Genomic DNA, 230,686 nt, shown 5'->3' with positions numbered 1-230,686 from the left:
CGTAGGGGCGGGCGTCGAATCTTGTTTGGCGTTGCTCAATGGAGTCCACACCGACAATCATATTCTGCCCTTGCAGATAAGTCAGGTAGCGCAGGCATCCCGGACCGGAACAGATCACACGTTCCACTTTGTCCGGTATTTCTACCGTGCGTCCGGACATATCTGTAATGGTTCTGGTTCCTCCGAAGGCAGGTAGGGAGATACATAGGGTAATGAGCAGGGACAGGACAGCAGAAAAGAATTTATTCATGTGCACCTCAGAATTATGATTTTGGCGGCAGTTCTCAGGATGTTATTAAAAATCAATATGCATTTGATGTATACGCATTACAAAAACGTGTCAACGAAGGCTAAATAAAAAGCCCGCCTGAAATCATTCGGGCGGGCTTTCATTTAGTTACATCTTTCTTTGTATCAGGCAGATTTGTTCACAAGGTAGGTGGTGCATACAACACGCAGCAAAGAGGCGAAGTTGGATATCTCGCCATTAAGGCTATATGCCTCATTGTGGAGGGTCGAGATAAATTTGCCAGTACTGGTTTGTTCTTCTTCTGCCAGCTCATCAAGGATATTCCAGAATCTTCGTTCAATGCGTATGCTGGTCACAGCACCGTTTATCCTGATGGAGCGGGTAATCTGTTCATATTCCGCCGGCGGGGTGGAAGCATATATTTCACACATTTGGGATTCCCTCGCGTGCTTTTCCCGCCTTTGGCCTGATTAACCGATGCGGTCAACCAGCAGGCGCAGCCATTTAGGATGGGCAGGCCATGCGGGAGCGGTTACGAGATTGCCATCGCAAATGGCATCATCAAGTTCGATTTCAACGTATTCCCCTCCGGCAAGTTTTACTTCAGGGGCGCAGGCCGGATAGGCGGATACTTTTTTCCCTTCAAGAACGCCGGCAGCTACAAGAAGCTGGGGGCCGTGGCAGATTGCCGCAACGGGACGGTCGGAAAATTCACGGACCATATCGAGTACTTTTTCATTCAAACGCAGATACTCGGGAGCCCTGCCGCCGGGAACTACAAGGGCAGCATAGTCGCCGGTATTAACAGTGTCAAAGTCGGCATTAAGGGTAAAGTTGTGACCGGGACGTTCAAGGTAGGTCTGCTGGGATTCAAAATCATGAACTGCAGTCGCAACCTGTTCTCCTGCTTTTTTGTCCGGGCAAACGGCGTCCACTTCAAAGCCCATTGCCTGCAGAGCCTGAAAGGGAACCATCACTTCGTAATCTTCTACAAAATCACCCACGATCATCAGAATTTTTTTAGCCATTGTCTGTCTCCTTTTTTGATAGCTTGATTGAAGGCAGATTAGCAAAAAACAGAGAAGCAATGGTAATAGCTCAGTACTACAGAATTCTAAATGATCAAGATGCTGTTTCAGATCTCATAATGCGATAATGGCTTGATTAATCGGTATTTATGCTCTGAGTATTGGAATGATAATTGCTTTATGGTTCTTAATGTTTTCTGTCAGGCAATTATTACCTCTCCCGTTAAGTGCGGATAGCTCAGGAGTAATGAGATGAGTATTTCAGTAATTGACGGCTCTGAAAATTCGCAGGTGAGTGCGAATTATGCTCCCGATGAATCAAGAATTATAGAGCAGAGTCAGCAGGCTGATTTTATTGATTCGTTAATGATATCGAAGGATAAGGATGGCGATGGAATCCTTGACCTCGATGAATCAGGGCTGCGTAAAAAAGAGTTTTCCAAGTATGACGTTGATGGCAACGGCAGGATATCTGTTGCGGAAGTTCAGGCAAAGCTTGAACAGTTGCAGCAGCAGAAAGGAGATATCGGCAAGCTTGATGTGGAGATGCAGCAGGCGGAAAATTCTGCCGCAAAGATGCCGAATGCAGGCCCACAGAAAATGGTTACCCTTGAAGACAGCGGACTGGATGAAAGAACATTCAACATGCTTGATTCAGACGGGGACGGCAAAGTTTCGCAGGCTGAAATCGACTCCTTGAGAGATGCCGAGGAGCGGGTTCAGGAGGGAAGTTTATTTTCTGAAGCTCTGTCGGAGTTCCAGAAGAACTTTTTTCAGAAGGAAAAGGATGACGAGGAAAAGGATTTAAATGGCGACGGTGTTGTTTCTGAGGAAGAAGAGGAGAAGGCAAAGCAGCAGGCTGCGCAGGTTACAGGAGTTAATGCTGAAGAGAGTAAAGAGCCTGCCACTAATACCGAACCACAGGGAAAACGATTCTCGGCAAGGCAAATGGCCGGAGTTCGGGCCTACCAGAATCAGGCTTCTGAGTTTTTCGCCGCCGCCTCAAACTCTTCGGTTAGTTTCCAGTACTAAATCCTGATTTCAAATAAGGTTCATTTTCAAAAACAAAGTCCCCTGAAGCAGTGCTTCAGGGGACTTATTTCGTCTGTATTGCAGTCGGAACTATTCAGCTGGTGCGTTGAATACGCGGGTGGAAAGTTCCTTATCAAGGATGAACATGCCGTTGCCTTCGCCGTTGAGGAGGCGGAGCTTGTTCAGTACTGCGTTCACGTTGTCTTCTTCTTCCACTTGCTCGGTTACGAACCACTGCAGGAAGATGTTGGTTGCGTGATCTCTTTCATCAATTGCGAGGTTCACGAGATTGTTGATCAGGGAAGTAACATGCTTCTCGTGCTCAAGAACAGCCTCAATGCAGGCCAGCGGGGATTCCCACTCGGTCTTGGGTGCTTCGATTGCAGTGAGGAGCACTCTGCCGCCTCGTTCGTTGATGTAATCATAGAACTTCATGGCGTGGAACTGCTCTTCCTTAGCCTGTACGCGCATCCAGTTGGCAAAGCCGTCCAGTCCGATGTCGCTGAAGTAAGCGGACATGGAGAGGTAAAGGTAAGCAGAGTACATTTCAGCGTTGAGCTGTTCGTTAAGAGCTTTTTCAAGAACCTTGTTAGACATTATTGATGTTCTCCGTAATTGGAATCAGTTTGTTAATAGCCCAGATCTTCATCAGTGATCTTGGTTGCAAACATCTTATGCATCCAGAACTGGTAACCGATGACGATGGGGACCATGATCAGTGCAACCGTCAACATGATCTTCAGGGTCAGCTGGCTTGATGCAGCATTGTGGATGGTGATGGAGTATGCCGGATTGATGCTGGAGGGCAGCAGTGCCGGGAACAGTCCGATCACGCCGAACATGGTAGTGGAAACAATCAGAACAGCAGAGCTGATCCATGCATTCCACCATTTGCGTGCTGCAATGAGAGTGCGAACCTTGACGATTGCAAGGACCGGAACCAAAAGGATCAGTAACAGGGCCGGGTAGGCAAGGAAGTTACTGAGCAGCTTGGTATATACCCCGGTGAGGGCCAAAAAGGCAATATAAACCGCAGCTAGAACCGGCCAGATGGTGGCGGCGAGGTTTGCGGCGCGTTGGTTGAGTTCGCCGTCCTCGGTACGTGCTGCCAGCCAGAGCAGGCCGTGCTGGGCAAAAAGGAGAACGAAGAGAATACCGCCGCCGAGTCCGTAAGGATTGAGCAGGGTAAACAGGTTGCCCTGAAAGACGCCTTCGCCGTCAATGGGGATACCCATGAAGATATTGGCGAATGCAACACCGAGCAGCAGGGCGGGCAGGAAGCTGCCGAGGACCATGCATGCATCCCAGAACTTGCGGCCGCGGTCACTTTCCATGAGTCCGCGGAATTCAAAAGCAACACCACGGATAATCAGGGCGATGAGCAGCAGCATGAGTGCGGTATAAAGTCCGCTGAACATGACAGCGTAGGCCTTGGGAAAAGCAGCGAAAGTCACACCGCCGGCGGTGATCAGCCATACTTCGTTACCGTCCCAGAAGGGGCCCATAGAATTATAGATAATTTTACGGTCTTTTTCGGTCTTGGCCACAAAGGGCATCATCGCACCGAGGCCGAGGTCATACCCGTCGAGCATGAAGTATACGGCCCAGAGCACTCCCCAGAGTAAGAACCAGATTGATTCAAGCATTGTAATCTCCTTATCTTACAGGCTCTATTAGGCCTTTTCAGGTTGAGGACCCTTGCGGGCGAATTTCGCCAGCAGGAAGATTTCAGCCGCACCCAGCAGGGTGTAAAGGGTGGTCAGGGCGATGAGGGAGAAAGCAACCTGACTGGTCGCAATGGGCGAAACCGCGTCGGTTGTTTTCATCATGCCGTATACGATCCAAGGCTGGCGTCCTACTTCGGCAACTGCCCATCCGGCCCACATGGCAACGTAAGGCAGGGGGATAGCGAAGAGCATGATTCGCAGGTAGAGCTTGTTTTCAGTAAGTTTTTTGCGGTTCATCCAGCCCCAGATACAAAGGATCGGGAAGAGTGTGCCCAGACCTACCATGAGCCTGAAGGAGAGGAATGTCACTGTTACCGGGGGACGGTCTTCTTTAGGCCATTCCTTGAGACCCTTGACCGGAGCGTCAAAGCTGTTGAAGGCAAGGAAGCTCAATCCACCGGGGATTCCGAGAAATTCTACGGCGTTGGTTTCATTTTTTTCATCAGGCATAGCCAGCAGGTACATGGGGGCACCGTCAGGTGCGGTATCCCAGAGAGCTTCCATGGCAGCCAGTTTTGCAGGCTGTTTCACTGCTACGTCCTGAGCGTGGTTGTGGCCTTGCGCGGCAACCAGCACAGAAAAGAGAAAGGCGGTGATCATGCCCATTTTGAAGGACTTGGTGAAGAATTCAACTTCGTTCTTCTTGAGCAGGTGGTAAGCACTGATTCCCATGATGAAGAATCCTGCTACAACGAAAGCTCCGAAACCGTTATGGAAGAACTGTCCCCATGCAAAGGGGTTGCTGATTACTTCACTGAAGCTTTCGAGTTCAGCACGGCCGTTACGCATCACGTAGCCGACAGGGTTCTGCATCCAGCCGTTAGCAAGGATGATCCAGACAGCTGAAATATTGGAAGCGATAGCTACAATCCAGATGGAGGCAGCGTGCATTTTGGGAGAAAGTTTTTTCCATCCGAAAATCCATGCGGCCAGAAAAGTTGATTCAAGAAAGAAAGCCACAGTGGCTTCCACTGCCAGCAATGATCCGAAGATGTCACCAACATATTCTGAGTAGCGGGACCAGTTGGTGCCGAACTGGAATTCAAGTGTGATTCCGGTCACGACACCAAGAACAAAGTTAATGACGAACAGCTTTCCCCAGAATTTGGTCATGCGCAGGTAAATATCTTTTTTGGTGCGCACGTACATGGTTTCCATGATGGCAACCAGTATGGAAAGTCCCAGTGTGAGCGGTACGAAAATGAAGTGGAACATTGTTGCCATGGCAAATTGCAGCCTTGACAGCATCAGAACATCCATCATCCCTCTCCTTGTTCAAGTTGTTAATTAAATTCCGGAAATTTTATCCAGAGCTTCCTGAGCCAGCCTTCCCACTGTTACAGACTGCAATGAAGAGTCCTTATAAATATCTATAACAGTATCATTATCCACCAAAGCTTCAAGCTTTTTGACGGATTCCGTTGATTTCAACCCCCCAAGAGCCCAGCAGGCAGTCCCCTTAATAACCGGGTCGGGATAGGAAAGAAAACGGATAAGGTCGCCTGTTGCTTGAGCCGCGATTTTTTGACGAGTCTGTGCCATACGGGCAACTCCCCAAACCGCCCCGCGGAGCAGGGTCGGAAATTCAAGGTAGTTTTCCGGACCTTCTTCGTCCTCGTGGCTGTAGCTTAAAAGGATTTTACCGTATTCAGCGGCCATCAGATCGTTTACGGCAGTGATTTCGCCCATGGCTTCAGGAACTCCCCATGCACATCCACCGGACTCCTCATTGAGCATCCACATGATTCTGCGCATGACAATGCGGGCCTTGGGTGCGTCTTCCTCCACCATACGGGAGATGACCTTGCCGAAGCAGGTAATTCCGTGCCAGCGGACTATAACCGTGGTCGCACACAGTGAAGCGAAAAGCGGGGAAACAAGATTCTGCATGGAGTATTTATCCATTAATTCTTCAAACTTGCTTTCCCAGTTTTCGTTAGCCAGTGCGGCCATGACTTCTGTTTTTATCTTACGTCCGGTAGCCATATGCGATCCTCCTAAAAGGTAACGCTAAAAAAAACTATTATCGATAGTGGTGTAACAGCTTCCTATTTTTATATTTTCAAGTTTTAAATAACATAAAAATAAAGGCTTTGTGAATTAGTTTTTGAAAAAACGAAAATCCGGGCGGAGTTGACTCCGCCCGGGAATATTCATGCTATTTAGCAGTCTTTTCTTTAATTGCTGCAGCAATGGTAACACCGAGCTGGAAGCACTCTTTGAGAGTGTCATGGTCAGGACGGTTTTTAGCTTTGATCTGAGGCTCGATGATTTCGCAGCCCATTTTTTCAAGCCATTCGTTGAGAATATTGACACACTCTCCGGACCAGCCGAAGGAACCTACTGCAGCACCGATCTTGTCCTGGGGACGCAGGCCTTTGATGTAAGTCAGTGCGTCAGCCATACCGGGGAGGATGCCGTTGTTGTGGGTCGGGGAACCGAGGACAATCGCTGCGGAGTCGAAAACTTCGCTCATGATGTCGCTGTGGTGGTTGGCCTTTACAGACATAACTTTAACAGAAATGCCTTCGGAAACGAGGCCGGAAGCAACAGCGTTGATCATGCGCTCGGTGGAGCTCCACATGGTGTCGTAGAACAGGGTTGCTTTCTGCTTGGGTTCCTGTTTTGCGAATTCCATATATTTATCAAGAGCCAGAGCGCAGTCATCACCACGGAACATGAGGCCGTGGTCAGGGCAGATCATGTCTACATCAAGGTTGAGGCCCGCAAAAGTCTCGAGGGTTTTGATAACCTTAGAGGAATAAGGGGTGATGATGTTTGCGTAGTACTGCTGCATATAGTCTACGACCATCACTTTGCTCATTTCATCTACCCAGCGCTCGCTGGCGGCAATGTTCTGTCCGAAAGCGTCACTGGTGAAGAGCAGCTTGTCTTCGGGAATAAAAGTGAACATGTTGTCGGGCCAGTGCAGCATGCGGGTTTCATAGAAACGCAGGGTGCGTTTACCTATGGAAACTTCTTCACCGGGTTTGACTACATGTACGGGCCAGTCTTTGCTATCAAAAAATGTAGCGATATTTTTTCCGCCCATGACGGAAACAAAGATTTTTTCGGGCTTGCAAAGCTCTACCATCTTCTCGAGGCAGCCAGCGTGGTCGGGCTCAAGGTGGTTGACGACAATGTAGTCGATTTCTTCAGGTTTGGTCAGGTGGGAGAGTGAACAAAGGAACTGGTTCTCAGATCCTTTGGAAACAGTATCCACCAGAACTTTTTTTTCGTCTTCAATGTAGAAAGCGTTGTATGTGGTTCCGTTGGCGGAGCGTGCATATCCGTGAAAGTTGCGGCAATTCCAGTCCACAACTCCGATCCAATGTACGCCTTCTTTGATTTCAATAGGTCTCACTTGAATATTCCTACTATAATTTTATGGTTTTATTTATGCGCAGAAAGCCGGGAATATCCCGGCTTTCTGTTTTTTCTTTATATACGCATCCGTATTCAGCAGGATGCCGTGCTCGGCAGCTTAATCTTCAGGCTCGAAATCATCCTTGCTTGCGCCGCAAACCGGACATTCCCAATCTTCGGGGATATCTTCGAATTTGGTACCGGGAGCGATACCGCCATCCGGATCACCTTCAGCAGGATCATAAACCCAACCACAAATAGTACATACGTATTTCATTTCCTATCTCCGTGATAATTTTATTAGCCCAGGGGCTTGAAAGATTTTTTGCTTGCGCCGCAAACCGGGCATTTCCAGTCTTCAGGCAGATCTGCAAAGGCAGTTCCTTTGTCGATTTTACCTTTGCGGTCCCCTTTGTCCGGGTTGTAGATATAACCGCAATTGCTAACCTGACATTGATACATATCTTTGGGTTCAGCCATAGTGGTATCCTGTCTTATGCTTTCCAGAGACCGTGCAGGTTACAGTATGCACGGGCAACAACAGGTTCGGTGCTTTCCTTGCAGCAGCAGAATTTTGCTTCAGGAGCTTCGCCGGGCTTGAGTTGTTTGATCATCCGGGAATTGCCACAGGAAAGCTCAATCCATTCGATCCAGTGCTTTTCTTCCATGGGGTGGGCAACTTCGCCGACTTTCACTTTGTAGCCGCCTTCGATCTTTTCAATAACCGGAACGTGCTTTTCTTTAGCAGCATCAACGGTGTTTTCAGTCATAAGAACCATATCTGATCCACAGCAGGCAAGGTTACCGGGGCCGGCATGAAGAACCATAGTGATATTACCGCAAGCTTCGCATTTATAAACTTCGTACAATTCAGCCATTTTTAATACTCCACAGGGTTAGGGTTATCGACTACCAGTTCTCACAGACTACCTGAAAATGTGCCTGAGGATGGTCACATGCAGGGCATTTGTGCGGTGCGGAATCACCTTCGTGGGTGTATCCACAGTTCTGGCACTGCCAGATGATAGCGTTGTCCTTTTTAAACACCTTGCCATCTTCAATGTTTTTGGTCAGAGCAAGGTATCTTTTTTCATGAAATTCTTCAGCTACTGCGATCGCACGGAAAATAGCGGCAATTGTGTTGAAACCTTCTTCTTCAGCAATCTTGGCAAATTCGGGATACATTTCTTCCCATTCATGTCTTTCGCCGCCTGCTGCTTCTTTGAGGTTTTCAACTGTGGAGCCGATTACTCCTGCGGGGAAGGATGCAGTTACTTCTACTTCGCCGCCTTCAAGAAGTTTGAAGAGCCTTTTGGCGTGTTCTTTTTCCTGATTGGCAGTTTCTTCGAAGACTTTGGAAATCTGAACATAACCTTCTTTTTTCGCCTTTGAAGCGAAGTAGGTGTAACGGTTACGGGCCTGAGATTCTCCTGCAAACGCGGTCAGGATATTCTTTTCTGTTTTCGAACCTTTTAATTGGGACATGAGCTTCTCCTTATCACGCTGCCTTTGGCAGCAGATGGTATCGTCGAAATAGCTGTTGTAATATTTAGCAGTTAATAGCGCCGCTGTCAGGTTTTTAGACAAAAAAATAGCATCTCCATCCATAAGTATGGATATTAAATGAAGATGTTATTTAAAAAAGATTAATGTACTTTGGTCTGGCATTCCGGGCAAAAGCCGAAATACTCAATTGAGCACCCTTTTATATCATACCCTCGGGCTTCAACAGCGTTGATTGCAGGGGCTGCTACGTTGTTCATAATGTCATCTACCTTGCCGCATTGTAAACATCTGATATGCGGATGCGGTTCGGCATTTCCATCAAATCTGTTTTTTCCGCTTGTCTCAATCTTGAGGATGACACCGTTGTCCGCCATAAGTTCCAAGTTGCGGTATACGGTTCCCAAGCTGATATTGGGGAGCCTTTTACGTACTCTTTCATACAGTTCATCCGCGGTGGGATGACAGGTCAGTCCTTTGAGTTCCTCAAGTATGAGTTCTCTCTGTTTTGATCGTCTTTGTCCTATTTTCATGTGCACCTCTTGCACACAAAATAGTAATAGTTCTTGTTTGTGTCAACCCTTTTTGAATTATAGATTGAGGGTGTATCACACTTATAAGGTATGATAAAGACGGGTTTAGTTGAAAAGAATAGATGCTTGCAGTCTGTCCAAATTCAAGCTATCCCTTGAATAATTGGATTAATTGTAATCACGGGAGTTCCTTTGCCCAGCCTTAAAACCCTCATTCTTCACCCGGACTCAGAGGTCCGTTCAGCTATACGCAAAGCTCTCCGCGGAGTTAAGCTGGTACGTGTATTGGGTGAAACTGTTAATGCTGATGAAGCCTTGGAGCTTCATAAAGCCGTGGGGTACGGGATTATATTTTTGGGTTTTGATTATGAAGAGGGTATAAGCGGTGCTGAATTAGCTCAGGCATTGGGAGCCAGTAAACATAAACCAGGACTGATCTTTCTCGCCGGAGATGAGACCAATGCTTATGAGGCTTTTGAGCTTGGGGCAGTTGATTATCTTATCTGGCCTCCTGATGAAGAGCGCATGCAGAAAACTCTGGAACGTATTGCCCGTTTTAAGAGTCATTTCCGGGAAATCCCCGAGCCTTCAGATTGGAAGGAGTCCGGGACCGGCGTGGAGACCGGGGAAGAGACTTTGCAGCTTTCACTTGGCGAGGATGAGCAGGACAAATTTCTTTCCGCACTCAAGAATGCATGGGATTTTTCTCAGACCCGCCAGCCGGAGATAGAAAAGCTCCCGGTCAATCTGGACGGGCGCATGATGCTTATTCCTTATACTCAGATCATCTTTGTGGAAGCTTACGAAGATTATTCCTACGTGCACACAGCCAATCAAAAATTTCTTACTTCCCACAGGTTAAAAACTCTCGAGGAGCGCCTCGGCCCGCACCGTTTTTTCAGGGTGCATCGCAAGTATTTGGTAAATCTGGAAATGGTTACAGAAATAGCCTCTCTGCCGGGTAGTAACTTTATGCTCCGCACTGCAGGTCGTACAAGGATCGAGCTGCCCATCAGTCGCAGGCGGATCAGCAAACTCAAGCAGATTCTGGGGATGTGATCATGCCGCTTACCGATACACTCATGCCGTTTGCCGAATATGGACTGCATTGTCCTGACCGGGTATGTACAAATATAATCGGACATACAGTTCTTGGGGTAAAGCACGTTTTAAATTTCGAGGTGTCTTTGGCTGGATTAACTAATGGAGGGCGTAGTGGATCATAAAGAAACACTGGACAGCCTGTTGCACGAAGAGAGAGTCTTCCGCCCCCTGCCCCAAATGCTTATTGAGGCAGGAATCAATCCGCAGGATCTGCGCGCAGCGCGGGAATTGGCGGAGGTGGACCTCTGTTCCTATTGGGAAGAAGCAGCTGAAGAACTGGACTGGTTCAAAAAATGGGAACAGGTCTGTGACATTTCCGATGCCCCCAATTACCATTGGTTCAGCGGAGCGCGCTGCAATATTGTCTACAACGCCCTTGATCGCCATATCGAGACAGTTAACAAGAATCGTCTGGCTTTGATCTGGGAAGGTGAGCCGGGTGATTCCCGCCAATATACCTATTATGAACTTTATCGGGCAGTGAACCGTTTTGCCAACGGCCTGAGAGGGCTTGGCGTAGGTAAAGGGGACCGGGTCGTCCTTTATATGCCCCAGCTTCCTGAAACGGTAATCGCCATGCTGGCCTGTGCCCGTATCGGGGCCGTGCATTCCATGGTATTTTCCGGTTTCTCAGCACTACTGCTGCGCGAGCGTGTCCGGGAAGTTGACCCCCGTGTGGTTGTTACTGTGGACGGTTTCTATCGCAACGGTCAGGTTATCCGTCTCAAGGAAGAGGTTGATCGAGCCCTGCTTGATGATCCTGCACAGAATCTGGAGTCTGTCGTTGTGGTCCACCGGGCCAACGTGGACGTGAACATGGATTCCGCCCGCGACTGCTGGTACGAGGATCTTGTCCGTCATGAACGCCCCCACGCTCCTGCCGAGATTATGGCAGCCGATGATCCTCTCTTCATCATGCACACTTCCGGCACTACGGGGAAACCCAAAGGTTTGGTCCATTCCCACGGCGGTTACATGGTCGGTGTGCACCGCACCTTCAAATGGGTTTTTGATCTCAAGCCCACAGATATTTTCTGGTGCTCCGCTGATCCGGGATGGATCACCGGGCATAGCTACCTTGTTTACGGCCCTTTGCTGGCCGGAACGACTACCGTCATGTATGAGGGGCACTCCCTCTATCCGCAGGCGGACCGACTCTGGAATATTGTTTCCAAGTACGGGGTTACTATTTTTTATACCTCGCCCACCCAGATCAGAACCCTTATGCGGTTCGGGCACCGCTATCCGGAACAGCACGATCTTTCTTCCCTGCGTATTCTCGGTGCGGTTGGTGAGCCGTTTAATACCGAAGCATGGCTCTGGATGTACGAGAATATAGGTAAGGGCCAGTGTCCGGTACTGGATACATGGTGGCAGACCGAAACCGGAATGATCATGATCAGTCCGCTGCCGGTATCTGTGCTGAAGCCCGGTTCCGTAACCAGACCCCTGCCCGGCATTGATGCCGATGTTGTGGATGCTGAGGGTAATCCCGTACCTGATGGCAAAGGCGGTTTGCTGGTGATCAAGAAGCCGTGGCCGGCGATGTTCAGCGATGTGATCGGTGATCGTGAAGAGGTCATGGCCCACTATTGGAAGCGCATACCGGGCATGTTCTATGCCGGGGACGTTGCCCGCAAGGATGAGGACGGCTATTTCTGGATTCAGGGACGCGCCGACGATGTGCTTAATATTTCAGGACACCGTATTGGAACCGCCGAGGTTGAATGTGCGCTGACCAAGCATCCGCAGGTTGCGGAAGCTGTTGTGGTCGGTGTTGCAGACAAGATCAAGGGGCAGGTTGCCAAGGCTTATGTGACCCTGAATCATGGATTTGTGGAGTCCGATGACCTGCACCGGGAATTGAAAGAGCAGGTCAGTCGCGAACTCGGTCCCATCGTGATAGTGCGCTCTGTAGAATTCAGGGATGAGCTGCCCAAAACATCCAGTGGGAAGATCAAGCGTTCTGAGTTGTGTTGACCTCTCGCTTCAGTCCCATTTCCGAACTGATAAATTCGGCAAAAGAAGAAACGACCTTGGAACTGCGTCCGGGAGGATAGCGCAGGGCCATGTGTACCGGCGCTATCTCAGGCAGGCCGTCCATGGGAACTGCGTGGCGGCATCCTTCCACCTGTGTATCTTTGGTCACCGGGGCAATGGCGATCCCGGCTTTGACTGCGCCTGTTACACCTGCAAGGCTCGGGCTGCGGTATACCACTCTGTGTTTTCGCGAATTTTTATCCAGAGCTTCCAGCGCATTGTGGCAATAGCAGCACTCCTGATGGTACAAGGCCAGCGGAAGGACTTCCACGTCTGCCGGATTCATAAGTTCAGACATAATCCAGACCAGTTCCAGCGGAATTGAATTCGCTGAGCTTTGACTTTCTGTTGTAATCATCAAATCAAGTTTCCGGTCATTAAGCAGGGGATCCAGCTTGTAGGTGTCATCGCAAAGGACTTCGACCTGCACCATAGGGTGCGACATGGCAAATCTCTTAAGCGCACTGGGCAAATGCTGCGTTGCATAATCGTCAGGCGCTCCGATGCGAACATGTCCGCTCAGTTCCGGCTGAACTATGGCTGCAACAGCTTCATCGTACAAATCAAGAATCTTCCGTGAATACCCGTATAGGATCTCACCTTTCGGGCTTAAAATAGCCTTTCTTCCTTCCCGGACAAATAGATCATATCCAAGCTCTTCCTCCAATCGCTTGATCTGGAGGCTGACAGCGGCCTGAGTACGGAATACCAGTTTGGCCGCTTGGGTGAAGCTGCCGGTGTCTGCGACGAGTATAAATGAACGCAGTATGTCCGGAGGAAGTTGTCCTAAGATGTTTTGATTAGCCATGTTTATGGATTGCATAAAAACGATTAATTTGTCTAATTTTATTTTGTGGAGCATATTCCGGAATCGGGAATTCATTTAGATAAATCAGAGAGTAATAAGTGAAACCACTCGTTAAAGTTCGTCTGCTTCAAATTGTTGCTGAAAATGAATTAATCACCTCAGATGCCCTTTTCGAAATCATTGCTCAGGAGTATCAGGGTGAACGCTTCGTAACGCCGGAGAATTTAGATGAGTACCTGCGGTCTTTTGCCACGCGGGGGCTACTGGAGACGAGGCAGATGAATGCGTTCACATTTGACGGTGTAGAGCAGAAAATGTGTCGTGTAACTGATATGGGAAAACGAAGCCTGAAGGCTTTGTTGTAGTGAAATTACAAATGATAAGGAAACAGGGCAATAATGACGGCCTATGCGTATCTGATTATAGCAATTGTATTTGAAGTTGTGGCAACCAGTGCCCTGAAAGCTTCTGAAGGTTTTACCAGGATGGTACCCAGCATTATCGTGGTGGTAGGGTATGTCGCTACATTCTACTTTTTTTCATTGGTGCTCAAAACCATGCCGGTTGGTGTTGCGTATGCAATCTGGTGCGGGCTGGGAATTATTCTGGTTACTCTCATGGGTATTTTTCTATATGGCCAGACTCCTGATTTACCGGCCATTTTGGGAATGGCCCTTATCTTGATCGGTGTGTGCGTCATTAACTATTTTTCCAAAACTATTGTTCATTAAACTTACTTCCTCCCTAACAGCAAAGCCCCTCCTGCAAACATAGGTTCGCAGGAGGGGCTTTGTTTATTCTATTTAATGAAACAGATTCTTATCTGGCAATCATAGCCCTGAGCATGTCGGCGCAGGTTTCAGACTGATGCGCCATTTCGTTGAGGCAATCTACGAAATGCATGAGCTGGTAGATGTCTTTGAAGTCCATGTCGGAATTGTAGATCTTTTTGGCCAGTTCCCTACGCATTTCCATTGAGCGGGCGTAGTGCTTACGGACCTTGCGGAACTTGTTCTTGGTGCCTTCACGGTCAATGGACTTTCCGTTGTTGAGAGCAATGGTTGCTTTCAGTGCAGGTCCAAGGCTGGTTGTAGTGTCGTTGACCTCGGAGAGCAGCAGGATCAGATCTTTCTGGTATTCAGAAGGGATAGCTACCTTGCGCATTGCCAGCCAGTGCAGTGCTTCCTGAGCGTTGTCCAGAATGTTGTCCTGACTGCGGGTGTAGTTGAAGAACAGAACCTTATCCACGGACATGAACATGGAGTGCGGCAGGTGGTTGCGGATGGAACGTTTGATTTTATCTGCTTGGGATTCAACTTTATCAATCTGTTCAATCAGTTCATTGAATTCGCGGCAGGTGTCGTTTCCGGCAACATAGCATTCAACGGAATCGTTGATAATGTGGATGCACTCAGCAATTTTGTTGTAGTGCTTGACCAGCCCGTCCATGGGGTCCTTGTTAACGATAAGGCCTAAGAAAGGAAGACGAAAGTGCATAATGTTCTCCTTGTGTTATCTAGATGAAAGCCCATTTGAGCAGGCTGAAAATTGTTATACTTGTGATCGCGGCTATGGGTACAGTGAGCACCCAATAAAGCACGATTCTTCCGAGGATTTTAAAGTTTACCGCTGAAAAACCTCTTGCGAGACCTACACCAACAACTGCACCCACTGCTGCGTGGGTGGATGATACCGGTAATCCGAGGTTGGATGCTGCCAGTACGGTTGAAGCTGCACCGAAGTCAACTGCGAACCCGCGGGTATTGGTCAGCACGGTGATTTTTTCACCCACAGTACCCATAACCTTGTGACCCATGAGGGAGATACCGATGGCGATACCCAGTCCGCCCATGACCAGCAGGCTCATGGGGACATCGGCTTTAGCCAGCAATACGTGTTCCTTGGATATAAGGTAGATTGCTGCTACCGGTCCGATTGCGTTGGCAACATCGTTTGCACCCTGTGAGAGGGCTACGTAACATGATGTCCCCACCTGCAGTTTGCGGAAAGTTTCTTCCACAGCCTCAGCTCCCTGTTCGGGATCTCCAACCAGTTTATTTACGGCCAAGCGCCCTGCAAACCATACCAGCGCGGCGATTCCGAACCCTAAAGCCAGGGAACCGATGAAGGGCAGTTTTAAACTTTTACCCATGGGGGTCTTATATAGGAATGAAAGGGAAATTAGCAGAACTGTCAAGCCCATCCATATAGGAGCCCATTTTTGTGCCTGACGGATGAAGTCTTTTTTGAAGAGAATTGTCTTCCTGATATGCGTGAAAATGGCAAAGGCAATGGTTGCTGCAAAGAATGGTGAAATAATCCATGACATCACAATTCCGACCATTTTAAACCAGTTAACCACATCCGGACCGCCTGCAACAAGGCCGAAGCCGAGGATGGCGCCGACAATGGAGTGGGTGGATGAGACCGGCAAGGCCGTAAATGTTGATATGAGTACCCATAATCCCGCTGCCAGCAAAGCTGAAAACATACCGATCATTATTAATTTCGGATCGGAGATGGCTGCCGGATTGATGATTCCCTTACTGACCGTTGCGGTCACATGGGAGCCGAGGAAAACCGCTCCCGCAAAGTTCAGGGTCCCTGCGATCAGTACTGCCTGCCGGATTGTGATGGCTTTTGCTCCAACGGCCGAAGCCATGGAGTTGGCTACGTCGTTTGCGCCAAGGTTAAAAGCCATCATGAACCCTGCAAACAGGGACATGTAAAAAAACAGATCGTAAATATCCATTAGAGATAATCCCCTTGTTGTGAATCCTTAGCGGACTCATAAGCTTGTTCAGCTGCTACCGGGAGTTTCACACAGAATGAAGACCCGGTACCTGTTATCGCGTCAACCGGGCTTTCCACCCAGATGTCGCCGTTGAAGTTACGAGCAAGACTGCGGCACAATGCCAGTCCCAATCCGGAACTGCCGTGCCCCACAGCGTTTTCATCCAATTTGAAAAATCTTTCGAAAATACGTTCTTTGTCAGCTGCCGCAATTCCCGGTCCTTCATCAACAATCCTGATTATTGCGAATTCATGGTCAGCTTCAGCCTGAACCATGACACCGGTGTTCTCAGGTGCATACTTGATGGCGTTCTCGATAAGGTTGTCGAAAATCTGGACCAAGCCTTCACTTGTCCCGGTGATTTTTATTTGCGGTATTTCACTTTTGCTGAGGCTGATATTTTTGTTTTCCGCCAGAGATTGCAGGTTGGCCATGCTCAGCGCAATACATTTTTGCAGATCGGTAGGTTTGGTGCGCAGTTTTTTGCCTGAATATTCACTGCGGGTCAGGGCAAACATGCTGGTAATGACCTTGGACATGTGGTTGGCATTATCAAGTATGGTTCCAAGGAAGCTGGTCAGGATTTTTTTATCCTGCGGCGGGTTGTCGATCAGGGTTTCGGAGTATCCCTTGATACTGGTAAGCGGAGTGCGCAACTGGTGTGAGGCATTGGAAACAAAATCGCGGAGGATTTTTTCCATCCGTCTCATTTCGCTGATATCATGAAAGACAAGGATCAGTTTGCGACGGTTCTTGTAATCAGCATAGGAACAAATCGTTACATTCATGGACCTGCCGTCAGCAAGGTCTACAATCAGGGAGTCGGAATTGTTGTCGCTGCCATGTTTGAGAACTTTATCCACGGCATCCTGAATTTCATGGCGGGTCAGCACTTCAAGGGGGACCCGGCCCACAAATTCCTGAGTGTTCGGAACAAGTTCAGTCATGGATTTGTTGACTGATTCAATTTTTCCTTGCGGGTCGAGAACCATGATGCCTTCAGTCATGTTTTCGAACATAGCGTCAAGCTGGTTGCGTTGATCTTCAATGATGCGGATGTGGCCCTGAATCTTCTTGGCCATGGTATTGATGGATTTTGCCATCAATTTATATTCACCGCCGGGAATTATCCTGATGCGTTTGCTGTAGTCGCCTTCCCCGATTGCCTGAGCTGTGGCGGAGACTTCCTGCACAGCAGAGGTGGTGCGTTTGCCGATAAATATCAGAAGAATTGCGGAGCCTACAGCCAGCATGGCGAGGAGCACTGAAAAGTGGATCATAACCCTGTCCAGCCGTTCTCCGATTATGGAGTAGGGCAGTGCCAGCCTGATAAATTCCCCGTTGTCACCGATTGATTTGGCAACGTATAACATGCGCGTCTGCAGGGTTTTGCTGTAGCGGATGTCCTTCCCGGTCTCGCTGGACTCTGCTGCAATAACTTCAGAACGGTTGGAGTGGTCGTCAAGTTCAGGGAGTCTGCTTGCCTCCACATTGGAGTCGGCAAGGACCCTGCCTTGTTTTATATAGGTGATGCGGACATCAAGCTGGGAGCCCAGTTCTGTTATTTCATTCTGGAATGCGGGAGTGCCGGGACTGACCGGGCTGTGGCTGATTTTCCAACGGACATAATTAAGGAGCCTGGAGGTGTTTTGCCTGCTGGAAGCTGTAAGCTCTTCTGACACCGTTCCATAATAGAACCAGAAAGTCAGCAACAGGGCGCATAGCAGTACTGCCCAGCCCCAAAGCAGAATCTTCATATGTAGTGATGTCTTAGGCAAAAATATTCCTCCCTGAGGGTCGTCCAGAATAGAAATGTTACTTCGCTGATTGTCACAGGGGAGTAACAAGCATGTTAATATGGTTAGGTCAAGTTTTGTTACAAAAGTGTATTACTTATCTATATCTCTGAAATATTTGTAGAAGATTGTTCATGGTGGGTTTAGTTTGCTAAATATGATTGTTACAATACAGTGACAATCGCTTTTTGTCAGCGGAGTGTTCATGTGATGGGCTGAATCAATGGGGCTCAGTGAAGCCGCAGATGGAATGTTGAACGGAGTTGAGTTTTAGTTTATTAGAGCTCCTAAAGGTTAGTTAACTGATAATTATAAGGCAGAAAATAATGTCGAAAAAAGTAGAAAAAGCAATTCAAGATTTGGTTATGAATGGTCCGGTGCCATTGGAAGAATTGGCAGAACGGCTGGGAAAGACTCCCAAAACTTTGGCTCGCGAAGTTAATCCGGAAGATAAAAAAGCCAAACTGGGCGCTGAGACCCTTGTTGAAATCATGCGTATTACTGGCGGTGTTGAGCCGTTGCGCCTTATGGCTGAAGAGTTGGATTTTACAATTGAGTCGGTTGATTAGGGCTGTATTGCCGTTAGGGACGCAAGGTCGGCAAAAGCCATATATTGCTATTGTATTTGAAATCTATGGATAGACCGGAATAGTTGTTATATCCGGTAGTAATTTTTTTCTCTTCGTTAAGATAGACTCCTTCCATTTCTATAAAAGAAGTTTTTTCCGGTACGGTTGTGCTGTTTGTTATGCCGCTTAATTTGAGAGCGGCGTCTTTAAGCCGTGGTGAAATTTTAGCTGCGGCAAATTCCTGAAGAGCATTTTTCCTTTCTTCTCCGGCCATTGACGAGATTATTTTACCTAACTCAGCAATTCTTCCTTCTTCAGGATTGCTGTCCAGAGCTTCATCATAGAGATCGTCAGCTTCTTCACGCATGCCCAAGGCCAGATTAATTCGTGCAAGGTTGTTGAGCAATCTTCCTTGGTCTCCTTCATTCAAATCCACAGCAAGTGCATACAGTGATGCCGCCCGTTTCAGAGTGGCGGTGGAGTTTTTATACAATCCGACAATAGCAAGGCCGTCAGCTTTCAGGGACACAGCCTCTTCTCTGCTTGGGGTATCTGAAAAACTGGATCTTGCAGCCTGTTCCAGAGCTTTGGAAAGTGGTTCGGAGGGAGCGAGTGCCATTTCACGGATCAACAGATTCAGCTGCAGGAATCTCGGCTTTAAGCCTGCCTTGACGGACATGGGGCGCGAAATAAGCTCTCTGGCTTCAGCCCTGTTGCTTGAGTCTGTGGAAAAGTAAAGGCCCGCTGAAATGATTTCAGGTTGCTTTCCCATTTCAGCATCAAGCAGCATGGTCTGTTGGAACATGTTTTCAAAGGCTTCTGTATCGCTCATAGCAGGGTAGGCCAGCCATTCTCCGAGCACGTTGACTCCGGCTTTGATCAGTCTTGCCTGCGGCATGTTGAATCTTTCATAACCGGCAGCATACTCCAGAGTTTTCGGCAGGATAAATCTTGTGGCTGATGCTTCTTCAGAACTGCGGCCTTCAATCCGGATGGTCGGCAGGGCTTCAGCTGTGATGCGTTCCATCTTGTAGGCCAGTGCAAGTTCATAGAAATAACGGTCTTTATTGTTCATGCGTTCTGCCCGTTCAAGATAAGGCCTTACCGAGAGCAGGCTGCCTGTCCGTTGGAAGGCAAGGCGGGCAAGTCCGGTAAAAGGTCGGGCATCATCAGGTTTCATACCGTTAAGCATGTGGAAAAGAGGTTCCGCGAGGTCTGGCCTGTCCAGCAGGATGAGTGCGTTTCCTTTTTTAAGTTGCAGCTCAAATGTGTCCTGATCTGATATGGAGAGTGCTGTTTCACAAAGATTTGCCCTGCGGGGCAGGGAACTGATCTGGCGGCGTAGCTCCTCGTCGAGGTCCGGGTTGGCCAATAGCGGTTTGAGCTGTGTGGCTGCTGCTCCACCGGCTTCAAGGTCAAGGTTGCTGTACTGCGCTTTGGCTGCTGTCAGCAGCATTTCAGGGGCAACCGGGAGTGATGAAATTGCAATGGCACCGCTTAGCAGAGGAGCTGCGCGGGTAATGTCTTCTGCTTTCAGAGCCTGCTCCCCAAGTGAGTATAAAATCCACGGGACTACCGGGGAATGAATGCGGTCATGGAAAATACGGGAAGAAAGTATCAGTTGGGTTTCAAGTGTTGTTTCATATGCCTGGGTCAAAAATTCAATGCGTTCCAGATTATTTTCAAGTGTGTGCGGGCCGTTCTCATTCTGGGCAACATTTTGCTGCAATCCTTCGGAGATAGCACGGATTGTCTGGGAATCCAGCATGGAGCAGAGTTTCAGCAGGATAATACACATATCGCGGCATAGGACGTCATGTTTTGAAATGTTGTTCCTTATTGCTGCGGCCACAACTACCAACTCTTCCACATCTTCCAGATTTAGCTGGTGTTCGTTGTTACGTAAACGGGTCAGGATATCTTCGGCACGGTAAGCCAGATATCCACTGCAAGTCGCATTACATAGTCCGGGAAATTGGTCTTCTGAAATAGCCGGAAATTCGGGCAGGTCTAAATCGGCAGGGCCGAGGATATTATCCAGTACTGCTTTACCGGGACCGGGCATGCTGGCAGGGATGATTGAATCCTTTTCCTGAACAGAAATTTTTACCTTTCGTCCGTCCGGTCCGGGGGTCAGGTATATGCGGACTTTTTCAAATAGACCGCAGTTCTCGAGGATGATCCGGGCGGCGATAATTTTTTGCGGAGTGGCATCCTCTCCGGGCAGGATTTGTGCCAGAGCCATTACTGCGTTTGGAGTAAGCCGGGAGTCTCCACTGACGTCGATTGAGGCAACAGACTGGTTTGAAATTAAATGTGCAGCTGAATCAGCAAGTCTGTTGGCTGCAGGTTCCGAACTGCTGCCGCCGATCTGTTTCCCTTTAATGAAAACTTCGGGTTCAAGGTGAAAGTTATCGGTAAGTAAAGCGGAGAAAGATGTTCCGTTCTCATCTCTTATCATCAAGCCTGAAAGGGTGTACCTTGACTCAGGCTGCTGTTCTGTGCAGTTTGCACAACTAAATCCTGCCGCTGTTAACTGCTGTTGGATAGTGGCTTTGAATTCCTGAGAAGGTTGCCCTGAAGGAGTAAGGAAATCTCCGATGGAGATGTGCGTGGACGAGGCTTCGGCTGCTGCGGGCAGCAGGGAAATAAGAAAAGCTAAAAAAAGAAGTTTTACGGAAATTGGAAAACGCATCTCAGCCTCTTGGTAAATATAAGTAAGATATGGCTTAATAAGTAACCTATCACGGCCATTTAATCCAGCCCCGCATGCTTCGACTTGGAGGGAGAACTCTGGTACAGGTAGCCGACATAGTGAACATGAATTTTTTTTAAAATATAGTTTGGAATCGGGATCAGCAAATGGATAATACACCTGAGTCAGGTCTTAATGGATTTTGTCGGAAAAACTGGGCGTTGCTGCTGGGCATGCTGCTTCTTTTTTCTGCCGTGGTTTCTTTTTACGGAACTTGGCTGAATTATTTTTACGATATTGACGAACCGAAATATGCCCGTGCTGTGTATGAAATGATCCACAGCGGCAACCTGCTGGCTCCCATGTTCGACGGCATGCCGAGAATGGAGAAGCCGCCGCTGACTTACTGGGTAATGTATCCTTTTGCGTGGCTGGCTTCACTTGACGGTTTCAGCGGTAATATTTTGTCCTTACTACGTTTGCCTACGGTTATTTGCTCAGTGCTCATGGTGCTGGGAACATCTATGACCGGGCGTAAGCTGTTCGGTCCGGCAACAGGGCTGCTGGCCGGGATGATCCTGCAAAGTTCGGTTCTTTTCAAATTCATGGCTGTGATGATGAAGGTTGACGTGGTTTTCGCTTGCTGCGTGACTTGGGCCACTTATTTTTATTTACAACGTTACCTTGGAGACAAAAGTGCCAAGGTTGCAGTTGGCGGTGCTGTATTGACCGCTTTGGGGGTGCTGGCCAAAGGTCCTTTCGCATTCCTGCCATTGGCCGGTTATGCTCTGGCAGTGGGGATTCGTCACAATGTAAACATGAAGAATGAGTCCGGCGAGTCCTCATCATTTGTGTCCGCCATGAACATCAAAGGTCTGGTCGCTGCTAAATGGGCTGACCGTAATATCCTGTTACTCTGGTTTACTGCCGGGTGCGTTCCATTCTTCCTCTGGCTTTACGTTGCATGGCTTAGTTCCGGTTTTGACTACACTCAGGGGCTGGTCGGGCAGTTTTTTCATAATACGGCCTCCACAAGTTCCAAGGTTACGGATAAGTTAAGCCATCTTGATCCTTACTTCGATACCTTGACCGTTATTTTTTTCCCGTGGGGCGGTTATGTGTTTGGGACCGTTTACGGAATCTGGCGCAGTATCAGGGAGAAGTTTAATGAAAAGTATGTCTTCATGGCTTGTTTGTTTCTGGTCTACCTGATAATTTTTACCCTGCTTTTCAAGCTCAAGTCCAACCGCTACATGCTGCCTATACTGCCGTTGTTGTCCATTCTGGTGTGTGACTGGCTGGTCAATGCCAAGAGGGATAAAGCGTATCGAACCCTTTTTGAGATGGGTTTTGTCTGGATTCTGTCCATGGCTGCCATGCTCGGTTACCGCTCGTTCAAATCCATGAGTGTTTCGGTGAACCTTGCGGACCGTGTTCCTGTGGGCCAGTATATGGATTTGATGCTTCCTTTCTTTATTGCTCTGGGCGGTTTCTTTTTGGTCATGCTTATTGTGAGCATTAAGCAATCCCAGCGGCCGGCAGTGCATATTGTAGTCGGATCACTGGCAATCACGGTGGTAATGCCTTTTTATTACAAAGCATTGCCGTCTTATGCCTCCTTAACTGTAAATAGGCCTATACCTATTCTGGCTCAGGCGGTTACTGATAGGATCGCCGAGTTTTCCAATAGTGATACTCTGGTTATCCACCGTCCGTTCTTTATTAAGACTTTTCCCGATGTGGCCTACTACCTTAAAAAGCTTGATAAGGATGGAAACTGCATGTACTCGCTCGGTTCCGGGGCGCGTGCCGGTGATCTGCTTCAGGTTCTGGCGACCCCACAGATTGCGGCAGAGTTGTTTAAAAAAGAACACCCGGATGCAGAAAAATATCCGGTCTACCAATACCTGAAGAACAAGAAATTCAAAAATGCAGTGTTGCTGCTTTCTTCTGTGGATTACTATACAATAAAACCTTTCATGGATTCCCTTCCCCCCATGATTAAAAGTCTTATTGAAATTGAGGAGAGGGAGTTACTGACAATTAAATGGCTTAAAGAAAAGATTTTTATTGTCCGTTTTAATCCGGGTAAAATGAAATAATGTCAGATAATAACAAAATGATAGATATACTTGATTTGGAATACAGCGAGCTTGAAAGCTTTGTTTCGCAGGAGCTTAAGGCTCCCCGTTTCCGTACCGACCAGATCTGGCAGTGGCTTTGGCAGAAAGGCGTCGAAGATTTCGATTCCATGACCAACATTGCCAAGAATCTGCGTGATGAATTGAAGTCCAGGGCGGTTATTAATCATCCGCAGGTGGATGTGGTTCAGACCAGTAAGGACGGGACCATCAAGCTGCTCCTTCGCCTTAACGACGGCGCACTGGTGGAGACAGTACTTATTCCCATGGAAGGTCGTTACACCCAGTGCCTGTCCACTCAGGTCGGCTGCGCCATGGCCTGCACATTCTGCAATACCGGGTTAATGGGTTTTGAGCGTAACATGTCCATGTCCGAGATGCTCGGTCAGGTCCTTGCGGGACGTAAATACCTGCGCGAAAACAATCTTGATCCGCTCAAGAATCTTGTTTTCATGGGTATGGGTGAACCGCTGCTCAACCTCGATAATCTGATTCGAACCCTGCGCAACTTGAACAACCCTGACGGACTTTCCTTTGTGCCCCGGCGCATAACAGTTTCTTCCGTTGGTTTCGTCAAGCAGCTGGAAGAGCTGGGCAAGACCGGGCTGACTCTTCCTGCAATTTCCCTGCATGCCCCCACACAGGAACTGCGAGAAAAGATTATGCCCAAAGCCGCCAAGACTCATATTGAAGACCTGCTGGCAGCCATGGACCGTTTTCCGCTCAAGCCGAGGGAGAAGGTCACTTACGAATATCTCCTGCTGGGCGGAGTCAACGATTCCATTGAGCACGCCAAACAGTTGGTAAAACTGCTCGGACACCGCCGTTGCAAGGTTAACCTTATCGCCTACAACCCCGGCGACGAGCCGCTCTACAAGGCTCCCACAAGAGAGAAGGTTCTGGCCTTTGAAAAATATCTCTGGGATAAGAAGATAACCGCAACTATCCGCAGGTCCATGGGACAGGATATCAAAGCGGCTTGCGGGCAGCTGAAAGCTGATCAGATGAAATAATAAAAAGGGGGTAGTTAAAAACTACCCCCTTTTTATTCTATATTTCAGTAACCAGTATGGTTTCGGCCTGATCCGGCCTTAAGTGCAGGCGTAAGCCTTCCTTGGTCATGATGATTATGCGGGCACCGGGGGTCATTCCGATGGCCCGGGCAGGTTCAACTGTTTCAATAGTTACAGTTGAACCCGGAGTGATACCGGTGGTTGAGATTGATTTTGTCGCTCTCGGTCCGCCCAGTATCTTTTTTACCGTAAAAGGGCGTCCTTTGCCGCAGGTTGCCAGCTGGCAGGCTACCCCGTCGCATTCCCCCCAGACTTTGGCAGCCATGCCCTCTGTGAGTGAAGTTTGCTTACCGTTTACTACCGTCCTGTAGGTCATGGGAGGTAGGCAGCGGACCAGCTTGATGTCATCTCCCTCGGATATCCCAAGAATTTTGAGGCTTCTTTCCAGCTGCGATCCGGCGGTCAGTCCTTCAATGTGCCCGTGTTCACCGGGATTCATTTCAAAGACAGGAGTCTTGTGTCCGTCATCGTGGTGCACAATGACCTTGGAGGCCATTCCCGCGGCAAGGAGCACTTCTCCATGCGGACCCTTGATCCTTACCGGGTGTTGGACCGAATCTTCGGACATAATCTGCAGTTCCGAACCTATATGCAGCCCCATGCGTTCAAGGCGGTTCTTCAGGCTTTCGCTGGTCACGGCCTTGAGCATAAGGTTTGTTTCAACCGGTGCGCTTCTTAATGTCTGAGACATTATCGGATCTCCTTTGCGTACTCTTGCGGTTTGTTCGCAGACGAAGTCTTCATGGCGGCGTATCCAAGTATGCCCACAGTACTTAAGTTGTGGGTCATGGCCGCAGCAAGAGTGGATATTTTTCCCATACCGGCCAGCAGCAGAGTGGCGGAGTTGATGCCGACCGCAGACCAGAGGCAGTTGCTCAGGGTTTCGCGGTTGGTCAGGGCAATGCGATGTGCTTCCACAAGGGTAAGCATGTCTTCATTGAGCATGACGACTTGCGCTGATTCACGGGCAAGGTCGGCCCCGGAAGGCATGCAGATGCCTACATCGGCGCAGACAAGGGCCGGGGTATCGTTGACCCCGTCTCCGGCGAATGCGACCTTGGCACCGCCTTCCTTGAGTTCCTTGACGATGTCGGCCTTGTCTTCAGGCTTGAGTTCCCAGTGGACAGCATCTACCTGAGGCAACTGGGCTGCGAGGGCCAGAGCTGTTGAGCGGTGGTCGCCGGTAAGTATTTCAATGCGTTTGATCCCTGCAGTCTTGAAAGCTTCGAGTGCTTCAAGTGCTTCGGGGCGCAGTTCATCGCGCATGGCAATGACACCGATAAGCTCTTCATCCATGGCTACGAAAAGCAGGTTTTTACCTGCATTGCGAAGCTGACGGGCTTTCTTTTCCATATAGGAACAATCGATGTGCTCATCTTCTTCAACAAAGTGCTGGCTGCCAACAAGGACCCGTTTGCCTTCAACATAGGCGGAAACACCGTGGGCTACGATAAAGTCGACCCCGCTTACTTCAGGGAGCTTAATCCCCTGCTCTTTGGCTTCATTGACCACCGCCCTTGCTACCGGATGGGCGTAATGCTCTTCCGCTCCGGCGGCAATGGAAAGCAGCTCCTCTTCTTCATATAGAGGCATGGGCACGATGTCGGTAACTTTCAGCTCCCCTTTGGTCAGGGTTCCGGTCTTATCAAAGACGATTGTGTCCACTGCGGCCAGATTGTCTAGGGCTTGTCCGCCCTTGAGCAGTACACCGGCTTTACTGGCGGTATACATGGAAGTTCGGGTGGCAACAGGAGTGGAAAGTTTGATGGCGCAGGAGTAGTCAACGGTCAGCACCGATGCTGCGCGGGCTAAGTCCCCGGTGATGGCATAAACACCCAGTCCGGTCCCGAAGGTCAGGGGAACCAGTTTGTCAGCCAGTTCTGCGGATTGAATCTGGTTCTTTGATTGCGAACGCAGGGAACTTTCCAGATAGCGGTTGATGCGTGCCATGCCTGTTTCTGCGCCGACCTTATCCGCCCTGATCTTGAGGGTGCCTTCTTCAACAACCGCGCCGGAAAGAGTTGCGTCTCCGGGTTGCAGATGGACGGGTACGGATTCCCCGGTAATGGAACTCTGGTTTACTGAACCGTCGCCCTCGACGATTGTGCCTTCAATGGGAATGAGTTCACCGGGACCGCAGACCACAATGTCACCAATTTGCAGATCGTTGAAGTCTATTTCAAGTTCGCGTCCGTCTTTTTCGAGCCATATTTTTTCGACCTGCGGTTTAAGCAGGGTCTTAAGCAGGTCAGTGGATTTTTGTTCGGACTGATCTTCCAAGTATTCACCAAGGCTGAGCAGAGCCCCCACTGAGTTGGAGGTGAAGTAGTCTCCCCGCAGCAGTGAGAGAGCTTTAACGGTACCGTCCAGCACTTCAATTTTGACCCCGCGGGTAAAAAGTGTTTCCAGTCCTTTCATAATGCCGGGAATTCCCAGCATCCAGCTTGTTGCCGCCTGCACTGGCAGGGGCAGGAAAGGTGTTGCCGCTGCGGCTGCGGTCCGTGCGCCAACATCAATCAGGTCTACATTATGCTCCTGCTCATTGTCCTTAAGGAAAGCTTCCTGCGGAATATGGTCCAGTGTTTCAATTATAGCTGAACGGGCTTCTGGTGTGCCATCGTACTCAACAGCAATGGAAAAGGCAGGACCGTTGATCCTGACCGATTCAACTCCGCTTAGTGATTCCACGCTGGCCTGCAGGTAATTGTGGTCCAGATCAGGTGCAAGCAGAACCAGTGACTTCAGCCTGATCCGCTTCGGAAGTTCGTGGACTATTGTAAAACGTTTTCTTGTTTTCGGAGTTCCGATCATCTGGTTGTCCTCTGCGGTCTTCTGGAAACCGCCCAATGCAAAGCTGTAAAGCCGACAAAGGCAAAAGAAGCCCAGAGGTGCAAGGGTTTTGCTCCTTTGAACTTAAGCACTCCGGAAGCCGCTGAGGCCCCGAGCGTGGCAACCATTCCAACTTTAGCAGCGGTCTTGGTTTTACTCGGGGTAAGCGGACAGTCCTTGCATTGGCGGAAGTTTTTTTTGCCTTTAGTTTGAATCAGGTCAGTATTTTCAGGTAAAGCGTTCATCTTGGTGTCCCTCCGGGGGCTCTCCGAGGTCCAAAGAACCTTTTTGAAAAAGCTTCTCTGGACTCTCCCAAAACTTTCATTAGGGCTTCGCTTTTTCCATTTCAAAGGCCGTACAAAGGCGCTAGGAGCGAAGCATACTAAAAGGTTCTGAAGGGGATGGGGTCTGGGGAAGGGGAAACTCTTGCAAGAGTTTCCCCTTCCCCAGACGCCGGAGGCTTCTTACTCAGACTGCGCTTCGGCTTTGATGTCGTGAATTTTTTCCTTGGCTTCTTCAATTCCGCCCTGAACAGCGGACCATGTTTTAACCGCACCGGAAACAATAGCTTTCTGGACTTTGGGGTTGGAGGCAACAAGTGCTACGCCAGCGCCCACGAGGAAACCTTTCAGATAGCGGGAATCAGTGAAATTTACCCAACTTTTAACAGTTGAGGGTTCGTTCACGGGCTGAACCGGCTGCAGGGAATCAACGCGCTGCTGTTCGGTGAGCTGCGGGTCCTGATAATTGTATACGTAGTCGTTGTTGTAATCCTGACTCATTTTTTACTCCTTTTCTGCTGCTTCTTTGGCAGCCTGTGCGGCCATGTATTCCTGTTCGGCCTTGAGATCTTCCATTCTTTCCATTTCTTCAGCGGACATTTCTTCCTTTCCGCCGCCGGAAGTGAAGATGGATCTTACGGTCTTGCTGGTGCAGACAAAGGTGATGCCAGCGCCCACGAGAAGACCTTTCCAGAAACCGTCATCAATGCCGTTGAAAAAGCTGAGAAAACTTGTCGGATCAGCCTTGCCTTCAGCAGTGTCTTTGACCAGATCAACGAATTGTTTGACCTGATCCTCCGAGGTGTTGGGAGCGATTGTGGGAGCCTGCTGGACAGGCTGTTGTACCGGCTGCTGATACACGGGTTGCTGCACTGGCTGCTGGTAAACCTGACCGTATACCGGCTGTCCGTAGACAGGCTGACCATATACAGTTTGGCCGTAATACACGGGCTGTCCGTAAACAGGTTGTGCCGGCTGCTGTATCGGTTGTTGATATGCGGGCTGCTGCATGGGCTGCTGGGCAGTCATGTCAGGCTGTGCATACCCGGAAACTGGTGCTCCCTGATACGGATCGCCGGGAGTGGTGTAGGAAAAGTGCGGCTGGCCCTGATCAGGCCCCATAACGGGCTGAGAGGTGTAGGGCTGTTGCGGTGCGGTCTGCTGTGCATCGGGTGCGGTATGTTCGGTGCTCATTTTGGATAGCTCCTCTAAGTAATAGTCTTTTTTTATCCATTATTCATCAGCCTGCCATAGAGGTCGCTGATGATTTGTGCTTTCTTGTCTTTGTCTGTTCCCTGAATCAGCTCTTCAATCAGCTCCGGCTGAATATGTTCAGGGTCGTATTCAATAACCACAGACCGGGCGGCCATGTTGACCCGGGCATCCTTGATGGCTTCCGGCAGTTCCGAATGTTCCTTCATTGCTGCCAGCGTTACGGGTTTTGTTAAAATGAGCGGGCTGAATTTAACCCTGATCCTGCCCGGTATGTGGTGTGCCACATCAAGATGCTTTTCCAGTTCAACTATTTTGCGGAAGTTCATAAATTTTACCTTGTTTGGATTCGATTGCTTCAGGTGAATGCAGGAGCAGCCTTGAAGAGTTGGCGATTACCCCCATGGTATGAAGAATGTGCAGGAATCCGGCCATGACCGGAGAGAGAACGCCGGTGGCTCCCATAATGACTCCCGCTATATTTGAACCTGTTGCCAGCCAGAAGTTCTGGTAGGCTATTTTCACAGTGTCCTGACTCAGTTGCTGGACATACATGAGTCCCTTGAGGTCATCATCGACCAGTGCGATATCTGCTGCTTCAACAGCAACTTCAGCCCCTCCGGTTCCCATGGCTACGCCGACGTCGGCTTGCGCGAGTGCAAGGGCGTCGTTGATTCCGTCGCCGACCATCATGACTTTGCCTCCTTCACTTTGCAGGTTCCGCACAAGGGTTGCCTTTTCTTCCGGCATGGCTGAAGCGTGGATTTCCGGGATGTTCAGAATCCGGGCAAGTTCATTGGCTGTTGCTGGTTCATCTCCGGTGACCAGTACGGTGTGTTCAACACCGCCTGCCCCAAGAGTGTTAAGGACAGTTGCGGACTCTTCGCGGATGGTGTTGGCAAAGGCCAGCAAACCTATAGGTTCCTTGTCCTTAACCACGTAAAGCACGGTCAACCCTTTGCTTTTAAGGCTGGAAACCTGTCTGCTCAAGCTGCCTATGCGCACATCAAACTGCTCAGTGAGCTTTTTGTTGCCCACTAAAATTTCCGTAGAATGGTTTTCATTCTCAGCGACTTCAGCGCGCATACCCTTGCCTAAGAAATATTCACACACAGTGTGGGGCAGGGGAGCAAGTTTCCTGAATCCGGCTTCATGCTTGATTGCCTGAGCCAGTGGGTGATGGTTATGGGTTTCCACAGAAAAGGCATAGGTCAGCAGGTCATTTTCTGTGACGCCTTCGGTGGTGTGGATATGTTCAAGGCTAGGTTCGCTTCCGGTCAGGGTTCCGGTCTTGTCGAAGCAGGCGATGTCGCATTTGCCTACTTCTTCAAGATATCTGCCGCCCTTGATAAGAATGTTATTCTTGGCGGCAGTACTGATGGCTGCGCTGATGGGCGTTGAAGCTGAAAGTACGGTTGCGCAGGGGCAGGCCATGACCAGCAGTACAGTGAAGGCCCGCCACGGGTCGGCAGTAAGCAGAAGTGTTCCTACGGTACAGGCAAAGCCGATTTTGACCAGACGTACCGAAAGTTTGTCCGCTGTAGATTCAATGGCGGTCTTGTTTTCAAGGGAGTCTTCCACCTTGTGGAGAATACGGGCCAGATAGGTCTTATCACCGACTTCTTCTGCCCGGACATAGATGACTCCTTCACGCACGAATGTTCCTGCAAAAACCTGATCATCCTGTTGTTTATGGATGAAATCGGCCCGTCCGGTGATGGGTGCCTCATTGATCAGTCCCTGGCCGTCTAAAATAGTTCCGTCCACGCATATTTTTTCACCGGTATGCAGGACTACAACATCTCCAGCTTGGAGATTGCTGATCTCCACCTCAACTTCAACCCCGTCTTTAAGCACAAATGTATGGTGGGTGGTGTTGTCCAGAATACCGGAAATGGCCCGGCGGGAACGTTCAGTTATCCATGCGGTGAGAAGTTCCGCTCCTGCATTTATCCAAAGGATTTCAAAGGCGGTCATGGCTTCCCCGGCAACTACCGCAGCCACAATTCCTCCGGCAAGAATACCTTCAAGTCCGAATTTCTTTTCACGCAGCTTGGTTACAGCTTCCTTGACCAGCGGAACTGCCGCCAGCACAGTAAGGAAACCCAGCGGGCTGAACAGAGTTTGAGCTACAGTAATTCCCAACAGGGATTCACTGATCAGTACAGCTCCGCCTACTGCGGAAACAAAGGAAAAGTAGCGCAGGGCGCCTTTGATCTGAGGACAGCCGCATTCTTTCTTGTCTTTGATCGGACAGATTTTGGTAGTGTGAACAGCTACAATCTCCCGTAATACTTCGTAAACATGCTCAGAAGTAATGAATTCAGGATTGTAGCGGATTACCAGTGCCGCACATTTGTTGTTCGTCCGGGTGCGGGTTATCCCGGCAACCTTTTCAAGGTTTCGTTCAACAGTGCTGCAAAGGATTTTGTCTTTCCTTAGGTCCGGCACCTTGAATCTGATTCTGCCCGGTATTGAATGCTTTATGCTTGCGTATGTTTTTTCTGCTCTCACGTGAAGATCCTACGTTTACTGGATTATCAGACGGACACCTTATGAAATTGAAATTGAATATCAACTCCACGAGAGAGGAGATACAAATGTGTAAAGCCTTTGTCAACGAAAACTTATTATTTTGCCGTATGGATCTAAAAGCGTAACAGCCCTGATTAAATGCAGGGCTGTCCGATGGGAAATGTATGAAGTAGAGCTAGCTCATTTCTTCGATAGGGGTAGGTCTTTTTTTCTCGAGAGCATTAGGGACGGCCTTGTCCCAGAGCATCTTTGCTCCGGTGGCAACTACTGTGAATCCGAGCAGTCCGGCCAGACCGCCAAGGCCGAGTATACCGGTGGCTGCCACTCCCGCTGCTGTGGCCAGTCCGGTTCCTGCTGATTCGGTCGCAACAGTCTTTGCGGCATCGCTTTTGCTCATTTTGCCTTCTTTAACAGCAATGGTGGAACGAACAGCAGCAACTGTTCCGCCAACCAGTGCGCCGGTTGCAGCGGCCGAAGCTGTGATCACGGGAAGAATTCTTGTCGTTGTAGGTGTTGTCATTTCATACTCCTTTATTCGTAGACGGCATCCCGTCACTGTTTTTCATGGTGCTATTGATAATTAGCGTACTTAATTATTTTATAAAGCAGCACTATTGAGTTTCAATTGCAGAAATTTATTCAACGTGAGTGAGTGCTCATAGCTTGACAATGGTTATCACTTGAGAATAATCGTCAGTGTCATTTTCACAAAATCCACAATGGAGGGAAGGATGTCAAGTCCGCAAACTCAGTTCTTGGAATATCTTACCAAGAATAAAATGGCTGCAACTGAGCAGCGACGTATTGTATTGGAAGTATTTCTGGGAATTCAAGGACATCATTCATGCGAAGAGCTTTATGAACATGTCTGCAAGCGTGATTCTTCCATCAGTCCGGCAACGGTTTACCGGACCATAAAACTCCTGTCTGATAGCGGTATTGCTGAGCCATTGGATTTCGGGGACGGAATAACCCGGTTTGAATGCCGCCATAACAGGGATCACCATGACCATCTGGTTTGTATCCGTTGCAACTGCCGGATTGAAGTTGTGGAAGAACGTATAGAGGAACTGCAGGAAAAGTTGGCCAATAAATACGATTTTGCCGTGAACAGGCATAAGATGATTCTTTATGGGATTTGTCCAAACTGTCGAAAACAATAACTCATTATCGCAAGTAATTATCATTTGCATGACTTTATCTTGTTATGCGCTTTGCATATCAGGAGTATAAATTATTTTGTCTTATGGTTCTTTAAGGAGAATAAAAATGAGTTTCAATATCGGAAAAATATTGCTGGTTTCAACAGCCGCTACTGCGGTTGGTGTAGCTGTATATGCTGTATACAAGGCCGGGGGTGTAAAACCCGCGGTCAGTAAGGTGGTTAAAGGCGGGGTGAAAGCAGGTAGCTGGGCTTCCCGGCAGTATAGTTCTGCCAAGGACGAAGTCGCCCGCCTTGTTGATGAAGCAAAGGCTGATATGGCTGGTTAGCAAGTTTTCAGCAGAGATAAATCTCTGCTGAAAACTAAGCTCTATGCAGGATTTCTTTATACTGGGCTGGACTTATCACCTTGTCTCTTCCGGTATTTTTGGCAAAGTACAAGGCCTTATCTGCAGAGGAGACCAGCTTTTCGGCTTCGGCTTCAGGATCAACAGCCTGATAGCAGAGTTTAGAGATACCTATGCTTAAACTTGCCTTACCAACTTTAACTTGCGCAAAACGGTTTCGAATACGTTCGGCAATCTGCTCGCAGCGGGTTGAGTCCACGCCGACAAGGATTGCTCCGAATTCGTCCCCACCGAACCGGAAGGGAAAATCAGTACCGTTTCTAACAGAGGAACTGATGATTTGCCCAAGTTCCGCAAGGAGCCTGTCTCCTTCCTGATGCCCGTACACATCGTTGACCTCCTTAAAGTGGTCGCAGTCTATGAGCATGAGATGGAGAGGTGTTTTGCATGAAATGCATCTGGAGCAGGTTTCTACCAGTTTCAGCTCAAAAAAGCGTTTATTGAACAATCCGGTAAGGTGGTCGGTGTAGGAAAGCAGGTTGAGTCTTTCCTTGTCCCGCTGGGTCTTTGCTAATGACTCTGTCAGTTTGGATTCCCGTTTGGCAACGGAGTGGGCCAGCCAATTCAGGTTGTGCTGAAGCCTGCAAAGTTCATCAGTGGCAGAGCCTGTTTTGTTGGAGTAGATTTCCAGACGGTGATCCAATCTGCCTTGTTTGAGTTTTATGCAGAAGCTGTTCATCTTGCGGACTTCCCTGTTGACCATCCAATCTTCAAGCCAAGTGGCGATGGGCATGCACAGGGCTATGCATAAACTGAAGTGCAGGCAGATAAACATGGGCAGTGAGTTACTGTCCGCCAGTTCGGTTAGAGCCAGCATGACCCCGGCAGGAAGGATTAGTATCAAGAGTATCGCCATAAATGACTTTGCTCTTAGCTTGTTTCTACTATTGGTCCTGCGTTTTAATATGAATGAATTTTTGAATTTATCTTTTAAGATAGTAAGCAATTGTTTTCCTCCCCGGCATGATCCTTCCAGCTTATCCTGTACCATTATTATTGGAAGAAAGCGGTTTTGAAGCATTGCCGTTAACCTGTAATCATTTGTTCGTTAATGAAAACGAATGTCAATATCAAGAAAAAAGGAGATGAAACCAGATTAGTTTTATTATCGGAGCGCTGGTGTTTTTATTGTTGACAATTGAAATCTGCATCTATAGTAATTGATTTCGAAATTCATTTGCAAAATCGAATGCAAACAACGAGGCTAAAGTTATGTTGAACAAGTTTGATTTCTTTAACCGTGAACCTGCTTCCATAAGGAAGGGGCGTCATGGTGCTGGCGGAAGAAGACAGGGGAAGCCTTGCCGCATACATGGCAAAAGCCTTCTGGACATCCCAATTGGTGGAAAAGCCGTAATTCGTGGTCATTCTTCCAATGGTGCGGTGCGGCAGAGGTTGCTTGATTTGGGTTTTGTCCCCGGCAGGGAGATCGAAGTTGTCCGTGTGGCGACATTGGGCTGCCCTCTTGAGTTGCGTGTAGCAGGATACTGCGTGACCTTGCGTCGCACCGAGGCTTACCAGATTGAGGTGGAAGATGAGCGCTGAAGGTAAACAGGCGATGAAAGATAACTTTCTCGTCGCTCTCGCCGGGCAGCAGAACGCCGGTAAATCAACAACATATAATATGCTGACCGGGGCAAATCAGCATGTGGCCAACTATCCCGGTGTAACAGTTGATAAGAAGGTGGGAAGTTATCGCGAAGGAAAGACACGTTATGAAGTGGTCGATCTTCCCGGCACTTACAGCCTGACTTCATTTTCCCTTGAGGAGCGGGTTTCCCGTGAATTCCTGCTGGAAGAAAAGCCGGACGTAGTTGTAAACGTCATGGACGCAACCTGTCTGCGCCGCAGTTTATATTTTACTTTTCAGGTTCTGGAGATGAATTTTCCTGTCACCGTAGCTCTGAATATGATGGACGTTGCGACGAGTCAGGGGCTTTCGATTGACTTGAAGGAACTCACTAATCGTCTAGGTGTTGACGTTGTCGCGACTATCGGACGTAAGGGTAAAGGCAAGCAGGCCCTGAAAGCTGCCATTCGCAAGGCAGTTAATCAGGAAGCATATTCCCGTCCGGTGGTTATCGACTACGGTGATCTGGAAATCCACGCAGAGGCTCTTGAAGAACAGCTGGCAGCAGATACCAGTCTTGGAGTACTCTATCCCTTGCGCTGGCTGGCAATCAAGCTCTTGGAAAATGATTCCGAGGCCCGGAAGATTGTTGAGACCAAGCATTCAAACGGTAAGCCTATTATTGAAGATGCTCTTTCCCGCAGAATGGCTTTTGAAGATGAAACCGGAGTTGATACCGGCGACTACATTGTTGCCTGCCGTGACAGGGTTGCCGGAGAAATTGTAGAGGCCTGCGTTACCAAGGAAAAAGATTCCGGACAGCCTATTTCCGAAAGGATCGACCACTGGGTTCTGAACCGTGCCTTGGCTCCGTTTTTTCTGCTGGCTACTGTCTATCTCATTTATGAACTTTCCATTGTCCAGGGATACGAGCTTACCAAGTATACTTGGCCTTTTTTGGCCACGTTCAGGGATTTTGTCGCATCTATCCTGCCCCCTGCGGGATTGATTGAAGATTCCCTGTTGCGGTCCATGGTCCTTTGGATGGTGGACAGTGCCAATACCCTGCTTAACTATGTCCCCATTTTTCTGATTCTGTTTGCACTGATCGCAATTCTTGAGGATTCCGGCTATATGGCCCGGATAGCCTTTATTCTTGATCGTATTTTCCACAGTTTCGGCCTGCACGGGCAATCGACCCTGCCGTTTATTCTGGGGGGGGTCTTTGCCGGGGGCTGCGCTGTTCCGGGAATTATGTCCACAAAAGGCATTCCTGATGAGCGCTCAAGGCTGGCAACCATCCTGACCGTGCCGTTTATGAATTGCCTTGCCAAAATTCCGCTCTACACGTTGCTGGTGAACATCTATTTTGCGGACCACAAGTCATGGGCAATGTTCTTTATCTCGACAATTACGATCATCATGGCTCTGATCATTGCTAAGATCCTGACCACAACAGTCCTTAAAGGACGTGAAACAGCTCCCTTCATTATGGAAATGCCCAACTACCATGCTCCCACTTTCTTCGGTGTGGCCCAGCGGTCACTTGAAAGGACTTGGGAGTACATTAAAAAGGTTGGTTCCATTGTTGTTGCGGTTTCCCTGTGCGTGTTTTCTTTGCTGCAGTTTCCCGGACTCTCGGCGGAACGTATGGATTACTATGAAGCCGAGATGAGCAAAGCTGTTGCAGTTTATGATTCAAATGTCGCAGAGAATGCTTATGCAGCCCTTGCCACCGGAGATAAAATGCTGCCGTTGCTTAATCTCTATGATGATTACAAGCGTGCCCGCATGAATGCTTCCGGCAAAGAGGGAGCTGCAAGGGTGGACAGTTCATTTAAGGAAGCCAATCCAGATTCCTTTATTCTGGTCAAGCCCGGTGGTGACAAAGCAGCCAAGGTTGTGAACCGTGCCCTGCGCAAGGTCTCAACTGCAAGAAAATCTCTGCGCCGCATGATTAAGGAAGAAAAAATCAAGACTTCCTTCTTCGGTATGATCGGGCGTTCCCTTGAGCCTGTAACTAAATACGCAGGTTTTGACTGGAAAATTAATATCGCCCTGATCAGCTCCTTTGCGGCCCGTGAATCCTCCGTGGCGACCATGGGTGTGTTGTACCAGCAGGGCGCTGATGACAATCAGACCCTTGAGCAGCGCATGGACAATGAAAGTCAGCACAGCGGCATGAATTCCCTGCATGCCCTTGCAGTTATTCTTTTCTTTGCCCTGTATCCTCCCTGCCTTGCGGCTACGATTATGGTCAAGGTGCAGACCGGGTCTTATAAGTGGATGGTTTTTGCCATCTTCTTTCCCACAGCAGTAGGCTTCGGTGTGGCCTCTTCGGTCTTCACTCTGGGTAATGCCATCGGGGCAAGCGGAATAACCATGATGAAGGGATTCTATGTACTGGCTTTATCGGTGGCGCTGCTGATTGCACTGGTGCACAAGATTGCGTCGGATAAGGTTTCTTCTTCCTATGAATATCAACCAAGTAACCAATAAATAACTTATAGGAGACAGCTATGAAAAACATAATTGCTAAACTTGTCGTGGCAGCCGGACTGATCGTTCTTTCCGCTACTGCCGCTCTGGCCCATTCCCCTTTGTGCAGTTGCTTTGATAACGGTGACGGTACCGTTCTCTGCGAAGGAGGATTCTCTGACGGTTCTTCAGCTTCCGGTGTTAAAATATTCATTCGTGATGATTCCGGTGCAGTTATCTTTAAGGGGGCAATGAATGAGAACAGCGAGTTTGAATTCAAGAAACCTGCAGGCCACTATACTGTTACTTTTGATGGCGGCGAAGGCCACTCCATTGAAATCGACGGTTCCGATATTGTTGAATAGGCGGTTCTTCTGCACGCATTATGAGGGTACAATGATGTGTGCTGTTAATTCCAAAATTCAAAAAATTTTCTTTGTCTTTTGATAAAGAGGATCAAAATCACAATCAGGAGAAACAAGATGAAGATGAAGGTAGTTTTTCTCAACCTGTTGCTGGTGGTTGCCATGGCGGTTCCGGCTTCTGCCCACTTTCAGATGATTTATACCCCGGAAATTGCGATAAACAAGGGGGCTGAAACCGATGTGAAGCTTGTCTTTACCCATCCCTATGAAGCCGGTCACACTATGAAAATGGGCATGCCTGAAGAATTCTACATGCTGCATCAGAAAGGTGAAGAGGGTAAAACTAAAAAGTATGACCTTAAAAAGTTGCTTAAACCCATCACATGGACCAGCCTGACCAACTCCGGTGAAGCTTACGAAGCAAAACTTCCCAAGAAGATTGTTCGTTCCATGGGTGATTACACTCTGGTTCTGGTTCCTGCTCCATACTATGAAGGAGAAGAAGATATCTACATCCAGCAGATTACCAAGACCTACATGAACGTTGGCGGCCTGCCCGGTAACTGGGCTGCTTCTGCCGGCCTTAAGACTGAATGGGTTCCCCTTGTTAAGCCTTATGCAATGTGGACCGGTATGACCTTCGAGGCGCAGCTCCTTTCCGACGGCAAGCCCGTTCCCAATGCTGACGTTGAAGTTGAGTACATGAACCATGAGCCTGACATGGAAAACAATTCATTTAAGAAAGAAGCAAAATCTGAGGCTCCTCACGATGCTTTCGTAACCATGGGTGTTAAAACCGATGCTCATGGCTACGTAACCTTCACCGTTCCCAAAGCGGGATGGTGGGGCTTCTGCGCACTGGGTGCCGGTCCAGACAAAGAGTTCAAGGGTAAAGAACTCTCTCAGGATGCTGTAATTTGGATCAAAGCTGTGGATATGTAGTCTGGATTATTGAATTGAGTATGGAAAAGCCCCGGGAAGATATTCTTTCCGGGGCTTATTGTGTTTGTATAATATGAAGCGGCGAAGCCTTAATAAAAGGTTTTAAGCCGTCGGAGGCATTCCTAATCAGTATCCCTGTCGCGTAAGCCGATCAGATACAGAATGGAATCCAGTCCGAAATGAGAGATAGACTGGCGTGCATCCTGCTTGACTTTGGGCTTGGCGTGGAAAGCTATTCCCAGTCCTGCAATGGAGAGCATGGGCAGGTCGTTTGCCCCGTCACCCACTGCAATAGACTGTTGCAGGCTTATCTTTTCCATCTCTGCAATTTTGTGCAGTAGCTCTGCTTTCTTGGCTCCGTCAACGATATCGCCGATAACTCCGCCGGTCAGCTTGCCGTCCTTGATTTCAAGGCGGTTGGCGTAGACGTAATCCACACCCAGCTTTTCCTGCAGTTTTTCTCCGAAATAAGTGAACCCGCCGGAGATGATGGCGGTCTTGTAGCCGAACTTTTTCAGGTTGGAGATGAGTCGCTCTGCGCCTTCGGTGATGGGCAGTTTGCGGGCGATATCTTCCATGACGCTTTCATCTAGGCCCTTGAGGGTTGCCAGACGCTGGCGCAGGCTTTCTTTGAAGTCAATCTCTCCGCGCATGGCCGATTCAGTGATCCGGCTGACAATCTCGCCGGAACCGGCGGCTTTGGCCAATTCATCAATTACTTCGGCCTGAATGAGGGTGGAGTCCATGTCAAAAGCCACAAGGCGTCTGTTTCTGCGGAAAACATTGTCTTCCTGCAGGGCGATGTCTACCTGGTCTTCGGCGGCCATTTCCAGAAAATTGGAGCGCATGCGGTCCAGATCCTCAGGAACTCCGCGGATGGAGAATTCAACACAGGCATGGCGCGGTGCGGGCTCTCCGTTCATGGGAATGCGACCGGACAGACGGTGGATCATATCGATGTTCAATCCGTTGTCGGCTATGATTTCAGAAATTCTGGAGATGTGGGCTCCGGTCAGTTTGTGGCCCACAAGTGTGGCTATGTGTCTGGGTTTGCCTTGGGCGTTGACCCAGTCCATATACTTGTCTGCTTCAATAGGCTTGAACCTGACGTTTACTCCGAGTTCGTACCCTTTGAACATGATGTCTTTAAGTACCGGTGCGGATTCCGCTTCAAGGGGGATGCGGATCAATATGCCAAGCACAAGCTGGCTGTGGATTACACTCTGGCCGATATCCAGAATATCAATGCCGTATCCCGCCAGCACTCCTGTGAGAGCAGAAGTCAGGCCGGGTTTGTCCTCGCCGGAGATTTGAATGAGAATTATTTCGGGCATGGTTGTTTCCCTGAATAGTTTAGATTGCGGACTTTCTCATAAAATGAAGCCACAGTAAACATTCAGACTGTTAATATGGCTTTCGGATTAAGGGGAAGCACAAAAAATCATCTTCTAGCTTGCTCCTTTTTCCTCGGGACCGTATGATACAGAGAAGCCCCTTTCTATATTGAACCCCGGATAGATAGTTATGAGCAACGAAAAGAAAAGTGCAGACGTGTCTTCTTATGAACCTGAAGGTCCGCTAGGAGAAGGATTCCATCTTTCTGCAGGTGCCGGCCCTGAGAAGATGTTGCAGATACAGCGGCGTATCCATGAGAAAATGGATGACTATAAAGATTACAGTTTTTCCGCAACCGAAAAACGGGCTTTGATGATTTTTTTTGATCTTGCGCAGGAGTTTGATTCCCTCGAAGATTTCTTTGCCGTCTGCACTGCAGTTCCAAGGTCGCTGTTCAACATTGACTGCAGGCTTTATCTTGCAATGGGGCCGGATGATTTTGTACCTGTCGGGCGAACTGAGAGCCGTGCTCCTGTATGCAGTTCCGTTCCCCTTGAAAAGGTTTTCCACGCCGGCCATCTTTTTATACCCATCCGTGGCAATCTTGAACTTGTCGATCAGCTTCCTTTTAAGCCAGCCGGAGATGTCATCGGTTGTTTTGAATTTTATAAGATGGCGGACCTTTCAGAACACCAGTCATTGTTTTTTGAAAAGTACGTTAATCGGGTCGGCTTCCAGTTGCATAGCAAGATCCTGCGCCGCAAGGGTCAAGAACATCTTGAATTCGTGCGTAATCTGGTCAAGGATGTGGGCCATAATGTCATCGTCCCTAACATGTATTTCAAGTTATTTTATAATAGGTTGCGGGATCGTATTGAGAATATCCGAAAGCTGGAATCAGATATTGAAGGGAAGAGTAAATCTGAAATACGCACAGATCTCGAAGGTATGTATAATGGATTGGTCAGTCAGTTCAATGAAATCCACAGCCACTACGAGCAGACCAGCCTTTTTTTAGAAACCCTGTTGCGCAGGCAGCACTTTGAAGAAGGGCGTTATATTGTTGAAAAGCGGCCTTGCAACCTTCTCAAGCAGATAATTGAACCGCAGCTTGAACGTTATCGTTCCCGGTTCGAGGATCGTGGTATTCGTTTGGATATCAGTATGGGCGGTGTGCCGGATCGGGAAGTGCGTATTGTTGCCGATGTCGGGCTTATATCGCAAGTGTATGCCAATCTTTTTTCTAATGCTGTCAAATATACCCGCGATGAGACTATGTGTGACGGGCGTAGGGATAAATTCGCTGCATACGGCTGGGATATGGTCAAAGATTACTTTCGCAACGGTTGGGACGGATTGAAACTGAATGTTTACACTACCGGGCCGCATATTCAGGAACATGACCGTGAAATGCTGTTTCAGCCCGGTTTCCGAAGCGATAATGTGGGTAATGAATACGGCTCGGGCCATGGATTGTTCTTCGTTCGTCAGGTGGTGGAGTTGCACGGTGGAGAGGTTGGCTATGAGCCTCAGGATGGTGGAAACAATTTTTATTTTGTCCTTCCGTTTAGAGAAAACTGACATCTGGAGAGTTAATCTTTAATAGATTGTTCTGTTTTATGCCGGTTTTACTATTGAAGAATAGGTTGTTTGTATTTTGTATGATGCGTTTTTACTATGTTTCTAACATATAAATCAATATGAAGTGTAATTGTACGCATTTATTGTGCAACTATTATTAATTTATCTTAAGTGTTTTACATTCTTGTTAGTCTGTATTGAGGTGTGCAATTTTAATGTTTTGCCAGTTTACAATTTTCATGATAGCCACTTAATATATTGTTCGTAAGAGATAGATTGTGTGCTTGAAAACAATCCCCTTTAATAGGGCTATTTGATTTGAAGATGATTAATAGTATTTTTGACTTTGCTTTCACAGGAGGTAAGCGTGTCAAAGTGGTTTGATGAAAGCTTGGAAAGAATCAAGAAGGCTACCGGAACACGAACTCAGGTTCAGCTTGCCGAAATTTTGAATATTCGACAGTCCAGCATCTCCGATGCCAAAAGAAGAAGCTCTATTCCTGCTGAATGGTTCATCAAGCTGTACAGGACCCACGGACTGAACCCTGAATGGCTTTCTGACGGAATCGAACCTGTCTACCTTAAGCCAGGTAAGGGTAAAATTGCCGCAGACCAGATTCTGAGTGAAACAACAGCCCAGTATGGGCAGGTGCAGTCCAGAGGAAGGATTGTTCCCGTTTCATCCATGGCCGGTGAAGATGTAGGGGCTGAAGTCTGGAGACCGCAACAGGTTTCAGAATTAAGCATTCCTGAAACTTACTACCGCTCCTCTCTGGTTGTCCTCAAGGCAGAAGGTTCCTCCATGGAACCATCGGTGCGCAGGGATGCATTTGTTGGAGTTGACGATTCCCAGAAACGACTCATGGCCGGTGATATTTACGCTATCCATGTACCTCATCAGGGAGTGGTTATCCGCAGGGTTTTTTTTGATCCTGAAAATTCCCGCTTTATTCTTCGCCCTGATGATTCTCAGCATCCTGAACAGTACATCCCGGTTGAAAACCACGAAAAACATGTGGTCGGACGGGTCGTCTGGGTCATGCAGGAATTATAAGTTTTTGTTTTTTTAGATTGTTATGGAGGTTCGGCAGATGCCGGACCTCTTTTTTTATGCACAATGATACATTTTTCACTAGACTTGATTTAGTGTTATCCTGTCCGTATCAAGGTTCTGCACCAAAATCCTTCCTTAGTCAGTCGACTTTTTAATATGTGAGGAAAAGAATGAAAAAAATAACAGCTCCCGATATTACCGCCCTCAAGGGACAGCGTAAGATCTCCATGGTAACTGCCTATGATTATCCTTCCGGGCAGATTGTAGATGCAGCAGAAGTAGATATGATTCTTGTCGGTGATTCATTGGGTATGGTTGTGCTCGGATATGAAGACACCCTCTCTGTAACCATGGAAGATATGTTGCACCATGCTGCGGCTGTTTCCCGGGGATCAAAAAGAGCTCTTATTGTCGGTGACCTGCCGTTTATGGCTTATCAGCCGTCAGTGCAGATGGCGGTGGAGAATGCCGGAAAATTTTTGAGCCGGACTGGAGCACGTGCAGTTAAGCTGGAAGGGGGCTTTCCTTTTCTGGAGCATGTGCGTGCGATAATTGATTCCGGTATCCCGGTGCAGGGACATATCGGGCTGACCCCGCAACATGTTGCCCGTTTCGGCGGATTCAAGGCGCAGGGTAAGAACGCCCGTTCTGCAGCAGCCCTTGTTGATGAAGCTCTGGCACTTGAGGCCGCAGGCTGTTTTTCCATCGTTCTTGAGGCTGTTCCGCACGAGGTTGCTCAGGAGATAACCGCAAGGCTTTCCATTCCTACCATCGGTATCGGTGCCGGACCGGATACCGACGGACAGGTGCTGGTCTATCATGACATCCTTGGTTTGTTTGATCGTTTTGTGCCGATGTTTGTTAAGAAATTCGCTCAGCTGCGCGGGGAAAGCATTGACGCGGTTAAACGTTACATTGCGGAAGTTTCAGATGGATCTTTTCCCGCAGAAGGCAATTACAGCCTCATGGATCCTGAAGAACTTAAGAGGTTTAAAAGTCTGTTGCAGGATAAAGTCTAAGCTTCGGTTTGGGGTGTTTTTTTCACTGGCTCTTGAAGCTGTTCAAGTATACTTTGATTGTATAACTAACCAATTATGGAGGAAGCGATGGCTGTATCTATTTTCGACCTCGGTCTTTCCGTTGAAGCGAACTCTCTTTTTCTGCTGATCGAAGGCATGCTGGGCAACAAGATTGATCCTGATAAGAACTGTAAAGCTGTTCCCGGTAGTGTAACTATTGAAGGATGTCTTGCTAAATGGAATGGCGAGGAAAATGATTTTCTGGTTGCGATGAAGGAACTGGTTGATGCCGGAATCCTCACCGAAAATGATTCTGAACTCATGGTCAGTGCGCCTGAAAATTGGAAGAAAAAGTAGGTCTAATTGTCACTTGAGCTTCTCTGGAACGGGTTAGGCTGGCCCCTGATCAGGTTATTGTTATTTATCAGCCTCGGCCTTTTGGTCGGTAATATTGTTGAGGGACTGCGTTGGACCCGGACCATGGGGCGATTGGCGAATCCGCTCATCCGGGCCGGAAGACTTAAAGATATCAGCGGGGCCAGTTTTGCCCTGGCTTTTTTTTCCGGCGTAGCAGCGAACTCCATGCTCTCCGAGGCATATGAAAAAGGTGAGATCAATGATCGCGAATTGGTCATTTCAAACCTTTTCAACAGCCTGCCTACCTATTTTCTGCACATGCCGACGGTCTTTTTTATTGCGGCTCCGTTTATCGGCCATGTTGCATTTACTTATGTGGGTTTGACCCTTCTTGCGGCCTTTGTGCGTACCGGAGCCATTGTGCTCTGGGGACGATATTCGTTGCCGGAAGACGGCGGATGCGGAGATGTGTCCGAGCGGCTCAAGGGTCAGGAGGCAAAGTCTTTCCGCGAGGTTTTGGAAAAGGCTCTCAAGCGGCTTAAACGCAGATTGCCCAAGGTGGTTTACCTAACGATTCCCATCTACACGGCCTTCTTTTTCCTGCGCCATTACGGGGTGTTCACTGCTTTTCAAAATTATCTTGGTGAGCATCTTTCCTTTCTTTCGTGGCTTGATCCGCAGGTTTTCGGGATTATTGCCTTCAGCCTTGCTGCCGAGTTCACTGCCGGACTTGCCGCCGCAGGCTCCTTGCTCGGAAGCGGAGCTATTGATCCCCGGGGAATAGTGCTGGCCCTTATTGTCGGTAATCTGCTTTCAACCCCGGTGCGGGCCCTGCGTCACCAATTGCCGTACTATGCGGGAATCTTCCGCGGGAAAATGGCATTAAAGCTCATTGTCTATAATCAGGGGTTGCGTGCAGCAAGCCTTGTGCTGGTTGGTAGTATTTATTTTGTGCTGACTATGTAAAAGTAATTTTACAGATAAAAAAAGGTGAGTCTGCTTATGCAAACTCACCTTTCTTTTTTGGTTGAATAAAATTTACTGTTTGAAAGTACAACGGGAATTTGCGCAGGAGATGGTACCGAGAGTTTCTCCGGCGGTGTTTTTGAGTACGCATTTCTTATAGGCGTAACCGCTGGCGGCATAATAATCGGTGAGAAGCTTGAAAAGCTTGCGGTTGGCTGATGCCGACTTTCCGTCCAGAGCTTTACTGTTAATTGTTGCGTAGAGGGTTTCTCCCCGATTGCTGCTCTTGCTGAACAGTTTTTCTCCGGACATGATCCGCAGGTTCATGAACCTTTCCAACCCTTGTTGCTTGGATTCATATGCAGCCAGTTTTTTTGTGTACAGGGTAGAGTGGGGGGCCAGTTCCTTCAACGCTTTGTAGCCGTTGATGTTATGTTCAATTTTAAAGCCGGGCAGAGACTGAACATGGCGCATGAGCAGCTCTTCTTCATTTGTTTTCAGGATATCCTGATATTCGGAAGGGCAGCTTGCCTGCCTGATGCTAAGGTCTTCGCTGTAGACGATAACGCACATTTTTTTCTCCGGTTTCGGAGTTTGCTGTGCGATTGTGTCCATGAAAATTTCGGCTGTCTTGAGAGGGGTGTCACCGGCGACCACGAAAAGGTAAAAATCTCGTTTGATCTTGAGGTCGATGATGCTTTTGTCCTTAGGGAATTCCTTAAGGCAACGGGCAATATATTCAGACCGTGTTTTTACCAGCTCAACTCTTTTAGAGTAATGCTGTTTTCGGGTTTTATAGTAATTGTTCTGCGGAGCAAGTTCGGAAAGTTTTTCATAACCCTTCAGGTTTTCATCCACCTGAACAGGGCTGAGTTTGTATACGTAGTCGTAAAGCAGCTTGGTCAGCTCGCTTTTTGACATGGAAGCAGAGGAGGTGTTTTTTATCAGATCAAGGTTGCTGTCCATTATGGCAACTGAAACACCGGAAAAATCACATCCGCCGGCATTGTTTTTGCGAATCTTGTTGATCTTGGAAACAACGCTGACAGCCTCTTTTTTGTTGCCTTCCTTGAGGATGGCGAGAAAACCGCTCTCATTTTGGACTACGGCATCCACGCCGGAAATATTTTCGAGTTCGGCTTTGAAGATAGCAGCACAGTCTTGCTGCGCAAAAGCCGGAAGCGCAGTGATTATCAAAATGAAGAAGGTGAAAAAAATAGATCTGACTTTCATGGTGACATCCTTTCCGGTAGCAAATTTTATATTCGCGTGAAAAATTAAATAACCCCGAACTCTTGAAACTTCAAGTAAATCTCACGGCTTACCCAAGCGTCTGTTGCGGCATAGGTGATCTGTTGCGGGGTCAATTCCTTGCGGCCCCAGTTGGAGCATTGTACGCCTTTGGATATACGGAAACCGAGCAGGTTGGCAGCCAGATTGCGCAGGCCGTTGGTCTGCATTTCCAGTGATCTGGCAAGATCGCCGAGGTCCACGAATCCTTTGCCTTCAAAAGGGGAGACATCACGCAATTCTTTTACATCATTGATTACCGCGACTCCGGTTTTGATGATATCGGCGGAGGAGAGCAGTTCCTTAATATGGTCGGAAAGGGAAATATGATTCAGGTGCAGCAGGTAGACGCAGTCTTCTGTTGCCAATTGGATCAAGGATGGAGGGTAGGAGACTCCTTTACGGAAAACCGGACGGGTCTCGGTATCAAAGCCGAGCAGTTCACATTGGCTCAACTCTTCGATTGCCGCCGGAACATCTTCTTCGCAGTCAATCAGTTTTATGGCCCCTTCATACTGGCGCAGGGGCATTTCGTTGATTTCGTCTTTGGTAAATTTTCTTTTATATTGTTCAGGTACTTGCATATAAAAATTGCCCGGTAGTAATTACATTTCCTCATCTGGAAACAAAGAATTCCTACCGGCCCGTGATGCTTCAGGAATAATCGTTCCTGAAAAACCACGGGCGAGCAGGATAAAAAGTATCTCTTCTGAATATTAGCCAAACAAGGCTTCGTCAACCCCCAGACCTTTTATAAAGTACCATCTGCGGCGTTGATCAGAAATATATCTTTCAGGGGAATCGAAGGTGATCAGCACCTTTGATTCCCCTGAAAGAGACCTACGAACTTCTTACTGATGCTCGCGGGTCTTGCTAAAATTGATTTTAGGCCATTCCTCTTCAGCCTGCTGCAAACGCCACTGGCTGGGAGCGAGGAAGGTCAGGTTGTCGTCACCGTCAAGGGCTACGAAACGAGGATAGCGTTTTTTGACCCCGTCGATTTCTTTGGGTTCGCTGCTGCTGATCCAGCGGGCGGTATGGTATTCAACCGGTTCGTAGAGAGCGGCAACACCGTATTCGTCTTTAAGACGGGACATGATGACGTCAAACTGGAGCAGGCCCACTGCACCGAGAATCTTGTCGTTGTTGCCCAGCGGCTTGAAAAGCTGCACAGCACCTTCTTCGGCCAGCTGGTGCAGGCCTTTGTCGAGCTGCTTGCTCTTGAGCGGGTCCTTGAGGATAACGCGGCGGAAATGTTCAGGTGCGAAGTTGGGGATTCCGGTAAACTTCAACTCTTCCTTGCTCTCGGTGAAAGTGTCCCCGATCTTGATGGTTCCGTGGTTGTGAACACCGATGATGTCTCCGGGATACGCTTCTTCCACGCCGGTCCTGTCCTGTGCCATGAAGATGGTGGCGTTGGCGATCTGTACGTCTTTACCGATGCGGTGGTGACGGACCTTCATGCCGCGCGTGAATTTACCGGAACAGATGCGCATGAATGCGATGCGGTCACGGTGCGCGGGGTCCATGTTGGCCTGAATTTTAAAGGCAACAGCTGAGAAGTCGGATTCAAAGGGCGATACATCGCGGGTTGTGGTGGCACGCGGTTTGGGGTGCGGGGCAAGTTCCACAAAGGAATCCAGCATTTCCTGAACCCCGAAGTTGTTGATGGCGCTGCCGAAAAATACCGGGGTCTGTTTACCCGCGAGATAGCGTTCCTTGTCAAAGGGATAGCCTGCACCGTCGAGCAGTTCCAGTTCTTCGCGCAACTGTTCGGCCTGTTCTCCGAGCAGTTCATCAAGGCGTGGGTCGGACAGGTCTTTGATAACCACGCCCTTCTGGATTCCGCCGCCGTGAACAGCGGAGAAAAGATGTAGCTCTCCCTTGTGGATGTTGTAGGTTCCCTTGAAGTCGGAACCCATGCCGATGGGCCAGCTTAATGGTGCGCATTCTATTTTCAGGGTGTCTTCAATGTCCTGCAGGAGTTCGAAGGGGTCGATACCTTCGCGGTCCATCTTGTTGATGAAAGTGATGATGGGGGTGTCGCGCATGCGGCAGACTTCCATCAGCTTCTTGGTCTGAACCTCTACCCCCTTGGCGCAGTCAATGACCATAAGTGCGGAGTCGACTGCTGTGAGCACGCGGTAGGTATCTTCGGAAAAGTCCTGGTGACCGGGAGTATCCAGCAGGTTGACTTCATAGTCATGGTAATTGAACTTCATAACTGAGGTGGTTACGGAGATACCGCGTTCCTGTTCCATGGCCATCCAGTCGGAGGTTGCATGGCGTGCGGCTTTACGGGATTTGACTGTTCCGGCCATCTGGATCGCTCCACCGTAGAGAAGCAGCTTTTCGGTCAGGGTGGTTTTACCCGCATCAGGGTGGCTGATGATGCCGAAGGTCCGGCGGCGTTCAACTTCTTTCTTGATATTGGGATCTATATTCTGGGACATGATAGTTCCTGTGTATTGATTATATTTTGATCGTGGCGGGGAACTCTGTTAAAGGCGTTTTGCCATTAGTTATAGATACGTTCACCGCAAGTGCTGGATTGTCCGTATCAGGATTACCGCAAAGGTCAAGTCTTAGATTGCACCAATTCAGTGGTAATAGATTGTAAAAAACGTTAGAATTGACTTTCATCAGCAGCATAAAATCAAGGCAGGTACAGATAATGATCAAAAGATCCAGTTTGCGTTTGTTGCAGCGTCCAGCAATGGAAGAGACTGTTTTGCCGGAAGAAATTTATCGCCGGACTTCTCTGAATGAGGATATTGCCGAGGCTTCTAATCCTGCTGTTGAACTGGATGGCCCACTGCTGATGAATATCATGGTAAAATTTTTTCATGCCTATGTTTATCCCGGATCCCATGAGCAGGTGCTGGAACTTGGCGATGTGTCATTGCTTTTTGACCGATTCGTACATCGCAGACTGGGCAGCGATGTTCTGGAGAACTGCCTTGAATTACGTAAACAGCTTTTGTCCTATGGGTTTGCCCTGTGCATGCTGGCCGATCTTCCCAAAAGTGTGCACATCTTCAAAGCCATAGCAGAAGCCGAAACGCAACTGGATGGCGAGCCGTTTACTGGGCTGGATATAGGTTCCGGCACAGGCATTCTTATGCTGGCAATGGATGTGCAGGCCAAACGCAACGGTTTTGAAAACACTTCGCTGGTAGGCATAGAACGCAATCAGATTGTTGCGGAGCGGACCAATGAAGTGCTTGGAAATATGGGGCTGGGTAATGTCATTGTGGCCGATGCGAAAAAAAAGGACAGCTACGGTTTTTTGGAAGGTAGAAAGCTTCACTATATCTGCAATGAAACACTTCCCGGTGCCGGCCGCAGCTTGTGGAAGGAAGATTTTATTTTTATCAGCAAAACTCTTTTTGACGGCTTGGAAGAACACACTGCAGATGCAGGTTGTTTCCCCGAAGCTGTCTTGGTAGGCAGGTCTCCCGAAGAAATGCTGACCGTATTGGACAGCTCAACAGGCTTTCAGCTCAGGGATGAAAAGTATCCCCTCAGGCTTATGAAGCCTTACGGGATCAGTCTGTCCGGGGACATGACCGGACTTGAAGATGTGGGTCAGGCTTATGAAGATCTTGTCCCATCTAGTTGGAAGACTGTTTTGACCCGCCGCTGGTAGGCGTCCTTAATCTTCTGAACTTAGGTATTCTTCCAGAACACGGAGCAGCTTTTTCTTTTTAACCGGTTTGGCCATGTGCGCTGTGCAACCGCATTGCAGTGCCCGTTGTTCATCTTCCTGAAAGGCGTTGGCGGTCAAGGCCATAATCGGGGTCGGCGTGAGTTCGTTTTCCTTTTCATACTGCCTGATGGCTTTCGTTGCTTCGTATCCGTCCATGACCGGCATTTGGATGTCCATCAGAACGATGCCGAATTTGCCCTGCTTAAATTGCTCCAGACCTTCCTGACCATTTTCAGCATAAGTGATTTTATATGGTGTCTCCTTGAGAAAGAGGTCGATAACCATGCGGTTGTCCTCTGAGTCTTCGACCAGCAGGATAGAGAATTCTGTGCCTGTCCTTTCCTGCAGAGATTCCGGCCTCTCTATCATTTCGACTTGGTTGGCGTCTAGATCATGGCCGTATTCTTCATTGTCTTCAGGAGCTATGATGCAGTTCTGGGCGTATCGTAAGTCTTCAACTATCGCTTGTGGATGAACTGGGCGGTGGACATAACTGGCACAGAGCTGTTTGGCTCTCGCGGTTGCCCTTGGCTGGGGTTTTGCCTCCATGATCATCATCAGTTTCCAGCCTTGGCAGGGGCCATGCTTAAGCTTCTTCAACATTTCAAACCGGTCGTCCTGTCCTTCAGGATTGCCGACCAGCAGAATTCTGTTTTCGTATGTGGAATATGAGATTTCCGTTGCAAATGATGATGATTCTCCGAGGCTTTCCGCAGAAAATACTTTTGCCCCCAGGTCTCTCAGGCTGAGACTGAGGTAATCGCGGCATATGCTTTCCCGGTCCACAAGGAGGATCGCGCAGTTTTCAAGCGGAGGAGAATATTCCGGCTGCATAGGAAATTCAGCGCTGATGGTAAAGGCAAAAGCCGCCCCCTCACCTTCTGTACTGGAAACGAAAATGCCCCCCTGCATGCTGTCCACCATACGGCTGCAAATGGAAAGTCCCAGCCCGGTCCCACCATAGTTGCGTGTTGTAGATGAGTCCGCCTGCGAAAAGGTATCGAAAATCGAATTCATTTTTTCCACGGGAATACCAACCCCCGTATCCTTCACAATAAAACGCAGATATCCGCCTTGAGTTAAGCCTGCTTCAAAAGTGATGGTTCCTTTTTCCGTAAATTTAAGAGAGTTACCAACCAGATTTACAATTATCTGGCGCAGGCGGGTCGGGTCTCCGGTGATTATTCGCGGCACTTCCGGGTCGATGTACCAGCAGAAATCCACACCTTTTATCTGGGCCCGGAGGGCAAATATGGAACCTATTTCCTCAAATAGTTCTTCAAGGTTGAAATCGATCTCTTCAAGGTCGATCTGCCCTGCTTCAATCTTTGAGAGGTCGAGAATGTCGTTAATCAACAGGAGCAGGTTTTCTCCTGCATTCCTGAAAATTTTTACATAGTTGCGCTGTATTTTGCTCAGCCTTGATTCCCAGAGGAGGTCAGCCATTCCCAGAATTGCGTTCATGGGAGTCCTGATCTCATGCGACATGCTGGCGAGAAAGTCGCTCTTAGCTTTGTTGGCTGCATTTGCGGCGACTTTTTCCCTTTCGAATTCTTGTGCCTTCCTTTTTTCAGTGACGTCTTCAAGGACACCTTCAAGGCAGTTGTCTTTATTGCCGTTTCTTTCCATTGAGACGGTCATGTTCACCCAGATAGGGGTTCCGTCTTGTTTGCGCATATTAACTACACGGTCTCGGACAATGCCGCCTTCAAGAAGCTCATTGAGTATCTGTTGATGCATTTTGGAGTCTATATACAGTGTCCTGACTTGGGTTTTGCGGAATTCGTTCCAATCGCGGTAGCCGAACATTTCGGCAAGAGCCCTGTTGGCCTTGAGCAGGAGCCCGTCGACATTCGCATCTGCCCTGAAAACACCTACATTGATGCTTTCAAGAAGGGTACGGTGCTGGGTTTCCGAGTCGCGAAGGTCGGAATAAAGCCGGGCATTCTGGATGGAGATTGCCGCCTGTGAACAGAGCAGGTTCAGCACTTCCAGCCGATCATCGGTAAATACTCCCGGACTTAGGTTGTTTTCGAGATAAAGAACACCGCGCATAAGCTGCTGGTTGATGACCGGCATGGCCAGAATTGATTTCGGCTTTGTTCTGATAATGTAGCTGTCAATGGAGAACGGCCCCTGTGCTCCGGCATCGCGCAGGACAATATTGTCTTTGGAGCGCAACACATAGTTTACAATACTTTTGCAATATAATTCCTGATCCGGGTCAGGGTTGGACTTGGTAGTTATCCCGTGCTCTGAAACAAATGCATGGGCTGTAAGTTCCAGTCTGTTCTTGTTGTTTAGGAGCAGGGTTGCTTTCTGCGCACCGGCGTTTTCAATTACAATGCGCATTAATTTGTCCAGCAGACGGTTAAGGACTATTTCGCCTGAAATAGCTTGAGAAGCCTTGACTACAGCAGAAATATCCAAGGAATGCGATCCCTTGTCTCCTTTATCTTCCCCGTATGAAAAACCTGCCTCGGTGGTTTTGTGCAGTTGCGGATACTCGTTGAGCAACCGTTGAACTTTTGCTGATGCCCCCCATTCTTCGTAGTAGTGGCAGGCCTCGGCAAGTATCGCTATGGCGGACCGGTTTCCACCGATGCTTAGGTGGAACCTGCCGGTCAGCTCGCAGGCGAGTGCAGCAAAATTATTATATCCGGCATTGGCGCTGAAGCTTATGGCCTCTTCGTATAAGCCTAATGCCTTGCTTTTTTTGCCCTTGATTCTGGCTAACTCGGCACTTCCGATCAGGAATAGGTGACGGAAATTTTCCGGACAGTTTTTGTCCCATTTTCTCAGTCTTGATAAAGAATGATTGATGCGTTGCAGGTATGTCCTGCGTGTTTTTAAAGATTTGTCTTTGAAAATGGCAGCCATATTGATGATGGCCAGCAGGTGGAAGATAGCAACCGGATACATACCGAAAAGAGCTTCTTCCACATTTTCGTAAAGGTTGTTGACATATTCAATCGCTTTTGTGTGGTAACCGAAAAAGGAGAGAGTTATCAGTTTGGATGTTGCTGTCCAGTTTTCCACCACTTCGGAACCGCTGCTCTTGGCTATACTTAGGAGGCTTCCTTCACGAAAATTATCATCATCAAGATATCCGGGAGTATAGGTTTTTCCTTCCATGCTTTTACACATTTGCAGAGGAAGGTTTATCGCTCCTGAACTTAATGAATTCTTGTTCTTTTGAATGAAGTTCAGGTAGCGTTCTGCAAGACTGTATACTTCCGCAATGGAATGTCCTTGCATAAATTTAAGTTGAACTGCGAAATACCCGGCATAGCGGGCATAGGTGTTATCTCCGTTCATGAGCCCGCTGTGGAAGGACTTGTCCAGAGTATTCATGTTCTCCTGCAAAGGGACATGCCAGTGATCATGTGTGCCGCCGCGGAGGGTGTTGATTTTTGTTTCCAGCTCTGTGTTGCGGAATTTTTTGTTCAATTCTACGGCAAGCCGGGTGAATTCTTTTGATTTTTTGAATGAAAAATTCTTTGAAGCCAGAAACATGGCGTAAAACATGTATCCGAATGAAGAATATGGTCCGTTGCCGTGTTTAACGGAGAATCGGATCATACGCAGGACAATGAAAAAAACGAGCTTTTTGTTGAACATGTAAGCCGGGGCAATTGTATACATCAGCAGCCGCATTACTTCGAGATTTTCAGGGGAATCCATCTCCGGAAGGTTATATAATTGCAGGGTCTTCTTGTTGCCCAGTACAGCCTTTGTTTTCAGCAGCTCTGCTGCGAGGGCAAGTTTGCCCGGAAGTTGCGGAATATTGACATCATAATGACGCAATGTATCCAGTCCGATCTTCACTGAATCATGATATCTTCCCTGATCTGAAAAAAGCTGCATTCTGGACAGTTGTGCTCTTGTGGTATCCTTGCGGTTTTGTGAGTGCCCGATCATGGTTTTGAAAACACTTTCCGCTTGTTTCCCAGAGTCATTGAGGAATTCGCATTCATACCAGTCAAGGTGCAGGTCAAAGCATGCCCTGTAGCTTGTTTCCCAGCCGTCGCTTCCCATAAGGAGAGCTGCCGTTGAAAGGTAGCGGGCGGCAGTTTCAAATGCGGAACTCCGCTTGGCTTTACGTCCGGCTTTTGTGAAGACAACTGAGATTTCTTTTCTTTCCTGAGGATCTGTTATCGCACTGATGCAAAGGCTGTATTGGGCGGCAATTTCAAAATTGGATTCATCTATTTCTTCTGCGGAGTAGATGTCGAGCATTGCCCTGCCTATATTGAGGTGCAGGCTTGTCTTTTCTGCCGCATCCAGCATGGAATAAGCTGCCTGTTGGACCCGGTCATGCATGAAAGAAAGATAGTAGGGTCCGGATTGTGAATTGAAATCAGCCAAGGAAGTAAAACCGTCATCGGAGATGATCAGCCCTTCGTGCAAGGCCATGTTTAAGTAGTCCAGAGTGATTTGCTCCGGTAAATCCACGAGTTCCGTGAGAATACGCAGGTCGAATTTGCAACCGATCCCGGAGGCGGCCTTAAGAATGTCCTGCCCCTCTGGGGGCTGGGTCATTATTTTTTCCGCCATTAGTTCCACAAGGTTTCCATCCATGGAAATATTCCGGATGGCCTTGAGGTCCCATTCCCATCGGGTTCTATCGGTATCAAAAGTTATAAGGTCAGCGCGGTATATGTTGAGCAGGTACTCGCGGACGAAAAGGGGATTCCCGCCGGTTCTGCTGTATACCATGCGGGCGAGGTCTTCTGTTCGTTTGCGGTCAGTCCTTAAGGTCCTGCTGATGAAGCCGTGAACATGGTTCAGCTTCAATCTGTTCAGTTTCAAGCTGAGTACGTTTGGGTTGAGTTCTTCGATTTCTTCAATGCGGGATTTGATCCCGTCATTCATGGGCAGGTTCGTCCGGTATGCGCATATGAGCATGAGATGTGAAGTCTCTTGATCTTCAAGCAGACGTTTTAAAAGCTGCAGAGTGGATATGTCCGCCCATTGCAGATCGTCAAGAAAGAGGACCAGAGGCTTGTCTATGCTCGGAAATACTTTGATAAAATTTTTGAATGCAAGGTTGAATCTGTCCCTCGATTCAGTGGGGCTCAGCTCAGCTGGAGCAGGCTGCTTCCCGATCAGGAGCTCTAGTTCGGGAAGGACTTCGCTGATCAGGCTGGCGTTTTGCTCAAGGACGCTTGTTATCCTGTGCTTCCAAGCGTTGATTATCGGGGTAGGACTGGAAAGTCTTTTGCGCAGCAGTTCCTTAAAAGCCTGAATCAGGGCGCTGTATGGCCTGTTGCGCCGGAACTGGTCAAATTTACCGGAGACGAATTCACCGTTTTCTTTATAAACCTGCTTGCTGAAAGAATTAATCAGCGAGCTTTTGCCGGTTCCGGCCTCACCTCTGATAAAAATTGTTTCGCAGCTGCCGAGCATTACCTTGCTGAAGGCGGCTTTTAATTCAGTAAGTTCTTCTTTTCTGCCGAACAGCTTGTTCGAGAGAGTGAATGTCTCAGACAGATCCTGATTGCCAGGAGTGAATTGTTCAAATCTTTTCCCGCTTCCGATGAGATTCATGCATGCTTTCAGGTCCTGCTTAATGCCATGTGCAGACTGATAGCGGTCGCCGGGGTTTTTAGAGAGCAGTTTCATGATTACTGCCGACAGCGGGGAGGGAATTTCCGGGTTTATACTTTGTGGAGCAGGCGGCTCCTTAGCCAGATGGCAATGAATCAGTTCGAGATCATCTTTACTCTCGAAAGGCTTCTGGCCGGTGAAAAGTTCAAACAGGGTAATGCCAAGTGAATAGAAGTCTGACCTTTTGTCCAGTTCTGTGCTGACCCTGCCGCTTTGTTCCGGAGAAATGTAGGCAATGTTATCCGGGGATATGATTTCTGCTGCTGTTTGCGGAAATGAATCCGAAATACGGGTGCTGTTCTGCAGGTTGGTCAGCAATGCTTCACGGTAGTCCGGTGCTATGGCAATGCTGTCCGGCCTGATGTTGCGGTGCAGGAAACCTTTAGTATGTACGAGGCTTATAGAGCTGGCGATGCGTAGCGCAATCTGCAGTTTCTGGGCAAGGTCCGCAGTGGGGTGAGTGATCAGGGAGCTGAGTAAATTGTATCCCTTGTCTTCCAGAATAAGGGCCAGTGAATTGTCGGTCCGGTGCAGGGTAACTGCCGGGACGATGCCTGTGTTGCCGATTTCCTGAGCTGTGGCGTATTCGTTTTTCAGTCCAGTCAGAAGCCGGGGGGAGGGCAGGTCGGAATTAGGGTACTTGATAAGAACCGGAAGGTCGTCATATCCCCTGACAGCCCTGCAGAGAATCATGTCATTTCCTTCATACAAGGAGGTAACATTTTCATATCCGGCAAGATTGATCATCGTCAAAATTCTCCCATGACGTCAGTTGGATATCCCGGCAAGCACTGAGAATATAAGTATATTAGATTATAGCTGTTTTCCTTTTGATTTCCTGTCGGCAGCACCGTGATAAGGGGCTGGTTATATTGATAACATTATTGCCGGAATATGTCATGGTTGGATTTTAAAAAGTGTGCAGGTCCGTTTTTTTAGCAAATGTGGGCGCTGAGCATGAGCAGGCCGAAGCATGCAATGACTAGCGCGCCGAGCAGGGAGAGAATTGAATAGGCAATGCGCATCTTGCGCGCGAGAGGATTGCTGTCCATTGCGTTACGGGCTTTTGCTGCAACAAGGGCAAAGACAGAGGTGGTGACGGCCATACCTGTGGCCAGAAAGACCATGGCTGCAAGACCTGTTGCCAGTATGCCGGTGGATAGGGTGTAGACCAGAATAATGGCCGCTCCTGGACAAGGCACAATGCCGGTCACAAATGCAACGGTTGCAATTTCCTTAAGTGATCCTCGGCTTTTTATTTCGCATTCTTCGCGATCGTTCTTCTTGAAGGAACGCAAGGCTTCAATGATCAGCCAGAAACCTATCAGGGCAACCAGCCCGTAGCTGGCAGTCTGCAATTGGCGGTTGAAGTTTTCAAAACCGGACATGCCCTTATCAAGAAAAAGGTAGGCTAGGCAGACGGCTGCTGTTGCTGACCCCACATGCACGAGGGTTATTATCCAGGACATGAAAGATGCTGCGAACATGGATCCGCCACGTGAAATGAAATAGGCGCAGACTACGGATTTACCATGTCCCGGCCCTACCGCATGGACTATTCCATACAGGAAGGCAAAGACGAGAAACATCCAGAGCGATTTGCCGAAGGGGTCTTTTTTGATATCCCGGGCAAAACCGGTCAATTGGGCTCTGATTTCTTTTTGGAGCATGGTTATTTTGAACATTACCTTGCTGTAAATCCCCCCGCTCCAGTCCTTCTGGACAGTCTGTGTTGCGGGAGCAGGGGCTGCTTTGCCGAACGGCGACGGGGAGGGAGTTGCCGTACCGAATGGGGATGATGCCGGCTGACGTGTATTTTCTAGCTGTCTGGCATCCTGCTTTTTGGGGGCAAGAAAAGGATTGGTTGCTTGAGCTTTTGATTCTGTTGCTGAGAATGCGAAGGCGAGAGTAAAAGTCAATATCAGGGCAAGCAGGGTGTTTACGTTCTTCATAATTTCACTATTTGGGCTGCATGGTCAGTACGGCTGCTTCCGGCACAATCTGGTCGTAGAAATATGCCATTTCGGAAACCGGTTTCAGATCGAGGCCGGTATCGAACTTTCCGTCTGAGCCGAGTACCTTGTTCTTGGGGTCCATCTGGACCGCGGTGTAAAAGCTTTCGTCATAGATGGCGACCATAACAACATGCTTGGTGCCGTCAGTTATATTGAGGGGTATAAAGAATTCGTAGACAAGGGTGCCTTCTTCAATGGATGGCTTGAATTGAACAGCTTCCACGGGCTTACGTTCATTGCCGTCCACAAGGATGCGGGTAAAGTAATTGAAGTTCTTGAGGTTGACGAAAGCGCCTTGCTCAATTGCGGTTGCTTCGTCCGGGGAAAGCTTATTATCGTGGTTCGTGTCAAAGTCGCCGAGGATCATGGCTGCGAACATTTCATCGAACCACCATTTCTGGCGTACACCGCTGAGCCCGCTGTTATTGAATTCAAAGGTCAGGGAACAATCCACAAATACATGCGGGTGGGCGGATGCTTTTGCGGGGCTTAGCAGATAGAGAGCCATTGCACCCAGCAGGAGAAATATAACTGAAGCTTGTTTCATGCACGCAAGATGGAGGAACAAGGTAGATGTGTCAAGCCGAGAACAGAAAAGCCGCGCACCAATAAGGTTGCGCGGCTTTTCTGTGTGCAGAAATACAGGAATTAATCCCGGGCCCTGATGCTGCGGACTACAAAGTCTGTGGTTTCCTCGTAGAGGTTGGGCAGGTCGTAGGGAGAAAGAAATCTGGTCCTGACTGTACCGACAATGTTGGAATAAACAATGGTGGTGGTGTCATCCACTGAAAGGCTGCGGATGGAGCCGTCTTCAATGCCGCGTTCAACTGATTCGCGGATGACATTCAAAAGCTGTTGGAATTTTACGGCAATGCGGGTCCTGTCCAGTTCAATCTGAACATCGGAAAACGGGGAGCAGCGCAGCAGCACCGGAAATGTGTTGCGGTGTTGCAGGGTGTAACCCAGATAACTGCGCATGAAGGTCTGGATTCCTTCCAGTCCAGTTGCAGCCTTGCGGGTTTCTGTGCTCAGGAATTCTGTAAGGTCTTCAACAATCGCTACCCCGGCGGTGATGAAGAGTTCCTCTTTTGATCCGAAATAGTGGGACACAAGTCCGAATGCCACGCCTGCCCGTTCGGAGATCATTTTGACTGTGGTTCCGGCATAGCCGTAGCGTCCGAAAATCTCCTGCGCCGCATATAGAATTGCGTCTTTTTTATTTTTACCTTTCATGGCCCCTCGCTGGCACGTTAAAGGTTCACGATCAGGCTTTATCTTGGAATGGACCGGAAAAAGTCTGCCGTCATGTGTTTGCTCGCCTGCGGTTTTATAGGCCGTATTGATTGTCCGGTCAAATGGGGGAGAACTTTCTTAACAGCCCAACAGTGCGGACGTGATCTGGGTGATTCAGGTCCGTTCTGTCTTGTATCCGTTGTTTTTGAAACTGAGTCTATGCCTGTGAATCATGGGATTCAGGGTACTCTTGGGTAACTTAAATAATGGAGAATTTATGAGTTTTAGAAATGATTTCAGGTTGCGGCCCAAACGCCGGGATGAGTTGGATTTTGCCTTACGCATGTATGGTGAAAATGAAGAACCGCAGATTCAGATCGAAAATATGTGGGAGGTCTACTCTCCTTCTACAGGTATGGCTTTACCTGAGCCTAAGCCTGATTTTTCGGAATTTTCGCGTGGTGACCGTATGTATCCGTCCATGATGAAGCCTGATATTAAGGTGCGCTGGGAGCAGAAGAATAATGAATGGGAGGTTGAAAAGGAACGTCATGCATGGCGCAAACGTCTGGCCCATATACGCTTCATGCGTGAGAATACTGACCTGCCGCTGGCGCAGTCTTTAGCGGGGACCGATTACGGCAAAGCTCTCCTTGAAGAGTTCAGCTCCAAACAACCGCAACAACCGCAATCAGGCACAGGTGAAGACCTGCATGATGAATTTGAGCGTGACGGCGTGAATTTCGACCCCGAAGCCCCTATCCGTGTAACTCCTTTCGTAGTCCCCGGAATGGAAGAATCGTTCTCCGTGCTGGCAATTGCAAGGGATGATGACGGGCGTATCGTGGAAAAACTGTGTTCCCTCGAACCAAAGGACCACCATGTTCATTATGATTATGATGCCGGTGGCAGGTTATGTGCGGTTTGGAAGGACGAGCGACTTATTGAGGAGTATAAATACGGTAAGCAGGGCGAACGCTACTTCGCTGCCACACCTCAGACAGGGCAGTGCCGTTTTACATATGGTCCGGGCCTGCGTCTGGAACGGGCCGGGGAAGTTAAATATTCCTACGATGGTGAGGGCCGTCTGGTAATGAAGCAGGACGGCTTGGATGTCACAACCTACGAATACCACCATTCCGGCCAGCTGCAACAGGTGAATCTGCCGGATGGCCGCCGCGTTTCATATGTCATCGATCCGCATGGCAGACGCATGGCCAAGTCGGTAAATGGCAAGGTTGCAGAAACTTATAGCTGGCATGATTTCACCACACTTGCAGTAGTTGCTTTTGAGGACGGTTCAAGGATGGAATTTGCTTACGACGAAGAAGGTGATCCCGTTGTAATGCGCTATAAAGACGAACTATATTTTTTTGCATCTGATCAGGCCGGCACCATCTATATGGTTGCGAATAAAGAAGGTCATGAGGTAAGGCGGATTATTCGCGATTCGTTTGGAAATTTGATTGTAGATACCAATGAGAGCATGAGCATCCCTGTCGGTTTTGCTGGCGGTCTCTATGACCGGGATACCGGACTGGTCCATTTCGGGCATCGTGAATACGACCCGTCCTGCGGTAGGTTCATCACTCCCGATCCCATCGGGATTGAAGGCGGCGATGTGGATGTTTACGGGTACTGCCATGATGATCCGGTTAACTTTGTGGATCGGGTGGGGCTGGCGAAGAGAGGGATTGATTATTGGATTGAGTCAGGCCGCAATCTTTATTATGACCAAGCAAAGGATAAGTCTCAATCTCGCACTATGGAATATAGAAAGGGACGTGATGATAGTAAGTCCCAGACAATGGAAGGTAAGCCGGAACATCCAGATTTGTCTTGGGAAGAACAAATGGAGGCCTATGGAGGTCATGTTGAAGAACAAAATGGTGATGGTGAAGATTCTTCAGATGACGAAAAAGGAAGCGCTGAAAGCGCCGAGGGAAGTGACGATTCAGGAAGTTCAGAAGGGAAAGGTTCAGGAGAGAGTTCTGACAGCGGTGAAGCTGGTGGAAGTTCAAGCTCCCAAAGTCCATTAACTAAGCCCGCTGATCGCAATGCGTCCGGGGGAAATTCTTCAGCAGGTTCAGAAAGTAAATCTAGAGAAAGAAAAGGAACGGAAGGACAGTCTGGTGATTTAGCACAAAGATTCGGCAAGGATGCTCCTGACACCGTTCCAAAAGCGGAACCTAGTGGTGCAAACTCCAGCAAGCCTTCTAATCCCAGTGATATAAGCAAACCTGTCCAGCCCCAGCATCCGGGGAAAAAAGACGGTTCAAAGAATGAAAGGGGAACTTTTGGAAAAATTGCGGATGGGTTGAAAGGTTCAGCGAAGAAAATTTCCAAAGGTATGGACGGACTTGGTGAAAAGAGTGCCGAGGGAACCAAGAAAGCCGTTACTAAAGGTGGAAAAGCATTTAAAGATGGCTTGAAAGCAGCAGGTAAGGCTTCTAAGGAAGTTGCGGAACAGTACAAAAACAACAAAGCTTTTCGCAATGCTTTTAACACTGCTATCGCGGCAGGCATGGCCCCTAAAGCTGCTGCGGCATATGCCGCCGGGGGCGGGGCGGCCATGGCAAATGCTTACCGGACTCTGATGCAGAGGGGAGCTGCTAAGGCGTCGACTTATCCGCTGGCTGAAAGAGTCATAAAAGAAGGATATGATTTTGCCACCGCTCATGATCCAACAAGTATTCCTAATTATACTATAGGGGGAGCGGCGGGATCGCTGTGGTCTAGCAAAAATCAAATTAAAAGCAATGCAAAGGATATATACAATGGAGCGAAAGATTACCTCAGAAAATAAAACTAAATTTGATCGTTTTGTTGATATTGTGTTGTCGGCTATTTTTGAAAATAAATATATTAAGCCGGAGAGACTGATATTCCTAGTGGTAGGTCTTTCTATAATTCTGTATGCAAGGCCTTGGAATCCACAGGCAACGGTCTTTTATCGTGGGATTCGTTCAAGTGCGCCTGACCGATGGTTTGAAGTCGGAGTTGGACTTTGTATAATATTGGGAGGGCTATTGTATGAGTTCCCCGAAAAATACCACGAACAAGGCACAATTTGCCCCAAATGCCAGACTCCATTCGGCGTTGAGTACGGTAGAGCACCTAAAAGGGGTAAATGCCCTGATTGCAATGTCGAACTTGAGCCGATTGACGGTTTTTATGACCGCCATCCAGAATTGAAAAATAAGGAAAATGAATTTCCCGAAGATTTGATGGACGACTTGAAGTAAGTCCGGCAGCTCCGGTACGTTTGTGCCGGGGCTGTTTTTTGAATGCAAGGTTCTTCACTTGTCTGCAAAATCCCTAACTGCTAGCCTCCCCTATAAGACCACTAAAAAGGAGCCACCCTCATGGACCAATCCACTCTCAACACAATCCTCATCGCAATCATCATCCTCGGCGCAACTGTGCTTCCTTTCATCTTGGGTACAAGACTGCGCCGTACTAGGCCGAACGTTCTTTGGATCGGGCTGCTCCTCTGTTTTATTTTCGGTCCGGCAGGACAGGTTTATGTGGCTGGTTGGATTCCGTGGTTCTTGATTGTGCTTGGAGTCTGTGTTGGCACGCAGCAGTTTCTGTCTCCGGAGATAGCCATGATTACGATGGTGGTTTCTTCGCCGCTGGTTATGTATTTCAGGATGCGCCGTTAAAAGTAATGCGGTTTTTCTGAATAATCAGTCCATGGATTCAGGCCTCAGACAAAGCAATCCTTTGAGCATGCCCTGCATGGCTGCTTCCATGCGGTCCCAGCCGACTTCATCCTGCAGGCTGACCCCGCCGAAGTGCTTGGTGTTCAGGGAGCGGATGGACAGGTAAGAAATGGCCCCGCCCAATATTGCCACTGCGGCGGCAAGGTCAACATCATCGGGTACATCCGGGGTCATGTGTTCGAAAAATTCCAGTGCGGTTCTCACCCGTACATCTTCCAGTAATTCGGAGAGTTGAGTCCGTTCCAGCATTTCCCAAGCCAGCAGACGCAGGGTGTCCGGTCTTGTTTCAAGTGTTCGGCGCAGAGCGGTGAAAAATGCTGCTACCTGCTTTTCCGGTTCGATTTCCGGGAATTCAGATGGGGCATTGGCCAGCAGTTCTTCAGTGGTCGGCCAGTAAATCCCGGATACCGCCAATTCACTCAACAGATTTTCCAGACCGTTGAAGTAGCTGTAGAGGGCCTTGCGGGTTACACCTGCCTTGAGCGCAATTTCATCCACATCAAGATTATTGAATCCGGTTTTCGCGGCACATTTGTAGGCTGCATGCAGGATTTTTCTGCGTGTGGCTGTCAGCGTGTTGATGGGTACTACTTTTAAAGTCATAACGGCGGCCTTTTGAGTGAAAGGTGTTGTTTGTATTTGTAATTATACTATATTTTAGAAAGTAACTCCGACTTGATTTTAGTCAAGGAGTCCGGGAATGTAGAGTGTCGCTTTTGTTTTTCTCCTTTTTAGCACATAATGCATAAACTCAAACTTGCAGCAAACTTACGGAGAACATGAATGGGTTCGAGAATTCTTGTAATTAATCCCGGATCAACATCAACCAAAGTGGCGATCTTCAACGAAGGAAAAATATCTTTTGACGCTGAAGTAAGCCATCCCCGTGAAAGAATAGATAAATTTACCACTGTAATGGATCAGAAAGAGTTTCGCAGTACAGCTGTTATGAAGCTTATTGAAGATGAACTTGCGAAAGGAACACCGGATATGGTTGTCGGGCGTGGCGGTTTGCTTAAGCCTATCCCCGGTGGTCCATATTCAATTAACGATGCAATGATTTCCGATTTGGAGAGCGGACGGTACGGTGTCCATCCCTGCAATCTCGGTGCAATGCTCGCCCGCGAATTTGCAGAGCAGTGGGGAGTCCCTTCAATGATTATGGACCCTGTTGTCACTGATGAAATGGATCCTGTTGCTAAGGTTACCGGATTGCCGGAAATCAAGCGGCGCAGTGTGTTCCATGCTTTGAGCCAGCGTGGGGTCGCCCGCAGCGTGGCCGCAGAAATGGGCTTGGAATACGAGAATTCAAAATTCATTGTCGGCCATATGGGCGGCGGTGTTTCCATCGGAGCCCACAGGTACGGCAAGGTGGTTGATGTCATCAACGCCCTTGACGGGGAAGGTCCTTTCAGCCCGGAGCGTTCCGGTACGCTGCCGATCCTTCCTGTGCTCAATCTGGTGGAGTCCGGTCAGTATACTTTCGACGAAATGCGTAAGGTTGTGACCTCCAGAGCCGGGATTATCGGACTGCTCGGAACCAATGATATGCGCGAAGTGCAGGCTCGAATGGAAGACGGGGATGAAGATGCCCGTCTGGTGCTGGAAGCTCTTGTTTACAATGCTTCCAAGCATATCTGTTCCTTCATTCCAGCTCTGATGAAGGACGACCCGCAAAAGCGGCCCATTGATGCGATTATTCTTACCGGTGGAGTTGCCCGCAGTAAGCTGCTGGTCAAGGCCGTGGAAGATATTGTCGGATTTATAGCTCCGGTAAAAGTCGTCATCGGTCTTGAAGAAATGGAAGTAATGGGGCGTGGCGGCTTGGCCGTATTGCGTGGCGAAATGCAGCCGCAGGAATATCATTTCGATTGATTTGACTCATATTTTTGGATGAATTTCAGGGGTGATTCAATTCACCCCCTTGCTTTTTAACCATTACAACCTAATTTCTACGGTGAAGGTATAAAAAACTTGCTAAGCATGGGGCTTGAGCGTAAAATAAATCATACCAAAATGGTATGAAATTTTGTTGAATAATAGAAAGCAGACCGTTTTTCTTTCGAAAATACACGGAAGAGGGTATGCTTAAGATATTTCTTATAAACCAGATTCACGCAATAGAGATGCGGAGGATAATATGTGGGAATATACTAGTAAGGTTCAAGAACATTTTCTCAACCCCAAGAATGTCGGGGTAATTGAAGACGCGGATGCCATCGGCGAAGTCGGTTCTCTTTCCTGTGGTGATGCCCTGAGGCTGTTTCTCAAAATTGATGATGAAGAACGCATCGTGGACGCGAAGTTTCAGACTTTCGGCTGCGCCAGTGCTATTGCTTCCAGCTCCGTACTTACCGAGCTGATTAAGGGCATGACTCTCGATGAAGCAGCCAAGGTCAGCAACAAGGATATCGCCGAGGCCCTTGGCGGGCTGCCCAAGGAAAAGATGCACTGTTCAGTAATGGGGCAGGAAGCCCTTGAGGACGCCATTCGCAAGTATCGCGGTCTTGGAGCAGCTCCGGCACCGGAAGGTGAAATTGTCTGTAAGTGCTTCGGTGTAACCGACCTCCAGATTATACGTGCAGTTAAGGAAAACAAGCTGACCACTCTTGAGGAAGTTACCAACTTCACCAAGGCCGGTGGCGGTTGTGAGGAATGTCATGGTCGCATCGAAGAGATCATTACTGAAGTCTTGACCGGTGAAGCAGCCAAGCCTGCACCTGAACCGGAAAAGCCTGCAAAGTTGACCAACATCAAGCGCTTCCAGCTGGTGACCAAGGTTATTGATGAAGAAATCCGTCCGGCCCTGAATAAGGACGGCGGTGATATTGAACTCATCGATATTGACGGTCACGAAGTAATCGTTTCCCTGCGCGGTGCCTGTGTAGGCTGTCCTTCCAGCGGACGAACCCTTAAGGATTTTGTTGAGCGTCGTCTGAAGGAAACCGTGGAACCTGAAATCAGTGTGCAGGAGGCCTAGTTATGACAGCATATCTTGATAACAACGCCACCACTATGGTCGCACCTGAGGTGCGTGAAGCAATTCTGCCTCTGCTTGCTGAAGAGTACGGTAACCCTTCCTCCATGCATCGCCTCGGCGGACAGTCCGGCATGCTCATGGAGCAGGCCCGTCAGAAAGTTGCAGCCGGGTTGAACTGTGACCCCGATGAGATCATCTTTACCTCCTGTGGTACCGAGGGCGATAACACTGCTATCTTTTCCGCCCTCGAAGCACAGCCCGAAAAGCGTCACATCATCACCACCCGTGTTGAGCACCCGGCGGTACTCAACGTTGCAAAGCACTATGAGCGTAAAGGGTATGCTGTGACCTACCTGTCGGTTGATTCCAAGGGCAGGTTTGATATGGACCAGTACCGTACTGCTTTCCGTCCCGACACCGCCCTTGTTTCAGTCATGTACGCCAATAATGAATCCGGCGTGATTTCCCCTATTCAGGAAATGGCTGAGATCGCCAAGAAGCACGGTGTGCTTTTCCATACTGACGCTGTTCAGGCTGTAGGCAAAATTGCAATTGATCTTCAGAAGCTTCCCGTGGATTACTTTGTCCTTTCCGGACACAAAATTCACGCCCCCAAGGGAATCGGAGCTCTGTTTGTGCGTAAGAATGCTCCCTTCCGTCCCTTTATGCTCGGCGGGCATCAGGAACACGGCAGGCGCGGCGGAACCGAGAACCTGCCCGGTATTGTAGGTCTCGGTGTAGCCATGGAGCTTGCCGCCAAGCATATCGATGACGAAAACACCCGTGTACGTGTAATGCGTGACCGCCTTGAAAAAGGTCTCATGGCTGCAATTCCCGATGCCATCATCAATGGTGATCAGGAAATGAGGCTGCCTAACACTCTGTCTATTGCCTTCAAGTATATTGAAGGTGAGGCTATGCTGCTTATGCTCGACCAGTTCGGCATTGCTGCCAGTTCCGGTTCGGCCTGTACTTCCGGTTCCCTCGAACCGTCACACGTACTCCGGGCCATGGGTGTGCCTTTTACTTATGCTCACGGTTCACTCCGCTTCTCCCTGTCCACTTATAACACCGACGAAGACATCGACCTCGTGCTCAGGGAACTGCCGCCCGTCATCAGCAGACTGCGCGAAATGTCTCCCTTCCGTCGCGGAGATGAAGGTCTCGACTGGGTAGACGATCACGATCATTAAGATTTAAAGGGCGAAATTTTATTTAGGGTAAAATTTCGCCCATATTTTGCTTTTTGCATTGAATTGAGGCAGGAGTTTAGAAAAACAATATCAAGTGGGTTTAAAATGTACATACATGATTCCATGATCTCACTGGTTGGGAATACTCCGCTGGTGAAGTTGAATAAAGTCACTGAAGGTTGTGCAGGGCAGGTTGTTGCCAAACTGGAATTTTTTAATCCCTGCTCATCGGTTAAAGACCGCATCGGCGTTTCCATGATCGAGGAAGCGGAAAAGCGCGGCGCACTCAAGCCGGGCGCAACCGTTGTTGAACCGACCAGTGGTAATACCGGAATCGGGCTGGCTTTTGTCTGTGCCGTGAAAGGGTACAAGCTTATTTTGACCATGCCGGAATCCATGAGTCAGGAACGCAAGGACCTGCTTAAGGGGTTCGGTGCCGAGCTTGTATTGACTCCGGCTGCACAGGGTATGACCGGAGCCGTGAATAAGGCCAAGGAGATTGCATCAGCAGATCCGAACGCTTTCCTGCCGTTGCAGTTTGATAACCCGGACAACCCGCTGGCCCACCGTAATACAACCGTCAATGAAATCTGGGAAGATACTGACGGCAAGGTTGATATTTTTGTGGCCGGAGTCGGCACCGGAGGCACACTTACCGGAGTCGGTGCTGAGCTGAAGAAACGCAATCCGGCAATTAAGATTGTTGCGGTTGAACCGGAAAAATCTCCGGTCCTGTCCGGCGGCGGACCTTCCCCGCACGGTATTCAGGGCATCGGAGCCGGGTTTGTTCCTGAAGTCTTGCGTACTGAACTCATTGACGAGATCGTCAAGGTTGCGGATGAGGATGCCATCTCCATGTCCCGCAGGCTTATTCAGGAAGAAGGAATTTTGTGCGGTATTTCAGCCGGGGCAGCGGCCCATGCGGCTGTGGAGATCGCAAAACGTGAAGAAAACAAGGGCAAGCTGGTGGTCTTTATTGTTCCCGATACCGGGGAACGTTACTTAAGCACCGCTTTGTTCAAGGACTGAGGTTTAAAAAATGGTTAGTAAAATCGGCGGCTCCGTGCTGACGAAGGTTGTGGACGCCTTGTGCGAGGAAGAGTCATATCAGACAGTTTATCACATGCCTGAACATGACCGTCCCATGCCTTCTATTTCTGCACTGGGAGAGTTTGTGGAAAGGCTGCGGGCGGTACTGTTTCCCGGTTATTTCGGTGATTCCGAAATCCGTCCCGAAACCATGCGCTACCACATCGGGGGCAACCTTGATGCGGCTTACCGGATTCTGGAAGAACAGATTCTGCGCGGACATTGTTTTTTCTGCAAGGCCGATGAGTTTAACTGTACCAACTGTGAGGCCGATGCCCAGCGCATCGCTTCAGAGTTCATGATGAAGCTGCCGGAAATCCGCCGTTTGCTGGCGACTGACGTGCAGGCAGCTTATGTGGGTGACCCCGCGTCCAAGAGTCCGGGTGAGACCATCTTCTGCTACCCCAGTATCATCGCCATGACCCACCACCGTATTGCCCATGAGCTCTACAATCTGAACGTGGACCTCATTCCGCGCATTATCGGTGAGATGGCTCATTCCAAAACCGGGATCGACATTCACCCCGGTGCACAGGTGGGCGAGCATTTCTTCATCGACCACGGAACAGGAACCGTTATCGGTGAAACCTGTATTATCGGTCGCAACGTCCGTCTCTATCAGGGCGTGACCCTCGGGGCGAAAAGCTTTCCGCAGGATGATTCAGGCAATCTGATCAAGGGTATTCCCCGCCACCCCATTGTGGAAGACGATGTGATCGTCTACTCTGGGGCTACCATCCTCGGCCGCGTGACTATCGGCAAAGGCTCGGTCATCGGCGGTAACGTCTGGGTGACCAGATCGGTGGATGCAGGAGAGAGATTGCTGCAAAGATAATAAAAAAAGGCCCGGTTAACCGGGCCTTATTCTTTTTCAGACTAATTTAACAACATATCCATGACTTGTTCGTCTTTGTTCTTCTTGGGCTTTGGTTTCGGCTTGGGAGCCGGGGGCGGAGTCTGTTGCTGCTGGGTTGTTGTAGACTGGCTTGAAGCCTGTGATGAAGACGAACCGGAAGAACCTTTGCCGGAGAAGTAGAAATCACCGACCAGCGAGGAAGATTCCCACGGAACCTGCTTGCGGCTGGTGTCCTTGAGCACTCCTTGGCGGACCTTCTTGAAGAACTGCTCAATGGTCAGCCCCTTGCTGTTCATGTTGTTGAGCATGTGGGTTACGTAAGGGCTGTTGTTGCCGCGACCGTCAAGGGCTGTCTGGCCCGGGGCTGTCGCAAAGGCGATGAATGATCCTGTCGGGGCATCCATCTGGGCCAGACCGTTACGCATGGAGCGGAAGCTGCGCTTGAAGGGGTTGTTGCGGCAGGCATCAAGTATGACAATGTTCATGCTGTTTCCGGCATCTTCCATCTTTGCGAGTACTTTTCCGGCATCAATAGCTTCATACTGTACATCGGACTGTCCCTGAACGGACATGCCCAGCGGGCAGAGATAGTTGATCCCGTTGACCTGCAGTCCGTGTCCTGAAAAATAAAACAATCCCACATCGTAACTTTTAAGTCTGTTTCCGAAATCATCAATGGCCCGGCCCATGGTGTTGCGGTCAGCATTTTTGACCACTATGACATCAAAGCCGGCTTTCTTGAGAGAACGGTTCATGGCTACAACGTCATTCACCGGGTTTTTGAGTGCCCCGATTTTGGTGTAGGCTGAGTTCCCGATTAGCAGGGCCAGCCTTTTCTGGGCAAGGCAGTCGCTGGCGGAAAGCAGCATGATCGATATTGCCGCCACAAATAACGAGCAGATCAGTCTGAGTGAGATAGTCTTCATTTAAGAACCCCCCTTCAAATATAAGTGTCTATTCTCCTTATACCATAACTTGATGGAAAGAAAAAATGAAGGCACTTCCAAAGAAAAGGGACATGAAGAAAATCCAGAGCGGCTGCAGGAAAAAGCAGATCAGGCCGACAATCTTAACCCAGCCGTGCACCCCTCCGGTATCGCGCATGATTATTGAGGCTCCTCCAACCGGGGCGGTGGATTTAATTGCCCCGATCTTGGCAGTGGAGTCGCGGTAATAGAAAAAATATGCGCTCATGCCGTAGCCGATCTGGGCAATGAAGTTGCCGAAGGGCAGAAAGCCGATCAGAAAGGTAACTGCGGCCCAGAAGTACATTTTTCGATATAGGAACCACCAGAACCCGAACAAGAACGCGGGCCAGTGCCAAGTTACAGTGAAGCCGTCATGCAACTGCTGAAATTTGGCGAAATTGAAAAGGTATTTACCCGCATTGGGGCCGATGTATTCCTGGTAATCCTGTGAAGTTATCATTTCCATAATGTTTAATCTCCTGTGGCTTTAATGCCGCAGCTTAGACTAATTAGCAACCAAACAGCTGATAAAGTGCCGTCTGCTATATACGCACAGTTCCTATTTTTTTGCTTGCGCAATGCATCTGGTTCTTTCATAGCTGTTTGAGGATTTGGTCGAATGACCGAGTCGCCGCAATGGTTTTTGACATTTATATGATAATGGACTAACGAAATTTGGTTCCACGCTCCGTGCCGGGGGCGGACTACAAATATCAGCATTCCCCGGAAATTCGCAAAGAGAAGAGAGATGGCAAAAATACAGAAAATCAAAGGTGTTGCAGACCTCTTTCCAGAGGATAGTGCAAGATATGCGTTCATGGAGAAGACCGCAAGGGATGTTTTTTCTTCATATGGGTATGGTGAACTGAGAGTACCTATTTTGGAAAAAACAGAACTTTTCTGTCGTTCCATCGGTGAGGAAACCGATGTTGTCCAGAAAGAAATGTACACTTTCCCTGACCGCAAGGGTCGCTCCCTGACCATGCGCCCCGAGGCTACTGCAGGTATTGTGCGGGCTTACGTGGAAAATAAAATCTACCAGCCGGGCAAGGTAAGCAAATTTTTTACCTTCGGCCCGATGTTCAGGTATGAAAGGCCGCAGGCTGGCCGTATGCGTCAGTTCCATCAGATTGATGCAGAAATTTTCGGAGCAGCTGAACCTCAGGCCGATGCTGAAGTCTTGCTTATGCTCTCTTCCTTTTTAAGCAATATCGGTTTGGAAAAACTTTCTTTCGAATTGAACTCCCTTGGTTGTCCTGAATGCCGTCCCAAGTACAATCAGGCTCTGAAGGATTTCTTGGCCTCTCTTGACCGGGGGCAGCTCTGCGAGGATTGCCAGCGTCGCATGGACACAAACCCTCTGCGAGTGCTGGACTGCAAAAGCAAGAATTGCAAGGCCCTTACCGAGAATGCGCCTACACTTCCGGATCACCTTTGCGGAGAGTGTCGTGCTCACTTTGATACCGTCATCGCCTTGATTGACGAGGCTGGACTTAAATATACACTTAATCCCCGTCTTGTGCGTGGATTGGACTACTACCAGCGCACAGCCTTTGAAGTAACTTCGGGGGATATCGGAGCTCAGACAGCTGTTGCCGGAGGCGGTCGTTATGACGGTCTGGTAGAATCGCTTGGCGGACCCAAGAAGGTTCCGGCAATCGGTTTTGCCTGCGGCATGGAACGTCTGTCCATGCTGTTGGAAGGTGAGTTTGAGCCGGCTGCAGATTTTTACGTGGCTCTTGTGGATGAAAGAGCTGCCAAGGACGCACTCATTTTCGGAGAAAAACTGCGTCGCTCCGGACTTAAAGGCGAAGTTGGTTTCGATGCCAAAAGCATGAAAGCCCAGCTGCGCTATGCCAATAAAATTAACGCACAGAAGTGTTTTATCTTTGGTGCGGACGAATTTGAAAACGGAACGGTCACCATCAAGGATATGGCCGAAGGCGGTGAGCAGGAAACTGTCAGCCGTACCGACTATTTCAAGTAATAGATTTTAAGTAGAAAATTTCAAATAATATCGGGAGAGACTAAAAATGTCTGAACAAATTGAAGAACGCGATTACGACGAATACCGGGTGATTGAACCTCTTGGCGACTGGACACGTACCCACAGCTGTAACGAGATTACTGCAGCAAACCTGGGTGAAAAAGTCCTGATCATGGGGTGGGTACAGTTCCGCCGCGACCACGGCGGCCTGATCTTTATTGACCTGCGTGACCGTGAAGGTCTTACCCAGGTTGTTTTCAGCCCCGAGCACAATGCTGATGCTCACGAACGCGCACATGCTATCCGTTCCGAATATGTGGTAGCGATCAAAGGTGAAGTTCGCGAACGTCCCGACGGTATGCGCAACCCCAACCTGACCACCGGTGATATCGAGATCGTTGTTGATGAGTGGAAGCTGCTCAACACTTCTGAAACTCCCCCGTTCGCCATTGAAGACCGTTCCGACGCTTCCGAAATGCTGCGTCTTAAATACCGTTTTCTGGACCTGCGCCGCCCCGTGCTTGCCAAGAACTTCATCCTGCGCAACAAGGCTGCACAGTCCGTTCGTCGTTACCTCGACAATCTCGGTTTTCTCGAAATCGAGACTCCGGTACTGACTAAGTCCACTCCTGAAGGTGCCCGTGACTTCCTCGTACCCAGCCGTATGAACAACGGTGATTTCTACGCCCTGCCGCAATCCCCGCAGCTCTTCAAACAGATGCTCATGGTTTCCGGCATGGACCGTTACTTCCAGATCGTAAAATGTTTCCGCGACGAAGACCTCCGTGCCGACCGTCAGCCCGAGTTCACCCAGATTGATATCGAGATGAGCTTCGTGAACGAAGAGCAGGTCATGGGTATGGCAGAAGAAATGGTTCGCACCGTCTTCAAAGAGACCATCGAAACCGAACTTCCTGCATCTTTCCCCCGCATGACCTACGCTGACGCTATGCGCGATTACGGTTGCGACAAGCCGGACGTACGTTTCGATCTCAAGCTTCAGGAAGCTACCGATATCTTCAAGGGTTCCGATTTCAAGGTTTTTGCCAGCTCCGAGCTGATCAAGATCCTGCGTGTTCCCAACGGTGCCGAGCTTTCTCGTAAGGAAATCGACGAATACACCAAGTTCGTTGAAATTTACGGCTCCAAGGGCCTTGCATGGATCAAGGTTAAGGAAGACGGCGAATGGCAGTCTCCCATTGTTAAATTCTTCTCTGAAGAAGAGTGCGCCAAGCTGCGTGAACTCACCAACTGCCAGCCCGGCGACATCCTCTTCTTCCAGGCCGGAGCAGCCGACATCGTCAACGCCGCTCTTGCAGCTTTGCGTATCAAGCTTGGTGAGCGCTTTGAACTCATCGACGAGTCCAAGTTCGCACCCCTCTGGGTTACCGACTTCCCGCTGCTTGAGTACAACGCTGACGAAAAACGTTACGTTGCCCGTCACCATCCCTTTACCTCTCCGCAGGAAGGACAGATTGACGAACTGGGTGACAAACCTGCTGAAGCTCTCGCCCGTGCATACGACCTTGTTATGAACGGTTACGAAGTTGGTGGCGGCTCTATCCGTATTCATACCCCCGAAATGCAGAAAAAGATGTTTGCTGCTCTGGGTATCGACGAAGAAGAAGCACGCGCTAAGTTCGGCTTCCTCATGGATGCTCTCCAGTTCGGTGCACCTCCTCACGGTGGTATTGCTTTTGGTCTGGACAGACTTATTATGATTCTGTGCGGAGCGAAATCCATCAGGGACGTTATCGCCTTCCCCAAAACTCAGAAGGCCACCTGCCTGATGACCGAAGCGCCCGCAGGCGTTTCCGCTACCCAGCTCCGTGAGCTCGGTATCCGCATTCGTGAAAAGAAAGAAGCATAACAAATAATAAACCATCAGGGATTCCAAAGGGGACTAACCCCTTTGGTCCCGCTGAAGGCGTCTTTGAATAGCCGCCGGAGGCCAATATATATGAAATTAGATATTTTAGCTTATCCTGAACCTTCTTTGAAGGAAGTTTGCGCAAGGGTCGAAGAAGTTACTCCTGAACTTCGCGAGACCATCGATAACATGATCGAGACCATGTACGAAGATGACGGCGTGGGCCTTGCAGCCCCGCAGGTCGGACTTCAGAAACGTCTGATAGTTATTGATCCTTCCGGTCCTAAAGAGCGCACTGACCTGCAGGTTATCATCAACCCTGAAATCGTTGAAAAGAGCAGCCAGAAGGTGGATTCCGAGGAAGCCTGCCTTTCCTGCCCCGGTTTCAAATGCGTGATCAAGCGCCACGAGACAGTCACCGTTACTGGTACTGACCTTGAAGGTAACGACATCCGTATTGAAGCAGATGATTTTCTGGCCATTGTGCTGCAGCATGAAATTGACCATCTGGATGGAACACTCATTGTCGACCGTGTAGGCCGCCTGAAACGTGCAATGTACGATAAGAAGGTAAAAAAATGGCTGAAAAGCGCTGGCGAATAGTTTTTATGGGAACACCGGACTTTGCGTCCACCATTCTCGAGTATCTCGTGGAATGGGACGGATGTGAGGTCATTGCAGCTTATACCCAGCCGGACCGCCCTTGCGGTCGCGGGCATAAGCTGCGTTGTTCCTCTGTAAAGGATGTTGCTCTTAAGAATGACATTCCGGTTTACCAGCCCTTGAATTTCAAGGACGAAAAAGACGTTGATGAACTGCGTGCGCTGGAGCCTGATTTTCTGGTTGTTGCAGCCTACGGGCTTATCCTGCCTCAGTCTGTGCTGGATATCCCCGCAATAATGCCCATCAACGTTCATGCTTCCCTGCTGCCCAAGTATCGCGGAGCCGCACCCATTCACCGGTCTGTTGCCAATGGCGATCACGCTACCGGAATCACCATCATGAAGATGGAAGCGGGCCTTGATACCGGTCCCATTCTGGTTCAGCAGGCTCTCGGTATTGCTTGGGATGACTTCACTGGTAAGGTTCATGATGAACTGGCCGACATGGGCGGTCCGCTGGTTATGGAAACCCTGCTGCGCTATCAGGATGGTCGGTTGACCATTATGCCGCAGGATGATGCCATTGCCACTTATGCCGAAAAGCTGAGCAAGGAAGAAGGACTGATTGATTGGAATCTTCCTGTTAAGGAAGTTCATAACAAGATCAGGGGCATGTATCCGTGGCCCGGAGCTTATTACTTCTGGACTCAGGAAGGCAAAGAACCAATCCGCCTTGTGCTTTCCCCCGGCAAGCCCGGAGAAGAAGAGGTTGGTGATCACGCGCCCGGAACTATCGTCGGCGAGTACGACGGTATGCTCGGCATCGCCTGCCAAGATAAAATTTACCTCGCATCCAAGGTCAAGCCTGCCGGAAAGAAAGAGATGGACGGCAAGGCCTTCATGTGCGGTTATATGAATAAATGTTAAATTACCGGGCGGCTCGCTGCCCGGTTTGGATTTTATAGATGAGTGTAGAAAAAGATAACAAAAAGCGTCTGTTCATTGGCCTGATTACTGGAACCTGCGTACTGCTTTGTGCGTTTTTGGCCCTGCTTTGGTATGTGCCTTATGCCGGACTGGATTCTTTCGGTGTTTGGGTTTCGTGGGCTTGGGGCCTGTTCATTTTCGCACTCATAGTGCTTGTCGGCTGGGGCTATGTCGGCCTGCTTACCAACGTTGTGCTCCAGCGCACCTTTCCCTTTTCACAGAAGGCGCGCGGGCTTAGCGTTAAGCTTTTTCTGCCCTTAATGACTATTCTGGGCCGTGTGTTCGGGCTTTCCAAACGCAAGATCCGTGGTTCTTTTATCAAGGTCAACAACGAACTGGTTCTTTCCGAAGTAGGTCGTTTTGATCCCGAAAAGATCATGATCCTGACTCCGCACTGCCTGCAGGCCAGCCGGTGCGATATGCGCCTGACCTACGACATCAATAACTGCAAGCGTTGCGGTCTGTGCACTATCAAGGGATTGTTGGAACTTCGTGATAAATACGGGGTTCATTTCCACGTAGCCACCGGGGGGACCATTGCCCGTCGTTTGGTTGTGCAGAACCGTCCGCGTATGATCATTGCCATCGCCTGTGAGCGTGACCTTGCCAGCGGTATTCAGGATACCTATCCGCTTCCGGTTTACGGTGTGCTCAATGAGCGTCCCAACGGTCCTTGTCTTGATACACAGGTTTCCCTCATCGATGTAGAGAATGCGCTGCGCCGTTTTATCAAGGAAGACAAACTTCCCGCAGATGCGGATAAGAATGTTGCGCTGACCCCTCTTACCGGGCTTTAAGCCGGGAACCAGCTGATGAAGAAAACAAATTCCTTACCCGGGCCAAGGGGAGTCGCTTATGAATGCGTGACTCGTGCCCTTGACGGCGGGGCAGATGCTCAGGCTGTATTGGATAGTGCGCTTACAGCGGCAAAGCTGGATGGCCGAGATCGCGGTTTTGTAACCGAAATTCTTTACGGATACCTGCGTATGCGCTTGAGGCTGCAGGCCGTACTGAATTGTTTCCTCTCCCGTCCTGACGGCTTGCCCGCTCCGATATTGCGTGTGCTGGGCATGGCTGCCTATGAAATCCTGCATATGGATGTCCCGGCTTATGCATCTGTGGACTGGGGAGTTGATTCCGCAAAGCGTCTTTCACATGGCAAGCTCGGCGGTCTGGCAAATGCGGTATTGCGCAAGGTTGCCCGTTTAGCTGAAGACGGTGCAGACGAGGATTTCTTTCGCCGACACTGCGAGACCGAGATTGAATTTCTTTCCGCATACTACTCCTGTCCGGAGTGGATTGTAGAGCTTTGGGTGGACAGTTATGGCCGCGACAGGGCCGAGCAGTACCTTGAAGCCCAGATTTGTCCTCCTGCCGCAGGTTTTGTTCTTGATACCGACAACAGCAAGGCTAAAGCCGCTGCCGAGCAGTTGCTGGAAGAGGAAGATTATATCGCCTCTGACGGTCAGGCATTTGCCTTTTATTCCGGTTACTGGCCGCAGGCATTCAAGGATTTGAAAGAGTCTGTAATTCGTCAGAGCTACGCAGCCCGCGAAGCTCTTTCCGTGCTGGAACCTTCCGAATGGCCTACACCGGTCTGGGATGGATGTTCCGGTCGTGGCGGGAAATCAAGGTTTCTCCATTCCAAGAAAATTTCACCTATCATTGCCAGTGATCCCCATGCCAGAAGACTGGCGGCATTGAAGAGGGAAGTTCCTTCGGTTGCTGCTTTCCGTGCTTCTGCAATCAATCCGCCGTTGGCAAAAGAGTCCATCGGTACTGCCTTGCTTGATGTGCCTTGCTCCGGGCTGGGCGTGCTCTCACGCAGGCCGGACACCAAGTTCAAGCGCACCCCTGAAGATGTTGATTCTCTGGTCCATCTGCAGTCTCGCATTTTGGACAACGCATGGGAAACCATACGCAGGGGCGGGCGGCTGGCTTACATCACCTGTACCCTTAATCCGGATGAGAATGAGGGGCAGATCGGAGCCTTCCTCAAACGGCACAAGGATGCGTTGCCGCTTAAAGAGTGGACCACTCCGCCTGATTCGGAACTGCATGAATTTTTCTACTCAGCTTTGATTGAGAAAAAATAGCTAAAAAGAAATCCCCTTTCATCATCTGATGGAAGGGGATTTAAAATTTGCTGATATCGGAGTGCTTAATTGGCCTGTTCGGGATGGTGCTTTTTGAGAAATTCCAGAAACTTGGATGCTTCTTCGTGACTTCCATTCAATTCAAGAGCCTTTTTCAGATGAGCGGAGCATTTGTCCAGTACGCCTTTTTCAAAATAGGCCCGGGCAATGTTGTAATGCAGGTTCTCGTCGTTGGAGGTCATTTCAAGCGCCCGTTCGTAGTAGTCAATAGCCTGATCCTGCATGCCTGTTTTGCGCAGGTTTATGCCGAATTCATTGAACAGGTGCTTGTGTTCGGTCTGGAAAGCTGCATCAAGCTTGACCAGCCTATTGAAAATATCGTTGGCCTTGTTGGATTCGCCGCGCTCCATGTAGGTCAATCCGAGACCGAAGTTTGCTTTAACATTATCCTCATCGACACCAAGTGCATTCTGGAATTCGAATTCTGCACTGTAGGTCGCTCCGGCCTGTCTTGCTTTTTCCCCACGTGTAATGGTGGAGTTTAGTTCCTGCATTTTGGGGTAGACCGTGGATACGTAAAACTCAGGTTCAGGCGAGTATTTGGAAAGAAATTCTTCCATGGGGACAACTGATTTCGGTCCGGCGGGAATGTAACTTGTGTTCAAGGCCTGCACTTCAACATTTTCAGGATTGAGTTCCTCAGCCATCCAGTACATCTTGCTGATGGTCCGGCGCACAGTGGTACCAGTACCGATCTTTTGTACATTCTGACTGGAAAAGACACCCTTGATTGTTTGTCTTCCTGAGTTTTGTTCTGCCGCAGCCATTTATAGTCCCTTTTGATTTCCTGTTATTTATGCGCACTATAGATAATATTTACAAAAAATTCTACTAACAAAATTTAGTATTGACGCACAATTATAATTGGCGACAGGACAAGCGGGTAGAAATCTGTTAATGCCTAATTTTGTTCTTCATTTTTCTTGATGGAAGATTTAGGGTGTCTTTCGTTTTGATGATTGTTAAAAAATGGTGTTGCATTATGAGGTTGATGACAAGTGATCGACATTAATGTAAGTACTCATTTTTAGCTTTTTTTTGTAGTTTTATCAAAATGCCGTAGAAACGGGCTTAGACAAGTAGAGGGAGTTATGAGCACAGCAAAAGTAGGACATCGTATTAAGACATTCAGGGAAAAACAGGGCCTTAGCCTTGAAGAGTTTTCCTCACGCACAGGCCTTGGAGTTGATTTCCTTGAAGCCGTAGAAGAAAAAGAAAAATATCCCTCCCTAGGTCCCCTACTTAAGATTGCAAGAGCCCTTGGCGTCAGACTCGGCACTTTCCTTGACGATCAGGTCAGCAAAGATCCCCTTATCGTCAAGCTTGGCGAGCGCAAGGAAGAGTTTGCCATGCATTCCGATCAGGAGAAGGCGGCTTCCATGAAGTACTTCTCCCTTGCCAAAGGCAAGAGCGACCGTCACATGGAACCTTTTTTCATTGAAATCCAGCCTGAGGACGGGGAAGCCAAGCTGACCTCTCATGAAGGTGAGGAATTCATCATTGTCGTTTCCGGTAAGCTCAAGGTCGTTTACGGCAAGGAAGAAAGTGTGCTGGAAGCCGGCGACAGCGTTTATTTCAATTCCGTGGTTCCGCACTATGTTGCTGCTGAGGGCAATGAAAAGTGTGATATTTACGCGGTACTTTATTTCCCGGAATAAGAGGGGATTTTTATGGAACAATCACATCTTAGGGAAATTACTCTCGGGGCGTTGCTGGATGAAACTGTTGAAAAATACCCCGATCAGGAAGCCGTTGTTTATGTGGACCGCGATTTTCGCCTGACCTACCGTGAATTCGGAGAGTTGGTGGATGATTTGGCCATGGGGCTTATGGCTCTCGGGATCAAAAAAGGGGAGAAGGTTGCTGTTTGGGCTACCAACGTGCCTTACTGGGTGGCGTTGCAGTTTGCTACTGCCAAAATCGGGGCCATTCTGCTGACCGTTAACACTTTTTACCGCACCACCGAGCTGGAATACCTGCTCAAGCAGTCAGAGTGTGAAAACCTCGTCATCATCGACGGTTTCAGGGAGATTGATTATCTTCAGACTGCATATGAGCTGATTCCCGAACTTAAGACCCAGGAACGCGGTTATCTCAAGAGCGAAAAGTTCCCTGACCTCAAAAGGGTTTTCTTCCTCGGTCAGGAAAAGCACCGCGGCATGTACTCCATGGCTGAGGTTATCAACCTTTCCGCAGTGACCACTGAAGAGGATTACGAAGTACGTCAGGCCTCTCTCGATCCTCATGACGTAGTCAACATGCAGTACACTTCCGGAACCACCGGGTTCCCCAAAGGAGTACAGCTGACCCACTACAACATCGGGAATAACGGGTTCTGGATCGGTGAGAACCAGGGCTTCAAGGCCGGTGACCGTCTTTGCCTGCCTGTGCCCCTGTTCCACTGCTTTGGTTGTGTTCTCGGTGTACTTGCGGCAGTGAACCACGGCACTACCATGGTCATCCTTGAAGGATTTGACCCGTTGCTGGTCATGGCTTCCGTTGATCAGGAAAAGTGCACCGCGCTTTACGGTGTTCCGACCATGTTTATTGCCATTCTTGAGCACAAGTTGTTCGACAAGTTCGACTATTCTTCTTTGCGTACCGGTATTATGGCCGGATCGCCTTGTCCTATCGAGGTCATGAAGAAGGTTATGGACAAGATGAACATGACTGACATTACCATCTGTTACGGTCTGACCGAGGCTTCCCCGGTTATGACTCAGACCCGCATGACCGACAGTGTACAGCGCCGGACCGAAACAGTCGGGCGGGCCATGCCTGAAATCGAAGTCGCCATCATCAACCCGGAAACCGGTGAGATGTGCGAAAACGGTGAAACAGGTGAAATCTGCTGCCGTGGTTACAACGTTATGAAGGGCTACTACAACAACCCTGAAGCCACCAATACCACCATTGATATGGACGGCTGGCTCCATTCCGGTGACCTCGGAACCATGGATGAGGAAGGGTATGTTGATGTAACCGGACGCCTGAAGGATATGATCATCCGTGGCGGCGAGAATATTTATCCCCGTGAAATTGAGGAATTCCTTTACACCATGGACGGTATTCTCGATGTTCAGGTTGCCGGTGTGCCCAGTGAAAAGTACGGGGAGCAGGTCGGCGCTTTCATCATCCTTAAGGATGGTGTGGAAATGACCAAGCAGGATGTCATCGACTACTGCCGTGGTCAGATTTCCCGCTACAAGATTCCCAAGTACATTACTTTTCTTGACGCTTATCCTATGACCGCAAGCGGCAAGATTCAGAAATACAAACTCCGGGATATGGCTGCAGAGCTTTACCCTGACGCATAAAAAAGCAAAGGGGCTTTGCTCCGGCAAGGTCCCTTTTTTGATAGGTAAATTTATCGCCAAAAGCGGCGAAGCCGAAATAAAAGGTTTTGTGATTCTTGCACTAGCCCTTAGATAAGCGGTCTTACGCGAGCCTTAGGGATAGCGACAGTGAAATAAACCTTTTTGCAAAATGGTTTAAGCCGCCGGAGGCAAATGGAGGAACTATGAGTAACGAACAGGCTTATAAAGAAATTGCACCGAGGCTTGTCGGCCTGCGTGATGCAATGGACATGAGCGTTGAAGAACTGGCCGAGAAGGTCGGGGTTACCCCTGAACGTGCCCAGCAGTACGAATCAGGCACAGTTGAAATCCCGGTCAGTTACCTGATGGATGTGGCTCACCTTTGCGGAGTCAGCCTGACTGTGCTGATTTCCGGCAGCGAGGCACACCTGACCAACTATGCATTGGTGCGCAACGGCAAAGGTCTTAATGTAGACCGCCGCAAGGACTACGATTACAAAAATCTCGCTTCTACATTCGTAGGACGTCGCATGGAACCTTTCATGGTCGAAGTGCCGTCCAAAGAGGTTTCCGAGATGAATTTCACCACCCATCGCGGGCAGGAGTTCATTTACGTGCTTGAAGGACGTCTTGAGCTTAGGCTCGACGATTCCGTGCTTGAGCTTGAAGAAGGCGATTCCCTCTACTTTGATTCCAATACTCCCCACGCCCTGCGAGGTCTTGACGGCAAATCCGCTCGCATGCTGGACGTCATTCTCTAGCGTGGCACCCATAAAATTCATCTAAATGGATTTTAAAAAAAATAAATAGATATTTATTTTTGGATGTCACGCTACAGGTCGCCAGTTGCTGCTCAGAGGTGTACACGCGGCCTGCGGTAAAAAACACGGTTTTTACATTTGAGAGTTTAACGTCAACCAACAGCAAATATCAGGATACAAAGCTATCCTCCGTGGAGATTTAAGATAATGGAAAAGCAGAAATACGGCTCTTACGAAGAGTTCTGTGCCGAATACAAGACCGAAGTTCCCGAGAATTACAACTTTGCCTTTGATTGCGTGGACAAGATTGCCGCTGAAGATCCCAGCCGCTTGGCAATGATCCACATCGGGCCGGACGGCACCCGCACTGAAAAAGATTTCGATTTTTTTTCCAAGAAGTCCGCACGCCTCGCCAATGCGTTAAGCAAGGCCGGAGTTGAAAAGGGTGACCGTATCATGATCATCCTTTACCGCCGCATAGATTGGTGGGTATCCATGCTGGCCTGTCACAAGATCGGTGCTGTGCCCGTTCCTTCTCCTAACCTGCTCACTGTGAAGGATATTCAATTCCGGGTGAATTTCGCCAAGATCAAAGGCATCATTGCTGAAGATTCCGTGGCTGACCGTGCTGATGAAGCTCACAAGAGCTGTCCCTCTCTTAAAGTAATGGTTCAAGCTGGAGAAGGTGCTCTGCATGACGGTTGGCTCGATTTCGAAACCGTCTGTGATGAAGCTTCCGATTCTTTCACCCGTCCGTCAGACTGCGCTGGCGGTGATGATTCCCTGCTTATCTTTTTCTCTTCCGGTACCACCGGACAGCCGAAAATGGTTGAGCATACTCACAACTACCCGCTGGGTCACTATGTGACCGGTACTTACTGGCATGATCTTGAGCCCGGTGATGTTCACCTGACCCTCGCTGATACCGGTTGGGGTAAGGCTGTCTGGGGTAAATATTACGGTCAGTGGATGGCTGGTGCTGTGGTATTCGTCTGGGATTTCCGGGGCAAGTTCGAGCCTTCTGAGCTGCTGCGTGTTCTGGCTGACAACAAGGTCACCAGTTTCTGCGCACCGCCTACAGTATACCGTTTCATGATCCGCGAAGATCTTTCACAGTACGACCTTTCCGCGCTCAAGCATTGCACCACCGCAGGTGAACTGCTTAATGCTTCCGTGTTTGAAGCTTGGAAAGAATCCACCGGATTGCCCCTCTACGAAGGTTACGGTCAGACCGAGTCAGTGCTCCAGATAGCAACTTTCCCCAACATGACCCCCAAACCGGGGTCCATCGGCAAGCCCTGTCCGGGCTGGGATATTGCGCTTATCGATACCGAAGGTAATCTCTGTGCGCCCGGTGAAGAAGGGCAGATCTGCGTCAAGCTTGATCCCCGTCCCGTTGGGCTGTTCACCGGATATCTTGATGAGCCTCAGAAGACCGAAAATGTCATGGTCGACGGTTACTACCAGACCGGTGACAAGGCTTGGATGGACGAGGACGGATATTACTGGTTCCTCGGCCGTACCGATGACCTGATTAAGAGTTCCGGTTACCGCATCGGACCCTTCGAGGTTGAATCTGCATTGATCACCCATGACGCCATTGTAGAAGCCGCCGTAACCGGTGTCCCCTGCGATGTGCGCGGTCAGGCTGTAAAAGCCACCGTTGTTCTCGCTCCCGGCTACGAAGGCAGCGACGAACTGACCAAGGAATTGCAGAACCACGTTAAGAAGGTTACCGCACCTTATAAATACCCGCGCATCATCGATTACGTGGCTGAATTGCCCAAGACCATCAGTGGCAAGATCAAGCGTGCTGAGATCCGCGCTAAGGACGAGGCTGACGCAAAGGCATAATGCCTCCGGCGGCTCTCCGAGGGCCAAAGAACTTTTTAGTTGAGCTTCGCTGTGTAGCTTGGCTAATCAGTAAAAATAAAGACCGCAATATCTTTCGAGATATTGCGGTCTTTTTTATTTGACCTGTCTATAACTTCATAGTTCATGTTAGGTTCATCGCATAGCTATGCATGGAGTTAAATATGGTTAAAACATCGTCAGGTTTGACTGTGGGGCGGTTGGCTAAAAAATATGGCCTCTCGCGCAGTACGCTGCTTTACTATGATTCAATAGGGCTGCTTTCCCCTTCTGCTCATATGAAGGGCGAGTACCGTTCATATGGTGCGGATGAGGAAAAACGTCTGGCTCATATCTGCCATTATCGCAGAGCCGGGATACCGCTTAAGGAGATCAAGGTAATTCTTGATTCGCCTGTCAGCGGTATAACCGGGGTGCTGGAGACGCGGCTCAAGGAATTGAATGAGGAGATTTCCTCCCTGCATGAACAGCGGGAGTTCATTTCAGGTATTTTGAAGAGTGGTTCGGCGGGGAAGTCCGCAAAGCTCGACAAGGCGGCATGGACCGAAGTGCTCCGTTCCTCCGGTTTCAGTGAAAAGGACATGGAGGACTGGCACAAGGCCTTTGAGCGCACCCATCCCGAGAAGCATCAACAGTTTCTGGAATATCTGCAGATACCGGACGATGAAATACGTCTGATCCGCAAGTGGTCTTCAGGACCGCAAAGGATCATCAAAATACAACAAATCAGCGAGAAATATATGAAATTATTTTTGAATTTTTTCGACACACTGGCAAAGCTCGGTCCAGGAAGCGTGGGGAGCACCAAGAAAGCTTTGAGCATGGTTCGAGGGCTTCCTGAAAAGGCCAAAGTCCTCAACGTCGGGTGCGGAACCGGAATCGAGACCATCGCCCTCTGCGAAGGTACGGATATGGAGTTCACTGCCCTCGATAATCGTCAGGCTGTTTTGGATGTGCTGGAGAAGGAAGCTGCCAACTCTGGCTTTACAGAACGCATTACAACCGTTCTCGGTGATATGAACGAGATGGATTATGATGCTGAATCATATGACATGATCTGGTGTGAAGGAGCCATCTTCATTACAGGGTTTGAGAACGGTGTTTCCAAGTGGAAGAAGTTCATCAAGCCGGGCGGTTATATCTGTTTGAGTGAACTGGCTTGGCTTAGTGATGAGCGTCCCGATGAAGCCGTGGATTTCTTCCAGAATATCTATCCGGAAATGAAGTCCGTAAGTGGCAATATAGAGATCATAGAAAGGCATGGTTACGAGGTGACCGGTTACTTCATCGAGCCGGAATCCGACTGGTGGGATATCTATTACGCCGAGATGGAACGCAATCTGCCGGGATACGCCAAAGCCAACAAAGACAATTCCGAAATGGGATTGCTGGAAGAGAACCTGCACCGCGAAATGGAAATCATGCGTAAATACGGGCATGCCGTGGGTTATGCTTTCTACATCGCCCGTAAGAAATAATAAGCAGCAATCTGCAGATTAATATAACCGCAACTATGTAGGCCACATGGTTGCAGACAAAGATCAGGAGAGCACAATGGATAAGGAAAAATGGACTGAAATATTCCGCGAAGCCGGATTCAGCGATGATGATATGCACAACTGGCATAAGGCTTTTGAAAAGCTTTATCCGGAAAAGCATCAGGCCTTCCTTGAGCACATTCAGGTCGGGCAGGAAGAAATCAAGAAGATCAGGGAATGGTCAAAATAGTTTCGGCTGTTGTCTGAATGTAAGTAAATCCCCGGTGCGTCCTAGTATGGTCGTGCCGGGGTTTTTTTGTATGCGGGAAAGACTTGATGTTTTGCCGGGATAAGGGGAAAAGAGAATATACAGGCTTCTGCAATGCTTACTATTGTGGATGACTGTACTCAAAACTTTGGAGATTAAAATGAGAACACTCGGAAACATCTTGTGGTATTTCCCTTTCTTCGGATTCATAAACGCGATCATGTTTTTCCTGCTCGGCTCACTGCTGGTGCTGACTGTTGTTGCTTCACCGCTCGGTCTGGGGTTGATCCAGTACAGTAAATTTCTGTTCGCTCCATTCAGCTGGTCCATGGTTTCCAAAGAGGACCTCAATATTGAGAGTAACCCGGCATGGGAAGCTTATTCTACAATTATCATGATCCTCTGGATTCCTTTCGGGATCATCTTCGCGCTGATCACCATCTGTCAGATAGTAGGTCTGGCAATCTCAATTGTCGGTATCCCGGTAGCCTTGGTTTTAGCAAAGTCACTGCGGACCATCTTCAGTCCTGTCGGTATGGTCTGTGTACCCGCCGTGGTAGCGAATGAAGTGCAGCGGCGTAAGGATGAGGCTGCTATTAATAAGCATATCCGCTAGTTGTTGAAGTTTTGTTGGAGATTTGAAAAGCCCCGTACTCGGATGAGTGCGGGGCTTTATGTGTGGCTGGGGAAAGCTGGTGTTTAAACGTCAGCACTACGTCCGCTATCAATGCGGTTGGCGATCCATGTTTTGATCACCGCCTGCCTATTGATGCCAAGCCGTTCGGCTTCGCGGTCGAGAGCTACGACCATCCATGCGGGGAAATCTACATTTACCCGTTTAGTGCCTTTGTTGGGGCGTGTTGCTTTTGTCATGTCCAAATGTTCAGTGATGTCCTGATCAGATTCAAAGGCTTCATCAAATTCTTTAGCTTTCATAGAGTTCCACCTCCTTCTTTCTGGAGCGGCGCACCGAGATTATGCGGATGGCTCCATTGCGGGGAGTTGTTACAGCAGACCAATGTTTGCCGCTGATCATGCCGATATAAAAATTGCGCGGTTCGTCTTGAGTCCGGGCCGGAATTTTCAAGAGGTTGGGGTCACCCCAAAGTGCCTGTGCGGCCTCGAAATCAATGCCGTGTTTTTCTAGATTGGCTGCGCTTTTGTTTTCATCGTATTCAAATGGTATACATATATTGTATATTCTAGGGTAGTGATGTCAAGGGTAGAGGCTGTATTCTTTGATAGCGGATTGACCTTCATAGGCTAAGCAAATACTTTGTGTTAAAGGAGTTTCTATGACTGCTGATAATTATAAATCCGAATTCCTGACTGCGCTTTTGAGCGAAATTGATGAGCGCAAAGCAGAGCTTGATGCATGCCGCGATTCCGTCAGTCCTCAGATAGTGGAAGCGCTGAATATTGAATATACCTACGACAGTAACCGCATTGAGGGTAACACCCTGACTCTGCGTGAGACCGATCTCGTCATCAATAAGGGGCTGACCATCGGCGGAAAGTCCATGCAGGAGCACCTCGAAGCGGTCAACCATTACGAAGCTATTCAGTATGTTCGTGAATTAACCGCAGATTCTTCAAATTTTTCAGAGAAGGTCATTAAGGATATTCATGGCATTATCCTGCAAGGCATAGATCGCGAAAACGCAGGCAGGTACCGCAGTGTTCCAGTTGCTATTTCCGGTAGTCGACATATTCCCCCGCAGCCGTGGCAGGTTCCTATCCTTATGGAGCAGATGGTTGCATGGTATGTTGAGAATGAACCTGTTCTGCATCCTGTTGTGCTTGCTGCGGAAGTGCATGAGCGTATCGCTACCATCCACCCATTCATTGACGGCAATGGGCGAACCGCACGCTTAGTCATGAACTTGATTCTGATGCAGCGCGGCTATCTGGTCGTTAACATCGCCGGGGATACTGAGAGTCGTCTGGCTTATTACAATGCCTTGGAGAAGCGTAATCTTGAGGATGACAAGATTGAATTTATTGAGTTGATTGCTGGGTATGTTTTGAAGAGTTTGTGTGGGGTTTTGGAGCGGGTGAGATAAATATTTATAAGGTCTTTCTTTTGTTGGAGATTTGAAAAGCCCCGTGCTCGTTTGAGTGCGGGGCTTTATCGTTTATCTTTGGAAGTTTAAAATTATAACTATCTATATTGCTTTTAGGTTGAGGGTTTTGCTATGAGTTTTTGATAAACAAAAATAAATATTCATATAGGGAGAGGGGTATGAAAGAGCTGTCAGTATCAAAATGGGAAAATCTCGCACAAGCAGAAGGAATGCTTTTTTTTGCGCAAGCTGTATGCGAACTGCTTGATGATTCCTCATTGGATTCATATAAAGCGCCAGCATTGAATCTGCATTTAAGTTTGTTCGAGCTTAGAACTCTTATTAAATATTATTGTAATGGGCGCATTAAAAAAGGAGTTTTAAATTTTTCGATTAATGAATGTAAAAATCATGTAAAGAATACCCTGATTTTTGGCCATAGTTTCTTAGGTAAGGTTAATCAGTATCTGACTGATATTGAGGCTACTTTATCGAAGCATGACGAGAATGTTAATCGTTCAAGATTGAAAAGTTTAAGTATTGCTGCTCGTACAGAGGTTGGGACTGTTTACTGGCAAAATTTAAAAGATAAATTATTAGATGCAGTAAAAGGCAATCGTGAAAAGAGTTCTATTTATGCACTGGCTGCTGATTTTGCAACAGAGGTGGGAAGGAGAGGTTTTTCTAGACAGTATGTTCTTGGAATAACTAAAAAGTTTTTTTTCAATGAAAGAACAGAGCCACTTCGGATTACAACATACGATCAGCTTATAGATTATTTACATTATTTTGATCAAAATAATCGTACGTGGAGCGTCTGTTTTAAGGCCTCTAGTTTACCTGAGAACTTACTCAGTTACTTAAAACCATTCGAGATCAAGCATGTTGAAGAGCGCCCTAAAGAATTTTATCGTGTGAAAAAATATACCGAGTTTATTAAGGGCAAAGGGCGAGATAGAGCTGTATATTGTGTGCAGAACGTTAAGGCTAAGGATCCGCATACAGCAAGAGATAGAGCTGAGGGCCATTTAAAGTTTTATGTAGATACTTGCCGTTTCCATAATCATGCAATTGAGTTCGAGATTCAAAATGATTCTTTTGTGTGTGATGTAGAGAATAAAAAATACTACAGGTTAAAACAAAGTAAGAAACCTATGGAGTGTGGGACTATTTTTAAACGGGCTGAGGGAGATGAAAGGTTAAAAACAACAATTGAAATTTTGCTAGGAAAGCATTTCTCAATAACAGCTGCGAGGGATTTTGCAAAAGTTTTAGACTTTCATCATGCAGCGATGATCAGTGCTAACGATGAAAATCAATTGTTAGATTTATGGGCAGCCCTTGAAGGTTTTCTCCCGTCACCTAACAGTGAATCTGACAGGATTGTTTGGTACACAGATTATATCATTCCTTCACTCGTTCTTAATTATAATGAGAAGATTTTTAGATGCCTAACGGATGATTTATGTAATGCTGGGACAAATGTGAATGAGTTTGTGCAGAGCTTGCCCATAGAGGGGAGCTCTTTTGTGAAGGTTGTTAATCTAGTTGTTGCGAGAGATTTTGATGATAAAAAAGAAGAACTTATTTCGTTGTTGGACTCTAATCCATTACTTAGGTATAGAGTTTATAGTCTAAATAAGAGCTATAAGAGTACAAAAAGAATTCGTAGAGTTATACGTGAGCATAGGCAAAAGTTAGAGTGGCATATAAGAAGAATATATACATTGCGTAATCATATTGCCCACAATGCATCCACGTTGCCATATCTTAGAAATTTGGTTGAAAACCTACATGATTATTTGGACACGTTGATAATCTCCGTAAGCTCAGTAGGCAAGCGGGTAAGAGTTTTTGATATACAAACAGCTCTTGAGGTGATTAAATCATCTGAAACAGAGTATATTAAGGGTCTGGAAGGTGAGCACAGGCTTACATATGAAGACTGTATTGATTACATGTTTGGGGCTAATAGTGTTTTAAGTCCATTTTATGATGAGTAATTCAAAAAAAGCCGGGCCTCCCAACGGAGACCCGGCTTTCATCATAACATTTTCAACTATCCACAACTGAACTTATTCAGCCTTCTCCTCATTGGATTCAGGCTTAGCTTCTTCAGATGCTTCGGTAGCTTCAGGAACGTCTTTCTTGGCGTGAATCATGTCTTTTCTATCTACATGATACTTATCAGCAGCGGGTTTGCCGCGATTCTCACGCTTTTTCTTGGGCGGCTCTACACTCATTTCGCAGCCTGCCATGTTGCGGGCGAAGACGAGGTATCCGGTGTGCGCTACCATGCGGTCTTCGGGGCGGAGGCGTTCTGCGACGGGCTTGTAGTGGCGAACGAGAATTTCGCATACTTCCTGCTCTTCAAAAGGCATGGTTTCCATGGCTTTGAGGAGGTCGCTGACCTGATTGGTGGTCGGCAGCAGGAAACCGCACATTGCGCCGGGGATTACTGCTTTGGGAATGTGGTGCAGGTAGTCCCAGGGGTTGGGTACGTCGAGGAAGAGGGCATCGCAATCGCTGGCGAGGAAGCCGTCTTCGATGTTCAGGTTGAACTGCTCAACGCGGTGCTCAAGTCCGGCCCATTCAAGGTTCTTGCGGACCAGCTTGTAAAATTCGGGGCGTTTTTCGTGGGTGTATACCTTGCCGGTATCACCAACGTAGTAGGCCAGAGCAGTGGTCAGGCCGCCGGAGCCGGAGCCTGATTCGACTACACGGGTGCCGGGACCGATGCCCAGTTTGAGCAGCAGGTAGCTGATCTCTTTGGGGTACATGATCTGGGTCTGGCGTTTGAGGCCCTTGATGATATCGTAAATGGTGGGTTTGAGGATCTGGTATTTGTTGCCCAAATGGGTTTCTACTACCTTTCCGTACCCGGCGGCGAGGATGTTGTCGGTGTACATCATGCCGTCATGTGTATGTATTTCTTCCCCGGCATTAAGTGTGCGCAGGTAGCGCTTGCCTTTGGGGTTTACGAGCAAAATTAGTTGTCCAGCTTCAAGCATTAGACTTCCTCCTGAATTGGTCTATGGCCCGATTACGGATGAAACCGCACAAAGTCAATATTTAATGCATTCAGAGGGCGGATAAAGCACCGTTTGCAGTGATGTATATACCGCTTGAGTTTTTTGACATTTAAGAATAAATGCTTAACTACCACATTGAATGAAATTTACCTTCGCGCAGCTATTTTTACACATCTCCCTCAAAAATCACAGTTGGAATTAAGAGGCTCGTTTGTTACGTTGACAACGGCGAAGTCTTTTTGATGAGAAAAAAGTGCGAAGCGCATCAAATTTAATTGATTTTTTTGCTTCTTGATGAGGCCGTTATGGGTTATAGATATGTCTTCGGGCCGGTTTTTTCCGGCAGGATAGGTCGTTCACTGGGGCTGGATCTGCTTGGACGCAGGGTCTGCTCTATGGATTGTGTGTATTGTGAAGTGGGCAAGACTGATCTGCTCACCAGTGAACGTGATGTTTATGTGCCCGCGGCTGAGATTCTTAGTGAATTGGAAAATTGGAAGCAGGAGGGGCATCAGCCGCCTGAGTTTATTACCCTTGGGGGACTAGGGGAACCGACCCTCAACTCTGAAATGCCCGAAGTGATTCGCGGCATAAAAAAACTTTTCCCGTCAATGCCTGTGGCCGTGCTGACAAACGCGACCGCCATGACGGACCCCGAAGTGAGAAAGGAACTGCTGGAAGCCGATGTGGTGCTTCCTTCCATGGATTCCCTTGTTGCTTCGGAATTCAGGGCCATAAACAGGCCGTGCAAAGGGACTGACCCTACGGCAATTGCCAAAGCCTTGATCGAATTCCGCAAGGAGTTCAATGGTAAGATTTTTCTGGAAGTGCTCCTTTCACGGGGATACAACGATTCGGACGAAAACCTCTCTTTGATGAAAGATTTCTGTTCCGAGCTTGCCCCGGACCGCATTGATGTGGTCACACTTTCGCGTCCCGGTACTCTGGAGAAGGCCGGTCCGGTTGATTCCGAGACCCTAGGCCGCTGGAAAAAGGTTCTTGATGCCGCGCCCTGTAAAGACAGGGATTGCGGACCGGATACCGGCGCAAAGAAAAGGAGCGGTGATGAGACCATTGCCCATGTGCAGGGCGAAGGCTCCCACGCATTTGACCGGATTCAGGCTTCTATCATGCGCAGGCCGCAGACAGCGCAACAGCTCGCCGGAGCACTTGATATCCCCTTGAAAAGGGTGGAACAGGTTCTGGAAGAACTGGAAAAAAGCGGCAGACTGCACGTCAGGCAAACTGGAAATGATATCTATTACGATTGCAGGCTTGACGAAGAATCATGACTTTAGCTGCTGAGTCCGGGGAAAATTTAAAAACTTTTCTTTGGATTAAAAATGACAGGTAAAAAGCAGAAGAAAAAAGAAAAAATGTTTATCAGTGTTCTTCCCGGTGAACAGGTGGAAGTTGCGCTGACTCAGGAAGGTCAGGTCATCGAGTATTACGTAGAAATGCTCCATCAGATCAAGACCAAAGGTAACATCTACAAAGGTTACATTCATAACATCGATGCCGCTTTGCAGGCGGCTTTCATCAACTACGGAGCCGAACGTAACGGCTTTTTGCAGGTTGATGAGGTGCATCCCGAATACTATCAGGGTGCCTACAAGCTCAAGAAAGGCCATCGTTACCCCCTGCTCCAGAAGGTTCTCAAGCCGGGACAGGAGATTTTCGTTCAGGTAGTGAAAGAACCTACCGGCAAGAAGGGTGCTTTCCTTTCCTCTTATCTTTCCATTCCGGGTCGCTATTTCGTACTTACCCCCGGACGTGAACAGATCGGTATTTCCCGCAAGATTGAAGACGAGAAAGAACGCGAAAGGCTCAAGGAAGTTATCGACGAGGTCAACCCCGGAGCCGGGGTGGGCGTTATCGTACGTACCGCCAGTAAGGGGCAGAGCAAATCCGCCCTGCGCCGTGATTTCAAGTTCCTGACCCGTCTCTGGAATGACATCCGTGAGAAAGGACAGGACGCCAAGCCGCCGTCCCTCGTTTATGAAGAAATGGGATTGGCTGCTCGTGCTGTTCGCGATTACTTGTCTTCCGACGTTGTGGAAATCTGGGTTGATGATCAGGAGACCCTTGAACAGGTCAAGAAGCTGGCAACTCTTTCTTTTCCGCGTCGTGCCAATCTGGTTAAGCTCCATTCCGATACCGATAAATCCCTCTGGGAACGGTTCAATCTGGTTAAGCAGATCGAGCAGATTTATGGTCGCGAGGTCAACCTGCCTTCCGGTGGACGTCTTGTGTTCGACCAGACCGAGGCTTTGACCGCAATCGACATCAACTCCGGCAAAATCGGTGGCGAGCGCAATTTCAAGGAAATGGCTCTCAAGACCAATAAGGAAAGTGCCGATATGATCGCCCGTCAGCTCAAGTTGCGTGACCTCGGCGGTCAGGTTGTTATCGACTTCATTGAGATGAAGGACCCCAAGCATTGCCGCGAGGTGGAAAAGACCATGCGTGCAGCGCTTAAGGGCGACCGTGCCCGTACTGATGTGGGCCGTATTTCCCGTTTCGGGCTTATGGAGCTGGTTCGCCAGCGTCTGGGATCATCCGCCATTGCGGTTTCCACTGAAGCCTGTCCCTGTTGTGAGGGAACCGGCATTCGCCGTAACATGGAATGGCAGGCCATGCAGGCCCTAAAAGATGTTTACCGCATGCTTCGCAAACCTAATTGTGAATCCCCGCTGGTCTACGACGCCGAGGAAGAGCTGGCTCTCTACCTGCTCAACCACAAGCGCGATGCAATTATCCAGTACGAAAAGATGTTTGATACCAAGATCAACATCGAAATCCAGTGGAATGAATAACTAATAAATTAGAGGGGGAGTGTTAAAGCACTCCCCCTCTAATAATTTAATAATATGTCCTCCAAAAGAATACTTCTTCATGCCTGTTGCGGTCCATGCTCCATCACTACAATTGATGCTTTGCGTGATCAGGGCTTTGAAGTCTCCGCATTTTTCTACAATCCCAATATCCACCCCTTGCAGGAATATCTGCGCCGCCGGGAAGGTTTTCTTGAAGTCTGTGAAAAGATGAATGTGAAGGTCATCGGCAGGCTGGATGAGTACGATTCCAAGAAATGGTTCCGCAACGCTGCTTTCCGCGAAGCCAATCGTTGCTTTCATTGTTATGCGGACCGTCTGGAGCGGACTTTTTCCCTTGCCAAGCGCGGCGGATTTGATTTTTACACCACCACCTTGCTCTATAGTAAATTCCAGCAGCATGAACGCATTGCCGAACTCGGAAAGGATATGGCCGGGAAAAGTCAATGCGAATTCTATTACTATGATTTCCGTGAAGGCTGGAAAGAAGGCATTGAACGCTCCAAAGACATGGGTATCTACCGCCAGCAGTATTGCGGATGTTTGTTCAGTGAAAACGAGCGTTATGAGAATGAGTTGAAAAAAACTAGCTTGTTTTAATGCTTCTCTATGGTTATTCTGTTTTAAGTGATTGTATTCGAAAGTAGTGCTACTGCTTTTTCCTATATTTCGACAGCAACAGAATGAGGTAAACATGGAAAAGCATCTTCTGGTTTGTGTCCGTGCGGATTCTACGGCTTCATATGCAGTCAGATTTATAAAGAATTTTTTCCACTCTCCTTGCGATGTACGTATGACGCTCTTTCATGTTGCCCCGCCGAAGAGTTCATGGAGTAAAGGATTGCGGGCAAAGGGCCATAGGCTGCTGGAAGAAACACGGCAGTGGTTTATTGATCACAATTTTTGCGAGGAGCACCAGATTGAGGTCAAGAGCTTCCATTCACGGGGAAATACAGCCCGTGAAATAGTGCAGGAAGGTCATAAAGGCATGTATGATGCGGTTGCTCTTGGTCGTCAGGTCCAGTCTGTCCTTGAAGAATTTTTCGATTACAGCGTTGGAAACAGGGTTATTTGGGAAGAGATTGACTTTCCGCTCTGGTTTTGCAAATGCCCACAGGAGATTCCTGGTAAGGATGTGTTGCTTTGCGTGGATGAGGATGCTCCTTCACAGAGGATTGCGGACCACGTTGGGTTCATGCTTGGGGATAACCCCAACCATGAAATCACCATGTTTCATGTCCATGATTCAAAGGAAAAGGGTGCGACAACTTCGGAAGATATTTTTGAGATTACCCGTGAACATCTTGAAGGTAACGGTGTCGCTCCGGAGCGTATTAAAGAGCTTGTTGTGGACGGTGATGATGTTGCCAAGGCTGTTCTGGCGCAGGTCGCTAAGAAACCTTATGCCGTTGTTGCTGTAGGTCGAGGCGAGCATGACAAGACTGCAAGAGAAAAACTTTTTCCCCGTTCACTCAGTGTGAAGCTTCTTCATGATTTGGAAGGAGCATCTTTGTGGATCAGCAGATAATGATAAGGATTTTAGTTGATGGGACTGACTCCCGCTTTTTTTAATGCCCCGCTGCTGCGTGGAGACGGCAGTGAGGCCAGAATCCTTCTGGTCTACATTCACGTGCCTTTCTGCAAACGCAAATGTAACTATTGCGCCTTTCATTCTCAGCCTTTTGAACAGGTCGGTTTTGCATGGTATATGAAGACCCTACTTTCCGAGATTGAACTCTGGGGCAAACGGCTTAAGAATCCACGCATCGGCACGGTCTATTTCGGGGGCGGTACTCCCAGCCTGATCCCTCCGTTTCAGCTTGAGCTGATCATGGATGCCTTGCGCAAGCATTTCAGCTTTACCAAGGGCATGGAAATCACCCTTGAAGCGAATCCAGATTCCGCCAATGATCTTTCATATTTCAAGGCCCTTTACGATATGGGCATCAACCGGCTCAGCCTCGGCTTTCAGTCACTTGATGACCGTAACCTAGAGATTCTCGGCCGTCCGCATTCCGCAAGGCAGGCAGCGGATTCATACTACATGGCCCGCAAGGCCGGGTTCGGTAATATCAGCATCGACCTGATCTGGGGGTTGCCGCGCCAGAAGGTCAAGGATTGGAATAACGAGCTTAAGGCCGTGGTTCAGCTTAAGCCGGAACATATGTCCTGTTACGGGCTGTCCATTGAGCCGGAAACCCCCTTTGGCAAACGTGCTGAAGCTCTGGAGATGGAACTCCCTCCTGACGGGGAGCAGGCCCGTATGTTCATTTACGGTGCCGAATATCTGGAAGCCATGGGGTATATTCAGTACGAGATTTCAAATTTTGCACGTATGGGTTTCATTTCCCGCCATAACCAAGGATATTGGGACCGTCTTGATTACCTTGGCCTTGGGCCTTCTGCTGTGTCCACAATAGGAAACCGCAGGTTCACCAATCCGCGCTATCTTGATGAGTATGACGCCGCAGTGCGCGGCGGATTTCTGGGAGAGGATTTCGAGGAACTCACCGATGAAATCAAGGCTCAGGAATTGATTATGCTTTGCCTGCGTACATCAAAAGGTCTTAAGCTTTCTGACTATACGGAACTTACCGGGCGCGACCTGACCAAGGAAAAAGCTTCCATCATCAGTGCCCTGCATAAGAACGGTCTGGTGCGTATGAGTTCAGGATTCCTGCGGTTGACCAAGAACGGCATGCTGGTTTCCAATTCTATCTTGGAGTCCCTTGTGTTTAGTTAGGGATAATTCAAGGCTCAATCCAGAATTCAATGTCTTCGGACCACCATGCGTTGTCCGGCAGGGAAGACAGGGCGTCAATGAAGCTGCTTAAGTTGCCGGAATCAAGCCAGTAATAACCGTCCTCTTCTTTAAGTGATTCACTAAGGTCCATGCTTACGGATGAATCAATTCCGATTATTTTGAAGAGCATACGCCCAAAAGGTTCTTCCACTTTGTAGGAGCTTACTCCCTGCGTGATGATTGCCGGGAAGAAGCAGGTCTTGTTCTTGGGGAATATTTGAACATCCATTAACGGGATTGGGTAGAGCAGGACGGCCTGCCCATGTTCTGCTGCAGGATCGTAGTTGAGGATGTATAGTTTCGAATTCATGGGTGGCCTGACCGAAAAGCCCATTTCGTCTCCGGGATTGAAGATCGGCATCATGCCTTGTTTAAAATTGATTCTGTTCCCGCCAGCCAGTTTGAAAAGTTTTACCTGTGACTGCTGACCTGATTTTCGGAGATTTTCCCTGCCGGTTAAAATTGCCGTGATATCTTCAACCTCACGGGCAAAATCTGTAGCCGGTTTTCTGGTCCGGGCCAGTTGCTTGATTTCATCTTCCGCCCTGCGGGTAACGGTTGCAGAAGCGATTGTGTTTCCGTTGACCGGATCAACTGCCTTTGCGGTAATACTCAGTTTTTTGCCACTGAGCACATAACTTCCCAGAATCAACACATCCGCACTCAGGTGCTTGCGCATCCATTCGTTGTAGTCCACGTAATATTCTTTGTGTTCACTCATTTCATTGTGCATGCGGGCCAGTTCCAACCGTTCTACAACAGTCCAAGTCCGCTCTTCATCCTTGACCAAGGCAAGGCCTACATATTCGGCAATTCTTTTCCCGAGTATGGAAGGCGCGAAGTTGTCGCGGGGTTCGAACTCAAGTACTCCGATTCTTTTGCCGTTCAGCAGATTGTTCTCTGCCAACTCTTCGGCAAGAGTCTCTCCTGCACGCTCAAGGTTGGACATTCCGTCAAAGAGCGAGCGTGCTTGTGCTGTTCCGCAGGAGAATGCCAGAAACAACAGCAGACAGCATAGTACAACTGTGTATCTCATCATCCTGTTATCTGTTCTCGGATGGTTCATTATTTGACCTTGCTCAGCTTGATTTTTTTGTCGCTGGTGATTTTGGGGTCCTGCTCAAGGTCAAGGGCGTTCAGCTTTGCCTTTGCGTAACTGAAGGCCTCTATCGTGTCGACCCAGCCGTCATTATTGCTGTCTGCGGGGCCCATCATGCCTTGCAGGAAAAAGAAACTGAATGCGCCCTGTCTGCCGGGGGCGTACTCTTCTGCTGGTCGGTCTGCTGCCGAGGCGGTGATAAATTGTTTCTTGCCCGAAAGCAGTTCCTTTTTTACCTGCGGTTTGATGAGTTTCATGCCTGATGCGGATTTTCCGGAACCGGAAAAACAGGCATCAATGATAGTCAGGATGTTCTTGTTTTTAATTTTGGAAAAACGTTTGTCCAGTTCCGCAAGGGATATTGCGGTCCGGGTGTTCAGGCTGTCCAAGTGTGCTTCGTAGGGAATGAGCAGGCCGTCCTTGATGGTGGTCTTGTCCGCAGCCAGCAGCGGGGAACCGTGCCCGGAGAAATAGAAAATAATTTTGGCTCCGGGATTCAGTCTTGCTTTGCGCTCCAGCCAGTCCAGACTGTTGAGCATGTTGCCGAGTGTGGCTTCGCGGTCCAGCAGTAGCTTGATGTGGGCCTGATCATTATTGAAACCGCACATGCGGGTCAGCATGCGTTGCATCTGCTTTGCGTCATTGGCGGCGAAGCGCGGACCATTTATGGTCTGGTATTTGTGAATACCGACAATTACTGCAAAAGACTTATTGTTAGGCTTGGCTGGGTTTTGCTGATTTGTAGAACTTCACTTTCTCCGGTAGCCGCCTGCATGGTTTCGGCGTTAAAAGCGCTGTCCGGCAGGGGCTTGGGAACGGGAATGTCTACTGAGTCATCCCACATGGCCAGAATCATTTTATCTTTGGCTTGATCAATGATTTTTGAGTCGGGATAAACGGAACTCAATCGGACGATATTTCCGGTTGCTGCTTCCCTGTTTCCGGCCCGGAACTGTTGCCATTGTTTTTCCACAAGGAACTCTGCGGCCTGATCAAGGTCTTTGCGGTCCAGTAGTTTGGAATTGCTCTCGGCAAAGGCCATGGCTTCCTCATATTTGCCTTGCCGGAAAAGGATGGCCAGTTTTAGCTGGGTGGCACCCTTTGTTTCACCCATGACTCTGGCCCAATCCAAGGCTTCTTCATTCTTGCCGAGTTTATAAGCCAACCAGCCGAGATTCTGGACCAATTTCTTGTTGGAGTGTTTCTTTTTATATAGATCGGACCAGATGGCATAAGCCTTGTCCGGTCTCTTGTAGCGGTAGTAGGCCAAGCCCAGATTATAGGCTATTTTCATGTCTTCGGGGCACCATTTATTGGCTTGCATGAGCCCGGCCAGCGATTTCTTGGGGTTTTTGTCGAATCCGTCTACAGCCTTGGCTGCAAATTCACGGGCGACAAGGCACATGTCCTTTTGGGCAAAAGCAAATGAGGACATAAGCATGAAAGCGGCGCATAAGATGATAATTGATGAAAATCTTTTCATAACTCCCCCGACTATACAATTAGTGCTCTTTTACAACCCTGAATCCGTCAAGGTCTTCTCCATCCCAGTCCTGAAATTTGTTTCGGTTGCCGCATCGGGCAAACTTCGGCTCGTTTATGAAGCTGCCTCCGCGGACAACCCGTTCATCACTTTTTCCTTTGTACAAAGGATTCTTGCGTCTGTGGTACGAGTATGCTTTGACATTGTACCAGTCTTCGCACCATTCCATGGCATTACCCAGCATGTCGTAGAGTCCGAACTGGTTGGGTTTAAATGTTCCTACCGGGGAGCTGGAAAAGTAATTATCTTCACAGGGAAAAACTTCCCTGCCCCGGTCGTATTCTTTCACGGCTGAACGGTCATTAATGTTGGCGTATTTGCAGGCCTCGGCTTCGGATTCGCCCCAGAAGAAGCGGGTATCTGTTCCTGCTCGGCAGGCATATTCCCATTCCGCTTCCGTAGGCAGGCGGAATTTTCCATATCCTTTACTTGAAAGCCATTGAGTGAATTTCTTGGCTTCAATAAAATTTACATAAACTGCCGGACGATCAGGGGTGCCTATGAGTTTTTCATCTTCTTCAAATGGGTACACTGTTTCAGGCTTGTACTTCCTGAATTGCCTATTGGTCACTTCATAACGGCCCATCCAGAAACCATCCACACAGACTTCGTGACTCGGTTTTTCATCCGCGTCCCCGTCTTTTTCAGAATCAGGGGTGCCCATCATGAAACAACCTTCAGGAATCCATACAAACTCCATCCCTGTGGTCGGTTCAGTCCAGATTTGCCTCGGCATGGGGGCTGCCTCCTGCAACGGTTCCCACCCTGTCTCAATGTTCTCAGATTCTGCCGCCATTAAGGGCAGCGTTGTCAGTAGGAGAAATGCAAAGGCTGCTATTGCTTGAATGACTATTTTCATGGATCATCTGCCTGTTCTTAAGGGCTGCGGACCAGCCGGAAGCCGTTGTAATATTCTATGGTATCATGTTTTTTTCCGGTTCTGAACGCAGAACGAAGATAGTTCGGGATACTGTACCAGCCACCGCCGCGAAGAATTCGTTTGGGGTTGTCGTTTTTTACGATCAGGGGATTCTTAGCCGGACCGGCTTGGTACCACTCATATGTATCCTCACACCATTCCCAGACATTACCGTGCATGTCATAGAGCCCGAAGTTATTAGGCTCGAAGGAGCCGACCGATTTAGTTCCCCCGTGCCAACTGGATGTGATCTGTTCGTAGGAATCCAGTCCCAGATAAACAGCCATATCCGTATTAAGCATGCTCCCGAATGAATAGGGAGTTGTTGTCCCTGCCCGACAGGCGTATTCCCATTCCGCTTCCGTGGGCAGTCTGAATGTTCCGACTCTCTTGGCATTCAATTTCCGGATGAATGTTTTGGCATCGTCCCAAGACACTTTTTCGACCGGGTCCATGGCTCCGTAATTGTAAAAGTGGGACGGGTTTTTATCCATGATGGTCATCCATTCTTCCTGCGTAACTTCATATTTTCCCATCCAGAATCCATCTACGCAGATTTTGCGCAGCGGACCTTCGTACTCCTTGCGCCCTTTTTCAGACTCCGGAGAGCCCATCATGAAACAGCCTGCCGGAACCCAGACAAATTCCATGCCTGTGAACGGCTCCATCCATTCTCTGCCGGGAGTTGCTGTAAAATCCATCCATTGCGCATCCAGTCCTATTTCATAAGCATGAGCATGTATGCTTATTGATAATGCGGCATAGAGCACGGCTATGGTCAGTATGACTTGTTTCATAATTTTCCCGCTTAAGGGTTTTATCAGGGACTGCGGACCAGCCGTAGCCCGGTTAGAATTTGTCGTTCATTTTGTTTATAGCCTCCTCTGAATGCTGAGCGCAGATATTCTGGACTGTTGAATCCGCTTCCGCCACGTACAACCCTGACGGGGTTGTCTGACTTGACTATCAGGGGATTTCTCGCTGGACCTGAGGGATACCATTCAAAAGTGTCCTCACACCATTCCCAGATATTTCCATGCATGTCATAGAGTCCGAATTTATTGGGACCCAATGTTCCAACGGCTTTAATCGATTCGCTGTCGATGGATGGCTTAATCTCATCTATATAATTTGCCTGATCTGTATTGATAGTGTCTCCGAAGGAATAGCGGGTAGTAGAGTCGGCTCGGCAGGCATATTCCCATTCCGCTTCAGTAGGCAGCCTGAATTTGCCCACACCCTTGGCATTTAGCTTTTGAATAAATTTCTGGGTGTCGTCCCATGAAACATTATCCATGGGATATTTCTCGAAGCCGGAAAAATAATAATAATCGGGATCCCGTCCCATGATGGTAACCCATTCTCCACGGGTTACTTCGTATTTACCCATCCAGAATCCATCCACACAGACCTTGCGCTGAGGACCTTCATGTTCCATGCGTCCTTTTTCCAATTCCGGCGAACCCATCATGAAACATCCTGCCGGAACCCAGACAAATTCCATGCCTGTGAACGGTTCCAGCCACTCAGCATTTACTCCTTTGTCAGAGGCGAGCGCATCAATGGTCATAAAAAGTGTCATCAGGACAGTTATGGTCAGTATGAATTGTTTCATTATTAACCCGCTTGATGGTTTGTATAAAAGTATACTTCATGCGGGCTCTTTTAGGAAGGATGATCAAATAAAAAGCCGCCAGTTTGGAACTGGCGGCTTTCTGTATGTCGCTTATGGTGATTTCTTCAGCTTAGTTCTCGGTCGCAAAATTCCAGTGCGGCCAGCACGGCTTTATCCATGTCGTAATATTTGTATTGTCCCAGCCTGCCTAGGAAGTGCACATTCTTAAGATTATCCGCTTCAGTCCTGTACAGTTCGTGCCGTTTGCGGTCTTCATCTGTATTGACCGGGTAGTATGGCTCTTCTCCCTGCTTCCATTTCATGGAGAATTCACGCGCGGTTACGGTTTTGCCGCTTTGATTCTCCCTTTCCGGGTGCAGGTGCTGGTATTCGTGGATGCGTGTGTAAGGTACCTCAATATCAGCGTAGTTCATGACTGCGGTGCCTTGATAATCTTGCACTTCCTCAATTCGGTATTCAAAGCGCAGGGAGCGCCATGTCAGTTCGCCATGGCAGTAGTCAAAAAATCTGTCCACCGGGCCGGTGTAGTAGATGGTGCAGTCTTCGGGAACAATCCGTTTCAGGTCGAAGAAGTTCGTATTCAGCTTGGTTTCAATCAGTTCATGGTCCAGCATGCGTTCGAACAGATTTGTATATCCGTCCCATGGAATACCCTGATAGCGGTCGGTAAAGTAGTCGCATTCATAGGTGTGCCGGAAAGGCAGTCGGGTGATGATTGAGGCGTCCAGTTCCTTAGGATCGCATTCCCATTGCTTGAGGGTATAGCCTTTGACGAAAGCCTCATAAAGTTCGCGTCCGATGAGGCTGATGGCCTTTTCTTCAAGGTTTTGCGGATTGGTGATGTTCTCTTCAGCGCTTTTGCTCTGGATAAAATCTTCCACTTCGTGCGGTTTCAAATTGATGCCGAAAAACGAATTAATGGTCTGAAGGTTGACCGGCATGTGGAAAGTGCGGCCTTGATAGGTGGTTACCACCTTATGTCTGTAACCGTTGAATTCAGTAAAACGGTTCAGGAAATCCCAGACACGCCGTTCCTTGGTATGGAAGATATGAGTACCGTAGCTGTGGAATTCAATGCCTGTTTCTGAATTGGTCTGGCTGTGGCAGTTGCCGCCGATGTGGTCGCGCTTGTCAATGACCAGCACCCGCTCGCCTAATTCCTCGGCAATGTGCCGTGCTACAGTACAGCCGGTAATCCCGGCACCAACGATAAGATGTTTGCAGTTTTCCATATGAAGTCTCCGGCAAAAAATTAAAGCCCGTAATATCTTTTAAGATACTACGGGCTTATTCTTCATGTGTCGAGCTTGCTAAGCAACTACTTCATGTACTTCAAGAACGGGTTGTCCTGTGAAAGGATCAGTCTGGTGTTCGTTTTGAGTCCTGCTTCATATGCTTCGAGGGACTTCTTGAATTCGTAGAATCTAGGGTCCTTGCCGAAGCTGTCAGCATATATTTTGGTTGCTTTACCTTCACCTTCACCGCGCATGATCTCTGCTTTGAGATTTGCGTCAGCTAAGGTAATTGCTCTTTCCTTGTCCGCCTGTGCAGTAATGCGGGCGGCTGCTTCGCTACCCTGTGAGCGGTACTGCTTGGCCATACGCTCACGTTCTGCGCGCATGCGTCCGTAAATAGCACGGGCGTTTTCAGGCGGCAGGTCGGTACGTTTGATACGAACATCAAGAACTTCTATACCGTACGTTTTGAGCAGGGCATTTGAAGTCTGGGTGACCTCTTCCATGATGGAAGTACGGTCACTGGAGATGATCTCGATCAGTGTGTAGCGGCCAAGGGCAACGCGGAGTTCCGCGTAGATAATATCATCCAGCCGTGCCTGAGCGCGTGGGATGGAACGCACGGTGCGGTAAAACAGCAAGGGATCGCTGATGCGCCACTTGGAGTAGTTGTCCACAACCATGTTTTTCTTGTCTTTGGTCAGAATTTCTGCCGGACGGGCATCATATTCCAGAAGACGTGAATCAAAGTAGATCACGTTCTGGACAAAGGGCAGCTTGAAATGCAGCCCCGGTCCCATGGGTCCGGATTTGGGCTTACCGAGCTGGAGCACTATGGCTTTCTCGGTCTGCTTTACTATGTATGCACTCTGCGCAATCCCCAGTACGGCAACAATAATCAGAATTGCCAGGGGAGCGGAACTTTTCTTGAGTAAACTCATGTCTTATCCCCTATTTTTTACCGGTTTGGATGGGAAGGGTGCTGCCGTCCAGAGAGAGGAACGGAAGAGCCTTCTTGGCCGAGTCATCGGAAAGAATGACTTTCTTGACTTCAGGATTGGACAGGATGTTCTGCATTGTTTCCAGATACAGACGCTTAACAGTAATGTCCTTGGCCTTCAGGTATTCCTTGTAGACAGCCATAAAACGTTTAGCCTGACCTTCAGCTTCACGTATCTTGGTTTCCTTGTACGCTTCTGCTTTGTTCAGGATAACCGCAGCCTGACCTCTTGCCTTGGGCAGGATGTCGTTGCGGTATGCTTCCGCTTCGTTGATGTAACGGCTCTTGTCCTCACGGGCGGATGCGACGTCCTTAAAGGCGTCTACAACCTCGTTCGGCGGATGCACGTTCTGCAACTGCACTGCCAGCACATTTACCCCGAGTTTGTAGCGGTCTACAATCTCCTGCAACAGGTTGCGGGTCTCGGTCTGAATCTGGAGCTTACCGGTAGTCAGGGCCAGTTCGATCTTGGTTTTACCGATGATCTCACGCATGGCCGCTTCGGCAGCATCCTGAATGGTTTTAGGCTGGTTGCTGACTTCAAAAAGGTAGTTCACCGGATCTTTGATCTGGTATTGCACGATGAATTGAACATCTACGATGTTTTCATCACCGGTCAGCATGAGGGATTCCTCAGGCACGTTGCGCGACTGGCCTTGGGTAAAGGATCGCGAAGAGCCATAGGAACGGAAGCCCACTTCCACACGTCTGATCTGTGTGACTTTGGGTTTCATGACCGATTCAATGGGAACCGGAAGATGGTAATGCGGACCCGGTGCAGTGGTTGTCACATACTTGCCGAATCTGGTTACCACACCGACTTCATCCGGTTCTACAATGTATACCCCGGAAAGAAACCAGAGCAGGATGATACCGATGATTATAAATTTGCCGCCCGGCAAGCCGGTTCCGCGGAGTTTCCTGATTGTGGAGTTGATATCGTCCACATTCGGCGGTTTCGGTGCTCCTCCTCCGCCTTTGTTCCTCTGCCGTTGTTCGGATAATTTGTCCCAGTCCCAGTTCATGTAAATTTGATAGGTGAGATAGACCGACATATCAAGGAAAATCGGATATGTTGGTCGGTATGTTAATGAAGTAATAGCCCCTGCACTAGGCCGAAGTTTCAGCGAGTGGTGAGAGCTATCAGGTCTTCCTGTGACGCATTAATAAATATGCACAGATTATATCAATTTTTTCTAAAGATAAAACTTTTTCTGGTTATCGGAAATTAAGTGGTACAATTTGTTCCGTTAGCTTATCAGGTCGAGAAAGTACTTGGCATCAGGATTATTTGAATCTTTATGCAAGGCGGCAGAAAATGCTTTCAGGCTGCCGGGCATATCCCCGTGCTGTGAGGCAATGAGGCCAATGATGACATCCACTTGCGGCAGGTCTCCGTAATTGCTGCGGATGAGTTCAGCCCTGCTATGGGCATCATCAAGGTTCTCCTGAATGACCATGTTCTTGGCCAGATTGTAGTGATAGGCCAGTTCATAATCCGTATTAAATGGCTTGTGTCCTTTTTCCACTTTCCAGCCTACTGAGGGAGTACGGTCAGAGAAATTGCAGTAAGAGCAGGCTTCGAGAGGAAAGCGGGAACGCCAGAGCACAAAGTCATGGTAATCGAAATTTTTCAGGTCATAGGACATGTGCGGACAATTCCTGAATCCTTCGCTGAGCATTCCTTCAGGGGCGAAGCGTTGGTAGCCTCCGGCACCGCAGCGGTGCACAGTCATATCGCGCAGCAGGGCCATGCAGTGAGAATTACCGCAGAACCGCTTTACTTCCCTTGGCTGGTCAAAGGTTTCCAGTTTATTGAAAATGGATTTTTGCGGGAACTGAATGCGGACATGAGGGTTGTATTCTTTGATCAGCATGGCTATGCGGTATGCTTCGTCATAGCCGCCGAGCCGTTTTTCAATGGTCGGGTAACGGGAAATTTTGACCAGCGACATCAGTTGCCAAAGGTCCTTATAGGCCCGCACAGCATCTTCGGAAAGCCAGAAACCGTTGCTGGTGATGACCATGGGGCGTTTGTATCTTTCGTAGATCTGGAAAGCGAAGCGGGTGATATCCGAATGCAGGAAAGGTTCTCCGCCCATGAGAGAAATTGCTCCTAGGTGGAAGCGGTCTCCAGTGAGGATCTCAAGGCCGGGAAAATAGTCACTGGCCTCGTATTCCTTTTCCGGGCAGAAAGGGGAATAATTATGGCACCAACGGCAGTTATTGTTGCAGTGGTCGACTGTATGGATTTCAACGTATGGTATATCAAACATGACTTGCTGTGCGGTTGCCTTTTTTATAGATTATAGTGTGATAACTGCTTTAGATACATACTCTCAATCCGGTTCTACTGCAAGAACTGGGTATTTTTTAAGAAGCCGAAACGAATTTATGGTTAACGGAGATATACGATGAAGGAAATTAGCAGAGAAATTTTCAGGGCCTACGATATTCGCGGTGTTGTAGATCAGGATTTTGATGAAGAGTGGGTTGAACGTCTCGGTCGCGCGTGCGGTACATGGTTCCGCTCCAAGGGGTGGGACCGTGCTGTGCTGGGCCATGACTGCCGCCATAGTTCCCCTGCTTATCAGCAAGCCGTTGGCCGGGGGCTGAATGCTTCCGGTGTGGACGTGCTTTTCCTTAATCTTATCCCTACTCCGGCACTGTATTTTGCAGCAAAGAAGCTGAACTACAAAGCCGGGGTGATGATAACCGCCAGTCACAATCCGCCGGAATTCAACGGCTTCAAGGTCTGGGGCGGCGAGACTACCATTCATACCGACGATATTCAGGAAATCTACAAAATAATAGAGTCCGGTAATTTTGCTGAGGGCAGCGGTATGGCTTCCTATCATGATATCGTGCCCTATTATATTGAAGACCTGCTTTCAGATATTAAATTGGAGCGTCCGGTTAAGGTTGTGCTTGATGGCGGTAACGGTGCAGGAGGGCATATCGCTCTTAAGCTGCTCCGTCAGGCAGGTGCTGAAGTAATTCCGCAATACTGTGAACCGGACGGCGATTTCCCCAACCACCATCCTGATCCGGTTGTTGCCGAATATATGGGCGACCTGTTCAAGGCCGTTGTGGAGCACGGAGCTGAAGTGGGTATCGGTCTTGACGGTGACGCCGACCGTATCGGGGCTGTTGATGAACGGGGGAATCTTGTACCCGGAGACAGGCTTGTGGCTCTTTATGCCCGGGAAATGCTGGAGCGTAAGCCCGGTGAAATTGTGGTGGCCGATGTGAAATGCAGCCATCTGTTGTTTGATGATATTGTCGAGCATGGCGGTAAGCCGCTTATGGCCCGCACCGGCCATTCTGTAATGAAGGCCAAGATGATTGAAACCGGAGCCGGACTGGGCGGAGAGATGAGCGGGCATATTTTCTTTTCCGACCGTTTCTATGGTTTTGATGACGGGCTGTACTCTGCCTTGCGTTTGCTGGAGATTCTTTCCCGTTCCAAGGAACCTGTTTCAGGCATGTGGGACGGCTGGCCGCAGACCTTCTTTACCCCGGAGCTGCGAGTTGAATATCCCGAAGAAATCAAGTTCAGGCTGGTTGAGAGGGCGGCAGAGGAACTTGCCAAGGATTACGAAGTCATTGATATCGACGGGGTTCGCATAGTCTTTGAAGGAGGCTGGGGCCTTGTTCGAGCCTCTAACACTCAAGCAGCTCTGACCTTGCGTTTTGAAGCATCTTCTCAGGAGCAGCTCAGGGCGATAAGGGAGAACGTAGAAAAACTGCTTGATCGATTGGCCGCAGAGCTTTGTGCATAGCGGCCATTTTTACAGGAAAGCAAATACTTGCTACCATAAGGACTTGAAGGTAAGCCTTTTCATCTGATTTAAACACCAAGCAGAACAAGGTATAATCCATGGCATTGTTTATTAAGCCCCAAGGAAAAACCGGTACGGAAAAGTTTTTCAGGATGATCGGGATGATTGTCGTTCTCGGTCTTGTCGTCTACGCCTTTTGGATGAACAACCAGTCCACGCTGGAAAAGATACAGGCTCGTAATGCCCTCTGGGATCAGACCAAGGTCTTGAATGATTCAGAGCGGGATTTCATTCAGGGATTCATCAGGAGCATGCGAGCAGAGTTCGGAGTGAAAGCCCGTGTGCAGATTATTCTTGATCCGATCACCGAACAGGAAGTCGATCCCAAGGAATTATTGATCGTAATTTCCCCGCCTGCTCAGGATGTGGGCATGTATTTTCCGGGCCTTGTGCGTCATGCCTTGGGTAAGGGATTTATTTCCGAGCTTGAAAACAAGCATTTTGAAAACCATTATTCTGATGAGGAGTGGCCCGCATCGCTCATGACCTGTCTGTCCATGATCTGGGAGCGACTGGTTGATGTTGATTCCAACCAGACTGTTCCTAAAGTTTATACAAATGGAAATAACAGCATACCTGACCCTGAATCATCAGCCCACAAGGAATAAAAACAGTTAATGTCTAAGAAGAAACTTACCATTTATACAGACGGCTCATGCCTCGGTAACCCCGGTAAAGGCGGCTATGGTGCTGTTCTCCTGTTCAACGAGCACCGCAAGGAACTTTCACAGGGGTATAAAAAGACCACCAATAACCGCATGGAGATGCGGGCGGTAATTGCAGCTCTGACTGAGCTTAAGGAACCTTGTGAAGTCACTCTCTATACAGACTCCCAGTACGTGAAGAATGCTTTTACCAAGAAGTGGATCGATAACTGGCAGAAGAACGGCTGGAAGACCGCCGCTAAGAAGCCGGTCAAAAACAAGGACCTCTGGTTGCAGTTCATTCCCCTGCTGGAGAAGCACGATGTAACTTTTCGTTGGGTCAAAGGTCATGCCGGGGACCCAGAAAACGAACGGTGTGACGACCTGGCCCGTACGGCAGCATCCTCCGGCGATCTGATTGAAGACGAAGGCGCATAGACAAAAAAACGGGTTGGAAGATTAATCTTCCAACCCGTTTTTTGTGCTATTTTATAACATTCGCAATATCGTTGTAGATTGAAGTCTTCTTAACAAAGTCAGGCTTGCCGTCCATACTGGTATCTACGGCTGACGCATCCACGAAATCAATGCCCGGCAGGTCTGCATTATTCACGACATCTCCAAGCCTGATTCCTGAACGTTCCTTATGTGCTAAAGCCAGCTTGTCGTCTCTGTTGGACATGTAGATTGTGATATGAGCGCTGGTGTTGTGCATCTTTGGCAGTATCATTGCCGCAAATTTATTGCGGTTGATGTCCGGTGCAGTGAGGATGAGTTCCCGGATACGGGACATGTTTTCGCGGCTTAATTTTAGCTTGGTTAGGGCTTCACATAGCGGTTCGCAACCCATATTGCTACCGATTAAGAATATGTTTTCCGCTGTGGATTCTTCTGTCACAACCTTTAGAAATTCAGTGAGCTGCGCAACGGCATAGTCCGCGTTTTGTTCATCCTGCATGTAATCGAGCTTATCTACCTGTGCGGGCCAGCTGAAAAAGAGCGGTGCGCCCTGATATTGCAGCTGATAGCTCATGCGTGCTGTGCGTTTTGCGGCTTCTGCAAATGAGATATTGAAGCCGTGTACGAAGATGAGGGCGGAATTCTCCGGATTCGCTGCCAAGCGTTTGGCGATAGATGTTTCAAAGGAGCGCTGGGGAAGCTGGCGGACATCTGTGACTTCATAGTTACGCGCCGGACTCAACCCGTAGGAGGTCATGGTAAAGCGTGATTTCTTGAGTTCCTTGGTTCCCTTATCGTAAGGTACGGTCACTGAACATGCGCCCCAACTAAGATCGCCCCGTTCCTCTCCGAAAGCTTTTGCGGGTACAGTACTTCCGCTGGGTTTGCGGTCTGTTCCGTAAAATAGTTCGATTTCTTGAAAAGGACGTTCTGTGGTGAGGGCCTTGGTCAGGTCGGCACTCCACTTGTTGAAGCTGTCGGTACTGCTTTTGGAACAACCGGAAATCAGGAGCAGTGAGACAAGAGTCAGGGCAATAGTTGCAGCTCTGGGAAGGAATATTTTTTTCATACCGGAGCGACCTCCTTTAATGTGCGCTAAGGATCAGACTTTTATGTCTAACCCTTATAACACAACAAAGGAATGCCGCAACCGGATTGAAAAAGTACTAGTTGTAGTTCGCTATCCAGTTATGGGGAATGGACCAGCAACCGTTCTGTGCTGAATCAACAAGGGCATCCAGCAGGCGGGCAACTCCGTATTCATCACAGGCGGGAATGTGCAGATCGGCTGCAGGCAGTGCTTCGGGGGCTGCGTTGGCAACTACGGCACTTAAGCCTACATGGCCGAACATGGTCAGGTCGTTCTCGCTGTCACCGATGGCAATTGAGTTGAGGTCGGACCAACCCGCTTCTTTCATGATCTGCATCATGGCGGAATGCTTGCCGTGACCTGCGGGACCGATTTCAAGGAAATCCTCGGCAGTGCGAACGCAGCTCATACCGTATTTTTCGGCAAGGTTGCGGACCATTTCGCATTGCTCGGTCTGGTCGCGATGGGAAAAGGTAAGAATCTTGATGGCGCTCTTATCGCCCGGAGTAGGGCCGGTTTGGGGCAGGGTTTCGCCTACCATGACAAAGTCATTAAGCTCTTTGGGAGTCAGTTCCGCACGGGTCCAGATGCCGTCGCTTACATAGGTGGCGTAGTTGACGTTTGCTTCAAGTAACGCGTCTTCTATGGCTTTGAACGTGGTTACTGTTTCTCCGAAAACTTCAAGTTTTCCGTTTCGTACAATGACAGATCCGTTAACACCGGCGTGGGGAGTATGGTCACCTACACTGCTGATCAGGTGCGGAACGCTGATCATATGTTTTCCGGTGATGAGTGAGAAACGTCCGCCCGCTGTGGTGTAGCGGTTGATTGCATTGAGGGATCTGCGGTCGATGGTTTCACCCGGTTTGATCAGGGTGTTGTCGATATCGCAGAAAATCCATGGAAGAGTCTTGCCCTGTGCGCAGGCAATAGTTCTGGTAAAGTCCTGCTGGTTCTGGCGGGAGTAAGGCAGAGTCTTGCGTGCGATGGACGGTGGTACGGAATCAAGGCCGAATCTGTTTTCAAGTTCAACGATGCGCTGGCCAAAGGAATATGATTCTCCCACAGGCGAGGTTCTGAAATCGCAGTAGGCTACTGCTTTGTAAATGGGGCAATCATAGTTGGGGCCGGGAAACTGAGAGTATATTTCCTTCATTTCAGGCATGCTCTCAATTTCAACCGGAGTGCTGGAATGCCAGAGGACAGCCATAATCAGGTCTTCCGGGGCATTGCAGTGGGCAAGGTAGGCCGCACCGTCAAGGGGATGAAATCCGGTCTTGTTCAGCTTTTCGGAATAGCCCACATCATGGAAAAGGGCAGCGGTTACTACTTTCTCCGCAGTTGCAGCATCGTAGTCCATCTGGGCAGCAAGCCTGCGGGCAGTTCTACAGGCCTGACGCATGTGTGCCAGCCTGGTTGAATCTGCCGGAAAAAAAGAAGCCGCAAGTTCGTCAGTAAGGTTTTCAGATACTGGACCAAGCGGTTCAGGGAAAATATTTTTCAGAATAGAAGATATGTTCATAAATAGCTCCATTTGCCGCAGATAGCGGCGAAGCCTAATAAAAAGGTTTTGGGATTCTTAAACCCTTTGCAAAGGGTTTAAGCCGCCGGAGGCATATGAATTCGTAATTATTGCGACTGTAAAGTCAAGCGACATTTGGGTCGCAAAAAGATAAAGGCCGCTGGGAAAAACTTCCAAGCGGCCTAAAATATTCGTATTTGCGTTTTCGTTTTTAATTAACTTTTTTTTCGGTTTCGAAAACAAGCTTGTCGAAAACACCGTTGATATCAAGATGGGTGGTGTCCACGAGGATAGAATCTTCGGCGGGCTTGAGCGGAGCTACCTTGCGGTTGCGGTCCTGATCGTCGCGGGCGGCGATTTGTTTGATCAGTTCTGCCATCTCTGCGGGCTTGCCCATATCCTTGAGCTGTTCGAATCTTCTGCTGGCGCGTTCTTCGAGGTCTGCATCAAGGAAGAATTTGCAGGGTGCCTGCGGGAAAATGACCGTACCCATATCTCTTCCCTCGGCAATGAGGGAAGTGGTCTCGCCGATGGCACGCTGGGCAATTTTCTGATATTCGCGCACAGCCGGGATCTTGGCCATATTGGAGGCCCACATGCCTACTGTTTCGGTGCGGATTTCATCGGTCAGCGGAGTACCGTTCAGGCTCAAAGTAGAGTCGGAACCGCTGCCGGAGAGGGTGAACTCAAGGCCCTTAAGAGCTTCGTCAAGCTTGTCTGCATCCCAGTCCCAAGCTCCTTCGCCTAGTTTCCAGGCGGTTCCGCGGAACATGGCTCCGGTATCGAGATAGGCGATCTTAAAGCGGTCGGCCAGCCGTTTGGCAAGGGTGGATTTCCCCACACCGGCGGGGCCGTCCAAAGTTATGATAAAAGGTGTGTCCATTAAAGGACCTCCTTAAGTGTTTCTAAGAATACTTTGTTCTCGTGGTCAGTTCCCATATTGACCCGGATGTATTCGCCAAGGCCGAAGCTCTTAAGCGGACGTACAATGATGCCCCGTTTGAGCAGGTCTTCAAACACATCCATGGCATCGCGGGTGGGCTTGAACATAATGAAGTTGGCTTGGGAATCAAGTACTTCACAGCCCATTTTGCGGATTTCTGTTGTGAAAAGTTCACGGCCGCGCAGAACCACGTCTATTGTTGTATTGAAAAATGTTTCGTCTTCCAGCACGGCAATGGCAGCTTCTTCGGCCAGCAGGTTCACGGTAAAGGGCGCACGGGCACTCTTGATGTAATCTGCAAGCTGCTGGCTCATGATGCCGTATCCGATGCGCAGTCCGGCCAGACCGTATGCCTTGGAGAAAGTACGGGTCAGCACGATGTTGGGGAATTCTTCCAGCAGGGGACGCATGTCGTATCTTTCCGCCGGACGGGCGAATTCTATGTATGCTTCGTCAATGACCAGCAGTGTCTGTTCGGGGATGGAAGCTGCCATTTCGCGCACTTCATCAACAGTAACAGCCAGCCCGGTAGGGTTGTCCGGAGAAGTCAGGAACACGAGTGCTGTTTTCTCACTGACAGCGGCGGTAAGTGCCTTGAGAGGCTGCTTGTGACCTTCTTCGCGGGGAATCTGACGAAAGTTTACTGCACAGAGATGGGACATGAGACGATACATGCTGAAGCATGATTCGTAGGTTATGACTTCGTCCTGTCCGGGATTGGCCTTGATGCGTACCAGCAGGTCGAGGACTTCGTCTGAACCGTTGCCGCTGATAATCTGTTCTTCGGAAACACCGGTGCGTTTGGCAATGGCTGCATTCAAGCGCGGGTTGCCGTTATGAGGGTAGCGGAAAACCGAAGGAGCATGACGGTTAATGGCTTTCTGGGCCATGGGGGATGCGCCCAGCGGGTTTTCGTTGCTGGCGAGTTTAATGACGGTGTCGAGACCGTATTTCTCTTTAATTTCCTCGATGGTCAGGCCCGGTGCATAGGGCTTTGAATCCATCATATCAGAACGGACTTTGATGGCGGACATGCTGGAATCCTCGATAGATGTGATTGATTGTGATGCGCTGCGCGCTTTTTGAATAAAAGATGCCTTCGGCGTCCCTGTCGCGGCCTAATAAAAACAGGGACAATTTAAAAATGAAGGTCCGGTTTTATTAGTTTGGAACGGTGAATTTGTCAAAATATACTGCAGTTGACAGCTTAAAGTCATGGAAGTAAAGATTTTCTTGAAGACAAAGTTATTTTAAGGAGATTTTATGTTTATGAGATCATTGGAGATTGTACCGCAAGTTGCCGACAAAAGGTAGCAAGCTGGTAGCAGAATGATCTGGTTCTGCCTTGGCAGAACATTATGATTCTATCAGAGGAACATTTCTGTTTCCTTTCCGGCTTACGCCGCACCGGAGCTCTGGTTCGAGTTCCGCCTCTATTGCTGTTCCCAATTTTTGTCGGTGACATACCATATGTGATTCATGCCTGTTTTTTATATTTCAGGTTAATGGACAGGTGCGTTTTTTGGCTTTGTCCGCCTGAAAGAAACATTCAAGTGAACATTTCTGAGTCATGGTGGTTTAGTATATGCTGGGCTGTCATGTTTCAGATTATCAATAAATGGTAACACCAAATGATGAATATTTTAGAATTAGCAGAAAGCTTATCAAATCAAACAAAACTCAAAACAATGGGCTGGTCTGATTCATTTCAGGAAATAGTTTCTGACACGGATATCCCGGCAAGGGTCGTTAGCGTGAACAAAGATATCTTTCTTGTGAGTCAGGGCAGTGAGGATATACAGGTAACACTTTCCGGAAAGGTGCGTCACAGGACGGGGGAGGCGGATTCTGAAAAACTGTTTCCTGTTATCGGTGATTGGGTTCTCTTGCGGGATGTCGTGATAGACAAGGTTCTGCCCAGACGCAATGCGCTCTCGCGCGGTGCTGCAGGGGGACGTGGCAAGAGTCATGATGTTGCTATGAAAGAGCAGATCATGGCTGCCAATCTGGATACGGTGTTCATTGTTTGCGGCTTGGACCGCGATTACAATGTAAGGCGTATCGAGCGTTATCTGACTTTGGTATACAACTGCAATTTATCCCCTGTAATAGTCCTGACAAAAGCGGATTTACATGAAGATCCGCTGAGCTGCGTAGATGAGGTTGAATCCGTTGCCTTCGGCGTTCCCGTCCATCTCGTGTCTGTTGATGATGAAAGCGGGGTTTTGGAGCTGGAGCAGTACCTGTCTTCGGGCAAGACTGCGACCATGGTTGGTTCGTCCGGGGCTGGCAAGTCTACGCTCTTGAACAGGCTTTACGGCAAGTCTGTGCAGCAGACAGGAGCTGTCAGCCAGAGTGTGGGCAAAGGACGGCATACCACAACTGGACGTGATTTGATTGCCATGCCTCAAGGTGGATTGCTGATAGATAATCCGGGGATTCGCGAAATTGCGTTCTATTCCGAAGACGGAGGAGTCGAAAGCTCCTTTGCTGACATTGAAGATTATGCCCTCTATTGCCGGTTCTCGGATTGCGATCATTTGAATGATCCCGGCTGTAACGTGCTGCAGGCCGTAGCGAGTGGTGAGCTTTCTGCGGAACGGTTGGAAAGCTATCGGAAAATGAAACGAGAGCTTGATTATGTCTCACAGCGACAGCACAAAACTGCCGACCGTATCGAAAAAGAGCGTTGGCGCGATGTTGCTATGAAAATCAAAGCTGTTAATAAAAATTGGAAACGAAGATAGATTTGGTTTGTCTCGAAAGAGATGAATCATGACATGGCGGTCATGCCGAAATAAATCATATTTATTTTAAGAATTCATGACCGCCCGCTCATGTCAGTCACACCGAAATAAATCATATTTATTTCAAAAAAAACCAAGCCCCCCGCTCATGGCTAAACGGGGGGCTTTTTTGAGGTTAGTGAGGTCGACCTTTAGATCGGGGTGATGATCTTAAGGTCCGTTATAAGGTTTTGCCTAGGAGGGTCTGACAGTCAAAACAGGGCTCTTGGCGGACTTAACCACCTTTTCAGCAACTGAACCGAACAGGATGCGGTCGATTCCGGCACGTCCATGGGTTCCCATGACGATCATGTCTGCATTCTCGCTTTCAGAAATAGCTATAATTTCTTCAGCTGCATAACCGGTAACAACCTTACCGCTGACAGTTACATCCTTAAAATTCTCGGTGATGAAAGTTTCCATTGTCGAGTCAGCACCAGTTACAATTTCGCCAACGAAATTTTCAATGGAGCTGGGTGGTACATGGAAACCCACATATTGATCCAGTGACGGAGCCACGTAAAGGCAGATGATATCTGCTCCCAGAGTCTTTGCCAGGGTGCTAGCGTATTCTGCTACAACGGGGCTGTGATCCGAAAAGTCCACTGCACAGAGTATCTTCTTGATTTCAGCCATATGCTACCTCCATAATGTTTGTGCATGGAAAGAAAGTGCATTCTAAAATTTCTTACTTCAAATGATATCTGATTATTACCGACATGGACAAGCTTTTTCTTATACTTTATCCTGCAGGAGGAAAAAATGTCTTACTGTGGTTGAATACAAGCATGAAGGGGCAGTTTTTTCCGAGCTTATAAGAAATGTAAAGTTAGTTAAATCAGCCTATTGAGTGAAAGTCTAGACTTTGGCAAGGTCATTGCATAGTGTTGGGTGAAACCAAAGGCTGAGGAGTATAATATGAAGATAAGTCCTGAACAGATTGAAGCCTTAAAGCTGCAACAGCAGCAGGAAAACAAGGCAAAGAAGGTTGACGGGGCAGCGTTCGGCGAATTCCTTAATCAGGAAGTTCAGCAGGGTGCAGCGCAGAAAAACAGCGCAGCATCAGCACCGCCGGTGCCGGGTCTTCAGGTCAATCCCCTGTTGCAGGTGCAGCAGGCCGCTCAAGTTCAGCAGACCGCTCAGGTCAGCGAAAGTGAGTTTGTCGGCAAGGTGGAAGACCTTTTCGGAAAGCTTGAAAGCTATGCCCAGCAGCTCGGTTCCTCTGCGGAGGGCGGGTTGAAGCAGGCCTATTCGACTCTTGAAGGTATTCAAGGTGGAGTTGAGTCCCTCAAGAAGGATTGGCCCGGTGTGCAAAGCGAGAATCCGGAACTCGGTTCCATCGTATCCGAACTGGAAACTGTAGCCGTGACCGAACAGATCAAATTTAACCGGGGAGATTACGTATAGTCGCTCATACGTAATCTTCCTGCGTAAGATCTTTTCTTACGCGAGAAAGCCGCTTATCCTTATTTGGGTAGGCGGCTTTTTAATGTTCTGTGATCGATAACTGTCCGGCTCTGTGTTCGATAGCTGACGGAAGTTTTTGAATTGTCTTTTGAGATGGATAATGTTTGTTGTTTGAGATCAACATGGATTTCCGAACACAATAAAGAAGCCCCCTGCCTCGTAAGAAGCAGGGGGCTTTCAAGTTCGGTAATCAATCAGTGACTAGTCTTCAGTAGTCAACTGGCCGACTTCGCGCTTAACGTCTGTGGCAATCTTGTAAAGGAAAGTCAGAGTCAGTGCGCCGAGTGCGTAAACCATGAATGAAATCATGAGCTCTTTACCGGTGGGCCAGTAAACAGTGATTTCATTGAAGGGGTTCGGTGTGAAACCACCGATCAGCAGGCCGAGACCCTTATCAATCCAGGTTGCGATAACGAGGATAGCGAGGGACCAGGGCAGCAGCTTCTGGTTGTAACGCAGTTTGGGCGGAATGAGCAGTGCGAGGCTGAGAATAGCGAAGCATGCTGCAGTCCACATCCAGGGTACCAGTTCGTGGTGGCCGTGGCTACCGGCGAAGAGGTATGCGATGGAGTGGATATGTCCGGGCATATTGGAGTAGAATGCGGTGAAAACTTCAAGCAGGAAGAAGAAGACGTTCACGCACATTGCGTAAGTGATAATAGTTGTGAGAGTTCCGATTGCGCCTTTGCCGGGTTCGTACTTGGTGATCTTGCGCACGAGGAAAACCACGAGCAGCAGGATAGCAGGTCCGGAGCAGAACGCAGATGCCAGGAAGCGGGCAGCCAGAATGGCGGTGAGCCAGTAGTGGCGGCCGGGCAGACCGGCATACAGGAACGCGGTAACGGTGTGGATGGAGAATGCCCATACAATGGAGGTGTATACCAGAGGCTTAACCCATTTAGGATGGGATACGCGCTGGCGGTCACACTCAAGGCAGGTCCAACCGATTACAACGTTCAGGATCAGGTATCCGTTCAGAACGATCATATCCCAGAAGAGGATAGAGTTCGGAGTCGGATGGAAGATGATGTTAAGCATACGCTGGGGCTGTCCAATGTCGACGATGATGAAACCGAGACACATGACAACGGCAGCAATAGCCATGAATTCACCCATGATTACCATGCCTTTGAACTTCTTGTAATGATGGAAGTAGTAAGGCAGTACGATCATAACACCGGATGCGGCGAGACCGACAAGGTAGGTGAACTGTGCAATATAGAAACCCCAGGAAACATCACGGTTAAGACCGGTGATGGTCATCCCTTCCTGAAGCTGGGTCAGATATGTGCAGAAACCGGCACCGATTATGAGCAGCAGGAAACCAATCCAAGCCCAGTATTTCGGTCCGCCTTTAAAAGCTTTTTCGAGCATATCAGGCTTCCCCCTAAATGATGTAGTAAACGCCGGGCTCAGTGCCTGCGGTTGGTTTTCTACGGATGGTGAAGTTCTCACGCAGGGCCTTTCTCACATTAGAGTTGGGGTCCTGCAGATCGCCGAAGATGATCGCGCCACCTGATTTTTCTGAACATGCGGGCAGTTCACCCACAGCGAGACGCTCAACGCAGAAGTTACATTTTTCAACAACACCGCGCATACGGGTGGGGAACTTCTTGTTGATCTTGTCCATGTCCAGATGGGTTCTGGGATCCATGAAGTTAAAGCTTCTGGAGCCGTAGGGACATGCAGCCATGCAGTAGCGACAGCCGATGCAGCGGTGGTAGTCCATCGCTACAATGCCGTCAGGGCGTACAAAGGTCGCCTTTGTGGGGCAAACGCGTACACAGGATGGGCTTTCGCAGTGGTTGCAGAGCAGGGGGAACCTGCGTTTTTCCTGAGCTTCGGAGGGGAAGTTGTTCTCCTGTTCGGGGAACACTTCACCGTAAGAACCGGACCACATCCATTTAACGTCCTGCTCGGATTCGATGGTAGGCACGTTATGGATATGGTGGCAGGTTTCAGCCAGAGCTTCAATTGCTTCTTCAGTATTCAGTTTGCGGGTGTCGATGACCATTGCCCAACGCTTTGCGTGGAGGGAATTGTCATTCACAGCTGCATGAGCTCCACCGCCGGGTGCACTGGATGCCATGGCAACAGTGGGGGCGATGCAGAGTCCGGCTGCGGAGAGGCCTGCAAACTTAAGGAAGTTTCTTCTACTCTGTTTCATTATTTAGCCTCCTTGGGAGGTACGTGGCAATCCCAGCAGTAGGGAGTTACACTCGCATCAACGTGGCACTTGTCGCAGAACTGTTCCTTGCTGGTGTGGCACTGCATACAGGTGTTCTGAAGGCTGATGGTGTATTTATCGCCTTTAGCACTGATGTAAGTCCTTTTGCCTTCGCGAAGAGCCATATCTCTCCACTGGTCAAGAAGCTTCATGTGGTTCTCACGCATATTCTGGGTGGGAGCAACACAGATTTTAGCATTCTTGGGCAGTTCTACCTTCGGCTCTTCATAGCTTCCGCCGATGTTGAACCAGAAAGGCATGGACACCAGGCCGAGGAAGATAACCAGTCCGGTTATAATTTTTCCACCGTAGTGCATGATTTAACCCTCCTTCCCGGGCAGAGGATTCATACGAAGGTCTGTTTCCCTTTCTTTTTCGCCGTCAAGGATGAGGGCGTTACCAACCAGCTCGTGAACACCGCAGACGTCTACGCCGGGAGCCCAGTAGTTGGCCAGGGGAAGCAGGGTCGCACGGTCAATAGCGCAGATGCAGGAGAGCATGTTTACATCATGCTGTTCCTGAACAGCTTTAAGTGCGTTACCGCGGGGCAGGCCGCCGCGCATGCGGATTTCCATGATTTCGTCAGTGTTGAGGCCGGAACCGCCGGCGCAGCAGAATGTCTGCTCGCGGATGGTCTGTTCAGGCATTTCAAAGAAGTTCTTGACGACATTCTTGATAACGTAACGAGGCTCGTCCATGAGGCCCATGGCGCGGGCGGGGTTACAGGAATCGTGGAAGGTTGCGCGAATATGGTCGTTCCTGCTGGGATCAAGTTTCAGCTTGTTGTGCTTCATGAGGTCAGCAGTGAACTCGGTGATGTGAACCATTTTGGTCTGGCGTGCGTTTTCAAACACGGTACCGGTGATGGGGCTCACGGGAACCTGAAGGTTGTTCGCGGGACCGTTCATGGTATCCATGTACTGGTTGATAACACGCCACATGTGGCCGCACTCACCGCCGAGAATCCATTTTGCTCCGAGGCGATCTGCTTCGGCGTACATCTTGGCGTTCAGTTTCTTCATCATATCAGCTGAGGTGAAGAGACCGAAGTTACCGCCTTCAGATGCGTAGGTGGACAGGGTGTAGTCAAGTCCGATGTGATCGAACAGCATCAGGTAACCCATGAAGGTGTAGATGCCGGGATCAGCGAATACGTCACCGGAAGGAGTAATGAAGATAACTTCATGGCCTTTTTCGTTCATGGGAACGTTGATGCGCTTGCCGGTGATTTCTTCGATATCGTCGACCATGAAGTCAACGATGTCTTTGAATGCGTGGGGCTGGATGCCGAGGTGGTTACCGGTACGGTTACAGTTGGAAACCGGCTCAAGGATCCAGTTGATGTTCACACCGCAGAGGTGAAGCAGTTCACGTGCCATCATGGTGATTTCCGCTGTGTCGATGCCGTAGGGGCAGAACAGGGAACAACGGCGGCACTCAGTGCACTGGTAGAAGTAGATAAACCACTCTTTGAGAACATCTTCGGTCATGACTCTGGACCCGGTCAGGGTAGAGAGAATCTTACCGGCCATGGTGAAGTCCTTGCGGTAGATGGAACGCATAAGTTCCGCACGCAGGACGGGCATGTTCTTGGGATCACCGGAACCGATGAAAAAGTGACACTTGTCAGCACAAGCACCACAGCGAACACAGATGTCCATGAATACTTTGAGTGAACGATACTTATCGAGTCTTTCCTTGAAACCTTCGTGGACGATGTCCTGCCAGTTCTCAGGAAGCTTCCAGTCAACATCAGCGGGATTCCATTCACGCGGGTTGGGGAAGCCGAGATACTCGAGTTTTTCCGCTTTTGCGGGGTAACACCAGTTGCCCGGAGAGGTATCTACCGGGGTGTCCATCCAGCCTGTGGACGGTGGTGTATAATTAATGCTTTTAAAAAGCTCATCAGCTTTTGGGAGGTCAGCCATGTCAACTCCTCATCAAAAGATATTTAAGGTCTGTCCGGCATAGGTCTTATAAGACTCTCTATGCCTTTTTTTCCACCGGGAGACCCGCTTCAATCATTACTTCCCTGAACTCATCTTCATAAGCTTCATAACTATGAGGCTTGATGTTGGGATCGTTCCAGGGGTTCTCATGATGGTTGATACGGGTATCGTTGGGCATGTTCCTTGTGGGAGACAGGAATACGCCGCCCGCGTGCATCAGCTTACTGAAGGGGAAGTAAACCAGCAGCACACACACGAGGAAGAGGTGGATGTAGAACACCACGCTCACACCTGCGGGAATAACGGGGCTGAAGGTTACAAGACCCATGGTCAGCTTCTTGATGGCCATAATGTCCACGTGCGCAAAGTAGCGCATGTAGATGCCGGAAAGGGCAATGCCGATGATGAGAAGCAGCGGGAAGTAGTCGGTAACCAGAGAGATGTAACGAATTTTGGGATCCTTGAGTCTGCGGCCGAGCAGGAAGCCGAGGCCGGCGAGAATCAGGAGGTCTGACATGTACAGTCTGGGAACACCGATCTGCATGATACCGTCAACAAATTCAACGAAGCCGATGCAAGCGGGCACAGGTTCGAAGAAGAGTCTCATGTGCCTGATCACGATGAGCAGGAATGAGTAGTGGAAGAGCAGGGAGAACAGCCACAAATATTTAGATGAGGCGTAAGTTACTCTTCCGTCCTTGAGTTCTACTTTGGTGTTCCTGAAGAGGGAACGAAAGCAACAGATCTCAAGAACCATACGGATAAAAGTTTGACCCGGGGTCACGGGGTTGTCAAAGCGGTCATGCTGGATAAAATCCAGAGACTTCTGCTGTCCGCCCGTGGTCGGGATACGGAAAGGAACCGGGCTTTTGGCCCAGCCAATAATCCGGTTGGCAAAGCCTACCAGAAATACGGCAACCGCTACATACGGTAACAGAGTGCCGAACAGTCCTGCCATGTGCGCGGACCCCACTCCGAAGAGTGCGATGAGCACCAGGGCAAAAACTAAAACGAGTGAGTACAAAGCGTTCATCTACCTTCACCTCGCTTATACGTTTGGCTTCCTTTAGGAAGCCGGCCACTACACCTGTCCGGCCCCTTTGGCCGAAACGTCCTCGATTTTGTTGACCCGCCGAAGGAGCATGTGATGTGATCTTTTGACTTCATCAATTCTCATTTGCGCAATCAAATCCCTATTCTTGGTATAGATGTCGAACGCGATAAGCCCCAGATTATCAATCCGGGCCTCAAACGCGAGCAACTCATCAAGTTTGCCTTCTTTTTTCAGTTCCTCCATGAACTCGTCTCTCAGGAGTTTCTTGAAAAGGAAGACAAAGCTTAAAGCTTTGGATGGTGCAAAATCCTGAACCGTTCTGATTTTGATCAGTTCATCAAGGGATTTTGCAAGATCGTCGGCACTTTTCCATTCAAGGATAAGGTCAAAAAGTTCGCCGGTGACCTTCTTGATGGTGACCCCGACAGGGTTGGTAAACTGGTCATTATTTGACTTCCAAACTTCCTGTGTTTCCTTAGGATAGGAAGAAAGAACCAGATCATACCACTTAACTGTAAGGTCTTCTTTTCTTTCCGACAATTTTTGTACAAGACTCATGTTTATTACCTGTATTGTAAACAATAATAAATTTCAGGCCGCTACACAGTTTTTTGTGCAGGGTCCGGAAATATAGTTTGGCTTGGAAAACAACCAAAAATGTGAATTCTGTCACACTGTGACTAACAGGACGATATTCCAGATACCCAGTGATTCGTCAAGGGGTTTTAGGCCTTAGTCCGGCTATCAGATGGTATGAAAATCATTGTCAAACTGGGCTTTTCTACTTGATATGGAAGTGCTTCTCCGGTGATTGTGAATGCTCAACCTTCCCCTGTACGGGAAGCAACCCTCTTTGATACTTAGCTTTGTTGTCAGCAACAAAAAAGACCAACCGTCCCGGTGTAGATATCGTCACACCCAGAAAGGAATGTAAAATGTCAGAACCGTTAATTTTTTATCCGCAGGGTTGCCGTCGTGCGGTTTTTCTCCGTCGTTACAAACGTTTTACTGTGGAAGCGATGCTCGATGGTGAAGTTGTCGGCGTGCATACCAATAATACCGGATCAATGCTTGGGTTGCTGCGTGAAGGGCATGAGATCTATATTTCCCCGGCCCAGAATCCCAAGCGCAAGCTTAAGTGGACCCTTGAAGCAGTTATGCCCTTTGGTGAAATGATCGGGGTTAATACCGCGGTGCCAAACAATATGCTGCAGCTGGCTTTTGAGTCCGGGCAGTTGCCTGAAACCAGTGGGTATACAACTATCAAACGCGAAGCGAAGGTCGGCAACAGTCGTCTTGATGGTCTATTTACTGATGATTCCGGCAAACTTCCCAAGCTTTGGGTGGAGTGCAAGAACGTTACCCTGGTCGAGGATGACGTTGCATGCTTCCCGGATGCCCAGACTGAGCGAGGCCGCAAGCATCTTGTTGAGCTTATGGATCTTGCTGCTAAGGGAGATCGGGTGGCGTTGTTTTTCTTTGTGCAGCGCAACGATGGGGATTGCTTTGGTCCCGCAGATTTTATTGATCCAGAGTATGCGGAGTTATTTTATAAGGCCCTAGATGTAGGGGTGGAGTGCTGGGCCTATGAGGCTGTTATAAATGAGCAGGGCATAGGTATTGGGCGGAAATTGCCTTTGGCCGCCTGTCGATAGGTTTCATTGCTTTGCTAGTGGCAAAACGTGGAAAGCCCTTGCATACGATCGTTCGCATGCAAGGGCTTTCCGGCCTCAATGGTGTTGAAATAGGGCGAGGCGTCCGGCACGGACCGGGTTAATCCGGACCGGACGCCCTAGGAGCAGGATGCCGAAATTTTTGCCGGGAGGGTGGAGCTCCCGGCCAGAAACCAGACTCGGAGTAGCTTGCAATCTGATGGTAGATGCAATCAGCACGGATTCGGCTGACTTCGGACGTAATCCGCGCTATTCGAGCTGTGAATGATGAGATTTATTCCTTGCTCCCGTTCTGTGCCGCAGACGCGGTTTCCCGTATTCTTTCTTCTTTGCGCACAGCCCGTCGTTCCATGGCCTCTCTGTTGCGCCTATGGTCCACCCCGGTCTCAAGGACCAGCGGTGGCACCGGGGAAGGTTTGCCGTTTTCCCCCATGGCGACAAATGTAAGATAGGCAGAGTTGGTATGCCTTATCTCACCTGTTAAAAGATTTTCAGCTTCAACACGGACTCCGATTTCCATGGATGTCCTGCCGACCATATTTACGTTTGCATGAAGGTTGATGAGTTCCCCCACATAAGCAGGACGAAGGAAATTCATGCGGTCGATGGATGCGGTGACCACCGGCTTGCGCGCATGGCGCATGGCACAGGTGGCGGCGACCAGATCCAATTGTTTCAGCAGCACTCCTCCGTGCAGATTTCCTGCCGGGTTGGTGTCTTGCGGCAGTACCCTGTAGGTCATTAAGGTTCTGCTCTCGCTGATTCTTTTAGGTTTCATAGTGGCAACCCTGATCCATGTAGTTCGTTGCTGTTGTCTTTTTGTAATACAAAAGTATACTTTTTAGTATTACAGTGATAAAATCTATTTGATTTTACCATACTCGACTCTGGCTTCCCATATCATTTTTGCAATTCTCTTTCCCAAATCCAATTGCCTTGTCTTGATCAGGGCTTCCGCTGCTTCACGGTTGCCTTCTTGTTTAAGCAAAGTGGCAGACTCCAGGTCTCTGAGATAGTTCTCAAATTCCCGGATCAGCTTGGAAAGATTGAGAGTTTCCAGCTCAAGGGGGACTCGTACTGATTTAACTTTTCTGCTCATTTCGCCTGTTTTACCTGTTGTGTTTGAAACGGATCTTACCTTTTAAAAGACAAATGTCAATACATTTGTAATACAAAACAAAACTAAATAATATATATAATGAACTCAAAAACAAATGACTAATGAATATAATAAATAATCATAATGAAATACAAATGTAATACAAATATAATCAAAAAAATATCAATTAGTAATTAAGTCAGAAAAAAAGGTGGTTGGAAATTGTTTGAAGGCGGTTTTGAGCTGGCTAAAGGCTATTCAAACTTAAATGAGCAGACTTCCGGGGAGGTGGCGGTGATGAAAGCTGGGAAAAGGATCAGTGCGCATGCAGGGTGATAAAATAAAGGAGAGAATAAGCCGCAAACAATCGTAGTAGTGAGCAGGCTTCCGAGCATGACGGAAGGAAAGCGCTTGTATAGTGCGGTTCCTGCTGCAGCAATGGCACAAAAGCCTCCAAGTCCCCATGAGCAGAGCAGGTGGAGCCAGAATGGGGGAAGGTGAAAAACGTAGATTCCGGATCCAGTCCAGACCTGTTGCTGGCCATGCCAAATTGTCCACAGTGATGCCGGGACATTGAGAGGTAAAGGGACAGTCAGGGGAAATCCGGTCAGCAGGAGTTCGGGGTTATTGGCAAATAGCTCTAAAATGGAGAACCACAACCAGTATGAGGGCAGGTCCTGCCTATTTATGAAGGTCATTTCCTGTACTTGCAGGGAAAGGTAGCCGAATAGAAGCATGCAGAGTACCAGTAGAAATTTTTTCAAACCGCCCTTAGACCCGAAAATGAACATTATCAGGATTGCGGCAAAGATTATGTCGCGTCCGAGGGTACAGAATATTCCAGCAAGGACTAGGTATCTGGTAAATGTGTTCTCCCCTGAATTATGCAGGGTTGCGCAAAATCCTACCAGAAGGATCGGACCGCAGATGCTTGATGTTCCGAGAAGGGAAGGCATAGCCGGATCATGAAATATAAAAAAACGGAGAATGAATTCTGCGCATATAAGCAGGGCCAGCCAGCTTGACCAGAAAGAAATCTGTTTGGTGGTGGGCGGGGGAAACAGGCTTAGCCAGAGAGCAGATACCAGTAAAAAGATAAGAGGTTTGGCCTCCATGAGCAGAGGTAATTGTTCAAGCAGCGGATGAGTGTATCCTGAAAAATACTTGAAGGAAATCCATGTAATGAGCATGGCCGGGATTCCGGCCCTAAACCAGAGCGGAGCAGTACTCTCATTGTTTCCACGAAGCATCTCAAGAATAAGTCCCAGTACAGCCAATCCGGTGGCGAATGTCTCTGCCAGATTCGCGGGAGCAGCATATCCACTCAGGCTGAAGGCTGCAATGGTCAAAGGCAGTCCCAGACTGAACAGTGCAAGAGGGATTTCCGAAGCTGTGAGGGCTTTATTCTCTGAAGTCATTGGTGTTTGTGTTACATGGATATTTTCAGGATTAGAAGGCCCCGGTTAAAAAAAGTGTAAATTATCAATGTTTGCTGAATCTGAAGATCAGCCGGTTGAGGTAATTAAATGGGAACGCCACCGGTTTAGGGATTCTTTTGCGTTTTACCAGTAGAACATCGAGCACATGGGCCGTAGGATATTTGTAGCCAAGGAAATTAACGCAGCCCGCACAATAGGTGACCATGGGTACTCCGGTCCTTTGAGCTTCGTTAATCCGTTTTCGAGCCCAGTTGTCAGCGTAGCTTTTCTTGTGGAAATTGGTCGCGCCCCCTTCACCGCAGCAAAGTGTCTTAGTGCCGTTATGGCGCATTTCCACTACTCTGATCCCTACGGATTTAAGCAAGGTGCGCACTGTCGTGTGCATATCGGTCTCATTGCGGGTAACGCAGGGATCGTGGACAGTCACTTCTTTGATATTGGAACGGACAGGGATAAATTTAGAAACTTTCAGTCTTTTATATATAGAGACAATTTCCAGTTTGGAATTAAATTCCTTGAAAGTTCTGTGGCAGTTCGGGCAGGCGGTCAGAATTTTTTTGACTCCTTTGCGCTCCAACCTATGGATCAGTCCGGCAAGAGATTCTTCATGCCTGCTCTTGAGCCCCAGCATTTTGGATGGCTTGGAACAGCAGTTCAGAACAAGTCCCATGGTCGGCTCTTCCCGTTTGATTATCTTGTATGCGATCCGGGTCGCATCCGGGTGCATTGCCGGAAGGGTGCAGCCCGGGAAGAAGACGGTTCTGCAGTTCTCAGGGATAAATTCCCCCTTGAACGGAAAACGTTGCCCCAGCTTTTCGTAATTCAGGAGCGGATCGTATTTGTCCAGACGGAAAATGGCATTTGCCTGCGCATGGTTGCGCAGTTCCTTGAACATGCGGTCCGGCTCAGCTGCGACAGGACATACCGCTGAGCAAAGTCCGCAGGTGGAGCAGGCATAGGAGCGTATTGCCACCGTGTCGGCGTCTTCCTCAGAGGAAAGAGCCCGCAAGGCGATGGATACAGGGGAGCCGCTTTCAGCCAGAAAGCGGCACTTGGTCATACACTTACCGCAATCAATGCATTCATCAGCAACGAGTTGCAGTTCTTTTTTTAGTTGTTCTGATACAGGCATAGGCGCACTTATGAAGACTCCGGCCTACAGCAACTGGCACCCCCATATTTTCACCCTCTTGTTGACGTATTCAGTGCATTTCCCTTTGATACGCACTTTTACGCCCGGCTTTAGGTTGCTGACTACCGGAATCTGGTCTTCGGTAAAATGACATATGACTTCGGCGGTAAAATTTGAAATTCCTTTGAGTCCTACATGCAGATCGCCGAAACCTTTGGTAGAAACATCTACTATTTCGCCGGAAACTTCAATGACTTCATTCTGATATTTGCCACTGGCCATGGTGTTGTTCTCTACAAAATCAATGTAGAGCTTGTATGATCCCACATGGAGCTTGGATTGAGTCAGTTTGACCTCGTTGGCGATGCGCGCATGCCATGCCCCGAGAGTTTCTTTTTGGTGGGGGGCGACATTCTGGTGGGCTGTGGGACCTGAATTAAGGTTTTTCTGCAGGTCTACCCGGTTATTCAGTTGGCCGGTTGAATCATAGACATCGGCAACAACTTTACCTTCATTTGAAATATATATTTTTGATCTTAGTCTTCCCATGGGGTCAACAAGATGAAATTCTTCCGCCTTGACGATGTTGGGCATCGTTTGTCTCCTTGAGTTGCATGGATAGGGTTATGTAATATTATGCAATTAAACGGTTCATTGCTTGAAAAAGCAAGAAATATTGTAAGCAAATTTTTATGGATGTACGATAAGTGTTTGTCATTTTCCAAAAAGTTGATATGAGTCTTCACTTGACTTGGACAGATAAAAGCTTTAACAGACAACCCCTTTCTTTACGCAATCAGCATCAATCGAGAAAAGGTGGAGCTTTTGAGGTTTTTGCGCGTAAAAATGCTTAGCCGGCGGAGTAAGAGAATTGTTTGACAGCCTATCAGATAGACTTTCCGAAGCCTTTAAAAATTTCAAAGGGCAGGGACGGTTGGATGAAAAGAACATCCAGGCCGGACTGCGCGAAGTGCGCCTTGCCCTTCTCGAAGCGGACGTAAACTACAAGGTCGTTAAAGACTTTGTGGAAAAGGTAAAGGAGCGCGCTCTCGGGCAGGAGGTCCAGAAATCCCTTTCTCCCGGACAGCAGGTAATCAAAGTCGTTAACGATGAGCTTACTGAGCTGCTCGGCGGTGAGCAGGAAGGACTGCAGCTCGCTAAGGGCAAGCTTTCCAAAATTATGATGGTCGGCCTTCAGGGTTCCGGTAAGACCACTTCTTCCGCCAAGATTGCCTTGTATCTGCGGCGCAAGAAGTTCAAGCCCTACCTTGTCCCTGCCGACGTCTACCGTCCCGCTGCGATTGACCAGCTTCATGTGCTGGCCAAACAGCTGGATATGCCGGCCTACCCGTCCACTACGGAAATGAACCCCGTGGACATCTGCCGTGACGCTATGGTCAAGGCTGAAGAGGCCGGTTGTGATGTTCTGCTTTTTGATACAGCCGGACGACTGCATATTGATGAGCCTCTGATGGAAGAACTTGCCTCCATCAAGGCTGAATGCTCTCCGGATGAAATCCTTTTCGTGGCGGACGCAATGACAGGGCAGGACGCTGTCAATGTTGCCTCCACATTTGACGACAAACTTGATGTTACCGGTGTCGTCCTTACCAAAATGGATGGTGATGCCCGAGGCGGTGCGGCGCTCTCCATCAAATCCGTTACCGGTAAGTCCGTTAAGTTTGTCGGTGTGGGTGAAAAGCTTTCCGAGCTTGAACTCTTCTACCCGGACAGGGCCGCTTCAAGAATTCTCGGTATGGGGGATGTACTTTCCCTGATCGAGAAAGCCCAGTCTGTGATGGAAGAGGGAGAGGCTGAAAAGCTGACCGAGAAATTCCGCAAGGCCGAATTCGACCTTGAGGACTTCCGCACCCAGATGCGCAGAATGAAGAAGATCGGTTCCATGGGTTCGATCATGAAAATGATCCCCGGCCTCGGCGGGCTGACTAAACAGCTCGGCGATATGGAGATTCCGGATAAGGAACTGAACAGGATAGAAGCCATCATCTCGTCCATGACCATGCATGAACGCAGGCAGCCAAAGCTTATCAATCCCAGCCGCAGGCAGAGGATTGCTAAGGGTTCCGGCGTCAAGCTGGAAGAGGTCAATCAGATGCTCAAGAACTTTGAGCAGATGAGCAAGATGATGAAGAAAATGATGGGTGGCAAAGGTGGAAAGGGCAAAATGCCCAAGATGCCGAATCTGCCCGGAATGCCCGGACTTGGTGGCGGTGCAGGAATGCCGGGAATGCCCGGTATGGAAGGGTTGGAAGGTATGGAAGGAATGGGCGGAATGCCTCAGCCATCCAAGGCCAAGAGTAAGAAGACCCTTCAGGCCCGCAAAAAGAAAAAGCTTAATAAGCAAACTCGCAAGAAAAAGAAGAAATAGTTTTTTGTGGGCATTTGCTTGCAATTTATTAACGAACCACTTAATTTAAGATTATATGGGGGAAAGTAGACAATGGCTATTAAACTTAGACTGACCCGTATGGGCTCCAAAAAACGCCCTTTTTACAGAATCGTAGCAATCAACAGCGAAACCAGACGTGACGGTCGTCCTTTGGACTTCTGCGGTTACTACAACCCTATGGTTGAGCCTGTTGAAGTTAAAATTGACAAGGAAAAAGTAGAGAAGTGGCTTGAGAGAGGCGCTGAGCCTAGCGATACCGTTAAATCTCTCCTCAAAGCAAATTCCTAGGGTTCGTATCTCACCAGGTTCGAATTCTTCTTCACTACTCACGGTACACACTCGAAATCAGAAGCGGAGGTTGTTGGCATGTTGAAGGATTTAGTAGAATACATCGCGAAATCGCTTGTTGACAATCCGGATGAAGTAGTTGTCACCGAGATCGAAGGGGAGCAGACTTCCGTAATCGAACTCAAGGTCGCTAAAGAAGACCTCGGTAAGGTTATCGGTAAGCAGGGACGCACCGCGCGTGCCATGAGAACCCTGCTCGGTGCTGCATCAACCAAGGTGAGAAAACGCTCTGTTCTGGAAATTCTGGAATAAGAGCCCTCGAACCAGACCATAACGGCAGGCTGCTATGGAAATGCTTGTAGTTGCCGAGGTGGTCAAACCACATGGTCTCAAGGGGGAAGTTTGCATCGAATCTCATGCGGACTCCCCTTTTCTCTTCGACGAGGTCCCCTGTCTGTATCTGGCTAAGAAAGGACAGAAGCCCCGTCGTTTTGTCGTGCGCTCTTCACGTAAACACAAAGGGCGCGTGCTTTTGACCTTCAAGGGTGTTGAAGACCGTGATCAGGCCGAAAACCTGCGCGGTATGGAAATCCTTGTGCGTGAGGCTGATCTTCCCGAATCCGGGGATGACGAAGTTTACATGTACGAACTTGAAGGTATGAGCGTCGAACTTGAAGACGGGACCGTGGTTGGAACCATTTCGAACTTTATTCTTGCCCCCGGGCAGGAAACATGGGTGATCTCTTCTGCAGAGGGTAAGGAAATTCTTTTTCCCGCTGTTGAAGAATTTGTTTTGTCTGTTGATCTGGACACGGAGAAGGTTGTTGTGGACCCGCCCGAAGGGCTGCTCGACATCTACCTGACCGAGGCCGGTAAGAAAGATAACGGGAAGAAAAAGAAATAGGTCAGAGTGCCGCTTTTTTAAATTCCAAGGCTGGAACATTAGTGAAATTTAATCTGGTTACACTCTTTCCGGAATTTTTTGATTCCCCGCTGTCGCACGGACTCATGGGTAAAGGCGTTGAAAAGGGCATAGTCTCTTTTAACAGGATCGATCCCCGCGAGTTTACAACAGACCGTCATAAATCTGTTGACGACCGCCCCTACGGCGGCGGGCCGGGCATGGTCATGTTTATTGATCCCATTGCCAAGGCCCTCGACACCGTAGGTATAAAGCCTTCCATGGAAGGTGGTTGCCCCAAGGGTATAAGGCTGATTATGCTTTCGCCCAAAGGCAAGCCGCTGACCCAGAAGATGGCGGTTGAGCTTTCCAAGGAAGAGGAGCTGACCCTCGTCTGCGGAAGGTATGAGGGCATTGATGCCCGCTTTGAAGAAATTTTTCCCGTTGAAACAATCTCTGTAGGGGATTTCGTGCTCAACGGGGGCGAAGCCGGGGCCATGTGTCTTATTGAGGCTGTCGCCCGCCTACTGCCGGATTTTATGGGGCATTCCGAGTCCGGTACGGAGGAGAGCTTCTCTTCCGGTCTTCTGGAGTATCCGCACTATACCCGTCCCCCGGAATTTGACGGGCATGCTGTGCCGGAAGTACTCTCCTCAGGCAACCATGCTCTGATCGAAGAATGGAGGAGAAAAAAGTCTCTGGATGAGACCTTGGATGCCCGGCCGGAGCTTTTGGCCGAAGCAGAGGGGTTAAAAAAAGATGATGTGCGTTATTTGCGCACAATACCCCGAAAACGTTTGGGAAAAAATCTTTATTTGACCCTTGTGCACTATCCGGTGCTAAATAAATTTGGAGAAAAGGCCGCTGTTTCTTTGACAAACCTCGATATTCACGATATGTCCCGCGTTTCCCGCTCTTACTCAATTAGCGGATTTTTTGCGGTGACTCCAATCGAGGATCAGAAGAAATTGGCCGAGAGGATTATTTCTCACTGGACCTCGGGACCGGGAAGCAAGTTCAACCCGGATCGCGCTGCAGCTTTTTCCAAAGTAGGAGTAAAAGATTCCCTGCAAGATGTGGTGGAGCATATTGAGTCGGGAACGGGTAAGAAACCGATACTGGTGACCACCAGCGCGCGGGGCGCAGGCAGCACGACCATGAACAGGGTTCGTGAGATGCTGCAGGATAATCCCGTACTGTTGGTTTTCGGTACCGGACACGGGTTGGCTCCCGAAATTCTGGACATGGCAGAAGGCAGCTTACGGCCTATCAGGTTCATGGACGGATACAACCATCTATCAGTAAGAAGTGCGGTGGCGATCACGGTCGACAGGCTGTTGGGAGACGCCTGGTAGATCCGCCTTCGGGTGCCGCAAAAGAATTTATATAAGGAGTAGCGACATGAGCAACGTAATTGCAAAGATCGAACGCGAACAGATGCGTATTGATATGCCCGCTTTCAAAGCTGGCGACACTGTAAAGGTACACCTGCGTATTATCGAAGGTGAAAAGGAACGTATCCAGGTTTTCCAGGGTGCTGTTCTGCGTTACCGTAGAGGTACCACCAACTCCACCTTCACCGTCCGCAAAATTTCTGACGGTATCGGCGTTGAGCGTGTTTTCCCCGTACACTCCCCCTACATCGAGCGTGTAGAGGTAGTTGCTGAGGGTAAAGTACGCCGCAGCCGCATCTACTACCTGCGTGGCCTTAAAGGTAAGGCTGCACGTATCAAGTCCAAACAGGCTTGGTAGGCCACGAAGCATTATGCTTCGCGGTTATGCCCGTAAGGACTTACAGTCCGCTACGGGTGCGCAAAATAGTGTTGAAAACCGTCATTCCCGGACTGGATCAGTTCGGGTATGGCGGTTTTTTACTTTTTAAAGGGTCGGAGTCTGTTTGTGTCTGAAAATTTATTGCCTGGTTTTGAAACTGAGAAACTCATAACAGCAGGAATTGACGAAGCAGGGCGGGGGTGTCTCGCTGGTCCTGTAGTTGCCGGAGCGGTTATTCTGCCTGAAGAATACGATCTGCCGGGACTGACTGATTCCAAGAAGCTGGATGAGGCTGCGCGGGATCGTCTGGCGGTTGAGATCAAGAAACAGGCTGTCTGCTGGGCGCTTGGTGTGAGCCGGTCGCAGGTAGTGGATCAGATTAATATCCTGCAGGCTACATTTCGGGCTATGGGGCGTTCTGTTCTACATCTGAAGGTCAGGCCTCAACTGCTTATGGTCGACGGCAATAAGACCATTCCTGTTCCGTATTTGAATGGTGTGGCAGGATTCAGGCAGGAAGCTGTGGTCAAGGGAGATTTGAAGATCCCGGCGATTTCTGCAGCATCCATTTTGGCCAAAACTTTTCGTGATAAGCTGATGGTTCAGCTGGCGAAGCGGTATGCAGCCTATGGATTTGAAATTCATAAGGGCTACGGGACCAAGGTGCATCTGGATGCCCTTAAGGAACACGGCCCTTGTGCCGTGCACCGTATGACCTTTAAGGGCGTGCTGCCTGAGAAGAAGAAAGTCAGGCAGGAGAGCATGTGTCTCCCCGGCATTTAGATTTCGGTCAGGCGGGCGAAGATTACGCGGCCCGTTTTCTGGAAAATCGCGGATATTACCTGCGCCAGCGTAATTGGCGTTGGAAGCAGTGGGAACTGGATATTATCTGTGAGAAGGGCGACGAACTGATTTTTGTGGAAGTTAAGACCAGAGCCGGACGCAGCACGCAATCCGGCATAGAGGCGGTGACTCCGGCCAAGCGCAAGAAGCTGGTCAAGGCCGCGACCCGCTACCTTTCGGCATTTGATCTTTGGGAGAGACCCTGCCGATTTGATCTGGTTATTGTGAATGATGACGGAACCGGCTTTAGAGCGGAACATATAGAAAATGCATTCGACCTCACCGACTTTATGGGTGGTGGCAACACCGCTTGGCAACCTTGGTGATATCACCGAGCGGGCCAGAAAGGTATTGGCCTCTGCCGACCTGATCTTTGCGGAAGATACCCGCCGCACCGGCAAATTGCTCCAGTCGCTGGACATTAACGGCAAGAGCTTTGTCAGCCTGCATGAGCACAACGAAGAAAAGCGGATCAAGAAAGTGCTGGCCCACTTTGATGAGGGCAATGATGCGGCGCTTGTTTCTGATGCCGGAACCCCGCTCATGAGCGATCCCGGTTACCGGGTGGTCAGGGCCTGCCGCGAACATGGCGTGCGTGTCGTTCCCGTTCCCGGTCCCAGCGCTCCGGTAACAGCTCTTTCGGGCTGCGGCCTGCCTCCGTATCCATTCTCTTTTCTCGGCTTTCTGCCACGCAAAGACGGGCAGATGCGCAAGCTTTTTGAAGTCTATGGCCAGACCGGGGCTACAATTGTATTTTTTGAGCGTAAATCCCGTTTGCGCGAAACCATGCATCTGGCTTATGAAAGTTTAGGTAACCGAGAATTTGCCATCTGCCGTGAGCTTACCAAGGATTATGAGGAATTCATCAACGGCAATCTTGAAGATTGGGAAGATGTCTCTGAAGAGCTGCGCGGTGAAATTACCGTGGTTATCGGTCCTCCGGTGAACGAAGGTCCGGCATCCGAAGAAGATATCCTCAGAATGATCGATAAAGAGATGGAATCCGGTGATAAGCCTAAAGTTATCGCAAGACGCATTGCTGAAAAGGTCGAAGGCTGGACAGCTAAAGCGGTCTATGAAAAGGTAACTGAAAGAAAAAAGAGCAGTTAGCAGGATTGTTGCTTAGAATGGAAAAGATTGCAGGGAAAAAAAAATTAGGTCCGGCTTTTGCCAGATGCTTTCTGCGTTCTTATTTTGCGGGAGCGGGATTCAATACCCGCGGCTTGCAGAATATAGGCTTTTCCTATGCCATGCAGCCCGGGCTTGAGGCCATTTATGATGATCCCTCAGATCTTGCCAAGGCCCGAAAACGCTACGTGAAACATTACAATTCGCATCCTTTCTGGGCCCCGCTTCTGGTCGCGATTTTTCTGTCCGTTGAAGTGCAGATCAGAGACGGACGATTTCCCGTTGAATTGCTGGATAAGCTGAAGAATACGACCAGCTACACCCTTTCAGCCATTGGTGATTCGGTTTTTTCCGGTAGCGGGCTGATTTTCTGGGCCTTGGCGACTGTGAACATGTTACTGGCTGGTCATCATCTGCAGGCTATGCTACTCGGTGTAGTGTTGTTTGTAGGCCTGCAAGTGTTTAAGCTGTTCACGTTCTGGTCCGGGATAAATAAGGGTCTGGGATTTTTGGATGAATTGAGAAAATGGGACTTGATCAACTGGGGAGAGCGGCTTAAATTCGCCAACGGTTTCCTTGTCTTGCTGATCTGGTTTCAACTTTGGCCCCGACCGTTGTTCGCATATGACTGGTTCGGGGGAACTGCAGTGCTCGGTGTGTTGGGCTGGCTGGTTGCCACCGGAAAAATAGCCCGTGAAATAGTGGCTGTTCTGGTAGTGGTTGTCGGACTTATTACATTACATATGCTGTGATTTTTTCTTTTGAAGAAATAAGATATAAGGATTAATAACAAATGACTGAAGAGAGTGTGCTTCGCGAAGAGACCCCGGCTGGAGGGGAGGCGCTTGTCCGGACAGTGGTTGTAAGCAACCAGTTGGGGCTGCATGCCCGTCCGGCGGCAAAACTTGCGCAGGAAGCCCAGAATTATGAAGCGGACATTATGGTTGTCTGCGAATCTCAGGAAGTCGATGCCAAGAGTATTCTTGATGTGCTCACTTTGGCAGCCGTTCAGGGAAGTGTCCTTGAATTGCGGGCTGACGGTGCTGATGCCCAAGCCGCCCTTGATAGCCTTGAGAGCCTTTTTAAAAACAGATTCGGCGAGGAAAAGTAAGTGGCCAGAGCGGTCGTCAACGGAATTTCCGTATCAACAGGTATAGCCATCGGTAAGGCTTTCTTTCTTAACCGCAGTATCTCCTCCAGACTGCCTAGGCAGACTGTGCCCATGCATATGGTTGAGGGTGAGACCGTGCGGATGAAGAAAGGGTTCAGTGATGCAGTGGAAGAGCTCGCCGCAGTGCGCGCAAAGGTCCCCGAAGAGCTGAAGGAACACCAGTTGATCATCGATTCCCACCTGATGATGCTCAAGGACCCCAAACTGCAATCCTCGGCCCTTAAATATATCGATGAACTCAAGATCAACGCCGAATGGGCTTTGGACAAGGCCGTTAATGACCTTGAAAAAGCTTTTGGAGCACTTGAGGATGTCTACATCCGTGAACGCATGCAGGACGTGCGTCAGGTGGCATTGCGGGTACAGGCCAAGCTTATCGGCGGTGAAGCCAATCTGCGTCCGGTTGAGGGACGTGTGGTGCTCATGGCCCATGACCTGACCCCGGCTGATACCATCGAGCTTGAAGTGAACAAGCTCATGGCATTTGTGACCACCCTGGGCGGTAAAACTTCCCATACCGGGATTCTGGCCCGAACCCTGAATATCCCGGCCCTTGTGGGCGCGGCGGAGTTGGAAAATTCTGTCGTTGACGGTGATTTGGTCATCATTGACGGTCTGGCCGGAAAGGTGCTGGTTGATCCTTCAGACGAAGAGCTGGAGCATTATTATACTCTGGAAACCCAGTTTGATGATTACCAGCGGACAATTATTCGCGGTTGCCAGCTTCCGGCTGAAACCGAAGACGGCTACAGAGTCCATGTCAACGCGAACATAGAACTTTTCGAGGAAGTAGCGGCTGTAATCGACAACGGCGGCGAGGGGATCGGCCTTTTCAGGACCGAGTACGCCTACCTCAACCGAACCGATCTGCCCACTGAGGACGAACTGGCCGAAAAGTATTCCGAGCTTGCGGCGATCATGTCTCCGCGCCCGGTAACCCTGCGTACCCTCGACCTCGGTTCAGACAAGTTCATGACCCATTTCGGGTCACTGGATGAGGCTAACCCGGCTCTTGGTCTGCGGGCCATGCGTTTCTGCCTCAAGCATCAGGAACTTTTCAGGATTCAGTTGCGGGCTATGCTCAGGGCCAGTGTGCATGGCAATGTTTCGATGATGTTTCCCATGATTTGCGGGTTGAAGGAAGTTCTGCAGGCCAAGTCTGCCCTTGCCCGTGCGCAGCAGGAGTTGCGTGAAGAGGGTGTCCCTTTTGATGAAGATATGCCCATAGGGGTTATGATCGAGCTTCCGGCAGCAGTTATGATTGCCGAGATTCTGGCTCAGGAAGTGGATTTTTTCAGTATCGGCACCAATGACCTGATTCAGTACAGTCTTGGTATTGACCGCACCAACCCGCATGTCTCCTATCTTTATCAGCCGCTGCATCCGGCTGTGGTGCGTTCTATCAAGTACGTGGTCGATGCCGGACATCGGGCCGGTATCGGGGTCAGCCTCTGCGGTGAAGTTGCTTCCGATCCTTACTGTGTCCCCATTCTCATGGGCATGCAGATCGACAGCCTGAGCCTTACCCCGCAGGCCATTCCCGGCATCAAACGCATTCTACGTCAGCTGAATATGCAGGAATGCAAGCAGCTGCTCAAAGATGTACTCGGATGCCGTACTGTAAGTAGAATCAACCGTCTTGTTACGGAAAATATTTATCAAAAATATCCGGAAGAGCTGACCTTTTTTGCGTCCCTTCTGGATAATGAAGAGATCACAGGTTAATCAGAAATCATGGCTAAGAAGAAAAAGAAGAGCCCGTCTTCCATTGCGCTCAATAAACAGGCCCGCCGTAACTACGAATTCGTTGAAACACTTGAAGCCGGATTGGTTCTCAAGGGAACCGAAGTCAAGTCACTGCGTCAGGGCTTGGTAAGTTTCATGGATGGCTATATTAATTTCAAGGAAGGTGAAGCATGGCTGGTGGGTGTTCATATCGCTCCATACGACCATGCCGGATACACCCAGCATGAGCCGGATCGTCCGCGTAAGCTGTTGCTTCATGCGCGTGAAATAGAGAAACTGCAGAGCAGGGTTGAGCAGAAAGGCTTGACCGTTGTTCCGGTCAAACTGTACTTCTCAAAAGGTAAGATCAAGCTTGAGATTGCCCTTGCCAAGGGACGTAATGTCCATAACCGCAAGGAAGAGCTCAAGCGCAGGGATATAGCAAGAGATACGGCCCGTCAGCTGGCTAATTACTAGCCGGCCAACGAGCCGTAAAAAGTTCTCATCCACCCCTTGCCGGTGGGTGGAGAAAGCATGATAAGGGTATAGTAACCTTAGTCCGTCAAGGAGCGGACTTGTTTTTTTACTGGAGACCGGAAACGAGAATGGTGAAAACCATTGCTGCGCCGACCCAGAAAAATGTTTTAACCATTCCGGTTACGGGGTCGAGTTTCTTTTCGCGGCCATATTCGCTGTCTTCAGGGGTGAAGACTTCAGTAACAAATGCGCTAATGCTGCTCATGGTCGTTCTCCTGTAAGCGTGATCAAGATTATAAAATCACGTAGTCAATGACCCTTTATTGCCCGTTTTCATGTTTTCAATCCAATGGGAATACTCGAACCCTGTCTTTAATATTTCTGATACCATTTTCGAATTTTGAAATGACTCCTCTAAATGGTTAAAAATATGGAACTATACCAGATTAAAACATTTGTGGTCGTTGCCGAGGAAGGCAATATGACCCGTGCTGCCAAGCGTTTGCACGCCAGCCAGTCCACTATCAGTCTGCATATCAAGTCCCTTGAAGAAGAGTTCGACGTGCGTTTGTTTTTGCGTACCCCCAAGGGCATGCAGCCAACGCCGGAAGGAAAGCAGCTTCTGGAAAAAGCCCGTGATATTTTAGAGTCGGTTGAGACTTTTGAAGCGGAAGCCCAGAGCCTCAAGGGTGAGCTGTCCGGCGTGGCACGAGTGGGGTTACAGACTTCTCCTGTTTACCTCAGGACTCCGCAATTGATTAAATTGATCAAGGAAGAGTTTCCGGGGCTATCCGTGCGTCTGGTGCAGATGCCTACTTGGACAATCCGTAGTGATATTGCCGCCCGTAAGCTTGATGGCGGCTTTTTTTATTCCAATTGTCCGCCGGATGAAGTGGATGGAATTCTGCTTGAGAATACCCTGTTGCACGTGGTTGGACCGTCTTCTTGGAAAGATCAGATGAAAGATGCCAGTTGGGAAGATCTTTCCAAACTGGATTGGATCTGGACTCCTGAGGAATGTTCTTTCAACGTTAAGCTCGAAGAAACATTTTCTTCACGCGATCTCGAAGTTTCCAAATCCATGATTGCCGACAGCGAGGATACCCACAATGCTTTAGTCAAATCCGGCAACGGTATCACCGTAATGCGAGCCGACGAAGCGGCAGAAGGGGTAGAAAAAGGTGAATTTTACATCTGGCCCGGCGGTCATATCGAGGTAGGCCTCTATTTCGGATTCCCGCTCAAAAGGGAGAATGACCCTGTGGTTCGGGCTCTCTTGGACTGTGTTGAAAAGGTCTGGGAAAAGGCGTAGTTTTTTGCCTCCGGCGGCTTTTCGAGGGCCAAATACACTTTTATCCGGGCTTCGCCTCTTCGACGCTAAAATCGTATGAAACAATATCCAAAACAATTATCCCGCACGCATAAGAAATTTCTGCGAAACCTTTTTCCCGGCAGGGAATCGAGTTTTGACGACGGTGCCTTGCTGTCCTGCGGCGTAGACGCCAGCCAAAGACACGCAAAGCCTCTGGCTCTGGTGCGTCCGCAGGAAACCGCACAGGTTGCGGAATTGCTGCGCTGGGCGCAGGGGGAGCGGGTGCCCATCTACCCTCGTGCACGGGCGACCAATAAAGTCGGGAACTGTGTTCCTGTTCGCCACGGTGTTGTTGTCTCCATGCTTGATATGAATGAGATTCTGGATATTGACGGACGCGATTTTGTGGCCGTTACCCAGCCGGGAGTGATTACTGCTGATCTGCAAAAGGCCGTGGAAGCACAGGGCCTGTTCTATCCGCCTGATCCGGCGAGCATGAAAATTTCTACTATCGGCGGAAATATTTCAACCTGTGCAGGGGGAATGCGGGCCGTGAAATACGGAGTCACCCGCGATTATGTGCTGGGTCTAGAAGTTGTCCTGCCCGGTGGTGAAGTGATCCGCACCGGGGGACGTACCCAGAAAAATGTAGTCGGGCTGGATTTAACCCGGCTTATGGTCGGTTCTGCCGGAACATTGGGCTTGGTCACTGAAGCGACTTTAAAGCTGTTGCCCTTGCCGGAAACATCAGCATCAGTGCTGGTGGGTTTTAAAGATTTAGGAGGATGCCTGAATGGAGCAGAGGCTGTGTTCGGTTGCGGAATCCTTCCTACTGCCATGGAACTCATGGATCATAATACAATCAAGGCCTTGGAGATGCACTCTGCAGTGCCTTGGCCGGAAGGGACAGGCGGCTTACTCCTGCTTAAAATAGATGGCTCAGCGGAATCGGTTAAAACTGACCTTGGGCGTATTGAAGAGGCTTTGCGGAGCGTTGCGGTTACCTTTGTGGAGCAGGGCAGCGGAGCTGATCAGGAAAGGCTCTGGGAGCTGCGCCGGGTAATCAGCCCTGCGGCATTCAATCTTGCACCGGATAAGCAGGGCGAGGACGTAGCTGTGCCGCGAGGGAAAGTTGCCGAGGCAATTAAGGGTTATCATGCAATTGGTGAGCAGCTTGGGCTTATTGTGCTCTGTTTCGGACATCTGGGGGATGGAAATATTCATGTCAGCACCATGTACGATAAGTCTGCCGGAGAGCAGGAAAAGGCTCTTAAAGCCAAGCAGCAGATTTTCAGCCTGACCCTTGAGCTTGGGGGAACCCTTTCCGGGGAACACGGCATCGGATTGACCAAGGCCAAATACATCAACATGCAATTGGGTAAAACCCAGCAGCGTTTGATGGCAGGTATCAAGAAGACTTTTGATCCTCTGAATATAATGAATCCCGGAAAGGTGGTCTGATGGCTGCTCCAAAAAGTTGCGTACAATGCGGCAAGTGTCTTGAAGTTTGCCCGCTGTTCAAGGCTACCGGAAGGGAAGATTTGACCCCGCGGGCCAAGTTTTTCCTTGAATCCATCTGCTCCGGTAGGGATGCGGGCGAAGGGCTTAGTGAAAAGGATTTCAAATCATTGGCCTCCCTTTGCCTTTCCTGCGGACGTTGCGAAAAGAATTGTCCGCAGCATATGTCCGGACCGACTCTGGTCTCCGATTTGCGTGCGAGGTCAAAGGGATTTACGCAGTCTTGCTGGGATTTGTGGTTACGCAGTCCCGGTCTGCTTTGGCCTATGGCTGCGGCTCTGTCCAAATTTTCCCCGGAGATACTGCCGGAACCTTTTGGTTCGGCCCGTAAAAGGATGCAGGCGCTTTTTGACAAGAGCCCTGAGCCGTGGGCAGAGCTTGTGCCGCAGGCGAAATTTGAAGAGCGTAAGGTTATACTTTTCAAGGGTTGCGTGGGGCGTTATGCCCGTAAGGATTGGGCAGCAAAGGCTGAACGGCTCATGGATGGTATGGCCTTGATCAGGGCAGAATCCAGGGAGTTCAGTTGTTGTGGTTCTCCCTATGGCAGTGCCGGATTGTTGGAACGGCAATCAGGGGCAAGGGCGAAGAATATAAAAGTTTGGAAAGATGCGGGCTGCCCGTTGCTGATTACTTTTTGCACCACCTGTCTGAAAGGGTTGAAAGAGTATGCCCTTGATGACTTTGCAGGCGATGATGAATTGTATGACAGATGGCAGGCATGCCTGACCCCGTTGTCTTCTTTGTTGCTGGATGCAGAGATCAAGGCTCTTGGAAATGCACCGGAGCAGGTTGTTTATCATAAACCATGCCATGCCCCGGAAGATGATACTGATCAGACATTGGTTGAGCTTATAGCCGGAGAGCGTTTACGTCCGGTTCAGGACGGTCTTTGCTGCGGCTTCGGAGGAATTATGCAATTGGGTGCACCGGAACTTTCCAAAGAAGTGGGCGAATACTCTTTAGCCTGGTTAATAAAGGGCATTAAGCCGGGGGGGCAGATTCTGAGCGGATGTTCCGCTTGTGTGATTCAACTTGTCACTCTTGCAAAAGATGATTATTTTGCCTCCCACTGGCTTGATATTTTGAAATAAGTACTTATTAAATAACATCCGTTTATTTTTATTGACGATAATTAGCGGGCCATTCCGCGCTAGGAAAAAGGAATTTAGATGTTTAATTTGATTGTTTCCAAGTTATTCGGTTCACGAAATGAAAGATTCATTAAAAAACTGAAGCCGCAGATTGATCAGATCGCAGCCCTTGAGCCGGAGATGGAAAAGCTCACGGATGAGCAGTTCCCGCAGAAGATTGCTGAATACAAAGAACAGGTTGCCGCCGGAACCTCCCTTGACGATATTTTGATTGAAGTTTTCGCCCTCGTTCGTGAAGCCGGTAAGCGCTCTCTTGAAATGCGCCACTATGACGTGCAGATGGTCGGTGGCATGGTCCTGCACAGCGGACGTATTGCTGAAATGAAGACCGGTGAAGGTAAAACCCTTGTGGCGACCCTTCCTGCAGTACTCAACGCTCTTTCCGGTAAAGGTGTGCACCTGATCACCGTCAACGACTATCTCGCCAAGCGTGATGCCGAGTGGATGGGCAAACTCTACAATTTCCTCGGCTTGAGTGTAGGCGTAATCGTCCACGGTTTGACCGATGAAGAACGGCAGCAGGCTTACGGTTGCGATATCACCTACGGTACCAACAACGAGTTCGGTTTTGACTACCTGCGCGACAACATGAAGTTCTACAAGGAACAGCTGGTCCAGCGTGAACTGAATTACTGCATTGTCGACGAAGTGGACTCCATCCTTATCGATGAAGCCCGTACCCCGCTCATTATTTCCGGCGCTTCCGAAGATGCGACTTCTATGTATGGCCGGGTCAATTCCATGATCCCCCTGCTCAAAAGGGATGAGGATTTCGAAGTTGACGAGAAGGGCCGTTCCATCACCATGACCGATGACGGGGTCATGAAATGTGAGCAGATTCTGGGTATCGACAACCTTTACGACTCCCAGCATATTTCTTTCCAGCATCACATCATGCAGGGCATCAAGGCCCACCATCTCTTTGCCCGTGATGTTGATTACATTGTTAAAGACGGTCAGGTGGTAATTGTTGACGAGTTTACCGGACGTCTTATGCCCGGTCGCCGCTTCTCTGACGGTCTGCATCAGGCCCTTGAAGCAAAAGAAGGCGTAAAGGTCGAGTCCGAGAACCAGACCCTCGCTTCCATTACCTTCCAGAACTACTTCCGCATGTACAACAAGCTGGCCGGTATGACCGGTACTGCGGATACCGAGTCTGTAGAATTTGCCCAGATTTACGATCTGGAAGTAATCGTTATTCCCACTAACACTGCAATGATCCGTAAGGATTTCCCTGACTCCATCTACAAGACTCAGCGTGAGAAATTCAACGCCATTGCCGATGATATTGCCGCCAAGTACAAGAAGGGCCAGCCCGTACTGGTCGGTACTGTTTCCATTGAGAAATCGGAACTGGTTTCCAGCCTGCTCAAGCAGCGCAAAATTCCTCACAACGTGCTCAACGCAAAGCATCATGAACAGGAAGCGGAAATCGTTGCCGAGGCCGGACACAAGGGTCATGTAACCATTGCGACCAACATGGCCGGTCGTGGTACTGACATTAAGCTCGGTGAAGGTGTTCAGGAAGCCGGCGGTCTGCATATCATCGGTACTGAGCGTCATGAATCCCGCCGCATTGATAACCAGTTGCGCGGTCGTTCCGGTCGTCAGGGTGACCCCGGTTCCACCCGTTTCTATCTTGCCCTTGATGATGATCTTATGCGTCTGTTCGGTTCAGACCGTATCGCCGGAATCATGGACAAGCTGGGCATGGAAGAAGGTGAACCCATTGAGAACGGTATGGTTACCAAGGCTATTGAGAATTCTCAGAAAAAGGTTGAAGGTCATAACTTTGAAATCCGCAAACAGCTTCTGGACTACGACAACGTCATGAACCAGCAGCGTGAGGTTATCTACACCCTGCGCCGTGATGTTATGTACTCTGAAGATATGTCTGAGATGACTGCAGAGTTTTTGGAAGAACTTTTCGATGATGCTTTCTATGCAGTTGAAGAAGCTAAAGGTAAGCCCCTTGATGCAGAGACCGAGGAAATGGTCCGTGTTCGCCTTGATGAGCTCTTCGGCTTCAACCGTAATGAAGAATTCAAGGAAGCGCTGCCCACCCGTGAGCAGGCTGAAGAATGGGTTTCCAAGACTCTCGACACACTTAAAGAGAGTGCCGGAGACCATTACCATGAAATCCAGCGTTACTTCCTGCTTGAAGCTCTCGACCGTAACTGGAAGGAGCATCTGCTGAACATGGACCACCTGCGCGAAGGTATCGGCCTGCGCGGTTATGGTCAGAAAGATCCCAAGCACGAGTACAAGCGTGAAGGTTTTGAACTCTTCCGTGAGATGCTGGACCGTATTAAGGAAAACACAATTCGTGCACTTTGCCACCTGCGCATTGAAACAGAGGTTCGCGAAGACGAGTTCCAGCATAAGCAAAGCAAGTCTGATCTTGAGTATTCCGATTCCGATAATACCGAAACAAAGAAAAAGCCGAAACGCCGTAACGAGCCTAAAGTTGGCCGTAACGATTCCTGTCCCTGCGGTAGCGGTAAGAAATATAAGAAGTGCTGCGGAAAATAGAAGCAGTCCTTAATCCGAAGATTAAAGTCCCCCGGCACGTTGTGCCGGGGGACTTGTTTTTTGGGATTGGTGTTGTAGTTTAGAATTTTTCAAATTCATCTTCAGAGAAACTGCTGTCCATATCCAGTGCCAGCCCGGACGGGGCATCATTGTCCGGATGTGGAGTATGTTTTTCGTGAGAGGCGGCAGGCAAGGCATGAGAAGCATTGCGGTTGTGGTTGTTAACTCTGAAGAAGCCCATAGTCTGCTGCAGTTCTTCTGCCTGACTGGACAGTTCTTCGGAAGTGGAGGCCATTTCTTCGGATGCCGAGGCATTTTGCTGGGTAACCTGATCAAGCTGCTGGACAGCTTTGTTGATTTGCTCAGCGCCGCTAAGCTGTTCGCTGCTGCCGGCGGTTATTTCCTGAACCAGATCGGCGGTCCGCTTGATATCAGGGACCAGTTGAGCCAGCATTTCTCCGGCTTTTTCCGCTACATCAACTGTTCCGGAGGAGAGTTCTCCGATTTCACGTGCGGCTTCACCGCTTCGTTCGGCAAGCTTCCTTACTTCTGCGGCAACAACAGCAAACCCTTTACCATGCTCTCCGGCACGTGCTGCTTCGATTGCTGCGTTCAAGGCCAGCAGGTTGGTCTGGCGGGCGATTTCTTCAATGATGGAAATCTTCTCCGCAATATTCTTCATGGCATCTACAGCTTGAGTTACAGCTTGTCCGCTCTTTTCGGCCTGCTGTGCAGACTGCACGGCAATGCTTTCAGTCTGCTGGGCATTTTCAGCATTTTGCCTGATGTTGGCGGTCATTTGTTCCATAGATGAGGAAACCTCTTCCACATTAGCTGCCTGCTCTGTAGAGGCTTGAGACAGGGATTCCGCCGTTGCCGAGAGTTCTTCACTGCCGGAGGCTACGTTTTCACTGGCACTGCCCACTTCTCCGACAACAATGGAAAGACGGTTTACCATATTGTTTAAGGCGGCAGCGAGGACACCTACTTCATCTTTCTGGTTGATGTCTAAAGTACGTGTGAAGTCGCCTTGAGCCATACGCTGTGCAAAACGTACACCCATCTGGATAGGTCCGGTAATGGCTTTGGTCAAAACAAAAGCGGTCAGTATTCCAATGAATAGTGCGATCAGAGCTCCGCTGAAGAGGATCGTAGTCGAGGTCTCTATCTGTCCGATCATTTTGGATTTCTGGTCTGCCCTTGCTGCACGGCACTCTGCGTCAGCTGCTCTTGCAGATTCAACCATTACTTTTTCAGCACCAACCTGCTGCGCCATCAGCTCTGTATAGCTTTGAAAGTGAGTGTAATAACTTGAAATGGCTTTGAGTACTGTTGCAACCTGAGCTATGTTCGCAGGATTCTTGAACCTCTGTTTCAGGTTGTCGGTCAGGTTCTCAATATTGATGATATCGGTTTTGACCAATTCAAGATATTTGGGATCGGATGAAATTATGTATTCTTTCTCGTTCTTCCGGACGTTGATGAACCATTTAATGGCTCGGTTGGCGTCATCTGCTTTGGCAAGCTTGTCGGTAATATCCTGTTGTCCGGCATTGTAGACCGAGCCGATAGTCTGGAATTGCGATCTGAGTATGCCGCTTTCTATCTTGCGTTTTGTCTCAGCAAGTATGGTTTCAAGCTGTTTTTTCTGTTCAGAACGAACTTTTTCAAGCTCAGAGAGGGCAATGCGTGCATCTTTGCGCATCAAATTCATTGTCTCGGCTCTTTTAGTTACCAATCCAACATAGCGGGCAAAGGCTGTTTCATATTTATCAATAGCCTGCCCCAGTCCAGTCATTTGGTCATGGTTTATTTTTTGTGAAAATTTTTGATTTGTGGTTTTTATCTGTTCCCGTAAAGTACTTATCAATTCCTTGTGTTTTTGCAGGTAGGCGTTGTCTGAACGCAGGATGTAGTTTTTTTCACTCATGCGGGTTTCAAGGATAGTGCGAACCATGCGGTTGACGTCGTCAGCCTTATCGACCCTGTCCTCAATTCCCTGCATGCCGTTATGACCGACATAGGCCATAGCAATCGTTAATATGATCATGAGCCCGAAGCTCAATCCAAGTTTCATTGCCAGTTTCATGTTTTTCAACATAAGAACCTCCTTATGTGGAAATATCGCTATTATGTATTGTATATGGGTCTCGGTTTTAGTTTATAACACACCTCAAAAGTGGAAAGAAAGGAAAATGTTAATAAACGATTATATAACGGAGTCAGTAAGCTTCAGAAGATCTGCTTATTTTGGGTAAAAAAAGTATTGATTGTCTAATCAATGAGGTGTAGAGAGCTGCATCAATTTTGAACACAAGGTCGTACTATAATCCAAAAAACAATATAATATTCAGTGAGTTTTAAAAAAATGCTCGCATTATTCTTTCAAACTTATTTAAAGCTGTTTTTTGTTCTGACCCCTTTTTTTGCTATCTCCGCATTTTTGTCCCTGACTCAGGAGATGACTCCAGCAGAGCGGAAAAAAACGGCTGTGAAGGTAACTGTGGCTGTTATTGTCAGCTCTGTGATCCTTTATCTCTACGGCAGGTATATCTTTGACCTGTTTGGTATCACTCTTGATGCTTTCCGCATCGGTGCCGGAGCGGTTCTATTTCTCTCTGCACTGAATATGGTTAACGGCGGAGGCAAGAAATTCGATGCCGGTAACGAAGATGATGACATTGCGGTTGTGCCTCTGGCTATTCCTGTCGTGGTCGGTCCCGGGACAATTGGTGCCTTGCTGGTCATGGGTTCGGGCGTGCAGGGATATAAAGATATGTTTTTAGCCTGTAGCGCGCTTGTTGCCGCTGTATTAACGGTAGGAATTCTGTTATTTGTCTCCTCAAGCCTCAAACGTCTCCTTGGGAGGAGAGGTCTGAACATCATGAGCCGTTTGACCGGGCTGGTTGTCGCGTCCATCGCTGCCCAGATATTCTTTACCGGGGTACGCAATTTCATGCTGAACTAGTTGTTACGGAAAAGGAGGATTCGCAATGGCAGGAGTAAAGAAGTTAACCGACAGGTTTTTGATCGCACTTTTCAGACGAGGTAAGGCTGATTACCTGCCGCCGTCTTATTTGGAGACTGAAGGTGGAAAGGTGCTTGCTCCGGGCGAAACTGACAAGCTTCAGGAATTGCTTGCCGATTTGACCGGCAAGGGAATTCTTGAAGAAAAGGAAGGCGAGTATAAGCTCCTTTCCGATCCGTATGCATAGTTAATTCAAGCTATTTTTAAAAGAAGAAGGCCGCAATATCTTATAGGATATTGCGGCCTTTTTTAATCAACTGGTATGAACGAGCAATCCATGTTCTGCTCTTCGTCGACTTCCACGATAGCAACGCAGGGTGGCCGTTCATCTCTTGGTGAGGTCAAGCTGCCGGGATTAATCATCTGTACTCCGCTGACAATGGACCAGTCCTGAATATGGGTGTGTCCGTAGCAGACCAGATCATAATCCGGCCCGAAGGATTGGGCCACATTGAGTGAAACCTGTGAACGTGATCCCCAGCCGTGGGCGATGCCGATTCTTAATCCATGGAAGTTAACGGATTCAAGCGGCTGGAGGTAGTCCGAAAGGGTCCATTCATCACAATTGCCCAAGGCTGCGTGGAAATTTGGATGCTGGCAGAAAAACTGCCACATGGAAAAAGTGGTCAGGTCACCGCAATGCAGGAGTAGATCCGCATTTGCGAGATACTTATTAAAAACCTCCGTGAGCCTTTTGTCAGGCTCACGGAGGTGGGTGTCAGATATAACTGCGATTTTCACGGTGCTTACTTTTCGGGGGCTGCATCCGGGTTGGTGGTCATCTGCGGTTTAGGCTTGTTGGGGTCGATCTTGGCGTCCCTGACCTGTTTGGCCCGGTAACTCAAGTAAGCATCCCTTAGAGCGAGATAGGGGTCAATAGAGCCTTCCTTGAGGGATTCGTATTCCCCGATGTGGAATGAAAGCTTGTTGATCTGGTTGTATGCTCCTGCAGATGCAGAGTAGTACCAGGGAATGCCGAACCACCAGAACGGGTTGAGCACGAAGGTATCGATTCCAAGACCCACTGAATCACGAATTGTGGAAGGACCGAAGAATGGCAGTACGAAGTAAGGGCCGTTGGGAATACCCCAGACACCGAAGGTCTGTCCCATATCTTCGTTGCCGAGATAGAGAGGCATGGTTGATTGTGCATCGCCTACAACATTACCAAGTCCGCCCAGTCCGAAAATGGAGTTGGCTACAAATTTGGATGTTTCAGCTCCGGCAGTATAGAATTTACCCTGCAGCAGACAGCTGGTCAGGCGTACGGGGTAAAGCATGTTCTGGAAAAAGTTGTTGGTCCATGTTCTGGGTTTGAGCGGGACCACCCACATGTAGCCCTTGGTAACGGGTTTCATGATGTTGAAGTACAGGTAGTCGTTGAACTTGAACATCGCACGGTTATAACCCTGCCACGGATCAGAAGCATATGCTTCTTCGTGTTGCTCGGAATCACCCCACATATCTTCGCTGAATTCATCTTCAGCATATTTCTCAGGATTATTTTTTACGGCACCGATCACACCGGAGCCGACTTGAGCCACCATTATGGATTCTTGGATGTCCGCTGATCTTACCTGTGACGGAAAAGTCAAAAGGATCATGGTCAGAACCACAAAGGCAAGTATTGTTGTGGAATAGTTCCTGGTCATGGTTATTGTCCGTTATTTAATGCCGTTTTCAGTTGTGGCTTTAGGGTTCGCTTTAAGTTCAGCACATTTGGCTTCGAGGCGCTTGAACAGTTTTTTCTTGCTGGCTTCGAAGGTCTGATCGTTAGTCGTGTCAAGAATTCCGGTAAACTGGGTACGATAGTTCTTGACCAGACTTACGCCTTCAATTTTGACATCATAGACATCCCACTCACCGTCGGTGAGCTTCATGCGGTAGAAAACAGGAATATCCTGTTTGTCAGTTAGTAAACGAGTGTCAACTTGAGCATATTTTTCCTTAATAATAGTCTCTTTGTCAAATGCGACTTTTTCACCGGAATATTCACCGACACGACCAAGGTAGGTCTGCTCAAGCAGGTTGGTGAAAAGGGATACGAAGCGTTCTTTCTCTTCGGGAGTGAAATTGAGCCAAGGACGACCGATTGATCGTTTGGAGAGTTCTTCGAAGTTAAAAAAATCCTTTATGGTTTCGCGGATTTTGAGAGCCATCTCCTCCTGCTTGGCAGGGTTGCCCTTAAGTTCAGGGTCATTGAGAATTGCTATGACACCCTGAATCCCGGAACGCAGCCGGACCATGGGGGAGTTTTCAGCCGCGAAGGCCGCTCCCGCTGAAAGGCTGAGGAGCAGTACAATAATGAATATGGATAATGTTCTTTTCATTGCGGAGAACCGATTATTTATTAAATTGTTTTTTCTTTAGACTTTGCCAAAAACATACTTGCTGATCAAGTCTTCAATATCAATTGCAGACTCGGTTTCAATTATAACTCCGCCGGGTTCAATGGGGTCTCCAACGCCTCCGGGGGTTATTTTGATATATTTATCCCCGATTAAACCGCTGGTCTTAACCGAAGCAATGGCATCGTCGGTCAGTTCGATGCGTTTTTCAAGGTTCAAAGTGAGTACTGCCTTCTGTTTCTCTATGTCGAGATTAATTTTACTCACATAACCGATGGGAACACCCATCATTTCAACGGGAGAGTTAACCCGGAGTCCGGTCACGTCGTTAAAACTGGCAGTAACCTGGTAATGGTCGTCTGAGAACATATGCACATCGCCAAGTTTTATACTCATGTAGACAATGCAGAGCAGACCGATAAAAACAAATATGCCGACGGCTGTTTCTTTAGGATATTTTTTCATGCCGGAATCCGTGTCCAAATTAATTGCTGTTCAAGTCGCCAATATATTTGGCGCAGTCCATTTTCATAACTGAGGGATCAAGGGGAGCCATGGTCAGGCGAGGAGCCTCACGTTCTTCACTTTCACGATCCAGAAATTGACGCAGATAAGGTTCTTCCGTTGCCAGAAGTTCATCCTTCTGACCCTTGAAAAGGGTTTTACCTTCACCGAGTACGACAACGTAATCGGCTATTTTTTGCATGCTGGCCAGATCATGGCTGACCACCACAATGGTCATATCGAACCTTTCCTTTAGTTCAAGGAGCAAACCGTCAAGCTCGGCCGAGTTGATGGGGTCGAGTCCTGATGTGGGTTCGTCGCAGAACAGGATATCTGGGTCCATGACCATGGCGCGGGCCAATCCGGCCCTTTTGCGCATGCCCCCTGAGAGTTCATTGGGGTAGTAATCCATAAAATTTTCAAGACCCACGAGGCTAAGCTTGGCTTTAACCACTTCGTGGATTTGGTCTTGTTTGAGCCGGGTATGCTCACGTAACGGTAGGGCTACGTTATCAAACAGGGTGAGGGCACCCAGCAGGGCTCCGTCCTGAAAAAGAACGCCGATGCGTTGCTTCAGACAGCGGAAGGCCTTCCGTTTGAGTTTATAAATATTGTGCCTGCCCAGATAGACGGCTCCGTCCATAGGGATGTTGAGTTTGAGGATGTTTTTAAGCAGGGTCGATTTACCGCAGCCTGAGCGTCCGAGAATGACGGAGATTCCACCGCCGGGAAGGGTCGCGTTGATATCGGAAACCACAGGCTTATCGCCGTATCCGATAGTCAGGTTCTCAATTCTAATGTCCGGTGCTTTGGTACTCATCCTGTTCCTCTATAGAAGTAAGGAAGTTATGATGTAGTCGGCCACAAGGACCAGCACACAGGACATAACTACTGCGGTTGTTGTTGCCTGGCTTACGCCTTCAGGACCCTTACCGTCTTTGCGGTGGTGGGTGAAATAACCCTGAAAGCAGCATACGGTGCAGACCAGAACAGCGAAGACAAGTGATTTATTGAATCCTGCGGAAATATCATCCCAGCCCAAGGCAGTGTGCACCCGGTGCCAATATACGCCTGCATTGCCGCCCATAAGCATGACTCCGCTCATATAGCCCCCGGCAATACCGATAAGGTCGAAGAGGGCTGTGAGGATCGGGAAGGATATAAGTGAAGCTACCAGTTTCGGGCTGACCAGATAGTTAATGGGGTTGATGTCCATGAGTTCGAGGGCATCAATCTGCTCCGAGATGCGCATGACCCCGATTTCAGCCGTCATGGAGGACCCTGCCCGTCCGGTGAGCATTATGGCGGTAAGTACCGGGCCAAGTTCGCGGACCAATGAAAGGGCCACGGCTGCTCCGAGAAATCCTTCGGAACCGAATTTAGATAAGGCGTATTGAGTCTGGAGCCCCACAACCATGCCGGTAAAAAGTCCGATCAGGGATATGACAGTAATGGATTTTACTCCGATGAAGTAGAGTTCCTTTACTGATTTATTGAAAATTCCAAGTGAACTGAAAATATGAAGCAGGCCGTCCATGAGGAAAATGAACATTGCTCCCGCTTCATTAAGGAGATTAATGGTGTATTTCCCAACCAGATTTAACGGCAGGAGTATTTTGTTTTCAGTTTCAGTTCGAGACATGGTCAGTTAATTACCATAAATAGTACTTAAAGCGTTAATTAAAATTTTTAGATGCTTTTATTGCGAATCAATATAGGGTGAAGCTAAACCGTCCCCTTAGCACAATGATCTGGAAAATAAAAGGACGAAAGAGGTCTAGGAGAGGTATTAATTCCGGACCGGTCCAAACAGTCTTTTCCAGATCAATCTTAGTCATCGAGACCGTTTTTATTTTCCCACCAGCTTGGCGGAGGACCGAGATACCACCAGTCTTTATGGTCGGTCTCAGCTATCTTATCGGCCAGTTGCTGGCCTTCTTCAGTACGCAATCTTTTTAGTGCAGATTCCAGCCATTTGCCGGCGTAAGGATTACCCATATCCAGTTCCTCTTTGAGGTTAAGGATAAAATCCAGCTGGTCAGCATCCTGCGCCAGTTTAGATTCAAGGGTTTCACATTCTTCAAGTTCTTCCCAATGGGGAAAAATCTTATCTTCAAGCCCTGTACCGGCAAGGGTGTGACGCAGCGACTTGTCCCGGTAGCTGCGGTTGTAGATGCGGTTGACGTAGTTGAAATCCCCGGTGCGTGCTTCATGAAGGTCATGGAAAAGGCACATGAAGACTGTGCGGGCCATGTCTGCCCCGGCCATGTCAGCAAGCACGTATCCCAGAACCGCCACCCGGTAGGAGTGGTCTGCAACGGATTCCGAACCTGTTCCCAGAAACTGGTAACCTGTACGCGGGGTCTTGCGCAGCATGCCGACTTCAAAAAGGAAGTCGGCAAGTCTGGTCATTCTGTCGCGGTTTTCAAGATTTTTCATCATAGGAAAGTCTGATTATATTGATGTAATGTGAAATTTTTATGATCTGTAATCAGCGTTAATGCGGATATATTCATTGGTCAGATCTGAAGCCTGCAGCATGGAGGTTCCGTTGCCGTCACCGAGAGTGATGTTAACTTCAACATCCTGCTTGCGCATAATCGGTTCCAACAGAGCGTCCATATCTCCTTCAACCGGTTTCCCTTTCTCAAAAACAACAACTTTTCCGAAGCTCAGGGTCAGGTTTTCAGGGTCAAACTCTGCACCGCTTCTTCCGGCTGCCGCTACAATACGACCCCAGTTTGGGTCTTCTCCGAAAAGTGCGGTTTTAACCAGCGGCGAGTTCCCGACTGCACGAACCATGAGTTCTGCATCTTCATCTGAAGCAGCTCCGCTGACGTTAATATGCATGACCTTGGTGCCGCCCTCTGCGTCCTGTACTATCATATAAGATAGCTGCTGACATATATCGAGGAGCAGGGTTTCAATAGCTTTCTGTTTGTCACTACTGTCAGCTTTGACCCCGGACGCACCGTTGGCAAAAGCCATAACGGTATCGTTGGTGCTGGTATCACCGTCAACGGTAATGCAGTTGAAGCTCTTGTCAATGCAGCGGCGCAGGGCCTCCTGCCACCATATAGGGTCAACTTCAGCATCACAGGTTACGTAACCGAGCATGGTTGCCATGTTCGGGGAGATCATGCCGGCACCTTTGCACATGCCGAGCATGCGTACCGCTTTGCCGTCGCATTCAATCTCACCCCAAGCCAGCTTGGGAAATTTGTCAGTGGTCATGATTGCTCTGGCTGCTTTTACAGGATCACTGTCAGCAAGAGCTGTTTTGAGTTTGGGTGCTACTTCACGCCATTTTTCCATATTGAAGCGCGGTCCGATGACCCCTGTTGATGAAGGGAGCAGGTCGCGTGAGTTAAGTCCAAGGTATTTTGCCGCCAGTACAAGACTTTCACGGCAATCTTCTATCCCTTCCGCTCCGGTGCAGGCATTTGCCAGTCCTGCATTCACTATGGCTCCGCGGACAATTTGTGATTCAGCAAGAATTTCCTTGCCCACGGTAACCGGCGCAGCCTGAAATTTATTTTTGGTGAACACTGCTGCGGCAACAGCAGGTACATCACTGAGAATCAGGGCCAGATCGTTCCGGCCGCTGTACTTGAAACCAGCCTCAAGGGCTGCAAACTTATATCCTTGGGGAATGTGAAGCATGGTCTTTTATCCTCTGAAATATGCTGTCAGCAGCGGTGTTGACAGTAGTTTTTAGTAGTTACTCTCTCGGAAAAAACTGTGCAAGATAAAATAGCTGATTAAAACAAAAGTTGTTGTGATTCATATAAAAAAAACGGGTCTGTCCAAGCAAGAACAGACCCGTTGATATAAGCTGAATGAGTTCAGACTAATTCAGGAGATCCTTGCGGACGTACTCAACTTTAGCCTTGGATCGCAGTTCGGTTAGGAAAGCGTTGAACACTTCGTTGGCGCGCTGCTGGAAGATGGCATTCATAACCATCTCTTTCTGGGCAGCCCATGCTTCCTCTTTGGGAGGAATACGGTCATCAACACGAGCAACAATGTAACCGCCGGGAAGTTCGAAAACCTCGGCCATCCACTGGTCTTTCTTGGCGGCCAAAGCAGCCTGAGCCAGTTTGGGGTTCATGCCCAGACCGGGAACGAAACCGTCACGACCAAAGGGCTCGGAAGTTTTGAGATCTTTCTTTATGGACTTGAGAGCGTTCGCTTCAGTCTTTTCGTTAGAAAGCTGACTCATGACAGCCATTGCTTTAACCTTAGCTAGCTGCATGGCCTGCTGCTGGGAAAGGAAGCTTTCAATGTCCTGTTTCTGGTCTTTAAGCGGGCTCAGAGACGGGGGAATATCTTCTTCTTTCTCAACAAGGATGTATCCGCCTTCGATGGCAACAGGCATATCAGTGGAGCTACCTTTGGGCAGAGCGATGATAGTCTGGGCTGCACTCTCTGTCATGCCGAAGGCACGGGAGAGGTTTTCGACTGTTGCCTTTTCGCTTCTCTTGAAAGCGATACCAAGTTCTTCAGAAACTTTGTCCAGTTTCATGCCGGAAGCAAGCAGGTCAATAGCATGGTCCAGTTTGTCAGTGATGGAGTCAGCAGCTTTTTCCTGAGCGATCAGGGCGTTGATTTCATCCTTGACCTGATCGAGGTCTTTCTGACCGGCTTCGCGGATATCGTCAATTTTGATCAGGTGCCAACCGAAACGGGTACGCACAGGCTCACTGATTTCGCCTTTTTTAAGAGCGAATGCTGCTTCTTCGAAAGGTTTAACCATTGCACCACGGCCAAACCAGCCCAGTTCTCCGCCTTTGGAACTGCTGGGACCTTCGGAGTATTTTTCAGCCAGCTTGCCGAAATCCTGACCGGATTTGGCTTTGGCGAGAATTTTTTTGATTTTCTTTTCAGCAGCAGCAACATCTTTGTCTGCTGCATTTTCATCAACAGTGATCAGGATATGACGGGCATTTACCTGAGCTTCCTGCTGGAAAGCATCTTTATTGGCTTCGAAGTAAGCCTCGATTTCTTCGGGATTTACAGTCTCGTTGATGGACAGTTCTTCCGGAGTGAAAGCAATGTATTTAACTACAGAGCGTGCCGGGATGGTGAACTTGTCCGGGTTAGCCTTGTAGAAATCTTCAATCTGTTTTTCGCTGATCTTGATATTCTTAACGAATTCAGCACCGGATACATAGTAGTAATCGATCTGAACTTTTTCAGCGGCAGAATCAAAAAGTGCACGGGCATCAGCTTCAGTGGGTTTGACCGGCAGGGTTACATAGTCCTGCAGCTTGCGGATCAGAGCGCTGTTGCGCACATCATTTTCAAAAGTAGCTGCGGACATGGCTCTGCTCTGAAGGAAAGCCTGATAGAGATTCATGTCGAATTTGCCGTCTTTGTCTGCAAATGCGGGAATCTGACTGATGCTGTAGGAAAGTTCACTGTTGGAGACAGAGAGACCGAGTCTTTCTGCTTCCGTTTCCAGAAGCTTCTGGCTGACCAGTTGCTCAAGGACAGCTTTCTTGAATTCAGGGGACTGCAGTTGATCGGAGTCTACATTGGGATTCTGGGCCCGCAATGCTTCAGCGGTTTCGCGATAGACCTGCATGAATTCCTGAGTCGGAACAGGCTGGTCGTTAACATAAGCGATTACCGGATCGGTGTTGCCGTTGAATCCGCCGGCGCCGAAGGCAAAAATAAAAACTGCGATAATGATACCGAATGCGATTTTGATACCCCAGCTCTGGGCATTTTGGCGCAGAATGTCCATCATGGCTTCTTCAGTCTCCGTTTGCAGCAGGTGCTGCTTTCAAGTGTTTATTCTATTCTAACTGGCAGGGCTTCCACCGTTGCGGATGCCCTGCCATACTCATTTACAGTTGTTTACCGACGTAGTTCAAAAGGCCGCCGGCTTTTATGATCTCAAGTTCTTTTTCAGAAAGGTCGTTTTTGGCTTTGATTTCAGCTCCATCAGCCATGACAGTGGTTTCTCCGCCGGGGGTGATGGTGGTGGTATCAATGGTCAATTTACTACCTTCCGACAGTTTGTCGTAATCGCTCTTTTCAGAGAGTACAAGGGGTAGAATGCCAAAATTGATAAGATTTGCACGATGAATGCGTGCAAGGGACTTGGTAATAACGGCAACAACACCCAAATGACGGGGGCCGAGAGCAGCATGTTCGCGGCTTGAACCCTGTCCGTAGTTTTCTCCGCCGAGAATGATTCCGCTATCGGCAGCTTTCATACGGCCGACGAATCCTTCATCAACACGACTGAAGATATATTCACTGATCGCAGGAATGTTGGAACGCAGTGCTGTGATCTGCGCGCCTGCGGGCAGGATGTGGTCAGTAGTAATGTCATCTTCGACCTTGAGGCGGATTTCAGATGAAATCTGGTCCGGCAGGGCGGAGAATGTTTCAAGGGGAACAATGTTGGGACCGCGCACGATTTCAACTTCGTCCCTGTTTTTAGGAGGGAAGATGAACAGATGACGGATTGAAGGAACGTCTTCAGGAAAATCGATCTTGGCCGGAGGAGTTCCCCAGGTTGCCGGATCGGTAAATTCACCTGCAAGTGCCAGTTTGGCGGCAGTCTGCGGGCTGGCAAGATAAACCTGCGCATCCTGAGTTCCGCTGCGTCCTTCAAAGTTACGGTTGAAGGTACGTACGCTGACTCCGGCAGAAGTGGGGGAGCCGCCCATGCCGATGCAGGGGCCGCAGGTACATTCAAGCAATCTTGCGCCGGAATCAATGAAGTTGGCGATCAGTCCGTCGGAAGCAAGCATTTTGAGAACCTGCTTGGAACCGGGGGAGATCATCAGATCCACACCCTCAGGCAACTGCTGGTCCTGCAGGATCATAGCGGTCGTCTTCAGGTCGGAGTAGGAAGAGTTGGTACAGGAACCGATGGCGGACTGGTTTACCTTAAGTCCGGCAAGGGACTTAACGGTAACAACACGGTCCGGCATATGCGGCTGTGCTACCAGCGGTTCCAGTTCGGAAAGGTTGATTTCAACTACTTCAGCGTAAGTTGCATCCGCATCGGCGATAAGCTCGGACCAGTCTTCTTCGCGGCCCATGGCCTTGAGGAAAGCCTTGGTGTTCTCATCACTGGGGAAGATGGAGGTTGTAGCACCCAATTCAGCGCCCATGTTGGTGATAACGGCTCGTTCAGGTACGGAAAGTGTCTTTACGCCTTCGCCTGCGAATTCGAATACCTTGCCCACACCGCCTTTAACGGTTTTGAGCTCAAGCAGCTTAAGGATAATATCTTTGGCGGAAGCCCATCCGGTCAGTTTACCGGTAAGCTCAACCTTAACCACCTTGGGCATGGGAATGGAATAAGGCTGTCCGGCCATTGCCAGAGCAACAGAAAGCCCACCCGCACCCATAGCCAGCATACCCAGTCCCCCTGCGGTGGGGGTGTGGCTGTCGGAACCGATCAGGGTTTTGCCCGGTTTGGCAAAGTTTTCCAAATGCAACTGGTGGCAGATGCCTGTTCCGGCAGGGGAGAAAACAACGCCGTGCTTGGCAGCAACTGTGCGCAGGTACTGATGGTCGTCCGGGTTGCGGAAACCCATCTGCAGGGTGTTGTGGTCAACGTAACTTACGGAAAGTTCGGTCTGGACAGTATCAATGCCCATCGCTTCAAACTGCAGATAAGCCATGGTGCCGGTGGCATCCTGGGTAAGAGTTTGATCAATTCGTAGTCCGACTTCTGTTCCCGGCTCCATTTTGCCATTCAAAAGATGTGCAGATATGATCTTTTCAGTAATATTTAAACCCATGATACCTCCGGTATGATTGTGCTTTTCTTAAGCGATTTGAAACTAAGTGTCCTGTTGTCCGTCGCATTCCCGCGTACTTCATAAAGTGCCCGCTAAAGCTGTTATGAGAAGGCGGGGAGCTATTATCCTTCCATTCCGAGGCGCATTCGGTTTATTTTTCGTTGACGGATGTCAATCTCTGCTTCCAGACGCAGTTTATTTTGCTGAGAATCGAAGATTTCTTTGGCAAAATAGATCCCTTCAGAAGGATCTTCACTCGCCAGCAGTTCTTTGGTGCGCTGCTGGCAGAGTGTAAGTTCTTTCTTGAAGTTTTCGATTTCTACTTCGATCTCAGGGATGCTAGTCGATTTTAATTCTTCTTCGGGTTGTTGATTCATCTTTTTTCTTAACCTCAGGGTCTTTGAGTCCGTTGATTTCCGGCAGGCTGTTGTAGAGGGTCCAGTAACGAGGCCAGAGATCGGAGATGTCGCCGGGGTTTTCAAGAGAGATTCCCGGGCGCATCCAGGCCATGAGACCGAGAGCAATACCGAAGAAGGGAGTAGGTGCGGACCATGCTTCGTCCCATTTGAGTCTGCCGGGAAGAACGGTAAGCTCTTCGTCGCCGCGTTCGTATTTGATTCCGAGGCGTTCAAGCAGTTCAATACCCTGTTCAAACATCACTGCATCAGCAATGTTGCTGACTTTGCATTCGGAACGGGTGTTGACTGCGAGGGCAAGGCCTACGGGGAAGAGGTCGTTAGCATTTCCGAAGTCAAAGGAGGCTTCTGCTGCGGCTTCACCCTTGGTTGCAGTGATGCTTCCTTTGGAAATTTCAACATTAAGACCACCGGCCTTCAGGATTCTGAGGGCATCTTCAGCGGTTTTTGTTTTAGGCCAGTAACCGTTAAGAGTTACCTGTCCATTGCTGAAGGCGGGCATGGCCAGCAGTGCGGCACAAAGTTCAGGTTCCAGTGCAATAGAAGGCTGTTCAGGAACAGATATTTCCTTTGTTGCGGGAATAGAACATTCAGTTTCGTTGAGCTTAGCTGCAACGCCGCATTTTTTGAGTACAGCAACAACTTCTTTAAGCAGTCCTGCTCCATGCCATCCTTCTGCAAATTTAAAGGTCAATCCCTGCGGATAGGTCCACGCGGCCAGAGCAAGAGCGGAGATAAATTCGGCAGGAATGTCTTCAGAAATTTCAATGGATGAAGCCATGCGGCCACCGCATTCGAGACGGGCGGGTAAGCCGTGGCTCTGCAGGTCAAGAGTATTGAGTCTTGCACCCAGCGGAGAGAGAACTTCGGCCAGAGGTCTGGAGTCGTACTGCTTAAGGATGGGGCCGCCGGCGATCTTGAACTTGCCAACAGTTTTGAGACCGAAAGCAATTGTCAAGAACATGGTCATGGCATTGTCCCCGGCAAAGATCAGCTTTTCTTCAAATTCGATTCCGTCTCCGGAGCGGGAGTCAATAGTCTCGCCATCCCATGAAAGGTGTGCGCCAGCCTGATTGAGTGCTTTGATAAGTTCAGTGATCTCATCGTTAACGCACAGGGGACCCATTTTTGCTTCTGCTCCGGAAGCAGCACTAAGAGCTATCCAGAGCTTGGACTGAAAAAGGGAACCGGGACCGTCAAAAGTAACGTCCACAGGTTTCTGGGGCGGAGAAAGTACATATGTAGAAAGCTTGCGGTTCTCAGGCTTGGCAACACCAGCATAAGCAAGGTTGTTGAGCTGTTCGAAAACACGGCGTGCTGTTTTGAGATCGAATTTTTTTGGACCGGCTTCTGCAGACCAAGTTTCAAAGATACGTCTTTCCATATCCGGATCACCAAGAGGCAGACCTTTCTGTTTGCGCTTGCTGGCAGCTTTACCCATAAGGTAGTTTCTGCGGGATACGAGGGAAAGAAGTCTTGCGTCCAGCTCTTTGATTTCGTCGAGCAGGGACTGTCTACGCGGTGCGGCACCGCCGGAACGTTCAAATTTTTTATATTCGGGCATTATTTTAGTTTCCTGAAATGTGATATAGAGAAGTCCACCTTAATAGCGCGATTTCTCCCGATGGGCAACCCCTCTGATTTGCCGTGTAAAAAAGAAGCCCTATTCGCCCGTAATGAAAAGAAAAGGGGAGAGGCGAAAACCGCCTCCCCCCTGAATAAGCAAGTAGTAATACTACTTAAATTACATTGCGTCGCCGGAAGCTGCGCCCTGCATTTTGACTTCAACCTTTTCGGTGAGGCCTTCGTAGTATTCGCGAAGCTGTACGAGAACTTCGTCACGACCGAAGTGATCTACGATCTCAGCGCCTTCGGAGAGAGCTTTACGCAGTTTGGTACCGGAAAGGATTACGCGCTCTTCTTTGTTGTGGGGGCAGGTTCTCAGGGAAGCCATGCCATCACATTTGTAGCAGTAGAAAGTCCAGTCAATCTTCATGGGCTCACACAGGAGAGCTTTGCCGGGCTCGGGGCAAGCTTCGGTTGCGTAAGGAATTCTGTCGAAGATTTCCTGAGCTTCGAACAAACCGTAGAAGTCACCAACACCAGCGTGGTCACGACCGATCAGCATGCGGTTAACACCGTAGTTCTGACGGAAGGTAGCGTGGAGGAGGCCTTCACGGGGACCTGCGTAACGCATATCGAGGGGGTAACCAGCCTGGATAACGTTTTCTTTAACGAAGTAGTGCTCAACGAGAGTGTCGATAGCTTTAACACGAACTTCAGCCGGAATGTCACCGGGCTTGAGGTTACCGATCAGGGAGTGGATCAGACAACCGTCACAAACTTCGATGGAGATTTTTGCCAGGAATTCGTGAGAGCGGTGCATGGGGTTACGCAGCTGGAGAGCGGAAACAGTGGACCAGCCTTTTTCGTCGAACATTGCACGGGTTTCTGCGGGACGCAGGTAAACGCCTTTGTACTGTTCGGGGTACTCACCTTCGGAGAGAACTTTAACGGGGCCAGCGAGGTTGTATTTCTTCTGAGCCATAACCATCTGAACACCGGGGTGATCTTCAAGAGCGGTTTTCCAGAAGATATCGTCTGCAGATTCTTCACCTTCACCTTTGAAGACCTGGTAGCATTCCCATTTCTTGTCTTCTTCGGTCATTTCGTATTTTTCGGTGATCTGCATGGTTGCGTATACTTCACCGTTGTTAACGAGTGCGATTTCATCGCCGACTTTAACGTCTTCGTTGTCGGTGTCGAGGGTAACCGGTACAGGCCAGAAGGTGCCGTCGGTCAGCAGGAATTTTTCACAAACGCCTTTCCAGTCTTCTTTACCCATGAAGCCATTCAGGGGAGAGAAGCCACCACATCCCATCATGATGAGGTCACCCTTTGCGCGGGCAGAAATTTCGATCTGTTTCAGGCCTTCTGCTTTTTTCTGTTCAGCAGCGAGTTCTGCGCCTTCGAGCAGGCAGCATACAAGACCTTTACCACCGTGAGGGGCTACGAGCTTAGACATGTTTACGTCTCCTTGTAGTAATTATTTTTTTCAACACCTTGGCCCTTCCGCAAGACCTCCTGATAAGAAATCTTCGGCCTCCGAGTATAATTATGGAGGCTGCGCTTCTATGGTTGAAGCGGGTCTGCGGAACGAAAATTCGTAAAAAACCATTATCATGGAGTGCATTATCAGGATAGTCCTAAAACGCTTTTTCTCCATAAAGCTTAAGAGGGGTTATGAATGGTTTGTGAAAGAAATGTCAAGGCCAAAATTGAAATAGAGTGAAAATTTTCACTTAGTCAAAAGGTCGGTTTGGTGTCTGTCAGAAAGTTTATGTATATTAAAGTAGTTATTTTAGTTGCTTAGTGAGAAGTAATAGGTTTTGGGTCTGTTTAAGTCTGGTGGGTTGTTTGAAAGAGCCTACGGATCTTTTTTTTGAAAGAGTCGTGTGTGGGCGCTTATGGCTATATTTCACAGTTAGAATTGAATGTTAAATTGTCATATTATATGTAGCTATTATTTTGACTCTGTCTAGAGAATATTAGACAAAAGTCTATGCCGTTGACATGTAAAATCGGTTTGTTAGGGCAGTTGTGAAGAAAATCCCACAATCTGAAAAAAAGGCTTGCAATTAAAGGCTAGATTGAACTAAATACCAATCCATGATGGAACACATTATTGTTTTGTCGCTTAAGGCCTGAGCCGTTTTTTGGTATTTTTGGAACCTTGGCGACAGTGTTTCTAAGCCGTTTATACAGCGGATTTGAAATTAGCTTGTTCTAAATTTCACTTTCGCCTTGACACCGAGTGAGGGGCTTGATAGTTACTAATTTCACGAGCCTTGAACTTTAGGCAAGATTATAAATGGTTATAGGATGTCGGTGATTGATAACATTAAACCCTTTTAGGAGGACTAGGTATGCCGACCTTTGTCAATCCGGAAAAGTGTGATGGCTGTAAAGGTGGAGAAAAAACCGCCTGCATGTACATCTGCCCTAACGATCTTATGATCCTGGATCCCGAAGAAATGCGGGCTTACAACCAGGAACCCGAAGGATGCTGGGAGTGTTACTCCTGCGTTAAAATTTGTCCCCAGGGCGCTATCGAAGCACGTCCCTACGGTGACTTCGCACCCATGGGTGGTACTTCCATCCCCATGCGTTCTGCTGAAGACATCATGTGGACCGTTAAATTCCGTAACGGTAACGTAAAACGCTTCAAGTTCCCCATCCGCACTACCCCTGAAGGTTCTATCAAACCTTATGAAGGTAAACCCGAGCCGGGCGATCTCGACAGCGAACTCCTCTTCACCGAAACTGCACTGGCACAGCCCAAAGAAGTTCTCGGACAGAAGTTTGACGTTGCTGACGCAGACAAGACTACTGCTTGGAAGGATCTGGATTAATAACTACTAAGCTTTTGTCTTAGGTGTATTAATTCACGTAATCTAAAAAACCTAATTAAGGAGGAAACATGCCTCTTCTCCCTAGTAAAGAAGCTTCCAAAGGTGTTGCTCTCGCAGAACCTGAGCTTATAGAAAAAGACGTTGATATTCTTCTCGTCGGTGGTGGTATGGGTAACTGCGGTGTTGCTTATGAAGCAATGCGCTGGATCGAAAAAACTGGTGGCGACATCTCCATCATGCTTCTCGATAAAGCTGCTATGGAACGTTCCGGTGCTGTTGCACAGGGTCTTTCCGCTATCAACACCTACCTCGGCGAAAACGACGCTGATGACTACGTACGCATGGTTCGTACTGACCTCATGGGCCTCGTTCGTGAAGACCTTATTTTTGACCTTGGCCGTCACGTTGATGACTCCGTTCACCTTTTTGAAGAGTGGGGCCTTCCCTGCTGGATCAAAAAAGACGGTAAAAACCTCGACGGTGCTGCAGCTAAAGCAGCTGGTCTCTCTCTGCGCAACGGCGACGCATGCGTACGCTCCGGTCGCTGGCAGATGATGATCAACGGTGAGTCCTACAAGTGCATCGTTGCTGAAGCAGCTAAAATGGCTCTCGGCGAAGATAACTACATGGAACGCGTCTTCATCGTTAAGATGCTTCTGGATGCCAACGAGCCTAACCGTATCGCTGGTGCTGTAGGTTTCTCCACTCGTGAAAACAAAGTATACGTTTTCAAATGTAACGCAGCTGTTGTAGCTTGCGGTGGTGCTGTTAACGTTTACCGTCCTCGCTCCACTGGTGAAGGTATGGGTCGTGCATGGTACCCCGTATGGAACGCTGGTTCCACCTACACCATGTGTGCTCAGGTTGGCGCTGAAATGACCATGATGGAAAACCGCTTCGTACCCGCTCGTTTTAAAGACGGTTACGGTCCGGTTGGTGCATGGTTCCTGCTCTTCAAAGCTAAAGCAACCAACTACAAAGGCGAAGACTACTGCGAAACTAACCGCGCAATGCTCAAGCCTTACGAAGATCGCGGCTACGCTAAAGGTCACGTTATCCCGACCTGTCTGCGTAACCACATGATGCTCCGTGAAATGCGTGAAGGCCGCGGCCCCATCTACATGGATACCGCTACCGCACTGCAGAACACCTTTAAAGAACTGACCCCTGCTGAGCAGAAGCACCTTGAGTCCGAAGCTTGGGAAGACTTCCTCGACATGTGTGTTGGTCAGGCTAACCTCTGGGCTTGTCAGAACATCGAACCTGAAAACTCCGGTTCCGAAATCATGCCCACCGAGCCTTACCTCCTCGGTTCTCACTCCGGTTGCTGCGGTATCTGGACTTCCGGTCCGGACGAAGACTGGGTTCCCGAAGATTACAAAGTTAAAGCTGACAACGGTAAAGTCTACAACCGTATGACCACCGTTAACGGCCTCTGGACCTGTGCTGACGGTGTTGGTGCATCCGGTCACAAGTTCTCTTCCGGTTCTCACGCTGAAGGTCGTATCGTTGGTAAGCAGATGGTACGCTGGGTTGTTGACCACAAGGACTTCAAACCCGCTCTGAAAGAAAATGCTGCTGACCTCGCTAAAGAGATCTACCAGCCTTGGTACACCTACGAAGCCGGTAAAGGCATCTCTACCGACCCCGTAGTTAACCCCAACTACATTACTCCCAAAAACTTCATGATGCGCCTCGTTAAGGCAACTGATGAATACGGTGGTGGTGTTGGTACCATGTACGTGACTTCTAAGTCTCTCCTGCACACCGGTTTCAAACTTCTCGAAATGCTCGAAGAAGACTCCAGAAAACTGGCTGCTCGCGACCTCCACGAACTCATGCGCTGCTGGGAGCAGTTCCACAGACTGTGGACTGTACGCCTGCACATGCAGCACATTGAATTCCGTGAAGAGTCCCGTTACCCCGGTTTCTACTACCGTGGTGACTTCATGGGTCTCGATGATTCCAAGTGGAAATGCTTCGTCAACTCCAAGTACGATGTTGAAAAAGGCGAAACTGTCATTTTCAAGAAAGCATACCACCAGATCATCCCCAACTAAGCCGGGAATGATATACGCGGCTGCGGGCACTAGCCCGCAGCCGTTCTTTTACGGCTTGCATTGAAATGGTCTGAATCCGTATTGCGACCCTTCGGTCGGTGTCCGGGTTTGGGCCATTTTAAGGCTCAGGGCTTCTAAGAGTTCAGGAGGATAGAGAATGTCAAATAGCATACTTGTCGTAGGCGGCGGGTTCAGTGGTATCACTGCTGCACTCGAAGCCGCTGAAGTAGGCCATGAAGTCTTCATCGTGGAGAAGGCGCCGTATCTGGGTGGCCGGGTGATGCAGCTGAATAAATATTTTCCGAAGCTGTGTCCTCCTTCCTGCGGACTGGAGATTCAGTTTCAGAGAATCAAAAACAATAAGAACGTTAAGTTCTTTACCTTGGCTGAAGTGGAATCCATCAGCGGTTCCAAAGGCAACTATGAAGTCAAGGTCCGCATTAAGCCCAGATATGTGGGCCCCGGCAGTGTTGAACTCACTGACATCATCGAGAAACTGTCCAATGACATTACCGATGAATTTGAGTTTAAACTCTGCGACCGCAAGGCTCTTTACATGGATGTACCTTTTGCTTTCCCCGCTAGGTATGTTCTTGAAAAAGAAAATTGCACAGATGAAGACCTCAAACTCCTCGAAGGCGTCGATGTTATCGACCTTAAGGATGAGGAAAAGGTCATCACACTTAATGTAGGTTCCATCGTCTACGCTACAGGCTGGAAGCCTTACGATGTTACCAAACTTTCCAACCTCGGTGCAGGTACCGTTAAGAACTGTATTTCCAACATGGCGATGGAAAGACTTGCAGCTCCCAGCGGACCTACCAACGGTACAATTGTGCGCCCCTCTGACGGTGCACAGCCCAAAAACATCGCATTCGTACAGTGTGCGGGTTCTCGCGATGAAAACCACCTCAACTTCTGTTCCTACATCTGCTGTATGGCTTCCTTGAAGCAGGCTGCATATGTTCGCGATCAGTATCCTGATGCAAAGGTCACCATTTACTACATCGACCTGCGTACTCCGGGACGTTATGACAAGTTCGCCAAACGCATTCTTTCCGATGCCAAGATCAATGCTGTTAAAGGTAAGGTCGCTGAAGTTATCGAAGAATCCGGTTCCGGCAATGTTCTTGTCACAGTTGAGGATGCTGAATCCGGTATCAAGTCCCAGAACGAGCATGATCTCGTAGTTCTGGCTACCGGTATGCAGCCCAGTCTTGCAGGTACCCCGGTTCCTTCCGGCGTACAGGTTGACGATCAGGGCTTTATTGTCGGCGGTGAGGAACAAGGCATTTTCGCTGCCGGGTGTGCAAAGCAGCCTCTGGATGTCATGAAGACAGCCCAGTCCGGTACTGCTGCCGCTCTCAAAGCGATCCAAACGGTGATAGGGAGGTAAGTCGACATGCCCGAAAAAATCGGTGTTTATTTCGACCAAGCGAGCGTATCCCCTTACCTGAACGCTGAAGAAATGGCTGAACTTGTCGGTCGCGTTTACGCGAACGAGTGTCCGGTCGTAAAGGTGCACCCGCGTCTTAACAGCGAGGAAGGAAGAAAGCTCATTCAGGAAGATATCGACGCTGGCAACGTTGACGCAGTATGTATCTGCGGCACTAGCCCTCGCGTTGACTGGGATATTTTCGACTTTGACAAAGTCGCTGTCGAACGAGTCAACCTGCGTGAACAGTGCATCAAGGTTTTCAGGAATCCCGACGGCACCATGCCCGATCCTAACGGCGAAGTTCCTGAGCTCCTCAAAATTATGGCAAACGAATACGTCAAAATGGGTGTTACCAAGCTGCTCAAGACTAAAGAGCAGGAATCCCAAGCCTTTGATGCCAACAAGGTCGTCATGGTCATGGGTGGTGGTTTCACCGGTCTTACCGCAGCTCTTTATGCTGCCAAGACCAACCACGACGTAATTTTGGTGGAAAAGGAAGCTACCCTCGGTGGTAAGGCTGCCGGAATGTACAAGACATTCCCCCTTTCTTATCCATACACTGAAGCACATGAAACCGGTATTGAAGCGCTGATCTCTGAAGTTCAGTCCAATTCCAGAATCAAAGTGCTGACCTCCGCACAGCTTAAGGCTCTCGAAGGTGCTCCCGGCAAGTACACTGCTAAAGTGAAAGTCGGCGGCAACGTTGAAGAGATGCCTGTCGGTGCATGTGTACTGGCTACCGGTTGGGTTCCCCAGGACACAAAATACGTAGAACCCATGGGCTACGGCTCTTCCAAGGTTGTGACTGCTGCTGAATTTGAAAAGATGGTCAAGGAAGGCAAGATGACTGCAAAGTCTGTTGCTTTCGTGCTTGATACTCGCCTCAGTGAAAAACAGTTTGCCGCTGAAGAAGAAGCTTACGCGAATCGTTCTGAAGAGCAGATTGCGGCTGACGATGCTGCTGCAGCTGAAGCTGCAGAGGGAGAAAAGGAAGATACTTTTGTCTACGAAGACATGGAATCTTACAAGCACCTTCCTTACAGCTCTGAGCTGAACAGTCTCGTTGCCCTCAAGCAGGCAAACTACGTACGCGAAAAAGACGATTCCGCCGTTGCCTACATCATCTACGATCACATGATGGTGCCCGGCATCAACGAGCGTTACTACCGTGCAGCACAGGATAACCCCGGCGTAATGCTGACCAAGGGTACCGTAACTTCCATCAAGGAAGAGGGTGCCGGCATGGTTGTTTGCGCCAGCAATACCCTGCTGGGCGAAAAGATTGAAATCGAAGCTGAACTGGTCGTTGTTCCTACCGGTATGGTTCCCACCACCGCGCACGATCCGACCATCAACCTCGTATACAGACAAGGTCCGGCATTCCCCGATCTCCAGCAGTTCGACGGTTATGCTGACTCCAACTATATCTGCTTCCCTTACGAAACACGCCGTACCGGTATTTACGCTGCAGGTTGTGTTCGTCAGCCCATGTCCATGGGACTGGCCCGTGAGGATGCAGCTGGTGCTGTTCTGAAAGCGATTCAGTGTATCAACTCCTCCAACCATGGCGTAGCTGTACACCCCCGCTCCGGTGACACCACCTATCCTGTTTTCAACTTCATGCGCTGCACTCAGTGTAAGCGTTGTACCGAGGAATGTCCCTTCGGCGCACTTGATGATGATGAAAAAGGAACACCAATGCCGAATCCGTCCCGTTGCCGCCGTTGCGGTACCTGTATGGGTGCCTGCCCTGAGCGCGTAATCGGATTCGACAACTACAACATCGACATGATCGGTTCCATGATCAAGCAGGTTAACGTTCCTGATGATATGGAAGTCGGCGGTCCCCGCTTTATCGTTCTGGCTTGTGAAAACGATGCCTACCCGGCACTCGATATGGCAGCTATGCGCGGTAAAGGCTGGTCTCCTTACGTTCGTGTTGTTCCCGTCCGTTGCCTCGGCTCTGTAAACACCATCTGGATTGCTGATGCAATGTCCAAGGGTATTGACGGAGTTCTTCTGCTCGGTTGTAAGTACGGTGAAGATTACCAGTGCCACTTTGTGAAGGGTTCTGAACTTTGTAACCGCCGTATGGAAAACGTCGCTGATTCTCTGAACAGACTTGGCGTTGAACCCGAACGTGTTGTACAGGCTGAACTTGCCATCGACGAATATGACAAAGTGCCCGATCTGATCGATAACTTTGTTAATGCGATGATCAAGATCGGTCCTAACCCGTTCAAGGGCTACTAGGAGGTAGACGCGACATGGAAAAAGATATTCGCATTAAACCGGATCTGCAGTTTATCAAAGAACTGCAGGAAGTCGGTGGCGAAAGCCTCAAGAAGTGCTATCAGTGCGCAACTTGCTCTGTAGCATGTCCCCTCTCGCCTGCCGACAACCCTTACCCGCGTAAGGAAATGGTCTGGGCTCAGTGGGGCCTCAAAGATAAACTCGTAAATGACATTGATATATGGCTGTGCCACAACTGCGGTACCTGCTCCGACCTGTGCCCCCGCGGCGCACGTCCGGCAGACCTGCTCGCAGGACTGCGTAACATGGCCTATCAGAAGATGGTAACCCCTTCCATTATCGGTAAATGGATGGCTTCCCCCAAGCACCTGCCCAAGCTTATTGCTATTCCGGCAGCTATCTACCTGGTGATCTGGTTCATCATGGCGGGAGTTCGCGGTTCCTTCTTCCCTCTTAAGGATGGTGAAATCGTCTACGGACATCTGTTCCCCGGCGACTTTACTATTGACCCGATCTTCATGATTGCTTTCGGTTTCATGGCTTGGACCTTCTATAAGGGAGTGAAGAATCTGATCGCATCATTTGCAGATCAACCGAAGGTCTTTGCTATAGGTGACAAATCTGAAAAGCCCAGCATGCTGGAGTGCTTCATTGACGTTTGCAAAAACGAACTGCTGACTCACTCCAAGTGGAAAGAATGCGGCGAAACCGACGAAGCTGACGAACAGAAGTTCAACGGCCACCGTTTCATCATGCTTGCGTTCATCTGCCTGATGGTGGTTACCGGTGTGGTTGCTGTCACTCACTGGGGCGGAAAGATTATTCCTTTCATCGCTCCCATTGGGCATACTCCAATGCCGCTGTGGTCTCCGGTCAAGATTCTGGCCAACGTCGGCGCAGTATTGCTGGTTTACTCCCTCGTACTGCTCACCAAGCGTCGCCTGAATCAGGATCAGGGCGTACACGGTTCCAGCTACTATGACTGGTACCTGCTCGGCCTGATCTGGACTATCGCCGTAACCGGTATCATGTGCGAAATCCTGCGTCTCCTCGGCGTCGCAATTCTCGCATACCCCATGTACTACGTGCACCTGATCGCCGTATTCATGATGTTTGTCTATCTGCCGTGGTCTAAGCTTGGACACCTCGTCTACAGGACTGCAGCTTTAACTTATGCAAGATACATTGGCCGTCTGCCCATGCCGGTCCGTGAAGAAAAGACTTTTACTCTGTAATAGAGCAAGGAGGAACTAACCATGTCTGAAGCACGCAAAACTTTCCCCATGAGCACTTTTGTGTCCTACATTAAGGGTGGCGAAAGCAATAACTCTGTACAGGAACTTCTGGGCTACATGACTCAGAAAGACATCGATGCTGAATTCGAACCTTTTGCAGCAGCTCTTGCAAAAGCATGGATCTACGAACAGCATCCTGAACTGGCTAAAATGAAAACCGGTCAGGTTACCGGCCTTGGCGACAACGTTTCCGTTGGCGCACTTCCCGGCGACGTTATGACTCAGGTTGACGCTATCTTCGGAAAGCTCGCTGACTACCGTTCCACTATTTCTGAGCAGGCTGCTAAAGTTCAGGCTCTGGAAACCAAACTTGCTGCTGCTGAAGGCAAACTCGGTGAAACCGAAAAAGCCATGGCTGAATACAAAGGCAAGTGTGAAGCTTTCGAAGCTGCTGGTAAAGACGAAGGCGACAAAGTCATCGTTACTTCCCAGGAAAAAGTTGAAGAGTACATCGGCAAGGTTGATGAGCTCCTCAAGATGATCGAAGACGTTAAAAAGCACGGTGTTGTAACCGTAGCTGCCGGTGCTGTTGCTGGCGGTGCAGCTCCTGCTGCTGATGCCGGTTCCGCTGGCGCTCCCGAAACCGGTGGCGCTCCTGCTGAAGACTTCGGCTTCGGTTCCGATCCCTTCGGTGATGACAGCTGGTAGGCCGTTAAAAAGCCTTTTAGCTTCATTCAATTGAAGTACGTTAGGCCCTGTCCGCAATGCGGACAGGGCCTTTTCTTTTGTTCAGGTCTAAACAGAATAAAATTTTTTTTGAAAAATTTTACATAAGTGAGAACTCATTCACAGGTATCAAAATGCCATTGCAATGCAATTTAATAAATTACTCGAACTTAATTCATGAAAAGAGTATTTTTAGTGACAAAATGTCAGCTAAAGCCAAGAGCCTAATGATTTAGGCGGAAATTAGCCAAATATGGAAAATGGTGCTAAATATATGGACAATTTTGTAAGCAAAAAAAGACTTTTATTAAGCATTATAATCTGTATGATTAAATGTGAATCAGTAAATGTAGATACTAATGTTAGATAAAAGTACTAGAATGCAGAATATAGTTATATGTGGCTTATTGTGTTTCTTGATCAGGTAATCAACTGTGTTGTTGCATATTTTGTATTGATTCTGATTCAACAATCAATTGAATGAATTTGTTCTTGGTAAAGCATTGTTGTTGCGAATATTAATTCTTTAGATTGGGATAGTAAGGAATAAAAAACGTCTTCTACCTTGATCTTAAGAAGAATAATGTGTATAGGTATGTCCAATATGGCAGAACTTCATTTACACGACGTGAGCGTCCGCTTTGGTGGACTGCAGGCTTTGGCAGAGGTTAACTTCTCTCTCATGCCGGGAGAGATTATGGGACTGATCGGTCCCAACGGCGCTGGCAAAACCACAGTCTTTAACGTGATCACCGGAGTTTATTCGGCTTCCGGTGGGCACGTGGAGTACAATGGTGAAAACCTGACCGGGCTGAAGCCGTATCAGGTACTCCATAAAGGCATTGCCAGAACCTTCCAGAATATCCGTCTTTTCCAAAACATGACCGCACTTGAGAATGTAATGGTTGCCCAGCACTCCCGCTCTTCATGCGGGGTATTCGGCGCCATTTTTCGTACTCCGTCCCAGAAAAGGGAAGAAGCACGTATCAAGGAAAAGGCCATGGAGGAACTCCGTTTCGCGGAGCTGGACGAATATGCTGACGAGGTAGCGTCCAGTCTTCCATACGGTCACCAGCGCAGGCTTGAGATCGCAAGGGCACTGGCTTCTGAGCCAAGTTCCATTTTGCTTGATGAGCCTGCAGCGGGACTGAACCCGGCGGAAAGTGCGGAGTTGATGGAAACAATCCGGAAAATCTCTGAAAGAGGCATCAATGTTCTGATGGTGGAGCATGACATGAAAGTTGTCATGGGAATCTGTCAGCGTCTGGTGGTCCTTGATCACGGAGTAATGATTGCAAAGGGGAACCCTGAAGAAATTCAGAAGAATCCTGCTGTTATTGAGGCATATCTGGGTAACTAACCTTATTCACTTTAGGGAGGCTCATTTTATGAAACGTTCTATCATGACAGCTCTGCTTGTAGCAGCTATTCTGATGCTGAGTGCAGGTATGGTGTTTGCGAAAACCCTCAAAGTCGGAACCATGGGACCTTTGACAGGACCCTATGCAGCTGACGGTAATGACATTAAAAACGGTGTACTCACCGCAGTTGAAGTTGTTAAAGCAAACGGTGGAATCTCCGGCTTTGATGAAATTGTGGTTCTGCCGCAGGATACTGCATGCGAACCCCGCCAGGCTGTTGCAACTGCCAACAAACTGATCAACGAAGAAGTAAACGGCGTAGTTGGATCATACTGCTCAAGTGCAACTCTGCCTGCTTCTGAAGTTCTCGATGAAGAGTCGATCATTATGATCACACCTGCCTCTACCAATGAAAAAGTTACCTCCCGCGGTTTGCCTTACATGTTCCGCATGTGCGGGCGTGACGATGACCAGGGTGCTATAGCTCTCAAATTCATGCAGGAGAAGCTTGGTGCCAAGTCTGTTTATATCGTAGATGATAAGACAGCTTATTCACAGGGACTTGCTGACGGTGTTGAAAAGATGTGTAAGGATGCAGGAATTAAAGTTCTCGGACACGAGCACGTAAACCAGGGTGACAAAGATTTTTCTGCTATCCTGACCAAAGTTAAAAACAGCAATCCTGATGTGTACTACATGTCCATGCAGAACTCTGCTACCGGTGCTCTGATGCTTATCCAGGCCAAGCGCATGGGTATCAAGGCTGCTCGTCTGGCTCAGGATGCAGTTTACCATCCCCAGCTTATCGAGATCGCTAAAGATGCAGCTGAAGGCGTTTACCTGACCTTTGGTTATATCGACAGCGAAGCTCCTGCATACAAAGAATTCTACGCCAAGTATCAGCCCAAGCACGGTGAACCCGGTGCATACTCCGGTTATGCCTATGACTCCGCCATGGCTTATTTCAAGGCTGTAAAGGCTGCCGGTTCTACTGATCCTGAAAAAGTTAAGGCCGAACTCATGAAGCTTGATTACGATGGCGCAACCAAGCATATCAAGTTCAAGCCTAATGGAGACTCCGGCTCCAACTACATTATCCGTAAGGTTGATGGCGGCAAGTTCATTAACTATTGGAACCCCGCAACCGGTCAGCTCTACTAGAGAGTGTTCCGCAAATTCATACTATGATCTTGTTTTATCTTAAAATAAATATGGATTTATTTTAAGGCTGGCGCACTAGAAGCCAAAAAATGTCGGCCCCCGTCTGAAAGGGCGGGGGCCATTACGAACAGCCCCCGGAACTCCATGGAATATTTTTTTCAACAACTCATCAACGGTATTACCCTCGGCAGTGTTTATGCATTGATCGCACTGGGCTATACCATGGTGTACGGCATTATCCAGCTCATTAACTTCGCCCATGGTGAGTTTTTTGCGGCTGGCGGTTATGTCGGTGTTATCTTCATGAGCTACCTGCTCGGGCAGGGTGCTCCAGCATGGGTATGCCTGTCCGGCTCGCTTATTCTGGCTATGGCTTATTGCGCTATGCTGGCCATGGCTGTCGAGAAAGTGGCCTATAAACCGCTGCGAAGCTCTTCAAGGCTTTCGGTGCTCCTTTCTGCTCTCGGTATGTCCATTTTCCTGCAGAATGGCCTGATGCTTACTCAGGGTGTATATGACAGACCTTATCCCACTGAATTGACACAGGGAGGATTTGAGTTTGGGACGGTTATGCTGTCCTACATGCAGCTTTTCATTGTCAGTCTGACCGCGTTTTTGCTGGTGGCACTTAACTTTTTGGTTTTCAAGACCCGTATCGGTAAAGCCATGCGCTCCACTGCTCAGGATAAAATTATGTCCGCACTGGTGGGGATCAACTCCAACCGCATCATCAGTCTGACCTTTGCCATCGGTGCCGGACTGGCCGCTGCAGCAGGGATTATGGTCGGTCTTTATTACGGATCGGTTCGGTACGACATGGGCTTTGTTCCGGGAATCAAAGCTTTTGCCGCAGCTGTTCTGGGCGGTATCGGTAATATTACCGGGGCTATGATCGGTGGGTTTATCATTGGTATGGTCGAAATTTTTGCCGCCGGTTATATTTCCGGTGAATACAAGGATGTCTTTGCATTTCTGATCCTTATCGGAGTGCTTTATTTCAGACCTTCAGGAATCATGGGAGAGAACGTTGACGATACCAGAGTTTAAAAAGCACTGGACTTCTTTAGGCGTTGGGATGATCTGGCTGTTCATCCTGCTCTGGCCCTTGCTCGGAGTAAAGCCTGAGGGGCTGGAGGTAGCAACCACCTTTTCGGTCTGGTGGAAGATTGCTGTGAGCTGCTCATCTGTCCTTGTACTCTATCAGCTGAACAGAGTCGGAGCATTTAATTTTATTGCCAAGCCTGCCGAGGCAGCAGTGGGGGGAGTGAAAAAGGCAACCTCGACACTGCCGTTTGCAGTCTGGGCTTTTGCTATACTGGCATTTGCAGTTGCTTACCCGCATCTTTTCGGACGCTATGCACAGGATGTGGCTATTAACTGTATGATTTACATCTGTCTCGGCCTCGGCCTGAATGTGGTTGTAGGTCTGGCCGGTATGCTTGATCTTGGTTACATCGCTTTTTACGGCCTTGGTGCATATACCTATGCCTTGCTTTCGATCCACTACAAGCTTGCTTTCTGGCTCTGTCTGCCTCTCAGTGCAGGTGTAGCCGGACTAGGTGCCTGCATCATCGGTTATTGTTCCATGCGCATGCGTGGTGACTATCTGGCCATTGTCACACTCGGTTTTGCTGAAATCGTGCGTATGGTGCTCAATAACTGGATGAGCCTGACCAACGGTCCCAACGGGATTACCGGGATTAAGTCTCCGGGTGCATACTGGCCTGATTTTGCAAATGGATTCAGCCTTGAACATCTCTGGCTTAAAAAGCTGTCTCTTATTTATTATGTAATATTGGCCTTGGTGGTCTTCACCATTATTGCGGTTTACCGTTTGAACCATTCCCGTATCGGACGTGCATGGGAAGCCATCCGTGAGGATGAGACTGCTGCCGAGGTCATGGGAATTCCCACTTTCTACATGAAGCTGCTGGGTTATTGTACAGGAGCATGTTTCGGCGGTATGGCCGGTGCCTTCTACGCGGCACGTATGCGTTTTGTCAGTCCGGAATCATTTACCTTCCTTGAATCTGCAATGGTTCTTTCCATGGTTGTTCTCGGTGGTATGGGCTCCATCCCCGGGGTTATCCTCGGTGCGTTGGCCCTGATTGCCCTGCCTGAGATTTTCAGGGATTTCGAACTATACCGCATGCTTGTTTTTGGTGGCGTCATGACTTTAATGATGCTCTTCAGGCCGCAGGGGCTGCTGCCTCCCAAACGTAGAATGAAGGCGGAAAAGGATTAAGCCATGTCAGAACCTATATTAGAACTTCGTGATGTCCATGCAGGATATGGCAGTATCAAGGCCCTGAAAGGTATCAGTATCAAGGTTATGGAAGGGGAGATCGTTTCCATTATCGGTGCAAACGGTGCCGGAAAATCCACGACCCTGATGACTATCTGCAATATCGTCAAAGCCTCTGCCGGTGAGATTTACTACAAGGGTGAATGCATCAATAAGATCGCTTCCGATAATTTGCCTTCCATGGGACTTTGTCAGGTTCCTGAAGGGCGGCGTATTTTCCCCCGGCTGACCATTGAGGAAAACCTCGATATGGGGGCGTTTTTCCGTAACGATAATGAAATTGCCGATGATATGGAGCGGGTTTTTGCCATGTTTCCCATCCTGCGTGAAAGACGCAGGCAGGCAGGTGGAACATTGTCCGGGGGAGAGCAGCAGATGCTGGCTATAGGGCGTGCTCTTATGAGTCGGCCCAAGGTTCTTCTTTTGGATGAACCCTCTCTTGGTCTAGCACCGCTTATCGTTAAGCAGATTTTTGACATCATCAATGAAATCAATAAGCTTGGAACGACGATAATTTTGGTGGAGCAGAACGCAAAGGTGGCTCTCAGTATGGCTCATCGTGGCTATGTTCTAGAAACCGGGAATGTTGTCATGGAAGATGAGGCTTTGAAGCTTCTGAATAACCCGGATATCCAAAAGGCATATCTCGGCGAATAAAAGTATTTAAGCAAAGGTCATAAAACCCCCGGAAGTACCGCTTCCGGGGGTTTTATTGTTTAAGGCATTGCAAAAGGTTTTAGACACGGTGTATGTGCTTGTGCTATCAATTATTAAAGTCGCGTTCTATAAAATCGGTGAGGTATTAGTGTTGGTAAAGTGGTTTGAATTGAACCGTATTCAAGTAATCAGCGTTGCATTGGCTGCGTTGATACTTTTCTTTTGGCTCCGAGCTGGAGCAGCGGCTGAGATTGTGACTGTTGCAACCGGAGAGTGGGAGCCCTATGTCTCGGAAGCTGATGGGGGGGGCGGGATTTGTGCCGATATTGTGAAGGCTGTTTTTGCTGCGCAAGAGATAAAGGCTGAATTACATTTTTATCCATGGAAAAGGGCCTTGTGGAGTTTAAAGCAGGCAGCAGTCGATGGATCCTTTCCTTGGGTCAAGCGAGCTGATAGAGAGCAGGCTTTTTTATACTCTGACCCAATCTATGAAATGCAAGCGTCACTGTTTTACTTGAAAAAGAGATTTGAAGAGCCCGTCACTATTTCCAGTGAAGGTAAGGGTAAATATTTGGTCGGCGTTCCTTTGGGGTATGAGCTTGGTAACGATTTAAGACAAATGGGATTTAGGTGTGAATCGGTGCCGTGTATCAGTAATGGTTTTGAAATGCTGCTTAAAGGGCGTATTGATTTTTTACTGGAAAGTGACGCTGTCGGACGGTTTTTGATAAATAAAGTATACACCGATCATGTTTCGGATTTTGGTGAAATTGCTGCCCCGTTAAAATCAGAAAGTCTTTACTTGTTGTTTTGTAAGAAAAAGAAGAATTCAAAATATCTGTTCAAAATGTTCAACCAAGGATTAAAAAAAATTAAAGAGAGTGGCACATACGCTAAACTGATTGAAAAATATTAATTTGTTTTTACTGTGAATGAGCAAGTAAAAGCTTGCACAAAATATGTACTTTATGTTTAGGTTGTTTTCAAAATAAAGCAGTAGTTCTTATCCCACGTTTTGGAGGCATATTATGGCTAAAAAGGTAGTGATTGATCAGGACGAGTGTATTGGTTGCGAAACCTGCGTAGAGCTTTGCCCTGAAGTTTTTGCTCTGGATTCCGAAGGAGAAAAGGCTGAAGTAATCAAAGAGGATGCTGTTGATCTCGAATGCGTACTTGAATCAATTGATACGTGTCCGGTGGAATGTATTTCTATTGAATAAATTGCATTCTAAATAAGTGTTTATATTAAGACGCCCCAAGTGGGCGTCTTTTTTTTGGATTAATTGGACAAAAAAGATATATTGTGTTTAATCTATATTTTAAATTTATCTGTTCTGAATCTTTTAAAGAAGGGTGCGTAGATGAAGATAAGAACCAGAATGATTCTGGCTATTGTTTTGCCGATGATAATTTCGGTAGGAGTTGTCATGTTTACTGTATCTATGCAGTTCGACAGTACAGCTGAAGATTCTTACAGAAAAACCGCCGGTCAGGAATTAAAACTGATTAACAATTACATTGCCGAAATTCTGAAGAAGGCAGAAAACGTCAGTCGGTTTGTTGCCGGATTGGATGAGACTAAAAATGCCATGGGCAGGTGGACAAAATATTTCAAGCTTGATGGTCCCAGCAAACCTGCTCAGTATGCGACAGATCAAACCGAAATCATGGTTAACCGCCTAGCCAATGATCTGATGAAAGCCAATCCTGCTTTTGCATACGTATACCTTGGTTTTGAAGATGGCGGTTATACTCAGGACGGTACAGATACGCTGAAGAATGATTATGACCCGCGTAAGCGCCCTTGGTACAAACAGGGCAAGAGCTCTCCAAACGAGTCGACCCTTCTTTCGGCATACATGACTACGGAGGGTTTTCCGAATATCGGTATGGTGACCAAGATTAAAGACAAGAGCGGTAGTTTCATAGGTGTTTCCGCGGTAGATATTTCACTGGGTGACCTGACCAAGATTATCAATAATCTTAAAATCGGAGAAACGGGTTTTGTTGTGCTGGTGCAGGGTGATGGAACTATTCTGGCCGACCCTAAAACTCCTGAAAACAATTTCAAAAAGATTGATGATATTGATAATGCTGCTTTGAAGGCAGCTTACCGCTCCAAAACCAGTTGGCTTGAGTCTTTGGAATTCAACGGAGAGAAGTTTTCTGCCGAAGTTTATCGTTCAAAAGAGACTGGCTGGAGCATGATCGCATTTTTGCCCCACGCGGAGATTTATGCGGCTTCCAAAGAAGCGAATTTGACCATGCTCACAATTGCTGCTGTGGCGGCTATTGTTTTCGGATTACTGGGAGCATTGCTCGTCAATTCCCGTCTTGTCCGGCCTATCCATGCCATGGGTGAGTTTGCCAAGCAGATTGCCGGCGGAAATTATGAAGCAAAACCGGAAGATGTATCATATAAAGCTGAACTTCGTGATCTGCTCGATAACCTGCAGTCCATGACCGGGGAGTTGGTTGAAACAATTTCCCTTGCCGATGACAAGACCCGGGAAGCTGAAGAGAAAACCCTGCAGGCCGAAGAGGCCTTGGCTGAAGCTGAAGAAGCTACTCGCAGGGCTGAAACAGCAAAGCGTGATGGAATGTTGCAGGCGGCCGGACAACTTGAGGAGATTGTAGAACGTATTTCGTCTTCTTCAACTCAGCTTTCAGCAAATATTGAAGAGTCGAGGGGCGGTTCGGCAATGCAGCGTGAGCGTGCTGCGGAAAATGCCACGGCAATGGAAGAGATGAACGCGACTGTATTGGAAGTTGCAGCTAATGCTTCGAAAAGTTCTGAAGAGGCTGAGCGCGCAAGAAAAGAAGCTGTTCATGGTTCCGAAATTGTAGACAGGGTAGTGAGCGCAGTCAGCAAACTCAAGACGGAGTCGGAAAAACTGGCTGTCGAGATGGGACAACTGGGTGAGAAAGCGGAGTCTATCAGCAGTGTCATGAGTGTGATTACTGACATTGCGGATCAAACCAACCTGTTGGCTTTGAATGCAGCCATTGAGGCGGCCAGGGCCGGGGAAGCAGGGCGGGGGTTTGCCGTTGTTGCCGATGAAGTTCGTAAGCTGGCGGAAAAAACAGTGAGTGCCACTTCGGAAGTTGGTGGAGCTATCGGTTCCATTCAGCAGTCTTCAAGAAATTCGATCAATACCATGAACGAGACAAGTGATATGGTCGATTCTACAACCACTCTGGTCAATGAAGCCGGGGATGCTTTGAAGTCTATCCTTGATATTATTGAGCTGGTTGCAGAGCAGGTCAGATCCATTGCTACTGCAGCGGAGCAGCAGAGTGCTGCATCTGAAGAGATCAATATGTCCACATCTGAAATCAACCGCATTGCGGATGAGAACTTCAACGCCATGGAACAGTCCGCAGATGCTATGGCTAATCTGGCTGAGCTTTCCAATATGCTTAATAATTTGATTGAAGACTTGAAGAAGTCATAGCAATAACTGATTTTTAATCAGGAGCAAGGCCGGAGTGGTTAATTATCCTCTCCGGCCTTTATGTTGTTGACGGATTATGGACAGTTGACCTTTTTAGTTTGGGCTGGCAAATCCAGCTTCAGCACGTACTCATTGTAATTACGTATGAACTTACAAAGGGTATTTGTTTTGCTTATACCAAATAAGGTCTTTATGTGTATTCAATGGCGCAACGGTGCAGGTTGCCGTTAAAAACGCTAAGCTTGCCAAGATGTGGATTAGTGCATAAATAGAGAGTACTGAAGTCAGCTAAAAACCCGTCGCATCAAGATGGGAAGGTGAATAAATATATGAAATTTTCTATGGGGTATAAACCCTTTCGGACATTATTCCGTGTAGTTGCCGTGGTTATGGTTGCCATGGTTCCTTTTCTTTTCTTGGTAGGAGAAGGTGAGTGCTCTTTAGGGGATAAAGACAAAGATACTAAAGTCACCCTTCCCAAGCAGGTTGATGCCGGCCTTGATTATCTTTTTGATTTTATGTCCGGCAGCGGAGCAGAGCTTGATGCTTCCAAAATTGCAGGCCTGATCAAGTATGTGGATGATACTCCCCCGACAGATAAAATTATCAAGTTGCCTAAACGTGATTCCGCAAACGGTGCGGCCATGCGTATGCAGGTCAATGCCGGATTGAAGAGAATTCTTGAATATACCTATAATCCTGAAATTCCCAACTACGCCATTTATCCTTCTGTTATCAGGGTTAGCGGTTGGTCTCCTGACAGCCAGTTCTACGCTGAAAAGGTTCAGCCTTGGAAGTTCCTCGGTGACTGTGCTACTCCCAGAGTCTGGCGTGGTAAGGAATTTGAAGTTAACACCCCGGATTCCTTTGGGGGGGCATATTACCGTTACGATTTGAACCGCTTGCTGGTTCTCATGAAGTTTGAAGGCCGAGATGTCTTTCTCTCCGTCTCCAAGCAGATGGATAAGTCCAGCGTGGGCATGAAAGGACTGGTTGTTGATGATAACCAGTGGAACTATTTTTACAGCGGCATTCCCGGATTGACTTCGGGCGGCATGGGCTGGATGGATACTTTTATGTATGACTCCATGTCTGTGAATCTTTATATTCAGGACAAAAATGAGCCAGAACAGACTGTAAGCTATCTGTTCAAATGGCTGCGTGCCGGATGGGCAGGGCTGAATGTGGTCCGTCCCAAGCATATTTTTGAAGGCAGCCAGCGTTTCGGCCGTGCTTTTACCGCCCTGATGGAATCCGAGACTCTTCCCGAGCCGCAGGTCTTTGCTGAAAAGGTCAGAGAAATCGAATCTATGCCTGATCAGGAATTGGATAACTATATTTCCGAGTATTCAAAACAGGTTGAGCACTTTGCAGTCAAGCATCCGGTCTTGTCCGATAAATTCCCGGAAGTTTACGAGAATGGTAAGTATGCCGATAAGTTCACCCGCGAAGAGCGCATCGGCGTTCTTGTAAAGGAATACGTCAAGCAAGCCATGGGCAAGCAGTGTTTGATCTACGAAAAGGTCGTATCCAACTAGCAGTGAGGTGTTCATGCTCTATTCTGAAAATGAAGCGAAGTTCAAATACTGTCCCTATCTGATGACCAGCGATGACAAGATGAAATTCTGTCAGGGAAGCATGTGCATGATGTGGCGGTTTGCTGACGGAGATAAAGGGTATTGCGGACTGGCCGGAAATCCGGAAGAAAAGAAGTAATCATCTCAATGATCAATTCATAATATGGCCAAGCCTTTTGCATTTAAACTTGAAAAGGTTCTGGAGTTCAGGGAACAGGCGGAAGAGCAGGCCCGGTTTGCTCTTGCGGAAGCCCTGCGCCTGCATCAGGAGCAAAAGAAGAAGCTTTGGGCTGTAGAAGAAAAGATCGTCGCCCACCAGAAAAAGAAATATGACAATCTTTCAGCTAATGATATGTGGCTCTGGCAGCAGTATGACATGGCCCTCAAAGAGGATCTTCATGCTGCCCAGCTTCGCTTGAAACAGTTGGCCCTTAACTTGCAAAAATGTCGTGCAGAAGCTGTTACTAAGTCAAAAGATCGTAAATTGCTCGAAAAGCTAAAAGAAAATCAGGCGAAGAAATATCATGAAGAAGAAAGTCTCAAAGAACAAAAAGAGTACGACGAAATGGCAACAATTCGCTTCAAACCTGAAAATTTCTAAGATACTTGTCTGCCTGATTTTGCTGGCATTTTTTAAGCTGTCCCTGATAGGTTCGCTGGGCTTCGATTTTACTGCTCACCATGACGAAGTTAAGGAGGTTGTGGAAGCTGTGGTGGAAAGCGGCAATGTTGTACGCAGTGTTGTGACTCCCCCGCAGGCCATTGCCGCTGAAGCTAAGGAGAATGCCAAAGCAGCACCGAAAGAAGCTGCTAAGCCTGCCACTATGCCTGAGGCGGACTGGAAAGCACTCAAGGCCAAGGAAGATGAATTAGCCCGCAAAGAACGCTCTCTGCGTACCCTTGAGCAGAATCTGGATAAAAAGCTGGCAGAGCTTAATGCTCTGGAAAGTAGGCTTAAAAAAATGATCGACGATGCTGATGTGCTTAAGGATAAAAAGATCAAGCATCTGGTGGGTGTTTATACTGCCATGAAAGCCAAGCAGGCCGCACAGGTTATCGAGTCCCTTGATACCGACCTAGCTGTCAAGATTTTGTCAGGCATGCGCGGTCGCAGCGCCGGAGCTATCCTTGGATTTGTAAGTCCTAAGAAAGCAGCCAAGCTTTCCGAAGAATTGACCAAATTGCAGACACCTCTGGAATAATAGTTTTTTAAAATTGCAAAGAATCAAACTCATCATTGCCTATGATGGCACCAATTTCTGCGGCTGGCAGTTGCAGCCTGAACTGCGCACTGTGCAGGGCGAATTAGAAAAAGCCATAACACGTATTACCGGGACTTCGGTACGGGTGCACGGTTCCGGGCGTACTGACAGCGGAGTACATGCTTACGGGCAGGTGGTTCATTTTGATGTGGATGATACCCGCGTAACTGTCCCATGGCAGCGCGCGCTTAACTCTTTGCTTCCCGATGATGTGACTGTGCTGGACGCTGAATTTGTCACTCCTGATTTTCATTCCCGTTTCAACGCTCTCCGCAAGACCTATACTTATACCTTGTGGCTGGAGAATAATTTTTTTCTGCCTTGGCGCAGGCACTATGTTTGGAAATGCGGTCCTCTTGATCTTAAGGCTGTCGACCGTTCCATGCAGTTCTTTCTTGGCGAGCACGATTTTGCTGCCTTTCAGAATACCGGTACCCCGGTAAGTTCCACCGTACGCACAATCTTTGATTTTAAACGTTACCCCGGCCAAAGCGAACATGAAATGGTTCTTGAGGTCTGCGGTTCCGGTTTTCTGAAGCAGATGGTCCGCAATATGGTCGGCTGTCTGGTGGAAGTCGGGCGGGGTAAAGCCGAACCCGAAACTGTCCGATTATTATTACAGATGAAGGATAGAACTGCGGCCCCGGCTACAGCTCCTGCTCAGGGGCTATGTATGGCCGGTGTCTACTATGGAGAAACGGGTAGTGGCGGAACTGACACTGGACGGAACCAAGCTCATAACAGCGGAATCAACGGAGAAGTCTGATTCCCTGCAGCAGGTTTTCCCTGAATCATACTGGGAAGACCGGTTCAGCCGTGCCGCGCTGAAAAATAAGTATGAGCTCACAGCTCCATCCGTGGCCATGGAAGTCCAATCCAAGGTCAAGTCCCTAAGCGAGACTCTTGCCGCCTTCCGTTGGCCGGATCAGGGCTTTGGCCTTAGCGGCGCCCGCCTTGTGGTCAATGATCCCTTTCTTGATAATAAAATTTCTTCTTCCATTACCCCTAAGGGTGATCTCCAGCGCTACAACCGTTATTATTCGCGAGGTTTTACCGGTGAAGACCTGACAACGCTTGATCCCGGATACTACAAGTTTGATATGTCTCTGGGATACAACAGGAGCAGTATTGATCTGGATCTTTCAAGCAGTGTTTCTGAAGGTCAGGATTTGCCTTGGGGACATATTAAGAACCAGCTTGTTGTTCAGATCACCAGTGACATGACTAATGACGAGGTTTTGGAAGCAGTTCGTGATGCGGTCAATGACAGTTCCCTTCCGGTGCAGGCCCGTATCATCAAGCAGAATGCCGTCGGTTCAAACCCGGACGACCTGTTGGGAACTGGGTCGGCTCTGGCCTTTTCCGTAAACACGGCCTACGTAGTTACTGAAGGCAGTGACGGTGTCGGCCCGGAAAACTTTGAAGCATTGAATAAACTTTCTTTTGATGACACCAGCGGTCACCTGATTTCCCACTTAAAATTATACGCCACCCAGAAGCCCCTGGGGCCTGCGGAAGAGGGACTCTATAATCTTTCCAATGCGGTAGCCGGGGGACCATCCCAGTTTCTGAGCAAGGCTTTTGACGTTAATGCCGGGACTACTCTGACAGCCGGAGATCACTCCATCGACTATACAATCGGCTCCGAGTCCGGGACGATCTACTTCTCCGTGGAAGACGGAGATGACTGGGATACAGTCTTGACCCGTATCGCCAACGCTGCATCATCAACTTCGGATAAAATCCATGCTGAAGTCGTGGACGCCAAGCTCGTTTCACCAGTATATACAGGGGACGACTACTATCTAATTGACGGCAAGTCCGTAAGCATTACCGCAGTTAACCCTAAGATCGGGGAAAGGCTTGAACTGGAACCCGGCTCCGGTCTTGATGCACTGGGGTTGAATGTTACTGCCCGTCCCGGTTCAGATGCCCAGATGACCATCAACGGTTTTACTGAAATCCGTGCACCCGGTGAGTTTGCTTTGGATCGGGGCAGGGTCAAGGTGAATCTTGAAGAAGGTTTCGGGGGCAGTCTGCCGCTGCGAGTCGTGGATGCTGTCACTGAAATGGAAAAGAATGTAGGGCTGATCACCGATGGTTATAATGATCTGCGCAAAGCCATCCTGCCTGCCGAGGACCTTTTTCGCGAGGGCTTTGCCGATCTCTGGCGTAATCCGGTTACTGACAATAAGGTTGATCTGGAATGGATAGGACTGAAGGAGGCGGAAGAGGATAAGCTTCTCTGGTTTGATTCCGATACTTTTTACGATGCCTTGCTGTCCGATCCTGATAAAGTTCGTGAGATGTTGGAAGATGAGGAGGACGGTCTTTTTACCCGCTGGCAGGATGTCAATGATGAAGTCATTGAAAACAAGGTCAGTTCTTATTTAATCCCGGAAACATCATTGCCCGGACCGTGGTTGCCGGAACCTTCTCCTCGGACTGAACTGGAGCTGGAAGTAAAACGTGAACTTGTCGATACTTTTGAAGACAGTTTTGATTTTGATATTGATGAGCCTGTCGATGATAGCGGAAGGATAGTCTCCATCAAGGGCTGACTAAAATTTGGTGGCAATGATTGTCCGCTCTTCTGCATCAAAGCGGAATTTCATTCTAGGAGTGGGCTTTTTGATCTGTACGGTCTTTCCGCCGATCTTGATTTCTACGCCGGGATGAACTTTCCGGTGGACCCGGATGGAGAGCTTTTCAAGAGACTTGTAGTAATCATTAAGTTCTTGCGAGAGCTGTTTGCGGATTTCTTTAAGCTTGATCTTTATGCGCCCGCGCATCAACAGGATCTGCTTCATCTGTTCCTGCTTGGCTGCGGGAGTTGATCTGAGGATGGATTCATTATCCCCCTGACCGATGGCGGAGTTGATCTTTAAAAGCCGTTCCCGCAAATCATCCCTTTCCTTCAGCAGTTTATTGTTTACTTTTTGCTTGGCGGTAATACTGACAATGGTTTTTACGCCGATTTCAGAGCCGATTTCATTAGCTTCAATGCCTACACGTGAAGTCACCACTCCACCTTGAATAATTCCCTTTCCGCCTATAGCACTGACCGAACCTTTGCAGCGGATCAGGCAGTTGCTCATCTCATGCTTGATGATGATTTCCTCTCCGCATTCAATGCGAGCGTTGGATGCAAACTGAGCTGTTATGACTCCTTCCGCTTTGATCAGTCCCTTTCCGGACATGACCAGTCCGCCTTTGACTTCGATATCTCCTCCGGCAGTGACACTGGCCCCTTCAATGGAATCCGAAACAACTATATGGTCCGGGACTTCCACCGTGAAGCCTTCACGTATGGAGCCGTTTACATGGACCGAGCCTTTTTCAAGCTTGATATTTCCGGTTGAGTAATCAACGTCACCTTTGGTTTCCAGAACATCCTTGACTGCCAGAATGTTGTCCTGAAACTGGACTATTCCGGTGGAGGTGGCTTTGTAAGTGATGCCATCCGGCAGGGGAGCAACATGTTCTCCGGTTTTTATCTCAAGGGGGTTGCCGCCGGGAGGAGGAGTCAGGCGTCCGTATACGTCTTCGCCTGCCTTTCCTTCAACTGGAGGGTGGATTTTCCCGATGATATCTCCGGGTGAGACCATAGGATGAACTCCGCGATCTTTGAAATCTATACGGTCGTCCTCTCCGGCGGTACCAATTGAGCTGGTGGAAATATCTTCGCGGTCATATTCAAAATATCCGTCCCGGCCGGGAACAGGTTCAGTTCCGGTTATAATTACGACTTTCTGTGCAGCACCGGTCTCGCGGGCCTTCTTTATAGCCGTTTGGCCTGCGACATGTTGCAGCGGGCGGGAAAGTCCCATTGACTGCAAAGTCGGTTCAAGGGCGCTGAGATCGTATCTGCAACCGAAACAGTCGTGGGGATAAAGCTTGGTGGAAACTTTCATCAGGTCTTCTGAAACCTTGATGAGGGGCTCAATCCTTACCTGCTGCTCTTCAATTTTAACCAGTCCGTATGTTTCGGCGATAAGCCTTCCGCTTTCCGGATTAAGAATACAGTTGCAGATTTCTGCGTCAGCGAGAGTTATCGGTGTGGGGGTATGGGTGTCGTCTGCGGGGATTGCTTCTCCGTCAAGGTTTTTGCCGGGAGAAGCCGGAGTGGCTTTACTCAATTTTCCGAATTCCATTCCCGGCAGAACCGGGAAATCAAGGTCGGCGTCAGTTATGATCTGGCCGTCTTCAGCATTTTGAGGGTACTGGGCCCGCACAAGGGCTACATTGAGTATGCTTTTCCCTTCGCCTGCTCTTTTAAGGGCGAACATGGCTCCGTCGTGGTCAAGCTCTCCGCCGATTCCGGAACGTTCCAGCTCTGCCTGCATCAATTCCAGAGAGAGTGGTCTTCCGTTACCTTCTGCAGGAGTATAGGCAGAAATGAAGGCTGCCATTTTATCCGGGGTAACCTTAAATTTCAGCGCAGCATCACGGCCTTCAGCAATAGTTTCATCCCGCTTGTTGCGAAGGTCTGCTCCCCGTGCAGAAGTCGCTTGGTCAGTCATGGATCGTATTACCCGTGTTTTTAGCGCATGCCGTTAAACCGGAATTGGAAAAATACTAATTTTCAAATTAACCTTATTATAGATTCAGCTAATGTTCAAATACTACTGATATATACTCCTTCGGCGTTTTTCTTATTTTGCTTTATGCATCGTCCAGACAAGCTCCTCCAGAATGGAAAGCAGCTTTGCATAGATTCCACCTGCTCCGGGAGGAGGTCCGAACAGACCGTTGCGTTGCTCGCGCAAGGCTTTTGGAAATATCGAATGAGGCTCTAGAGTGCGCATGGTCATGGCGAAACGTTCAGCAAGTAGGTACCCGGTCACTCCTTCTTCAAATATGGACATGTACTTCATGAATTCACCTTTGCATGAATTCCACATTTCAATGGAAGCATCATTCGGTTCCAACGAAGTTACTTTGCAGATAAGTGCATAAAGGCTGTTTAATGCTGCCCCGGGAATTCCCCGTCTCCAGCCGAGCAGCCATGGGTTGCGCCAGAAGAGCAGGAAGTGGCCCTGTCCGGTGGCGATAATCTTTTCCAGTGATTTGCGAACGGAAACAAGGTCCGGGTCTTCCCAATTGGTGGGGGTCTCTGCCAGTTCCCATGCCGGAAGAGTGGGGCGGTCCTGTGTCTTCTGCCCTAACATGCGGTCAAGGATGTGTGACAGCCAGATGTTGGCCTGCGCTGAAGCAGGGGTCTCAAGGTGCGGATAGCTTAATATGAATTTACCTTTTCCGGTCTGTCCACAAACAACGGCCGGACGGTCGTGAAGAAATTCCGGAAGCAGGGAGATGCCGTACATATTATGCCAGTCATTGAGAGTCCCTTCAGGCAGGGAACTGATACATAGGTCAGCCACCCAGAAGTCATTTCCCGGTTCACGGTAGCGGCCAAGGGCGGTTGTGGAATCGCATTTGTTTGGAGAGAACTGTCCCGGCCACCAGACCGGAATCAGGGCGTTTTCACCGAGACTGTCCGGAACCAGCGGGTTGGATTGGTCAAGCTTTACGTTGATGTGTCCGCTTAAAAAATGATGCAGCCTGTTTTCAAAACCCTTGCGTTGCCAGCAGCTTAAGCACAGGCCTCCGGCACCGGAAAGGCCCAGTCCTGCGCCGCCGCAAAAGCCGAGGTAGTTGCCGCCTTCACCGACATATTTCTGGATTTCAACGATGCCCGGTCCGCCAAGGTGCTTTGCCTTGCCCTTGGCCCAACCGCCGGGGACGATAAGTGCTGCTGGAGGCTTGCCTGAAAGCAGTCCTTGCGCTATTTGATGCCCACGCACAAGTTCGTGGTCGATGTTCCATGCTTCAAGGGCTCTTTTGACCAGCAGCCCCCAGATGTGGGAGTCGTCCCATAATATATAGATACTTGACATGTTCGTGTCTCTTTATAAGTGTGTGTAGCGCAAGTTGACGAGGCGAGTGCTTTTGATTTTTACCCCTGTCCCGTAAGTACACGTAAATTCTGGGCAGGCAAAGCACATCTTTTTTTAAAAATATTATTATGAAACCAACTTAGCAAGCTGATACGCAACGGGAAGCCGGGACAGGGTGACCCGCTACGTATTTTTTTGCTTAAGAATTTATATTTGAACAGGAGTCCATAAATGGCGGAATCAAACCTCCCCAAAGGTTACGAACCTTGGGATGTAGAAAAAAAGTGGCTTGACCACTGGGAAGAAAACAAGACTTTCACCCCCGATCCCGAAGCTGACGGCGATCCTTACTCCATCGTTATTCCGCCGCCAAACGTCACCGGTGTGCTGCACATGGGCCACGCTCTGAACATCACCCTTCAGGATATCCTCTGCCGCTATCAGCGCCAGCAGGGTAAGAACGTTCTCTGGGTTCCGGGCACCGACCACGCAGGTATCGCCACCCAGAACGTTGTTGAGCGTCAGCTCAAGACCGAAGGCAAGACCCGTGACGATCTCGGTCGTGAGAAATTCATCGAACGCGTTTGGGAATGGAAGGAAGAAAAAGGCGGTCACATCCTCAAGCAGATCCGCCGCATGGGCGCATCCGTTGACTGGGATCGCGAATGTTTCACCTTTGACGAGCAGCGCGCCAAGGCCGTTCGCAAGGTTTTCGTACAGCTTTATGAAGAAGGACTCATCTACAAAGGCAACTACATCATCAACTGGTGTAACCGCTGCCACACTGCTCTTGCTGACGATGAAGTAGAGCATTCTCCCAAACCGGGCCATTTCTACAACATCAAGTACAAGCTTTCCGACGGTTCGGGCGAACTGATTATCGCCACCACACGTCCCGAAACCATGCTCGGCGATACCGCTATCTGCGTTAACCCCGAAGATGACCGCTTCAAGCACCTCATCGGCAAGACCGCTATCCTGCCTCTCGTAGGCCGCGAACTGCCCATCATCGGTGATTCCTACGTAGACATGGAATTCGGTACCGGTGCCCTGAAAGTTACTCCTGCTCATGACATGAATGACTGGGAACTGGGCCGTAAGCACAACCTCGAAGTTCTTTCCGTTTTCGACGAAGATGGTAATATCAACGAAAATGCTCCTGAAAAATATCAGGGCATGTTCAAAGATGACCTTCGCAAGGTAATCGTTGAGGACCTCAAAGCTGAAGGTTACCTCGTTTCCATCGACGATCACGAGCACTCCGTCGGTGAATGTTACCGCTGTAAGTCCGTCATCGAACCCCATGTCTCCGAACAATGGTTTGTTGCCATGAAGCCTTTGGCTGAAAAAGCACGCGCCGCTGTTCCTTCCGAGACCAAGATTTTCCCCTCCAACTGGGAAAAGGTCTATTACGAATGGCTGGACAACATCCGCGACTGGTGTATCTCCCGTCAGATCTGGTGGGGACACCGTATCCCTGCTTGGACCTGTGAAGATTGCGGCGAACTCATTGTTTCCAATGAAGATCCTACCAAGTGCACCAAGTGCGGTTCTTCCAAGCTCATTCAGGAAGAAGACGTACTTGATACCTGGTTCTCTTCCGCTCTCTGGCCTTTCTCTACTCTGGGCTGGCCTGATGAGACCCCGGAACTGGCCAAATACTATCCCACATCCGTGCTGATTACCGGATTCGACATCTTGTTCTTCTGGGTTGCACGTATGATGATGATGGGTATCCACTTTCAGGATCAGATTCCGTTCCACCATGTTTACATTCACGCTCTTGTTCGTGATGAACATGGCAAGAAGATGTCCAAGTCCACCGGTAACGTCATCGATCCGCTGGAAATGTCCGACAAGTACGGTACTGACGCCCTGCGTTTTACCCTGACTTCCTTTGCTGCCATGGGTCGCGATATCAAGCTTTCCGAGCAGCGTATTGAAGGTTACCGCCACTTTGTTAACAAAATCTGGAACTCCGCACGTTTCGCGCTTATGAACCTCGACGGCGAGAAGCCAGAAGCAGCTCTCGAAGATGCATCCGGCCTCGCCAACGAGTGGATTCTGCATCGCCTCGAAGAGGTGAAGGATACCATGCGTGAAGCAGTTGAAGCCTACCGCTTCAACGAAGTTGCCCAGACCATGTATAAGTTCATCTGGAACGAGTTCTGTGACTGGTACCTTGAAATGATCAAGCCGGACCTTTACAGCGAAGATGAGGCTCGCAAAGGCGCAACCCTGAAAGTGCTTTGGACAGTTCTTTCCGAGACCATGGTCCTGCTGCACCCGGTAATGCCTTTTGTAACTCAGGAAGTTTGGTCCGTACTGCCCGGTATTGAAAACGGCGACATTGCCACCGAAGCTTACCCCGAAAAGCGTGACAACTGCCGCAACGCAGCAGCTGTTGAGCAGATGGATCTCTTTCAGGGGCTTGTTTCCGCTGTACGTAACATTCGTACCGAGCTGCTCATTGCTCCTTCCAAGAAGCTTGAGCTCATCGTGCGTACCGCAAATGATGAAACAACCGCACTGATCAACGACAACGCTGATCTGATCATGGCTCTTGCCCGTCTGGATTCCGTAACCGCAGGTCCTGACGCAGAGGGCCCCAGCGCTTCCGGTACCGCTGTTGTTCAGGGTAACGAACTCTTTGTTCCGCTGGCAGGCGCAGTTGACTTCGAGTCCGAGCTTGCCCGCCTTGATAAAGAGTTTGCCAAGCTGGACAAAGATCTCGTTGTGATAGAAAAGAAACTTTCCAACAAAGGTTTTGTAAGCAACGCTCCTGCAGAAGTTGTTGAGAAGGAAAAAGCCAAGCTGGAAGAGATCAACGATAAGAAAGCAAAGCTGACCGAGCTGAAAGACAGGCTCGTAAGTGTAATGAAATAAGATTGTTATTTTAAAACAGGGGGTATTTACCCCCTGTTTTAAAATATAAACATAAGAGGGTGCATATATGGGTTTGGTTTATCTTATTGGAGCTGGTCCCGGTGATCCCGGTCTGCTGACTGTTAAAGCTAAAGAAGTGCTGGAAACTGCAGATGTACTCATCTACGACTATCTGGCAAACATCGAATTTCTGAATTACTGCAAAGCGGATTGCGAAATTCTCTACGTAGGTAAAAAGGGCGGCGATCACACCCTGCCGCAGGATAAGATCAACGAACTCATCGTTGAGAAAGCGCAGGAAGGCAAAGTAATTGCCCGTCTTAAAGGCGGCGATCCTTACGTTTTCGGCCGCGGCGGCGAAGAAGCTGAAGAGCTGGTTGAAGCCGGAATCGACTTTGAAGTCATCCCCGGTATCACCGCAGGCGTTGCCGCTCCCGCTTATGCAGGTATTCCGGTAACCCACCGTGATTTTACCACTTCCGTATGCTTTATCACCGGACACGAAGATCCTACCAAGGAAAAGACCGGTCATAACTGGGAAGTGTACGCCAAATCCACCAGTACCCTCGTTTTCTACATGGGCGTGAAAAACCTGCCCATGATCGCGGATAACCTGATCAAGAACGGTCGTGATCCTGAGACCCCGGTTGCTCTTGTTCGCTGGGGAACCCGTTGCAACCAGCAGTCTTTCGTCTCCACCCTTGAAAACGTTGCCCAGGAAGCTGAAGAGCGCAAGTTCAAGGCTCCCTCCATCATCGTTGTCGGCGGTGTCTGCTCCCTGCATGACAAGCTGGCTTGGTTCGAGAAGAAGCCCCTGCTCGGCAAAGGCGTTGTGGTTACCCGTGCCCGTGAACAGTCCAGCGGACTTGTTTCCACTCTCGGCAAGCTCGGTGCCTGTGTGTTCGAATTCCCGACCATCAATATCGAGCCTGTGGCTGACTACTCCGATGTTCAGGCTGAGATCAAAGGCCTGTCCAACTGGGATTGGCTGATCTTTACCTCCGTGAACGGTGTAAAACATTTCTTCAGCCAGATGGACGAAGCCGGACTCGATGCCCGCGCATTTGCCGGACTCGAAATTGCTGCCATCGGCCCCGCAACTGCTGATGCGCTGGTAGAAAGAGGCATCCGTCCTGACTTCGTACCTGAAAAGTACGTTGCAGAAGGCGTGGTTGCCGGACTGCTAGAGAAGGGCATCAAGGGTAAGAAGGTACTCATCCCCCGCGCTAATATCGCCCGCGAAGTGCTTCCCGAAGAGCTGCGCAAGGCCGGAGCAGAAGTTAAAATCCTGCCCGTCTACGAGACCGGACTTTCCGAGAATGATCCCGGCCCCATCGCCGAGGCCCTCGAAGCAGGAAAGATCGATTACCTGACTTTCACCAGCTCCAGCACTGTTGAGAATTTCTTCAACATGATTGAGCCGGAAGTTTTCCACAAATATAAAGACAGTGTGAAAATCGCCTGCATCGGGCCCATTACCGCCAAGACCCTCGAAGGGTTCGGTTATGAGCCGGATATTCAGCCTGAAGATTACACCATACCCGCACTGGTAGATGTACTGGTGCAGGAAGTTTCCGAGTAATAACCATAAGGAGGACCTACGCGGTCCTCCTTTTTTATTTGCCTCTGGCGGCTTAAATCCTTTTGCAAAAGGGTTTGCTCCGCTGTCGTTATCCCTAAGACTCGAAGCAAAGCTTCTCGCCTAAGGGCTAATGCAAGAATCCCAAAACCTTTTGTCAGGGCTTCGCCTTCCCCATAACTATGGAGAATGACTTGAGCTTACCAATTGCCGTTCTTATTTCTGGTGGTGGATCGAATTTACAATCCATTATTGAAAAGATGGAAGACAACATCCTTGATGTGGACATCAGGATGGTTCTTTCCAATAAAGCGGATGCCTACGGCCTGAAACGGGCCGAAGCTTACGGCATCCCGACTGCTGCCTTGAGCCATAAGGATTTCGGTTCCCGCGAGGAATTCGATACAGAGATGGTCCGCATCCTCAAAGAATCCGGAGTAGAAGCCGTGGTAATGGCAGGATTTATGCGCATCATTACCCCGGTATTTTTAAATGCATTCCCCGGTAAAATTATCAATATACATCCGGCGATCCTGCCCAGTTTTCCCGGTGTGGACGGACAGGGCGATGCTGCTAAATACGGCGTGCGACTGGCGGGCTGTACCGTTCATTTTGTGGATGAAAAGATGGACCACGGTGCTGTGATAATTCAGGCTGCGGTCCCGGCGTATCCCGGCGAAGATGAAGATGATTTACGCAAGCGTATTCTTCAACAGGAGCACCGTATCCTTCCGCAGGCCACCCAGTGGCTGTCAAAGGGACGCCTCTCCATTGAGGATCGTTTTGTGAAGCTTGAAGAAGCAGATGTGGAGCTGGCGGAGCGAGACGCAATGAGTCTGGTTAATCCGCCATTGGAAAAAGGGTTCTAATAAAAACAGCCTGTTTGCCGAAGCAAACAGGCTGATAAATTTTTATCCCATAACTGCCAGTATAAGTTCCATAAACTCCAATTCCATTTCGATCATCTCACTATCCTTCTTGCGCAGCCATTCGGAAAGCCATGCAAAGCGTAAGGAAGGGATGTAGGCGGGCAGTGATTCGTAACTGTCATCACTGATATTGGTGTTGTCGTAAAGTCCGTCCATGAAAGCCGGGATAAGTCCGTCACCCAGTGCTCCGGGGTTCTCAAAGGCCACGCAGCCGATCATGTTGGCAACGTCGTATATTTCAGGACGCATACCGGAGAATTCCCAGTCAATCACCGCGCCGATTGTTTTGCCTTTCCAGAGCACGTTCAGGGGATGGAAATCGCCGTGGCAGAATGCCTTGGGCAGCTTCGTGAACTTTTCCATCTTGGGGAATAACCGTGCGCAGATCGGCTCCAGCCGTTTGTGAATGGTCGGTTCCCGGTCTTTTACTGTTTCGGTAAGTTCCCGGGCATAGTTGATCAGGGCAAATGATTGGTCCTGCCCTTTCATTTCTTTACCCTTGGTATGTTCGCGCAGTTGGGCAATGAATTTTGCCAGCTCTGTGCCTCTTTCTGCATCAAAGACATATTCCGGACGCGGCAGCTCATCGGATTCATAAAAGGGTGATAGCTGCCAAGGGAAGCCCATTACTTCGGCTATGACCTGACCATCCTTGGTCTCCTGATAGGGAAGCAGCCAGTCCATACCTGATTTCTGCAAGGTCAGAAGGTTCTCGGCAATTGCGGTCCGTTTTTCAACCTGTGTTCCGGCAATACGTTCCATGAGCCAGAGTCGGTTTTCACTGTCTTCAATCACCGAGCGCGAAACAGCACGTTCCGGGCTGCCGGGAATATTCTTGTCGTTATGTCTTTCGAGGGTTTCTAGACCCCAGGGTGATAAAGCATCGATCACAGCACATCCTCATCTTCAAGGCGGCGAAGCCCTAATAAAAGTTTTGGAAGAGTCCAGAGAAAATTTTTCCAAAAAGTTCCTCTGGCCGCCGGAGGCAAAATCTTTTAACCAAAAGCGCGAAGCGCATCAGAATACTTCAGCCTCAAACCAGAAAATATTGGTGTTCGGATCTTTCCATGCATCAGCTTCCATGCCTGCTTTGTGGCAGGTCTGGGCGAGGAATTCTTCGCGGTTCCATTTCCAGTCCACTGCTACTTGCGGAAGCAGCAGCCCGGACTGCATGCCGCGTTGCATGATCAGGCCATGCCTGCCGATAACAATCTGTTCCGGGTCCTTGCAGACATCAATGGGGCTGAGGATAGAAATCTCAATTTCGATTTCTTTGAACTCAGATTCGGTCAGCGGCGGAAAACGGGGATCTTCGAAGGCGGCAGCGCGGGCCATTTTCCAGATGGTTTTATAAAGCGGTCCGGTTCCCTGCACGTTGCCGATACAGCCGCGCAGATGTCCGTTCTTGTTCAGGGTCACGAAAGCGCCGTACTCCTCACTCAGATGCTCGGTTACAGGTTCTGGTACCGGCTCCTCCTGTTTGTTGATCCGGCAGAGGATGGACTTGCGGACCAGCGCTTTGAGGTACTGCTTTTCTTCCTGAGTAAGGGCGAAGCTGAAATTATCTGACATGATATCTCCCATATGGCCTTTGCTGGTTTAGCGCGCGTTCGCTTCTTTAAGTTTCGTGATAATGTAATCGTAACCTTCGGGCCGATGCGGAATCTTGCAGTCCGTGCAATCCTTGATGCCTTTCGCGGTCATTTTAAAACGTCCTCCGCAATCTTCCACGAGGTAGAGCGGACAGAAGCAGAACAGACAGTTGAAGGATGTTTCTTCGCTGACCTGATGGCATGGGAAGTAGCGGCAATCTATATTTCTAAAAAAACGGTGGCTGTTTTCCATGGTTATCCTTTATTTGGCCTTATTGAATTCGTTAACTTTGATAATTACCAGCGTGATGTCATCTTCCTGTTCCATTCCGTCTTGGAACTTGTAGACCTCGGCAATGATTTCCTGCTGGATTTCTGCGGCACTGCGCTTGGCATTTTCGAAGATGATCCGGTCGAGGCGGTCGCGTCCGAACATTTCATCTTTGGTGTTGCGGGCTTCCCAGATGCCGTCGGTTCCGATGAAGATGATTTCCCCTTCATTTAAATCTACATCAAATTCATTGTATTCGGCTTCGTCAAATATGCCGAGAGCCAGCATCGGTGACCCCATGAGGTCTCGTTTTTCGCCGTTGGCAGGATTGTAGATGGTTGCAGGATCATGTCCGGCGCGAACGTACGTTGCTGCTGAATTATCCGGGGAAATTTCGAGGCAGAACAAGGTCATGAAGCGTCCGGTCTCGCCGATGTCGGAGCAGAGCAGTCTGTTTACTTCCCCGATACGGTTTGCCAGCGGTTCACGGTGTCCGGATGCGTGCTTCAGGTGTGCTCGTCCGGTGGTCATAAGCAGGGCCGCTGAAACTCCGTGCCCGGTTACATCGCCGAGCAGGATTCCGGTTCCCCCGCTTGCGGGCGGGGTGTAGAAATCGAAATAGTCGCCCCCGGTTTCGTCGCATGAAATACTGGTGCCGGATATATCAAGGCCGTTGGCCTGCGGCGGGTCCTGTGGAAGTAGGCTGGTGTGTACTTCCTGCGCCAGCTCCATAGATTTACTGATCCGCAGGTGGTCCTGCAATTTGGGGATCATGTGATTGAATGCATTGGCAAGGGTTTCCCGTTCATCCCCGGTTTTGACATCAACATGCACGGACAGGTCGCCTTCGGATATTTTTTCTGCAGCATTGGTCATTACCAGTAGTGGTTTAATGACCTTGCGGCTGCCGATGAATGCTACCAGACCGACAGTGATCAATGTAATTAATGCTGCTGCTCCAACAGCCACGTACAGGTTTTTACTCAATTCAAGGGCCTGATTTGCTGCTCTGTCCGGTACTCTGGTTATGACCCGTTCCGGAGTGATCAGCACGTAGCTGCCCTCACCACGGAAGGGTGCGAAAGCCCAGACGGATTTTATGCCGTTGTAGGGCATGCGCATGACTCCGGATTCACCTTTGGCGATGGAGTTGATCAATCCGTTCAGTGAGTCTTTTGCTGATGATTGCAGATAGCGGACTTCGTTGGGCAGTCCGGTCATCCATGATATGTTGGTCTCTTTATGTCCGGATTCGGCCCAGATGCGCAGTTCAACTCCTTCGTCTGTCTTAACCGGACCGACTACAAATGCCAGAATTGCACTGGACCATTGGGAGGTCAGGTCTTCCTTGCGTAAAAGTTCCACCAGTTGGATGTCGATGGCAACAACACCGATGATATTTCCATTTCGGTTGCGGATGGGCTTGGATAAGGTATAAACCTGCTGTCCGGTGCTGGCATCAATACTTTTATCCCAGACAATTACTCCCTGTTCCACTGCCTTGGTGAACCACGCCCTTTTGCGCGGATCAAAGTTGGCGGGATAGTTGCCGTGACCGGGGTAGGCCATGTGCAGGCCGGAGTTAAGGGTGATGTATACCCGGTGCAAGGCAGTTCCGGCTTGATTGAAAAATGATTTTAAGTCTGTCTTGAGCAGGCAGAGGCGGGCAAGGTCTTTATCGTTTCTTAGCTTACCCTTACCTCCCGGGTAGAAGAAAACAGGTTCTTCCAGACTGATTGAGGATGGAATCTTCTGACCGACTTCACTGACCACGAAATATTGGGGAGATGGTCCGAAGTCGGCTGGTTGGTGTCCTTCGGTGGTGAAATCATCGGAAAAATAAACTTTAGGAGGCTCTCCTACGGGGTCATTGAGTACATCTTCTGCTTCCGCACCGATGGCTTTCAGTGCGAATTCCAGGGATACGGCCTGTTGCTGGACCAGCTTGGCAGAATCTTTGGCGGATTGGTGCATTTCATCAGTCAGGATTTTGATCATGTCCGTACGCAGATTGTCGGATTGAATCTGTCCAAGCTCCTGAATACCCTGCCGGCTTATAACTGAAAGCACCAGCAGGGGGATAAGGCTGAATGTAAGCAGCAATGCAAATAGTTTAATTCGTATGCTCATAGTTGTTTATGGAACGCTCCGTCATGAATATAACTGATCTATAATTAAAATGTGGAAATATGTCGCTTCGGTTGTTTTGTTCTGATATAATAAAAGAGACTTCCGCAATTATTACCGCTTGTTTTGCTTTTCATTGTATATGCTTTATTGCCGGACGGCAACGAAGGATTGGAAATTGCATCAGAACTTGTATCAGGAATGGATGTGCCGGAAATCCGGCATCAACAGGCATGAATAGTTTTGCTAAGACTTCGGGGGTGGCCCATGAACACCGCATTGCTGGAAGAACTGCTCAGGAAGAAGGCTCAGCGTCTGCAACGGCAGGGTTTTACTGTTTCTGAGGCTATTGACCGTGCCGGAGATGAAATTTTTGATTGTATGGCCGGAACCGGCGGGCATGGTTCCCGTTTCTGTTTGCGTATGGTCCTAAACGGAGCCAAAAGGCGGGTCGGTCCGGAAATAGCTACATGTCCTGTTTCGGAGGGAGACAAAAGAGGGTCACTGATTAGATGTGTGGGGATGTAAAGCTAATATATTCCGGATCGCACATGCAATGATGATTGAACAGGAATCATAAAGATAAACAGGGATATGCATGTTTACGCTACCATATTTAGCAGCTAAGGAATGGGTCATGTTGAACGACATTGACCCATATCTTTATATTGGCAGTATTACCGCAAGTGTCTCTGATGTCTTGAGTGCCAAAGACGAGCGTCAGGAAGATTCGTAATTCTGGATACGGAGCATGGATCATGGCGCGGATTAATCTTGCTAAGAATCATGTTTGGAGCGATAACACCAGCCATGAATAAATTTTCCTTGAAAAAATCGGACCTTGCGGTCTTTTCGGTTGTCGCAATTCTACTGTTCTGGATCACCTGCCAGCCGCATCCCATCGAGACTTTTAAGCTCTACACCAAAGAGCACGGCTATATTTTGAGCTTCTTAAAATTCGCTGTCCTTGCCACTTTCGGGGAATGTGTGGCTCTGCGTATTGTGGATGGACGCTATTGGCGCCCCGGATTTGGGCTCATCGCCAAAGCGGTCATGTGGGGTTTTATAGGATTGTTTTTAAAGGCCAGCTTTACGGTATTTGCTGTCGGTTCCCCTGCAGTGCTGACTTCACTGGGATTGAACATCAGTGCAGAAGACGGCTTCTTTGCCCGACTGCTGATAGCCTTTACGACCAGTGTAATGCTCAACACCGTATTCGCCCCGGTGCTCATGATCCTGCACAAGATTTACGACGACCATATTCAGGTCCATCAGGGGAAAATACGCTCTCTGATTCTTCCGGTGGATGTTGCGGATCGTTTCGCTGCAATCGATTGGAACAACATGTGGGGCTTTGTACTCAAAAAGACAGTACCCATCTTCTGGATTCCGGCCCACACCTTTACTTTCATGCTCCCTCCTGATGCGCGCATCATCTTCGCAGCCCTGCTTGGCGGGGTGCTGGGTGTGATTCTGGCTTTTGCCAGTTTAAAAGGGCGGGCGTTGAGTTAGCTGAACATAAACTGCGCCCAGAGCTTCCTGCTCCGTGGCCCGTCAAATTCACAGAAAAATATACGCTGCCATGTGCCGAGCATGACGTCCCCGTCTTCGATGATCAGCATCTGATCCGGACCGAACATGCTGGTTTTGATGTGGGCATCGGAGTTGCCTTCCATGTGTTGGTAGTCTCCTCGGTAGGGGACCAGCTTGCGCATGTTTACGGTTATGTCGCGGACCACATCCGGGTCGGCGCCTTCATTGACTGTAATGGCTCCGGTGGTGTGCGGGCAGTAGAGCAGCAGTGCGCCGGACTGCCAGCCGTTGTCTTTGACCATCCTGCGCACGGACTCGGTTATGTCGATCATTTCTTCACGGCTGTTTGTTCTGATCTGCAAAGTTTCCACTAATTTTCTCCTTTGGAGGAGTCTGTAAGTTTATTGTGCGGTTCGGCTACGCATATTCTGTTGCGGCCGGTATCTTTGGCCTTGTATAGGGCATTGTCGGCACGTGCGAGCATGTCTTCGTACGCGTCCACCCCGAATTTGATGTGTGTGGCGTAATGGGACACGCCAATGGAAATTGTACAGGCCAGAGGCTGCGCTTCGTTATTGAAAGTGCGGGCCTCAATGCCTTGTCGCAATCTTTCTGCGAGGGTGCTGCCGGAATCAATGTCGGAGCCCGGTGCCACAACCACAAATTCCTCCCCGCCGTAACGGGCAATAATGTCGGATGAACGCACAATTTCCTGAAAAGCACTGCTCATCTGTTGCAGGACTATATCACCTACAGTGTGTCCGTAAGTGTCGTTGATAACTTTGAAATGGTCAATGTCCATAATCATAAGCGAGCAAGGCTGGCCGGCGCGAATGGCAATGTCCACAAGTCTTGTTCCTTCTTTCATCAGGTAGCGGCGGTTGGGCAGCCCGGTCAGCTGGTCGGTTACCGCTGATTTTTGCAGTTCCTGTACCGTGCTTTCGACTTTTTCCTGCATGACACAGAAGCCATCCATCAGCTGGGTTACTTCTTCTGGCGGGTGAAGCACTCCTGTTCCGGCACATTCACAATCAAAGTTCCCTTTGGTCATTTGTCGGGCGACCGAGCTTAGCCGTTTGAGGGGAATGCTTATGGAGCGGACCAGTTTAACGGAAAACGGAGTTATGATCAGCAGCGTCAGGAATGCTCCGCCGATAGCCGTCCACAGGAATGAGTATATGGGTTCCATTACTTCGCTGTAGTCAATTTCCGAAACGATGAGCCAATGTCCGGCTTTGATCCATTGACTTGCTCCGAGAACTTCCGCACCCCTGTAGTCGAGATAAACACCTTCCGGTTGTGTTCCCACCAGAGCGGATTCAAGGCTTTGGGTGTTGGTCCTGATTACCATGATGGCGGTGTTTTCAACCCGTCCTGCGGCCTTGAGCTGATCAAGGAAACGGGACTCGGTGAGCATGTATCCTTCTCGGTTGATTATGTATGTTTCGCCGGTGGCACCGAACCAGAGGTTTTTCATCAGTTTGTTAATGGCTGTCAGCTGCGCAGCAAGGAAGACTACTCCGCCGAAAGAACCGTTTTGCAACGTAACGGGGTGTGAGAACAAAATGATGGGATTGTCTAATGATTCTCCAATTATAATTTTGGGTACAAGCGTTGGGTCAGCCTGACATTTGGTGAAATATTCATGGTCACGGATGCCGATCGTTGTAGGAGAATGAATAGATTCGTGGCTTCTGGTTGTTCCGTCAGGGCCTACCCAGATAACTTCGCTGATATCATCATGTGTATTATCGTAAAGATTCAGTAGCGGCTTGATCTGATTGAGTTTACCGCTACGCAGGTTTTCGCTTTCAGCTAGAAATTTTACATCAGAACTTCGTTCCTTGAACCATTCTTCAATAACTATTTTGTGAGAAGTTACCTGTTCTTCCAGTTCTTGTTTTGTTGATTTGATAATGGTTGTCTTGATGAAGAATATCAGCATGATGGTCATGAAAAGCAAAGGTGCTCCGACCATGAGAACCGAATACATTCTGATTCGGCTGCTGATTGTTTTAGGAAAGAAGTGTATGGGCATTAAGGGCACTCCTGCAGTGGTTATCTCAGAAAGAAATATATTACCATTAACGGTGCAGGAGTGCTATTTTTTCTTGCTATGAATTGTTCTCATTGCGGAACATGTGACTGAATCCGGAATCGTAGAGCAGGGATTCGCTGTCACTGTCCTTTCCGGGCAGGATCAGGAAAATGGTCTGCCGGGTGAAGTTGTTCTGTTCTGCTGTTTCTGCCAGTTTTTCAAGCGTGGTCGGAACGGATTTTTCTTCAGGCCAGCCGATGCGGTAGCCTAGGATTGCCGGAGTGGAAGGCTCCATGCCCCCGGCAAGAAGCTGTTCCTGAATGCCCATGGGATTGCCTGCTGAAAGGTAGATGGCCATGGCAGAGTTGTGCTCGGCCAGTTTTTGCAGGGATTCAGATTCCGGCACAGGGGTTCGGCCGGCCATGCGGGTCAGGATCAGGGTCTGGGTTCCACCGGGAACTGTGAACGATGCGCTGGAGGCTGCTGCGGCCGCACAGGCTGAAGTTACTCCGGGAATGACTTCATATTCGATACCTGCTTCTTGCAGTAGACGGGCCTGCTCCTGCACCGCTCCGTAAAGAGCGGGGTCACCGGTGTGTACGCGGGCCACTATTTCACCTTTGGAGGCATATTCATGCATGAGCCTGTCAGTTTCTTCCAAAGACATGGAAGCTGAGTTTTCAATACGTGCATCTTCTCGTGCCTCGGCAATTACGGCCTCAGGAACCAGCGACCCGGCATAGAGTACCATTCCGGCTTCGCGGATAATGCGTTGTCCCTTTACGGTGATAAGTTCCGGGTCTCCCGGTCCGGCGCCGATGAAATATACTTTACCCATTTATTGTCCTTCGGGCTTATCGGCCCAGAGTATGGTTACCGGGTTGTGTGCTTTGTAGCGGATATCCCCGGCGAGTTTGTCTGATGTTGAGGCCTGAATCTGCATGGAATGCCAGTCCCAGCCCAGTTCTTCAAAAAGATCACGGGTGCGCTGGATGCTGCCCATGAGTATGGCGTGGACCACCAGCCTGCCGCCCGGTTTAAGGCGTTCTGCCGCTTCGCGGATAACCGAGTCTCCGCGTCCGATGCCGCCGCCCATGAAGATCCGGTCCGGATCGGGAAGCTCTGCTAATGCCTGCGGCATGTCTCCGCATATAGGATCAACAGTCCAGGCCCGGAAATTTCGGATATTTTCCTTGATCATTGCAATCCGTTCAGCCTTTTTTTCTACGGCGTAAAAACGGGAGCCTGAGCCGATGAAGGATGCTTCAATGGCAACCGAGCCGCAGCCTGCGCCGAGGTCCCAGACGGTCTGTTTATCTCTCAGTCCCAGCAGGGCTATACCTGCGGAACGGACGGGAAGTTTGGTGATTAGCCCCTTTTCCCGTGTGAATGAATCATCATCCCGTCCGAAGAGCGGGGTGCTGAGTTCTTTGTCTTTCGCAGTGAGGATGACGATGTTCAGATCCGGGCATGTGAAATCGAGGAAGGATTCCGGTTCGCCTTGAGTCACCTGTTCGTCCGGTGTTTCCAGCCGGGACAATACGGCCATGGAATAATTATTCACACCTTTTTCAACCAGCCGTCGGGCAATGGTTTGCGGAGTGTTAATCGAGTCTGTGTAAACGGCGCAATCCCTGTTGCGTTGCATGGCTCCGAAGAGCGGCGAGTAATCATTACGGCCATGCAGGGAAATAATTTCAAAGTCTTTCCAGCTGCGAGCCAGCCGCGCAGAACTGACTTGAATGGCTGAAACCGCAGGGGTGACAACAACATTTTCCTTGCCCAGCAGTGGGATTAGGGAAGATGCAATGCCGAATAGCAACGGATCTCCGTCGGCCAGCAATACTACCTTCTTACTCTCTTGCAGCATTTTTCTAAGGGTTTCAGCATATTCTTTTACAGGGGAAGCAAAGGGAATTTTTGGACCCTTGAATTCCGGAAAAGATTCCAGCAACCGTTTTCCGCCGCTGAGCACATCAGCTTTGGAAATGGTTGCCGCAGCTTCTGTTGTAGGCTTCAGGGTGCCTGGATGCAGGCCGATTATCTGCAAGGGATGTTTCATGCTATGTTTCATACAATGTATTGTCTGGATATTAAAGGAAGATTTGTGAATTAAAATTTATTTCAATATTAGTTACCAAAAAAAAGAGAATCTGTTATTGTGGAATTGACCTCTTCCATACTTTTTGCGGAGGTGATGAGGTATGAAAAAGTTAATTGCCATAGCTCTTCTTGTCGGTTCAATTATTACTGCTTTCTACGGATTCTCCCTGACTGCTCCTATGCTGGCCGGAAAAACAATGTCCGATGTAAATGACATTATGGGCAACATGCATATCGAGTACGAGGTAAATAATTACACCGCCGGAACTGAAAATCGTTGTATTCCCTTTTATGTCGTGGCCTTATTGTCCGGTGCTGTAGGTATTTACGTACTCTACTCTACAGGAGATCACGATGAAGAAGATTTTTTCTGATGGTCGGGGTCGTAGACCATTTGTCCGTCAAAATCAAAGAGGAAGTACTCCACAGCTACCTCCGAGTTCCCGCTGAAAGCGCGGGCGTTTCCGTGTGCTTTTCGGACCAGCATGCGGATGAAAGCCGTGCGTGAATCTTTGGGGACCATATCATATATATGCCGGGCCGTTATCGCGGCCCGGATTTTTTTTGTCAGTTCTTCAACCATGCCCAGTTCGGCGCACCACTCCGCGAGCAGGTTAAAGTCGATGGCCCAATCCTTGGCGTGGGTGTAGGGAAAACCCATGGCGTGCTTGACCAACTTGCCGATGAAAATGGACCAGCGCACTGTGCGCATGCCTTTTAATCTAGCCTGTTGCATTGAAAATTTAAAAAAATCAGCTGCCTGTACCATGCTTATTGGCGGGGTTTCAGAAAATTGGGCAAGGTAAAGTTGTTCACTGCGCCGTCCGGTGGTGAATACTATTTCATCCAGTCCCGCAGCACGGGCAACATTCAGGGATTGAGCGATTGAGGCTTTCCATGAGGCATGGCTGTATGGACGGACAATTCCTTGGGTTCCCAGTATGGATATTCCACCCAGAATTCCCAGTCGAGAGTTCATGGTTTTCTTGGCGATTTCCTCGCCCTGCGGAACTTCAATTCTGATTTTGAGCAGTCCGTTAAAATCCGGCGCGATCTTTCCGAGTTCTTTCAGTGCTCCGGCAATAATCTGCTTACGGGGTACGGGATTGATGGCCGCTTCGCCTACGGGTACGGGCAGTCCCGGCAGGGTTACCCTGCCGACACCTTTGCCGCCGTCAACTTCAATCCGCAATGAATCAGCCTTTTCTCTCTTTACAAGTGCGTGGATTTCATGCCCGTGGGTGGCATCAGGATCGTCCCCACCATCCTTGATGACAATTCCGCGCACTTGGTCTCCATCTTTGAGTACCCGGTTCACAGGAACATTCAAAGTGCCTTTGACCGGAAGAGGAATCTCTATTTCTTTGGGGGTACTTCCCTTAAATAACACCCGGATAGCTGCCATTGCTGCTGCTGTGGCGGATGATCCGGTGGTGTATCCTTCCTTAAGTTTCTGCTTAGTCATCTTCAAGCAACCTCCCCCGGGTCAGTATATCTTTGCCGAATTTGAGGCGGACCTGATCTACTGCCTTGTCCAGCTGTTCGAGCTTTTTGTTCTCTTTCGGCTTTTCCGGATCATCAAGCAGGGAAAGCTGCCGGTTGCGTTCTTCGAAGTTAGAAATGCCTACTCCGATCAAGCGAATCGGGCCGATGGTCAGTTCCGCATCAAGCAACGAGCAGGCTGTTTTGAATATTGTACCCGCATGGGACGTCCGGGAGTCCAAAGTACGGCTGCGGGTGATCTGGCGAAAATCGGGAAATTTGATCTTCAGGGTTACGGTCCTTCCTTTGACCCCGTGTTTCCTGATGTCTGCGGCTATGCGTTCGGATTGCTTAAGCAGCAGGGTTTTCAGGGTGTGGACGTCGGAAACATCCTCGCCGAACGTGTTTTCTGCGCTGGAGGATTTCATTGTTCCTCCTTCAGTAACCGGAGTGGGGTCAATGCCCGCACCTTTTTCATAGAGAACCAGTCCCCGTTCCCCGAACCTCTCTTTCCAGAATTCCTGGGGATAGCGGCGCAGGTCTGCGGCGTATGTGATGCCGTAAGAACGCAGGCGGGGCAGGGCTTTTTTGCCAACTCCGGGGATTTTTTCCACAGGAAGGGTCTTCAGGAAATCCTGTACATGTTCTGCGGTGATGATGGAAATGCCATCCGGTTTATTAAGGTCGGAAGCGATTTTTGCCAGAAATTTTACTGGGGCAACACCGACCGACGCGGTCAGCCCGGTGGCTTTGCGAATATCGGCTTTGATGGATTGGGCAATTTGGAGCGGCGTGCCGAAGAGTTTTTCGGTTCCGGTTATGTCGATGTACGCTTCATCAATGGAGGCCTGCTCCACAACCGGGGAGTAGTTGGAGAGTTCTTCCATAACCTTGTGTGAGATCTCTTTGTAGCGGTGCCTGCTGCCTGAGACTACCTGCAACTGCGGGCAGAGTTTTAAAGCCTGACGCACAGGCATTGCCGAGCGGACTCCGAACTTGCGTGCTTCGTAAGAAGCCGCACTGAGCACAGAGCGTTCATGCAGGGAGCCGACCCCCACGGGTTTTCCGCGCAGCTCAGGATTGTCCAGTTGCTCCACGGACGCGAAAAAGGCGTCCATGTCTATGTGTATGATGTATTTCTGCATCGGCATACCCGTTCTAGAGTAAATGCGGGTTGCTTAAATATCTTCCGCGCTGGAAGAGGCAGCGCAGGCTTCAACAAAGTTTGCCGCTACCTGCGGATTGCTGGCAAAATGAAGGTGGATGTAACTGCCAAGTGTTTTGCCGTTAGCAATGAATCCTTCATGGGTGGCAATGTTTTTCTTGCAGGTTACCTGATAGGCCTTTGGAGTATTTTCCGGCATCTCTTCCAAAGCTGAGTAGTGAAACTCGTGTCCCCTTACCTTTGTTCCAGCCGGACCGAGGATTGTATCCTGATTGAGTTCCACTTTGCGGTATCCAAGGGATTGGAAACGGGATTGCATTGCACTGCGGAAGGGGAATATTCCGCACATGGGGAAGACCCGGTCGTCGTTGCAGATGGATTCCATAAGGTACATGAATCCACCGCATTCAGCGTAAACTGGATGTCCGGCTGCGGAAAACTCAGCAATGCTCCGACGTAATTTAGTGTTCTGGGCAAGGTCAAAGGCCGCCAGCTCAGGATAGCCGCCACCGAAATATATTCCTGAAATGTCTTCGGGCAGAGCTTTATCTTCTATGGGAGAAAAGGGAACCAGTTCCGCTCCGGCCTCACGCAGTAAACGCAGATTCTCCTCGTAGTAAAATGAAAAGGCGCTATCCTGTGCAATGCCGATCCTTGTGTGAGGGATCATGGGCACTTCATCAAAAAGTGGGGGAACGGGAATGTCGGGCAGGGCTTCTATAATCTGCTCAAGGTCGAGGTTCTCCTCCACCCAGTCGGCAAGTGCATTGTATTTGAATTCTAGGTCTTCAATGTGGTCCGGGGTTACAAGCCCAAGATGGCGAGAAGGGGTAGATATTTCTGCCCGGCGGGGCAGGCAGCCGATAAGCGGAACATCTATTAAGGAAATGGCTTCACTCAGGATTTGGGCATGATTGCTGCTGCCCACACGATTGAATATCACTCCGGCCACAGGAGTCTCAGGGTCGAAGTTGCAGAATCCCTGCACCAGCGCAGCCGCGGAACGGGCCATGGAACCGGCGTCCACAACAAGGATCACCGGCAGGTTCAGTTCTTTGGAGAGATGGGCTGTAGACCCGGTTTCGTCCAGAGCTGAATAGCCGTCGTAAAGGCCCATGACACCTTCAACAATGCAGGCGTCCGCATCCTGCGTATAGCGGGCGAAAATGTCGCGCAGGGTCTTGCCGGAAAGCATCCAGCCGTCAAGGTTGTGGCAGGTCCGGCCCGAGGCACGGGTATGGTGCCCGGGATCAATGAAGTCCGGCCCGGTTTTGAAGGGCTGTACTTTGATACCGCGACGGGCGAAAGCAGCCATAAGACCCAGTGTTACCGAGGTCTTACCGCAACCGCTGTGTGTTCCTGCTACAATGAAGCCTTTGATGGAGTTCATTGAAACTGTATAATGTTTTTTTTCTGATCAGCCCAGCTTATTCTTGTCCAGATAAGCGACAAATTTTTTCCCTTCAGCAAAATCAGGATTAATCTCCAGACACTTAGCAAGTTCTTCTCGTACCTTGTCGTATTGCTTATCTTCAAAGTAGGCTCGCGCAAGGTTGTAGCGCAGGTTCTCGTCTTCCGGGCTGAGTGCGATAGCTTTTGAGTAATACTCAATAGCCTGAGGAATCATTTTAGATTTACGCAGGTTGATCCCGAAATCATTGAACATATGCTTATGCTCAGGGGCAAAGGGAGCATCCATGGAAACCAGTCGGGCAAAAACGTCATTGGCGCGTTCGGTTTCTCCTCTCTGCATGAGACAGAGTCCTACCCCGAAGTTACCGCGAACGTTCATTTCATCCACTTTGATGGCGTTGGTGTATTCCATTTCAGCGCTGAAGGAGTTGCCCTGCTGGCGGTGTCGATCCGCACGGGCAAGGGTTTTTTGCAATTCCTTCATATTGGGCAGAACCTGCTTGTGGTACATTTCAGGTTCAGGAGTATAATCTTTCAGGAGGGCATCCCGGTCAATTCCTTCGGGGTCTCCGGTGGGAACAAAATGGTTGTTCAAAGGGCGGACCTGAAACAGGTCTTCGGCCATCTGTTCAACAAAATAGTAGCCGATCTGAGCTACGCGGCGAGTGGTGGTTCCGGTTCCGACCTTAGCGATTCTCTGGCGTGAGAATACTCCGCTTAGATCTTTAATTTTAGTATTTTCAGACATTTGCAAGCTCCGCAGATCTAAATTCTTTTCTTCACTGTAACGTTCTTTATTAAAATTGAGAAGGGGCAGTGTTTATTTCCGTGTTATTTTTTGTCCGCTTGTCCGGCTATCCATTTGATCTGGCGGCATATTCCCATGAGCAGGTTAAATTCGTTGCGCTTGATGTCGATTTTGGACATGAAACGTCTTACCGGCATCATCCAGTAATCCGGGTTGTCAGCTTTCAGGAAGTCGATAGCAAGTAGGGTTTCCTGCAGATTGGAAGCCAGAATTTCCTGTTCTTCAAATGAGGTGGGACGTTCTTCAGGAGGGCCTGCCGGGGTGAAGGGTTTGTCCAGAGCGTTTTTAAAGCATTCGTATAATATAATGAGTACAGCCTGAGAAAGGTTCAGGGAGCTGTTTTCATGGCTGGTGGGAATGTTGATCAGTCTTGAGCAGAGCTGGGTTTCATCGTTGGTCAGCCCTCTGTCTTCAGGTCCGAAGACCACAGCAACTTTTTCTCCGGCCCTGAGCTGTTCCACGATTAAGGGAGCTGCGGTGGATGGAGTCATTACACCCTTGCGCCAGCCTCCGGTGCGGGCTGTTGTACCATAAACGCGGGTCTGGCCTTTCAGGGCTTCGGAAAGGTTGTCGGCAACAATTGCTTTTTCTACAATGTCGCGGCCTTTGACTGTTGCCAGAGGCATTGCTTTTTCCATATTCCATGATGCGGGGCGCACCAGGGTCAGGTTTTCACAGCCCATATTGGTCATGGCTCTGGCCGATGATCCTACGTTTTCGGGGAATTTAGTACCGAAAAGTACAATGCTTAAGTTGTCCAGCATGTTAGCTCCGGGAAAAGTTATTTCGCCTGCAAGAGCAGGTAATTCCTTTCAGGATGCAGGCGAACAGCTTTCATAGAGCCATCTTCCTGTGATGTCCAGTTTCGGTTTTGACGGAAAATCACTTTTTGCAAACTCCCCGCAGGGAGTGTAAAATAAGTAGCATGAGTACAACTGAACTATCAGAAAAAATACAGGCCATTGCCGATTCTGCAGGACTTACGCTTGATGAAGTGCAGGAACTTCTCAGCGGAGGGAATGCGATACCTGATGATTTGATGGAAGTTTTTGAAAGGATAGGGGATACGCTGGCTGAGGCGTGCGCAGAAGATTAAACTGCAAAAAAGATAGTCCCGGCTTCGTCAACGGGGAGAAGTACGAAGCCGGGAGGGTGAAGTAAGCTTAGAGCAAGGGTGTCACAACCTTGGGAGAGTAAGCATGGTTGTCTATGCCTTGGAGGAGGGGATGATCGCTCCATCGGCTCCTACTTCACCAAGCAATTCGAAATCAGGAAAAAGGCTGGGGTCAAAGGTATAGGAATAGTAATCTTTAAATTTTATAAGGTATGTTTTCCAACCGTATTGCCGTCTCATACGAGCTGCTTCTTTTATAACATCTGCCATTTCATACTCCGCTTTTTATTCGCTTTCAGGAAATTTGTTGAATACCCGAGCTTCGCATGGCTTGTGCCGGGTCAGATCAATCTTTGCCGTTGTCAGGAGATGGAAAAGGAGGATTCCCCGTTTCCTTCACCCTTTTTTCGTTAGGTCCGCAAAATCCTTTAAATGCTTTTTTAAGAAATTTTTTTTTGTCCAGTGAAGAAATGCTGGCTGTTTGGGTCATGGTATTTCTCCTGTTTGCAGTGTGTCTGAAAACAGTCTTAATGAACTTGAAAATCAATATCAAGAAAAAAATGGGTTTTAAATAAAAAAACTGGCGAGAAATATTCTCCGCCAGTTTTTAAGTTGTAAGCATTGCTAATAGTGCTAGTTGTTGCAGTTAGTTACATGCATATCTTCCGTCTTTGATCTGTTTGATCATGTCCGTAAGGGGAAGATCTGACTTGCAAAATCTTTCGGCAATAGCCGGACATGCACCACATGCCTTAGCACAAGACCGCTTTGCTGCTTCTACGCAGGGTCCGCCGCCGATAGGCAGGAACTCGCAAGCATGGGCGGCAACACGCAGTTCAAGTCCTGCACCGCATTTAACTCTTTGCCCTGCTGAAAAATTCGCCCCGTCAAAGATGTGGCTGCTCATAGCGTCGGCGTAAATTTTCAAGCATGCAGCTTCATTTTGTGTTGCTTTTGTGCATTCTTCGACAAAATCTTCCATCGGACCTGCAAAACAAACAGCAGGAGCGAGAACAAGAAGCAGTGTAAAAATAATTTTTTTCATCCTTCCTCCGCAATTTGGTGGTTTGAGAAATGTAAAATTATTAATCCGGTAATATTTTTATCATCATTTAGTTTTGAGTGTAAGTTTTTTATTGTAAAAATATAATCATGCGTAGAAAGAGCAGATTAAAAAGGCCTCTTCGATTGAAGAGGCCTTTTTAATTGTTATTTTGTCCCGTCCTGAAATAGGTTTACACCCAAAGGACCTATTTTATGAAAAAGGAAGAAACTCAAAGAGTAAAGCGTACTCAGCGGGACTACACAATGGGCTTTAAATTGTCCGTTGTGGCATTAGTTGAAAAGGGTGAAATGACCTACAAGCAGGCCCAAAGGGCCTATGGAATCCAAGGTCGCAGCACTGTTTTAAAGTGGCTTCGTAAACATGGCAGCCTTGACTGGAGCAAGCCAATGGTACATCAGAAAAGAATGCCAAAATCCAAAGAGACTCCAGCACAAAAGATTAAGCGTCTTGAAAAAGAGCTTCAGGAAGAGAAGATCAAAACTATGCTTCTCAACGAAATGATTGATATTTCTGACAGAGAACTGGGTACTTCCATAAGAAAAAAACTTACCCCCGAGCTGCACGAGGTCTTCAGGAAACAAAGCAAATAAGTTTATCTGCTTGCTGTAGACAGCTCGGGGTGAGTCGGCAATCGATATATCAGGCTGAAAAACGCCATAAGGTACGGGAAAAACAGTTCCAAGAAGTAAAGAAACTTGTTTTGAGTCTGCGGGCCAGAATGCCTCGGCTGGGAACGCGTAAGCTTTATTTTTTATTGCGTGAGAAATTTGTAGCTCGTGGAATCAAGCTTGGGCGGGATGCTTTTTTCGCATTATTGCGCAGAGAGCATTTACTGATAAAAACAAGAAAAAATTACACAAAAACTACAAATTCAAAGCATTGGCTCAAAAAACATCCTAATTTATTGAAGGAGTTTAAGCCTCAGTATTCAGAAGAAGTCTTTGTTAGTGATATAACTTACGTAAAAACGTTAAATAAAACATACTATCTATCACTAATCACAGACTCTTTTAGCAGAAAAATTGTAGGTCACAATTTGAGTTCTGATCTTAGTGCCGAAGGGACCACTAAAGCTTTAGATATGGCTATCAAAAACCGAAAAACGCGAAACAAAACAATCCACCATTCAGATCGTGGATTGCAGTACGCATCGTCCATTTATCAAAACAAACTCAAGAAAGCCGAAATGGTCCCATCTATGACAGATGGGTATGATTGTTACCAAAATGCGTTAGCTGAACGTATAAATGGAATTTTAAAACAAGAATTTTTGGTGGTTAAATGCACTAGCTTTGATGAGTTAAATTCACTCGTAAAAGAGTCTATTGAAATATATAATTCTGAACGTCCTCATCTTAGTTTGAAAATGAAAACACCGAACCAAATACATAAACAGGGCTGTGGGGGTACCCCCACAGCCCTGTAGTAAACCAATTAACCGTCAATCTATTTTAGGACGGCTCATTTATTTTGTCTTATAAAGTTATTCTTTAGACATCTTTCAGGTCGTCAATGAGTTTTTGCAGGTCTCCAGACAGTCTTGCAAGGTCAGATACTGCGGTCATGGACTGGTGCATGGCCTCTGCTGTTTCCATGGCAATGCGGTTAACTTCCTCTGTTCCGCGGTTGATCTGTTCACTTGCTGCAGACTGCTCTTCACTGGCGGTCGCAATTGCGCGGACCTGATCCGCAGTTGAGTCTACGTTCTCAACAATAGTTTCGAGGCTTTCTCCGGCCTGTCCTGCGTACTCGGTGCTCTTGGCAACCATGTTGGCTGCATTATTCATTTCTTCGATATTTCTGCGTGTTTCAGCCTGAATGGCATGAACAGCATGCTCGACTTCCTGTGTTGCCTGCATGGTTTTTTCCGCCAACTTGCGGACTTCATCGGCAACAACTGCGAAACCGCGTCCGGCTTCACCTGCACGGGCGGCCTCAATTGCAGCGTTCAGCGCCAGAAGGTTTGTCTGGTCGGCGATATCGGTGATCACAGTGATGACCTGTGAGATGCCCTCGGCCTGTTTACCAAGTTCATTCAGGCCGTTAACCATCTTCGAGGAGGCCTTGCTGACGGAGTCAATGGAGGAAACTACATCGGCAACAATCCGACCGCCGTCTTCAGCATTTTTCTTGGCATCAAGGGCACTTTCGGCTGCCTGAGATGCATTCTGGGCCACTTCGAGAACTGAAGCATTCATTTGTTCCATGGCTGTGGCTGATTCAGAGGTACGCTCACGCTGAGTTTCAGAACCTCGTGCAGACTCTTCAATCTGTGAGGAAAGCTCTTCAGAAGCGGAAGTTATCTGTTCAACAATGCCTTCAAGTTCCCTTGCAGCCTGCAGCATACCTTCGGCTTTGGCTCGTTCTGCGGCTTCTTTGGCCAACCTTGCTTCTTCAAGAGCTTGGTTGGCGGCTTCGGTCTGCTGTTCAGCTTCTTTGGACTTTTCTTCGGCAGTAGAAATGAATTTAACAAGATTTTCTACCATGGAGCGCAGAGCGTCGTGCAGGGTCAGCAGTTCGCCGCCGAAAAGACTGCGGTCCATCTTGGTTTCGAAGTCGCCTTCAGCAATTTTCTGGGCGTCTTGAACCATAACGCCGATGGGCTTGGAGATTGAGCGGGCAATGAGCAGAACCACGCCGATGACCAATAAGATCGCCAGCACGGAAATGGTGACGATCAGTTTGAAAAAGCTGTTGGCTTCAGCGTAGATTTTATCTGTGGGGATAGCCAGTCCGATGGACCATGGAGTGGTTGTTCCGCTGATTACAACAGGTTCAAAAACATAGTAATATTCTTTCCCGTCTTTGGGAGATACCAATGTTTTGTGATAAGTCTTTCCGTTTTCAATAGCATTCAGGATGTCATTGCGGTCTGCTTCCGGGAAAGCTTCAGCAATGCTCTTGGTGACAATTTCTTTGTCCGCGCTGGCTACGCAGTAACCTTTGTTAGAGGTAATGAAAGCGTATCCGGTTTCCATAGGATGGATGTCCTTGACCATTTTTTCAAATGATCCGAGCACGAAGTCGATACCGACTACACCAATGAATTTACCGTTTTTGAGAATGGGAACACTTACCGTAGACATAATCTCCGGTACAATCGTGGTTGTATATGGTTCGGTCAGAACGGCTTTTTTGGTGTCGCGGGGAATCATATACCATGCACGAGTGTTGTTGGGATCGTTCTTGTGCATTTCGGCAAGTTTCCATGTTCCGCTGTCGTACCAGCCGTATTGGCCGTACTCACCATTAGGACCGTATCTTTCGTTACCGACAAATTCGGCGTCACGTCCGTCAAGTTCATTGGGCTGCAGAACGATCTGGGTACCGAAGAACATGGGATCAACTTCGGTAATAGTTTTGATGAAATCATCCACCATATCACGGTGAATGTTTTCCTTATATTCGGTCATACTAAGAATGGCCGCAGCGCCGGCCCATGAAGCATCAAGGGCTTTTTCAATAATACCTTTAACTTCATTGCCGTATCTGCCGGCCATTTCTCCTGCAAGATTCTGAGCTTGTTGGATGGATGATTCTCTGGCTTTGCTGACAATAAGACTGGTGAAAGCAACAAAGATGATTATCATCAACGCGCTGATACTGAGCGCAATTTTGGCACCTATCCGCATGTTTTTAAACATATAAACCTCCATCCTTCCAGAACAATGAATAGTTGAGCATTTAGCAGTTGTATTACGCTGCAAGTGTACATGCCCACTCACAGTGTCCAACCCCAATTGTTTCAACAATACAATATTTTAAAAAAGGAAGCTACGCTTAATGCAAAGGGTGACACAAAAATATCTATTCTTAATAATATATAATTGGGGCCATGCGAGGCCCCATATTGACTTTGTTAATTAAGGGAAAACAAGTTCTATGCCGATGGGGCAGTGATCGGATCCCATGACATCCGATTCGATCCACGCATCCTTTACATTGTCCTTCAGCTCTTCAGATACAAAGAAATAATCAATGCGCCACCCGGCGTTATTCTTGCGGGCATTAAAACGGTAGCTCCACCATGAATATTTACCGGGGCTGTCATCAAACATACGGAAGGTGTCCACATACCCATGCTCGATGAACTTATCGATCCATGCCCGTTCAATGGGCAGGAAGCCAGATCTTTCCGAGTTTGCCTTGGGGTTTTTCAGGTCGATTTCCTTGTGCGCAGTGTTAAAATCTCCACCGACTACAATTGGCTTTTTCTTGCGCAGTTCTTCAGCATACTCGAGGAAGCTGTCATAAAATCCCATTTTGTATTCAAGGCGCTCCTCACTCATCTGTCCGTTGGGGTAGTATATATTGAAAAGGTAGAACTGTTCATACTCCATAAGGACAACCCGGCCTTCGCCTTGGTATTTTTCATCCGTAAGACCGAAAGAGTGGGAAAGTACCGGCTGTCGGGTGAAGCAGGCTGTACCGGAATATCCTTTCTTTACTTTGGACCAGTTCCAGAATGATTCATATCCTTCAACTTCACGGTCTTTATCCGGGATTTGATCCGGGTGGGCTTTGGTTTCCTGAACCATGACTACATCGGCATTGCTCTGTTCAAACCATTCGCTAAAATTCTTTTTAATTACAGCACGGTATCCATTAACGTTCCATGAATAAATTTTCATATGTCTATCCTTATTTTAAGCATTCAAAGCAAACCTGACCGAAAGTGATGTCGCTGATATGGATTTTCTTCCAGCCTGCTTTTTCAACCATTAGTTTTAATTCATTGATATTGAAGTCATTAAAGAAACCAGCTCCCCTGCGCTTGCTGGTCTCCCTGCCCGGAAAAAATGGGTGGTAGGTGAAGATGAGCTTATCTGCGTGTTTGAAGGACCAGTCTAAGAATAGCTGTGGTTCGTGGATGAACTCAAACAGATACAGGGCGCAGATGACATCAAAGTTTTGTTCGGGGAAATGGTGCTGGTTGAGGTCGGCAACAATTGTATTGCGGTTGCGGGCCACAATATCCAGAGGAGTATAGGTGCAGCTCTCTGGTATATAATCCCGCAGGAGCATCATGCCGGCTCCGGCGTCAAGTACTGATGAATTTTCGGGAACCAGCTGGCCTGCCATACCTGCCCGCAAGTCCGGTTCTGATCCGAGCATCTCCCAGCGGGACCAGCGGCCGCAGTCGGTTTTCTTTTCCTTGATAAGCTGTTCGGTGAAGCCGATCATGAAATTTTCAGAAACCGGGGGGCGCATACTGGCGGACATGATCGCATGCGCAGTCCAGGGTTGCTCATAAACAGGCAGTGGAGTCAGTGAGTTGTCGATGCTGATTACATTGCAGAGTTCATGGCTGGGGGAGTAGGGGACCAGCGGCCCACCCATATCTTCATGGGGGAAGCGGTATGATTCATAACCCATGTCTCGCAGCAAACTCATAATGGCAGTAAATTCCTTGAGGCCTTTTTCCGAGTTGTGGAAGTGACCTTTTTCCCAGATTATTGCCGCTACCCGGCCTGTTTTTAAGAGCTCAAGTCCGCCCATCAGGGTTGCCAGCTCATGTCCTTCGGTGTCTATTTTCAGGAAAATACGTTCGTTGGAATCCATGAATCCGGCTTGGCGGACAATATTATCTATAGTTTCCAGCCGGACAGTAATCGTTTTTCCCTGACTGCGGTTGCCGGGCTGTGGAATAAGGCTGTGCCCCATGGATGAATTTTGGATCAGTTCGCTCTGTCCGCTCTGAGAAGATGCTGCGCACTGGGCAATTTTAACATTCTGCACACATTCATTAAATTCACACCAGATAGCCAGACGCTTCAGGTTGTCCGGGTGCGGTTCAATGGCCAAAACATGTATCCGGTCCGGGAATTTCTTGGCAGCGGTCAGGGTGTAGAGTCCGAAATGGGCTCCGACATCAATAAACAGGTCTCCCGGCTTAAGGTGGGCGTGCAGAAAGGCCCTTGATGCATACTCAAATCCTCCGCAGCGTGTTTCCCTGAAATTAAGGGAAGCAGTGCCGGGGTCCTGCATTTCCGAGTTTGCCAGCAGCATCTCAAATTCAGGTTCGCCTTGATCATTTTTTATGAAACTGGGAATGATCCGCCATGCACCGCTGTTTTTCTTAAGTTGTTCGAGGATTTCCTGTCTGCTCACGATTCGTCCGATGATAGTTGGTGTTTGTACTATATGAATATTTACCTGAAAGCAGGACATAAAAAAAGCCCGCATAAAGCGGGCTTTAAAAATTGGTAACGGGCTCACCCGTTAGTCGCAGTGACTAGTCCTCCTGGCTGCCAGCCTTGATGAAGGCAATAGCGGCAATAGTCATTGCGAGACCGAAGAAAAACCAGAAAAAGCTCATATCCTTACTCCTCCGTTACGTGCTTATTAAACTGGATATCCCTTCGATAACAAAAAAAAGAACTCTTGAATAGTAAATAAGACCGATTGAATCCGGTTTTTCAGTGGGATAGGGGGCGTGAGGAGGGCTGTTCGGCTTAGACGGAAATGTTCAGCTAAACAGAAATGTTCAGCACTGAACCGGGAGCAGGGGCGGCAAAATAAGTGCCGGACTGCATCTTGTCCATGATTTCCCCTGCTGCAAGGGGGGCAGTCAGGTCAGTGATGCCGGGGTTGGTCTTTTCCGCTTCAGATAAACCTTTATCGAGTCCTTTCTTGATGGAATCAAGACTCTTGCCCTCATCTTCAAGGACCTGCTCAATCAGGCTTTTAATGTTTTTAGCGGTATCTTCTCCGAATTGCTGGCTGACCTGTGCGAAGGTGTTCTGCAGGGTAAGTTGTGCTCCTGTGCCGGGGCTGGCGGCAAAGAAGTGTTCCTGCAGGCCGTTTTCGAAGTAGTCATTCATGGCATTGTTGAGATTGGAGTTGAAATGGTCCATGACCTGATCTCCGGCTGCAAAGCCGAAGTTACGGTCAATAAACTGGATGGATTTCAACAAGCCGTTACTCAGGGAGTCCTCGGTGATCTGGTCTCCTGAGTTGGCGATGACAATGCCTTTAAAAGCGGTGGCGGCTTCATGGCCGAATTTACCTTCGATGAAGTCGGCTGCATTGGCGAGTGCGCCGGCCAGGTCAGAAGGGTCCTTGGGATTCTGTGCGTCTCCCTCGGAGCCCTTCTGGATTTCGCCTGTTTTGTCCGGATTAACGGTCTTTTGAGCGATCAATTCAGCAAACTGGTCAGCAGTATTTACGGGCGAGGCCGGAGTATTCAGGCGCGTCGCTCTAACGCCGGAAGTCCGGCTCCCGCCCAAAAGCGGAGAACCGTTGTCCAGTAAAGCCGGAGCTCCGTAATTATGATTTAGTGCTGATCCGTTTATTATCATGACCATTGTCCTTCCATATGGGTCATATCGACTTACCTTAAGAATTGTTTAGAGCGAAATATAAAAAAATGGTCTTTTAGCGGATGTTTTGTTGACGGCTAAAAGCGCTGTCCGTATCTTTGCTGTCATGAATATTGAAACCATTAAAGAATTTATCCAGTCGCAGAAGATTTTGCTGGGCTGTATTGCCGGGGGGCTGCTTCTCATTGTTGCCGGGTACACCATTTTTACTGTGCAGCAGTCCATGGCGCTAGAAAAAGCCCGCATTGCGGAGCAGAACAGGATTGAGCAGGAACGTATCCTGAAAGAAAAGCAGGATGGGCAGCGAGCAAAGGTCATTGATGCTATGAAAAGGCTTATTGAGACCGGAAACGCTGAAACAGCACTGACTGTCGCCGAGCAGAATAAAGAACTGATGAATGATGAATTGCGAGCAATGATTCATCTTGCCACTGAAAAGGATCTGCTGGATCGGATTGAGCGAACTTCCAAATGGAATTATGCAGATCTGGCTAAGTATTACGGTGAGCTTGCCGGTCTTGATCCGGAAAACAGTAAGTACCGCAAAGAGTTGAAAGGTTATGATAAGAAATTGCGCAAAAAGCTGGAGCGAAAGTTGTATGCTCAGGCGCAGGCTCTTCCGGTTCGTGATTTTAAAGCCAATATGGATATTTATGAGGAATTGATGCAGCTCAATCCCGGAGAGAAGCTCTATAAAAGTAAATACGATAGTTACAGGGAACAATATGAAGCTTTCATGAAAGAGCTGTCCAAGTTCGGGCCTAAGCCTCAGCTTTCAGCAGACCATAAATTCTACCCGGAAGTGAAGACGTACTTAAGTAAGAATTCCATGTATCCTGAGACATTGGAGATGGAGTCTGCTACTGACTGTTATTACACTGACTCCGGCTGGCTGGTGGGCTGTACATATAGTGAAAAAAATGAGGTAGGCACAAAGTTCAGTGAATTTCTTTGGTTTACCATTTCCAATTCCACTGTGCAGAAAGTTGAGCCCGGCGGGGCATATACTGTGAACTAATAATCTTTTCGGTTGTTTTTGGATAATAAAAAACTCCGTCCGGTTTCCGGGCGGAGTTTTTTATTGCCTTGAGGCAATGCTTTTTTGTGTGATTTTTAATCTTCCAGATCTTTGATCCAGCCTTCAAGGGCGTCGATGATCTTGCGAGCCTGATCCGGGCTGGAGATGTTGAATTTAGACTGCGGGCGGTATTCGCCATTCATCTTGCGGAAACGGCGGATGGTGTACATGTCTTTGCCGTATTCGCCGCTTTTGCGGTCCAGCTGCTTGTAACGGAACATGATGGTGGTCCATGCGCCTTTGGTTAGTACTTCTTTATCCAATTCCTTGACGATTACCTGACCGTCTTCTTCGTAATTTATAGTCAAATCTTCGATTGTTTCGCTCATGCTATCTCCTTGAGGGTTTGATCTCTAATATCCGGAATCTGCCGCAAATGTCTTTGGTTGTCAAAGGCGAATGTCTGCTTTGCCTTTTGTATAATTAAGTATGTCATGGGAAAGCATAAAGTATTGCAGTGATTGTCCGATCAGGTGTCGTGTTTTTATGTTCAGTCTAATCACCAAAAGAGAAAAAATGATGAAATTGATTCGTGCGGGCATCATGTCCGCAGTAATGGTTGTTATGATGTGCGGTGGGGTATTTGCGCAGGGGACTTTTGTTCCGCAGGGGAGTGCGATTGTTCCGGGAGTTGAGTCGGGGTTTATTAGTTCAAAGAGTAATTGGGCTACTTATATGGCATTAACAAATATAACAAATGATGTCGTTGTATGCCGTGTGTTAGTTTATGATCAAAATGGGAATGACGTCACTTATCACACTAAAGTCATGACAGGGTCTACCTCTAGTGGCTGGGTTGTAATTGCATCCGGCTCATCAGATTTTGAAATTCCAGCCCACTCAACTCGTAAGTTTGTACTGCAGACTCTCGGAAGCAAAGAGGTTATTATAGGTCACGCGACTATTCAGTGGAGTTCTAATGATCCCCTGCCTCATAATGCTTTAATTGGTGCTGCTAGAACTGCTGGGTACGTAGATAGTAAAATATTTGCCACCAATATACCGATCAACAACGGTCAGCCCTTCTAAATCAAACAAACCGGCCCGCATACGCGGGCCTTTTAATTTAATAGCTATTCAATATTCAAATACTGCGTAAAATCAGCATGCAGCATCCTCTGCAATTCATCCATATTATCCGCATCAACTTCAGCAAAGATAAAGGCGAAAACCGGATATTCGCGGTAATCAATCTCTCTTAATTCAAGCGGCTTGGAAAAGTTAGCCTTGAATCCTTCATAGTCCACGGATTTGATTTTCGAGCGGTCCACAGCTGAATCAATTTCTCCGATGACCATGCCATAAACTTTGCCATCGCAGCAGCCGGAGATATTGCTCCAATCCGGTTTAAGTCCGCCCATGAAATATTCATAGGGATTGATGCCGTATGCAAAGTGAGCCAGATCGGTAACGCACCAGCCTGCAAAACGCATGGGGTTGACCTCAATGACTCCTATATTGCCGCGTCCATCCGTCCGTAATTCAATGTGTATGGGGAAATTATTCAGCTCTGCCCGTTTGCCGATCTCCTGCAGCAGGTTCAGGAATTCATCATGATGCTTGTTGATGATTTCAGTGGAGGTGATGTAACAGCGGTCACTGACATCATCGCTGGATGCAAAAAGGTGTCCGAGAATATTGATGATTACCGGATTGCCTTCAGCATCAAAGTAGGCATCAACAGCAAATTCTTCGCCTTCAATGCATTGCTCGATGATGAAGTTGTCGAGCTCCAGCACCTTGGCCGGATACATGGTTTTGATCTGCTCTACTTCATTCTTGATGGCTTCTACAGCCTGTTGCCAACCCTCAATTGATTCCACCATGTGCACTCCGAGACTGAAAAAGCCTACACAGGGCTTTATTACACAGGGAATGGGCAGGTCATCTGCTTTCACTGAATCAAGTTCTTCAAATTTCACCGTGCGGTAAAAGAAATCAGGATACATATCCCTGACCAGATCGCGGAAGGCACCCTTGTCTTTGAATAAGCGTATTTTTTGGGGCAGGTCGCCGCTGTTCAGATTGTTGTCGATCCAGTCGATGGCGTTTTCTGAGTTTGAATAGACAGGCTGGTTGCGGTCCTGATTGTATGCTTCAATAAATTCTTTTTGGGTGCTGAATGAAATTGAGCGGTCCTTAAAAACTTCGCGGGCGACTTTATTTTCAAGTACGGGCATGCCGATCTTGCCCAGAGTATCTTTTAATAAATCTGATACGTATGGTTTTTCCAGAATGAACATTGTGCTTTCCTTTTAGGACTGTGTTTCAGCAGGATTAATAAAGAGATTATCCGCCAAGCACAATAGGTTCTGTTGGATAGTATGAAAAGATACAGAAAGCTGAAAAGAAGTGATGTCAGAATAAAGGGAGGAAGAAAAGGAGCAGGCCCGATTGCATTTTGTTTCCAAGGTGCCGGGGTTTACAGTTCGTGTGAACCGCACATGATTGAAACAATTTCTGCATTGGTCCGTATGCTTCATTACGGGCTTTCACCGTAATCGGGCCTGCGCGGGGAAAATTCTGAGGGGGAGATTTTCCCCCTCGGTAAATACTTTGTCCATTCGACTCTGAGTTTGCAGCTCCACCTGCGTGCCTTTGGCCGAACGTCTACAGGCTAAACGGATCAGACATTTGCCAATCCATGACCTCTGTTATGCAAAATGATCCGTATGCCTGCGACAAAACATTTGTACATCCGGCCTGCGGTTTGCAGCTCGCAGGCCGGATGGAACATTAATATTTACATGGCAGCCTTGTAGATAGCTGCAACTGCTTCGTCCGTCATACATCTGGGGTTGGTGAGGCCACAGGCGTCTTTCTGGGCGTTGGCAGTCATGGTCGGGATATCTTTTTCGTCGACCTTCTTGCCGTATTTCTTGCCGAGTTCTTTCAGGCCGGCGGGGATACCAACGTCAGCGGAGAGCTGGCGGATTGCATCAAGAGCTGCATCAGCTGCGTCGCGCTCGTCCATGCCGCTGGTATCAACGCCGAGCCATTCAGCGAGAATAGCGAAACGTTCTACATTTGCGATCAGGTTGTGCTGTTCAACGTGGGGCAGCAGGATGGCGTTACATTCGCCGTGGGGCAGGTCATAGAAACCACCGAGCTGGTGAGCCATTGCGTGTACGTGGCCAAGAGATGCGTTGTTGAAGGCCATGCCACCGAGATACTGAGCGTAGCACATGCCTTCGCGGGCATCGATGTCCTGACCGTTAGCAACTGCACGGCGCAGGTATTTGTGGATCAGGCGGATTGATTTTTCAGCACAAGCGTCAGTGATAGGAGTCGCGATGGTGGAAACCCATGCTTCAACGGAGTGGGTCAGTGCATCCATACCGGTTGCTGCGGTCAGTGCCGGAGGCATGCCCATCATCAGCAGGGGATCGTCAAGTGCGATACCGGGGGTAACGCGCCAGTCAACGATGGCCATTTTAACTTTACGTGAAGTATCGGTGATGATGCAGAAGCGGGTCATTTCAGAAGCAGTACCAGCGGTGGTGTTAACTGCTACATAAGGAGGCATCGGGTTGGTCGATTTGTCCACGCCTTCGTAATCGTGAATGGTTCCGCCATTGGAAACAACAAGGCCTACGCCTTTACCGCAGTCATGAGAGCTACCGCCACCGAGGGTGATCAGGGAGTCACATTTGTTGTCCTTGTAAGCCTTTACGCCGTCTGCAACGTTTTTGTCTGTGGGGTTGGGAATGGTGTCATCATAGACTACGCAGTCCATGCCTTCAGCTTTAAGAATGTCAACGATCTGCTGGGTGATACCTACGCCGGTGATACCCTTGTCAGTTACGAGCAGGGGCTTCTTGCCGCCGAGAGCTTTGATGCGCGCGGGGATTTCTTTGTGTGCGCCAATACCGATAAGGGTTACGCTGGGAATGAAAAAACCGTTTACTTGTTCACGTACTGCCATTTTGAGACCATCCTTGTAGCTTTATAGGTTTTTGAAGGTTGGGCCTGTCGTGTACTTATTAACGCTTTCTATAGGGCAAGACGTGTGCCAAAGTTGCTTGTTGTGTTATTTCAGTTGTTTGTCAAAATTGATGGATTTTTGTGATGAATCATTTCAGATCTATCTTTATGTCTAATATTGATAAAACTAATGTGAAAAATGTAACAAGAATGGCAAAAGTGTTACACTGCATGGGGTGAAGTGGGTATGTGTCAATATGAACCAGCAATGCATGGCTGTGTGTCAGATAGATCTTGTGCTTTGTTGAGCATATATATGCATCTTGGAAGTATATGTTTTTTTGCGTTTTATAGCCTAAATATTCATTGATTGTTATGTTGATTAGCTAATCAAATGTTTTTCTTTGTTTATTGCTTGTTAATTTGTTATGGTTTGCTCTTTTTGCATTAATACAAAAAGAAAAACCGTCCCTAATTGCAGAGCGGTTTTTCTTTAATATATGTAACTAAAGGTCAATTCAGCTGTTCAAGGGCTTTAATTATCTGGCCGAGGTCCGGTCTTTTATTAATGTCGTGTATATCGATGTAGCGGATTGTCCCCTTCTTATCGATGATGAAAATAGCCCGTTCGCTAATGCCTTCCGGCCTGAGAATCCCGTATTTTTCAGCTGTTTCTCCGTGAGGATAGAAGTCGGAGAGTACAGGGAACCACAAACCGCCTTCACCCATTTGAGTTGTCCAGGCGTACAATGAAGGAAAGTTGTCGGTTGTGATGCCGATAATTATTGCACCATGCATATCAAATAGTTCGCGGGCAATATTGTATCCCGGCCACTGGTCTGAACAAATCGGGGTGAATGCAGCAGGAACAAATGAAATTACCACATTCTTTTTACCCCGGTAGTCTGAGAGGCTGACTTTGTTGCCGGAGATGGCGGACAGACTGAAGTCCGGGGCCTTATCCCCGACTTTGACTTTAAGTACGCTGTCTACAGGCTTAAGCTGGTGCTGGTTGTATATCTGTTCCTCGGCGACCTTGGCCTGAACAGGAACAGAGGCCAGCAGCAATACGGCAAGGGTACACAGAACTGTTTTTATCATAACCGGCTCCGTTAAAGCTTGCTTTTAATTGTATTCAGGAATTTTTCGGTGGATTCAAATGGACCTTCATGGGAGATCAGAACTTTAAATTTACCACCGTCATTCAGCAGTAAGAAGAAATGAGGAGTTCCGGGCTGGCCGACTTTATCATGAATATCAAGGTCAGGATCAGCAAAGATCGGGAATTCAACGTTGAATTTCTTTTTAAAGAAATCAATTTCGAATTCTGTGTTGCCAGCAGCAATTCCAATTAACTTCACCTGTTTTCCCAAGGTCTTTTCAAGACGTTCAAACAAAGTGTTCACGGTCGGTGCTTCTCTTTGGCAGTGCGGGCAGTACATGCTGTATACTTCTATTAAAAGATATTTTGCATCAATGTCGCTTATCTTCCTCGGACCGTTGCCTTTCAATGCAAGATATTGTTTTTGAGTTTCAGTCAGCTTGCCTTCAAGCGGAATCTCCGGGAAGTCTGATCCTGACTGGATCGGGACAGCATAAGCCGTAGAGCTCGCTAACAATGTAAGAATTATTAAAACAAAGCAGATTTTGCGCATTAGAATTCTCCTTGGGAATTTATGGAAAGTATATCCTGCCTGAACCGGGGAGGAAGTCCAGCCTTGATACAGGTGAAGTTGGTTTGGCACTTGAATGGTATGGAATTGAATGTAAAAAGCCGCCCTGTTGAATACAGGACGGCTTGCATAATTAATGTAAGTCAGGCTCTACAAATTATACTTATCAATCTTGCGGTAAAGGGTCTTCCTGCCGATGCCCAGAGCCTGTGCAGCTTTCTGGCGATTTCCATTAAAGAAATCAAGGGCCTTGATTATGTGTTCGCGTTCCATGCGTTCCAGGGAAAGGATTCCGGCTTCACTTTCTCGTTCAGGCTGGTCGGCGATTTCCTTGGGCAGGCACGCGCAGGTAATGGTGTTGTTGTCGGCAAGGATGATGCTGCGTTCAAGAACGTTCCTGAGTTCGCGTACATTACCCGGCCAATGGTAGGAAAGCATGCATTGCATGGCCCGTTCACTGATTGTGTATTCGCCTTGTCCCATCTGGAAGCCTAGTTTGTTGATAAAAAAGTCGATGAGCAGCGGTACGTCCTCGCGGCGGTCCTTAAGTTCCGGCAGGCTGATGTTGAATACGTTGATGCGGTGAAAGAGTGCTTCGTGAAATCTACCTTCCTCCACCTCTTTGGCGAGGTTGCGGTTGGTGGCAAAGAGGAAGCGGATGTCCACGGTGCGTTCATCCTTTTCTCCGACCCTGCGGAAGGTATGGGATTCCAGCACACGCAACAGGGAAGCCTGCACTTCCATGGGCAGTTCCCCTATCTCATCAAGGAAGAGGGTTCCGGTATGGGCGAAGGTCATCAGTCCGTCGCAGTTTTCCGTGGCTCCGGTGAAGGAGCCTTTGGTGTGGCCGAAAAGTTCACTTCGTGAAAGTTCTTTTTGCAGGGTCGCGCAGTTCTTAACGATCATGGGTTTCGCCGAGCGCAGGCTGGCGCAATGGATGGCATGGGCGACCACATCCTTACCGGCTCCTGATTCACCGGTGATCAATACCGGGACATTGGTAGGCGCAACCTTATTAATAAGATGGCGGATCTGCTTGATGGGGCTGGAGCTGCCGATGAGCTGAGAACTGGCAGTATCGCATTGCTGGGAATGGCGGTAACTGCGGTTTTCACGGGTCAGGCAAACCCGCTGCCATGCCCGGTCTACCACCAATTCCACCCGGTCGAGGCGGAAGGGTTTGGTAATGTAATCGTAAGCCCCGATGCGGATCGCTTCAACAGCGTTGTCGATATTACCGTGTCCGGTGATCAGGATAACTTCCACATCCGGTTCCATATCCTTGAATTCGGTGAGCAGTTCAAGTCCGTCCCCGTCCGGGAGGCGGATGTCGGATACAATTACTTCGTAACGTTCCTTGCGGACCATTTCCCGGGCTGTTTTAGCGCAGTTTGCCGTCTGGATAATGCGTTCCGGGCTGGACAGTTCCTTGCTGAGCAGTTTTAGGATTGATTCTTCGTCGTCTACCACAAGTACTTTATATGATTCAGCCATTTCTTAATCTCTCTGCAGGGGGAAAAGTACCGTAAAGCTGGACCCTTTGCCCACTTCACTGTCTACTATGATTTCGCCGTTGTGCTCGCGTACGATGTTGTAACAGGTGGATAGCCCGATTCCGATCCCCTTGCCCACCTGTTTGGTGGTGAAGAAAGGTTCAAAGAGCATATCACGACTTGCTTCGGGGATGCCGCAGCCGGAGTCGCTTACCCGGACTCCTACATGTTCATTTTCAATGAAGGTTTCAATGTTGATCTTTCCGTTATGCTCAATGGCATCAACCGCATTAGTCAGCAGGTTGAGAAGAACCTGTTTGAGCTGGGCCTCATTGCCGAGTATGGATTGCATGGGAGAAGCCAGTATAACTTCAAGTTCCATCTGTTGGTAGCGCCGGAACTGGTGGTCCAGCAAGCGCAAGGTGTCTTGCGCAACCTGATTAATGTTCACAGGTATGAATTCCGAGGCAACCGGGCGGCTGAAAGAAAGCAGGGTCTTGACGATGTCCTGACAACGCAGACATTCTTTGAGGATTGTGTTGGTGTAGTCGTAAAGATCTTCTGCAAGTTCATCGGGGATTTTATCATCCAGCCGGGTCAGCCTGCGCTGGATACCTTCGGCAAATCCAGCCACAGCGGCCATGGGATTGTTTATTTCGTGGGCAACACCGGCCGCAAGAACACCGATAGTAGCCATTTTCTCCGCCTGATAGAATTTGGCCTGATATTCCTTTTCCATGGTCACATCGCGCTTGAAAATCAGGATGCGGTCCTCCTCGGTTCCGGGAGTTTTGAGCGGAGATGCTACCATGTCGAATTGCAGGTTTTTGCCGTCAATGCGAAAGATCGCGGTATCTTTACAGACCGAGTTGGTGGAAAGGGATTTGAAAGCCGGACATTCCGAGCAGGGATGTTCGCTTTCCCTGAACAGGGTGTAGCATTTCTTGCCAATGGGATTGAGGCCGGGGAAAAGCTGTTCAAAGACACGGTTCACAGAAATGATTTCCAGGTCTTCGGAAAGGACCATCATAACATCGGTTATTCCGTCGAGGATGGCCGCAATCTCACAGCGCTGATCTTCGGATTCGCGGTTGATTTCCTTCAGCTCTTCAATATTCTGTTGGAGTTCCTGAAAGAAGTTAAGCTTGTGATGCTCAATTCCTATCAGGTCGTGCAGTGCGGTTTTGTTGTTCATTACCAAGCCTCCGCACATATGGACATTAAGTCTTCACAGTCCGCTTCCCGCGGGTTGGTTACCGTGCAGGCATCTCTGGCCGCAAGACGGCAGATTTCTTCCATCTGGTCATTGTCCGGTACAATGTCGCGTAAACGCATAGGAATACCCAGCTCTTCGAACATGGATTGCAGTATTGCACTCAGGTCCCGTTTTTTTTGTCTCATCGGTGCCGGACAGCTGCTGTTAATTGTTCGGGCAATGGTTTCCATTTTCCTTTCAGAGCAATATTTATTGAAGCGGACAACAGAAGGAAGCAGGATTGGCAAGGTCAAGCCATGGGTAACATCGTAACGCCCGCCGAGGGAGTGGGCCAGAGAGTGTCCTACTCCCAGCCCCGCATTGCTGAAAGACATGCCTGCAGCAGTGCTGGCAATGGAAAGATTCTTCAATGCTTCAGAATCCTTGGAGTTTGCAGCAGTCTTGATGTTTCCGGCAATGAGCCTGATTGCGGTCAGGGCCTGTGATTCCGTAAAGGGGGAAGCCAGCCGGGAAACATATGATTCAATGGCATGGGCCAAGGCATCCACTGCCGAGGCAAGGATGAGTTCACGGGGTTTGGTCACCAGCAGGTCTGGGTCGATGATAGAAATATTTGGTACCAGTGAGCGGCTGATAATGGCCATTTTCACCTTACGCTTCTTGTCGGTGATGATGGCGTATTGTGAAACATCGGAACCGCTTCCGGCAGTGGTCGGGATCAGGATCATGGGAGGCAACGGGCGGCTGATGCGGTTCGCACCTTCATAGTCGTGAATTTCTCCGCCGTTGCTGACGATGGTGGCAATGCCCTTGGACGCGTCGATGGGGCTGCCTCCGCCCAGTCCGATGATGACATCGGCCTTGTTCTCACGGTAAAGCTGGGCTCCCTGTTGAATCTGGCAGGCCCGCGGGTTGGCTGTCAGGCCGTCGAAATATATGCAGTCCAGATTGGCGGCTTTAAGAAGATTGATGATGATTCGTACCCAGCCGGACTCTTCCAATCCTTTGTCACTTACCAGCAGGACCCGTTTGGCTCCCAGCCTTTGGGCGCATGAAGCCAGATAAGTGATGCTGCCGTTTCCGAAAATGACTTCCGGGATGGCGAATTTGGTTACCTGCATATACTTCCTCTTCTTAGAATTATGTCTATCTGTATATAATTATTGCATTGTTTGATTGTCGGCCTGCATGGGAAATAAGTCAAGGGCAGGGGAATCGACCTCAATCCGGCATAAGTGTTTGCAGATGGTCGCCCAGTCCCGGAGTCGGCGGAAGGTTATATGCCTGCAAGTTGAATCCTCCTTTATTCCCGGTGATAACTGTTGCATGACAGTAGTCCGGTTTCATCCTGAAAATGTTGTCCAGCGGAAAGCCCAGTACAATATGCATAATTGTTCTGATTACTCCGGCATGGGTGACCGCAATCACCGTGGAGGTGGCATCAAGGCCGCTCAGAAAAGAACTGACCCGTTTTCTGACATCACTAAAATTTTCCCCTCCCGGAGCGCGAAAACCGGCAATGTCCTCTCCTCGTTTTTTGTAGTCATGAGGATAAACTTCTTTCAGTTCGGCAAAGTCCAATCCATCCCATTCTCCAAGATTGATCTCTTTGATTTCAGGGACATGAATTGCCTTAAGAGAATATTGCTTTTCAATAAATGATACAGTCTGCACTGTTCTGGTCAGGGGACTGCAATAGATACGCCGTGGTTGGAAGGTATCCAAGGAATCAGCCAGTTGCGCAGCCTGCCTAAGTCCGTTTTCTGAAAGGGGCAGGTCAATCTGACCCACGGCACGGCCCTTGCCTCCTTCAATCTCACCGTGGCGGATGAGTACAATCATACAAGTTCCTTGGCCATCAATCGGGGCAGGTGGCAGGGAACGCTGATTCCCGCTTCCTGCTCATATCTCTGGAGGAGGTCTTTAGCTCGTGAAAGTCTACCAGTAATGGCGGTTACGGCTTCGGGGTCATCCTTCCATCTTTCGAGGGTTTTTCCATAACGCTGATCCAGAGAGACCGGCGTGGTTCCTTGGAAGAGTTTGTCGGCCAGAAATACTATTTCCTGTTCCGTGAGCGGAGATTCAGGTTTAATGTCAGTGTCCCTGTGGGCGGCTACAATATCGGCAATGCCGGAAAAACCGTAGCCGGCAAGAATGGCCGCTCCTGCTGCTTCGTGGTTGCGTTTGAGCTTGGCAATGTCGTGCATCAATGCAGCACATTTGACCACATTGAGGTCCAATCTTTTCTGATTGCTGCGGGTTTTATTCAGGGCTTTAGCCATGAGACAGGCCGCTTCGGCTACAGTTTTACAATGTTCACGGGTCTGGTGCGGAGTATCGGCCAGTTCCCAGAGAGCTTCGCATTCCTCCGGCAGGGGGATGCGGCGGCGGGAGATAACAAGGGCCTGTTCATAATCTTCCGGTGTGTCCAGATCACGCAGGATACCAAGGTCGGGCATGCTGAGTTCCCGGGCATTGTGGTCATGCCGTTCAAGGACAGCGCGCAATCCTCCCTTTCCGTCATGGGCAAGGATTTCAGGGATCAGTTTGGCGCTGATCAGCGGGGGATGGCCCCGTTCGCCCCGAAAGCTGGGATAAATGATGTCTGCCGGGGCAGAGGAATAGTCAAAGGTCAGAGCTCGGATAGTTGATGAGCGCACCAGCGGGATATCCACCGGGAGTACCAGAAAGGCCGCGGTGTCGCTCGGCAGGCCTTGAACTCCGGCCCTGACAGAGGAAAACATACCCTGTTCATAGTCAGGGTTGAAAATTTCATGCATGTCCAGCACTTTTGCCTCAGCTCCGACCTGATCCGCCTTGTGCCCGGTGACAACAAAGACATCGGAAGCACCGCCGTTTACCAGTGAGCGGATGCAGCGTGAAAGAACAGTACAGCCGTCAAGCGGCAGCAGTGCTTTCAGCTTGCCCATGCGCGACGAAAAACCAGCCGCCAGAATCAGTCCGTAAATTTTCATGTTCAACCCCCGGCACGTTTTTGGATCAGTTCTCCTACAATTGATACCGCGATTTCTTCAGGTGTCTGTGCTCCGATTGAAAGGCCTATCGGGCAGTGGCAACGGTCGATTTCTTTCTGCGCAACTCCCTCTTCGCGCAGGGCATCGTATATGGCGTTGCGTTTTTTGGAACTGCCGATCATGCCCACGTAGCGGGCCGGGGTGGCTAATGCCTGCCCCAACACAGTCTTATCGTGTAAATGACCTCTGGTTACGATAATTATGTACGAATTGTCGTTTACCTCCAGTCCTGTAAAACATTCTTTGAAATCGGGCAGGACATGGATTTCAGCAGCCTGCGGGAATCTTTCCCTGTTAGCGAAATCTGCTCGGTCATCCAGTACTACTGTACGGAAATTAACTGCTGAGGCCAGCTCTGCCGTTGGCCGGGAAACGTGTCCGGCGCCGAAAATGAAGAGGTCCGGCTGAGGAATAAATGCTTCAGTGGTAAGCAGTGCTCCTGCAATATTCTCCATTACCGGAGTGCCGGATTTAAGGGCTGCTTCAAGCAGTCTGGTTGCTTCTTTTTCTTCAGCAGATTGAAGTTGCGGCAATTGGCAACATGGACGCACGGCCTGCCTTTCCTTGATAGCCCCCTCCACAGAAACAGTGAACAGTACTGAGTGTTTGCCGCTGCGCAAAGCCTCGTTCACAGCGGAAAAAACAGCTATGGTTTCCTGTTCCGCAGGAAGGTGCTCCAGCATTACTTCCACGTGTCCACCGCAGATCATATCCGCATTGGCCGCAAGTTCATTGGAGAGGTCAAACTCACGGAAAGATACAGTATTTGCCGGTTCGTTAAAAAGTTTTGCGGCTTCTTTCTGAACCAGAGCTTCGACCAGTCCGCCCCCGATGGTTCCGTCAATAGAGCCGTCGCGCATGACGAGCATCTTGCTGCCCGAAGAACGGGGAGTGGAACCGGAGCTTTTTACAATTGAAGCCAGAATGAGGTCGTTGCCGGATTCGAGCTGGGTACAGAGGTTGGAAATAAGTTTTTTCATAGGATACCGGCCTTTATCGGGTTTACTGTTATGGAACGCTTGCCGAATCCGGAATGGATAGTGCCGTTCTGATTAGCAAGTCTGGTTGATATTTTCAAATTGTGGTTGGCACAAGCCTGCTGGATTTTGGGATAACCCATAAGCATTTGTTTTATTTCCGGGCTTGGTTTGCTTTCGGGCAGTACATCCAGTTTGAAAGACAGGGCCAGTTCATCAGTATGATAATCAACCGTGAAGTCGAGAATATCTTTATGGGCAAGGATAATATTATTCAGTTCACCCAAGTCCAATCTGGTGCCGCCGGGCAGAATTATGCCGTCATCAAGCCTGCCTTCTACTGCCCCCAGTCTGCGCAGCGGCAGGCCGCAGGAACATTCATCAGGCATGATGCAGCCTACATCACCGGTACGGTAGCGGATCAGGGGCATGGCCCTGCGGGAAAGGGTGCTGATAACAATTTCGCCTTTGTGTCCGTCCGGAATCTGCTTTCCCGTGGCCGGGTTGATGATTTCCACAAAGAAGTCCGGTTCGCGCAGATGCATGCCTGAACCGGAGTGACATTCCACTCCTCCGCCGAGGCAGGTCTCAGTCATGCCCCAGTGGGAAAATACTTCGCAGCCGAATACCCGGGCAATAGTCTGCATGCTGGTCTGCGGCAGCACATCCCAGCAGAGCAGCACTGAGCGGACATGGTTGATGGTGATCCCCTTGCTTTCCAACATCCGGGCTAAGGCATGAATCTGGATAGCCGGACC

At 48.9% G+C, this 230,686-nt stretch carries 220 protein-coding genes (2 of these 220 only partly in view); 104 read left to right on the top strand and 116 right to left on the bottom strand.

Annotation, left to right across the window (positions count from 1 at the left end; translation table 11 throughout):
• The 3 genes from ACKU40_RS15175 to ACKU40_RS15165 all read right to left on the bottom strand — a co-directional run.
• Positions 1-250 carry the beginning of an iron ABC transporter substrate-binding protein gene (locus ACKU40_RS15175; RefSeq protein WP_320173638.1) on the bottom strand. The gene continues 860 nt to the left of window position 1, outside the view, so 250 of the gene's 1,110 nt are visible here — the first part of the coding sequence; its start codon is at positions 248-250; its stop codon lies beyond the left edge, outside the window.
• Between the two features lie 164 nt (positions 251-414).
• Positions 415-681, bottom strand: a complete 267-nt coding sequence (locus ACKU40_RS15170) for a ribbon-helix-helix domain-containing protein (RefSeq protein WP_320173637.1) — start codon at positions 679-681, stop codon at positions 415-417.
• Positions 682-720: 39 nt separating this feature from the next.
• Positions 721-1,278, bottom strand: a complete 558-nt coding sequence (locus ACKU40_RS15165) for a DJ-1/PfpI family protein (RefSeq protein WP_320173636.1) — start codon at positions 1,276-1,278, stop codon at positions 721-723.
• Positions 1,279-1,530: 252 nt separating this feature from the next.
• Here ACKU40_RS15165 and ACKU40_RS15160 point away from each other — a divergent pair, with 252 nt between their 5' ends.
• Positions 1,531-2,310, top strand: coding sequence for a hypothetical protein (locus ACKU40_RS15160; protein WP_320173635.1), 780 nt, complete (start codon positions 1,531-1,533; stop codon positions 2,308-2,310).
• A 90-nt stretch (positions 2,311-2,400) separates the two neighbouring features.
• Here ACKU40_RS15160 and ACKU40_RS15155 read toward each other — a convergent pair whose 3' ends face one another.
• From ACKU40_RS15155 to ACKU40_RS15110, 10 genes are all read right to left on the bottom strand, one after another.
• Positions 2,401-2,907, bottom strand: coding sequence for a ferritin (locus tag ACKU40_RS15155; protein ID WP_320173634.1), 507 nt, complete (start codon positions 2,905-2,907; stop codon positions 2,401-2,403).
• 32 nt (positions 2,908-2,939) lie between these two features.
• Positions 2,940-3,956, bottom strand: a complete 1,017-nt coding sequence (gene cydB, locus ACKU40_RS15150; RefSeq protein WP_320173633.1) for a cytochrome d ubiquinol oxidase subunit II — start codon at positions 3,954-3,956, stop codon at positions 2,940-2,942.
• A 27-nt stretch (positions 3,957-3,983) separates the two neighbouring features.
• Positions 3,984-5,297, bottom strand: coding sequence for a cytochrome ubiquinol oxidase subunit I (locus ACKU40_RS15145; protein WP_320176392.1), 1,314 nt, complete (start codon positions 5,295-5,297; stop codon positions 3,984-3,986).
• A 27-nt stretch (positions 5,298-5,324) separates the two neighbouring features.
• Positions 5,325-6,023 (bottom strand): DVU0298 family protein, encoded by a 699-nt coding sequence (locus ACKU40_RS15140; RefSeq protein ID WP_320173632.1) that lies wholly within the window; start codon positions 6,021-6,023, stop codon positions 5,325-5,327.
• Positions 6,024-6,195: 172 nt separating this feature from the next.
• Complete coding sequence (locus ACKU40_RS15135; protein WP_320173631.1) at positions 6,196-7,401, bottom strand: FprA family A-type flavoprotein; 1,206 nt, start codon at positions 7,399-7,401, stop codon at positions 6,196-6,198.
• A 120-nt stretch (positions 7,402-7,521) separates the two neighbouring features.
• Positions 7,522-7,680 carry a rubredoxin gene (gene rd / locus ACKU40_RS15130; RefSeq protein ID WP_320173630.1) on the bottom strand — a complete coding sequence of 53 codons (159 nt, stop codon included), beginning with the start codon at positions 7,678-7,680 and terminating at the stop codon, positions 7,522-7,524.
• A 23-nt stretch (positions 7,681-7,703) separates the two neighbouring features.
• Positions 7,704-7,883 carry a rubredoxin gene (locus ACKU40_RS15125; protein WP_320173629.1) on the bottom strand — a complete coding sequence of 60 codons (180 nt, stop codon included), beginning with the start codon at positions 7,881-7,883 and terminating at the stop codon, positions 7,704-7,706.
• A 14-nt stretch (positions 7,884-7,897) separates the two neighbouring features.
• Complete coding sequence (locus ACKU40_RS15120) at positions 7,898-8,281, bottom strand: desulfoferrodoxin (protein ID WP_320173628.1); 384 nt, start codon at positions 8,279-8,281, stop codon at positions 7,898-7,900.
• Positions 8,282-8,312: 31 nt separating this feature from the next.
• Complete coding sequence (gene rbr, locus ACKU40_RS15115; RefSeq protein ID WP_320173627.1) at positions 8,313-8,888, bottom strand: rubrerythrin; 576 nt, start codon at positions 8,886-8,888, stop codon at positions 8,313-8,315.
• 161 nt (positions 8,889-9,049) lie between these two features.
• Positions 9,050-9,439: a transcriptional repressor gene (locus ACKU40_RS15110; protein ID WP_320173626.1), complete on the bottom strand. Its 390-nt coding sequence runs from the start codon at positions 9,437-9,439 to the stop codon at positions 9,050-9,052.
• 192 nt (positions 9,440-9,631) lie between these two features.
• On the opposite strand from ACKU40_RS15110, the gene ACKU40_RS15105 reads away from it, so the two are divergent.
• Positions 9,632-10,498 (top strand): LytTR family DNA-binding domain-containing protein, encoded by an 867-nt coding sequence (locus ACKU40_RS15105; RefSeq protein ID WP_320173625.1) that lies wholly within the window; start codon positions 9,632-9,634, stop codon positions 10,496-10,498.
• Positions 10,499-10,654: 156 nt separating this feature from the next.
• Positions 10,655-12,523 carry an acetate--CoA ligase gene (gene acs / locus ACKU40_RS15100; protein ID WP_407944292.1) on the top strand — a complete coding sequence of 623 codons (1,869 nt, stop codon included), beginning with the start codon at positions 10,655-10,657 and terminating at the stop codon, positions 12,521-12,523.
• Here acs and ACKU40_RS15095 read toward each other — a convergent pair.
• Positions 12,501-13,391 carry a LysR family transcriptional regulator gene (locus ACKU40_RS15095; protein ID WP_320173623.1) on the bottom strand — a complete coding sequence of 297 codons (891 nt, stop codon included), beginning with the start codon at positions 13,389-13,391 and terminating at the stop codon, positions 12,501-12,503. The genes acs and ACKU40_RS15095 overlap by 23 nt on opposite strands.
• 98 nt (positions 13,392-13,489) lie before the next feature.
• On the opposite strand from ACKU40_RS15095, the gene ACKU40_RS15090 reads away from it, so the two are divergent.
• Both ACKU40_RS15090 and ACKU40_RS15085 read left to right on the top strand, forming a co-directional pair.
• Complete coding sequence (locus ACKU40_RS15090; RefSeq protein WP_320173622.1) at positions 13,490-13,756, top strand: hypothetical protein; 267 nt, start codon at positions 13,490-13,492, stop codon at positions 13,754-13,756.
• Positions 13,757-13,789: 33 nt separating this feature from the next.
• Positions 13,790-14,122 carry a multidrug efflux SMR transporter gene (locus tag ACKU40_RS15085; RefSeq protein ID WP_320173621.1) on the top strand — a complete coding sequence of 111 codons (333 nt, stop codon included), beginning with the start codon at positions 13,790-13,792 and terminating at the stop codon, positions 14,120-14,122.
• A gap of 88 nt (positions 14,123-14,210) precedes the next feature.
• Here ACKU40_RS15085 and ACKU40_RS15080 read toward each other — a convergent pair whose 3' ends face one another.
• Genes ACKU40_RS15080 through ACKU40_RS15070 form a run of 3 tightly spaced genes read right to left on the bottom strand, consistent with a single transcriptional unit; the run spans position 14,211 to position 17,963 of the window.
• Positions 14,211-14,888 (bottom strand): DUF47 family protein, encoded by a 678-nt coding sequence (locus ACKU40_RS15080; RefSeq protein WP_320173620.1) that lies wholly within the window; start codon positions 14,886-14,888, stop codon positions 14,211-14,213.
• Positions 14,889-14,907: 19 nt separating this feature from the next.
• Complete coding sequence (locus tag ACKU40_RS15075; RefSeq protein ID WP_320173619.1) at positions 14,908-16,143, bottom strand: anion permease; 1,236 nt, start codon at positions 16,141-16,143, stop codon at positions 14,908-14,910.
• Positions 16,143-17,963, bottom strand: a complete 1,821-nt coding sequence (locus ACKU40_RS15070) for an ATP-binding protein (RefSeq protein ID WP_320173618.1) — start codon at positions 17,961-17,963, stop codon at positions 16,143-16,145. The genes ACKU40_RS15075 and ACKU40_RS15070 overlap by 1 nt, the downstream gene beginning before the upstream one ends.
• A 344-nt stretch (positions 17,964-18,307) precedes the next feature.
• Here ACKU40_RS15070 and ACKU40_RS15065 point away from each other — a divergent pair, with 344 nt between their 5' ends.
• Positions 18,308-18,550, top strand: coding sequence for a phage regulatory CII family protein (locus tag ACKU40_RS15065; protein ID WP_320173617.1), 243 nt, complete (start codon positions 18,308-18,310; stop codon positions 18,548-18,550).
• A 13-nt stretch (positions 18,551-18,563) separates the two neighbouring features.
• Here the strand turns inward: ACKU40_RS15065 and ACKU40_RS15060 are convergent, their stop codons facing one another.
• The gene (locus tag ACKU40_RS15060) at positions 18,564-21,245 is read right to left on the bottom strand and encodes a cyclic nucleotide-binding protein (protein WP_320173616.1); all 2,682 of its coding nucleotides are present in this window, start codon (positions 21,243-21,245) and stop codon (positions 18,564-18,566) included.
• Between the two features lie 167 nt (positions 21,246-21,412).
• On the opposite strand from ACKU40_RS15060, the gene ACKU40_RS15055 reads away from it, so the two are divergent.
• Positions 21,413-23,347, top strand: coding sequence for a glycosyltransferase family 39 protein (locus ACKU40_RS15055; RefSeq protein WP_320173615.1), 1,935 nt, complete (start codon positions 21,413-21,415; stop codon positions 23,345-23,347).
• Positions 23,348-23,364: 17 nt separating this feature from the next.
• A complete protein-coding gene (gene rlmN / locus ACKU40_RS15050; RefSeq protein ID WP_320176391.1) occupies positions 23,365-24,399 on the top strand; it encodes a 23S rRNA (adenine(2503)-C(2))-methyltransferase RlmN in 1,035 nt (344 codons plus the stop codon).
• A gap of 37 nt (positions 24,400-24,436) precedes the next feature.
• Here the strand turns inward: rlmN and ACKU40_RS15045 are convergent, their stop codons facing one another.
• From ACKU40_RS15045 to ACKU40_RS15010, 8 genes are all read right to left on the bottom strand, one after another.
• Positions 24,437-25,150 (bottom strand): FeoA domain-containing protein, encoded by a 714-nt coding sequence (locus tag ACKU40_RS15045; protein ID WP_320173614.1) that lies wholly within the window; start codon positions 25,148-25,150, stop codon positions 24,437-24,439.
• Positions 25,150-27,270, bottom strand: coding sequence for a heavy metal translocating P-type ATPase (locus ACKU40_RS15040; protein WP_320173613.1), 2,121 nt, complete (start codon positions 27,268-27,270; stop codon positions 25,150-25,152). Before ACKU40_RS15040 ends, ACKU40_RS15045 begins: the two co-directional genes overlap by 1 nt.
• Positions 27,267-27,533 (bottom strand): hypothetical protein, encoded by a 267-nt coding sequence (locus ACKU40_RS15035; protein WP_320173612.1) that lies wholly within the window; start codon positions 27,531-27,533, stop codon positions 27,267-27,269. Before ACKU40_RS15035 ends, ACKU40_RS15040 begins: the two co-directional genes overlap by 4 nt.
• Positions 27,534-27,752: 219 nt before the next feature.
• Entirely contained in the window at positions 27,753-28,070 is a 318-nt protein-coding gene (locus ACKU40_RS15030) for a YtxH domain-containing protein (RefSeq protein WP_320173611.1), read from the bottom strand.
• Positions 28,071-28,073: 3 nt separating this feature from the next.
• The gene (locus ACKU40_RS15025) at positions 28,074-28,763 is read right to left on the bottom strand and encodes a hypothetical protein (RefSeq protein WP_320173610.1); all 690 of its coding nucleotides are present in this window, start codon (positions 28,761-28,763) and stop codon (positions 28,074-28,076) included.
• 32 nt (positions 28,764-28,795) lie between these two features.
• Positions 28,796-29,110: an HMA2 domain-containing protein gene (locus tag ACKU40_RS15020; RefSeq protein ID WP_320173609.1), complete on the bottom strand. Its 315-nt coding sequence runs from the start codon at positions 29,108-29,110 to the stop codon at positions 28,796-28,798.
• Complete coding sequence (locus tag ACKU40_RS15015; RefSeq protein WP_320173608.1) at positions 29,088-31,295, bottom strand: cation-translocating P-type ATPase; 2,208 nt, start codon at positions 31,293-31,295, stop codon at positions 29,088-29,090. The genes ACKU40_RS15020 and ACKU40_RS15015 overlap by 23 nt, the downstream gene beginning before the upstream one ends.
• Before the next feature lie 196 nt (positions 31,296-31,491).
• Positions 31,492-31,836 carry a hypothetical protein gene (locus ACKU40_RS15010; protein WP_320173607.1) on the bottom strand — a complete coding sequence of 115 codons (345 nt, stop codon included), beginning with the start codon at positions 31,834-31,836 and terminating at the stop codon, positions 31,492-31,494.
• Positions 31,837-32,047: 211 nt separating this feature from the next.
• Here ACKU40_RS15010 and ACKU40_RS15005 point away from each other — a divergent pair, with 211 nt between their 5' ends.
• Together ACKU40_RS15005 and ACKU40_RS15000 are read left to right on the top strand one after the other, a co-directional pair.
• Positions 32,048-32,479, top strand: coding sequence for a transcriptional repressor (locus ACKU40_RS15005; protein ID WP_320173606.1), 432 nt, complete (start codon positions 32,048-32,050; stop codon positions 32,477-32,479).
• Positions 32,480-32,585: 106 nt separating this feature from the next.
• Positions 32,586-32,807 carry a hypothetical protein gene (locus ACKU40_RS15000; protein WP_320173605.1) on the top strand — a complete coding sequence of 74 codons (222 nt, stop codon included), beginning with the start codon at positions 32,586-32,588 and terminating at the stop codon, positions 32,805-32,807.
• A 34-nt stretch (positions 32,808-32,841) separates the two neighbouring features.
• Here ACKU40_RS15000 and ACKU40_RS14995 read toward each other — a convergent pair whose 3' ends face one another.
• Positions 32,842-33,741 carry a GGDEF domain-containing protein gene (locus ACKU40_RS14995; protein WP_320173604.1) on the bottom strand — a complete coding sequence of 300 codons (900 nt, stop codon included), beginning with the start codon at positions 33,739-33,741 and terminating at the stop codon, positions 32,842-32,844.
• Positions 33,742-34,097: 356 nt separating this feature from the next.
• On the opposite strand from ACKU40_RS14995, the gene ACKU40_RS14990 reads away from it, so the two are divergent.
• The 4 genes from ACKU40_RS14990 (at position 34,098) to ACKU40_RS14975 (ending at position 38,240) form a co-directional block, all read left to right on the top strand.
• The gene (locus ACKU40_RS14990) at positions 34,098-34,430 is read left to right on the top strand and encodes a FeoA family protein (RefSeq protein WP_320173603.1); all 333 of its coding nucleotides are present in this window, start codon (positions 34,098-34,100) and stop codon (positions 34,428-34,430) included.
• The gene (gene feoB / locus ACKU40_RS14985) at positions 34,420-36,954 is read left to right on the top strand and encodes a ferrous iron transport protein B (RefSeq protein WP_320173602.1); all 2,535 of its coding nucleotides are present in this window, start codon (positions 34,420-34,422) and stop codon (positions 36,952-36,954) included. Before ACKU40_RS14990 ends, feoB begins: the two co-directional genes overlap by 11 nt.
• 20 nt (positions 36,955-36,974) lie before the next feature.
• Positions 36,975-37,298: a hypothetical protein gene (locus ACKU40_RS14980; RefSeq protein WP_320173601.1), complete on the top strand. Its 324-nt coding sequence runs from the start codon at positions 36,975-36,977 to the stop codon at positions 37,296-37,298.
• Between the two features lie 117 nt (positions 37,299-37,415).
• On the top strand, positions 37,416-38,240 hold the full coding sequence (locus ACKU40_RS14975) for a DUF4198 domain-containing protein (RefSeq protein WP_320173600.1): 825 nt from the start codon (positions 37,416-37,418) through the stop codon (positions 38,238-38,240).
• 122 nt (positions 38,241-38,362) lie between these two features.
• Here the strand turns inward: ACKU40_RS14975 and serB are convergent, their stop codons facing one another.
• Positions 38,363-39,574: a phosphoserine phosphatase SerB gene (serB, locus tag ACKU40_RS14970; protein ID WP_320173599.1), complete on the bottom strand. Its 1,212-nt coding sequence runs from the start codon at positions 39,572-39,574 to the stop codon at positions 38,363-38,365.
• 190 nt (positions 39,575-39,764) lie between these two features.
• On the opposite strand from serB, the gene ACKU40_RS14965 reads away from it, so the two are divergent.
• From ACKU40_RS14965 to ACKU40_RS14945, 5 genes are all read left to right on the top strand, one after another.
• A complete protein-coding gene (locus ACKU40_RS14965; RefSeq protein ID WP_320173598.1) occupies positions 39,765-41,156 on the top strand; it encodes a HAMP domain-containing sensor histidine kinase in 1,392 nt (463 codons plus the stop codon).
• Positions 41,157-41,523: 367 nt separating this feature from the next.
• The gene (locus tag ACKU40_RS14960) at positions 41,524-42,210 is read left to right on the top strand and encodes a S24 family peptidase (protein ID WP_320173597.1); all 687 of its coding nucleotides are present in this window, start codon (positions 41,524-41,526) and stop codon (positions 42,208-42,210) included.
• Between the two features lie 170 nt (positions 42,211-42,380).
• Complete coding sequence (gene panB / locus ACKU40_RS14955) at positions 42,381-43,229, top strand: 3-methyl-2-oxobutanoate hydroxymethyltransferase (RefSeq protein WP_320173596.1); 849 nt, start codon at positions 42,381-42,383, stop codon at positions 43,227-43,229.
• Between the two features lie 87 nt (positions 43,230-43,316).
• On the top strand, positions 43,317-43,586 hold the full coding sequence (locus ACKU40_RS14950; RefSeq protein WP_320173595.1) for a hypothetical protein: 270 nt from the start codon (positions 43,317-43,319) through the stop codon (positions 43,584-43,586).
• A gap of 6 nt (positions 43,587-43,592) precedes the next feature.
• Positions 43,593-44,552: a hypothetical protein gene (locus ACKU40_RS14945; RefSeq protein WP_320173594.1), complete on the top strand. Its 960-nt coding sequence runs from the start codon at positions 43,593-43,595 to the stop codon at positions 44,550-44,552.
• A 72-nt stretch (positions 44,553-44,624) separates the two neighbouring features.
• Here ACKU40_RS14945 and ACKU40_RS14940 read toward each other — a convergent pair whose 3' ends face one another.
• From ACKU40_RS14940 to ACKU40_RS14930, 3 genes are all read right to left on the bottom strand, one after another.
• A complete protein-coding gene (locus ACKU40_RS14940; protein ID WP_320173593.1) occupies positions 44,625-45,785 on the bottom strand; it encodes a hypothetical protein in 1,161 nt (386 codons plus the stop codon).
• A gap of 44 nt (positions 45,786-45,829) precedes the next feature.
• A complete protein-coding gene (locus ACKU40_RS14935) occupies positions 45,830-46,426 on the bottom strand; it encodes a 3'-5' exonuclease (RefSeq protein WP_320173592.1) in 597 nt (198 codons plus the stop codon).
• Between the two features lie 267 nt (positions 46,427-46,693).
• Positions 46,694-48,295, bottom strand: a complete 1,602-nt coding sequence (locus ACKU40_RS14930) for a peptide chain release factor 3 (RefSeq protein WP_407944291.1) — start codon at positions 48,293-48,295, stop codon at positions 46,694-46,696.
• A 221-nt stretch (positions 48,296-48,516) separates the two neighbouring features.
• On the opposite strand from ACKU40_RS14930, the gene ACKU40_RS14925 reads away from it, so the two are divergent.
• Positions 48,517-49,491: a hypothetical protein gene (locus tag ACKU40_RS14925; RefSeq protein WP_320173591.1), complete on the top strand. Its 975-nt coding sequence runs from the start codon at positions 48,517-48,519 to the stop codon at positions 49,489-49,491.
• A gap of 6 nt (positions 49,492-49,497) precedes the next feature.
• On the opposite strand, the gene ACKU40_RS14920 is transcribed toward ACKU40_RS14925, so the two are convergent.
• The 4 genes from ACKU40_RS14920 to ACKU40_RS14905 all read right to left on the bottom strand — a co-directional run bounded on the left by ACKU40_RS14920 (position 49,498) and on the right by ACKU40_RS14905 (position 58,409).
• Entirely contained in the window at positions 49,498-55,908 is a 6,411-nt protein-coding gene (locus ACKU40_RS14920) for an AAA family ATPase (protein ID WP_320173590.1), read from the bottom strand.
• Positions 55,909-56,096: 188 nt separating this feature from the next.
• Positions 56,097-57,113: a nickel ABC transporter permease gene (locus tag ACKU40_RS14915; protein ID WP_320173589.1), complete on the bottom strand. Its 1,017-nt coding sequence runs from the start codon at positions 57,111-57,113 to the stop codon at positions 56,097-56,099.
• Positions 57,114-57,120: 7 nt separating this feature from the next.
• Complete coding sequence (locus ACKU40_RS14910; protein ID WP_320173588.1) at positions 57,121-57,723, bottom strand: DUF1007 family protein; 603 nt, start codon at positions 57,721-57,723, stop codon at positions 57,121-57,123.
• Between the two features lie 101 nt (positions 57,724-57,824).
• Positions 57,825-58,409 carry a TetR/AcrR family transcriptional regulator gene (locus tag ACKU40_RS14905; RefSeq protein WP_320173587.1) on the bottom strand — a complete coding sequence of 195 codons (585 nt, stop codon included), beginning with the start codon at positions 58,407-58,409 and terminating at the stop codon, positions 57,825-57,827.
• Between the two features lie 277 nt (positions 58,410-58,686).
• Here ACKU40_RS14905 and ACKU40_RS14900 point away from each other — a divergent pair, with 277 nt between their 5' ends.
• From ACKU40_RS14900 to ACKU40_RS14890, 3 genes are all read left to right on the top strand, one after another.
• Positions 58,687-61,215: an RHS repeat-associated core domain-containing protein gene (locus ACKU40_RS14900; RefSeq protein WP_320173586.1), complete on the top strand. Its 2,529-nt coding sequence runs from the start codon at positions 58,687-58,689 to the stop codon at positions 61,213-61,215.
• Positions 61,187-61,654 carry a hypothetical protein gene (locus ACKU40_RS14895; protein ID WP_320173585.1) on the top strand — a complete coding sequence of 156 codons (468 nt, stop codon included), beginning with the start codon at positions 61,187-61,189 and terminating at the stop codon, positions 61,652-61,654. The genes ACKU40_RS14900 and ACKU40_RS14895 overlap by 29 nt, the downstream gene beginning before the upstream one ends.
• Positions 61,655-61,774: 120 nt before the next feature.
• Entirely contained in the window at positions 61,775-62,074 is a 300-nt protein-coding gene (locus tag ACKU40_RS14890; RefSeq protein WP_320173584.1) for a hypothetical protein, read from the top strand.
• Between the two features lie 24 nt (positions 62,075-62,098).
• Here the strand turns inward: ACKU40_RS14890 and ACKU40_RS14885 are convergent, their stop codons facing one another.
• Positions 62,099-62,737, bottom strand: a complete 639-nt coding sequence (locus ACKU40_RS14885) for a TetR/AcrR family transcriptional regulator (protein ID WP_320173583.1) — start codon at positions 62,735-62,737, stop codon at positions 62,099-62,101.
• Between the two features lie 180 nt (positions 62,738-62,917).
• Between ACKU40_RS14885 and buk the strand changes: the two genes are divergently transcribed.
• From buk to ACKU40_RS14860, 5 genes are all read left to right on the top strand, one after another.
• Positions 62,918-64,009: a butyrate kinase gene (buk, locus tag ACKU40_RS14880; protein ID WP_320173582.1), complete on the top strand. Its 1,092-nt coding sequence runs from the start codon at positions 62,918-62,920 to the stop codon at positions 64,007-64,009.
• Between the two features lie 265 nt (positions 64,010-64,274).
• Positions 64,275-65,114, top strand: coding sequence for a Fe-S cluster assembly protein NifU (gene nifU, locus ACKU40_RS14875; RefSeq protein ID WP_320173581.1), 840 nt, complete (start codon positions 64,275-64,277; stop codon positions 65,112-65,114).
• Between the two features lie 2 nt (positions 65,115-65,116).
• On the top strand, positions 65,117-66,307 hold the full coding sequence (nifS, locus tag ACKU40_RS14870; protein ID WP_320173580.1) for a cysteine desulfurase NifS: 1,191 nt from the start codon (positions 65,117-65,119) through the stop codon (positions 66,305-66,307).
• A 105-nt stretch (positions 66,308-66,412) separates the two neighbouring features.
• The gene (gene cysK / locus ACKU40_RS14865; protein WP_320173579.1) at positions 66,413-67,336 is read left to right on the top strand and encodes a cysteine synthase A; all 924 of its coding nucleotides are present in this window, start codon (positions 66,413-66,415) and stop codon (positions 67,334-67,336) included.
• A 10-nt stretch (positions 67,337-67,346) separates the two neighbouring features.
• A complete protein-coding gene (locus ACKU40_RS14860; protein WP_320173578.1) occupies positions 67,347-68,231 on the top strand; it encodes a serine acetyltransferase in 885 nt (294 codons plus the stop codon).
• A gap of 41 nt (positions 68,232-68,272) precedes the next feature.
• Here the strand turns inward: ACKU40_RS14860 and ACKU40_RS14855 are convergent, their stop codons facing one another.
• Both ACKU40_RS14855 and ACKU40_RS14850 read right to left on the bottom strand, forming a co-directional pair.
• Complete coding sequence (locus ACKU40_RS14855) at positions 68,273-69,178, bottom strand: caspase family protein (protein ID WP_320173577.1); 906 nt, start codon at positions 69,176-69,178, stop codon at positions 68,273-68,275.
• 37 nt (positions 69,179-69,215) lie between these two features.
• Complete coding sequence (locus tag ACKU40_RS14850; protein WP_320173576.1) at positions 69,216-69,686, bottom strand: DUF2628 domain-containing protein; 471 nt, start codon at positions 69,684-69,686, stop codon at positions 69,216-69,218.
• 282 nt (positions 69,687-69,968) lie between these two features.
• Between ACKU40_RS14850 and hisS the strand changes: the two genes are divergently transcribed.
• From hisS to ACKU40_RS14820, 6 genes are all read left to right on the top strand, one after another.
• Positions 69,969-71,207: a histidine--tRNA ligase gene (gene hisS / locus ACKU40_RS14845; protein ID WP_320173575.1), complete on the top strand. Its 1,239-nt coding sequence runs from the start codon at positions 69,969-69,971 to the stop codon at positions 71,205-71,207.
• Positions 71,208-71,253: 46 nt separating this feature from the next.
• A complete protein-coding gene (gene aspS / locus ACKU40_RS14840; protein ID WP_320173574.1) occupies positions 71,254-73,077 on the top strand; it encodes an aspartate--tRNA ligase in 1,824 nt (607 codons plus the stop codon).
• A 90-nt stretch (positions 73,078-73,167) separates the two neighbouring features.
• Positions 73,168-73,680 carry a peptide deformylase gene (gene def, locus ACKU40_RS14835; protein WP_320173573.1) on the top strand — a complete coding sequence of 171 codons (513 nt, stop codon included), beginning with the start codon at positions 73,168-73,170 and terminating at the stop codon, positions 73,678-73,680.
• Entirely contained in the window at positions 73,656-74,606 is a 951-nt protein-coding gene (gene fmt / locus ACKU40_RS14830) for a methionyl-tRNA formyltransferase (RefSeq protein WP_320173572.1), read from the top strand. Before def ends, fmt begins: the two co-directional genes overlap by 25 nt.
• Positions 74,607-74,644: 38 nt before the next feature.
• Positions 74,645-75,463, top strand: coding sequence for a DUF116 domain-containing protein (locus ACKU40_RS14825; RefSeq protein WP_320173571.1), 819 nt, complete (start codon positions 74,645-74,647; stop codon positions 75,461-75,463).
• A 15-nt stretch (positions 75,464-75,478) separates the two neighbouring features.
• Entirely contained in the window at positions 75,479-76,762 is a 1,284-nt protein-coding gene (locus tag ACKU40_RS14820; RefSeq protein ID WP_320173570.1) for a transcription antitermination factor NusB, read from the top strand.
• A gap of 65 nt (positions 76,763-76,827) precedes the next feature.
• Here the strand turns inward: ACKU40_RS14820 and ACKU40_RS14815 are convergent, their stop codons facing one another.
• Positions 76,828-77,589 carry a tetratricopeptide repeat protein gene (locus tag ACKU40_RS14815; protein ID WP_320173569.1) on the bottom strand — a complete coding sequence of 254 codons (762 nt, stop codon included), beginning with the start codon at positions 77,587-77,589 and terminating at the stop codon, positions 76,828-76,830.
• 324 nt (positions 77,590-77,913) lie between these two features.
• Here ACKU40_RS14815 and ACKU40_RS14810 point away from each other — a divergent pair, with 324 nt between their 5' ends.
• The 7 genes from ACKU40_RS14810 to ACKU40_RS14780 all read left to right on the top strand — a co-directional run bounded on the left by ACKU40_RS14810 (position 77,914) and on the right by ACKU40_RS14780 (position 85,134).
• Positions 77,914-78,480, top strand: coding sequence for an XRE family transcriptional regulator (locus ACKU40_RS14810; protein WP_320173568.1), 567 nt, complete (start codon positions 77,914-77,916; stop codon positions 78,478-78,480).
• Positions 78,481-78,492: 12 nt separating this feature from the next.
• On the top strand, positions 78,493-80,139 hold the full coding sequence (locus tag ACKU40_RS14805; protein WP_320173567.1) for an AMP-binding protein: 1,647 nt from the start codon (positions 78,493-78,495) through the stop codon (positions 80,137-80,139).
• Between the two features lie 203 nt (positions 80,140-80,342).
• A complete protein-coding gene (locus ACKU40_RS14800; RefSeq protein ID WP_320173566.1) occupies positions 80,343-80,900 on the top strand; it encodes a cupin domain-containing protein in 558 nt (185 codons plus the stop codon).
• 207 nt (positions 80,901-81,107) lie between these two features.
• Positions 81,108-82,754 (top strand): AMP-binding protein, encoded by a 1,647-nt coding sequence (locus ACKU40_RS14795; protein ID WP_320173565.1) that lies wholly within the window; start codon positions 81,108-81,110, stop codon positions 82,752-82,754.
• A gap of 182 nt (positions 82,755-82,936) precedes the next feature.
• Complete coding sequence (locus ACKU40_RS14790; protein ID WP_320173564.1) at positions 82,937-84,250, top strand: MerR family transcriptional regulator; 1,314 nt, start codon at positions 82,937-82,939, stop codon at positions 84,248-84,250.
• Between the two features lie 76 nt (positions 84,251-84,326).
• Entirely contained in the window at positions 84,327-84,500 is a 174-nt protein-coding gene (locus ACKU40_RS14785; RefSeq protein WP_320173563.1) for a hypothetical protein, read from the top strand.
• 178 nt (positions 84,501-84,678) lie between these two features.
• Positions 84,679-85,134, top strand: coding sequence for a YccF domain-containing protein (locus ACKU40_RS14780; protein ID WP_320173562.1), 456 nt, complete (start codon positions 84,679-84,681; stop codon positions 85,132-85,134).
• Between the two features lie 83 nt (positions 85,135-85,217).
• On the opposite strand, the gene brnA is transcribed toward ACKU40_RS14780, so the two are convergent.
• The gene (brnA, locus tag ACKU40_RS14775) at positions 85,218-85,454 is read right to left on the bottom strand and encodes a type II toxin-antitoxin system BrnA family antitoxin (protein ID WP_320173561.1); all 237 of its coding nucleotides are present in this window, start codon (positions 85,452-85,454) and stop codon (positions 85,218-85,220) included.
• Positions 85,444-85,650 carry a BrnT family toxin gene (locus ACKU40_RS14770; RefSeq protein ID WP_320176389.1) on the bottom strand — a complete coding sequence of 69 codons (207 nt, stop codon included), beginning with the start codon at positions 85,648-85,650 and terminating at the stop codon, positions 85,444-85,446. Before ACKU40_RS14770 ends, brnA begins: the two co-directional genes overlap by 11 nt.
• Positions 85,651-85,813: 163 nt before the next feature.
• On the opposite strand from ACKU40_RS14770, the gene ACKU40_RS14765 reads away from it, so the two are divergent.
• Positions 85,814-86,581, top strand: coding sequence for a Fic family protein (locus ACKU40_RS14765; protein WP_320173560.1), 768 nt, complete (start codon positions 85,814-85,816; stop codon positions 86,579-86,581).
• Positions 86,582-86,760: 179 nt separating this feature from the next.
• Entirely contained in the window at positions 86,761-88,584 is a 1,824-nt protein-coding gene (locus ACKU40_RS14760) for a hypothetical protein (protein WP_320173559.1), read from the top strand.
• Positions 88,585-88,656: 72 nt separating this feature from the next.
• Here the strand turns inward: ACKU40_RS14760 and ACKU40_RS14755 are convergent, their stop codons facing one another.
• The gene (locus ACKU40_RS14755; protein WP_320173558.1) at positions 88,657-89,592 is read right to left on the bottom strand and encodes a tRNA (adenine-N1)-methyltransferase; all 936 of its coding nucleotides are present in this window, start codon (positions 89,590-89,592) and stop codon (positions 88,657-88,659) included.
• Between the two features lie 326 nt (positions 89,593-89,918).
• Between ACKU40_RS14755 and ACKU40_RS14750 the strand changes: the two genes are divergently transcribed.
• From ACKU40_RS14750 to hemW, 5 genes are all read left to right on the top strand, one after another.
• Positions 89,919-90,905 carry a radical SAM protein gene (locus ACKU40_RS14750; RefSeq protein WP_320173557.1) on the top strand — a complete coding sequence of 329 codons (987 nt, stop codon included), beginning with the start codon at positions 89,919-89,921 and terminating at the stop codon, positions 90,903-90,905.
• Between the two features lie 51 nt (positions 90,906-90,956).
• Positions 90,957-92,429 (top strand): Rne/Rng family ribonuclease, encoded by a 1,473-nt coding sequence (locus ACKU40_RS14745; protein ID WP_320173556.1) that lies wholly within the window; start codon positions 90,957-90,959, stop codon positions 92,427-92,429.
• A 54-nt stretch (positions 92,430-92,483) separates the two neighbouring features.
• Positions 92,484-93,047, top strand: a complete 564-nt coding sequence (locus tag ACKU40_RS14740) for an epoxyqueuosine reductase QueH (RefSeq protein ID WP_320173555.1) — start codon at positions 92,484-92,486, stop codon at positions 93,045-93,047.
• A 94-nt stretch (positions 93,048-93,141) separates the two neighbouring features.
• Positions 93,142-93,975 (top strand): universal stress protein, encoded by an 834-nt coding sequence (locus ACKU40_RS14735; protein ID WP_320173554.1) that lies wholly within the window; start codon positions 93,142-93,144, stop codon positions 93,973-93,975.
• 18 nt (positions 93,976-93,993) lie between these two features.
• Positions 93,994-95,190, top strand: a complete 1,197-nt coding sequence (gene hemW / locus ACKU40_RS14730) for a radical SAM family heme chaperone HemW (RefSeq protein ID WP_320173553.1) — start codon at positions 93,994-93,996, stop codon at positions 95,188-95,190.
• A 7-nt stretch (positions 95,191-95,197) separates the two neighbouring features.
• Here hemW and ACKU40_RS14725 read toward each other — a convergent pair whose 3' ends face one another.
• From ACKU40_RS14725 to ACKU40_RS14680, 10 genes are all read right to left on the bottom strand, one after another.
• Entirely contained in the window at positions 95,198-96,289 is a 1,092-nt protein-coding gene (locus tag ACKU40_RS14725) for a hypothetical protein (RefSeq protein ID WP_320173552.1), read from the bottom strand.
• Between the two features lie 26 nt (positions 96,290-96,315).
• Positions 96,316-97,017, bottom strand: coding sequence for a caspase family protein (locus tag ACKU40_RS14720; RefSeq protein ID WP_320176388.1), 702 nt, complete (start codon positions 97,015-97,017; stop codon positions 96,316-96,318).
• Between the two features lie 26 nt (positions 97,018-97,043).
• Positions 97,044-97,832, bottom strand: coding sequence for a tetratricopeptide repeat protein (locus tag ACKU40_RS14715; RefSeq protein WP_320173551.1), 789 nt, complete (start codon positions 97,830-97,832; stop codon positions 97,044-97,046).
• 19 nt (positions 97,833-97,851) lie between these two features.
• On the bottom strand, positions 97,852-98,628 hold the full coding sequence (locus ACKU40_RS14710) for a formylglycine-generating enzyme family protein (protein ID WP_320173550.1): 777 nt from the start codon (positions 98,626-98,628) through the stop codon (positions 97,852-97,854).
• Positions 98,629-98,768: 140 nt separating this feature from the next.
• Positions 98,769-99,608: a formylglycine-generating enzyme family protein gene (locus ACKU40_RS14705; protein ID WP_320173549.1), complete on the bottom strand. Its 840-nt coding sequence runs from the start codon at positions 99,606-99,608 to the stop codon at positions 98,769-98,771.
• A 23-nt stretch (positions 99,609-99,631) separates the two neighbouring features.
• Complete coding sequence (locus tag ACKU40_RS14700; RefSeq protein WP_320173548.1) at positions 99,632-100,426, bottom strand: formylglycine-generating enzyme family protein; 795 nt, start codon at positions 100,424-100,426, stop codon at positions 99,632-99,634.
• A gap of 125 nt (positions 100,427-100,551) precedes the next feature.
• Positions 100,552-101,679: a UDP-galactopyranose mutase gene (gene glf / locus ACKU40_RS14695; protein WP_320173547.1), complete on the bottom strand. Its 1,128-nt coding sequence runs from the start codon at positions 101,677-101,679 to the stop codon at positions 100,552-100,554.
• An 86-nt stretch (positions 101,680-101,765) separates the two neighbouring features.
• On the bottom strand, positions 101,766-102,623 hold the full coding sequence (gene hflC / locus ACKU40_RS14690; protein ID WP_320173546.1) for a protease modulator HflC: 858 nt from the start codon (positions 102,621-102,623) through the stop codon (positions 101,766-101,768).
• A 10-nt stretch (positions 102,624-102,633) separates the two neighbouring features.
• The gene (hflK, locus tag ACKU40_RS14685) at positions 102,634-103,737 is read right to left on the bottom strand and encodes an FtsH protease activity modulator HflK (protein WP_320173545.1); all 1,104 of its coding nucleotides are present in this window, start codon (positions 103,735-103,737) and stop codon (positions 102,634-102,636) included.
• Positions 103,738-103,932: 195 nt separating this feature from the next.
• Positions 103,933-104,958, bottom strand: coding sequence for a radical SAM protein (locus ACKU40_RS14680; protein ID WP_320173544.1), 1,026 nt, complete (start codon positions 104,956-104,958; stop codon positions 103,933-103,935).
• Between the two features lie 138 nt (positions 104,959-105,096).
• On the opposite strand from ACKU40_RS14680, the gene ACKU40_RS14675 reads away from it, so the two are divergent.
• The 3 genes from ACKU40_RS14675 to rnhA all read left to right on the top strand — a co-directional run bounded on the left by ACKU40_RS14675 (position 105,097) and on the right by rnhA (position 107,606).
• Positions 105,097-106,464, top strand: coding sequence for a phosphomannomutase/phosphoglucomutase (locus tag ACKU40_RS14675; RefSeq protein WP_320173543.1), 1,368 nt, complete (start codon positions 105,097-105,099; stop codon positions 106,462-106,464).
• A gap of 98 nt (positions 106,465-106,562) precedes the next feature.
• Positions 106,563-107,132 (top strand): TPM domain-containing protein, encoded by a 570-nt coding sequence (locus ACKU40_RS14670; protein ID WP_320173542.1) that lies wholly within the window; start codon positions 106,563-106,565, stop codon positions 107,130-107,132.
• Positions 107,133-107,141: 9 nt separating this feature from the next.
• The gene (gene rnhA, locus ACKU40_RS14665) at positions 107,142-107,606 is read left to right on the top strand and encodes a ribonuclease HI (RefSeq protein ID WP_320173541.1); all 465 of its coding nucleotides are present in this window, start codon (positions 107,142-107,144) and stop codon (positions 107,604-107,606) included.
• Between the two features lie 46 nt (positions 107,607-107,652).
• Here the strand turns inward: rnhA and ACKU40_RS14660 are convergent, their stop codons facing one another.
• The 4 genes from ACKU40_RS14660 to hisC form a co-directional block, all read right to left on the bottom strand.
• Positions 107,653-108,696, bottom strand: a complete 1,044-nt coding sequence (locus ACKU40_RS14660; protein WP_320173540.1) for an alpha/beta hydrolase — start codon at positions 108,694-108,696, stop codon at positions 107,653-107,655.
• A 97-nt stretch (positions 108,697-108,793) separates the two neighbouring features.
• Positions 108,794-110,239, bottom strand: coding sequence for an HAD-IIB family hydrolase (locus ACKU40_RS14655; RefSeq protein WP_320173539.1), 1,446 nt, complete (start codon positions 110,237-110,239; stop codon positions 108,794-108,796).
• Between the two features lie 211 nt (positions 110,240-110,450).
• Positions 110,451-111,122 (bottom strand): (d)CMP kinase, encoded by a 672-nt coding sequence (gene cmk / locus ACKU40_RS14650; RefSeq protein ID WP_320173538.1) that lies wholly within the window; start codon positions 111,120-111,122, stop codon positions 110,451-110,453.
• Positions 111,122-112,216: a histidinol-phosphate transaminase gene (gene hisC / locus ACKU40_RS14645; protein WP_320173537.1), complete on the bottom strand. Its 1,095-nt coding sequence runs from the start codon at positions 112,214-112,216 to the stop codon at positions 111,122-111,124. Before hisC ends, cmk begins: the two co-directional genes overlap by 1 nt.
• Before the next feature lie 597 nt (positions 112,217-112,813).
• On the opposite strand from hisC, the gene rsgA reads away from it, so the two are divergent.
• A complete protein-coding gene (rsgA, locus tag ACKU40_RS14640) occupies positions 112,814-113,929 on the top strand; it encodes a ribosome small subunit-dependent GTPase A (RefSeq protein ID WP_320173536.1) in 1,116 nt (371 codons plus the stop codon).
• 234 nt (positions 113,930-114,163) lie between these two features.
• On the opposite strand, the gene ACKU40_RS14635 is transcribed toward rsgA, so the two are convergent.
• Entirely contained in the window at positions 114,164-114,604 is a 441-nt protein-coding gene (locus ACKU40_RS14635) for a universal stress protein (protein ID WP_320173535.1), read from the bottom strand.
• A gap of 282 nt (positions 114,605-114,886) precedes the next feature.
• On the opposite strand from ACKU40_RS14635, the gene ACKU40_RS14630 reads away from it, so the two are divergent.
• Positions 114,887-115,375 carry a hypothetical protein gene (locus ACKU40_RS14630; RefSeq protein ID WP_320173534.1) on the top strand — a complete coding sequence of 163 codons (489 nt, stop codon included), beginning with the start codon at positions 114,887-114,889 and terminating at the stop codon, positions 115,373-115,375.
• A 261-nt stretch (positions 115,376-115,636) separates the two neighbouring features.
• Here ACKU40_RS14630 and dsrP read toward each other — a convergent pair whose 3' ends face one another.
• Genes dsrP through ACKU40_RS14600 form a run of 6 tightly spaced genes read right to left on the bottom strand, consistent with a single transcriptional unit; the run spans position 115,637 to position 121,223 of the window.
• Complete coding sequence (gene dsrP, locus ACKU40_RS14625; protein WP_320173533.1) at positions 115,637-116,809, bottom strand: sulfate reduction electron transfer complex DsrMKJOP subunit DsrP; 1,173 nt, start codon at positions 116,807-116,809, stop codon at positions 115,637-115,639.
• Positions 116,810-116,822: 13 nt separating this feature from the next.
• Positions 116,823-117,602, bottom strand: a complete 780-nt coding sequence (gene dsrO / locus ACKU40_RS14620) for a sulfate reduction electron transfer complex DsrMKJOP subunit DsrO (RefSeq protein WP_320173532.1) — start codon at positions 117,600-117,602, stop codon at positions 116,823-116,825.
• Entirely contained in the window at positions 117,602-117,979 is a 378-nt protein-coding gene (dsrJ, locus tag ACKU40_RS14615) for a sulfate reduction electron transfer complex DsrMKJOP subunit DsrJ (protein ID WP_320173531.1), read from the bottom strand. Before dsrJ ends, dsrO begins: the two co-directional genes overlap by 1 nt.
• 3 nt (positions 117,980-117,982) lie before the next feature.
• Entirely contained in the window at positions 117,983-119,590 is a 1,608-nt protein-coding gene (dsrK, locus tag ACKU40_RS14610; protein WP_320173530.1) for a sulfate reduction electron transfer complex DsrMKJOP subunit DsrK, read from the bottom strand.
• Positions 119,591-119,648: 58 nt separating this feature from the next.
• Positions 119,649-120,644 carry a sulfate reduction electron transfer complex DsrMKJOP subunit DsrM gene (dsrM, locus tag ACKU40_RS14605; protein WP_320173529.1) on the bottom strand — a complete coding sequence of 332 codons (996 nt, stop codon included), beginning with the start codon at positions 120,642-120,644 and terminating at the stop codon, positions 119,649-119,651.
• A gap of 48 nt (positions 120,645-120,692) precedes the next feature.
• Positions 120,693-121,223, bottom strand: a complete 531-nt coding sequence (locus tag ACKU40_RS14600) for an RsbRD N-terminal domain-containing protein (protein WP_320173528.1) — start codon at positions 121,221-121,223, stop codon at positions 120,693-120,695.
• A gap of 377 nt (positions 121,224-121,600) precedes the next feature.
• Here ACKU40_RS14600 and sfsA point away from each other — a divergent pair, with 377 nt between their 5' ends.
• On the top strand, positions 121,601-122,320 hold the full coding sequence (gene sfsA, locus ACKU40_RS14595) for a DNA/RNA nuclease SfsA (protein WP_320173527.1): 720 nt from the start codon (positions 121,601-121,603) through the stop codon (positions 122,318-122,320).
• Between the two features lie 292 nt (positions 122,321-122,612).
• Here the strand turns inward: sfsA and ACKU40_RS14590 are convergent, their stop codons facing one another.
• The 5 genes from ACKU40_RS14590 to ACKU40_RS14570 form a co-directional block, all read right to left on the bottom strand.
• Positions 122,613-123,116 (bottom strand): acyl-CoA thioesterase, encoded by a 504-nt coding sequence (locus tag ACKU40_RS14590; RefSeq protein ID WP_320173526.1) that lies wholly within the window; start codon positions 123,114-123,116, stop codon positions 122,613-122,615.
• 84 nt (positions 123,117-123,200) lie between these two features.
• Positions 123,201-123,437, bottom strand: a complete 237-nt coding sequence (locus ACKU40_RS14585) for a hypothetical protein (protein ID WP_012765786.1) — start codon at positions 123,435-123,437, stop codon at positions 123,201-123,203.
• A 254-nt stretch (positions 123,438-123,691) separates the two neighbouring features.
• Complete coding sequence (locus tag ACKU40_RS14580) at positions 123,692-124,855, bottom strand: hypothetical protein (protein ID WP_320173525.1); 1,164 nt, start codon at positions 124,853-124,855, stop codon at positions 123,692-123,694.
• A gap of 64 nt (positions 124,856-124,919) precedes the next feature.
• Complete coding sequence (locus ACKU40_RS14575) at positions 124,920-126,008, bottom strand: (Fe-S)-binding protein (RefSeq protein ID WP_320173524.1); 1,089 nt, start codon at positions 126,006-126,008, stop codon at positions 124,920-124,922.
• A 24-nt stretch (positions 126,009-126,032) separates the two neighbouring features.
• Entirely contained in the window at positions 126,033-126,602 is a 570-nt protein-coding gene (locus tag ACKU40_RS14570) for an OB-fold protein (RefSeq protein ID WP_320173523.1), read from the bottom strand.
• 277 nt (positions 126,603-126,879) lie between these two features.
• Here ACKU40_RS14570 and ffh point away from each other — a divergent pair, with 277 nt between their 5' ends.
• The 13 genes from ffh (at position 126,880) to smpB (ending at position 136,724) form a co-directional block, all read left to right on the top strand.
• A complete protein-coding gene (gene ffh, locus ACKU40_RS14565; RefSeq protein WP_320173522.1) occupies positions 126,880-128,397 on the top strand; it encodes a signal recognition particle protein in 1,518 nt (505 codons plus the stop codon).
• A 72-nt stretch (positions 128,398-128,469) separates the two neighbouring features.
• Positions 128,470-128,706: a 30S ribosomal protein S16 gene (gene rpsP / locus ACKU40_RS14560; RefSeq protein WP_012765791.1), complete on the top strand. Its 237-nt coding sequence runs from the start codon at positions 128,470-128,472 to the stop codon at positions 128,704-128,706.
• A 78-nt stretch (positions 128,707-128,784) separates the two neighbouring features.
• Positions 128,785-129,018, top strand: a complete 234-nt coding sequence (locus ACKU40_RS14555) for a KH domain-containing protein (RefSeq protein ID WP_012765792.1) — start codon at positions 128,785-128,787, stop codon at positions 129,016-129,018.
• A gap of 34 nt (positions 129,019-129,052) precedes the next feature.
• Positions 129,053-129,610 (top strand): ribosome maturation factor RimM, encoded by a 558-nt coding sequence (gene rimM / locus ACKU40_RS14550; RefSeq protein ID WP_320173521.1) that lies wholly within the window; start codon positions 129,053-129,055, stop codon positions 129,608-129,610.
• 41 nt (positions 129,611-129,651) lie between these two features.
• Positions 129,652-130,962: a tRNA (guanosine(37)-N1)-methyltransferase TrmD gene (trmD, locus tag ACKU40_RS14545; protein ID WP_320173520.1), complete on the top strand. Its 1,311-nt coding sequence runs from the start codon at positions 129,652-129,654 to the stop codon at positions 130,960-130,962.
• Between the two features lie 46 nt (positions 130,963-131,008).
• A complete protein-coding gene (gene rplS, locus ACKU40_RS14540) occupies positions 131,009-131,359 on the top strand; it encodes a 50S ribosomal protein L19 (protein ID WP_320173519.1) in 351 nt (116 codons plus the stop codon).
• Between the two features lie 147 nt (positions 131,360-131,506).
• Entirely contained in the window at positions 131,507-132,163 is a 657-nt protein-coding gene (locus ACKU40_RS14535) for a ribonuclease HII (protein WP_320173518.1), read from the top strand.
• Positions 132,145-132,549, top strand: coding sequence for a YraN family protein (locus ACKU40_RS14530; protein WP_320173517.1), 405 nt, complete (start codon positions 132,145-132,147; stop codon positions 132,547-132,549). The genes ACKU40_RS14535 and ACKU40_RS14530 overlap by 19 nt, the downstream gene beginning before the upstream one ends.
• The gene (gene rsmI / locus ACKU40_RS14525; protein WP_320173516.1) at positions 132,491-133,333 is read left to right on the top strand and encodes a 16S rRNA (cytidine(1402)-2'-O)-methyltransferase; all 843 of its coding nucleotides are present in this window, start codon (positions 132,491-132,493) and stop codon (positions 133,331-133,333) included. Before ACKU40_RS14530 ends, rsmI begins: the two co-directional genes overlap by 59 nt.
• Before the next feature lie 17 nt (positions 133,334-133,350).
• Positions 133,351-134,103 carry a PTS system mannose/fructose/sorbose family transporter subunit IID gene (locus tag ACKU40_RS14520; protein WP_320173515.1) on the top strand — a complete coding sequence of 251 codons (753 nt, stop codon included), beginning with the start codon at positions 133,351-133,353 and terminating at the stop codon, positions 134,101-134,103.
• A 41-nt stretch (positions 134,104-134,144) separates the two neighbouring features.
• Positions 134,145-134,462, top strand: coding sequence for an HPr family phosphocarrier protein (locus ACKU40_RS14515; protein WP_320173514.1), 318 nt, complete (start codon positions 134,145-134,147; stop codon positions 134,460-134,462).
• A complete protein-coding gene (gene ptsP / locus ACKU40_RS14510; protein ID WP_320173513.1) occupies positions 134,463-136,247 on the top strand; it encodes a phosphoenolpyruvate--protein phosphotransferase in 1,785 nt (594 codons plus the stop codon).
• Between the two features lie 9 nt (positions 136,248-136,256).
• The gene (smpB, locus tag ACKU40_RS14505; RefSeq protein WP_320173512.1) at positions 136,257-136,724 is read left to right on the top strand and encodes an SsrA-binding protein SmpB; all 468 of its coding nucleotides are present in this window, start codon (positions 136,257-136,259) and stop codon (positions 136,722-136,724) included.
• A gap of 106 nt (positions 136,725-136,830) precedes the next feature.
• Here smpB and ACKU40_RS14500 read toward each other — a convergent pair whose 3' ends face one another.
• Positions 136,831-136,989: a hypothetical protein gene (locus ACKU40_RS14500; protein ID WP_320173511.1), complete on the bottom strand. Its 159-nt coding sequence runs from the start codon at positions 136,987-136,989 to the stop codon at positions 136,831-136,833.
• A gap of 153 nt (positions 136,990-137,142) precedes the next feature.
• On the opposite strand from ACKU40_RS14500, the gene ACKU40_RS14495 reads away from it, so the two are divergent.
• The 4 genes from ACKU40_RS14495 (at position 137,143) to secA (ending at position 143,237) form a co-directional block, all read left to right on the top strand.
• Positions 137,143-138,036, top strand: a complete 894-nt coding sequence (locus ACKU40_RS14495; RefSeq protein WP_320173510.1) for a LysR family transcriptional regulator — start codon at positions 137,143-137,145, stop codon at positions 138,034-138,036.
• A gap of 75 nt (positions 138,037-138,111) precedes the next feature.
• The gene (locus ACKU40_RS14490) at positions 138,112-139,497 is read left to right on the top strand and encodes an FAD-linked oxidase C-terminal domain-containing protein (protein ID WP_320173509.1); all 1,386 of its coding nucleotides are present in this window, start codon (positions 138,112-138,114) and stop codon (positions 139,495-139,497) included.
• On the top strand, positions 139,497-140,645 hold the full coding sequence (locus tag ACKU40_RS14485; protein ID WP_320173508.1) for a (Fe-S)-binding protein: 1,149 nt from the start codon (positions 139,497-139,499) through the stop codon (positions 140,643-140,645). The genes ACKU40_RS14490 and ACKU40_RS14485 overlap by 1 nt, the downstream gene beginning before the upstream one ends.
• 78 nt (positions 140,646-140,723) lie before the next feature.
• Positions 140,724-143,237, top strand: a complete 2,514-nt coding sequence (secA, locus tag ACKU40_RS14480; RefSeq protein ID WP_320173507.1) for a preprotein translocase subunit SecA — start codon at positions 140,724-140,726, stop codon at positions 143,235-143,237.
• 79 nt (positions 143,238-143,316) lie between these two features.
• On the opposite strand, the gene ACKU40_RS14475 is transcribed toward secA, so the two are convergent.
• Positions 143,317-145,338, bottom strand: a complete 2,022-nt coding sequence (locus ACKU40_RS14475; protein WP_320173506.1) for a methyl-accepting chemotaxis protein — start codon at positions 145,336-145,338, stop codon at positions 143,317-143,319.
• A gap of 267 nt (positions 145,339-145,605) precedes the next feature.
• Here ACKU40_RS14475 and ACKU40_RS14470 point away from each other — a divergent pair, with 267 nt between their 5' ends.
• Together ACKU40_RS14470 and ACKU40_RS14465 are read left to right on the top strand one after the other, a co-directional pair.
• Positions 145,606-146,205, top strand: a complete 600-nt coding sequence (locus ACKU40_RS14470; RefSeq protein WP_320173505.1) for a MarC family protein — start codon at positions 145,606-145,608, stop codon at positions 146,203-146,205.
• A gap of 25 nt (positions 146,206-146,230) precedes the next feature.
• On the top strand, positions 146,231-146,452 hold the full coding sequence (locus ACKU40_RS14465) for a hypothetical protein (protein WP_320173504.1): 222 nt from the start codon (positions 146,231-146,233) through the stop codon (positions 146,450-146,452).
• A 62-nt stretch (positions 146,453-146,514) separates the two neighbouring features.
• Here the strand turns inward: ACKU40_RS14465 and ACKU40_RS14460 are convergent, their stop codons facing one another.
• From ACKU40_RS14460 to sat, 13 genes are all read right to left on the bottom strand, one after another.
• Positions 146,515-147,006, bottom strand: coding sequence for a YfcE family phosphodiesterase (locus tag ACKU40_RS14460; RefSeq protein WP_320173503.1), 492 nt, complete (start codon positions 147,004-147,006; stop codon positions 146,515-146,517).
• 5 nt (positions 147,007-147,011) lie between these two features.
• Positions 147,012-147,917: a VacJ family lipoprotein gene (locus ACKU40_RS14455; RefSeq protein ID WP_320173502.1), complete on the bottom strand. Its 906-nt coding sequence runs from the start codon at positions 147,915-147,917 to the stop codon at positions 147,012-147,014.
• Between the two features lie 12 nt (positions 147,918-147,929).
• The gene (locus ACKU40_RS14450) at positions 147,930-148,595 is read right to left on the bottom strand and encodes an ABC transporter substrate-binding protein (protein ID WP_320173501.1); all 666 of its coding nucleotides are present in this window, start codon (positions 148,593-148,595) and stop codon (positions 147,930-147,932) included.
• A 36-nt stretch (positions 148,596-148,631) separates the two neighbouring features.
• Positions 148,632-149,078 carry an outer membrane lipid asymmetry maintenance protein MlaD gene (mlaD, locus tag ACKU40_RS14445; protein ID WP_320173500.1) on the bottom strand — a complete coding sequence of 149 codons (447 nt, stop codon included), beginning with the start codon at positions 149,076-149,078 and terminating at the stop codon, positions 148,632-148,634.
• A 19-nt stretch (positions 149,079-149,097) separates the two neighbouring features.
• Entirely contained in the window at positions 149,098-149,937 is an 840-nt protein-coding gene (locus ACKU40_RS14440) for an ATP-binding cassette domain-containing protein (protein ID WP_320173499.1), read from the bottom strand.
• Positions 149,938-149,946: 9 nt separating this feature from the next.
• A complete protein-coding gene (locus tag ACKU40_RS14435; protein WP_320173498.1) occupies positions 149,947-150,759 on the bottom strand; it encodes an ABC transporter permease in 813 nt (270 codons plus the stop codon).
• Between the two features lie 188 nt (positions 150,760-150,947).
• Positions 150,948-151,559, bottom strand: coding sequence for an HD domain-containing protein (locus tag ACKU40_RS14430; protein WP_320173497.1), 612 nt, complete (start codon positions 151,557-151,559; stop codon positions 150,948-150,950).
• A gap of 36 nt (positions 151,560-151,595) precedes the next feature.
• Positions 151,596-152,780, bottom strand: a complete 1,185-nt coding sequence (gene argJ, locus ACKU40_RS14425) for a bifunctional glutamate N-acetyltransferase/amino-acid acetyltransferase ArgJ (protein WP_320173496.1) — start codon at positions 152,778-152,780, stop codon at positions 151,596-151,598.
• Between the two features lie 187 nt (positions 152,781-152,967).
• Positions 152,968-154,869 (bottom strand): SurA N-terminal domain-containing protein, encoded by a 1,902-nt coding sequence (locus tag ACKU40_RS14420; RefSeq protein ID WP_320173495.1) that lies wholly within the window; start codon positions 154,867-154,869, stop codon positions 152,968-152,970.
• A 100-nt stretch (positions 154,870-154,969) separates the two neighbouring features.
• On the bottom strand, positions 154,970-156,886 hold the full coding sequence (locus tag ACKU40_RS14415) for an aconitate hydratase (protein ID WP_320173494.1): 1,917 nt from the start codon (positions 156,884-156,886) through the stop codon (positions 154,970-154,972).
• Positions 156,887-157,008: 122 nt separating this feature from the next.
• Positions 157,009-157,263, bottom strand: coding sequence for a hypothetical protein (locus tag ACKU40_RS14410; RefSeq protein ID WP_320173493.1), 255 nt, complete (start codon positions 157,261-157,263; stop codon positions 157,009-157,011).
• On the bottom strand, positions 157,226-158,866 hold the full coding sequence (locus ACKU40_RS14405; protein WP_320173492.1) for a chorismate mutase: 1,641 nt from the start codon (positions 158,864-158,866) through the stop codon (positions 157,226-157,228). The genes ACKU40_RS14410 and ACKU40_RS14405 overlap by 38 nt, the downstream gene beginning before the upstream one ends.
• Before the next feature lie 180 nt (positions 158,867-159,046).
• Positions 159,047-160,327: a sulfate adenylyltransferase gene (gene sat / locus ACKU40_RS14400; RefSeq protein WP_320173491.1), complete on the bottom strand. Its 1,281-nt coding sequence runs from the start codon at positions 160,325-160,327 to the stop codon at positions 159,047-159,049.
• Positions 160,328-161,228: 901 nt separating this feature from the next.
• Here sat and aprB point away from each other — a divergent pair.
• From aprB to ACKU40_RS14300, 20 genes are all read left to right on the top strand, one after another.
• Positions 161,229-161,714 (top strand): adenylyl-sulfate reductase subunit beta, encoded by a 486-nt coding sequence (gene aprB / locus ACKU40_RS14395; RefSeq protein ID WP_320173490.1) that lies wholly within the window; start codon positions 161,229-161,231, stop codon positions 161,712-161,714.
• 68 nt (positions 161,715-161,782) lie between these two features.
• Complete coding sequence (gene aprA, locus ACKU40_RS14390; protein WP_320173489.1) at positions 161,783-163,774, top strand: adenylyl-sulfate reductase subunit alpha; 1,992 nt, start codon at positions 161,783-161,785, stop codon at positions 163,772-163,774.
• 157 nt (positions 163,775-163,931) lie between these two features.
• Positions 163,932-165,170 carry an FAD-dependent oxidoreductase gene (locus tag ACKU40_RS14385; RefSeq protein WP_320173488.1) on the top strand — a complete coding sequence of 413 codons (1,239 nt, stop codon included), beginning with the start codon at positions 163,932-163,934 and terminating at the stop codon, positions 165,168-165,170.
• Positions 165,171-165,176: 6 nt separating this feature from the next.
• The gene (locus ACKU40_RS14380; protein ID WP_320173487.1) at positions 165,177-167,465 is read left to right on the top strand and encodes a hydrogenase iron-sulfur subunit; all 2,289 of its coding nucleotides are present in this window, start codon (positions 165,177-165,179) and stop codon (positions 167,463-167,465) included.
• Between the two features lie 14 nt (positions 167,466-167,479).
• Positions 167,480-168,700, top strand: coding sequence for a quinone-interacting membrane-bound oxidoreductase complex subunit QmoC (gene qmoC, locus ACKU40_RS14375; protein ID WP_320173486.1), 1,221 nt, complete (start codon positions 167,480-167,482; stop codon positions 168,698-168,700).
• A 21-nt stretch (positions 168,701-168,721) separates the two neighbouring features.
• The gene (locus ACKU40_RS14370) at positions 168,722-169,408 is read left to right on the top strand and encodes a hypothetical protein (protein WP_320173485.1); all 687 of its coding nucleotides are present in this window, start codon (positions 168,722-168,724) and stop codon (positions 169,406-169,408) included.
• A 622-nt stretch (positions 169,409-170,030) separates the two neighbouring features.
• A complete protein-coding gene (locus ACKU40_RS14365) occupies positions 170,031-170,786 on the top strand; it encodes an ABC transporter ATP-binding protein (protein ID WP_320173484.1) in 756 nt (251 codons plus the stop codon).
• A gap of 28 nt (positions 170,787-170,814) precedes the next feature.
• Complete coding sequence (locus ACKU40_RS14360) at positions 170,815-171,948, top strand: branched-chain amino acid ABC transporter substrate-binding protein (RefSeq protein WP_320173483.1); 1,134 nt, start codon at positions 170,815-170,817, stop codon at positions 171,946-171,948.
• A 144-nt stretch (positions 171,949-172,092) separates the two neighbouring features.
• Positions 172,093-172,995, top strand: a complete 903-nt coding sequence (locus ACKU40_RS14355) for a branched-chain amino acid ABC transporter permease (protein ID WP_320173482.1) — start codon at positions 172,093-172,095, stop codon at positions 172,993-172,995.
• A 28-nt stretch (positions 172,996-173,023) separates the two neighbouring features.
• A complete protein-coding gene (livM, locus tag ACKU40_RS14350; protein ID WP_320176387.1) occupies positions 173,024-174,193 on the top strand; it encodes a high-affinity branched-chain amino acid ABC transporter permease LivM in 1,170 nt (389 codons plus the stop codon).
• Positions 174,194-174,196: 3 nt separating this feature from the next.
• Positions 174,197-174,910, top strand: coding sequence for an ABC transporter ATP-binding protein (locus ACKU40_RS14345; protein WP_320173481.1), 714 nt, complete (start codon positions 174,197-174,199; stop codon positions 174,908-174,910).
• 55 nt (positions 174,911-174,965) lie between these two features.
• Positions 174,966-175,826, top strand: a complete 861-nt coding sequence (locus ACKU40_RS14340) for a transporter substrate-binding domain-containing protein (RefSeq protein WP_320173480.1) — start codon at positions 174,966-174,968, stop codon at positions 175,824-175,826.
• A gap of 112 nt (positions 175,827-175,938) precedes the next feature.
• Positions 175,939-176,130, top strand: a complete 192-nt coding sequence (locus ACKU40_RS14335) for a ferredoxin (protein ID WP_012765834.1) — start codon at positions 175,939-175,941, stop codon at positions 176,128-176,130.
• A gap of 207 nt (positions 176,131-176,337) precedes the next feature.
• A complete protein-coding gene (locus ACKU40_RS14330; RefSeq protein ID WP_320173479.1) occupies positions 176,338-178,365 on the top strand; it encodes a methyl-accepting chemotaxis protein in 2,028 nt (675 codons plus the stop codon).
• 329 nt (positions 178,366-178,694) lie between these two features.
• Entirely contained in the window at positions 178,695-179,903 is a 1,209-nt protein-coding gene (locus ACKU40_RS14325; protein WP_320173478.1) for a hypothetical protein, read from the top strand.
• A gap of 13 nt (positions 179,904-179,916) precedes the next feature.
• The gene (locus ACKU40_RS14320; RefSeq protein ID WP_320173477.1) at positions 179,917-180,081 is read left to right on the top strand and encodes a hypothetical protein; all 165 of its coding nucleotides are present in this window, start codon (positions 179,917-179,919) and stop codon (positions 180,079-180,081) included.
• Positions 180,082-180,105: 24 nt separating this feature from the next.
• The gene (gene fliJ / locus ACKU40_RS14315) at positions 180,106-180,543 is read left to right on the top strand and encodes a flagellar export protein FliJ (protein ID WP_320173476.1); all 438 of its coding nucleotides are present in this window, start codon (positions 180,106-180,108) and stop codon (positions 180,541-180,543) included.
• Positions 180,467-181,144, top strand: coding sequence for a hypothetical protein (locus ACKU40_RS14310; protein ID WP_320173475.1), 678 nt, complete (start codon positions 180,467-180,469; stop codon positions 181,142-181,144). Before fliJ ends, ACKU40_RS14310 begins: the two co-directional genes overlap by 77 nt.
• A 13-nt stretch (positions 181,145-181,157) precedes the next feature.
• Entirely contained in the window at positions 181,158-181,970 is an 813-nt protein-coding gene (truA, locus tag ACKU40_RS14305) for a tRNA pseudouridine(38-40) synthase TruA (protein WP_320173474.1), read from the top strand.
• Entirely contained in the window at positions 181,894-183,765 is a 1,872-nt protein-coding gene (locus tag ACKU40_RS14300) for a hypothetical protein (RefSeq protein WP_320173473.1), read from the top strand. Before truA ends, ACKU40_RS14300 begins: the two co-directional genes overlap by 77 nt.
• Here the strand turns inward: ACKU40_RS14300 and ACKU40_RS14295 are convergent, their stop codons facing one another.
• Both ACKU40_RS14295 and ACKU40_RS14290 read right to left on the bottom strand, forming a co-directional pair.
• Positions 183,766-185,727 carry a FapA family protein gene (locus ACKU40_RS14295; protein ID WP_320173472.1) on the bottom strand — a complete coding sequence of 654 codons (1,962 nt, stop codon included), beginning with the start codon at positions 185,725-185,727 and terminating at the stop codon, positions 183,766-183,768.
• A 132-nt stretch (positions 185,728-185,859) separates the two neighbouring features.
• Complete coding sequence (locus tag ACKU40_RS14290; protein ID WP_320173471.1) at positions 185,860-187,104, bottom strand: BPL-N domain-containing protein; 1,245 nt, start codon at positions 187,102-187,104, stop codon at positions 185,860-185,862.
• Between the two features lie 231 nt (positions 187,105-187,335).
• On the opposite strand from ACKU40_RS14290, the gene ACKU40_RS14285 reads away from it, so the two are divergent.
• From ACKU40_RS14285 to purN, 3 genes are all read left to right on the top strand, one after another.
• Positions 187,336-189,990, top strand: a complete 2,655-nt coding sequence (locus tag ACKU40_RS14285; RefSeq protein ID WP_320173470.1) for a valine--tRNA ligase — start codon at positions 187,336-187,338, stop codon at positions 189,988-189,990.
• 67 nt (positions 189,991-190,057) lie between these two features.
• Complete coding sequence (gene cobA / locus ACKU40_RS14280; protein ID WP_320173469.1) at positions 190,058-191,572, top strand: uroporphyrinogen-III C-methyltransferase; 1,515 nt, start codon at positions 190,058-190,060, stop codon at positions 191,570-191,572.
• Between the two features lie 191 nt (positions 191,573-191,763).
• Positions 191,764-192,438 carry a phosphoribosylglycinamide formyltransferase gene (gene purN, locus ACKU40_RS14275; RefSeq protein ID WP_320173468.1) on the top strand — a complete coding sequence of 225 codons (675 nt, stop codon included), beginning with the start codon at positions 191,764-191,766 and terminating at the stop codon, positions 192,436-192,438.
• A 42-nt stretch (positions 192,439-192,480) separates the two neighbouring features.
• Here purN and ACKU40_RS14270 read toward each other — a convergent pair whose 3' ends face one another.
• The 4 genes from ACKU40_RS14270 to ACKU40_RS14255 form a co-directional block, all read right to left on the bottom strand.
• Positions 192,481-193,389: a phosphotransferase gene (locus ACKU40_RS14270; RefSeq protein ID WP_320173467.1), complete on the bottom strand. Its 909-nt coding sequence runs from the start codon at positions 193,387-193,389 to the stop codon at positions 192,481-192,483.
• Positions 193,390-193,515: 126 nt separating this feature from the next.
• Positions 193,516-194,070, bottom strand: coding sequence for an AmmeMemoRadiSam system protein A (gene amrA, locus ACKU40_RS14265; protein ID WP_320173466.1), 555 nt, complete (start codon positions 194,068-194,070; stop codon positions 193,516-193,518).
• Between the two features lie 27 nt (positions 194,071-194,097).
• Positions 194,098-194,343, bottom strand: a complete 246-nt coding sequence (locus tag ACKU40_RS14260; protein ID WP_320173465.1) for a cysteine-rich small domain-containing protein — start codon at positions 194,341-194,343, stop codon at positions 194,098-194,100.
• Between the two features lie 9 nt (positions 194,344-194,352).
• A complete protein-coding gene (locus ACKU40_RS14255) occupies positions 194,353-196,491 on the bottom strand; it encodes a SpoIIE family protein phosphatase (RefSeq protein WP_320173464.1) in 2,139 nt (712 codons plus the stop codon).
• A gap of 264 nt (positions 196,492-196,755) precedes the next feature.
• Between ACKU40_RS14255 and ACKU40_RS14250 the strand changes: the two genes are divergently transcribed.
• Both ACKU40_RS14250 and ACKU40_RS14245 read left to right on the top strand, forming a co-directional pair.
• A complete protein-coding gene (locus tag ACKU40_RS14250; RefSeq protein ID WP_320173463.1) occupies positions 196,756-197,016 on the top strand; it encodes a hypothetical protein in 261 nt (86 codons plus the stop codon).
• A gap of 282 nt (positions 197,017-197,298) precedes the next feature.
• Positions 197,299-198,000: a hypothetical protein gene (locus ACKU40_RS14245; RefSeq protein ID WP_320173462.1), complete on the top strand. Its 702-nt coding sequence runs from the start codon at positions 197,299-197,301 to the stop codon at positions 197,998-198,000.
• Here the strand turns inward: ACKU40_RS14245 and ACKU40_RS14240 are convergent.
• From ACKU40_RS14240 to cbiE, 4 genes are all read right to left on the bottom strand, one after another.
• Positions 197,997-198,392 carry a secondary thiamine-phosphate synthase enzyme YjbQ gene (locus ACKU40_RS14240; protein ID WP_320173461.1) on the bottom strand — a complete coding sequence of 132 codons (396 nt, stop codon included), beginning with the start codon at positions 198,390-198,392 and terminating at the stop codon, positions 197,997-197,999. The two genes, ACKU40_RS14245 and ACKU40_RS14240, sit on opposite strands and share 4 nt — an antisense overlap.
• The gene (locus ACKU40_RS14235) at positions 198,392-200,059 is read right to left on the bottom strand and encodes a diguanylate cyclase (RefSeq protein ID WP_320173460.1); all 1,668 of its coding nucleotides are present in this window, start codon (positions 200,057-200,059) and stop codon (positions 198,392-198,394) included. The genes ACKU40_RS14240 and ACKU40_RS14235 overlap by 1 nt, the downstream gene beginning before the upstream one ends.
• 76 nt (positions 200,060-200,135) lie before the next feature.
• The gene (gene cobM / locus ACKU40_RS14230) at positions 200,136-200,897 is read right to left on the bottom strand and encodes a precorrin-4 C(11)-methyltransferase (RefSeq protein WP_320173459.1); all 762 of its coding nucleotides are present in this window, start codon (positions 200,895-200,897) and stop codon (positions 200,136-200,138) included.
• Complete coding sequence (cbiE, locus tag ACKU40_RS14225) at positions 200,898-202,121, bottom strand: precorrin-6y C5,15-methyltransferase (decarboxylating) subunit CbiE (RefSeq protein WP_320173458.1); 1,224 nt, start codon at positions 202,119-202,121, stop codon at positions 200,898-200,900.
• Between the two features lie 142 nt (positions 202,122-202,263).
• Between cbiE and ACKU40_RS14220 the strand changes: the two genes are divergently transcribed.
• Entirely contained in the window at positions 202,264-202,536 is a 273-nt protein-coding gene (locus ACKU40_RS14220; RefSeq protein ID WP_320173457.1) for a hypothetical protein, read from the top strand.
• Here ACKU40_RS14220 and cbiD read toward each other — a convergent pair.
• From cbiD to ACKU40_RS14195, 5 genes are all read right to left on the bottom strand, one after another.
• Positions 202,512-203,627 carry a cobalt-precorrin-5B (C(1))-methyltransferase CbiD gene (gene cbiD / locus ACKU40_RS14215; RefSeq protein WP_320173456.1) on the bottom strand — a complete coding sequence of 372 codons (1,116 nt, stop codon included), beginning with the start codon at positions 203,625-203,627 and terminating at the stop codon, positions 202,512-202,514. The two genes, ACKU40_RS14220 and cbiD, sit on opposite strands and share 25 nt — an antisense overlap.
• Positions 203,620-204,789, bottom strand: coding sequence for a DNA polymerase IV (dinB, locus tag ACKU40_RS14210; RefSeq protein WP_320173455.1), 1,170 nt, complete (start codon positions 204,787-204,789; stop codon positions 203,620-203,622). Before dinB ends, cbiD begins: the two co-directional genes overlap by 8 nt.
• Positions 204,790-204,822: 33 nt before the next feature.
• Positions 204,823-206,199 carry a cobyrinate a,c-diamide synthase gene (locus ACKU40_RS14205; protein WP_320173454.1) on the bottom strand — a complete coding sequence of 459 codons (1,377 nt, stop codon included), beginning with the start codon at positions 206,197-206,199 and terminating at the stop codon, positions 204,823-204,825.
• 27 nt (positions 206,200-206,226) lie between these two features.
• Entirely contained in the window at positions 206,227-206,970 is a 744-nt protein-coding gene (locus tag ACKU40_RS14200; RefSeq protein WP_320173453.1) for a tetratricopeptide repeat protein, read from the bottom strand.
• Positions 206,971-207,053: 83 nt separating this feature from the next.
• Complete coding sequence (locus ACKU40_RS14195) at positions 207,054-207,794, bottom strand: RNA methyltransferase (RefSeq protein ID WP_320173452.1); 741 nt, start codon at positions 207,792-207,794, stop codon at positions 207,054-207,056.
• 161 nt (positions 207,795-207,955) lie between these two features.
• Between ACKU40_RS14195 and ACKU40_RS14190 the strand changes: the two genes are divergently transcribed.
• Positions 207,956-208,126, top strand: a complete 171-nt coding sequence (locus ACKU40_RS14190) for a hypothetical protein (protein ID WP_320173451.1) — start codon at positions 207,956-207,958, stop codon at positions 208,124-208,126.
• A gap of 111 nt (positions 208,127-208,237) precedes the next feature.
• Here ACKU40_RS14190 and ACKU40_RS14185 read toward each other — a convergent pair whose 3' ends face one another.
• Entirely contained in the window at positions 208,238-208,414 is a 177-nt protein-coding gene (locus ACKU40_RS14185; RefSeq protein WP_012765866.1) for a hypothetical protein, read from the bottom strand.
• Positions 208,415-208,470: 56 nt separating this feature from the next.
• Here ACKU40_RS14185 and ACKU40_RS14180 point away from each other — a divergent pair, with 56 nt between their 5' ends.
• Positions 208,471-208,719 (top strand): hypothetical protein, encoded by a 249-nt coding sequence (locus tag ACKU40_RS14180; protein WP_320173450.1) that lies wholly within the window; start codon positions 208,471-208,473, stop codon positions 208,717-208,719.
• 71 nt (positions 208,720-208,790) lie between these two features.
• On the opposite strand, the gene ACKU40_RS14175 is transcribed toward ACKU40_RS14180, so the two are convergent.
• Positions 208,791-209,189, bottom strand: a complete 399-nt coding sequence (locus ACKU40_RS14175) for a hypothetical protein (protein WP_320173449.1) — start codon at positions 209,187-209,189, stop codon at positions 208,791-208,793.
• A gap of 212 nt (positions 209,190-209,401) precedes the next feature.
• Here ACKU40_RS14175 and ACKU40_RS14170 point away from each other — a divergent pair.
• Positions 209,402-210,636, top strand: a protein-coding gene (locus tag ACKU40_RS14170) for an IS3 family transposase (protein ID WP_320173021.1) whose coding sequence is annotated in 2 segments (ribosomal slippage) — positions 209,402-209,756 and positions 209,756-210,636 — 1,236 coding nt in all. Because the reading frame shifts where the segments join, the coding sequence is not laid out codon by codon here.
• Positions 210,637-210,700: 64 nt separating this feature from the next.
• Here the strand turns inward: ACKU40_RS14170 and ACKU40_RS14165 are convergent.
• From ACKU40_RS14165 to ACKU40_RS14150, 4 genes are all read right to left on the bottom strand, one after another.
• The gene (locus ACKU40_RS14165; protein ID WP_320173448.1) at positions 210,701-212,854 is read right to left on the bottom strand and encodes a methyl-accepting chemotaxis protein; all 2,154 of its coding nucleotides are present in this window, start codon (positions 212,852-212,854) and stop codon (positions 210,701-210,703) included.
• 219 nt (positions 212,855-213,073) lie between these two features.
• Positions 213,074-213,841: an exodeoxyribonuclease III gene (locus ACKU40_RS14160; RefSeq protein ID WP_320173447.1), complete on the bottom strand. Its 768-nt coding sequence runs from the start codon at positions 213,839-213,841 to the stop codon at positions 213,074-213,076.
• Between the two features lie 10 nt (positions 213,842-213,851).
• The gene (locus ACKU40_RS14155) at positions 213,852-215,321 is read right to left on the bottom strand and encodes a class I SAM-dependent methyltransferase (protein WP_320173446.1); all 1,470 of its coding nucleotides are present in this window, start codon (positions 215,319-215,321) and stop codon (positions 213,852-213,854) included.
• Positions 215,322-215,683: 362 nt separating this feature from the next.
• Positions 215,684-216,511, bottom strand: a complete 828-nt coding sequence (locus ACKU40_RS14150; protein ID WP_320173445.1) for a hypothetical protein — start codon at positions 216,509-216,511, stop codon at positions 215,684-215,686.
• 91 nt (positions 216,512-216,602) lie between these two features.
• Here ACKU40_RS14150 and ACKU40_RS14145 point away from each other — a divergent pair, with 91 nt between their 5' ends.
• Positions 216,603-217,550, top strand: coding sequence for a hypothetical protein (locus ACKU40_RS14145; protein ID WP_320173444.1), 948 nt, complete (start codon positions 216,603-216,605; stop codon positions 217,548-217,550).
• A 95-nt stretch (positions 217,551-217,645) separates the two neighbouring features.
• On the opposite strand, the gene ACKU40_RS14140 is transcribed toward ACKU40_RS14145, so the two are convergent.
• Complete coding sequence (locus tag ACKU40_RS14140) at positions 217,646-217,939, bottom strand: hypothetical protein (RefSeq protein WP_320173443.1); 294 nt, start codon at positions 217,937-217,939, stop codon at positions 217,646-217,648.
• Between the two features lie 187 nt (positions 217,940-218,126).
• Here ACKU40_RS14140 and ACKU40_RS14135 point away from each other — a divergent pair, with 187 nt between their 5' ends.
• A complete protein-coding gene (locus ACKU40_RS14135; protein WP_320173442.1) occupies positions 218,127-218,639 on the top strand; it encodes a hypothetical protein in 513 nt (170 codons plus the stop codon).
• A 44-nt stretch (positions 218,640-218,683) separates the two neighbouring features.
• Here ACKU40_RS14135 and ACKU40_RS14130 read toward each other — a convergent pair whose 3' ends face one another.
• From ACKU40_RS14130 to ACKU40_RS14080, 11 genes are all read right to left on the bottom strand, one after another.
• Positions 218,684-219,853, bottom strand: coding sequence for an ATP-grasp domain-containing protein (locus ACKU40_RS14130; protein WP_320173441.1), 1,170 nt, complete (start codon positions 219,851-219,853; stop codon positions 218,684-218,686).
• A gap of 500 nt (positions 219,854-220,353) precedes the next feature.
• Positions 220,354-221,535 carry an iron-containing alcohol dehydrogenase gene (locus ACKU40_RS14125; protein WP_320173440.1) on the bottom strand — a complete coding sequence of 394 codons (1,182 nt, stop codon included), beginning with the start codon at positions 221,533-221,535 and terminating at the stop codon, positions 220,354-220,356.
• 512 nt (positions 221,536-222,047) lie between these two features.
• Entirely contained in the window at positions 222,048-222,635 is a 588-nt protein-coding gene (locus ACKU40_RS14120) for a peroxiredoxin (protein WP_320173439.1), read from the bottom strand.
• A gap of 11 nt (positions 222,636-222,646) precedes the next feature.
• A complete protein-coding gene (locus ACKU40_RS14115; RefSeq protein ID WP_320173438.1) occupies positions 222,647-223,189 on the bottom strand; it encodes a TlpA disulfide reductase family protein in 543 nt (180 codons plus the stop codon).
• 168 nt (positions 223,190-223,357) lie between these two features.
• Positions 223,358-224,701, bottom strand: a complete 1,344-nt coding sequence (locus tag ACKU40_RS14110) for a sigma-54 dependent transcriptional regulator (RefSeq protein WP_320173437.1) — start codon at positions 224,699-224,701, stop codon at positions 223,358-223,360.
• Between the two features lie 3 nt (positions 224,702-224,704).
• Positions 224,705-225,895 (bottom strand): ATP-binding protein, encoded by a 1,191-nt coding sequence (locus ACKU40_RS14105; protein WP_320173436.1) that lies wholly within the window; start codon positions 225,893-225,895, stop codon positions 224,705-224,707.
• On the bottom strand, positions 225,895-227,037 hold the full coding sequence (locus ACKU40_RS14100; RefSeq protein ID WP_320173435.1) for an iron-containing alcohol dehydrogenase: 1,143 nt from the start codon (positions 227,035-227,037) through the stop codon (positions 225,895-225,897). The genes ACKU40_RS14105 and ACKU40_RS14100 overlap by 1 nt, the downstream gene beginning before the upstream one ends.
• Before the next feature lie 100 nt (positions 227,038-227,137).
• Entirely contained in the window at positions 227,138-227,758 is a 621-nt protein-coding gene (locus tag ACKU40_RS14095; RefSeq protein WP_320173434.1) for a histidine phosphatase family protein, read from the bottom strand.
• On the bottom strand, positions 227,755-228,891 hold the full coding sequence (locus ACKU40_RS14090) for a DVU_1551 family NTP transferase (RefSeq protein ID WP_320173433.1): 1,137 nt from the start codon (positions 228,889-228,891) through the stop codon (positions 227,755-227,757). The genes ACKU40_RS14095 and ACKU40_RS14090 overlap by 4 nt, the downstream gene beginning before the upstream one ends.
• A 2-nt stretch (positions 228,892-228,893) precedes the next feature.
• On the bottom strand, positions 228,894-229,931 hold the full coding sequence (locus ACKU40_RS14085; protein ID WP_320173432.1) for an XdhC family aldehyde oxidoreductase maturation factor: 1,038 nt from the start codon (positions 229,929-229,931) through the stop codon (positions 228,894-228,896).
• Positions 229,928-230,686, bottom strand: partial view of a DVU_1553 family AMP-dependent CoA ligase gene (locus tag ACKU40_RS14080; RefSeq protein ID WP_320173431.1) — the 3' portion only. Its footprint extends 576 nt past the window's final position; the window shows 759 of its 1,335 coding nt (coding positions 577-1,335); its start codon lies off the right edge, out of view; it ends in the stop codon at positions 229,928-229,930. Before ACKU40_RS14080 ends, ACKU40_RS14085 begins: the two co-directional genes overlap by 4 nt.

The sequence above is a fragment of the Maridesulfovibrio sp. genome (assembly GCF_963666665.1).
In the GTDB taxonomy this organism is placed as follows: Bacteria; Desulfobacterota; Desulfovibrionia; order Desulfovibrionales; family Desulfovibrionaceae; genus Maridesulfovibrio.
The sequence above is the reverse complement of the archived record's forward strand: the minus strand, read 5'-3'. Positions and strand labels throughout refer to the sequence as shown.

Bases quoted from the DNA above. Each gene is read 5' to 3' on its own strand.
- ACKU40_RS14295 (WP_320173472.1), bottom strand. From the start codon at position 185,727: ATGACTGACCAAGCGACTTCTGCACGGGGAGCAGACCTTCGCAACAAG.
- ACKU40_RS14990 (WP_320173603.1), top strand. From the start codon at position 34,098: ATGTTGAACAAGTTTGATTTCTTTAACCGTGAACCTGCTTCCATAAGG.
- ACKU40_RS14950 (WP_320173595.1), top strand. From the start codon at position 43,317: ATGGCTGTATCTATTTTCGACCTCGGTCTTTCCGTTGAAGCGAACTCT.
- ACKU40_RS14285 (WP_320173470.1), top strand. From the start codon at position 187,336: ATGGCGGAATCAAACCTCCCCAAAGGTTACGAACCTTGGGATGTAGAA.
- ACKU40_RS14220 (WP_320173457.1), top strand. From the start codon at position 202,264: ATGAAAAAGTTAATTGCCATAGCTCTTCTTGTCGGTTCAATTATTACT.
- ACKU40_RS15125 (WP_320173629.1), bottom strand. From the start codon at position 7,883: ATGGCTGAACCCAAAGATATGTATCAATGTCAGGTTAGCAATTGCGGT.
- dsrP (WP_320173533.1), bottom strand. From the start codon at position 116,809: ATGCTCGAAAAAGCTTTTAAAGGCGGACCGAAATACTGGGCTTGGATT.
- rnhA (WP_320173541.1), top strand. From the start codon at position 107,142: ATGTCTAAGAAGAAACTTACCATTTATACAGACGGCTCATGCCTCGGT.
- ACKU40_RS14750 (WP_320173557.1), top strand. From the start codon at position 89,919: ATGGGTTATAGATATGTCTTCGGGCCGGTTTTTTCCGGCAGGATAGGT.
- ACKU40_RS14800 (WP_320173566.1), top strand. From the start codon at position 80,343: ATGAGTAACGAACAGGCTTATAAAGAAATTGCACCGAGGCTTGTCGGC.
- ACKU40_RS14570 (WP_320173523.1), bottom strand. From the start codon at position 126,602: ATGCCCAACATCGTCAAGGCGGAAGAATTTCATCTTGTTGACCCCATG.
- ACKU40_RS15030 (WP_320173611.1), bottom strand. From the start codon at position 28,070: ATGAGTCAGGATTACAACAACGACTACGTATACAATTATCAGGACCCG.
- ACKU40_RS15075 (WP_320173619.1), bottom strand. From the start codon at position 16,143: ATGGATATTTACGATCTGTTTTTTTACATGTCCCTGTTTGCAGGGTTC.
- ACKU40_RS14370 (WP_320173485.1), top strand. From the start codon at position 168,722: ATGTCTGAAGCACGCAAAACTTTCCCCATGAGCACTTTTGTGTCCTAC.
- nifS (WP_320173580.1), top strand. From the start codon at position 65,117: ATGACAGCATATCTTGATAACAACGCCACCACTATGGTCGCACCTGAG.
- cobM (WP_320173459.1), bottom strand. From the start codon at position 200,897: ATGGGTAAAGTATATTTCATCGGCGCCGGACCGGGAGACCCGGAACTT.
- ACKU40_RS14760 (WP_320173559.1), top strand. From the start codon at position 86,761: ATGAAAGAGCTGTCAGTATCAAAATGGGAAAATCTCGCACAAGCAGAA.
- ACKU40_RS14755 (WP_320173558.1), bottom strand. From the start codon at position 89,592: ATGCTTGAAGCTGGACAACTAATTTTGCTCGTAAACCCCAAAGGCAAG.
- hisC (WP_320173537.1), bottom strand. From the start codon at position 112,216: ATGTCCGCCATCAAAGTCCGTTCTGATATGATGGATTCAAAGCCCTAT.
- ACKU40_RS14335 (WP_012765834.1), top strand. From the start codon at position 175,939: ATGGCTAAAAAGGTAGTGATTGATCAGGACGAGTGTATTGGTTGCGAA.
- ACKU40_RS14790 (WP_320173564.1), top strand. From the start codon at position 82,937: ATGGTTAAAACATCGTCAGGTTTGACTGTGGGGCGGTTGGCTAAAAAA.
- ACKU40_RS14355 (WP_320173482.1), top strand. From the start codon at position 172,093: ATGGAATATTTTTTTCAACAACTCATCAACGGTATTACCCTCGGCAGT.
- ACKU40_RS15060 (WP_320173616.1), bottom strand. From the start codon at position 21,245: ATGCGTTTTCCAATTTCCGTAAAACTTCTTTTTTTAGCTTTTCTTATT.
- ACKU40_RS15110 (WP_320173626.1), bottom strand. From the start codon at position 9,439: ATGAAAATAGGACAAAGACGATCAAAACAGAGAGAACTCATACTTGAG.
- dsrK (WP_320173530.1), bottom strand. From the start codon at position 119,590: ATGGCTGACCTCCCAAAAGCTGATGAGCTTTTTAAAAGCATTAATTAT.
- fmt (WP_320173572.1), top strand. From the start codon at position 73,656: ATGGCTGAAAAGCGCTGGCGAATAGTTTTTATGGGAACACCGGACTTT.
- rlmN (WP_320176391.1), top strand. From the start codon at position 23,365: ATGATAGATATACTTGATTTGGAATACAGCGAGCTTGAAAGCTTTGTT.
- ACKU40_RS14785 (WP_320173563.1), top strand. From the start codon at position 84,327: ATGGATAAGGAAAAATGGACTGAAATATTCCGCGAAGCCGGATTCAGC.
- ACKU40_RS14475 (WP_320173506.1), bottom strand. From the start codon at position 145,338: ATGTTGAAAAACATGAAACTGGCAATGAAACTTGGATTGAGCTTCGGG.
- ACKU40_RS14780 (WP_320173562.1), top strand. From the start codon at position 84,679: ATGAGAACACTCGGAAACATCTTGTGGTATTTCCCTTTCTTCGGATTC.
- ACKU40_RS14160 (WP_320173447.1), bottom strand. From the start codon at position 213,841: ATGAAAATTTATTCATGGAACGTTAATGGATACCGTGCTGTAATTAAA.
- ACKU40_RS14255 (WP_320173464.1), bottom strand. From the start codon at position 196,491: ATGAGCATACGAATTAAACTATTTGCATTGCTGCTTACATTCAGCCTT.
- ACKU40_RS14555 (WP_012765792.1), top strand. From the start codon at position 128,785: ATGTTGAAGGATTTAGTAGAATACATCGCGAAATCGCTTGTTGACAAT.
- ACKU40_RS15085 (WP_320173621.1), top strand. From the start codon at position 13,790: ATGACGGCCTATGCGTATCTGATTATAGCAATTGTATTTGAAGTTGTG.
- ACKU40_RS14635 (WP_320173535.1), bottom strand. From the start codon at position 114,604: ATGGCTGAAATCAAGAAGATACTCTGTGCAGTGGACTTTTCGGATCAC.
- ACKU40_RS14925 (WP_320173591.1), top strand. From the start codon at position 48,517: ATGATCAAAAGATCCAGTTTGCGTTTGTTGCAGCGTCCAGCAATGGAA.
- amrA (WP_320173466.1), bottom strand. From the start codon at position 194,070: ATGTCAGATAATTTCAGCTTCGCCCTTACTCAGGAAGAAAAGCAGTAC.
- ACKU40_RS14095 (WP_320173434.1), bottom strand. From the start codon at position 227,758: ATGATTGTACTCATCCGCCACGGTGAGATTGAAGGAGGCAAGGGCCGT.
- ACKU40_RS14980 (WP_320173601.1), top strand. From the start codon at position 36,975: ATGAAAAACATAATTGCTAAACTTGTCGTGGCAGCCGGACTGATCGTT.
- ACKU40_RS14675 (WP_320173543.1), top strand. From the start codon at position 105,097: ATGAAGGAAATTAGCAGAGAAATTTTCAGGGCCTACGATATTCGCGGT.
- ACKU40_RS14905 (WP_320173587.1), bottom strand. From the start codon at position 58,409: ATGAAAGGTAAAAATAAAAAAGACGCAATTCTATATGCGGCGCAGGAG.
- ACKU40_RS14670 (WP_320173542.1), top strand. From the start codon at position 106,563: ATGGCATTGTTTATTAAGCCCCAAGGAAAAACCGGTACGGAAAAGTTT.
- ACKU40_RS14290 (WP_320173471.1), bottom strand. From the start codon at position 187,104: ATGTCAAGTATCTATATATTATGGGACGACTCCCACATCTGGGGGCTG.
- ACKU40_RS14320 (WP_320173477.1), top strand. From the start codon at position 179,917: ATGCTCTATTCTGAAAATGAAGCGAAGTTCAAATACTGTCCCTATCTG.
- ACKU40_RS14120 (WP_320173439.1), bottom strand. From the start codon at position 222,635: ATGATAAAAACAGTTCTGTGTACCCTTGCCGTATTGCTGCTGGCCTCT.
- ACKU40_RS14855 (WP_320173577.1), bottom strand. From the start codon at position 69,178: ATGAAGACTATCTCACTCAGACTGATCTGCTCGTTATTTGTGGCGGCA.
- ACKU40_RS15080 (WP_320173620.1), bottom strand. From the start codon at position 14,888: ATGCACTTTCGTCTTCCTTTCTTAGGCCTTATCGTTAACAAGGACCCC.
- buk (WP_320173582.1), top strand. From the start codon at position 62,918: ATGGGTTCGAGAATTCTTGTAATTAATCCCGGATCAACATCAACCAAA.
- argJ (WP_320173496.1), bottom strand. From the start codon at position 152,780: ATGCTTCACATTCCCCAAGGATATAAGTTTGCAGCCCTTGAGGCTGGT.
- fliJ (WP_320173476.1), top strand. From the start codon at position 180,106: ATGGCCAAGCCTTTTGCATTTAAACTTGAAAAGGTTCTGGAGTTCAGG.
- ACKU40_RS15165 (WP_320173636.1), bottom strand. From the start codon at position 1,278: ATGGCTAAAAAAATTCTGATGATCGTGGGTGATTTTGTAGAAGATTAC.
- rsmI (WP_320173516.1), top strand. From the start codon at position 132,491: ATGCATTCGACCTCACCGACTTTATGGGTGGTGGCAACACCGCTTGGC.
- hflC (WP_320173546.1), bottom strand. From the start codon at position 102,623: ATGAGTTTACTCAAGAAAAGTTCCGCTCCCCTGGCAATTCTGATTATT.
- ACKU40_RS15145 (WP_320176392.1), bottom strand. From the start codon at position 5,297: ATGGATGTTCTGATGCTGTCAAGGCTGCAATTTGCCATGGCAACAATG.
- ACKU40_RS14135 (WP_320173442.1), top strand. From the start codon at position 218,127: ATGATGAAATTGATTCGTGCGGGCATCATGTCCGCAGTAATGGTTGTT.
- ACKU40_RS14190 (WP_320173451.1), top strand. From the start codon at position 207,956: ATGAGTACAACTGAACTATCAGAAAAAATACAGGCCATTGCCGATTCT.
- ACKU40_RS14920 (WP_320173590.1), bottom strand. From the start codon at position 55,908: ATGATCAATCTTGCCGGATATGAAAATGTTACCTCCTTGTATGAAGGA.
- ACKU40_RS14850 (WP_320173576.1), bottom strand. From the start codon at position 69,686: ATGGAAATGATAACTTCACAGGATTACCAGGAATACATCGGCCCCAAT.
- dsrO (WP_320173532.1), bottom strand. From the start codon at position 117,602: ATGAAACAGAGTAGAAGAAACTTCCTTAAGTTTGCAGGCCTCTCCGCA.
- ACKU40_RS14740 (WP_320173555.1), top strand. From the start codon at position 92,484: ATGTCCTCCAAAAGAATACTTCTTCATGCCTGTTGCGGTCCATGCTCC.
- ACKU40_RS14825 (WP_320173571.1), top strand. From the start codon at position 74,645: ATGAGTGTAGAAAAAGATAACAAAAAGCGTCTGTTCATTGGCCTGATT.
- ACKU40_RS14345 (WP_320173481.1), top strand. From the start codon at position 174,197: ATGTCAGAACCTATATTAGAACTTCGTGATGTCCATGCAGGATATGGC.
- cydB (WP_320173633.1), bottom strand. From the start codon at position 3,956: ATGCTTGAATCAATCTGGTTCTTACTCTGGGGAGTGCTCTGGGCCGTA.
- ACKU40_RS14700 (WP_320173548.1), bottom strand. From the start codon at position 100,426: ATGAAACAATTCATACTGACCATAACTGTCCTGATGACACTTTTTATG.
- nifU (WP_320173581.1), top strand. From the start codon at position 64,275: ATGTGGGAATATACTAGTAAGGTTCAAGAACATTTTCTCAACCCCAAG.
- ACKU40_RS14895 (WP_320173585.1), top strand. From the start codon at position 61,187: ATGGAGCGAAAGATTACCTCAGAAAATAAAACTAAATTTGATCGTTTT.
- ACKU40_RS14765 (WP_320173560.1), top strand. From the start codon at position 85,814: ATGACTGCTGATAATTATAAATCCGAATTCCTGACTGCGCTTTTGAGC.
- ACKU40_RS14710 (WP_320173550.1), bottom strand. From the start codon at position 98,628: ATGCCGAGGCAAATCTGGACTGAACCGACCACAGGGATGGAGTTTGTA.
- ACKU40_RS14410 (WP_320173493.1), bottom strand. From the start codon at position 157,263: ATGAATCAACAACCCGAAGAAGAATTAAAATCGACTAGCATCCCTGAG.
- ACKU40_RS14705 (WP_320173549.1), bottom strand. From the start codon at position 99,608: ATGAAACAAGTCATACTGACCATAGCCGTGCTCTATGCCGCATTATCA.
- ACKU40_RS15065 (WP_320173617.1), top strand. From the start codon at position 18,308: ATGTCGAAAAAAGTAGAAAAAGCAATTCAAGATTTGGTTATGAATGGT.
- ACKU40_RS14300 (WP_320173473.1), top strand. From the start codon at position 181,894: ATGGAGAAACGGGTAGTGGCGGAACTGACACTGGACGGAACCAAGCTC.
- ACKU40_RS14310 (WP_320173475.1), top strand. From the start codon at position 180,467: ATGAAGAAGAAAGTCTCAAAGAACAAAAAGAGTACGACGAAATGGCAA.
- ACKU40_RS14900 (WP_320173586.1), top strand. From the start codon at position 58,687: ATGAGTTTTAGAAATGATTTCAGGTTGCGGCCCAAACGCCGGGATGAG.
- ACKU40_RS14085 (WP_320173432.1), bottom strand. From the start codon at position 229,931: ATGAAAAAACTTATTTCCAACCTCTGTACCCAGCTCGAATCCGGCAAC.
- glf (WP_320173547.1), bottom strand. From the start codon at position 101,679: ATGGAAAACTGCAAACATCTTATCGTTGGTGCCGGGATTACCGGCTGT.
- ACKU40_RS14125 (WP_320173440.1), bottom strand. From the start codon at position 221,535: ATGGCAGTACGTGAACAAGTAAACGGTTTTTTCATTCCCAGCGTAACC.
- ACKU40_RS14515 (WP_320173514.1), top strand. From the start codon at position 134,145: ATGACTGAAGAGAGTGTGCTTCGCGAAGAGACCCCGGCTGGAGGGGAG.
- ACKU40_RS14580 (WP_320173525.1), bottom strand. From the start codon at position 124,855: ATGACTTCAGAGAATAAAGCCCTCACAGCTTCGGAAATCCCTCTTGCA.
- ACKU40_RS14965 (WP_320173598.1), top strand. From the start codon at position 39,765: ATGAGCAACGAAAAGAAAAGTGCAGACGTGTCTTCTTATGAACCTGAA.
- ACKU40_RS14415 (WP_320173494.1), bottom strand. From the start codon at position 156,886: ATGGGTTTAAATATTACTGAAAAGATCATATCTGCACATCTTTTGAAT.
- ACKU40_RS14235 (WP_320173460.1), bottom strand. From the start codon at position 200,059: ATGCCCATACACTTCTTTCCTAAAACAATCAGCAGCCGAATCAGAATG.
- ACKU40_RS15005 (WP_320173606.1), top strand. From the start codon at position 32,048: ATGTCAAGTCCGCAAACTCAGTTCTTGGAATATCTTACCAAGAATAAA.
- ACKU40_RS14575 (WP_320173524.1), bottom strand. From the start codon at position 126,008: ATGCCTGTATCAGAACAACTAAAAAAAGAACTGCAACTCGTTGCTGAT.
- ACKU40_RS14380 (WP_320173487.1), top strand. From the start codon at position 165,177: ATGCCCGAAAAAATCGGTGTTTATTTCGACCAAGCGAGCGTATCCCCT.
- ACKU40_RS14655 (WP_320173539.1), bottom strand. From the start codon at position 110,239: ATGAACATATCTTCTATTCTGAAAAATATTTTCCCTGAACCGCTTGGT.
- ACKU40_RS14130 (WP_320173441.1), bottom strand. From the start codon at position 219,853: ATGTTCATTCTGGAAAAACCATACGTATCAGATTTATTAAAAGATACT.
- ACKU40_RS15020 (WP_320173609.1), bottom strand. From the start codon at position 29,110: ATGAACTTCCGCAAAATAGTTGAACTGGAAAAGCATCTTGATGTGGCA.
- ACKU40_RS14455 (WP_320173502.1), bottom strand. From the start codon at position 147,917: ATGACCAGGAACTATTCCACAACAATACTTGCCTTTGTGGTTCTGACC.
- hemW (WP_320173553.1), top strand. From the start codon at position 93,994: ATGGGACTGACTCCCGCTTTTTTTAATGCCCCGCTGCTGCGTGGAGAC.
- ACKU40_RS14430 (WP_320173497.1), bottom strand. From the start codon at position 151,559: ATGATGAAAAATCTTGAAAACCGCGACAGAATGACCAGACTTGCCGAC.
- ACKU40_RS14100 (WP_320173435.1), bottom strand. From the start codon at position 227,037: ATGCAGGTAACCAAATTCGCCATCCCGGAAGTCATTTTCGGAAACGGC.
- ACKU40_RS15140 (WP_320173632.1), bottom strand. From the start codon at position 6,023: ATGGCTACCGGACGTAAGATAAAAACAGAAGTCATGGCCGCACTGGCT.
- ACKU40_RS15010 (WP_320173607.1), bottom strand. From the start codon at position 31,836: ATGACAACACCTACAACGACAAGAATTCTTCCCGTGATCACAGCTTCG.
- ACKU40_RS14485 (WP_320173508.1), top strand. From the start codon at position 139,497: ATGGCTGCTCCAAAAAGTTGCGTACAATGCGGCAAGTGTCTTGAAGTT.
- ACKU40_RS14470 (WP_320173505.1), top strand. From the start codon at position 145,606: ATGCTCGCATTATTCTTTCAAACTTATTTAAAGCTGTTTTTTGTTCTG.
- cmk (WP_320173538.1), bottom strand. From the start codon at position 111,122: ATGGACACACCTTTTATCATAACTTTGGACGGCCCCGCCGGTGTGGGG.
- serB (WP_320173599.1), bottom strand. From the start codon at position 39,574: ATGCCCGAAATAATTCTCATTCAAATCTCCGGCGAGGACAAACCCGGC.
- ACKU40_RS15040 (WP_320173613.1), bottom strand. From the start codon at position 27,270: ATGATCGGAACTCCGAAAACAAGAAAACGTTTTACAATAGTCCACGAA.
- ACKU40_RS14590 (WP_320173526.1), bottom strand. From the start codon at position 123,116: ATGAAACCTAAAAGAATCAGCGAGAGCAGAACCTTAATGACCTACAGG.
- ACKU40_RS14330 (WP_320173479.1), top strand. From the start codon at position 176,338: ATGTTTACTGTATCTATGCAGTTCGACAGTACAGCTGAAGATTCTTAC.
- ACKU40_RS14815 (WP_320173569.1), bottom strand. From the start codon at position 77,589: ATGGCTGCGGCAGAACAAAACTCAGGAAGACAAACAATCAAGGGTGTC.
- ACKU40_RS14405 (WP_320173492.1), bottom strand. From the start codon at position 158,866: ATGCCCGAATATAAAAAATTTGAACGTTCCGGCGGTGCCGCACCGCGT.
- ACKU40_RS14745 (WP_320173556.1), top strand. From the start codon at position 90,957: ATGACAGGTAAAAAGCAGAAGAAAAAAGAAAAAATGTTTATCAGTGTT.
- ACKU40_RS14680 (WP_320173544.1), bottom strand. From the start codon at position 104,958: ATGTTTGATATACCATACGTTGAAATCCATACAGTCGACCACTGCAAC.
- ACKU40_RS14805 (WP_320173567.1), top strand. From the start codon at position 78,493: ATGGAACAATCACATCTTAGGGAAATTACTCTCGGGGCGTTGCTGGAT.
- ACKU40_RS14795 (WP_320173565.1), top strand. From the start codon at position 81,108: ATGGAAAAGCAGAAATACGGCTCTTACGAAGAGTTCTGTGCCGAATAC.
- ACKU40_RS15000 (WP_320173605.1), top strand. From the start codon at position 32,586: ATGAGTTTCAATATCGGAAAAATATTGCTGGTTTCAACAGCCGCTACT.
- ACKU40_RS14450 (WP_320173501.1), bottom strand. From the start codon at position 148,595: ATGAAAAGAACATTATCCATATTCATTATTGTACTGCTCCTCAGCCTT.
- ACKU40_RS14735 (WP_320173554.1), top strand. From the start codon at position 93,142: ATGGAAAAGCATCTTCTGGTTTGTGTCCGTGCGGATTCTACGGCTTCA.
- ACKU40_RS15160 (WP_320173635.1), top strand. From the start codon at position 1,531: ATGAGTATTTCAGTAATTGACGGCTCTGAAAATTCGCAGGTGAGTGCG.
- rpsP (WP_012765791.1), top strand. From the start codon at position 128,470: ATGGCTATTAAACTTAGACTGACCCGTATGGGCTCCAAAAAACGCCCT.
- dinB (WP_320173455.1), bottom strand. From the start codon at position 204,789: ATGCAGAAATACATCATACACATAGACATGGACGCCTTTTTCGCGTCC.
- ACKU40_RS14325 (WP_320173478.1), top strand. From the start codon at position 178,695: ATGAAATTTTCTATGGGGTATAAACCCTTTCGGACATTATTCCGTGTA.
- ACKU40_RS15155 (WP_320173634.1), bottom strand. From the start codon at position 2,907: ATGTCTAACAAGGTTCTTGAAAAAGCTCTTAACGAACAGCTCAACGCT.
- ACKU40_RS14995 (WP_320173604.1), bottom strand. From the start codon at position 33,741: ATGGCGATACTCTTGATACTAATCCTTCCTGCCGGGGTCATGCTGGCT.
- cbiE (WP_320173458.1), bottom strand. From the start codon at position 202,121: ATGAAACATCCCTTGCAGATAATCGGCCTGCATCCAGGCACCCTGAAG.
- aspS (WP_320173574.1), top strand. From the start codon at position 71,254: ATGTCTGAACAAATTGAAGAACGCGATTACGACGAATACCGGGTGATT.
- ACKU40_RS14195 (WP_320173452.1), bottom strand. From the start codon at position 207,794: ATGCTGGACAACTTAAGCATTGTACTTTTCGGTACTAAATTCCCCGAA.
- cysK (WP_320173579.1), top strand. From the start codon at position 66,413: ATGTACATACATGATTCCATGATCTCACTGGTTGGGAATACTCCGCTG.
- ACKU40_RS14860 (WP_320173578.1), top strand. From the start codon at position 67,347: ATGGTTAGTAAAATCGGCGGCTCCGTGCTGACGAAGGTTGTGGACGCC.
- ACKU40_RS15055 (WP_320173615.1), top strand. From the start codon at position 21,413: ATGGATAATACACCTGAGTCAGGTCTTAATGGATTTTGTCGGAAAAAC.
- ACKU40_RS14385 (WP_320173488.1), top strand. From the start codon at position 163,932: ATGTCAAATAGCATACTTGTCGTAGGCGGCGGGTTCAGTGGTATCACT.
- ACKU40_RS15025 (WP_320173610.1), bottom strand. From the start codon at position 28,763: ATGAGCACCGAACATACCGCACCCGATGCACAGCAGACCGCACCGCAA.
- ACKU40_RS15095 (WP_320173623.1), bottom strand. From the start codon at position 13,391: ATGGCTAATCAAAACATCTTAGGACAACTTCCTCCGGACATACTGCGT.
- ACKU40_RS14110 (WP_320173437.1), bottom strand. From the start codon at position 224,701: ATGGCTGAATCATATAAAGTACTTGTGGTAGACGACGAAGAATCAATC.
- ACKU40_RS14115 (WP_320173438.1), bottom strand. From the start codon at position 223,189: ATGCGCAAAATCTGCTTTGTTTTAATAATTCTTACATTGTTAGCGAGC.
- hisS (WP_320173575.1), top strand. From the start codon at position 69,969: ATGGCAAAAATACAGAAAATCAAAGGTGTTGCAGACCTCTTTCCAGAG.
- ACKU40_RS14930 (WP_407944291.1), bottom strand. From the start codon at position 48,295: ATGTCCCAGAATATAGATCCCAATATCAAGAAAGAAGTTGAACGCCGC.
- ACKU40_RS14630 (WP_320173534.1), top strand. From the start codon at position 114,887: ATGAAGATAAGTCCTGAACAGATTGAAGCCTTAAAGCTGCAACAGCAG.
- ACKU40_RS15170 (WP_320173637.1), bottom strand. From the start codon at position 681: ATGTGTGAAATATATGCTTCCACCCCGCCGGCGGAATATGAACAGATT.
- ACKU40_RS14420 (WP_320173495.1), bottom strand. From the start codon at position 154,869: ATGATGGACATTCTGCGCCAAAATGCCCAGAGCTGGGGTATCAAAATC.
- ACKU40_RS14975 (WP_320173600.1), top strand. From the start codon at position 37,416: ATGAAGATGAAGGTAGTTTTTCTCAACCTGTTGCTGGTGGTTGCCATG.
- ACKU40_RS14200 (WP_320173453.1), bottom strand. From the start codon at position 206,970: ATGTCTGAAAATACTAAAATTAAAGATCTAAGCGGAGTATTCTCACGC.
- ACKU40_RS14150 (WP_320173445.1), bottom strand. From the start codon at position 216,511: ATGATAATAAACGGATCAGCACTAAATCATAATTACGGAGCTCCGGCT.
- cbiD (WP_320173456.1), bottom strand. From the start codon at position 203,627: ATGACTAAGCAGAAACTTAAGGAAGGATACACCACCGGATCATCCGCC.
- livM (WP_320176387.1), top strand. From the start codon at position 173,024: ATGATCTGGCTGTTCATCCTGCTCTGGCCCTTGCTCGGAGTAAAGCCT.
- aprB (WP_320173490.1), top strand. From the start codon at position 161,229: ATGCCGACCTTTGTCAATCCGGAAAAGTGTGATGGCTGTAAAGGTGGA.
- hflK (WP_320173545.1), bottom strand. From the start codon at position 103,737: ATGTCGGTCTATCTCACCTATCAAATTTACATGAACTGGGACTGGGAC.
- ACKU40_RS14725 (WP_320173552.1), bottom strand. From the start codon at position 96,289: ATGATGAGATACACAGTTGTACTATGCTGTCTGCTGTTGTTTCTGGCA.
- secA (WP_320173507.1), top strand. From the start codon at position 140,724: ATGTTTAATTTGATTGTTTCCAAGTTATTCGGTTCACGAAATGAAAGA.
- panB (WP_320173596.1), top strand. From the start codon at position 42,381: ATGAAAAAAATAACAGCTCCCGATATTACCGCCCTCAAGGGACAGCGT.
- ACKU40_RS15120 (WP_320173628.1), bottom strand. From the start codon at position 8,281: ATGGCTGAATTGTACGAAGTTTATAAATGCGAAGCTTGCGGTAATATC.
- ACKU40_RS14365 (WP_320173484.1), top strand. From the start codon at position 170,031: ATGGCAGAACTTCATTTACACGACGTGAGCGTCCGCTTTGGTGGACTG.
- dsrM (WP_320173529.1), bottom strand. From the start codon at position 120,644: ATGAACGCTTTGTACTCACTCGTTTTAGTTTTTGCCCTGGTGCTCATC.
- ACKU40_RS14500 (WP_320173511.1), bottom strand. From the start codon at position 136,989: ATGAGCAGCATTAGCGCATTTGTTACTGAAGTCTTCACCCCTGAAGAC.
- sfsA (WP_320173527.1), top strand. From the start codon at position 121,601: ATGTCAGAACCGTTAATTTTTTATCCGCAGGGTTGCCGTCGTGCGGTT.
- ACKU40_RS14585 (WP_012765786.1), bottom strand. From the start codon at position 123,437: ATGAGCAGAAAAGTTAAATCAGTACGAGTCCCCCTTGAGCTGGAAACT.
- cobA (WP_320173469.1), top strand. From the start codon at position 190,058: ATGGGTTTGGTTTATCTTATTGGAGCTGGTCCCGGTGATCCCGGTCTG.
- ACKU40_RS14260 (WP_320173465.1), bottom strand. From the start codon at position 194,343: ATGGAAAACAGCCACCGTTTTTTTAGAAATATAGATTGCCGCTACTTC.
- ACKU40_RS14105 (WP_320173436.1), bottom strand. From the start codon at position 225,895: ATGAACAACAAAACCGCACTGCACGACCTGATAGGAATTGAGCATCAC.
- ACKU40_RS14440 (WP_320173499.1), bottom strand. From the start codon at position 149,937: ATGAGTACCAAAGCACCGGACATTAGAATTGAGAACCTGACTATCGGA.
- ACKU40_RS14205 (WP_320173454.1), bottom strand. From the start codon at position 206,199: ATGAACTCCATCAAAGGCTTCATTGTAGCAGGAACACACAGCGGTTGC.
- ACKU40_RS14435 (WP_320173498.1), bottom strand. From the start codon at position 150,759: ATGTCTCGAACTGAAACTGAAAACAAAATACTCCTGCCGTTAAATCTG.
- ACKU40_RS14520 (WP_320173515.1), top strand. From the start codon at position 133,351: ATGGAAAAGATTGCAGGGAAAAAAAAATTAGGTCCGGCTTTTGCCAGA.
- rd (WP_320173630.1), bottom strand. From the start codon at position 7,680: ATGAAATACGTATGTACTATTTGTGGTTGGGTTTATGATCCTGCTGAA.
- ACKU40_RS14810 (WP_320173568.1), top strand. From the start codon at position 77,914: ATGAGCACAGCAAAAGTAGGACATCGTATTAAGACATTCAGGGAAAAA.
- ACKU40_RS14890 (WP_320173584.1), top strand. From the start codon at position 61,775: ATGGACCAATCCACTCTCAACACAATCCTCATCGCAATCATCATCCTC.
- ACKU40_RS14165 (WP_320173448.1), bottom strand. From the start codon at position 212,854: ATGTTTAAAAACATGCGGATAGGTGCCAAAATTGCGCTCAGTATCAGC.
- ACKU40_RS14885 (WP_320173583.1), bottom strand. From the start codon at position 62,737: ATGACTTTAAAAGTAGTACCCATCAACACGCTGACAGCCACACGCAGA.
- rplS (WP_320173519.1), top strand. From the start codon at position 131,009: ATGAGCAACGTAATTGCAAAGATCGAACGCGAACAGATGCGTATTGAT.
- ACKU40_RS14465 (WP_320173504.1), top strand. From the start codon at position 146,231: ATGGCAGGAGTAAAGAAGTTAACCGACAGGTTTTTGATCGCACTTTTC.
- ACKU40_RS14180 (WP_320173450.1), top strand. From the start codon at position 208,471: ATGGCTTGTGCCGGGTCAGATCAATCTTTGCCGTTGTCAGGAGATGGA.
- rbr (WP_320173627.1), bottom strand. From the start codon at position 8,888: ATGTCCCAATTAAAAGGTTCGAAAACAGAAAAGAATATCCTGACCGCG.
- mlaD (WP_320173500.1), bottom strand. From the start codon at position 149,078: ATGAAAAAATATCCTAAAGAAACAGCCGTCGGCATATTTGTTTTTATC.
- ACKU40_RS15045 (WP_320173614.1), bottom strand. From the start codon at position 25,150: ATGTCTCAGACATTAAGAAGCGCACCGGTTGAAACAAACCTTATGCTC.
- ACKU40_RS14820 (WP_320173570.1), top strand. From the start codon at position 75,479: ATGAAGAAAACAAATTCCTTACCCGGGCCAAGGGGAGTCGCTTATGAA.
- ACKU40_RS14940 (WP_320173593.1), bottom strand. From the start codon at position 45,785: ATGAAAGTCAGATCTATTTTTTTCACCTTCTTCATTTTGATAATCACT.
- qmoC (WP_320173486.1), top strand. From the start codon at position 167,480: ATGGAAAAAGATATTCGCATTAAACCGGATCTGCAGTTTATCAAAGAA.
- sat (WP_320173491.1), bottom strand. From the start codon at position 160,327: ATGTCTAAGCTCGTAGCCCCTCACGGTGGTAAAGGTCTTGTATGCTGC.
- rsgA (WP_320173536.1), top strand. From the start codon at position 112,814: ATGATGAATATTTTAGAATTAGCAGAAAGCTTATCAAATCAAACAAAA.
- ACKU40_RS14185 (WP_012765866.1), bottom strand. From the start codon at position 208,414: ATGGCAGATGTTATAAAAGAAGCAGCTCGTATGAGACGGCAATACGGT.
- ACKU40_RS14935 (WP_320173592.1), bottom strand. From the start codon at position 46,426: ATGCAAGTACCTGAACAATATAAAAGAAAATTTACCAAAGACGAAATC.
- ACKU40_RS14090 (WP_320173433.1), bottom strand. From the start codon at position 228,891: ATGAAAATTTACGGACTGATTCTGGCGGCTGGTTTTTCGTCGCGCATG.
- ACKU40_RS14715 (WP_320173551.1), bottom strand. From the start codon at position 97,832: ATGAAAAGATTTTCATCAATTATCATCTTATGCGCCGCTTTCATGCTT.
- ACKU40_RS15035 (WP_320173612.1), bottom strand. From the start codon at position 27,533: ATGAACGCTTTACCTGAAAATACTGACCTGATTCAAACTAAAGGCAAA.
- rimM (WP_320173521.1), top strand. From the start codon at position 129,053: ATGGAAATGCTTGTAGTTGCCGAGGTGGTCAAACCACATGGTCTCAAG.
- ACKU40_RS14910 (WP_320173588.1), bottom strand. From the start codon at position 57,723: ATGAAACAAGCTTCAGTTATATTTCTCCTGCTGGGTGCAATGGCTCTC.
- ACKU40_RS14245 (WP_320173462.1), top strand. From the start codon at position 197,299: ATGAATAAATTTTCCTTGAAAAAATCGGACCTTGCGGTCTTTTCGGTT.
- dsrJ (WP_320173531.1), bottom strand. From the start codon at position 117,979: ATGCACTACGGTGGAAAAATTATAACCGGACTGGTTATCTTCCTCGGC.
- def (WP_320173573.1), top strand. From the start codon at position 73,168: ATGAAATTAGATATTTTAGCTTATCCTGAACCTTCTTTGAAGGAAGTT.
- aprA (WP_320173489.1), top strand. From the start codon at position 161,783: ATGCCTCTTCTCCCTAGTAAAGAAGCTTCCAAAGGTGTTGCTCTCGCA.
- ACKU40_RS14495 (WP_320173510.1), top strand. From the start codon at position 137,143: ATGGTTAAAAATATGGAACTATACCAGATTAAAACATTTGTGGTCGTT.
- ACKU40_RS14175 (WP_320173449.1), bottom strand. From the start codon at position 209,189: ATGAAAAAAATTATTTTTACACTGCTTCTTGTTCTCGCTCCTGCTGTT.
- ACKU40_RS14360 (WP_320173483.1), top strand. From the start codon at position 170,815: ATGAAACGTTCTATCATGACAGCTCTGCTTGTAGCAGCTATTCTGATG.
- ACKU40_RS14250 (WP_320173463.1), top strand. From the start codon at position 196,756: ATGAACACCGCATTGCTGGAAGAACTGCTCAGGAAGAAGGCTCAGCGT.
- ACKU40_RS14140 (WP_320173443.1), bottom strand. From the start codon at position 217,939: ATGAGCGAAACAATCGAAGATTTGACTATAAATTACGAAGAAGACGGT.
- smpB (WP_320173512.1), top strand. From the start codon at position 136,257: ATGGCTAAGAAGAAAAAGAAGAGCCCGTCTTCCATTGCGCTCAATAAA.
- ACKU40_RS14490 (WP_320173509.1), top strand. From the start codon at position 138,112: ATGAAACAATATCCAAAACAATTATCCCGCACGCATAAGAAATTTCTG.
- feoB (WP_320173602.1), top strand. From the start codon at position 34,420: ATGAGCGCTGAAGGTAAACAGGCGATGAAAGATAACTTTCTCGTCGCT.
- ACKU40_RS14915 (WP_320173589.1), bottom strand. From the start codon at position 57,113: ATGAAGAACGTAAACACCCTGCTTGCCCTGATATTGACTTTTACTCTC.
- ACKU40_RS14660 (WP_320173540.1), bottom strand. From the start codon at position 108,696: ATGAAAAAAATATTCCTTCCCAGAGCTGCAACTATTGCCCTGACTCTT.
- brnA (WP_320173561.1), bottom strand. From the start codon at position 85,454: ATGAAAGCTAAAGAATTTGATGAAGCCTTTGAATCTGATCAGGACATC.
- ACKU40_RS14600 (WP_320173528.1), bottom strand. From the start codon at position 121,223: ATGAGTCTTGTACAAAAATTGTCGGAAAGAAAAGAAGACCTTACAGTT.